We start from the raw sequence: 168,911 nt of genomic DNA, 5'->3' as shown, positions 1-168,911 counted from the left end.
GGTAAGGCGAAAGCCGCCACCCGGCAGACATGCGAGCACAATAACGAAACAGGTTTGTCATCAGCCAGAAAAAGGCAATTGTCATTGCCTTTTTGCGTTGACCTTGCCCTCACCCCAGACCTCTCCCCCAGGGAGAGGGAGCAAACCCTAAAAAAGTGCAATCTTCTGGGATTGCCCGGCGGCGCTGCGCTTGCGCGGGCCTACAGATAACCGCATGACGGTTTGATATTGCAGTCTTTTGTAGGCCGGGTAAGGCGAAAGCCGCCACCCGGCAGACATGCGAGCACAATAACGAAACAGGTTTGTCATCAGCCAGAAAAAGGCAATTGTCATTGCCTTTTTGCGTTTACCTTGTCCTCACCCCAGATACTCAATCACCGACAGCCCGCCGTTGTAATCGGTGCTGTAGATAATGCCCTGCGCATCGACAAACACATCGCAGGACTGGATCACCCGCGGGCGGCCGGGACGGGTATCCATCATCCTCTCAGGAGCAGCCGGCACCAGCGCCCCGGTCTCCAGCGGACGATACGGGTTGGAAATATCGTACGCCCGCACGCCGGCATTCTGATAGGTGGCGAAGATAAGCGTTGAGCTGACAAAGCTCCCCGGCCGGTTCTCATGCAGGTTATGCGGCCCGAAGTGCGCCCCTTTCGCCACATAGTCGATTTCGTCAGGCTGTGGGAAAGTTGAGATACTCACCGGGTTCGCCGGCTCGCGAATATCAAACAGCCAGATCAGCTTCTCGCCGTCCTCCTGATTGTCGAGCACCGCTTCATCCAGCACCACCAGCAGATCGCGATCCGGCAGCGGCAGCGCGGTATGCGTTCCGCCGCCGAACGGCGGGCTCCAGTTGCGATGGCTAATCAGCGTCGGCTGGGTACGGTCTTTGACATCCAGCAGCGTCAGGCCGCCGTCGCGCCAGCTGCCGTAGGCGGTATCCCCGGCAATAATGGCGTGGTGCAGCGCATAGCGTTTACCCTGCGGCCAGTCCGGTGTTTCACCGCCCGCCTGGTGCATCCCCGGCAACCACCAGCGCCCGGCAACCTGCGGTTTACGCGGATCGGCCAGAACGATGGTCAGGAAGATGTAGTCGGTAAAACCGTCGATCAGCGCGGACACATACGCCCAGCGGCCGCCGACGTACCAGATGCGGTGAATGCCGATACCGCTCAGCGACAGAAAGCCAATTTCACGCGGCTTATCCGGCGTGGAGATATCAAACACGCGCAGCCCGGCGCTCCAGCCTTTGTCCTGCACATCGCTGACCGTGTCACCCACCGAGCGGGTGTAGTACACCTTCTCATCGGCAAAACGGGCATCGGCAAACAGATCCCGGGCGTTGATCACCAGCAGCAGATCGTCATGCGCCTGGAGGTGCACGTTCCAGGTGCCCGGCGGCGCGGCAATATAGTTGACCGTGGTGGGCCGGGTCGGATCGCGAACATCGACCACGGAAAAACCCTGCGACACCATATGGCCAATATAGGCGAATCCGCGATGCACCATCAGCTGGACGCCGTCCGGACGACCGCCCTGGTCGCTATGGCCGATCAGCCGCATATTGCGGCTGTATTCTGGGGAAGGTAATGCTGACATAGGGAATTCCTTTCGCCCGGTGGCGCTGCGCTTACCGGGCCTACGGGCGCTGTTGGTTTTCCCCCTCTCCCTGTGGGAAAGGGCAACAGGCCGCCCCCGCCGCCACCCGGCTTCGTTTTATTTGTTTTTCGCTTCCAGCGTCGCAAACCACGGCGCGATAAAGTCTTCCGTCTGGCCCCAGCCCGGAATGATTTTCCCCAGCGTGGCCACGTTCACCGCCCCCGGCTGGGCCGCCAGCAGCGCCTGCGGGATCGCCGCCGCCTTGAAGTCGTAGGTGGCCGGCGTCGGCTCGCCGGCGATCTTATTGGCGATCAGCCGCACGTTGGTCGCGCCGATAAGCTTCGGATCCACCGCCACGCTCACCTTCCACGGGCTGCCGGCTTCGCGCATCAGCTGCAGATCCTGGTTGGAAATATCAATACTGTAGAGTTTGATCTCGGTGCGGCCGTTCTCTTTCAGCGCCTTATAGGCCCCCTGGCTAAAGGCATCCCAGGTGCCCCAGATAGCGTCGATTTTCCCTTTCGGATATTTGGCGAGGATCGCCCCCACCTTGTTGGCAGTGTCGCCCTGCACATCGGACGAAACGGCGCCGATCGACTCCAGCTCTTTAATCCCCGGATTTTGCTTCAGCAGCGTCTGGTAAGCCGCCTGACGGCGCTCCATTGGCGGGAAACCCGCCACCCACAGCTTGACGATGTTGGCTTTGCCGTTGAAGTCTTTCACCAACTGGCCAAAGGAGAGATCGGTCAGTGAGGCGTCATCCTGCTGGCTGACCGTCACGCCGGGGATCTCGCCGCTCACCGCGGTATCGAACACCGCCACTTTGATCCCGGCGTCCACCGCCTTCTTCACCAGGGCCGTCGAATAGGGGTCACGCCCCTGGGAGAGAATAATGCCGTCGTATTTCTGGCTGATCGCCTGGTTGACGAAGTCCTGGAATTTGGCGTCATCGCCGTTGCTCAGGAAGGTGCTGATTTTGAAACCGAGCTTTTTGCCTTCCTGCAGCGCCCCGGCGACAAACTGGGTGGTGTTATCGTCAGACCCCAGGTTGCGGATCACTGCAATGCGGATCGGGCCATTGTGTTCGGCAATGGCCGCCGGCACCGGCGTCGGGGCGGTGGCCAGCGCCGCCGTCGACTGCAGCAGACCCAGCGTAATGAGAGAGAGTGCGATCTTTTTCATGCGGTTTACCCTGTAAAATGTTAAGTACGGCGCTGAAAATAGGTCAGTGCCAGCGCGCCAGCCAGTACCAGCCCTTTAATAATGTCCATCGCGTAATACGGCACCGAGAGCATCACCAGCCCGTTGGAGAGCACGCCGAGGATCACCGCCCCCACCAGCGTCCCCAGGGCGTTCGGTTTGCCGGAGCCGGCCAGCGAAAAGCCGATCCAGGCCGCCGCCACCGCGTCCATCAGATAGCCGCCGCCGGCGTTAACCTGCGACGATCCGATACGCGAGGCCAGCAGAATGCCGCCGAGCCCGGCCAGCAGCGAGGCAATCACGTACGCCGCCACTTTATAACGCGTGATCCGCAGGCCGGAGAGCCGCGCCGCCTCCGGGTTGCCGCCGATGGCGTACATCCGCCGGCCGTGGGTGGTGAACGACAGCGCCAGCTGGGCGACCAGCGTCACCACCAGCATGATGATGACGATGGTCGGCACCTGGCCCAGCGCGCCAAATGCCGCCGGGAGGGTGCCTTCCGCCATCTCGCCGCTCGGCAGCACCATGTTTTCGGTAATCGACCCGCCGTAGCTGTATGTCATTGCCACCCCCTGAATCACAAACAGGCTGGCCAGGGTGGCGAGCATGTCGGGGATGCGCAGCACCACGATCAGAAAGGCGTTAAACAGCCCCACCAGGGTGCAGAGCGCGAGGGTGATCAGAATGGCTTCGGTGGTCCCCAGGCCGTGCCAGACAAACAGAGAGATCACCAGGGCGTTGGCCAGCGACGCCGTCGATCCGACGGAAAGATCGAAGCCGCCGATGGTGAGGGAAATCGACACCCCAATGGCAATCACCGTCACGATGGCTATCGAGCGCAGAATGTTGATGATGTTGAACGGGTCAAGGAAGTTGTCCGAGGCGAAGCCAAAGACCGCCACCAGCAGCACCACGGTCAGCAACATGCCCCACTTATAGAGAAAATCAAAAAATCGCTGACGGCCCGATACCGTCGCGTTCACTGCCAGGGCCTTGCTCACGCTGCCGCTCCTCCGGTTGAATAATAAAGCAGTGTCTCTTCCCGGGCTTCCGCGCCGGGGATCTCCGCCACGATCCGTCCGTCCCATAGTACGCAGATGCGATCGCATAAACCGACCAGCTCGGCGAATTCACCCGAGGCATAAATCACCCCTTTGCCTTCCCGCGCCAGACCATCGATCAGCATGAACAGATCGGTTTTCGCTTTCACATCGACCCCTTTGGTCGGTTCGTCAAAAATCAAAACGTTGGCATCGCCGCGCAACCATTTGCCAATGGCCACCTTCTGCTGATTGCCGCCGGACAGACGGCGCAGCGTCTGACCGGGACCGGTGGCGCGCACGCCGAGGCGGGCTATCACCTCCTCCGCCCAGCGCCAGGCCTGGCGATGGCCGAACAGGCTCCAGTGCGAAAAGTGGTTATCGGCGCTGACCGCCAGGTTCATCGCGATCGGCTCTTCGATGAAAATGCCCTCTTTGCGCCGCTCCTCCGGGACCAGCACCAGGCCGCGCCCCACCGAGTCGGCGGGATCCCGTGGTCGCCACGGCTGGCCGTTCAGCTCGCCGCGCTGCACCCGGCTTTTGCTGGCGCCGAACAGCGCTTTGCACAGCTCGGTTTTGCCCGCCCCGGCCAGCCCGGCGATCCCCAGAATTTCCCCCTTACGCAGGCGCAGCGAGATATCCTGCAGCAGCGCCTCATCGTGCAGCCCTTCCACCTGCAGCAGCACGTCTTCACCGTGCGGCGGACGCGGCGGCGGGAAGATATCGCTCAGCTCGTGGCCCAGCATCTTTTCGACAATCTGTTCCCCGCTCAGCGGCGCCATCGGGCCACTCTCAATCAGACGCCCATCGCGCAGCACCGTCAGGGTGTCGCAGATCGCCTTCAGCTCGTGGATGCGGTGCGAAATAAACACCACCCCGATCCCCTGCTGCTGCAGACGGCGTACCACCGCAAACAGGCGTTCGCTTTCATGCTGATCCAGCGGCGCGGTGGGTTCATCGAGGATCAGAAAGCGGCAATGGTGCGACAGGGCGCGGGCCAGCAGGATCTGCTGTTTTTCGGCGAGCGTGCAGCTGTCAATAGAGCGCCTGACGTCCAGCGCCACGTCCAGCTGCGCCAGCGCCTCGCGCGCCAGCTGCCGAACCCGCGACCAGCGGAAGGTCGTCCCCGGCTCCGCCAGCCTGTCCAGCATGATGTTTTCGGCAATGCTCAGGCCCGGCACCAGCGCCACGTCCACCTCCTGCTGCACCAGGTGGATCCCCAGCTGTTTGGCATCCCGCGGCGAACGAATGGTGACCGGCTGGTTATTGATCGTCACTTCGCCCTGATAATGGGCGTGGGTGCCGCACAGCACCGCCATCAGCGTCGACTTACCCGCGCCGTTGGCGCCGGTCAGGGCATGCACCGACCCGCCATGAAGGGTGAAGGCCACCTTGTTCAGCGCCTGAAAGCCGGAGAAGGCCAGGCTAATGTTATGCATCTCAAGGCGATTCGCGCTCATCACTGCTCCCGTGCGGCAATTAATCTTCTGATTTAACGAATTTTTCATAGCCGCCGCTGGCTGACAACTGCGTAAAAAGCATAAGATACAACGAAATAATATTAGCCATCTGGATGTCCAGACATAACATCAGGTTAGCCCAACACCTATAAGGACAGCTTTCATGAGCAACAGCGAGATCCGCGTCGTGCCCGGCCCGGCCAACTATTTCTCCCACCCTGGCAGCCTTCAGCGGCTAAGCGATTTTTTTAACGCCGACCAGCTATCGCGGGCGGTGTGGGTCTATGGCGAGCGCGCCCTGGCCGGCGCCGAACCTTTTCTGCCGGCGGCCTTCCACCTGCCGGAGGCAAAAAAGATCCGCTTTACCGGCCACTGCAGCGAACGCGATGTGGCGGCGCTGGCGCAGGCCTCAGGTGACGATCGGGCGGTAGTGATTGGCGTAGGCGGCGGCGCGCTGCTCGACAGCGCGAAAGTGCTGGCCCGCCGCCTGGGAGTTCCGCTGGTGGCCATCCCGACCATCGCCGCCACCTGCGCGGCATGGACGCCGCTGTCGGTGTGGTACAGCGACGCCGGACAGGCCCTGAATTTTGAGATCTTCGATGACGCGAATTTCCTGGTGCTGGTCGAGCCGCGCATCATTCTCAACGCCCCGGCGGAGTACCTGCTGGCGGGCATTGGCGACACCTTAGCCAAATGGTATGAGGCAGTGGTGCTGGCGCCGCAGCCGGAGGCGCTGCCGCTCACCGTGCGGCTGGGGATTAACGGCGCGCTGGCGATCCGCGACGTGCTGCTGGCCAGCAGCGAAACGGCGCTGGCGGACCAGCGCCGCGGCGAGCTGACCCAGGCGTTTCGCGATGTGGTGGATGCGGTTATCGCCGGCGGCGGGATGGTTGGCGGGCTGGGGGAACGTTACACTCGGGTCGCCGCCGCCCACGCGGTGCATAACGGGCTGACGGTGCTGCCGCAAACGGATAAATTCCTCCACGGCACCAAGGTGGCCTACGGCATTCTGGTGCAAAGCGCCCTGCTCGGTCAGGATGAGGTCCTGGCGCAGCTGGTGCAGGCCTGGCAGCGCTTTAACCTGCCGGCGACGCTGGCGGCGCTGGAGGTCGATATCAATAACCGCGCAGAGCTTGACCGGGTCATTGCCCATACCCTGCGCCCGGGCGAGTCGATTCACTATTTACCGGTGACGTTAACCCCTGAGGTTCTGCGCGCGGCGTTTGAGAAGGTGGAATCCTTCAGCCGTTAATCACCCCGACCGTCTATACCTAATGATGATTCTCACCACTCTCGCAACGAGGTTATCATGCAGATCGATTTAACAGGTAAGAAGGCGCTGGTTACCGGCGCCAGCCGTGGGTTGGGTCGGGCTATCGCCCTGTCGCTGGCGCGCGCCGGCGCCGATGTGGTTATTACGTATGAAAAATCGGCCGATAAAGCCCAGGCGGTCGCCGACGAAATAAAAGCGCTGGGCCGGCACGGTGAAGCAGTGCAGGCCGACAGCGCCAGCGCGCAGGCGATTCAGGATGCCGTCACCCATGCGGCGCGTTCCCTCGGCGGGCTGGACATTCTGGTCAACAACGCCGGGATCGCGCGCGGCGGCCCGCTGGAGTCCATGACGCTGGCGGACATCGACGCGCTTATCAACGTCAATATTCGTGGGGTGGTTATCGCCATCCAGGAGGCGCTGGTGCATATGTCAGACGGCGGGCGCATCATCAACATCGGCAGCTGTCTGGCTAACCGCGTGGCGCAGCCGGGCATCGCGGTTTACTCGATGACCAAGTCCGCCCTCAACTCCCTTACCCGCGGCCTGGCGCGCGATTTAGGCCCCCGCGGGATCACCGTTAACCTCGTCCATCCCGGCCCGACCAACAGCGATATGAACCCGGAAGACGGCGAGCAGGCCGATGCCCAGCGTCAACTTATTGCGTTAGGTCACTACGGCCAGCCGGAAGACATCGCCGCGGCGGTCACCTTCCTCGCCAGCCCGGCCGCCGGGCAGATCTCCGGCACCGGGCTGGACGTGGATGGCGGTTTGAACGCCTGATCGCACATTTTCTGCAAGCCTCTGTCGCCCGGCAGAGGCCTTTTCGAGCCGCCTCGACGGGTTGCGTTTTGCCGCTTACCTGCGTTTTTTCTCGCTCTACCCTACCCCATAAGAAATTCGGAATTTATCTAATAGTCTTATTATTTCCTTATATTTAGTGTGGTCGTACAGTGGAGGTACGGATGAAGATTGTCTGGTCAAAAACGGCAGATAAGCCATTTTCTAAAATCGATAGTGGCGGTTAAACGCCGAACCACCACCACCTACCTGCATGAGGAGCATGCCGAATATGACTATTCAGTACATCAAGGATGAAGAAGGAAAAGACCAGTATGTCGTCATTCCTTACAGTGATTACTTTCGTATGCGCCTGGCTCTGCTGGAGTACGACGACGAGGATGAAAGCGACTGGGAAGATATTCCTTATGAATCAGACATCTATGATAACGTCATGCTGCCAGGCGAAGTATGCGACGTGATGCATAAAGAAAACGTCAGCCTGCAGGCTGCGTGGCGCATCCTGCGCGGGATGTCCCAGCAGGAGGTCGCCGAAAAGCTCGGCATCAGCCAGTCCGCCGTGTCACAGCTGGAAGCGCTGGACTCCCGTCCGCAGAAGCGCACCCGCGAGAAGCTAGCGGCGCTCTACGGCTGTAAGCAGGAGCAGATCAGCCTCTATCTGCCGAAAGAGGGTTAACAGCACTTCGCCCCGCCCTTGCCGCCGTAGCGGGCGTCCTGGCGTTCGCGGAAAAATGCTTCGTAGGTCATTGGCGTCTGATCCGGATGGTTGACGCGCATGTGCTCGACGTAGTTGTCGTAATCCGGCACGCCGATCATCATTTTGGCGGCCTGGCCCAGGTACTTACCTGCTTTGGAAAGGGTGTCGAACATAATTCTGATCTCACAGAAAAAGTACGCCGGGTAAGGCGAAGCCGCCACCCGGCACACAGGTTAATGCGCCCCTTTCGCCTGGGTCACTATCGCGTCCAGGTTTTCAGGCATTGGCTCATACGGTGTCTCTTTCGCCGTCGGTTTATTCTCTTTCAGCGCCGCCAGCGCGGTTTTAATCGAGAACAGCGCCAGCACCACCACCACGATCATAAAGAAGATGGTCAGCCCGGCATCGAGACGGTTGTTAAACACCAGCTGCGCCAGCTGCGACTCGGTGTACTGCGCCGGGATTTTGCCGCTGTCGATCATCGCCTGGAACTTGTTGGCAATCGCCAGGAAGCCCACTTTATTGTCCGGGCTGAAGGCCTTCTGCCAGCCGGCGGTGAGGGTACAGATCAGCAGCCAGGCAGTCGGCACCAGCGCCACCCACGCATAGCGCTGACGTTTCATCTTGAACAGCACCACTGCGCAGAGCATCAGCGCCATCCCCGCCAGCATCTGGTTGGCGATACCGAACAGCGGCCACAGGGTGTTAATGCCGCCCAGCGGATCGACCACTCCCTGATGGAGGAAGTAGCCCCATGCCAGCACGCACAGCGCCGTCGCCAGCAGGTTAGCCGGTAACGAGTCAGTACGCTTCAGGTTCGGGGATATCACCCCCAGCAGATCCTGCAGCATAAAGCGCGCCGCACGGGTGCCGGCATCCACCGCCGTCAGGATAAACAGCGCTTCAAACAGAATGGCGAAGTGGTACCAGAACGAGACGTCCATCAACCCGCCCAGCGCGCCGTGGAGAATGTAGGCCATGCCCACCGCCAGCGTAGGCGCCCCGCCGGCGCGGGAGATGATGGACTGCTCGCCCACCTCATTCGCGATATGCGTCAACGTTTCCGGGGTAATCGCAAAGCCCCAACCGCTCACCACCTGCGCCGCCGAGGCCACCACATCGGTGGTTCCCGCCGGCGCCAGCACCGCCATCGGGCTATTCATCGCGAAGTAGACGCCCGGGTCAATGATACAGGCGGCCACCAGCGCCATAATCGCCACGAAGGATTCCATCAGCATGCCGCCGTAGCCGATAAAGCAGGCCTGATTTTCATTCGCCAGCATCTTCGGCGTGGTACCGGAGGCAATCAGGGCGTGGAAGCCCGACACCGCGCCGCAAGCGATGGTGATAAACAGGAACGGGAACAGGTTGCCAGTCCATACCGGGCCAGTGCCGTCGATAAATTTGGTCAGCGCCGGCATGGTCAGGGTCGGACGCATAATCAGAATGCCGATCGCCAGACCGACGATAGTGCCGATTTTCAGGAAGGTGGAGAGGTAGTCGCGCGGGGCGAGCAGCAGCCAGACCGGCAGCACTGCGGCGACAAAGCCGTAGCCCACCAGCATCCAGGTGAGCTGGACGCCGGTAAAGTCAAAGAACGGCGCCCAGGTCGGGCTTTCCGCTACCCAGCCGCCGGAGATAATGGCGAACACCAGCAATACCAGCCCAATCACCGACACTTCGCCAATGCGCCCCGGGCGCAGATAGCGAATATAGATCCCCATAAACAGCGCCAGCGGAATGGTAAAGGCCACGGTATAGGTTCCCCACGGGCTGTGGGTCAGCGCTTTCACCACGATCATCGCCAGCACCGCGAGGATGATCACCATGATCATAAAGGTCGCCACCAGGGCAATCACCCCGGCGGTCGCCCCCATCTCCTCTTTCACCAGCTCGCCCAGCGAACGGCCGTCGCGACGGGTGGAAACGAACAGCACCATAAAGTCCTGCACCGCCCCGGCCAGCACTACGCCGGCGAGGATCCAGATCATCCCCGGCAGATAGCCCATCTGCGCGGCGAGCACCGGGCCCACCAGCGGCCCCGCGCCGGCGATGGCGGCAAAATGGTGACCGAACAGCACTTTTTTGTCAGTCGGGACATAGTCGAGGCCATCGTTATGCCGCACCGCGGGCGTCATGCGCGTCGGGTCGACGCCGAGCACGGTTTTGGCGATATACAGGCCGTAAAAACGATACGCGATCAGATAAACGCAGACTGCCGCGACGACAATCCACAGCGCGTTGATCTGCTCACCCCGGTTTAAAGCAATGTAGCCGAGGGCAAAGGCTCCGATCACGGAGAGCAGTGCCCAGATAAGGTATTTCCCTGAATTATTCATTGTTGTGGTCCACCGGTAGGGTAATCAGGATGTTACAGTTTGTTTCTAGAACACAACGCAGAATTTAACAACATCGAAACAGCGCAGATGCCGTCCACCCACAGAGATTTGTCTCACATTGCTAGCGAGATCACTTAAGGCAGGAAAATGAATGAAAGGATTATCGTGAACGGTGCCGTTTGTTTGTCGGGTGGCGGCTAACGCCTTACCCGACCTACAGATCCGTAGTCCGGCTAAGCGCAGCGCAAGCCGGGGAAACAGCGGCTTCCTGACCGAGAAACCGTAGCCCTGCTAAGTACAGCCGAGCAGGGATATTCCCGGATGGCGGCGCGCTGCGCCTTATCCGGGCTACCCATTGCGCCGATACGTAGCCCGGCTAAGCGCAGCGCAAGCCGGGGAAACAGCGGCTTCCTGGCCCAGAAACCGTAGCCCTGCTAAGCGCAGCGCGAGCAGGGAGATTCCCGGATGGCGGCGCGCTGCGCCTTATCCGGGCTACCCATTGCGCCGATACGTAGCCCGGCTAAGCGTAGCGCAAGCCGGGGAAAGCGTGGCTACTTAGCCCAGCACCGCGGTGCCCAGACGACAGGTGCAGCAGCGCCGCCCCTTCTCGTCATACACCACAATCTCCCAGCTCTGGCTCTGCCGGCCAAGATGCAGCGGGCGGCACTCGCCGCGCACTTTCCCGCTGGAGACCGCCCGGTGATGGGTGGCGTTCAGCTCGGTGCCCACCACGCACTGCCCCTCTTCGGTCATCAGCCAGCCGGCCATCGACCCCAGCGTCTCCGCCAGCGCCGCTGAGGCCCCGCCGTGCAGCAGGCCAAACGGCTGATGGGTGCGGGCATCCACCGGCATTTCCGCCTCCAGCAGCCCCGCCTCCAGCCGGGTGTAGACGATCCCCAAATGCGCCACCAGGGTGTTTTCGCTGCTGGCGTTCAGCGCCGCCAGCGTGAGCGCTCGTTTCCAGGCCATTTACGCCCCCAGCGTCGAGCCGCCGTCCACCACGATATCCTGCAGGGTGATATGGCTGGCATGAGCAGAGGCGAGGAACAGAATGGTATTCGCAATCTCCTGCGGGCGGGCAATTTTACCCAGCGGGATGCCGAGCTTAAACTGCTCGCCGAAACCGCGGATCCGTTGCTGCTCCGCATCGTCGCTGACCCACAGCGTGCGCTGCATATCGGTATCGGTAGAGCCCGGCGATACCAGATTACAGCGCACCCCGCTGCCCGCCAGCTCAAGGCCGACGGTCAGCGCCAGGCTTTTCAGCGCCGCCTTCGAGGCGCCATAGGCGCTCATGCCGATGCGCGGCGTGTGCGCGGCATCGGAGGCGACGGTGACGATGGCCCCGCCCCGCTGGCGACGGAACTGGGCCATCGTCTGCTGAAACAGGTTGAACGCCCCGCCGACGTTGACCGCGAAGGTCTGCTGCCAGTCTTCCGCGCTTAGCTGGTCGGTGGCGCCCATGCGCAGGATCCCGGCGGCGTTCACCAGCACGTCTAACCGCTCGGTGTTCGCCAACAGGCGGCTGCACACCTCGCGCACCCGGTCGGCATCGGCGACGTCCAGCGTTTCGGTCGCAAACGGGTAGCGTTCGCCGTCAAAGGCGAGGTCGAAACCGGTGACGTTGGCGCCGGCCTCCACAAAAGCCAGCGCGGTGGCATAACCGATCCCTTTACCTGCGCCGGTCACCCACACGGTCTGACCGCAAAAATCCAGCGCCGCCATTATCGCACCTCGCGGGAAAGCAGCGCCCACCAGGCGTCGATGGTCGGGTTTTTCGCCAGCATCACGAAGTCGATATCGCCGTGCACTTTGCGCCAGCGGGCGGCCAGGGCCATCATCCGCACCGAATCCAGACCGTAGTCGATCAGGTTTTCATCATCCAGCGGTTCGTCGGATTCGTCGAGCAGCGGCAGGATCAGCGCGCGCAGCGCCGCTTTGGAGGCCGGCAGCGGCAACAGCGCTTCGGTCATCACCACGCGGCCGGAGCGGCCGGCGACGTATTTCAGCGCCATCAGGTGCTCTTCGCGGCTGAAGTCCGCCAGCGCGTCGGCGACAAAGAACGGTTTGATATCGCGCATAAAGGCGTCGGTGGCGGTGGTCATGCAGCCGATATGGGCATACACGCCGGTGATGATCAGCTGGTCGCGGCCGCTCTCCTTCAGCATCGCCTCCAACGGCGAGCGATGAAACGCGCTGTAGCGCCATTTCACCAGCACGGTGTCGTCTTCATCCGGCGCCAGGGCGGCAATCACCTGCTGCTGCTCCGGCGAACGGGTCAGCCCCGGCCCCCACATATCATTCAGCAGCGCGCGATCTTCATCGCTCTGCTCTTTCGGCTGGGCGGTGTAGTACACCGGAATGCCGTTCTGTTTGCAGAAGTCGCGCAGGGCGGCGATATTGGCCACCACTTTCTCCATCATCGCGCTGTTTTCGCCCCAGAAATTGAGGAAATACTCCTGCATATCGTGGATCAGCAGCGCGGCGCGGGAGGGCTCAAAGGCCCAGCTGACTTTGTTCGCCGGGATATCGCTGGCTTCCGGCAGCGCGTAAGCCTGTAATTTAGGGATTGCCATTTTCTGTTCTCCTTCAGCCCAGCTTGCCTTCGGCCAGCCACTGACGTAATTGTTTCTTATCGACTTTGCCCACCGGCGTCAGCGGCAGCGCGGCAACGCACTCCACGCGGTCCGGCAGTTTAAATTCAGCCACCCCCTGCTCGCGCAGGAAGCGGCGCACCGCGACGGCGCGCAGCGGCGAGGTCGCCACCAGGTAAGCGCAGCTCTTCTCGCCCAGCAGGTTGTCTTCAATGCTGACCAGCGCGGCGTGGATCACCGCCTCATGGCGCAGCAGCAGGTTTTCGATCTCTTCGGCGGCGATCTTCTCGCCGCCGCGGTTGATCTGGTCTTTTTCCCGGCCCTGGACGGTGATATACCCGTCTTCATCGATCGATATCAGATCGCCGGAACAGTAAAACCCGTCGGCGTCAAAGGCTTCCGCGTTATGCTGCGGGCTGTTGTAGTAGCCGCGGAAGGTGTACGGCCCGCGGGTCATCAGGCGGCCCACTTCGCCGCGCGGCAGCGGGTTGCCGTCGGCATCCGCCACCCACACTTCATCGTCCGGGCACATCGGGCAGCCCTGGGTATGAATGATCCGCTCAGGGCTGTCGTTAAGGCGGGTGTAATTCACCAGCCCCTCCGCCATGCCGAACACCTGCTGCAGCTGGCAGCCAATTTCCGCCGGGATGCGCGCGGCAAGGGTCGCCGACAGGCGCGCGCCGCCGACCTGCAGCAGCTGCAGCGACTGCAGCTGGGCATTGCCGCCCCATTCATGGATCGCCTGCAGCCACAGGCTGACCGCCGGCGGCACCAGCGAGGCGACGTTGATCTGATGTTTTTCAATCAGCGGGAAACAGAGGGTGGCGCTGGGGTCGGCGGCAAGGATCACTCGCCCGCCGGCGAGGAAAACGCCCAGCGACCCCGGGGAGCTCATCGCATAGTTATGCGCCGCCGGCAGCGCGTTGAGGTAGCGCGTCTCAGCGTTAATCCCGCAGATCTCGTTGCTGCGGCGGATACTGTAGTCGTAGTCGTTATGGGTACGCGGGATCAGCTTCGGCGTCCCGGTGCTGCCGCCGGAGAGCTGGAAAAAGGCCACTTCGTCGGCAGGGGTTGGGTTAGCGATAAAGTTATCCGCCGGGCGGTTAATCTCCGTCGCCAGATCGCGCTCGCCGCCGTCGTTACGCAGCAGCGCCACGCGCAGGGAAGGATGTTCAGCGATAAACGCGTGAAGAAAGCTATCGTCGGCAAAGAGCGCGTGCTCGCGGTCGGCGATCAGCAGCGCCGGTTTAATCTGCGCGGCGTAGGCGTTAAGCTCGCTGCGCTGGTGGCTGAACAACGCGTTCACCGGCGCGACGCCGATGCGCAGCAGCGCGAAGAAGGTGATGTAAAACTCGGCGACGTTGCCCAGCTGCACCAGCGCGGTTTCCCCGCGCTTCAGTCCCTGACGCTGCAGAGAGCAGGCAAGGTTGTCCACCCGCTGGTTAAACTGGCGGTAGCTAATGTGTCGATCGCCATCGATAATCGCCACGGCGTCGTTTTCCGCGTGACGGGTGATCAGATTGGTTAATGGCAGATCCTGCCAGTAGCCTTTTTGGCGATAGCGGGCCGCGAACTCATCCGGCCAACGGGTAAATGCAATCATCCTTGCCTCTTAATTCAAGCCAAATACGTTAAGCATGGTGGTCAGTTTGACGCCGGTTTCGCGCCATTCGCCCAGCGGCGAGGAGGCCGGAACGATGCCTGCGCCGGCAAACAGGCGCAGCGTACGCTGCTGCAGACGCGCGCAGCGGATGGTCACCACCCATTCGCCGTTGCCTTCATCGTCACACCAGCCGACGATGCCGCCGAACAGCTGGCGGTCGAAGGGTTCCAGGTCGGCAATCAGGCGCTTCGCCGCCTGGTGCGGGAAGCCGCTCAGCGCCGGCGTCGGGTGCAGCAGGCAGGCCAGCGACATGGCGTTTTCTTCCGCCAGCGCCGTGCCCTCGATCGGCGTCGCCAGATGCCAGAGCGTTGGGGTGGTGATCAGCTGCGGCGATGCCGGCAGCGACAGCTGGCTGCTGCGCGGGCCCAGCACGCTCTTCATCGCCTGGGTCACCAGTTCGTGCTCGTGGCGATCTTTGCCGGACGCCAGCAGCCTGTTGCCCGCTTCGCGGTCCAGCACATCGTCCGGCTGGCGGCGGGCGGAGCCGGCCAGCGGCAGCGAGCTGAAGTGCGGTCCTTCTTTGCGCAGCAGCAGCTCCGGGCTGGCGCCCAGCAGCACGCCGCCGTCGGAGAGCGGCACATGGAAGTTGAAGCTGGCGGGGTTCTGGGCGATCAGTCGCTCCATCAGGGCGCCGCTATCGACAGGATCGCGGGTGGTGATATCGATAAGTCGTGATAGCACCACTTTGTCCACTTCCGGAGTGGCGGTCAGCGCGGCGGCGCGTTCCACCATGGCTAAAAACGCATCCTGTTCCGGGATCTCCCGGCGCTCCACCACCTCCATCGTCTCCAGCGGCGCGGCATAGCGGGCGGAACGCTGTTTTTCCGGGCGCGAGAACGCTTCCCAGCGCTCCGGGATATAGAGCTCGGAAGGCTGACAGGTGTCGAACGGGATGGCCCCAACCATCACCGGCTTGCGGATCCCCGCCGCCCGGGCCTCGGCAAAGGCGGCGGCCATCTGCTGCTGGAACTCGCCATTCAGCGCATCGCCGCCGTCGGCGGGCGCTGAGAAGCGGCGGAAGCAGCCTGAGGTGCTAAAACTGCGGTACGGCGACATAAAGAAGAAGCTGTCCGGCGATAAGGTCCGGGTAGATTTCTGTACATCCTCAGCCAGTGACGTTTCCATATCATCCTCCAAAAACGATAAATATATTACGAATAATTATCATTTGTATTTTGGTTGGCTAACCTAAAAGGTATTGCCCGTCATGTCAACCGCGTTACGTCATCGCGCCGCCACTTTGGCTTGCATCCTGTCGGCGCAAAGTTGAAAATGAGACGCATTTATTACCCTTCGAATCAGGATGCGATGACGTGAACTTCTCTTCTTTTTACCGCCGCGGTGCGCTGGCCGGCATGCTGTTGTTTTTAGGAATTACCTCAGCCCAGGCGGCGGACTGGCCGCGCCAGGTCACCGACAGCTACGGAACGCACACCCTGCCGAGCCAGCCGCTGCGCATTGTCTCCACCAGCGTGACCCTCACCGGCTCGCTGCTGGCGATCGACGCCCCGGTGGTCGCCAGCGGCGCCACCACCCCGAACAACCGCGTGGCCGATAGCCAGGGCTTTCTGCGCCAGTGGAGTGAGGTCGCCAAAGCCCGCAAGCTGACGCGGCTGTACATCGGCGAACCGAGCGCGGAAGCGGTGGCCGCCCAGATGCCGGATCTGATCCTGGTGAGCGCCACCGGCGGCGACTCCGCCCTGCCGCTGTACGATCAGCTCAAAACGATCGCCCCGACGCTGGTCATCAACTATGACGATAAAAGCTGGCAAACGCTGCTTACCCAGTTGGGGCAGATCACCGGCCATGAGCAGCAGGCCAGCGCGCGCATCGCCGACTTCAATAAACAGCTCGTTTCGTTAAAAGAAAAAATGAAGCTGCCGCCGCAGCCGGTCACCGCCCTCGTCTATACCGCCGCCGCGCACAGCGCCAATATCTGGACGCCGGAATCGGCCCAGGGGCAGATGCTCGAACAGCTGGGCTTTAGCCTGGCGACGCTGCCGGGCGGCCTGCCCGCCAGCCATAGTCAGGGCAAACGCCACGATATCGTGCAGCTGGGCGGGGAGAATCTGGCCGCCGGTCTGAACGGCCAGAGCCTGTTCCTGTTCGCCGGCGACCAGAAAGATGTCGATGCCATTTACGCCAACCCGCTGCTGGCGCATCTCCCGGCGGTCGAAGGCAAACGCGTTTACCCGCTGGGCACCGAGACCTTCCGTCTTGACTACTACAGCGCCCTGCTAGTGCTCCAGCGTCTCTCCAGCCTGTTCGGCTAACGCGGGCCGTGCCATCGGGACGGGTACGCGGCCTGAACGCTTTGCCGGGCGGCGCTACGCTTGCACCGGCCTACAATGCTTGCGCCCTCCAGGCCAGACCCCAGGCCCGGTAAGGCGTAGCCGCCACCGGGCATCAGGACGGGTACGCGGTCGGAACACCTTGCCGGGCGGCGCGGCGCTTGCCCGGCCTACAACGCCCGAGGCCCCAGTACCGTAGGCCCGGTAAGCCGTAGCCGCCACCGGGCAATCGCACCGTACTCAGCTTTCGTTGACTATTTCCGGGCGCTGGAAACGGCGCAGCTCGCGTAGCAGCCCCACCAGCAGCACGCCGACGAGGGCCAGCGCCCAGCCGCTGGCGCTGGCGGAAGCGACCGGCGTCATCACCGCCCCTAACCCGCCGAGCAGCGCCGCGCCGATGGCGTCGCCGGTAACGTTCTGCGCGGTCCACAGACCGTTAATTCGCCCGAGCATATGTTCCGGCGTCTGGGTCTGGATCAGGGTGTACTGCAGCAGCGAGCTAATAGCGCTCAGCCAGCCAAACAGCGCCAGGCACAGCGCGCCCAACGCCCAGTGCGGCATCAGGCTGAACAGCGCAATGGCGACAAAGGAGCACACCGTCGTCGCCAGCATCAGCGCGCCCGGCCGCACGGTCTGGGCCAGCTGGCCGCTGGTCAACGCCCCCAGCGCCGCGCCGAGCGGAATCGCGGCGTACAGCAGGCCAATCTGCCCGGCCGACATCTGCCAGCTCCCGGCCAGCGCCGGATAGAGCACCCGCACCGCGCTGGCCATGGTCAGCAGGCCGCCGAGCAGCGCAATCCCGCCGATAAGCGGACTCTGGCAGAGGAAGGTCAGCCCCGCCAGCAGGGCACGCAGCGGATGCTCGCGCGGCTGCGGAGGCGGCGGCAGCTGTGGCAGACGCAGCAGGGTTAAGGTGGTGATAAAGGTCCCCGCCGCCGCCAGGCCGAAATTCCAGGCCACACCGCCGGAGGCCAGCAGCAGGCCGCCGATCATCGGCGAAATCACCGAGCCCAGACGCACCGTGAGCATAGTGATGGCCCCGGCCTGCATCAGATTTTCCCGCCCCACCAGCGCCGGCGTCGCCGCCAGCAGCGCGGTCACCCCCAACGAGGCGAAGAACCCATCCCAGATCCCCAGCAGGTAGATCGCCGCCAGCGACGGCTCCGGCAGCAGGGCGTTCAGACACAGGCCGACAAAGCCCACGCCGCAGGTGCCGCGCGCCAGCAGGATCAGGCGTTTGCGCTCATAGCGGTCGGCCAGTACCCCCCCCACCATCAGGCCAATAAACATCGACGCGCCGGTCAGCGTCACCGACAACCCGACCTGCCAGGTCGAATGGGTCATCATCTGGATCTGCACCGGGATGGCCACGCCCAGCAGGCCAAGCGACAGAATAGAGATAAAGCGAGCGATAAAAACGGCGCGAAACGCCGGGTGAGTTTTCAGCAGGCTGAGGTTGAGCAGCCAGGATTGTCGGTTCATTACAGCGCCTTGTCGTTATTTTTAATACCCTTTTTACTGTGGGTCATGCTACCATAGCTGAATAAAATCGATAACGATAATTACTATCATTATCATATCAGGGATGTCAGTTATGTCGTTTTCTACGACCGCGGTACGCTCTGTCGCCGTGCCCGGATTGTTGCTGTTACTCGCCTTAGCCGCCGCGCTTAGCCTGACCATCGGCGCCAAATCGTTGCCGATCGGCACGGTATTCACCGCCTTTAGCGGAACCTGTCAAAGCGCCGACTGCACCATCGTGCTGGACGCGCGCCTGCCGCGCACCCTGGCCGGTCTGCTGGCCGGCGTCGCCCTCGGCCTCGCCGGCGCGCTGATGCAAACGCTCACCCGTAACCCGCTGGCCGACCCCGGCCTGCTGGGGGTCAACTCCGGCGCCAGCTTCGCCATCGTCCTCGGCGCGGCGCTGTTCGGGATCACCTCCCCGCAGGAACAGCTGCTGCTGGCGTTTTGCGGTGCGCTCTGCGCCTCGCTGCTGGTGGCCTTCACCGGCAGTCAGGGCGGCGGCCAGCTGAGCCCGGTGCGCCTCACCCTCGCCGGGGTCGCCCTCGCGGCGGTACTGGAGGGGCTGTCCAACGGCATCGCCCTGCTCAACCCGGACGTCTACGATCAGCTGCGCTTCTGGCAGGCCGGTTCGCTGGATATCCGCACCCTGCAGACGCTGAAAATTGTCCTGCTGCCGGTGGCGATGGCGGGGATCGCCGCCCTGCTGCTGAGCCGGGCGCTTAACAGCCTGAGCCTCGGTAACGATACCGCCACCGCCCTCGGCAGCCGCGTCGCCCGCACCCAGCTGATCGGCCTGATTGTGATTACCGTCCTGTGCGGCAGCGCTACCGCCGTGGTCGGGCCGATCGCCTTTATCGGCCTGATGATGCCGCATATGGCCCGCTGGCTGGTGGGGGCCGATCATCGCTGGTCGCTGCCGGTCACCCTGCTGGCCACCCCGGCCCTGCTGCTGTTTGCCGACGTGATTGGCCGCCTGCTGGTGCCCGGCGAACTGCGGGTATCGGTGGTGAGCGCCTTTCTCGGCGCGCCGGTGCTGATCTGGCTGGTGCGGCGCCAGCCGCGCGGAGGTGGCCAGTGATTGCCCCGTCCCGCCGCCTGATAGCCAGCTGTCTGCTGCTGATGGCCGCCAGCCTGTTGATTTCCCTGCTCGGGCTGGCGCAAGGCCCGGTGCCGCTAACGATTGACCAGGTCTTCTCCGCCCTGTTCGGCGACGCGCCGCGCAACGTCGCGATGGTGGTGAACGAATGGCGGCTGCCGCGGGTGTTAATGGCGCTGCTCATCGGCGCCGCGCTCGGCGTCAGCGGCGCCATTTTCCAGTCGCTGACCCGTAACCCGCTCGGCAGCCCGGACGTGATGGGCTTTAACACCGGCGCCTGGAGCGGCGTGCTGGTGGCGATGGTTCTCTTCGGCCAGAACCTGACGGCGATTGCCCTGGCGGCGATGGCCGGCGGGGTACTCACCTCGCTGGTGGTCTGGCTGCTGGCCTGGCGCAATGGGATCGAGACCTTTCGCCTGATTATTATCGGCATCGGCGTGCGCGCCATGCTGGTGGCCTTCAACACCTGGCTGCTGCTGCGCGCCTCGCTGGAGACCGCCCTTTCTGCGGGCCTGTGGAACGCCGGATCGCTTAACGGCCTGACCTGGGGTAAAACCTGGCCGTCGGCGCCGCTGATCCTGCTGATGCTGGTGGGCAGCGCCCTGCTGGTTCGTCGGATGCGGCTGCTGGAGATGGGCGACGATACCGCCTGCGCGCTGGGCGTGCAGGTCGAGCGTTCGCGCCTGCTGCTGATGCTGGTGGCGGTGGTGCTCACCGCCGCCTCGACGGCGCTGGCCGGGCCCATCTCATTTATCGCGCTGGTGGCGCCGCACATCGCCCGCCGCCTGAGCGGCACGGCCCGCTGGGGATTGAACCAGTCGGCCCTGTGCGGCGCGCTGCTGCTGGCGCTGGCCGATTACGGCGCCCAGCGGCTGTTTATGCCCTGGCAGCTGCCGGTGGGCGTACTAACCGTCAGCCTCGGCGGTATTTACCTTATTGCATTGTTGATTCAGGAGTCCCGCAAAAAATGAGTGCTGTCCCCTCCCGTTTGCGCGGCGAGCAGTTAACCCTGGCCTACGGGAACAAGACCATCGCCGAGTCGCTGAACGTGACCATCCCTGACGGCCACTTCACCGCCATTATCGGCCCCAACGGCTGCGGCAAGTCGACACTGCTGCGCACCCTCAGCCGTCTGATGACGCCGGCCAGCGGCCATGTCTGGCTCGACGGCGCGCAGATCCAGCAGTACGCCAGTAAAGAGGTTGCCCGCCGCATCGGCTTGCTGGCGCAAAATGCCACCACCCCTGGCGATATTACGGTGCAGGAGCTGGTGGCCCGCGGGCGCTACCCGCACCAGCCGCTGTTCACCCGCTGGCGCAAAGAAGATGAAGCGGCGGTGAATAATGCGATGCGGGCCACCGGGATCAGCGACCTGGCGCTGCAGAGCGTCGATACGCTTTCCGGCGGCCAGCGGCAGCGGGCGTGGATTGCGATGGTGCTGGCCCAGGAGACGGCGATTATGCTGCTGGATGAGCCGACCACCTGGCTGGACATCAGCCATCAGATCGACCTGCTGGAGCTGTTGAGCGAGCTGAATCGCGAGAAGGGCTATACCCTGGCGGCGGTGCTGCACGATCTGAACCAGGCCTGCCGCTATGCCACCCACCTGATCGCCCTGCGCGACGGTAAGATCGTCGCCGAGGGGGCGCCGAAGGAGATCGTCACGGCGGATCTGATTGAACGGATTTACGGTCTGCGCTGCACGATCATTGAGGATCCGGTGGCGCATACGCCGCTGGTGGTGCCGCTGGGCCGCCGGTAATTTCCCCTTTCCCCGGCTTGCGCGACGCTGAGCCGGGCTACCTGCTGTAGCCCGAACTCAACCGTTATCCCAGAATCTCCCTGACTACCGGGCCGATGGCTTCAAAGGCCTGCGGGGAGATAATGTCGACGTGGGCGCAGTTCTGGCTGAACACCTCCAGCTCGCCCACCCACGGGCCCCATACGACCTGCGGATCCATCCCCGCCTGCCGCGTCTTCTCCGCCACGAACAGCGTCGCCTTGCCGTCAAACTTCGCGCTGTGCGCGGTGGTTAACAGCCGCACCGCGTCGGCATAGTTGCCTTCGATGGCGCTGAACAGCTCGCCGGAGGCTTGCCCTTGCTGGGCGGCGAGGAACGCTTCGCGCTCGCGGGCAATTTCCGCCAGCACCGCCGGATCCAGCCCGTTCGCCTCTTTCTCCGCCCAGTTTTGCGTCTCCGGCGGCCAGGTATCCAGCAGGCCGAGGAAGGCCACCGCTTCGCCGCGCTGGCGCAAGCGGGCGGCAATGCCCTGGGCTAAGGTGCCGCCGAGCGAATAACCGAACAGATAATAAGGACCGTGCGGCTGCTGCGCCAACAGCGTTTGCAGATGATGCTCGCACACCTCGTCGAGGCTGGCGGCGCCGGCCATCGGCCCCTGCGGGCGCGGCGACTGAATACCGGTAATCGACCAGCGCGGGCTGAGATAGCGCGCGAGCACGCTGAACTGCCAGGCGAAGCCGGAGGCCGGATGGAAACAGAACAGCGTTGGGCCGTCGCTCTCGCGCAGCGGCAGAAGCGCATCCAGCCCCAGGCGCTGAGCCTGCTCATCGCTGAGATCGGCGGCCAGCAGCACGCTCAGTTTGCCCACCGTCGAGGCCACCATCACCTGCCCCGGGGTCACCTGCCGCGCCAGCTGGCGGCTGAGCTGCGCCGCCAGGCGCATCGCCAGCAGCGAATGGCCGCCGAGGGCGAAGAAATCAGCGTCGATATCATTCACCTCGCAGCCCAGAAGCTGACTGAAGGCGGCGGCGACAACGGTTTCCATCCCGGGCTCCGGCGGCCGGCCGCTGCGCTCGCCGCCGAGGGTCGGCAGCGGCAGCGCTTTGCGGTCCAGTTTGCCATTGGCGCTGAGCGGCAGGTCGGGGAGCTGCATCAGCACCACCGGGACCATATGCGGCGGCAGCTGTTCCGCCAGCCGCGCTTTCAGCGCCGCGGTATCCAGCGGCAGGCCGGAGTCAGAGACCAGATAGCCCACCAGCTGCCGGGCATCGCCGCCGGTCGCCGCCGCCTGGTTGAAGACGCAGGCGTGACTCACCGCCTGCGCCACGTCCGGCAGGGCCGACATCACCCGGTCAATCTCGCCAAGCTCGATGCGCTGCCCGCGGATCTTCAGCTGATCGTCGCTGCGGCCAAGATACTCCACCGCGCCGTTCGCCAGCCAGCGCGCCACGTCGCCGGTGCGATACATCCGCTCGCCGGGGGCAAACGGGTCGGCGATAAAGCGGCTGGCGGTGAGGTCCGGACGCCCCAGATAGCCCTGCGCCAGCTGAATGCCGGTGAGATAGAGATCCCCCGCCACCCCCGGCGGCACCGGGCGCATCGCGGCATCGAGAATGCGCAGCCCGGTGTTCCATACCGGCCAGCCAATCGGCACGCTGCTGCCGGTCACCGCCGCCAGCTCAGGCCCGCAGGCCGGATACCAGCTGACGTCCACCGCCGCTTCCGTCGGGCCGTACAGGTTATGCAGCGGCGCGCCGGTCAAGCGCTCCCATTCGCGGCACAATTCTGTCGGCAGCGCTTCGCCGCTGCAGAATACCCGCCGCAGCGTGCGGCAGGCGGCCACGCTGTCGGCATCCAGCGAGGCGACAAACGCCGCCAGCATCGACGGCACAAAGTGGGTGGTGGTCACGCCGTAGTGGGCGAAGAACTGCTGCATCGCCTGCGGGTCGCGGTGCGCCTCCGGCTCGGCCATCACCAGCTGCGCGCCGGCGATAAACGGCCACCAGAACTCCCACACCGAAACGTCAAAACTGCACGGCGTTTTCTGCGCCACCACGTCGTCGGCAGATAACGGATAACGATCCTGCATCCACAGCAGGCGGTTGACGATGGCGGTCTGGCCGACCATCACCCCTTTTGGCCGCCCGGTGGAGCCAGAGGTAAAGATGATATAGGCGGTATGCTCCGGTTTTGACAGCGCCAGCGGCGCGTCATCCGCAACGGCCAGCGGCTGCTGGTAGCAGAGGCTCTCCAGCCCGGGGATATCGCTGAAGCGGGCCAGCTGATCCTCCGTGGCGATCAGCAGCGACGGCCGGGCGTCTTCCAGCATCATCCGCAGGCGGTCGTCCGGGTAGCCAGTGTCCAGCGGCAGCCAGGCGGCTCCCGCTTCGACAATGCCGTGCAGCGCCAGGGTCAGGAACACCGAGCGCGGCAGGGCCACCGCCACGCTGTCGCCCGGCTTCACGCCGCGCTGACGCAGCAGCTGCGCAAGCGCCACTACCTGCTGACGCATCTCACGATAGCTGAACTGCCAGTTAGCATCCGCCAGCGCCGGAGCATCCGGGGTCTTCCGCGCCTGGTCGGCCACCAGCGCGCTTAGGGTGGTGGCGGGCAGCGGCATAGCGGTATCGTTGACCGCCGCCAGCCGGGCCTGCTCGTCGGCGGAGAGCATCTCCGCTTCGCCGCAGCGTAGCGTCGGATCGGCGGCAAACTGCGCCAGCAGCGCGGTCAGTCTCGCCATGTGGCGACGCAGCTCGGCTTCATCGTACCGGGCCTTGTTAGCGAGGATCTCCAGCGACAGCCCGCCGGTCTCATCCGGGAACAGCGCCAGCTCGAGGTCGTTGACCGGGCCGGTGGCGAGGGTGTGAGTCACCGCCTCGACGCCGTCGATATCCACTTGGTAATCAAAGACTTTGACGTTCAGCACCGGGCCGAACAGCGGTTCGTCCCCGGCCGCTTTGCCGCTGTCGCGGACGATCTGCTCGGCGTCATAGCGCTGATGGCGGCGCATCTTTTTCAGCTGCGCGGCGAGGCGCATCGCCAGGTCCGCCAGCGTCTCCTGGGCGTCAATATGCACCGCCAGAGGCAGGACGTTGAGCACCGGCCCCGCCGAGGTCAGCGCCGCTGAGCCCATCCGGCGCATAAAGATAAAGCCCGCCGCGTAGTTCATCCGGTTGCACAGGCGGCCCAGCCACAGCGTGGTGAGCGCCAGCGCCAGGTCAGCGGGCTGACACTGCGGCGCATGGCCGGCCAGGCGGCGGAAGGCGTCGGCGTTCATCGCCAGCTTCATCCGCCAGATATCGCTCCCGGCGGCGCGCCCGCCCAGCGGGGCGGCAGAGAGCGAGGCGGGAGCCGGTAACGCCTGGCGCTGGGCCTGCCAGAAGGCTTTATCCCTCTGCCAGGCCTCGCTGCCGGCGTAGCGCTGGTACTCGTCCACCACTTCGGCAAAGGGGGTGAAAGGCGATTCCGGGGTGGCTTCTCCACGCTGCCAGGCGCGGTAAATGGCGGCGATCTGTCGGGTAATCGCCGGGAAACTGAAGCCATCCACCAGCAAGTGGTGATAGCGCTGATACCAGTACCAGCGGTCGTCGCCGACGCGCAGCAGCTGATGGCACACCAGCGGGTTGCCGCCATCGACGCGCAGATCCTGCGCCAGATCCGCCTGCATCCGCTCCGTGGCGGCGCTGTGCGGATCCGGCGCCGTACGCAGGTCAACGATCGGCGGTTCGCCAAAGGTGCGTTCCGCCGCCAGCCACTGCCAGACTTCCCCTTCCTCTTCCTCAAAGCGCAGGCTGAGGGTATCCGCCTGCTGCAGCCCGGCGACAATCGCCTTACCCAGCAGCGCCGGGTCGAGCGCGCCGCGCAGTTCAACATAGTGGGCCACGCTCCAGGCGCCAGGCAGAGTGGAGAGGCGCTCGGCCATCCAGATCCCCGGCTGCGCGGCAACCAGCGGTAAACGAGTGGTCATGGTCAGCTCCTTATGCCGCATGATGGGCGGGGGTCAGTGTCGGCCAGTTGGCCGCCAGCCAGGCGTTGCACGCCTCGACCGACTGCGGAGGGCACACCACCGTCCAGCCGGCAGGCAGCGCGCAATGCCCCGGCCACAGGCTGAACTGCCGCTGGTCATTGCGCAGAATGTAAAACTGCCCTTGCGGATTGTCGAAGGGGTTACTGAATTGCATATCAAACTCCTGTCGTAAAGCGCTGTGCTAAGGGGGCGACAGCAGAGGCTGCCAGAGCTGGATCAGCCCCGCCGTCAGCCCGCCGCGCCAGCAAAGCGCATCATGCCCGCCGTCAACCTGACGCCAGAAAATCGTCTGCTGCGTTGTGGTGAGTTGCGCCAGCAGCGCCTGGTTGGCGCGAAAAATAATCGGTTCACGCTGGCCCGCTTCCAGCCAGATGCGCAGCCCGGCCGCGGACGCCTCGCCCTGGCGGAGACGTTCGCCGATAAAGCCCGTCCCGCTGCCATCGCGATGCGGCCACCAGTAGGAGCCTGACTGGCTGAGCACGCAGCCAAAGCGCTGCGGCCAGTTGAGGGCGGCGAACATTGCCGCCAGGCCGCCGAAGCTTTGCCCGGCCACCACCGTCCGCTCCGGGCGGTCGCTGAACGGGACGTGACCGCGGACCAGCGGCAGGAGCTCCTCCTGCACCGCCAGCCAGAAATCGCGATGACAGGGCAGCTCAACCCCGCGGCGCTGGTTGTCGATCGCGTCGATCAGCAGGTAGACCGCCGGCGGCAGCCTCCCCTCGCGGGTCAGCGCGGCCAGCGGCGACCACACCGGCATGCTTTCGGCCCAGAACTGGCCGTCAAGCAGGATCGCCAGGGGCCGCGTTTGCGGGTCGACGGCCTCGCCGGGGGTGTAGATCCAGACCCGGCGATGGTTGCCCAGACGCGCGCTGCGCCACTCAAGGCAACGGGCGGGAGGATGCGCCTCATTAAGCAGATCCCAGCCGGGTTGCGCCGGCGCCTGCGGCATCTCCAGGGCGGAGACGCCATGGCCGCGTCCGCCACGCCAGCTGTGCGGGTTCAGCGGATCGGCTATCGCCCGCGGCAGCAGTTTGCGCCAGCCTTCGCGCAGCAGCGCGCGGTCCGGCTTATCGGCGCTGAACACCTCAGGGGAAAAATCATCGTCACGGTCGGAGGGAATAAAGCAGTAGCTGCCGCGCCAGGTCGGCGACAGCGTGGTTCGCCAGCACCAGGCGTCGGTCCCGGGCAGACGTTGCAGCGATTGCGGTCGCGCATTTTGATGGTGGTCGGTCACGCCGGTGATATAGAGCCATACCCGACGGCGTGGAGAACGCGTTTCATCCCCCGCCGGATCCCGCCACCAGAACGTCACCTCGATGGCGTCATCCACCGCCCGGGACTGCGGTCCCTGCAGGGTTCGCCACCACTCCTCGCTTCCTGTCGTTAACATTCAGTCATTAACCCTATGTATCGCGTGACTTTTTTAATTAATTGTCATTCTTTATTGATAATATTATTGATAACTATTTGCATTTGCAATAGCGTATTAGCGCGCCGTGGGAAGCGCGTCTTTCACAACACATGTCGAAGAGAGCTTATTCAGCTAGCGACGGAGTGCCTTTGCCCTCTTCCGGCAACATTTATGCCGCCTCCCCTCCCGGTGGGAAGGGGCGTTTGGGGAACGTGGCGACAAAAAAGCAGGAATAACAATGAATAACAGGATCAAATCCCTGGCCTTGCTGGTCAATCTGGGAATTTACGGGGTTGCTTTTCCGTTAAGCGCAGCGGAAACCGCCACCGACGATAAAAACAGCGCCGCGGAAGAGACCATGGTGGTCACCGCCGCCGAGCAGAACCTGCAGGCGCCGGGCGTCTCCACCATCACCGCCGATGAGATCCGCAAACGTCCGCCGGCGCGCGACGTCTCGGAGATCATTCGCACCATGCCGGGGGTCAACCTGACCGGCAACTCCACCAGCGGCCAGCGCGGGAATAACCGCCAGATTGATATCCGCGGCATGGGCCCGGAAAACACCCTGATCCTGATCGACGGCAAGCCGGTCACCAGCCGCAACTCTGTGCGTCTCGGCTGGCGCGGCGAGCGCGACACCCGCGGCGACACCAGCTGGGTGCCGCCGGAGATGATCGAACGCATCGAAGTGATTCGCGGCCCGGCCGCCGCCCGCTACGGCAACGGCGCCGCCGGCGGCGTGGTGAATATCATCACTAAAAAAACCGGCGATGAGTGGCACGGCTCCTGGAACACCTATATGAACGCCCCGGAGCACAAAGACGAAGGCTCCACCAAGCGCACCAACTTCAGCCTCAGCGGCCCGCTGGGCGGCGATTTCAGCTTCCGCCTGTTCGGTAACCTCGACAAAACCCAGGCCGACGCCTGGGACATCAACCAGGGCCATCAGTCCGAACGTACCGGGATCTATGCCGACACCCTGCCGGCCGGGCGCGAAGGGGTAAAAAATAAAAACATCGATGGTCTGGTGCGCTGGGAATTCGCCCCGATGCAGTCGCTGGAGTTTGAGGCCGGCTACAGCCGCCAGGGCAACCTCTACGCAGGCGACACCCAGAACACCAACTCCAACGACCTGGTAAAAGAGAACTACGGCAAAGAGACCAACCGTCTGTACCGCAACACCTACTCGGTCACCTGGAACGGCGCCTGGGACAACGGGGTGACCACCAGCAACTGGGCGCAGTACGAACGTACCCGCAACTCACGCAAAGGCGAAGGCCTGGCCGGGGGGACCGAGGGGATCTTCAACAGCAACCAGTTCACGGATATCGATCTGGCGGATGTGATGCTGCACAGCGAAGTCAGTATCCCGTTCGACTATCTGGTTAATCAGAACCTGACGCTGGGCAGCGAGTGGAACCAGCAGCGCATGAAGGATAAGGCCTCCAACACCCAGGCGCTGTCGGGGGGAGAAATTCCGGGCTACGACAGCACCGGCCGCAGCCCCTACTCGAAGGCGGAGATCTTCTCCCTGTTCGCTGAGAACAACATGGAGCTGACCGACACCACCATGCTGACCCCGGCGCTGCGTTTCGATCATCACAGCATCGTCGGCAACAACTGGAGCCCGTCCCTCAATCTGTCTCAGGGCCTGTGGGACGACTTCACGCTGAAGATGGGTATCGCCCGCGCCTATAAAGCGCCGAGCCTGTATCAGACCAACCCGAACTACATTCTCTACAGCAAAGGCCAGGGCTGCTACGCCAGTAAAGACGGCTGCTATCTGCAGGGGAATGAAGATTTAAAAGCCGAGACCAGCATCAACAAAGAGATTGGCCTCGAGTTTAAACGCGACGGCTGGCTGGCGGGCGTAACCTGGTTCCGCAACGATTACCGCAACAAGATTGAAGCTGGCTATGCTCCGGTCTATCAAAACGGTAAAGGTACCGATCTTTACCAGTGGGAAAACGTGCCGAAAGCGGTGGTGGAAGGCCTGGAAGGTACGCTGAACGTCCCGGTGAGCGAGACCGTGAACTGGACCAACAACATCACCTACATGCTGCAGAGTAAGAATAAAGAGACCGGCGATCGGCTGTCGATTATCCCGGAATACACGCTGAACTCCACGCTGAGCTGGCAGGTACGCGATGACGTTTCGCTGCAGTCGACCTTTACCTGGTACGGCAAACAGGAGCCGAAGAAGTACAACTATAAGGGTAAACCGGTCACCGGCAGCGAGAAGAACGAGGTCAGCCCCTACAGCATCCTCGGCCTGAGCGCGACCTGGGACGTGACCAAATACGTTAGTCTGACCGGCGGCGTGGATAACGTCTTCGACAAGCGCCACTGGCGCGCGGGCAACGCCCAGACCACCGGGGGCGCCACCGGCACGATGTACGGCGCCGGCGCCGAGACCTACAACGAATCGGGCCGCACCTGGTATATGAGCGTCAACACCCACTTCTGATAGCGGGTTCTCCCTCCCCCGCCCTTGCAGGATAAAGGGCGGGGACAACCGCGGTATACTTGCCTTATGCGCATTCTTCACTCCACCCTGCTGCTGGCCGGCTATCGCTTGCAGCACGTCGACTTCGACCCGGCGACTTTTCAGGCTGCCGATCTGTTGTGGTTGCCCTATCACGCCAGCCTGAGCGGCTGGAGCCGCAAGCGGCAGGCGGAGCACCTGGCCGGGCGCATCGCCGCGGTGTACGCCCTGCGCGAGGTGGGAGAAAAACGGCCTCCCGCGATTGGCGATCGGCGCCAGCCGCTGTGGCCCGCGCCCTGGTTCGGTAGTATCAGCCACTGCGGCCAGCGCGCGCTGGCGGTGGTCGCCGACCGGCCGGTGGGCGTCGACATCGAGCGCCGGTTTACTCCACAGCTGGCGGCGGAGCTGGAGAGCAGCATTATCAACGAGGCGGAAAAAAAGGTGCTATTGCACAGCGGCCTGCCCTTCCCGCTGGCGCTGACGCTGGCCTTTTCGGCGAAAGAGAGTGGGTTTAAGGCCTGGTCCTCTCACGCTTTAGCCCTGCCCGGCTTCCACAGCGCCCGGATTGTGGCACTCACTGCGCAGCAGATCCATTTACGTTTTACCGCCAGCTTCTCCGTACAGCTTGCTCATTTCACATTGCAAATCAACCATCTGATAAAAGACGATTTCGTTATTACCTGTACCTGCCCGCCTCGCGAAGCGTGATCCTTTTCGCTTTTTAAGAAATTACCTGTGCAAACCGTAGACAGTTCTGGCTGGCCGCTTTATGGTTACATTGAATAATAAATCATTATTGAATATATATTCAATGCGGAGATAATAATGAAAACCACCCTGATAAAGTCTGTTCTGTTTGCCTCCATGATGGCCGCATCTGGCTCACTTTTCGCCGCCGATAATGGCCTGATCGCAATCATTACCCCTTCACATGATAATCCGTTCTTTAAAGCCGAGGCTGACGGCGCAGCGGCGAAAGCGAAAGAGCTGGGTTACAGCACCCTGGTCGCCTCGCACGACGATGACGTCAACAAACAAAACCAATTGATTGAAACGGCTATTGCGCGGAAAGCCAAAGCCATCATCCTGGATAACGCTGGCGCGGATGCCACCGTCGGCCCGCTGGAAAAAGCAAAAGCGGCAGGTGTGCCGGCATTTTTAATCGACAGAGAGATCAATAAAACCGGCGTCGCCGTGGCGCAGATTGTCTCTAACAACTATCAGGGCGCCCAGCTTGGCGCGGAAAAATTCGCCAGTCTCCTCAACGGTAAAGGCAAGTATGTCGAACTGTTAGGTCGTCAGTCCGACACCAACGCCAGCGTCCGCTCGCAGGGTTATCACGATGTGCTGGACGACTATCCCGAAATGAAAATGGTCGCCCAGCAGACGGCGAACTGGAGCCAGACGGAAGCCTTTACCCGTATGGAAGCTATTCTGCAGACGAATCCGGATATCGTCGGTGTGATTTCCGGCAACGATACCATGGCGCTGGGGGCGGAAGCGGCGCTGAAAGCTGCAGGTAAAAACGACGTGATTGTCGTCGGCTTCGACGGCAGCGACTACACGCGCGACTCGATACTCAAGCAGGGCAACATTAAAGCCACGGTTCTCCAGCCTGGCTGGAAGCAGGCGCAAATGGCTGTGGAACAGGCGGACTTTTTCCTGAAGAACGGGAAAGCCCAGAAAGAAGAGAAGCAGTTGATGGACTGCATCCTCATCGATAGTGGCAATGCGAAAAAACTCAACATGTTCAACCTCAGCGAGTAAGGCGGAAATGATGCGGTTAAAACAATGGGGCGCCGTGCTGATGGGCTGCGCCGCCCTGTTGCTGACGGCCTGCACGGTGGTGGACTTAGATGAGAATGGCAAGCCAGTGCTGCCTGCCGACCCGAACGCGAAACCCAGCTTCGACCATCTCACCCCGCAGCAGATCGCGCAACAAACCTGGCAATCTCGTGTGATTGACGCAGCGAACCAACATGCGCTGGACGCGACTGCGCTGGAAAAAGTGCGCCAGGCGTCTGGCGCTACGCCACAGAGCGTCTTTGTCCGCCTGAACAGCGAGGTGACCGGGACTGACGTCAGCAACCCACGCGAGCAAAAGCTCAAACTTACGCTACACGGCCAGCCGTTGGTCGTGCAATTAGGTCCTGTCATGCGAGGCAATGCCATCCGCGATGCCAGCGGTTTCAAATTTGAAGACTTTACCAACCAGGTGCAGTTTGCACAGCTTTCACGCGCCTACAACCGGGAGGCGATAAAATCGTTGCCGACAGTGGACGCGAGCTGGACAGGCAAGCCTGTCGATATTCTCTTTGCGGTCACGGTTATTAACGGCAGTCTGCAGGATGCGGCCGCTCTTCAGCTAAAACAGGAGGTGCGCTGATGGCCAGTTCACCCGCAGAGGATATCATTTTACGCACCCGTGGTATTTCGATGTTGTTCCCCGGCACGGTGGCGTTGGATAACGTCGACTACAACGTCTGGCGCGGCAAAGTTAACGTGATCATCGGCGAAAATGGCGCCGGTAAATCAACGCTCATGAAAATTCTCGCCGGTGTGCAACAGCCGAGCCTGGGTGAAATGGAGCTCAACGGCAACATAGTCCATTTCTCCAGCACCCGCGAGGCCGCCGCCCACGGCATTGGTATGGTCCACCAGGAGCTGAACCTGTTTGAAAATCTTAGCGTCGCGGAAAATATCTTTCTTGGTCGCGAGCTACAGCGCGGGCTGACGCCAATTAACGAAGCAGAGCAGGAACGACAAGCCGCGGAGCTGTTGCAGCGACTCGATCAGCCGATCTCGCCGCGGGAGCTGGTGGGTAACCTGAAGGTCGGTCAGCAGCAGTTGGTCGAAATAGCCAAAGCGCTGGCGGAAAATGCGGACATTCTGATCCTTGATGAGCCCACCTCAGCCTTAAGCAAAACCGAGGTGGATATCCTGTTTCGGGTCATCCGCGAACTGACGCGTCAGGGGGTGTCCATTATCTACATCTCACACCGTCTGGAGGAGCTGATGGCCATCGGCGACGTCATTACCATACTGCGTGACGGCAAATTCCAGGCGGAGGCCAGGGTGAGTGAAATTGATGTGCCATGGATCGTCCGTGAAATGCTGGGAAGCGATCCAGTAAGCCATTTTCTTCCCCCGGATCGCCGCTTCGGCGCCCCACTGCTGGAAGTGGAGAACCTGACCTGCGTGAATGCCGCGGGCAATACGGTGGTGGATAACGTCAGTTTAAAAGCACATGCCGGTGAAATTATTGGGATCTACGGTCTGATGGGCGCCGGACGAACCGAGCTGTTTGAATGTCTGCTGGGGACAGCGCGCCACTACTTTGGCAAGATCTGGCTGGACAGCAAACCGGTTCCCCAGCGGTTAACCACGGCCGAACGTATCCGCATGGGCATGAGTCTGGTGCCGGAAGATCGTAAGCGGACCGGGATTTTTCCCATCTCGTCAGTCGCCAGCAATCTGACCATTGCCAGCCTGTGGCGTCGTCTTCAGCGCGGGTTAACCATTGCCAATAAAGAGGAAGAGGCCGTCGTCGCCAGCACGATTGGCAATCTCTCCATTAAGGTCTCATCACCAGAAGTCGAGATCCAGGCGCTCAGCGGCGGCAATCAGCAAAAGGTGGTTATTGGCCGTTCGCTGTTAACCAATCCGAAGGTGCTGTTTCTTGACGAGCCTACGCGCGGAATCGACATCGGCGCCAAGGGGGATGTGTTTCGCATGATGGTGCAATTGTCGCAGCAGGGAATGGCGGTGGTGTTCTCCACCTCCGATTTAAAAGAAATCATGGCGGTCTCTGACCGTATCCTGGTGATGTCAGGCGGCAAACTGACCGCCGATATCGTTCGTGACCAGGCCGAAGAGTCGGCGCTGGTTTCAGCAAGCGCTCAGGGGTTCTAAGATGAAAATGACACAATCGGTCGCACTGGCGCCGCGCGGCGGAGCCTCTCTCTCCCGTGAAAATATCCTGCTGTTGTTATTAAAACTGCGCACCTTTATCGCACTGTTCCTGATTGTCGGCTTCTTCACGATGACCGTGCCCGGTTTTTTATCCGCTGGAAGCATGGTGATTATGATTAAACACATTGCGATTAACGCCTTTCTGGCGTTGGGGATCACCTTTGTCATTATCACTGCCGGTATCGATCTTTCGATTGGCGCTACGCTCGGTCTCTGCGGAATGATAGCCGGCTGGCTTATCACCAAAGGGATAGTACTGCCGATGTTCGGCATCGCTATTTTTCCAAGCGTGTGGGTCATTGTGCCTCTGGTGCTGCTGATAGGCGCGCTGATTGGCGCCGTTAATGGCTGGATCATTACCCGCTACAATGTGGCGCCGTTTATCTGCACCCTCGGTACCATGTATGTGCTCCGCGGAGCCGCGATGCTGACCTCTGATGGCCAAACCTTCCCCGGGCTCGCGGGCAATCCGCAGCTGGGCAACACGGGTTTCGATGAAATTGGCGCAGGTGCGCTCTTTGGCATCCCGTGGGCCATCTGGCTGATGATCCTCCTGGCGCTGATCATCGCCTATATCGCCCGGCGTTTGCCCTTTGGCCGCCATGTTTATGCGATCGGTGACAATGAGCGCGCCGCCGAGCTCTCCGGCGTGAAAGTGAAGCAAATTAAAGTGCTGGTCTACACGCTGTCCGGTTTTTGCGCCGCCATTGCCGGGATCGTGGTCTCCGCGCAGCTGCTGGCCAGCCATCCGGCTAACGGTACCGCTTTTGAGATGAATGCTATCGCCGCCGTCGTACTGGGCGGAACATCGCTGGCCGGCGGCCGGGGAACCATCCTGGGTACGCTGATTGGTGCGTTTGTCATCGGTTTTCTCGCCGACGGGCTGGTGATGATGGGGGTGAGCGAGTTCTGGCAGATGGTCATCAAAGGGATCGTGATTATTGTGGCTGTCATTATCGATCAGATGCAAAACCGGATGCAGCAGAAGGCGGCGGTGGTCGCCCAGAAAGCGGTCATGGAGAATAAGTAACCGCAAGACCTCCTGTGGCTCAGGCCACAGGAGGCGAGACTGACTCACGATGCGCCTTTCTCCGAGGCGCTTCGCAAAACCTCATCGAAAAATCCTGCCCGACGGCAAGCGGTGGTAGCATCCCGCCACTCTGCTCTGCCAGGCAAGGAAGTCATGAAAAAACGTCCTCACTCGACCCCGCACGACAGTCTGTTTAAGCGCTTTCTGCGCGACAGCGAAACCGCACGCGATTTTCTGGATATTCATCTGCCGCCCGCGCTGCGGCAACTGTGCGACTTAAGCACTCTGTACCTGGAATCCGGGAGCTTTGTTGAGGACAACCTGCGCGCCAGCTATTCCGATATTCTCTACTCTCTGCAGACCAGCAAGGGAAAGGGCTATATCTATGTGGTCATTGAGCATCAGAGCACCCCGGACAGCCATATGGCGTTCAGACTCCTGCGCTATGCCCTCGCGGCCATGCAACAGCATCTTGATCGCGGCCATAAAGCGCTGCCGCTGGTAATTCCCATGCTGTTTTATCATGGCAGCATTTCTCCCTATCCCTTTTCACTGTGCTGGCTGGATGAGTTTCCACCTGACTCACCGGCAAAACAGCTTTATCTCGGGGCCTTTCCGCTCGTCGATGTGACCGATATTCCCGACGACGCCATATTACAGCATCGGCGGATCGCGCTTCTGGAACTGGTCCAGAAACACATCCGTCAACGCGATCTTAGCCATATCCTCCAGCAGTTGGTGGAGGTGGTGCTGATGGGATACACTGACCACCAGCAGTTCAAAACGTTATTTACCTATATGTCGCTGCATGGCAATAGCGCCGACCCGGATAACTTTATCGACCAATTGGTCGAACGTCTGCCGCAATATGAGGATACCCTGATGACGATTGCCGAGTACCTGAAGCAGAAAGGTCGCGAAGAGGGAAAACAACGCTGGTTACAGCAAGGCCAGCAAGAGGGGCTTCAGGAAGGTTTACAGGCGGGTGAGCATCGCGAAGCCTGCCGCATCGCGCTGGTGATGTTAGAGAACGGTATGGACACTGAAACCGTGTTGCGGATGACTCGCCTCAGCGCGGACGAACTGGCGACGCTGGCGCGCCAGGCACGCCAGTCTCCCCCCCCGCTTAGCCCTTAATTAACGCGCGCGCGGTCGGGAAATCGGTGATCAGAACATCAATGTAGTCGCCCTGCAACGCGCCGCGGATGGCGTTCTCTTTGTCCACGCCGCCGGCCAGCGCAATCACCTGCGGACAGCGACGAATTTGCTCAAGTTCCATCCCGATCACCGGATCCTCATCCTGGCTCAGTACCGGTTTGCCCGCCGCATCATAGTAATGCAGGCAGATATCCCCCACCGCGCCGCGCTCCGCCAGCAGCTGGAGCATGCTTTCATTATAATAGTTACCGGAGTTTTTCAGCAGCTGCGAAGGCTCCAGTTCACCAATACCGACGATGGCCACATCCACTTCGGCAAATTTCGCCACCACCGCCGCGACGTCCGGGCTGTTTACCAGACGGCTGCGCTCCTCCACGGAGTGCTCAATACTCTGCGACGGCAACAGCCACGCCGGGCAGCCTAAATGCGCCGCCAGCTGCTGGGTTAAAATGGTAGCCTGCACGTTTCCGTTGGGACCGACGCCGCCCAACAGCTGAATCACCCCGGCGGCGCGAATGTTCTGCGGATGCATCTCATCCACCATGCAGCGGATCGTACTGCTCCAGGACGAGATCCCCACGAGGTCTTCCGGCCGCAGCCGCGTTTCGACATAGTGCGCCGCCGCGCTGCCGATGGCATGCTTTACCTGGCTGTAACTGGCATTCTCGCCCACATCCACGACTATCGCTTGTCGAATGCCAAAACGCTCCTCAATCGCCTTTTCCAGATCGACAAAAATGTTTGTCGGCTGGACTACGGTAATTTTCACCAGCCCCTCTTTCTGACAGCGGGTAAGCGCCCGTGAAACAAAAGACTGGGACAGATGCAGCAGCGAGGCGATCTCGGACTGCTTTTTATTTTCGCTGTAGTAAAGCGTGGCGATCTTCACCAGCAACCGCTGTTCATCCTGCTTCGACATGGCATTCCCCTCTGTTTTCTGCTCGTTATTTTTATGCATCATTGAATAGATAACAAGCGCAGCGCCCTTTCCCCGACGATCCAAATGTGATCGTTTTCTCCTTTTTTAGAAAATAGGCCGTACAAATCGTGGACAAACCCCGTCACAGGGCATATCTTACCTATGTGAATAATAAATCAGTAGTGAATATATATTCAATCACTTATTAATACCTTGTTTTGTCGACGATAAAAAGTAGTCAGGATGGGAAGTGTTTCTTTACCCTGCTGGAATATTTATTCATACAAGAATTTACTTTCAAGAGGTGTTTTATGAATCCGTTTTCACTCTCCGTTAAGGAGTTAGAACAAAAAGCACGCGCCATCCGCCGCCGCATCATCGTCTTAAATGCGGAAAGCCCGGCAGGCGGCCACACCGGTGCAGATTTGTCACAAGTCGAACTTCTGACCGCCCTCTACTTTCGCATCCTTAACTGCTCTCCTGCGCTAGAAAAGAGCGACGAGCGCGATATTTATATTCAATCGAAGGGGCACGCTGTCGGCGGTTACTACTGCGTGTTGGCCGAGGCAGGCTTTATCCCCCTTGACTGGCTGGCAACCTATCAACACGCCGACTCGCATCTGCCTGGACATCCGGTGAAGCACAAGACGCCGGGTATTGAGCTCAATACCGGCGCATTGGGCCATGGTCTGCCCGTGGCGGTAGGCATTGCGCTGGCAGCGAAACGCGATAACAACCCGCGTCGCGTATTTGTCGTCACCGGCGATGGCGAACTGGCGGAGGGCAGCAACTGGGAGGCCGCGCTGGTCGCCGCCCACTACCAGCTGGATAACCTTATTATTATCAACGACAAAAATAATCTGCAGCTGGCCGGTGCGACCAAAGAGATCATGAATACCGACCCGCTGGATGAAAAATGGCGCGCTTTCGGCATGGAGGTCACACAGTGCAACGGCAACGATATGGCGGAGGTGGTCGCCACCCTTGAGCGCTTGCAGCCGAACGGGAAACCACACGTCGTGATTGCCAATACCACCAAAGGCGCAGGTATTTCATTTATTCAGGGAAGGCCCGAGTGGCATCACCGGGTACCGAAAGGAGAAGAAATTGAACTGGCGCTGGAGGAACTGAAAGATGAGTAATAGCGAACATCTCGCCACGGTGATGGTGAATGCCTTTATTGATGCCGTAGACCGCGGCGTGGATCTGGTGCCAGTAGTGGCTGACTCCACCTCAACGGCGAAAATTGCCCCATTTATCAAAAGATTCCCTGGCCGGCTGGTCAACGTCGGCATCGCCGAGCAGACGCTGGTTGGCGCTGCCGCCGGCCTGGCGCTGGGGGGTAAAGTGGCCGTGACCTGCAACGCGGCGCCATTCCTTATCTCACGTGCCAATGAGCAGATTAAGGTCGACGTTTGCTACAACAACACCAACGTCAAACTGTTCGGGCTGAACGCGGGCGCCAGCTACGGTCCGCTGGCCAGCACTCACCATAGCATTGACGATATCGCCGTTCTGCGCGGTTTTGGCAATATTGAAATTTACGCGCCGTCCAGTCCCGGCGAGTGCCGACAGATTATCGATTATGCCCTTGCCCACATCGGGCCAGTGTATATCCGCCTCGATGGTAAAGCGCTACCGGAACTGCATGACGAACATTACCGGTTTATTCCGGGCAACATTGATGTGCTGCGTTCGGGGCGCGATGTTGCGTTGGTTGCTATGGGCTCAACGGTACATGAAATAGTGGAAGCCGCCGCACAACTCGCTGCAGAAGGTATTGACGCCACCGTTATCAGTGTCCCATCTATTCGTCCTTGTGATACCCAGGCGCTACTAAAGGCAATACAGTCCTGTCCGGTCGCGATCACGGTGGAAGAACACAACGTCAACGGCGGCGTCGGGAGTCTGGTGGCGGAAGTGCTGGCCGAGGCCGGATGCGCTATCCCGTTGAAACGCTTAGGTATCCCTGACGGGCAATACGCCATTGCCGCCGATCGCGCCGCCACGCGCGCGCGCCATGAAATCGATGCCGCCGGGGTGACGAAGCACGCCCGCAAGCTGCACACAAAAAAAGCATCCTGAAAAATAACAAGAACATCTTACTGGAGAGAACGCAATGTCCCGTATTCCTCAACAACTCACCATGGGCGTCATTATTGGCAATCGGGGATTTTTCCCCAGCTATCTGGTCGCCGAAGCGCGCGAACAGGCGGTAGCCCTGTTTAGCCGCCTTGGGATTAACACCATTATGCTTGATCCATCCCAGACGGAACTGGGTGGCGTGGAAACCCGGCAGGATGCCAAAATTTGCGCCGAGCTGTTCCGCACCCACCGCGACAACATTCACGGTGTCGTGGTGCTGTTACCCAACTTTGGTGATGAAAAAGCCATCGCCGAGACGCTGCGCCTCTCCGGTCTCAACGTCCCGGTGCTTATTCAGGCCGAAGAGGATAATCTGGATAAAATGGGGTTGTCGACGCGCCGCGATAGCTTCTGCGGCAAAATTTCCCTTTGCAACAACCTGCGCCAGTACGGTATCCCGTTTACGCTGACCACCCAGCACGTTTGCGCACTTAGCGGCGAGGTGTTTGAGCAGGATCTCCGGCGCTTCACGCAGATATGTCGCGTGGTAAACAGTATGCGCGGTGTACGCGTTGGCGCGATTGGCGCCCGTCCTGCGGGCTTTAACACCGTGCGCTACAGCGAAAAACTGCTCGAACGTTTGGGCATCGCAGTGGAAACGTTAGATCTATCCGAGGTATTTACCCGGATTAAGTGCCTGCGTGATGACGATATTCGTGTGGATGAGAAGCGCCGCCTGCTGATCGATAATGCCGACGCCAGCGGTATTCCGGCAGATAAACTGATCACTATGGCAAAACTGTTTGTGGTCCTGAGCGAGTGGATTGTTGCCAACGATATCGACACCACCGCGATTCAGTGCTGGACCTCGCTACAGGAAAATCTGGGGATTAACGTCTGCTCCATCATGAGCGTGATGTCCGGACAACTGATGCCAAGCGCCTGTGAAGTCGATGTCATGGGTGCGCTCTCCATGTATGCGCTCGCCAGCAGCAACCTGAGCCCCGCCTCGATCGCGGACTGGAATAATAACTTCGGCGACGATCGCGATAAATGTGTGCTGTTCCATTGCGGGAACTTTGCCTCGGCCAGTCTCGAGTCGCCGCACATGGGAACGGCCGATATTATCGGCACCACCGTCGGCAAAGAAAACACCTGCGGTGCCGTGCATGGTCGCATGAAAAGCGGCGCGCTGACCTATTTTCGCCTCAGCACTGACGACCTGACTGGCGAAATCAAGGCCTACGTCGGCGAAGGCCAATCGGTTGACGATCCCCTGGATACGGTAGGCTGTCGGGCGGTCATTCAGGTTCCCCACCTGGAAAATCTGCTGTCGTGGATCTGCCGTAACGGCTTTGAGCACCATGTCGCGATGAACCATTCTGCCAGTGCTTCAATTCTGCACGAGGCGTTTACGCGATACCTGGGCGTGTCGACCTATCTCCACCAGTAAGGCCGGAGGCCGCTATGTCGGTAAACAAGGATATTATTATTGCCCTCGATGAGGGCACGACCAATGCCAAAGCCGTTGCCTTCGATAGCCACGGGCGGGTAATCGCGCAATTTTCCCGCGCGCTTGAGATCGCTACGCCTCAGGAAGGATGGGTAGAACAGTCAGCGGAGCTTCTGCTTGCCGCGTCGCTGGAGGTGATTTCTCGCACAGTGGCCGCTGTTGGCGCGGAGCGTGTGGCGGCCCTGGCGATCAGCAACCAGCGCGAAACCGTCGTGGGCTGGTATCGGGAAACGGGCGAGGCCATAGCGCCCGCCCTGAGCTGGCAATGTTCACGTAGCGCCACATTTTGCCGCTCGCTGCGTGAACAAGGCCATGAGCCGCAGATCAAGGCGGTAACCGGTCTGCCAATCGCCCCGCTCTTTTCCGCCTCGAAAATGCGCTGGCTGTTGGACCACACGCCGGATGGCCTCATCCGGGCGAAAGATGGCGAGATTTGCCTCGGTACGGTGGATAGCTGGCTACTCTGGCACCTGACGCAAGGCCAGCAATTTTGTTGTGATTACGCGAACGCGTCTCGTACGCAGCTCATGAATCTGCAAACAGCGGGCTGGGATACCGATATGCTCGCCCTGTTTGGCATTCCGCGTGCAGCACTCCCAGTGATAAAACCATCGAGCGGCCTGTTTGGTTACACCGCTGGTTTAGCCACCCTCCCTGATGGGATCCCGGTAATGGCGATGATTGGCGATTCACATGCCGCCCTTTTCGCCCACGGTCTGGGCGCCGCCGGTTGCGTTAAAGCTACTTACGGTACAGGAACCTCGGTGATGGCGCCCGTCGATTCGGTGGCGTGTCACGTCAGCAATCTCGCCACCACGGTGGCCTGGCACGACGGAGAAAAGCTGGTCTATGCACTAGAGGGGAATATTCCCCATACTGGCGATGCGGTGGCGTGGATGGCCGACAGTACGGGCTTGAGCGAACTCTCTCCCGTTGAGCTGGCCCAGGCGCTGAATGCTCTGCCTCGCTCGGTAGACTCCACCTTAGGCGTCTTTTTTGTACCCGCCCTCACCGGCATGGGGGCGCCCTGGTGGGACGAGAATGCCCGCGGACTGATCCATGGGTTAAGCCGGGGGGTGAAGCGTGCCCATCTCATTCGTGCCGCGCTCGAGTCTATTACCTACCAGATTGCCGATGTAATCACTGCGATGCGTGCCCATCATGGCTTTACGCTCAACACGCTGCTGGTGGATGGGGGCCCCACCAAAAACGACTGGTTAATGCAGTACCAGGCCGACCTGCTGGGTTGTCCGGTGATGCGCAGCGATGTGGCCGAGCTGTCAGCGACCGGTGCGGCACTGCTGGCGCGTAAAGCGTTGCACAAGCTGACGGTGGCAGAGCTTCAGCCCTTTTTGCCAGAACACATCACTTATGCGCCAGACCCGCTCCGGCATCATCGGCTTGTGCAGCGATGGCAGTCCTGGCAACACGCGGTGACGCTGGCAAGACGCTGAGCGCAACTCAGCCGGGCGATAACGTCTTCGTCCGGCTGCAATCCAACGCGCCATCCCCGCCGTTAACTCAGGGGATACTGTTGAAACGCCGGCAGCGCCTCTCCTTTCTCCGCCAGCGCGCGGATATGCGGAAACGCCGTTGCCGGCACCACCGTCGGGATCATCAACTGGATAAAGGACCAGACCACCGTGCTGGTGACCAACACCTGGTCCGGCTGCGCGGCGGCAACGCGGTCTGCCAGCCGGGCGTCCCATTCCCGACAGGCGGCGAGCAGTTGACCGGTCACCCGGGCTATCCACGGCTGATGCTGCTTCTCCTCCGGCCGCAGACGGTGCTCATAAACATGCTGGACCGCTTTTTCACTGGCGGCGAGGATCACCCCCAGCAGGTGCAGGTCGCGGGCCAGCGCCTCGGGATGCGCGGGAAGCAGCCGGCGTCCGGCGGGATGGGTCGTTTCGAAATAGTGGAGGATCAGCGTGGAGTCCATCAGCTGTGTCCCGTCATCGAGAACCACCGTCGGCGCCTTGACCACCGGATTAATACGGGAGAATTCATCAAAGCCGCTAAAGACCGACAGCGGCAGGCTCTCGAATTCCACGCCATAGAGCGCCAGAGAAACCGCCACGCGTCTTACATAAGGTGAATCCATCATACCAATGAGTTTCATCGTCACTCCTGCCTGCGATAAAGGGGTTGCTGGCTTACCTTACTGGAAAACCCGCCCCGCGAATATCAGGGGATGCTTACCGCAAAGGTTAGAAGAACTAACAAATTGGCGCCACCGGGTAGTCCGCCTGTCTCCCCTGTGCTATAACGACTGAGAGCGAATGAAGCCCGTCCACTGTCTGCTCGCGGCGGCTTTAAAACCCGCTAACCCGGTAGTAACGTTAACGTATTGACGCCCTGACAAGAGAGATGACCATGGCAGATTTTCCCCCTGTCGCCAGCCTGCGCAGCTTTGAGGCGGTGGCGCGCCTCGGCAGCGTGACGCAGGCCGCCCACGAGATGAGCGTGACCCATTCGGCGGTCAGCCAGCACATCAAACAGCTGGAAGCCCTGGTCGGCGTCACACTGTTTGTCCGCCACGGCCGCGGGGTGCGCATCACGGAAGAGGGGCGGCTCTATGCCCTGCAAATCCGCGAGGCGTTACAGCACATCGCCGACGCCACGCGGATGGTGCGGATCAAACCCCGCACGATGGAACTGACCCTGGCGACGCTCCCCTCCTTTGGCTGCCACTGGCTGCTGCCGCGGCTGGCGCGCTTTCAGGCGCGGCATCCGCAGATCGCGGTGCGCCTGCTGACCAGCCTGGCGGTGGTCAACCTGCAGCAGGAGGGGATCGATCTGGCCATTCGCATGGGGCAAGGCGACTGGGAGGGGATGGAAAGCCGACATCTGTTTGCCGATGAACAGCTGGTGGTGGCCGCGCCGCACTATCGCAGCGGCGACCTGCCGACCACCCCGCAGGCGATCGCCGCCAGCGATATCGTTTTTTCCATGGAGTCCTGGAACGCCTGGTGCAGCCAGGCGGGGCTGGAAAAGACAATCATTCCTGCGGGCCTGCGCCTGAACGACTCCAACCTGGTGCTGGAGGCGGTTCGACTGGGAGCGGGCGTGGCGCTGGAGCGGCGCTCGCTGGTGGCGGGGGCGATAGCCCGCGGCGAGCTGGTGCAGCTCACCGCCGTCACCGTCCCCTACCCCTGGCACTACTGGCTGACCGTCTCCCCGCAGGCGGAGAACCGCCCGGAAGTCGCCCGGTTCATCGCCTGGCTGGAGGAGGAGATCGCCCTCTGGCGTCAGCAGCTCAGCGCTTAACCTTCCGCCGACGGCGGCAGGCCCGCCCGGGCGGCGTGCTCCTGGGAGAGACGCCAGAAATCGTGCCCGGCGGGATACTGATAGAGGCGCAGGGAAAATTGCCCGGCCACCGCGGTAATGTACTCAAATATCGCCGACTGGGTATTCTCGTAGTCTTTCCACAGCGTCGAAGAGGTAAAGCAGTAAATCTCTAACGGGATGCCCGACGGCGACGGTTTCAGCGTCCTCGCCACAATATACATCTCCTTAATAATATCCGGTCGCTCGGCGAGATAGTGCATCAGGTAGTGGCGAAACAGGGTCAGGTTGGTCAGGCCGTTATCGACAAACCAGCGGTCCGCCACGCCGCCGGGATCGCGACCGTCAAGCAGCGTGGTCAGAGGCTCGCTTACCCCGCGGATAGTCAGCATCGAGGAGAGCATCTCCTGGTTGAGAAAACGCACCGAGTGCTGATCGATGGCGATACTGCGCATGATCCGCCGCGCCCCGGAGGAGAACATCGCCTGCCAGTTGGTATAGGTCTCGGTGAGGAAATTCTTGGTGGGAATACGGGAAATGGTATTGTCCCAGTTACGGATGGTAATGGTGTGCAGCGCGATATCCGTCACCTCACCGCTGAGGTTCTTGTCAGGCATTTCAATCCAGTCCCCCAGCTGGAGCACGTCGTTGGACGACAGCTGAACGTTCGCCACCAACGACAGCAGGGTATGCTGGAAGACGATCATCAGCACCGCCGCCACCGCCCCCAGACTGGAGATAATAATGATCGGCGATTTGTTCGACATCACGGCGAGGATCATAATCGCCGCCAGGATGTGGACTAAGATTTTGCCTATCTGGATATAGCCCTTAATGGAATGATTTTTACGTTTGGTTTTTCGCAGATAAGAGCTGTTGACAATATCCAGCATCTCGTTGAAAAACACCGACATAAAAATAAAAAACAAGATCCCGCAGATGGTATTAATCGCCGTTACCAGCGATGCCGGCATCGCTGGCATAAACTGCAGAACGTAATAGACGATAATAACCGGAATGAAATTGGACAACTTTTCGGCGATGCGTCGATCCTTCTCCAGCGGCACGTCCTGTTTATGGCTGCCAAAGAAGACCTTACGCACCACTTTAATCAGCAAGAACTTGCATAAAAGGTGGGCAAATATGCCAGAGAGCAGCAGCAGAATAAGGTTAAATCCCACCGCCAGCGCCGGATTACTCTCAATAAACGTCAGTAGATGATTCACATACGCCATGCTTTATCGCCTGAATAACTATGCCATTTCGCTAACTGCTTTATCACAAGGGCATATATTGGAAAATTTTAATCAATCCGCATCATGGCATATCGCTTAGCGTAACGTCCATGCGCGCACCGCTGCTAATCATTCACGGGATTTATGTCATAGTTTGCATTAATCATTATCTACGCTCACTATAAAGAGGCTTGTTATGAGGACGGAATAAGTCCAGGAGGAAACATGTTTAAAACGCTTACCGCTATTATCGCCTTAGCCGCCTCCGCCAGCGTCATGGCGCAAGGCGACGTCACGCTGAACAGTCTGGCCCACGATACCGCCACCCGGGCGTCGTTTAACCAGATGGTCAAAGGCCATCAGCTGCCCGCCTGGGTGATCACCGGCGGCACCGGTTCGCCGGCGCAGACGGTGAAGCTGGGTAGCGAATCCTGGCAGGTGTTAAGCGCCTGCAAACCCCACGACTGCGGCCATGAGCGTATCGCGGTGATCTGGTCGGAAAAAACCAAACAGATGTCAGGCGTTTACTCGGTGGTCGATGAAAAAACCGACCAGGAGAAGCTGACCTGGCTTAACGTCAGCGACGCCCTGTCCATTGATGGCAAAACCGTGCTGTTTGCCGCCCTCAGCGGCAGCCTCGACAACCATCCGGACGCTTTTAACTACCAGTAACAGCCCGTCGCCCCCGTCAGTCTTTCCCCGACGGGGGTTCCCCTGACTAGCCATCCGGGAACATCACGCTGTTCCCCGGCGCTTCCCTGTGCAGATGGATAAAGTTCAGGTGCCGCTCGTACTGGTCGAGAATATCGGTGATCACCTGCTCTTTGCTGTAGTCCATCAGGTCGTTACCCTGGCTGCCCTCCAGCAGGAAGGTCTCCAGCCGGTAATAGGTGGATTTCCCGCTGCGCGCCCGATAGGTAAAGCCCGGCACCGAGTACTGCTGCGGCCAGATCTTGTAGATAAAGTTCTGCTCGTCGCCCATGTGCACCAGCAGATCGAGGTGACCAAGGTTCTCGCCCTCTTCCGGCGGCAGGCTCTTCAGTTCCACCGCGGCGCCGCGCAGCCGCAGCTCCTGGGCAACCTCCTCCATCGCCGGGAAGCACACCGTCTCCATCATCTGTTTGGTATAGCGCGTGCCCGGGTAATTCATCAGCCGCGACAGGCGCTTCTTCCAGCTCAGCCGATCCTGCAGGCCGAGCGGGCGCGGGGCAGTGTCGCGGCTGGCGCTAACCCGGCGGTAATCTTCCACCTTCAGGGACTTATACAGTCCGGCCATCACGAAGAAAATCACAAAGCTGAACGGCAGCCCCATGATCACCGTGGTGTTCTGCAGCGCCGAGATGCCGTTGGTCATCAGCATCCCGAGGGTCAACAGACCGATAGCCACCGACCAGAAGATGCGCAGCCAGTTCGGGGAGTCGCTGTTGATGTCCTTCAGCTTCGAGGTAAAGTTTCCCAGCACCAGCGCGCCGGAGTCGGCAGAGGTGACGTAGAACAGCAGACCGGTAATGGTCGCCACCGACGCGCTAAAGGTAAACGCCGGATACTGCGCCAGCAGGCTGTAGAAGCCGCGCTCCGGGTGGAGCATCGCCTCCCCGGCAAAGGCCGCGTCGCCGTGGATGATCTCATACAGCGCGCTGTTGCCGAACACCGACAGCCACAGCAGGGTAAAGGTGAACGGAATAATCAGGGTGCCCATCACAAACTGGCGGATGGTGCGCCCGCGCGAAATGCGCGCCAGGAACAGGCCAACGAACGGCGACCAGGCCACCCACCACGCCCAGAAAAAGAGCGTCCAGTTGTTCATCCACTCCACCGGGCGGTCGAAGGCGAAGCTGTTCAGCGTCATGCCCATAAAGCGGTTGACGTAGTCGCCGACGTTCAGCACTAACGCATTGAGCAGGAAGGAGGTATCGCCCATGAACAGCACGAACAGGATCAGCCCCAGCGCGAGGGCGACGTTCAGCTCGGAGAGCACGCGGATGCCCTTGTCCACCCCGGAGGTGACCGAGATGGTGGCGATGATCACCGACAGCGCTATCAGGGCCGCCTTCGCCGCCAGCGAGTCAGGAATATCGAACAGCACGCTCAGACCGTAGTTGAGCTGCACCACGCCAATGCCGAGGGTGGTGGCGATGCCGAAGATGGTGCCGATCACCGCCGCGATATCGACGCTGTGGCCGATGGGGCCATTAATCTTTTTCCCGAAGATAGGATAGAGCGCCGAGCGGATGGTGAGCGGTAAATTATAACGATAGCTAAAGTATCCCAGCGCCATGCCCATCAGGGCATACATCGACCAGCCGGTGAGTCCGTAGTGGAATAGCGTCCACACCATCGCCTGGCGCGCCGCCTCGATGGTCTGCCCCGCCCCTTCCGGCGGCTGCATATATTGCGTCACCGGTTCGGCGACCGAGAAGAACATCAGGTCGATGCCGATCCCGGCGGCGAACAGCATCGCCGCCCAGCTCAGCAGGCTGAACTCGGGCTTAGACTGCTCCGGCCCGAGCTTCACCGAGCCGAAGCGCGAACAGGCAATGCAGACGACGAAGACGATATACAGCGTCGCCGCCAGCAGATAGTACCAGCCGAAGGTTTTCGACACCCAGTCCAGGGTGCGCCCAATCCACTCGGCAGAAAAATCGCGAAAAAAGATCGTCATCAGGGAAAACAACAAAATCAGTCCGGCCGAGGTATAAAAAACCACCGGATTGATTTTGTCCTTTTCTCTGTTTTGCGAAAGATCTGTCATCCAGTATCCCCACTGTTTTTGTAACTATTAAAATTCAATAACGTAACAATTAAGACACATTTTATATTGAACGTCCAATCAAAAACCGCTTTAATAGTTAACCAACGCTGATGAATGGAGTGGCAAAAATGCCCAAACTGGGGATGCAGCCAATCCGGCGCAGGCAACTGATCGACGCCACGCTGGACGCAATAAATGAAGTCGGAATGCACGACGCGACCATCGCGCAGATCGCCCGGCGGGCGGGCGTATCGACGGGGATCATCAGTCACTATTTCAAAGACAAAAATGGTCTGCTGGAAGCGACCATGCGCGACATCACCAGCCAGCTGCGCGACGCGGTGCTTAACCGTCTGCACGCCCTGCCGGACGGCAGCGCCGGAGAGCGTCTGCAGGCGATAGTCGGCGGCAACTTTGATGAGACGCAGATCAGCAGCGCGGCGATGAAGGCCTGGCTGGCCTTCTGGGCCAGCAGCATGCACCAGCCGATGCTCTACCGCCTGCAGCAGGTGAGCAGCCGCCGCCTGCTGTCAAACCTGGTGTACGAGTTCCGCCGCGAGCTGCCGCGCGAGCAGGCCCAGGAGGCCGGCTACGGGCTGGCTGCGCTGATAGACGGCCTGTGGCTGCGAGCGGCGCTCAGCGGCAAACCGCTGGATAAGACGCTGGCGCAGTCGCTGACCAGCCACTTTATTCGTCAGCATTTACCGAACCCATAACCGAGGAGGCGTTATGTCCCGAATGGCAGAACAGCAGCTTTATATTAATGGTGGTTATACATCGGCCACCAGCGGTCGCACCTTCGAGACCATCAACCCTGCCACTGGCGAGGTGCTGGCGACCGTTCAGGCTGCCGGACGCGAGGATGTCGACCGCGCCGTCGAGAGCGCGCGGCGCGGGCAAAAAATCTGGGCGGCGATGACCGCCATGGAACGCTCGCGCATCCTGCGTCGCGCCGTCGATATCCTGCGCGAGCGGAACGACGAGCTGGCAAAGCTGGAAACCCTCGACACCGGTAAAGCGTATTCCGAAACCTCAACCGTGGACATCGTCACCGGCGCCGACGTGCTGGAGTATTACGCGGGGCTGATCCCGGCGCTGGAAGGCAGTCAGATCCCCCTGCGCGAGACGTCGTTCGTCTACACCCGCCGCGAACCGCTGGGTGTGGTGGCCGGGATCGGCGCGTGGAACTATCCGATCCAGATCGCCCTGTGGAAATCGGCGCCAGCGCTGGCCGCCGGCAATGCAATGATTTTCAAACCGAGCGAAGTCACCCCGCTCACCGCCCTCAGGCTGGCGGAAATTTACAGCGAAGCGGGCCTGCCGGACGGGGTGTTTAACGTCCTGCCGGGCGTGGGTGCGGAGACCGGCCAGTACCTGACTGAACATCCGGGCATCGCTAAAGTCTCCTTTACCGGCGGCGTCGCCAGCGGCAAAAAGGTGATGGCCAACTCCGCAGCCACATCGCTGAAGGAGGTCACCATGGAGCTGGGCGGTAAATCGCCGCTGATTATTTTCGACGATGCGGATCTCGATCTCGCGGCCGACATCGCCATGATGGCCAACTTCTTCAGCTCCGGCCAGGTGTGCACCAACGGCACCCGCGTGTTCGTCCCCGCGAAGGTTAAGGCGGCGTTTGAGCAGAAAATCGTTGAGCGCGTGGGCCGCATCCGCGCGGGCGATCTGTTCGATGAAACCACCAACTTTGGCCCGCTGGTCAGCTTCCCGCACCGTGACAATGTGCTGCGCTACATCGCCAAAGGCAAAGCAGAAGGCGCGCGCCTGCTGTGCGGCGGCGACGTGCTGAAGGGCGAAGGCTTTGACAACGGCGCATGGGTGGCCCCGACGGTGTTTACCGACTGCACCGATGAGATGACCATCGTGCGCGAGGAGATCTTCGGCCCGGTGATGTCCATCCTCAGCTACGCGTCCGAAGAAGAAGCGATCCGCCGCGCCAACGATACCGACTACGGTCTGGCGGCGGGTATCGTCACTGCCGACCTGAACCGCGCCCACGGCACCATTCATCAGCTGGAAGCCGGCATCTGCTGGATCAACAGCTGGGGGGAATCCCCGGCGGAGATGCCGGTCGGCGGCTATAAGCACTCCGGTATTGGCCGCGAGAACGGCGTGATGACCCTGCAGAGTTACACCCAGGTGAAGTCCATCCAGGTTGAGATGGGTAAATTCCAGTCCATATTTTAACCGGGAGGTTTTTTTGCAATTTGACTACATCATTATTGGCGCCGGCTCCGCCGGCAACGTTCTGGCGACACGACTGACTGAAGATCCAAACACCACCGTCCTGCTGCTGGAGGCCGGCGGCCCGGACTACCGGTTCGATTTTCGCACCCAGATGCCCGCCGCGCTGGCTTACCCGCTGCAGGGCAAACGCTACAACTGGGCCTACGAGACCGAACCGGAGCCCTATATGAACCACCGCCGCATGGAGTGCGGGCGCGGCAAAGGGCTCGGCGGCTCCTCGCTGATTAACGGCATGTGCTACATTCGCGGCAACGCTCTGGACCTCGATAACTGGGCCGCCGCCCCGGGACTGGAACACTGGAGCTATCTCGACTGCCTGCCCTACTACCGGAAAGCGGAAACCCGCGATATCGGGCCCAACGACTATCACGGCGGCGATGGCCCGGTGAGCGTCACCACGCCGAAGCCCGGCAATAATCCGCTCTTCGAGGCGATGGTTGAAGCCGGAGTGCAGGCGGGGTATCCGCGCACCGACGATCTCAACGGCTACCAACAGGAAGGCTTTGGTCCGATGGACCGCACCGTGACGCCGCAGGGCCGTCGCGCCAGCACCGCCCGCGGCTATCTCGACCAGGCGCGCGGTCGCCCCAACCTGACCATTCGCACCCATGCGCTGACCGATCACATTATTTTTTCCGGCAAGCGCGCGGTGGGCGTCGAGTGGCTGGAGGGGGAAAGCACTATCCCGTCAAAAGCGACGGCCAACAAAGAGGTGCTGCTGTGCGCCGGGGCGATTGCCTCGCCGCAGATCCTGCAGCGCTCCGGCGTCGGCAACCCCGAGCTGCTCAGGCAGTTCGATATCCCGGTGGTCCACGATCTCCCCGGCGTGGGTGAGAATCTGCAGGACCATCTGGAGATGTACCTGCAGTACGAGTGCAAAGAGCCGGTGTCGCTCTACCCGGCGCTGCAGTGGTGGAACCAGCCGAAGATCGGCGCCGAGTGGCTGTTCGGCGGCACCGGGATCGGCGCCAGCAACCAGTTCGAAGCAGGCGGTTTTATCCGCAGCCGCGCAGAGTTCGCCTGGCCGAACATTCAGTACCATTTCCTGCCGGTGGCGATTAACTACAATGGCTCCAACGCGGTGAAAGAGCATGGCTTCCAGTGCCACGTCGGTTCGATGCGTTCTCCCAGCCGCGGCCACGTGCGTCTGAAGTCGCGCGACCCACACGCCCATCCGGCGATCCTGTTTAACTATATGTCCCATGAGCAGGATTGGCAGGAGTTCCGCGACGCCATTCGCATCACCCGGGAGATCATGAACCAGCCGGCGCTGGATAAGTATCGCGGCCGCGAAATCAGCCCGGGTATTGACTGCCAGAGCGATGCCGAGCTGGATGAGTTTGTGCGCAACCACGCCGAGACCGCGTTCCACCCGTGCGGGACCTGTAAGATGGGTTACGACGAGATGGCGGTGGTCGACGGCGAAGGCCGGGTCCACGGTCTGGAAGGAGTGCGGGTGGTCGATGCGTCAATTATGCCGCAGATCATCACCGGCAACCTGAACGCCACCACCATTATGATCGGCGAGAAGATGGCTGACGCCATTCGCGGCCGCCAGCCGCTGCCGCGCAGCACGGCGGCGTATTATGTCGCTGGTGACGCGCCGGTTCGCCGCTAATCGTTTAGGCCGGACGGCGGCTATGCCTTGCCCGGCCTACGGTCCGGGCGGCCAGCGGTTAATGTAGCCACTTACGCCACCGGTATCGGCGGCGTCAAAATCGCAGAGGCGTTCCCGGAAGGTCGGGACAGCCTCTGATGTTAGCGAAACGCCTCCAGGCGTTTGATCTGCTGCCCGTCGGCAGTAAAGTTCTCCACCGCCAGCCATGCCCGCAGCGCTGCATCGCGCGCAGGCCACTCGCCATCGATGATGGACAGCATATCGCTGTCGCGCGTCCGCCCTTTGCGCACCAGCCTCTGCCGCAGGCGCCCTTCCCAGCTAAAGCCCAACCGCTCGGCGGCCCGGCGCGAGGCGACATTCATCGAATCGCATTTCCACTCCAGCCGACGGTAGCCATGATCAAAGCCGTTCTTCAGCAACAGCCAGACCGCTTCGGTACCCAGCGGGGTGTTTTTCATCCGTCGCGACCAGGTGACATGGCCGATCTCAACCGTGCCCATTTCCCGTTCGATCGCCATATAGCTGACGATGCCCACCGCCTGCTCGCTACGCAGGTCAATCACCGCGTAGGGCACCAGAGCATCATCATTCACCTTGCCCGCGATCCAGTGGGCGGTCGCCGCCACGCTCTCCGGCCGCGTAGACGCCAGCCACGTCCAGTCGCTGTTGTCGCCTAGCGCATAGGCGGCAAACAGATCCGCCGCATGACGGTCAACGTCCAGCGGCTCCAGTCGACAAAAACGGCCATTTAACGCCGTTCGCCGCAGGACTCGCGCCCCCTGCCAGCCAGGGACAAGATCGTTCACCTGCTGGCCAAACTCATTGATTTCCGGCACACCCACCTCCTCGCAATAGACAATGCGTTATAGCAAGAAGCCAGCAGCGGAGAAAGGCGCTTCTGCACGCCTGGCAATAACCTGTCGTTCTTGATTATGCGTTTTTAGCATAAGGATATCCTTATTTTGACTTTACGCCTTTTGGCAAGCGGCCTAACGTAGCGAAGCATAAAAAATTAAAATAACCATTTTTCAGGGATTGCATATGACCAAGAAACTGTTGCCTTTACTGGTACTGACGGCGCTCTCCGCCGCCGCGCATGCCGCCACGCCGCCCAACACGCTGGTGGTCGCCCAGGGTCTCGACGATATCGTCAGCCTCGACCCGGCGGAAGCAAACGAACTCTCCAGCATTCAGACGGTGCCCAGCCTCTACCAGCGTCTGGTACAGCCGGACCGCAACAACCCTGAAAAAATCGTACCGATCCTCGCCGAAAGCTGGCAGGCCGACCCGGCGACGAAAACCCTGACCATCAAACTGAAGCCGGATGCCAAATTCGCCTCCGGTAATCCGCTGCGCCCGGAAGATGTGATTTTCTCTTACACCCGCGCGGTGACGCTGAATAAATCGCCGGCGTTTATTCTCAACGTGCTCGGCTGGCAGCCGGACAACATCGCCAGCCAGCTGAAAAAGGTTGACGACCATACCCTGACGCTGCACTGGACCGCCGACGTCAGCCCGGCGGTGGCGCTGAATATTCTCTCCACCCCCATCGCCTCCATCGTTGATGAAAAACAGGTGGCGCCGAACGCGAAAAATAACGACTTCGGCAACGACTGGCTGAAGATGCACTCGGCGGGCAGCGGGGCCTATAAAATGCGCGTCTACCAGCCGCATCAGGCCATCGTGCTGGAAGCCAACGCCAGCTCCCCCACCGGCGCGCCGAAGATCAAGAGCATCATTATTAAAAACGTCCCCGACCCGGCTTCCCGCCGCCTGCTGATCCAGCAGGGGGATGCCGACGTGGCGCGCGATCTCGGCGCTGACCAGATTGCCGCCCTGCAGGATAAACCCGGCGTGAAGGTGCTGAGCATCCCGTCCGCCGAGCAGAACTATCTGGTGTTTAATACCGCCAACAGCGCCAACCCGCTGCTCAATAATCCGGCCTTCTGGGAGGCGGCGCGCTGGCTGGTCGATTATGAGGGCATCACCAAAAATCTGCTGAAAGGCCAGTACTTTATTCATCAAAGCTTCCTGCCGGCCGGCCTGCCGGGGGCGCTGGAGACCAATCCATTCGCCTTCGACCCGCAAAAAGCTAAGGCTATCCTTGATAAAGCGGGCATTAAGGATGCGCACTTCACCCTCGACGTGGAGAACAAACCGCCGTTTATCACCATCGCCCAGTCGCTGCAGGCCAGCTTCGCCCAGGGCGGGGTGAAGGTAGATCTCCTGCCGGCCGCCGGCAGCCAGGTCTATGCCCGGGTGCGCGCGAAGCAGCATCAGGCGGCGATCCGCCTGTGGATCCCGGACTACTTTGATGCCCATTCCAACGCCAGCGCCTTCGCGTGGAACGATGGTAAATCCAGCACCGTGGCCGGGCTCAACGGCTGGCAGATCCCTGAGCTGAATAAAGCCACCCTCGCCGCGGTGGCGGAGCCGGACCCGGCAAAACGCCTCGACCTGTACAAAACGATGCAGGAAACCCTGCTGCAGCATTCGCCATACGTCTTTATTGACCAGGGGAAAACCCAGATCGTGGTGCGCGATAACGTGAAGGGCTATCAGCAGGGGCTGAACGCCGACATGGTCTGGTACGATAACGTGACCAAGTAAGCGGGTTATGTTACCGGGCATGGCGGTCTCGCCCTGCCCGGATGACCGTTTCTCCACCCGGACCCGGTGGGCGTCGCGCCGCCGGGAACCATGTTGATATACCAGGAATTTCCATTTTCCATGCCATCGTTTTCCACTCATCTTACCCGCCTGCTGCAGGGGCTGTTGACCCTGCTGCTGACGCTGTTCGGGCTGCTGCTGGTGACCTTCTCGCTCTCCGCGCTGTCGCCGGTCGACCGCGTACTGCAGATCGTCGGCGACCATGCCAGCCAGTCGACCTATGATCAGGTTCGCCATCAGCTGGGTCTCGACCAGCCGCTGCCGGTGCAGTTCTGGCACTACCTGGTCAACCTGGCCCATGGCGATCTCGGTATCGCCAGCGCCACCGGCCAGCCGGTGCTCCACGATCTGCTGGCGGTCTTCCCGGCGACCCTTGAGCTGGCGACCCTGGCGCTGATCGTCGGCGCGGTACTGGGCATCGTCGCCGGGGTGCTGTGCGCCCGTTACGCCGGTTCGCCGTGGGATCTGGCGGTGCGCACCTTTACCCTGTTGGGCAACTCGGTGCCGATATTCTGGCTCGGCCTGCTGATGCTGGCCCTGTTCTACGCCCGGCTGCAGTGGGCGCCGGGCCCGGGTCGTCTCGACGATATTTATCAGTACACCGTCGAGCCGCGCAGCGGTTTTGCGCTGATCGACACCTGGCTCTCCGGCGATACAGCGGCTTTCAAAAATGCTATCGGCCATCTGCTGCTGCCGGGGCTGGTTCTGGCCTATTACTCGCTGGCGAGCATCACCCGTCTGACCCGCTCCGCCTGTCTCAGTGAAATGAACAAAGAGTACATTCTGCTGGCGCGGGCCAAAGGGGCCGGTGAGATGACGATTCTGCTGCGTCACGTTCTGCCCAATATCCGCGGCACCCTGCTGACGGTAACCGCCCTCGCCTGGACCTCAATGCTCGAAGGGGCGGTGCTCACCGAAACCGTCTTCTCATGGCCGGGGATCGGTCGCTACCTCACCACCGCGCTGTTCGCCGGAGATACCACGGCGATCATGGGCGGCACGCTGCTGATCGGCGTGAGTTTTGTGCTGATCAATAACCTGACCGACCTGCTGGTGCGGTTAACCGACCCGAGGGTGCGCTGATGCCGACTTATCTGTTTTTACGCCGTCTGCGCCGCTCACCCGCCGCCTTCTGCGGTCTGACCCTGGTGATCCTGTTGGTGCTGACCGCGCTGTTCGCCCCGTGGCTGGCGCCGCACGATCCCAACTGGCAGGATGCCGCCGCCCGTCTGCAGGGCCCGGGCGCGGGGCACTGGCTCGGCACCGACAGCTACGGCCGCGATCTGCTGTCACGCCTGCTCTACGGCGCCCGTCCGGCGCTGGGTCTGGTCGCGCTGGTGACCGCCATTACCCTGCCCGTCGGTCTGCTGGTGGGTATTCTCTCCGGCTACTATGGCGGGTGGCTGGAGCGGATACTGATGCGCTTTACCGACGTGGTGATGTCGATGCCGCGGCTGATCCTCGCCTTCGCGTTCGTGGCGATGCTCGGCCCGGGGCTGGTCAACGGCGCGTTGGCGTTAGCCCTGACTACCTGGCCGGCCTACGCCCGTCAGGCGCGCAGCGAAATTCAGCGCCTGCGCCATAGCGATTACCTCGCCGCGGCGGAGATGCTGGGCATCCGCGGCTGGCGGCTGCTGGTCGGCCATATTCTGCCGCTGTGTCTGCCGTCGGCGATTGTCCGGCTGGCGCTCGATCTGGCGGGCATTATCCTCGCCGCCGCCGGGCTCGGCTTTCTCGGCCTGGGCGCCCGCCCGCCGATGGCGGAGTGGGGAGCGATGATTGCCGACGGGATGCAGGTGATTTTCGATCAGTGGTGGATCGCCGCCATCCCCGGCGCGGCGATCCTGCTCGCCAGCCTGGCGTTTAACCTGCTGGGCGATGGCCTGCGCGATATTCTGGAGCCGCAACATGACTGACATCCGACTGACCGTCCAGGGACTCGCCGTCGACTACCCCACCGCCCGGGTGGTGGATAACATCAGCTTCACCCTCGGCAACGAGCGGCTGGCGCTGGTGGGGGAATCCGGCTCCGGCAAATCGATGACCGCCCGGGCGCTGATGGGCCTGGTGCGCAAGCCCGGGGTGGTGAGCGCCGAACGGCTGGAGGTGCTGGGGCGCGATGTGCTGACCCTCAGCGCCCGCGGCTGGCGCGAACTGCGCGGCAACGATATCGCCATGGTGCTGCAGGATCCACGCTATGCGCTGAATCCGGTGCAGTCCATTCAGACGCAGCTGGAGGAGGCGTTAACCCTGCATCAGCGTCTCCGCCGCCGCGCTCGCGCCGAGGCGGTCAAAGACGCCATCGCCGCCGTCGGTCTGGATCTCCCGGTCCTCAGCCGCTATCCCGGCGAGCTCTCCGGCGGGATGGGGCAGCGAGTGATGATCGCCCTCGCGCTGCTCAATAACCCGAGGGTGCTGATAGCCGACGAGCCGACCTCGGCCCTTGACGCCCGCCTGCGCAACCAGATCCTCGAGCTGCTGGTGGAGCAGTGCGCGCAGCGGCAGATGGCCATGTTACTGATCAGCCACGATCTACCGCTGGTGGCCGCGCATTGCGATCGCGTGCTGGTGATGTACCAGGGGAGACAGGTCGATGAGATGCCGGCGCGGGCGCTGCCGACCGCGACGCACCCTTATACCCGCACCCTGTGGACCTGCCGGCCAAATGCGCAAACCTACGGTCAGATGCTGCCGACCCTCGACAGAACCCAGGACTTTACGGAGACGACCCATGGCGATCGTTAATCTTAAGGATCTACAGGTAACATTCGGCGCGAAGACGGCGGTTTCCGCCGCCAGTTTCCGTGTCGACGCCGGGGAAACCTTCAGCCTGATCGGCGCCTCGGGCTGCGGCAAATCGACGATTTTGCGCGTGCTCGCCGGATTACAGCGCGAATGGCGCGGCAGCGTGGCGCTGCTGGGCCAGGCCATCGCGCCGGGCGCCCGCTTTCAGGGCGAGCTGCGACGCAATGTGCAGATGGTATTTCAGGATCCGTATGCTTCGCTGCATCCCAACCACACCCTGTGGCGCACCCTGGCGGAGCCGCTGCAGATCCACGGCATCCGCGACGTTGCCCCGCGGGTGACCACCGCCCTTGAGCAGGTGGGTCTGGCCGCCGACGCCGCACGCCGCTATCCGCACCAGCTCTCCGGCGGTCAACGGCAGCGCGTGGCCATTGCCCGCGCCCTGCTGCTGCGTCCGCAGATCCTGCTGCTGGATGAGCCGACCTCGGCGCTGGATATGTCGGTGCAGGCGGAAATCCTCAATCTGCTTAATCGCCTGAAACAGGAGCACGGCATGACCTATCTGCTGGTCAGCCACGATGCCGATGTCATCGCCCATATGTCCGATCGGGCGGCGTTTATGGCGGAGGGTGTGATCCAGCGCTTTTTCGATCGCGAAGCGCTGCTCAACGGGGAACACCGGATGAAGTGAGGTCAGCGGAGGAGCCATCGTTTTGTCGGTGGCGCTTCGCTTACCCGACCTGGAGGGTTCGTGCGACCTGTCGTTGATTCACCCACTTGTGCGACTGAAACTGCCGGTGCTGACGGCCTCAAAATCGCTGAGACGTTCCCGGAAGGCCGGGGCAGCCCGCATGGATGCGGGCTGAGGGCCGTGTTTTGCACGGACGCTGCCTCGGCCCGACCCGAAGCCTGCAGGGATAAGTCGAAGGCACCACGCAGTGGCGATTTTGCTGGCCGGAGCCCGGGGGTACAGGGGGCGGCGGCGACTGGCCGCCCCCTGTGCGCTCCCTGCGCCATAAGAGACATAGCGCAGAAAATTAACCGGGAGCGCAATCTGCCCGGAATTAACATAGAAGTTGTAGCCCTGCCAGGCGCAGTGCGAACAAGGACATTTCCGGTTGTGCCGTTATTTTGCCGGGTGGCGGCTGCGCCTTACCCGGCCTACAGGATCCACTCACAGGCTCACACCCCGTAGGCCCGTGCAAGCGCAGCGCCGCCGGGCAAGATATCAGGCACGGTATCCGTGGTGTTGCCGGGTGGCGGCTGCGCCTTACCCGGCCTACGTTCTTACGACCTGTCGTTAATTTATTCACCATTGTTGCTGAAACTGCCGGTGCTGGCGGCCTCAAAATCGCTGAGACGTTCCCGGAAGGCCGGGGCAGCCCGCATGGATGCGGGCTGAGGGCCGTGTTTTGCACGGACGCTGCCTCGGCCCGACCCGAAGCCTGCAGGGATAAGTCGAAGGGACCACGCAGTGGCGATTTTGCTGGCCGGAGCCCGGGGGTACAGGGGGCGGCGGCGACTGGCCGCCCCCTGTGCGCTCCCTGCGCCATAAGGGACATAGCGCAGAAGACATATCGGGAGCGCAATCTGTCCGGAAATAACATAGAAGTTGTAGCCCCGCCAGGCGCAGTATGCACAAGGAAATTGACGCTTGTGCCGTTATTTTGCCGGGTGGCGGCTGCGCCTTACCCGGCCTGGAGGGGCCGTGCAGCCAGCCGTTAATTAACCCACTTGCGCCACTGAAACTGCCGGTGCTGGCGGCCTCAAAATCGCTGAGACGTTCCCGGAAGGCCGGGGCAGCCCGCATGGATGCGGGCTGAGGGCCGTGTTTTGCACGGACGCTGCCTCGGCCCGACCCGAAGCCTGCAGGGATAAGTCGAAGGGACCGCGCAGCGGCGATTTTGCTGGCCGGAGCCCGGGGGTACAGGGGGCGGCGGCGACTGGCCGCCCCCTGTGCGCTCCCTGCGCCATGATTGACATAACGCAGAAAATTAACCGGGAGCGCAATCTGCCCGGAATTGACATAACGCAGACGATTAGCCGGGAGCGCAAACTACGCTGAAGCCACAGATAACATAAAAAACCACACGGCAGCGCTTCCCCTCCCCCTGGCCCTCTCCCGGAGGGAAAGGGAACCGTCCGGTGGTCGCTTCCGCTACCCTCCCCTACTTCGCCAGGCTGGCAAAGCGGGCGAAGACCGCATCAAAAATCCCCAAGCCCTGCGCCACCTGCTCAGCAGTAATGGTGCACGGCGGTACCACATGAATGCGGTTCTCCACCACAAAGGCCAGCAGCCCGGCTTCGGTCAGGGCCCCTTTGATCGCGGTCATGTCGGCGGCGGTCAACGGCGTTTTTTGTTCACGGCTGCTCACCAGCTCCAGCGCCTGGAACAGGCCGCGACCGCGCACCTCGCCGATAATGGCGTGCTTCTCCGCCAGCGCCTCGAGACCGGGGCGCAGCACCTCGTTGCCGATATAGGCCGCGTTCTCAACCACCTTCTCCTCTTTCATCGCGTCGATGGTGGCGACAATCGCCGCCATCGCCAGCGGATGGCCGGAGTAGGTCAGCCCCCCGGCAAAGAAGTGATCGTCAAAATAGCGGGCAATCGGCTCGCTAATCAGCACCCCGCCCGCCGGCACGTAGCCGGCGTTAACCCCCTTGGCAAAGGTCACCAGATCCGGCACCACGCCATCCTGTTCGAAGGCGAACCAGCTGCCGGTACGACCAAAGCCGGCCATCACCTCATCGAGGATCAGCACGATGCCAAACTCGTCGGCCAGCGCGCGCACGCCCTGCATATAGCCTGCCGGCGGCACGAGGATCCCGGCGGTGCCGGGGATGGACTCCAGCAGGATCGCCGCGATAGCCGTCGGCCCCTCGCATTCAATGATCCGCCGCAGATGGGCCAGCGCGCGCTGGCACTCCTCCTCCTCGGTCGCGGCGTTGAACTCGCTGCGGTAAAGGTAAGGATTGAAGAAATGCACATGGCCACGGGAAAACTCATTCGGCACCCGGCGCCAGTCGCCGGTGGCGGCGATCGCGCTGCCGGTGTTGCCATGGTAGGAGCGATAGGCCGACAGCACCTTGTCGCGTCCGGTATACAGCCGCGCCATGCGAATCGCGTTCTCATTGGCATCCGCCCCGGCGTTGGTGAAAAATACCTTGCTGAAGCCCGCCGGCGCCAGATCGACGATGCGCTTCGCCGCTTCGCCGCGGGCAAGGTTGGCGGTAGCGGGCGCAATGGTGACCAGGGTCTCCAGCTGCGCCTTCATGGCCGCCAGCACCCGGGGATGTTGATAGCCAATGTTGACGTTCACCAGCTGGCTGCTGAAGTCGAGCCAGGTGTTCCCCTCATAATCCCATAGCTCGCAGCCTTGCGCCCCGGCGATGACCAGCGGGTTGAGATTGCCCTGCATCGACCATGAATGAAACACATAGGCGCGATCCAATTGCCGAACTTCGTCATTGCTTACCGCGACCTCGTTGTGAATTGCCAGCTTCATACCCTGCCCTCTCTCATGTCGTAGTGGTTGACTTCATCATTGGCCGCGGCCGCGTAAATCGGATAGAGCCAGTGTGTGCAAAACGATGTGACACGGTGTCACATCCCCGCCCGTCGTCTGGCCCTGTGCCTTGCCGTCCGGCGTTTTTATAGTGAAGGGACAACCGCACAGGAGAATGAGATGGCAACGAGCAACGTAGTGTTTATCACCGGGGCGACCTCGGGTTTTGGCGAAGCGGCAGCGCAGGTGTTTGCCGACGCGGGCTGGTCGCTGGTGTTGAGCGGGCGCCGCTATCCGCGACTGAAGGCCTTGCAGGACAGACTCGCCGCCCAGGTGCCGGTGCATATTATTGAGCTTGACGTTCGTGACAGCGAGGCGGTGGCTGCCGCCGTGGCGTCGCTGCCCGCCGATTTCGCCGATATCACCACCCTGATCAACAACGCCGGGCTGGCGCTGTCGCCGCTGCCGGCGCAGGAGGTGGCGCTGGAGGACTGGAAAACGATGATCGACACCAACGTCACCGGTCTGGTGACGATGACCCACGCCCTGCTGCCGACGCTGATTCGCCATGGCGCCGGGGCGAGCATTATCAATATCGGCTCGATCGCCGGGCAGTGGCCCTATCCCGGCAGCCATGTCTATGGCGCCAGCAAGGCCTTTGTAAAACAGTTCAGCTATAATCTGCGCTGCGATCTGCTTGGCACCGGCGTGCGGGTCACCGATCTGGCGCCGGGGATTGCCGAGACCGAATTTACCCTGGTGCGCACTAAGGGCGACCAGGCGGCATCGGATAAGCTCTATCGCGGCACCACGCCGCTGAGCGCGCGCGATATCGCCGAGCAGATGTTTTATATCGCCACGCTGCCGGCGCATATGAACATTAACCGGGTGGAGGTGATGCCGGTGCGTCAGGCGTGGCAGCCGTTCGCCATCGACCGGGATTAAGCGAAACCCGACGCTCCCCCTGCCGGCGCTACCGGCAGGGGCACTGCCCGGTCTAGCGGCTGCTTTGCAGAAACTGCCTGACGCGTTCGGAGTCAGGTTGCGTGAAAAACTTCTCCGGCGGCGCCTTCTCAATCAGCAGCCCCTTCTCCAGAAACACCACCTCATTGGACACCTGGCGGGCAAAATCCATCTCGTGGGTCACCACCACCATGGTGTAGCCCTCGGCGGCAAGGGCTTTCATCACCCCTAACACCTCGTTCACCAGCTCCGGATCCAGCGCCGAGGTCGGTTCGTCAAAGAGGATAACTTCCGGCGACATCGCCAGCGAACGGGCGATCGCCACCCGCTGCTTCTGCCCGCCGGAGAGAGTGATCGGGTAGACATCGGCTTTGTGCGCCATGCCGACTTTCTCCAGCTGCTGCATGGCCATGGCCTGCGCCTCGTCTCGTTTCATGCCCTTAACGCGCAGCAGCGCCTCGCTGACGTTCTGCTGCACGGTCAGGTGCGGCCACAGGTTAAAACTCTGAAACACCATCCCCACCCGTTCGCGGATTTTCGCCAGCTGGCGGTGCGACATTGCCCGGCCGCGCTGCTCATCAATCCCCAGCCGCTGACCGCCGATATGAATTTCGCCGCGGTCCGGCTGTTCCAGCCAGTTCATACAGCGCAGCAGGGTGGATTTTCCCGACCCGGACGAGCCGAGAATACTCACCACGGTCCCCTTCTCCACCGTCAGGTTAATATCCCGCAGGACTTCCACATTATCGAACTGCTTGGAGACGTTTTTGACGCTTACGGCAATAGACTCAGGCATGGCTCATTCCTCTTTTGGCTCCCCAGGCGGTCAGGCGCTTAATCAGCAGCTCCAGCAGAATGCTGATCGCCCAGTAAAGCCCAATGGCGACGATAAAGGCGTTAAACGGAATAAAATAGGTCGCCTGGACGCTGTTGGCGGCGGCGGTGATCTCCTGAACGGTAATAATGCTCAGAAAAGCGGTGTCCTTCAGGCAGATAATCAGCTGATTGCCGATCAGCGGTAAGGCGGAAGAGACGATATTGGGTAAAATAATCCGCCGAAAAATGGCATAGCGAGAAAAGCCCTGAGCAATGGCGGCTTCAATATACCCGCCGGAAAATACCCGCCGCTGGCTGCGCAATATTTCAAAGAAATAGGCGCCATGATAAATAATCAGGGCCAGTAAACCGGCGGTCCACGGCTCCATGCTAATACCGAGCTGCGGCAGTCCGTAATACAGCAGATAGGCGAGGATCAAAAAAGGGATCGCGCGCATCAGGCTGACGAAACCAATGATAACCCGGTTAAGGACTTTCTTTTGATATTCGCTAAAATAACACAGCGCAATACCGATAATAAGGGCCGCGAGGGCGGCGGTAATAAACAGTTCGAGGGTCGCGAATAACCCGGCAATAAAGCTATCGCGTACCGACCAGATAACGCCCCACTGATTCATAATACCTCCCGTTGCTAGCGCGCCAGGCGCCTGGCTTTCCGTTCCGCAATCCCCTGCAGCTTCAATAAACAGCCGATGATCGCCACATACAGCAGGCCGGCGGCGAGGATCGGCGACAGCGGCTCGTAGGTGACCGAGGAGATACGGTTGGTCACCCGGGTGAGATCCACCACGCCGATCACGGCGATCGCCGGGCTACCTTTGATCAAAAACGACATCTCATTGACCAGCGCCGGCAGGCTCTCGATCCACATCTGCGGCAGCATGATGTAGCGGAAGTAGGTCCAGCGGCGCATTCCCACCGATTCCGCCGCCTCCCGCTGTTCGCGCGGAAAGGTGCGGAAGGCGTTGCGCCAGATCTCAGCGTTAAACGCCGAGGTGTTAAGCGTCAGCGCCACGATGGCGGCCACGTTCTTGTCGAGGTTAATGCCCATCGTGGGCAAGGAAAGGAACAGAAACAGCACCAGCGTCACCAGCGGCGTCGCGCGGGCCAGGCTGATATAGACCACCAGCAGCTGGTCGATAACCGGCAGGCGCAGCATCCGCACCAGGGCGATCAGCAGCCCCGCCACCACCCCGAAGGCGATAGCGATGGCCGAAATCCAGAGGGTCGTCCATGCGCCTTCGATTAATAACTGCCAGGAAATTGCATCCATGAGGCCCTCCTTCTCAGCAACAGGCGGCGGTCGCCCGCCGCGGAACATTACAGACCGGCAAGCTTATGAAACTGTTCCGGGCTGGTGATCGCCTCGGTAGGCAGGTTGTCATAGGTTTCGCCAAACCACTTTTTCTGCAGCTCGGCGAGCTTGCCGGTCTCCTTCATGTGGTTCATAAACTTGGTCATATAGGCCAGCAGCTGCGGCGAGTTTTTCGGGATCGGCCACGCCATATAGCCCGGTCCGGAGACGGCCAGCCCTTTGGCGAAGACCTTCGGTTTGGCTTTCGCCAGGTCGTTCACCGAGATCACCACGTTAATCACGTAATCCAGCCGCTTATTCGCCAGGTCGGCGTAGGCTTCCGGATAGGAGGGGTACTCCACCACCGGCCCCAGCTTGCCGCCGGTCTTCTCCAGCATCGCCTTCAGCTCCGGCAAACGCGCCAGCAGCGCGCTGCCCGCCTGCACGCCCACTTTTTTGCCGCTGAGATCGGCAATGGTGTTTAGCGAGGTATCGCCAGCGCGTTTGACGAAATAGTGCTGCGCGGAGGCCCACGGCGGGGTGAAATCAAAGACCTTCAGCCGCTCATCGGTAATAACCGCCCCGGTCAAGGCCATATCGTATTGTCCGGTGGAAACCGCCGCTAATAATCCGGTCCACGGTAATATGCTCTGGTCGACATGAAATTTGGCGTATTTACGTAACTCCTCAAGCATATCTTTGTTAAAGCCATCGGCCTGACCATTATTCATAAAGTTAAATGGCGCATAATCATCTTCCGTCGCCACTTTCAGGGTGCCGGATTTTTCTATTTCCGGCAGATCGGCCGCGACGGCGTGATAAGAAAAAGCAACCGTTAATACAGCGCTCAGACACATTGATGCCAATGATTTTTTCATTATTTCACCCCTGATGGATGGGCCAGACGGGTTCATTCCAGAACGCGAAAAGGTTTATGCAAAATAGAGGCCGGGAGGTTCCGGTCCGCGGCGGCTGAATGCGTTTTTAATGTGGGAGCGTTTTGCAATTCCGTATAGAGCCAGATGGGCCGCATCGCTGTGTCAGATGGCGGAAGGCTGGTATGGAATTTGCTGAGCTTATGGGGTGGTCGCGATGCGTTATTGCCAGAGGAGCCCCGTATGATCCGTCACCTGTTACACGTTGATTTTGAGCCTGGCCGCGGTTTACAGGAGCAGGTGCGAGAGACGCTGGTGAATGCCATTCTCAGCGGGATCTTCGCCGCCGACACCCCGCTGCCCTCCTGCCGCCAGCTGGCCAGCCAGCTGCGCGTCTCGCGCAATACCACCGCCCTGGTGTTCGAAAGCCTGGTCAACGAGGGCTATCTGATAAGCCGCCCGCGAAGCGGTTACTACCTGCATCCCGACTATCACGACGCTTCGCCTCCCGCGGTCGAGAGTGCACCGCAGCGCGAAGCGGCTGCACCACGCTGGGGCGACCGGCTGCAGATGACCCCCAGCCAGCAGGAGTCGATCCTCAAACCGGCGGGCTGGATGCACTACCGCTACCCGTTTATCTACGGCCAGCCCGATACCCGGCAGTTCCCGCTGGCCACCTGGCGCTCGGCGGCCAACTGGCTGCACGGCGGGGTGCGCGATCCGGCGTGGGTGGTCGACCATATTGACCAGGATGTGCCGATGCTCATCGAGCAGATCCGCACCCGGGTGCTGCCCAAGCGCGGCATTGTCGCCGCCCCGGACGAAATTCTCATCACCCTGGGCTCGCAAAACGCCCTCTACCTGCTGACACGGCTGCTGCTCTCTTCCACCACCCGCATTGGCGTCGAAAACCCCTGCTTTCGCGAAGCCATCAACACCTTTCTGCTCGCCGACGCCGAGGTAGCGCCGCACCCGGTGGATGAAGAGGGGATCGTGCTTAATGAGCGTCCCTGCGATTACTACTATGTCACCCCCGGCCACCAGGTGCCCACCGGTGTGGCGATGAGCAGCGCGCGCCGCCGCCAGCTGCTGGAGCATGCCGCCCGCCATGACGCGGTGATCATTGAAGATGATTATGACTCGGAGAGTAACTTTACCCAAAACCCGCTGCCGGCGCTGAAGGCCAGCGATCGCAGCGGCCGGGTGGTGTATGTCAGCAGCCTGTCAAAGGCGCTGTCGCCGGGGCTGCGGCTGGGGTTTATGGTCGCCGACCCGGACCTGATCGACGAGGCGCGCGCCCTGCGCCGACTGGTCTATCGCCATCCGCCGACCAACATTCAGTACCAGATGGCCCACTTCCTCGCCCAGGGCCATTATGAAACCCATCTGCGGCGCTACCACTACGACTCCGCCCAGCGCTGGGAGCGCCTGCACGCCGCCCTGCAGCGCTACCTGCCGTCGTGCCGCGCGCTGGCGGGGAGCGAACACGCTAACGCCTTCTGGCTGCAGACCCCGGCGCAGATCAACACCCAGCAGCTTACCTGGCGCGCCGCCCACGCCGGCGTGCTGATTGAGCCCGGGGCGCGCCATTTTCTCAACGCCGCGCCGCCGGATAACTACTTTCGCATGGGATTCCACGCCATTAACCCCGACGCCATCGCCCGGGGGGTGGAAGTCCTGCGCGGCCAGCTGGAGCAGATGGGTTAGCGGGATTGCTCATACTCGACGGCATCACGCACGTTGAGCAGCGCCGGGCGCAGGCTGTCGAAAGGCACCGAACCGAGCGCGATGCGCAGCGCCTGTGGGATCGTGGCGGAGACGCAGAACGGCTCGGCGGTCGACACCGAAATACGGCGTTCCATCAGCGCATTCGCCAGCCGGTCGGCCCGGCTCTCTTCGCCCAGCGGCAGCCAGACGAAGTACGAATCGGGATGACTCACGACGGGAAGGCAGCAGAGCACCTCGCGGGCCACCTGCTGCCGCTGTCGCGCATCCTGTCGTTTCTGCGTTTCAAAGCGGGCCACCGTGCCATCTTCAATCCAGGCGCAGATCAGCGAGCTTATCAGCGTCGGCGTATTCCACGTCGTGGCCCGGATGGCGCGCTCAATCTCCGGCCGATAGCGCGGCGGAGAAATCACCACCCCCACGCGCAGTCCGGTGGCGATATTTTTCGAAAATCCGGTGACATACACCGTTCTTTCCGGCGCATAGCTGACCACCGGCGGCGGCGGACGGCTCACCAGCCGGGCGTAGGCGGCATCTTCGATAATCAGCAGATCGTGCTGGCGCGCGAGGTCGGCCAGCGCCTGCCGCTGCCCGGCGTTGAGCACCCAGCCCAGCGGATTGTGCAGCGTCGGCATGGTATACACCGCCCGCACCCGCCGCTGCTGGCACAGCGTGTGAAGCGCCTGCAGGTCCGGCCCTTCGGCCCGACAGGGGATCGCCGCCAGCTCCAGATGATAGAGCGCCGCCAGCACCTTGAAGCCCGAATAGGTCAGCGCATCCACCGCCACCACATCCCCCGGACGTAACAGCCCCATAACGGTCACCGCCAGCCCGTGCTGCGCGCCGTTGACGATCAGGACATTTTCCGCGTCCGGCGCAAAGTGCCGGCAGGTCAAATGGCGGGCGATGATTTCCCGCTCGGCGAGCCGCCCGGCGTGAGGCTGATAGCGCAGATGCGAGTCAATATCGCCCGCCATCGCCAGCTGCCTGAGCGCCTCGCGCAGCGCATCGCCCTGCGCCGGCAGCGAAGGGTAGTTGAAGTTAAGATCCACGACGTCGGCGGCCACCACCTGCTGGTCGACCCCATGCCCCGGCGGCAGCGAGAGGTCCCGCACGAAGGTGCCGCGCCCGGTTTCGCCACTGACCAGCCCCATCTCCTCCAGTTCACGGTAGACGCGCGTGGCGGTGGCCAGCGAGAGGCGTTCCTCGGCGGCCAGGGTACGGTGCGTCGGCAGACGGCTGCCGGCGGGCAGCTGCCCGCTGCGGATCGCCTGCGCGTATCGGTCGACAACGGCTTTGTATCGGGCTTTCATCGTGAAATGTATCTATGACAATAATTTGATTGTATCAGATTGGCCACATTACCATCGCCGCTGACGATGCTCAAGCGGGCGCAGCCCAATCAGATAACGCGAGGTTAACGTGGTAGATTCAACACTGGATAAATCGGCGCCCGGCCCCTGGTCCGGATGGCTTCATGGTTTACTGGGGGTGATCATTTTCAGCGGTTCGCTGCCCGCGACGCGGCTGGCGGTGCAGGATATGGATCCGTTGTTATTGACCTTTCTGCGCGCCTCCATCGCCGGGCTGCTTGCCGTCGCGCTGCTAGTCGGCTTTCGTCAGAAACGCCCGCGCCTGGCGCAGCTTGTGCCCCTGATCATCGTCTCATCCGGGGTGGTGATCGGCTTTCCCCTGCTCACGGCGCTGGCCCTGCAGCGCATCACCTCGGCGCATTCGATTGTGTTTATTGGCCTGCTGCCGCTGATGACCGCCCTCTTCGGCGTACTGCGCGGTGGCGAACGTCCGCGGCGGGCTTTCTGGATCTTTTCGCTGCTGGGCAGCCTGCTGGTGATGGGATTCGCCCTGACGCAAAGTGCGGCGGCGTCGCTCAGCGGCGATCTGCTGATGCTGGCGGCGGTGATCGCCTGCGGCCTCGGCTATGCGGAAGGGGCAAAGCTGACCCGGGAGCTCGGCGGCTGGCAGGTGATCTGCTGGGCGCTGGTGATAGCCCTGCCGTTGATGCTCCCCGCCTCGCTGATAGTTCAGCCCGCCTCCTGGCATGCCATCTCGGCCTCCTCCTGGGCCGCGCTGGGCTATGTGTCGCTCTTCAGCATGCTGATCGGTTTCATCTTCTGGTACAAAGGGCTGGCCGCGGGCGGGATCGCCGCCGTCGGCCAGCTCCAGCTATTGCAGCCGTTCTTTGGGCTTGGCCTGTCGGCGGCGCTGTTGCACGAAACCGTCAGCCCCTTGATGCTGGCGGTCACCCTCGGGGTGGTGCTGTGCGTGGTGGGCTCGCGCAAATTTGGCCGCCAGCGGGTTGGCGCAGGGAGCGGGAGCCGCGCCTGACCTGACGCGTCGCCCCGCCGGGGAGGATGACCGCCTACACCGGCCGGGCGTACTGGAGCATCACCTGCAGCAGCACGTTGGCCCCGGCGGCGACGTGCTCCGGCGAGGCATACTCCATTTCGTTATGGCTGATCCCGTCCTTGCAGGGGATAAAAATCATCCCGGTCGGCGCCAGGTAGCTCATATACACGGCGTCATGCCCGGCGCCGGAGACAATCGGCCGCGCCGGATAGCCCAGCCGCTGCGCGGCATCGGCAATGGCCTGCTGGCATTCGCCATCGAACGGCGCCGCCGGATAATGGCTCACCTGCTTCAGGGCCACCTGCAGACCGCTCTCCCGCTCAACCTCCGTGATAAACGCCCGCAGCTGGCGATCCATTTCATCCACCAGCGCATCGCTGAGATTGCGCATATCAATGGAGAAGGTGACCTCCCCGGGCACCACGTTGCGGCTGTTGGGCCACACCTGCACGCTGCCGACGGTGCCGCGTCCCTCTTCGCTGCGCCCGGCAATGGCGACCACCTCCTGCATAATGCGGGTCGCCACCTGCAGGGCATCCTGACGCAGGCGCATCGGCGTGGGTCCGGCGTGCGACGCCTGGCCGGTGACCACGCAGTCGTACCAGCGGATCCCCAGCACGCCCTGCACGATACCGATGGTTTTCGCTTCATCTTCTAGGATCGGTCCCTGCTCAATGTGCGCCTCAAAATAGGCGCCGATGGGATGTTCTCCCGGGGTCTGCTCGCCGATATAGCCGATCTGCGCCAGCGCCTCGCCGACGCTGACGCCCTCTTTATCCGTGACGGCCCAGGTCTTCTCCAGCGGGAAGACCCCGGCAAAGACCCCGGAGCCCATCATCACCGGCACAAAGCGCGACCCCTCTTCGTTGGTCCAGAACACCACCTCAATCGGCGCCTCGGTGGCAATCTGCCGATCGTTGAGCGTGCGCACCACCTCCAGCGCCGCCAGCACGCCGTAGTTGCCGTCAAATTTGCCGCCGGAGGGCTGGGTGTCGATATGGCTGCCGGAGACGATGGGCGGCAGGCTGGGGTTGCGCCCTTCCCGGCGCATAAACACATTGCCGATTTTATCGATGGTGACGCTCAGCCCGGCCTCCCGCGCCCAGCTAATCACCCGGTCCCGCCCCTGGCGGTCGAGGTCGGTGAGGGTCAGACGGCGGCAGCCGCCCTTCGGCGTGGCGCCGATCTGAGCAAGGTCCATTAACGACGCCCACAGGCGGTCGCCATTGATGCGCCAGCGGGTGGTGTCGGTGGCGGAGGTAAAAAGTACATCACTGCTCATGGTGGTCTCCTGACATCAAGGTCGCCGCCAGCGCAACCGGCGGTGGAAAATAAGGCATCAGCGCCTGGCCTTCATCTGTAGAGTGTGTTGCCGCCGGTCAGACGGCCAGGGCCTGCGCGTGGTCGTCAATCGCCAGCTCGCGCCAGCGGTGGCAACTCACTGTGTGGCGCTCCGCTGCGGCCTCCGTCGGCGGCAGGCTCTGCTCGCAGACCGGGCGACGGTGCGGGCAGCGCTCGGCAAAGGCGCAGCCGGGGGGCAAGCGCGCCAGATCCGGCGGCGCGCCGGGAATGCAGTGCAGGGCATCGCCTTTCTTGAGCCCCTCTTTCGGCCGGCTGCCCAGCAGCACCCGGGTATAAGGATGGCGCGGGTGGCGCAGGATCTCGCTCATGGCGGCCTCCTCGACGATCCGCCCGGCGTACATCACCGCCACCCGGTCGGCAATCTCCACCGCGGCGCCGATATCGTGGGTCACAAACACGATCGACAGCCCGCGCTGCTTTTGCTGCTCGCGCAGCAGGATCAGGATCTGGATTTGCACCGTGGCGTCGAGGGCGGTGGTCGGCTCATCCGCCAGCAGCAGCTGCGGGTTACAGGAGAGCGCAAGGGCGATCATCGCCCGCTGGCGCATCCCGCCGGACATCTCGTGCGGGTAAGCCTCCAGCCGCCGTTCGGGGCTGGGAATGCGCACCTGACGCAGGGCCTCCAGCGCTCTGTCCCGGGCCGCCTGGCGCGACAGCCCTTCGTGGCGGCGCAGCCCTTCTATAATCTGCTGCCCGACGGTGTAGACCGGATCGAAGGCCAGCAGCGGCTCCTGAAAAATCATCGCGCAGCGCCCGCCGCGATAGCGCCGCAGCTGGCTGGCGTTCATCGTCAGCACCGCGTCGTCCCCCACCCGCAGGGTGCCGGAGAGCTCACTGCTCCCCGGCGGGTGCAGGCGCATCAGCGCCCGCAGGGTCACGCTCTTGCCGGAACCCGACTCGCCAATCAACGCCATCACCTCCCCCTTTTGTACGTCAAAGGAGACCCCGTTGACCGCGTTGATGGTCTGTCCGTCGCGGCGAAAGACGACCCGCAGGTCGCGCACATGGACAAAGGCGTTATGCGACATGGCTGACCTCCTTAAGAGGGATGCTCTGATGCCAGGGCGAGGCCGGCTGCGCCATCAGGCAGGCGCTCTGGTGCCCCTCCCCGACCGCCTCCAGCCGCGGTTTCACCTCGGCGCAGACCGCCTTCGCGTGCGGGCAGCGGGTGTGAAAGCGGCAGCCGCTCGGCGGCGCGATGGGGCTGGGGGGATCGCCGCTCAGCGGCGAGGTCAGGGTGCGGTTTTGCGGATCCATGGAGGGCATGGAGCTTAACAGCGCCCGGGTATAGGGATGGGCGGAGGCGGTAAACAGCTGCTCCGCCGGGCCGATCTCCACCACTTCGCCAAGGTACATGACGAGGATCCGATCCGACAGCCAGCGCACCACGTGCAGATCGTGGCTGATGAATACGTAGGTCAGCTCGAGGGTCCGCTTCAGCTCCTGCAGCAGCTGCAGCACCTGAGCTTCCACTGATTTATCCAGCGCCGACACCGCTTCATCAAGAATCACCAGCCGCGGCTTCATCGCCAGCGCGCGGGCGATATTCACCCGCTGCCGCTGGCCGCCGGAGAGCGCATGGGGATAGCGGTCGGCAAAGCGCGCCGGCTCAAGGCCAACGTGCGCCAGCAGATAGCGGGCGTATTCGCTGGCCTCTCTGGCGCTGACGCCATGAACCCGCTGGCCGAAGGCGATGCTCTCCTCCATGGTCAGGCGCGGATTGAGCGAGGCATAGCTGTCCTGGAAAACCATCTGCACCTGGCGACGGTAGGCTTTCAGCGGCAGACGCGACGAGCCGACCCCCAGCCCGTCGAAGATCAGTTCGCCGCTGTCCTGGGTGAGCAGCTGCATCAGCAGCCGGGCGGTGGTCGATTTGCCGCAGCCCGACTCGCCGACCACCCCCAGGGTTTCGCCTTTCATCACCGTGAAGCTGATATCGTCCACCGCCTGGACCACCTCCCGGCCTTTGCCGCCGCGGAAGTACTTCAGCAGGTGATTGACCTTCAGCAGCGGCTGCGCCGGCCCGCCGAGGTCGATATTGGTAAAGGGTTGCATCGCTTACTCCTTAATCGCCATTGCCGCACGCAGGCGGTCCGCGAGGATATTGAACGAAATGGAGGTGATAAAAATCATCAGGCCCGGCAGGGCGGCCACCCACGGCTGGGTATAGATTGCCGTGCGCAGCGTATTGAGCATCAGCCCCCACTCGGGCTCCGGCGGCCGCACGCCGAGGCCGAGAAACGACAGGCCGGAGGCGAGGATCATGCACACCGAAATCAGCCCGGTGGAAAAGACGAAGATCGGCCCGAGCACGTTACCCAGCACCTGGACGCGGATAATGGTCAACGCGCTGGCGCCGGTGGCCCGGGCGGCATCGATATAGTCCATATGCCGTACCTGGGCGGTCACGCTCTCGGCAATCCGCGCCACCTGCGGGACAAACACCAGGGTCAGCGACAGCAGCGCATTGCCGATGCCAGCCCCCAGCGCCCCCGACAGCGCAATCGCCAGCAGGACCGAGGGAAAGGCATAGAACACATCCACGGTACGCATGATCAGGGTATTGATTTTGCCGCCCATATAGCCAGCGATGATCCCAATGGCGCCGCCGATAAAAAAGGCGAACACCACCGGGACAATCCCCATAAACAGCGACAGCCGGGTGCCGAGGATCAGTCGCGACAGCATGTCGCGCCCCAGCTCATCAGAGCCCAGCGGGAAGCCGTCGCTGCCGATGGGCTTCAGGCGCAGGAACATCGACGTTTGATAGGGGTCTTTGACGATAAGCCACGGCCCGAACAGCGCCAGGGCCAGCAGAACGAGAATGATCGCGCCGACGAATACCCCGCCCGGATCGCGCAGCAAGCGGCGCAGCACGCCGCGCCAGTAACCTTGCCGGGAAGCGTTGGCCGGCGCGGCCGGGACCGCTTTCGTCGTTGCCGTATCCACCATGGTCAGCTCCTCTTAATGCGCGGGTCGAGGGTGGTCTGCAGAATATCCACCAACAGGTTGAGCAATACGAAAAACAGCGCCAGCACCCAGATGGTGCCCTGCAGCAGGGGCAGGTCGCGCTGAAAAATGGCGGTGTTGAGCAGCAGCCCGGTTCCCGGCCAGGAGAAGACGGTCTCCACAAGGATCGAGCCGCCCATCAGATAGCCCACCTGCAGCCCCATCACCGCCAGCGCGGTTGGCGCGGCATTTTTCATGACGTGGACAAAGATGCGCGATTCGTTGAGCCCGCGAGCGCGCAGGCCAACGATGAACTCCTGGCTGAGGATATCGGCGACCTGCGAGCGCACGGTGCGGGCGATAATCCCGGTCGGGATCACCGACAGCGTGATGGCCGGCAGCAGCATGAACTGCAGGTGCGCCCAGTCCCATTGCCAGCCCACCTCGCCTATCGGCCCGCCGCCGGTGGCCGGCAGCAGCGCGAACTTGACGCTGCAGAGGATCACCAGCAGCATCCCCAGCCAGTAGTGCGGCACGCTGACGCCAAACACCGACAACACCGAGGCCAGACGGTCAATGACGCTGTTGCGAAAATAGCCGGCGACAAAGCCGAACAGACTGCCGAGGACGAAACCGATCGCCGTCGCCAGCAGCGCCAGGCGCAGGGAGTAGCTTACCGCGGTCATCACCTCGTCAATAACCGGGCGGCCGGTGGCGACCGACATACCGAGGTCGCCGTGCAGCGCCCGCCACAGCCAGTGGATAAACTGCAGGGGCAGCGGCTTATCAAAGCCGTAGGCCTGCATCAACGTCTGGCGCAGCGCCTCCGAGGCGTCCGGCGGCATTACCGACACCAGCGGGTCGCCAGGCGCTATCTGCACCAGCATGAAACAGATCACCGCCACCCCAAGCATGGTGGGGATAGCCAGCAGAATGCGGTATAGCAGCGTATTGATCATCGGTCGCCCCTTTCGCGATTACTCTTTTTTGCTCACCAGACTGAGGTCGATAAACCAGCTCTGCGGTTGCACCACCCCGGTCACCGCGGGCGAAATCGCGCGCGGCCCGACGTCGTGGGCGACAAACAGGAACGGCACCTGATCCACCAGCGCGGCGTGCAGCTCGCCGGCGGCTTTATTCATCGCTTCCGGGGTAAAGGCGTGCTTGACGGTGGCGGCCAGTTTTTCCGTCTCCGGGGTGGAGAAGTAGCCCCAGTTGGTCGCCACCGGCGGAAACGCTTTGGCGGTGGAGAAGCGGATCAGGCCAAAATAGGGATCGTTGACCGCGGCGCTGACGTTGATCGCGTCGATCCCTTTTGCCGAGGGATCCCGGGCGCCCAGACGCCAGTTGGTGAACAGGGTGTTCCATTCCACCACTTTGATATCCACATTGAAGAAGCAGCTCTTCAGGCTCTGCTGGATATACTCGTTCATCGGCAAGGGCTGCATCTGCCCGGAGCCGGAAGCCGAGGTCGCCACCGTGACGTGCAGCGGCTTGCCGGCGCTGTATCCGGCCTCGGTCATCAGCTGACGGGCGGCGTCCGGGTCATATTTGATCTGGAAGGTGGGTTTGCCATGCCACGGGCTGTCGGCCTCGTAGACCCCGGTGGCCTCGGTCATATAGCCGCCGAGGTAGCTCTTCAGCTCGGCGCGGTTCAGACACAGGTTGGCCGCTTTGCGCACCCGAATGTCCTGCCACGGGGATCCTTTTTCAAAGGAGAACTGCCAGGGCCACAGGTGCGGCTGGGTGTTGGCGTAGAGGTGAAAACCCTGAGACTTGATCTGATCGATGGCGTCTGGCGCCGGGGCTTCAATCCAGTCCACCTGCTTCGACAGCAGCGCCGCGGTGCGGGCGTTAGCCTCCGGCAAGGGGATCAGCACCACCTTATCCACCCGGGGAATGCGATCTTTATTCCAGTAGTCGGGGTTTTTCGCGAGGATCAGCTGCTGACGCGGCACCAGCTTCTCCAGTTTGAACGGGCCGCTGCCCACCGCATGGGCGGCGAAGGCGGTCCACGCCTGTTTGCTGCGCGCGGCGCTATCGCCCGCGCTGGCCGGCACCGCGTCATACTGCTTCTGCCACGCCGTGGGCGAGACAATAAACAGGTTGGTGATGTTGTACGGCAGCAGCGCGTCCGGTTCCGAGGTGGTCAGCGCCACGGTGTGATCGTCAATTTTCTCCGCGCCGGCGAGGGTCGGCATCCGCGACAGGGTGTTGCCGATCTGACCCGGGGCGTACTGTGGCGCTGCTTTATTGAGCACCTTATCCACGTTCCAGACGATGGCGTCGGCGTTCACCTCGCTCCCATCATGAAATTTCACCCCCGGACGCAGGGTGAAAATCCAGCGGCGGGTGTTCTGCGGATCGATGTGCCACTCGGTCGCCAGCCCCGGCACCAGACCGCTGGGCTTTTCCCCTTGCGACAGATCCCACTCCACCAGCGCGTCGTACAGCGGGATGCCGGTAAAGCGGTTGCCCTCATAGCCCTGATCCGGCTGGCCGAGGGTCAACGGAATATCCGCGGCGGTCATGGCGATCCGCAGCGTGGAGGCGTTGGCAGGTAAGGCGGCGCCCGCCAGGGCCAGTGCGCCGCTCACCGCCACGGCGAGACGACCGGCACGCGAAAATAACGTCGTTTTGTGCATCACATGATCCCTGTTAAATAAAGTGTCACTGATTAACAGGCAAAATGCGTACCAGCTCTGGTGCGGGCGGAAATAGGCCGAAACCGACAGATAAAATAAGAAGGACTTATATTATCACCATGATAATTATGGGAAAATAATTCAACCTTATTCTGCCGCACCGCCAGCGGGAAATATGTTGCAGAATTGCACCAGTCGCTATATCGCAAAATTTAAATAATCACGTCGCGTCACTTTTTTATGCTTCCCCCTCCCCCGCCGCGGCGTATTCTCCGCCGGGAACAATCCCTTCTATACTTCAGAGAACACATCGACCGGGAGAGACTATGCCTTTAGCCGATTTTCACCGCTCCGATCCGTTTACCCTCGGTATCGAACTGGAGCTGCAGGTGGTGAACCCGCCGGGTTACGACCTCAGCCAGGATGCCTCGACTCTGATTGCCGACGTCCAGCATGAACTGACCGTGGGAGAAGCCAAGCACGATATCACCGAGAGCATGCTGGAGATCGCCACCGGGGTGTGTCGCGACATCAGCCATGCGCAAGCCCAGCTCAGCGCCATCCAGCAGGCGGTCCAGCGCGCGGCGCTGCATCATCATCTGCAGATCTGCGGCGGCGGTTCGCACCCCTTTCATGCCTGGCAGCGCCAGCAGATCAGCGACAATCCGCGCTATGTCAAAACCGTCGAGCATTTTGGCTATCTGGCGCAGCAGGCGACGGTCTTTGGCCAGCATGTGCACGTCGGCTGCCAGAGCGGCGACGACGCCATCTATCTGCTGCACGGCCTGTCGCGCTTTGTGCCGCATTTCATCGCCCTTAACGCCGCCTCGCCGTGGTTCGACAGCACCGACAGCCGCTTCGCCTGTTCGCGCCTCAACCGCTTCTCCTCTTATCCCGACAACGGCCCGATGCCGTGGGTGGCCGACTGGCAGGGGTTTCGTCGCCTGTTCCGCCAGCTGAGCTACACCAGCATGATCGACAGCATGAAGGATCTGCACTGGGATATTCGCCCCAGCCCGCAGTTTGGGACCGTCGAGGTGCGGGTGATGGACACCCCCCTGACCCTTGCCCAGGCGATCTACATCGCCGGCTTTATTCAGACCCTGGCCTGCTGGCTGTTGACGGAGCGTCCTTTTAAGCACCAGCCTGACGATTATCTGCTGTATCCTTTTAACCGCTATCAGGCCTGTCGCTACGGGCTGGACGGGACTCTCACCGATGTGCGCGGCGGGGAGCAGCGCAGCATCCGCCAGGAGATCCTGCAGCTCGCCGACCGGCTGGCTCCTTTCGCCCATCAGCTGAAGGCGACGGCGGCGCTGGAGGCGGTGGTTCGTCAGGCGAAATCGCCGCACAGCGAGGCGCAGCAGATGCGCGAGTTTATCGCCAACGGCGGTTCGCTTTCCGGGCTGGTGCAAAAACACTGTGAGATTTGGGCGGCATAAGGCAGCGAGGCGGGTATACTCGGCGCAGACCATAGAAAGGACCGCCCATGTTATTACGCTGCCTGCTCCCCCTGGCGCTGCTGCCCCTGGCCACCCTCGCCAGCGCCGCCTGTACCCTCACCGACCCGACGCTGACCCTGCAGAGCTATCGGGTGGATGCGCAGAAAGAGCGCATTGCGATGTACTGGCAGGATCGGCACGGCAAAGCCTGGGGTTCCCTGCGTTCGCTGCTGGCGGGTATCGATGGCGATGGCCGGGTGCAGATGGCGATGAACGGCGGCATTTACGATAAGGCCTACGCGCCGCTGGGGCTGTATATCGAAGACGGCAAGCGCCTGACGCCGGTAAACCGCTCCGCCGGCGGCGGGAACTTCTTTATCCGCCCCGGCGGCGTATTCCTGGTGGAGAACGGCCGGGCGAAAATCGTGCCGCTGCCGGCGTTTAAACGCTCTCCCGCCATCCGCTATGCGGTGCAGTCCGGCCCGATGCTGATTGAAAATGGCGCTATCAACTGGCGGCTGAAGCCCTCCGCCAGCTCGCGCAAACTGCGCAACGGCGTTGGCATCGATAAGCAGGGCCGGGTGGTGTTTATGCTCAGCGATCGCGAAACCAACTTCTATGATTTTGCCTGCTATGCGCAGTCAAAGCTTGGGGTGCGGCAGATGCTTTATCTCGACGGCACCCTATCGAAGATGTACCGCAAAGGCGGCAGCGTGCCGTGGCAGTATCATCCGTTCGTGACCATGATAACGGTGGAGAGGAAATAGCGGGCGCGTTTGGGGGCGGCCATTCCAGCCAGGAGAGTGAATAAATTAACGACAGGCCGGGCAAGGGATTGCCGCCGTGCCCGATGTCCTTGCCCGGTGGCGCTGCGCTTACCGGGCCTACAAAGTCTGCTCGCTATGGTATGGCCCCTGAAAACTACGGGCGTGCAGCGGGGCCGATTCCCGCTGAAATCGGCTCTCCCCCAGAGGAGAGAGGACCGCCCGGTAGTCGTTGCAGCCCCGGTATACACAGCGGGGCCACGGAGAAAGGCACATACAATTTTTAACGTATATATTCTGATCGCTATGGTATGGCCTCTGAAAACTACGGGCGTGCAGCGGAGCCGATTCCCGCTGAAATCGGCGAACCGGAGGTCGGCAGACAAGGGCTGGCCGCCACGGAGGGCGGCCAGAGGCGATTCGAGACACGACAAAATTGCCGGGAGCAATTTTGAACAGCGCTTGCGCTGGCCCCGCAGGGGCGAGTCCCAGGGATGGGACGAGTAGTATCGAGTTGAGCCGACCGCAGGCGGACGACCGGGAGGTGAGCGTAGTGCGCAGCACCGATTTCTCTGCGGGACCGGGGGGATTGTAAAGGGGGAGACGGTTTTCTCCCCCTTTACCCGTTCACCAGCGAAGGACTACCCTTTTCTGCCAAACGCAACGTGAACGGAAAATTCCCCCTAACCCCGGCTCTCCCCAAAGGGAGAGGTGACCGCCCGGTAGTCGTTGTAGCCTGGGGTATCCCCGTTACCGACCGGTAGCGCCGCGCTTACCCCCGCCGATGCACCCACTCGCGCATACGCTGAAACAGCACATACAGCGAAGGAATAAACAGGATGCCAACCATCGTCGCCACCAGCATCCCGCTGAACACCGTGGTGCCGATGATCCGCCGGCTCTGCGCCCCGGCGCCGGTGGCGAGCATCATCGGCATGATGCCGATAATAAACGACACCGCGGTCATCATCACCGCGCGGAAGCGGCGGGTGGCACCCTCGCGCGCGGCGTCGACTATCGACAGCCCCTCCTCGCGCCGGCTGCGGGCGAACTCAACGATCAGAATCGCGTTCTTCGCCGCCAGGGCGATCAGCAGCACCAGCCCTATCTGGACATACACATCGTTGGCATAGCCCGCCGTCCACAGCCAGACCAGCGCTCCGCCGATGGCGAACAGCACCGAGAGCATGACGCTCGCCGGCAGCGTCCAGCTTTCATACTGCGCCACCAGGAACAGCCACGCCATCGCCACCGCCGCCAGCACGATCCACACCGCCTGATTGCCGGTCTGCTGCTCCTGCCAGGAGATCCCGCTCCAGGCGTAGTCATACCCCGGCGGCAGATGGGCCTGCAAAATCTGCTCCATGGCCGCCATCGCCGTGCGGCTGCTGACCCCCTCGGCCGCAGAACCGCTCACCGACACGGACGGGAACTGGTTGTACTGCTGAATAAACGGCGCCCCCACCGTCGGCGTAATGGTGACCAGATTGCTCAGCCGCACCAGCTCGCCGTCGCGGCTGCGGACGTACAGCTCGCTAATCTGCTCAGCCCGCTCGCGCCACTGCATCTCATTTTGCATCACCACATGATAGACACGGTTGTTAAGACTGAAATCGCCGGCACGCGTGCCGCCGAACGCCGTCTGCAGGCTGCTGAAGATCTGCGCCACCGGCACATCCAGCAGCGCCGCCCGATCGCGGTCGACCGTCAGGGTCAGCTGCGGCACGTTGCTGCTCCAGGTGGTAAATACCCGGCTCAGCTGCGGATGCTGGTTCGCCAGCTGAAGGATCTCCCGCGTCACCTGCTCCAGCTCCGCCGACGACTGACCGGCCTGCGCCAGAATGCGCAGATCAAACCCCGAGGCATTGCCCAGGCCCGGCAGGGTCGGCGGCGCGAAGGTCATGATCGTCGCCTCCGGCAGCGACAGCAGCTGGCGCTGAATATCCGCCATCACCGTATCCAGCGGCGGCCGCTGATGCCAGTCCTTGAGCATCACCGAGATAAACCCGCCGTTAGCGGCGCTGGTGCCGTTGAGAATGTTAAAGCCGGACACCTGAATCACATCCTCCACCGCCGGGTTAGCCGTCAGCAGCTTGCGCGCCTGGGCCATCACCGCTTCGGTGCGCTCCAGCGACGCCGCCTCCGGCAGCTGCACACTGGCAAACAGGTAGCCCTGATCTTCCTGCGGCAGGAAGCCTTTCGGCATCGAGGTGAAGCTGAAAGCCACCAACGCGCCCGCCGCTACCGTCGCCGCCAGCGCCAGCCACGGGCGGCGGTTCATCCACCCCACCAGCCGGCCATAGCCGTCGCGGGTGCCGTCGAGAAGACGGTTAAACGCCCGCCACACTGCCGCCGGCCGGGCGGGTCGCGGGCGCAGCAGCAGCGCGCAGAGGGCCGGGGTCAGGGTTAACGCCACCAGGCTCGACAGGGCCACCGCGGTGGAGAGCGTCACGGCAAACTGCCGATACAGCTCGCCGACGATCCCCGGGAGCAGCGCCACCGGCACAAACACCGCCAACAGCACCAGGGTCGTGGCGATCACCGGCCCGGCGATCTGCCGCAGCGCCTGGGCGGTGGCCTGCAGGCGATCCAGTCCTTCCGCCATTTTGGTTTCGACATTCTCCACCACCACAATGGCGTCATCCACCACCATCGTCAGGGCGAGAATAATCGCGAACAGGCTGAGGGTGTTGGCGCTGTAGCCCAGCAGATAGAGCACCGCAAAGGTGCCGATCAGTGACACCGGGATCGCCAGGGCCACGATCAGCGTCGCCCGCCAGCTCTGCAGGAACAGCGACACCACCACCACCACCGCCAGCAGGGTCAGCGCCAGCGAGACGCCGATCTCTTTGATCGTCGCCGCCACAAAGCGGGTGGTATCGAACTTCACCTCCCAGGTGAGATCCGCCGGAAAGCGAGTGTGCAGGCGGTTAAGCTCCGCGCGCACCGCGCTGGCGACCTGCAGGGCGTTGGCGGTTGGCGTCGGATAGATCCCCAGATAGGCCGACGCTTTACCGTTCAGCTGCGCGCCGGAGCTGTAGCTGCGGGCGCCCAGCTCGATGGTCGCCACGTCGGCGAGGCGCACCAGCTGCCCCTGCGCGCCGCGACGGAGGATAATCTCGCCAAAGTTGGCCGCCTCGTTCAGACGCCCCAGTCCGTTGATGGTCAGCGTCTGCTGCTGGCCGTTGAACACCGGCGGGGTGCCCACCTGCCCCGCCGCCCCCTGCACATTCTGCTCGCGCAGCGCCTGGGCAACGTCATCCGTGGTGATGTTGAGGGCGTTCATGCGGTCCGGGCGCAGCCAGATGCGCATGCTGTAATCCCGGGCGCCAAACATCTGCACCTCGCCGACGCCGGGCAGGCGGGCCAGCGCCTCGCGCACCTGGGTGCTGGCGTAATTGCTGACAAACAGCGGCGACAGCGTGCCCAGCGGCGAGTAAAGGCTTACCCCCATCAGCAGGTTGCTGGCGCGCTTGCGCACCTGGACACCATTCTGCTGCACTTCCGCCGGAAGCTGCGCCAGCGCCTGCGCCACCCGGTTTTGCACGTCGATCGCCGCCAGATCGGCATCGGTGCCTGCCGCGAAGGTGATACTCAGGCGGTACGTCCCCTCGTCCGAGCTGGTGGACTCCATATACAGCATATGATCGACGCCGTTGAGCTGGGTCTCCAGCGGGGCGGCGATGGCCTCCGCCACGTCTGACGCGCTGGCGCCCGGCCAGCTGGCGGTGACGTTCACCACCGGGGGCGTGATCGCCGGGTACTGCTCCACCGGGATCAGCTTCAGCGATACCGCGCCGACAAAGGTCAGCAGCAGCGCGATCACCATCGCAAATCGCGGACGACGGATAAAAAAGGTCAGCATCCCTTCTCCTTAGCTAGTTCAGCACCTGCACCGCGGCGCCTTCGCGCAGCCGCTGCGCGCCGTCAGTGATCACCTGCTCGCCCGCCTGCAGCCCTTTCTCGACCGCAAACTGCTGCCCCTGTTGCCCCGCAAGGGTCAGACGACGCTGCCCGGCGGTGTGGTCCGGCTTCAGCACCCAGCTGAAAAAGCCCTGCGGATCCTGCTGCACGGCGGCAGCCGGGATCATCACCCGCGACGACAGCGCTTGTGGACGGAACAGGATCGTCACGCTGCCGCCCGGCAGCAGACGGTGCTGCGGATTGGCAAACTCCGCCCGCACCGCCACGCTGCCGGTGCGGGCGTCGATCCGGTTATCGATGGAGGTCAACACGCCGTCGCGCCGTTTGCCATCCACGTCAATTTGCGCCAGCCATGCCTGCTTCAGGGCGTGGATGTCGGCATGCTGGCCGGTTTTGCTGAAAAACGCGGCTTCGTCGAGGGCAAACGACACCCGTACCGGATCGAGCTGCACGATGTCCGCCAGCACCCCGCTGGACGGGTTGACCAGCGTCCCGACGTGAAAGGCGCTGTGGCCCACCCGCCCGGTCACCGGCGCCGCAATCCGGGTATAACCGAGCACAATATGCTGAGCCTCGACGCGGGCTTTCGCCTGCTGCACGGCGGCGGCGGCGACGTCGCGCTGCATCCGGGCCGTGTCGAGGTCGTTGCGGCTGATGGAGTGGTTGTTGATGAGCCGCTCATAGCGAGTGAGCAGCTGCTGCGACTGGCGTAGCGAGGCTTCGGCGCTTTTCAGCTCGGCCTGCGCCAGGGCCAGCGCCGCGCGGGGCTGCGCGTCGTCGAGGGTAAACAGCAGGTCGCCCTCGGTCACATACTGCCCGTCCTGGAAGTGGCGCTGAACAATCACCCCTTCGGTGCGCGCGCGAATGTCGACGGCGCGGATCGCCTCGACCCGCCCGGGGATGGCGCGTTCTTCAGCGTGAGGAGCCCGTTCTACCGTGGCGACGCGGACCGGCACCGCCGGCGCGGCGGTCGCCGTCAGGGCGCTGCCGCCCAGGACGCAGGCCAGCAGCGCAAAGCGAAAGGTGTTCATCATAGAGGATCCTTGCGAAAGTAACGCGCGCCTGCAGCCAGGCGCGCGAGATCGATCAGGCCGTTTTGCGGAACCGGCGCGTCAGACGCTTCTCGACTTCCACCACCAGGAACATGGCGATGCCGATGACCAGGGTGACAAACCAGTAGCGCAGCGGCAGCGCTTCCGTGCCAAACATGCTCTGCATCAGCGGGACATAGATAATCACCAGCTGCATCAGCAGCAGGACACCGGTCACCAGCCAGATGCCTTTATTGCGCAGCAGGCCCATGCTCAGGGAGAAGCTGTCGCTGCTGCGGCAGTTGATCATGTAGACCCACTGCGCCGTCACCAGCATCTGCAGCAGCACGGTGCGGATAAACTCCGGACTGTGGCCGCGCGGCGCCAGCCAGGCCTCAAGGATAAAGGCGGCAATCGCGATCATCGACCCGACGAAAGCCACCCGCCACACGGCGAAACCATCCATCACGTGCTGGCCGGTTTTACGCGGCGGGCGGTTCATCACGTTGCGCTCCGCGGCCTCAAAGGCCAGGCCGAAGGAGAGCGTCGCCGACGTCGCCATGTTCATCCACAGGATCAGCACCGGGGTCAGCGGAATCATGTTCCCCGCCAGCAGGGCGATGATGATCAGCAGCCCCTGCGCCAGGTTGGTCGGCATGATGAAGAGGATGGTCTTCTTCAGGTTGTCATAGACCCGACGGCCCTCTTTTACCGAGCTGGCGATGGTGGCGAAGTTATCATCGGTCAACACCATGTCAGCCGCCTCTTTGGTGACTTCGGTGCCTTTGATGCCCATGGCGATACCCACGTCGGCCTGGCGCAGCGCCGGCGCGTCGTTGACGCCGTCGCCGGTCATGCCGACCACTTCGCCGTTATCCTGCAGGGCTTTCACCAGGCGCAGCTTATGCTCCGGGCTGGTGCGGGCAAAGATGTCGTACTCCACCGCCGCCTTCGCCAGCGCCGCATCGTCCATGTGCTCCAGCTGGTAGCCGGTCATGGCCTGGCTGCTGTTGGTGATCCCCAGCATCTGGCCGATGCTCATCGCCGTCTGCGGGTGGTCGCCGGTGATCATCTTCACGCGGATGCCGGCGGTCTGGCAGGCGTGGATAGCGTCAATCGCTTCCGGACGCGGGGGATCCATCATCCCGGCGATGCCGAGGAAAATCAGTCCCTCCTGCAGGTCCTCATGGTTCAGCGTGGTGGCATCAACGCTGGCCGGCTTACAGGCCGCCGCCACCATGCGCAGCCCCTGACGGGCGAAGCGCGCCATCTCCTCTTCCCAGTACTGCGCCTCGAAGGGCACCGCGCCCTGGCGGGTCATCTGCTCGCGGCACATGGCGAAGATGACGTCCGGCGCACCGGTGATCAGCACCCGGGCGTCGCCATCGATGTGCTGCAGCGTCGACATATATTTGTACTGCGAGTCAAAGGGGATCTTGGCCACCAGACGGGCCTCCACCGCCGGGAGCTGCGCTTTCGCCGCCAGCACCTTCAGCGCCCCTTCGGTTGGCCCGCCGGTGATCCCCCACAGGCCGCGCTCATCCTGGGTAAGCTGGCTGTCGTTGCACAGGTCGATGGTGCGCAGCCAGGTCTCCAGCACGGTACCCGGCTGAACCTGCACGGGCTCATCGCTCCCCTCAAGGAAGATCCGCCCCTGCGGCTCATAGCTTTCGCCTTCCACCCGGTAGCAGCAGTCGGCGGTGATGATCGCCTTGACGGTCATTTCGTTCATCGTCAGGGTGCCGGTTTTATCCGAGCAGACCACGGTCATGGCGCCGAGGGTTTCCACGGTCGGCAGCTTACGGATAATCGCCCGCTTGCGCGCCATCGTCTGGACGCCGAGCGACAGAATAATCGAGATGATCGCCGGCAGCCCCTCCGGTACCGCAGCCACCGCCAGGCTAATCAGCGACAGCAGCAGTTCGCCCATCGGGATGTCCCGCAACGCGAGGCTGAAAATAAACAGCGCCACCATCATGGCGAGGATAATGACGAAAATCGCTTTGCCGAGCTTATCCATCTGCACCAACAGCGGGGTGCGGTGCTTCTCAATGCCCGCCATCATCTGGTTGATATGGCCGAGTTCGGTCTGCGCGCCGGTGGCGGTCACCACGCCGACGCCGCCGCCGGCGCTGACGGAGGTCCCGGAGAAGACCATGTTCACCCGGTCGCCCAGCGGCAGGTCGCCCTCCAGCGCGTCGGTGATTTTATCCACCACCGTCGACTCGCCGGTGAGGATCGCCTCTTCCACCCGCAGGTTGTGCGTTTCAATCAGCCGCATGTCCGCCGGCACGCGGTCGCCGGCGCGCAGGATAACGATATCCCCCGGAACCAGGTCGCGCGTCGGGATAGTCTCATGTTTGCCGTTACGCTGGACGCGGGCATCGCTGGAGAGCATGTTGCGGATCCCCTGCAGGGATTTTTCGGCGTTGCTCTCCTGGATATGGCCGATCAGGGCGTTAATCACCGTCACGCCAAGGATCACCAGGGTATCGACCCAGTGACCCATGATGGCGGTGAGCGCCGCAGCGGCCAGCAGCACATAAATCAGTACGTCGTTAAAGTGGGCGAGAAAGCGCAGCCAGGCCGGTTTTCCCTTCTTTTCCGGCAGCGCGTTCGGCCCGCAGGTATTCAGGCGCTTGGCGGCGTCTGCGGAACTTAACCCAGCGGCCTGGCTTTTGGTCTGCGCCAGCACTGCGTCAACGGTCTGCTGCCAGACCTGCCGTGGCGCGGTGTCGCCCGAGGGCGTCGTAAACTTTGGGTTATTCATCTTGGTCAAATTACATTTTCCTTATAAATTCCGTGAGTCGGAAAGCCTGAAATCATTCCTGGCCAATGCAATAAAAGGTGGCGAAAAAGCCGATAAAAATGTGAACCATTACAAGCCTAAATTTTTCGCAAAATAAAAAATATGTGGTAAGTTAATTCCACGAACCAACTATTACAGAATATTAATAAACCAAAACTAAACGAGGTCAAATATGTTTGGAATCTACCGCGGACGCCGTCTGGCGCTGTACATCCTGCTGGCCATCATCGCTGCCACGCTGGTGGGGTATAGCACTTATAGTTTTGTAAAAGCGCTGGCATAATAATGACGTTAATTTACAAGCAATGAACTTTAATTTAATTACAAATTATTTCAGATTAATTAACATGAAAACAAAACGCAGGCAATAATATTAAAAATAGGAGCATTAAGGCGAGTAAAATACAAAGCATATTGCGTTAGGTGTTATTTTGCCGGACAATATGTTTTTTAACTGATGATTAACATGACATGAAACATCCGCTGGAAACGCTCCTCTCCGCCGCCGGGATCTTACTGCTGGCCCTGCTCTCTTGTCTGCTGTTGCCCGCGCCGTCGCTGGGCCTGACGCTGGCGCAAAAGCTGGTTGAGACATTCCATATGATGGATCTCAACCAGCTTTATACCGTGCTGTTTTGTCTGTGGTTCCTGGCGCTGGGCGCCATTGAGTATCTGGTGCTGCGCTGGGTGTGGCGTCGCTGGTTTTCCCTCGAACGCTAAATCAGGAAGGGCGCGCCTCAGTGGGCGCGGCTGTGGTTCTCTTTACGGTAGGCGCCCGGCGGCAGATTGAAGGTCCGGGTGAAGACGCGGGTAAAGGTCTGTTGTGAATCGAAGCCATACTTCAGGCAGATATCGTAGACCCGCTGATCGGTGTCGCGCAGATCGCGGGCGGCCAGCAGCAGCTTCCTTTCGCGTATATAGCGCCCCAGGCTCTCCCCTTTATACTGTAAAAACAGCCGTTGCAGATGCCATTTCGAATACCCGGCATGGCGAGCGATATCATCAATACGCAGCGGTTGATGCAGGTTGTCATCAATCCACTCGACGATAGTGTCAATCACCTGAGCGGAAATCGTCATATGCTCTCTCCTCTGATACTGCACTGGCGCTTAGCGCCACCAGGCGTTAAATGATTGCGTCTTATCGGCGACCCACACCGGCTCGCCCTGCACAGGCGTCAGCAGACGCCAGCCCCTTCCTTCGCTGGCAGCCGCCAGCCGTTGATACGGTTCATCCCAGCTATGTTTCGCCAAAACGAATCGTCCTGCATGCCCAGGCAGCACCGCGCGAGCGCGCAGGTCGTCAGCAGCCTGAGCCGTTTCATCCGGCATCATGTGGATATATTTCCAGTCCTGGTCATACTGTCCGTTCTCCATGATCGCCAGATCGATCGGACCGAACTCATCGCCTATCGCTTTAAAGTGCGGCCCATACCCGCTGTCGCCGCTGTAATAAATCTTTTGCTGCGGGGTAACGAACAGAAAACTGGCCCACAGCGTCTGGTTGCGCTTCAGCCCACGGCCGGAAAAGTGCCGCGCCGGCAGGACGTGGACGCTGAGCTCGTCGCTAACCGGAATCGCCTGCTGCCAGTCCGCTTCGGTAATCAGCGCCCCGTCCATTCCCCAGTAGCGCAGGTGCGACCCAACCCCCAGCGGCGTAATGACCCGCTTAATTTTCGGCAGCAGGGCGCGGATGGTGGCGTAATCCAGATGGTCGTAGTGATCGTGGGAAACGATCAGCAGATCGATCTCCGGCATCCCTTCCGCCCGCCACGGATAATCGCCGGGGAAGGCTTTATTGATAAAGGAGAACGGCGCCGCGTAATCGCTGAACACCGGGTCGATCAGGATGCGTTTTCCCGCCAGCTGCAGATACCAGGAAGAGTGGCCGAGCCAGACCATTACGTCCTGCCCGAGGGGCAGCGTCGCCAGATCGGTTTTCACCAGCGGCAGCGGCTGCGCGGGACGGGCGTTTTCCCGTTTGGTCATCAAAAAATCCCACCACGCCGCCAGCATATTTTTCTGCCCGGTGAATCCCGGCGTGGGCAGCTGGTTATGGAACTGGCCGTCCCGGTAGTGAGGAGACGCTTCCACCTGGCTAAGCAGTGCCCCCTGCGGCGCCTTACCAAAACCGGCATTGAGGACAAACGGCAATGTCGTTGCTGCTGCGAGTAACATGATGGCGACCACGCTGAAAGTGACACGGTTCATATCCTGACCAGACAAAAGCCCCCATCCCGGAGGCTTTATGATATAACTTGATTATGAGTGAGTACGCACTCATTATTAGGAATGTGATGAAAGTCGTCAAGACGATTTTCAATTTTTGCGTTCCGCCGTTGCAGCGACCTGGTCAGACATGCAAAGATCGGCGGTTTGTTTAAACCTGCGTGAGGAAAAATGTAGTGGCTCGTCCAAAGAGTGAAGATAAAAAGCAAGCGTTACTGGAAGCTGCCGCCGCGGCTTTCGCCCAGTCCGGCATCGCCGCCTCGACGTCGGCCATCGCCCGCAGCGCCGGGGTTGCCGAGGGGACGCTGTTTCGCTATTTCGCCACCAAGGATGAGTTGCTCAACGAACTGTACCTCGCCATTAAGCTGCGCCTGGTGCGGATGATGATCGCCGGGCTGGATCCGGACGAAAAGCGCCCGAAAGAGAACGCGCGCAATATCTGGAACAGCTATATCGACTGGGGCGTGCGCAACCCGATGGAGCACAAGGCGATCCGCCGGATGGCGCTCAGCGAGCGCATCACGGACGAAACCCGCCGCCAGGTGAAAGAGAGCTTTCCGGAGCTCAACGAAATGTGCCAGCTGTCGGTGAAAGAGATATTCCTCAGCGAAGCGTATCGCGCCTTTGGCGATGCCCTGTTTCTGTCGCTGGCGGAAACCACTATCGAATTCGCCAGCCACGATCCGCAGCGCGCCCGGGAGATTATCGCCCTCGGCTTTGAAGCCATGTGGAACGCCCTGCATGAGGCGGACGCCAAATGACGCCGAAAACGCTGCACCCCTGCGCCCACCGTATCGCCCTGACCTACCCGTTTACCGAGCACTGCTGGCCCTTTGGGCCGGAGTACGACGTGTTTAAGGTCGACGGCCGCATCTTTATGATCACCATGAACATTCGCGGCCGGGCGCTGGTCAACCTCAAGGCCGAGCCGCAGAAGTCGCTGCTCAATCAGGAAATTTATCGCAGTATCGAACCGGGCTACCATATGAACAAGAAACACTGGATCACGGTGGTGCCGGGGGACGACATCAGCGAGGATCTGCTGGCCGAGCTGATTGACGACTCATGGCATCAGGTGGTGAACAAGCTGAGCAAAAAGGCCCAGCAGCGCCTGCGTCCGCGCTGATTTTCAGCCAAACGCGATAAGTGTTATCGCATTTTTCACCCTTATCATTTGGCGATCTTCGCTGTACTCTTCCTCTCCTGAACGCACCGGTAAGGTGCTGTAAACTGTGAGGAAGAGTTATGGATATCGTATCGGTCGCTTTGAAGCGCTATTCCACCAAGGCCTTTGACGCCACGAAAAAGCTGACTGCCGGGGAAGCGGAACAGCTGAAAACGCTGCTGCAGTACAGCCCGTCTAGCACCAACTCCCAGCCGTGGCACTTTATCGTCGCCAGCACCGATGAAGGGAAAGCCCGCGTGGCGAAAGCCGCCAGCGGTACCTACGTGTTCAACGAACGTAAAATTCTCGACGCCTCGCACGTGGTGGTGTTCTGCGCGAAAACCGCGATGGACGACGCCTGGCTGCAGCGCGTCGTGGATCAGGAAGAGGCCGATGGCCGTTTCGCCACCCCGGACGCAAAAGCCGCTAACCACAAGGGTCGCACTTTCTTTGCCGATATGCACCGCAAAGAGCTGAAGGATGACGATCAGTGGATGGCGAAGCAGGTGTATCTCAACGTCGGCAATTTCCTGCTGGGCGTAGCGGCGATGGGTCTCGACGCCGTGCCGATTGAAGGGGTTGATTTTGCGATCCTCGATGAGGAATTTGACCTGAAAGCCCAGGGCTACACCAGCCTGGTGGTGGTCCCGGTCGGCCATCATAGCGTTGAAGACTTTAACGCCTCCCTGCCGAAGTCGCGTCTGCCGCAGTCGACGACTATCACCGAGATCTAATCTCCCCACAAGGCGCTTTTAACCGGGCGCCTGTGGTGTCGCTTGTCAGTGCCGGGTGGCGGCTACGCCTGACCCGGCCTACATAACCCTCTCTATATCAGCTGGTTAGCCCTCACCGTAGGCCCGCGCAAGCGCAGCGCCGCCGGGCGCGTTAATTTAATACAGTAAAACTTGTGGGTGCTTTATACCGCAGGCTAACGCGTATCGCGTTAAGGTATCCAGACTGGCGCGGGTGATATTGGCTTCCATTCTGGAGACCGTTGGCGCACTCACCCCCATCCTCTGCGCCACCTGGGCTCGGGTCAGCCCCGCCTGCTCCCGCCATTGCGCCAGCATAGTACGTAATCGATGTTGACGTTCTTGCGCATCGAACGCAGCCTGAACCTCAGGCTGGCTGAGCAGTTCCGTTTTTAACGTATCCCAGTCAATGATCTTTTTACTCATTGCGCATCTCCTCTAATCGCTTCAGCGCCAGGCGAATTTCCGATGACGGGGTTTTTTGCGTTTTCTTGACAAAACCCCGTAGCAGAAAGAGCGTCTTGCCTTGCTGAAAAACGTAAATCCCTCGCCCCTGTACCGAACCTAACGCCCGAATTTCAAATAGCCCCTGCCCCAGCGGTTTACTATCAGGTTCTCTCAGCGCGGTGGGATTTTGGCGTAACTTGTCTAATTGCCTCATCATCTTCGCCTGGACAATGGCCGGAAGCGCCTGCAATTCCTTTTTAACGTCCACGTGCACAACCATTCTGAACATCAGACTCCCTTCCTCTAAATGTTAGCATATAAGACAAATTGCCTTAAAGGCTAATTTTGCCGATGCCCGGCAAGCGTATGCGCATTTGCTGCCAATCGCAGAAAAACGTGCTGAAACTGGAATCATGGACGAAAAAAAGCCGCGACTTAGCGCGGCCTGAGTGGTTAGTGTTCTCAAAGCGAGGTTAGTTGTTCTCCACCTGCCTTTCACCCGCATGCCAGATACGCTCGGCATAGCGGCCAATTACCGCCAGCGAGACGGCAAGGATCAGGAAAAACAGCACCTTGTGCATCCCGTTCCAGAAAAACTCAAAGAAGCGGGTATAGAGATTGATCGCCAGGAAGGTTAACCCAAAGCCGCGCAGCATTGCGTCATCGGTTTTCAGATTGATAAAAATGCAGACGCCGGCCGCCGCGGCAAACAGCAGCCCCCACGGCAGGAGTCGCGCCTGGCTCACGTTGTACCAGCTGTCAGCGTCGTAATTGCCGAAAATCGACAGGATCCACAGCGCAATAAACAGATACGTGAGACCCATCGCCTTGCTGACGGTAAACAGCTGCCGCTGGCGAAGCAGGGACTGCGCGCCGTAGCAGAGCGCCAGCAGCGCGCCGCCGAACAGGACGAAGCGAATCGGGTAGTTCATGCCCAGCCAGTAGGCGCCCCACCCCGAGACATAGCCGGTTTCCGCGCCAAACCAGTTGCCCAGCGCCAGCAGGAAAAAGAGCCACACCAGCCCGGAGCGGGCAGCATAGCCGATAGCGCCGTAAATCACGCATCCGGCCAGAAACAGCGGCGCGATATGGCCGCTGCCGTTATCCAGCCGTTCACCAAGCTGCCATAGCGCCACCGCGGTAAAGACGACGCCCAGAAAAAAAATCGCCTCGGTGCTGTAGTGCCACTGCGTTTCCCGCCGCTGGCGGCAAAAACCCCAGGCGTAGCAGGCCACCGCCAGCAGCGCAGGCAGCAGGATCCGCGTCAGCGCCGAGCGGCTGAACAGGCTCAGCAGCCACGCCACCAGTTCATTGTCGGCGAACAGACTGCCCAGAGCAATCAGCACGCAGGCCAGCGCGGTCCAGAAGGCATAGCGGCTCAGGCGCCGCCAGTCGAAGGGGGAGACGCGCAGCGTTTGCGCCAGCCGCTGGCTGTCTGCCGGGGTTAACTCCCCGCTGGCCTGCCAGGCGTTCAGCGCGCGCTGAATAATGCGCTGCTCTTTTCGGGTTACGTTCATAGGCATTCCTTGAGACTGATGACAAACCTGTTTTCGCTAATGTGCTCGCCTTTTTGCGGGTGGCAGTTGCGCCTGACCCGGCTTAACTAACCATTTATATATCAGATTGTTACCCCTCAACCTGGGCCCGCGTAAGCGCAGCGCCGCCGGGCATGATATCAGGCTCGATACCCGTCATATTGCCGGGTGGCGGCTGCGCCTGACCCGGCCTACGGTCCCAAATCACCGCCGGGCCTGGGGCTGCTGAAACTGCCGGTGTTGCGGCCTCAACATCGCTGAGACGTTCCCGGCAGGCCGGGGCAGCCCGTGTGGATGCGGGCTGAGGGCCGTGTTTTGCACGGACGCTGCCTCGGCCCGACCCGAAGCCTGCAGGGATAAGTCGAAGGCACCACGCAGTGGCGATGTTGCTGGCCGGAGCCCGGGGGTGCAGGGGGCGGCGGCGACTGGCCGCCCCCTGCCCCCCCTGCGCCATGAGAGATATAACGCAGAAGACTAACCGGGAGCGCAATGTGCGCTGAAGTCGCAGATAACATACAGGACTTCCCGACAGTGCTTTCCCTCCCCTATTCCCGGAGGGAGAGGGAACCGTCCAGCAGCGCCGGCCGGGCAATACCCGAAGATGGCACATTGCCAGCCATCTGATTCCTTGTGATTAATGTTGGTCCAGCCACGCCAGCGCCTGCTCGCCCGCCTCGTCCATCGGCAGGTAGACCAGCAGGCGCGAACCGTTGCGCGGCGCCGAATACCAGTACATCTGCTGCAGGCTGAAGCGTCCGAGCTGCGGGTGGTTAAAATGTTTAATCTGGTTTTCCACGCCGCGCACCTCGTAGCGCTGATGCCACAGCGCTTCAAACTCCGGCGAGGCGGCGAAAAAGCGCGCCAGTTTGTTTTCCCATGCCGGATCGCCGCGGTGCTCGGCCATCGCGGCGCGGAAATAGGAGACGAAGGTCGGCAGCACATCGCGATTTTCGATCCGGCTGCGCCAGGTCTCATGGGTCAGATACAGATAAATGCAGTTGCGATCTTCTTCCGGGAGGGTGGCGAAATCGATGCCCATCAGGCGGCAGAAGCTGTCGTTCCAGGCCACAATATCAAAGTTCGGTTTTTGAATACTGGCCGGCTGCGGCATCAGGCTGTCGAGCATTCGCCGGGTGCCGGGGCTGATGCCTTCACATACCGTCACCTGGGTCGCTTCCGGCGGGGTCAGCCCGGCGAGTACGAACAGGTGCCGGGTCTCCAGCGGGCTGCACTGCAGGGCATTCGCTACCCCCACCAGCACCGCTTCCGACGGATTCACCTCCCGCCCCTGCTCCAGCCAGGTGTACCAGGTGACGCCGACGTCGGCGAGCATCGCCACCTCCTCCCGGCGCAGACCCGGCGTGCGCCGGCGGCCCACCCGGGGCAACCCCAGGCGCTGCGGATCGAGGCTCTCACGCCGGGCGCGCAGAAACGCCCCCAGCTGTTTGCGCCGATCGTCCGGCACGGCGAACGTCGACTCTCGTTGCGGCATCGTGGTCATCACCCCTCCAGCATGGTAGTTCCAGTACCAGTATAGACAGGAACTGGTACCCGTTTAATTTATCGGTAATGCTACGTCGGTCTGCTGAATGACGCAATGGAGAACCCCATGAAAACGTCTGCTGTTTCACCCGGCCGCGCCGGTCTGTGGCTGCTGCTGGGCGGCCAGATGCTGCCGCTTATTGATACCTCGATCACCAATGTGGCGCTGGACGCCATCACCCACACCCTGGCGGCCAGCGCCACGCAGCTGGAGCTTATCGTCGCGCTCTACGGCGTCGCCTTTGCCGTCTGCCTGGCGATGGGCAGTAAGCTTGGCGATAACTATGGCCGCCGTCGCCTGTTTATGTGGGGCGTCGCTCTCTTTGGCATCGCTTCCCTGCTGTGCGGCATGGCGAACAGCATCAGCGCCCTGCTGGCCGCCCGCACCCTGCAGGGCGCCGGGGCGGCGCTGATTGTGCCGCAGATCCTCGCGACCCTGCACGTCACCCTCAAAGGCCCGGCCCACGCCCGGGCCATCAGCCTGTATGGCGGGATCGGCGGGATCGCGTTTATCGTCGGTCAGATGGGCGGCGGCTGGCTGGTATCGGCGGATATCGCCGGGCTGGGCTGGCGCAACGCCTTTTTTATCAATGTGCCGATCTGCCTGCTGGTGCTGGCCCTGAGCCGCCGCTATGTGCCGGAAACCCGTCGTGAGACGCCGTCGCGGATTGACTGGCAGGGTACCCTGTACCTCGCCCTCATTCTCTGCTGCCTGCTGTTCCCGATGGCCCTCGGTCCCGAGCTGCACTGGCCGCTGTGGCTGCAGCTGATGCTGGTGGCGGTCCTGCCGCTGCTGTTCGCCATGCGTCAGAGCGCCCTGCGCCAGCAGCAGCGCGGCGACCATCCCCTGCTGCCGCCGCGTCTGCTGCAGTTGACCAGCATCCGCTTCGGGATGGCCATCGCTCTGCTGTTCTTCAGCGCCTGGTCCGGCTTTATGTTCTGCATGGCGCTGACCATGCAGGAGGGGCTGGGGATGGCGCCGTGGCAGTCCGGCAATAGCTTTATCGCCCTCGGCGTGGCCTATTTTATTTCGGCGCTGTATGCCCCGCGGCTTATCGCCCGCTACAGCATGGGGCGGATCCTGTTGACCGGTCTGACGGTGCAGATCGCCGGGCTACTGCTGCTGTGCGCCACCTTCTCCCGCTTCGGCGTCGCCACCACCGCCCTGACGCTGGTCCCCGCCACGGCGCTGATCGGCTACGGTCAGGCGCTGATCGTCAACAGCTTTTACCGGATTGGCATGCGCGATATCAGCGCCAGCGACGCCGGGGCCGGGAGCGCCATCCTCAGCACCCTGCAGCAGGCGACCCTCGGTCTCGGGCCGGCTATCCTCGGTTCGCTGTTTCTGGCGCTGGCCCGCCGCGGCGGCGGAAACTATCCGCAGGCGCTGATTGATTTTCTGCTGGTCGAGGTGGCCATGATGCTGTTGCTGGGGGCCATCGCGCTGTGGCTGCGCCATCATCTCAACCGACAGCCGGTGACGGCGGCGTCGTAATACCGGCGGCGGTAATTTGCATAATCGTTATCCAGCGGTCATCATACCCGCTGGATATTCAGGAGACGTTATGCAGGAATTAATATCGCAAATTGCCGCCTTAGGAATCGAAATAACCCCCACCCGCTCGCTGATGATTATCTTCGGCATTATCTTGTTCACCGCCGTCGTCGTGCATTTGATATTGCACAAAGTGGTCCTGCGCGCTTTTGAAAAACGGGCGTTGGCCAGCAGCCATCTGTGGTTGCAAATCATCACGCAGAATAAACTCTTTCACCGACTGGCCTTTACCCTGCAGGGGATCATCGTTAACGTGCAGGCGGTGCTGTGGCTGCAAAAAGGCAGCGAGGCCGCAGAAATATTAACCACCGTGGCTCAGCTATGGGTGATGATATATGCCATGCTGTCCTTCTTCTCGCTGCTGGATGTGATCTTAAAGCTGGCGCAGAAATTTCCCGCCGCCTCTCAGCTACCGCTGAAGGGGATATTCCAGGGAATTAAGCTGGTGACGGCGATTATTATCGGCATCCTGATTATTTCTCTGCTGATAGGCCAGTCGCCAGCGATCCTGATTAGCGGGCTCGGCGCGATGGCCGCGGTACTGATGCTGGTATTTAAAGATCCGATCCTTGGTCTGGTGGCCGGTATCCAGCTCTCGGCCAACGATATGCTCAAGCTTGGCGACTGGCTGGAGATGCCGAAGTACGGCGCCGACGGCGCGGTGATCGATATCGGTCTCACCACGGTCAAGGTACGCAACTGGGACAACACCATCACCACCATTCCGACCTGGTCGCTGGTCTCCGACTCATTTAAAAACTGGAGCGGGATGTCGGCCTCCGGCGGCCGCCGCATTAAGCGCAGCCTCAACATCGACACCACCAGCATTCATTTCCTCGATGAACAGGAGCAGCAGCGCTTGATCCGGGCGAAGTTGCTTAAACCCTATATGGATTCGCGCCACGAGGAGATTAGCGCCTGGAACCAGCAGTATGCCGGGGAGCAATCGGTCCTCAACGAGCGCCGAATGACCAATGTCGGCACCTTCCGCGCCTATCTGCAGGAGTATTTACGTCATCATCCGCGCATCCGCCAGGATATGACCCTGATGGTGCGCCAGCTGGCGCCGGATGCCAACGGCTTGCCGATCGAGATCTACTGCTTCACCAACACCGTGGTGTGGGCGGAATATGAGGGGATCCAGGCGGATATTTTCGACCATGTCTTTGCCGTGGTGGAGGAGTTTGGCTTACGCATTCATCAAACGCCCACCGGCAACGACATTCGCGCGCTGACGGGGGCCTTCCCCCGCTAACCTCAGGCGCTGGCGCGGGCGATCACGCGCCAGTCCATCATCACTCGCTCGACGGCGGCGTCGGGATCGTCGATGCGTTTCATTAACAGATCCACCGCCGTGCGGCCGATCGCCCGGGAGGGCTGTTCAACGGTGGTCAGCTGCGGGGAGACCACTTCCGCCAGCTCGGTGCCGTCGAAGCCGATCACCGCGATATCCTCCGGCACCCGCAGCCCGGCCTGGTCAATCGCCCGCAGCGCCCCGGCGGCAAGGGAGTCCGATACGGCAAATACCGCGTCGGGCTTCTCGTCTTGCGACAGCAACTGCTCCATCGCCCGTTTACCGGCCGCCGCGCTAAGATCCTGCGCATAGGTTACCTGCTGATACGCCAGACCGTGCACGTGCAGCACGCTTTTATAGCCGCGCTCGCGCAGACGGGCGTAGCGATAGCTGAGGTCGTGATTAATGAGCGCGATGCGGCGGCGGCCGCCGTCGGCCAGCCGGGACACCGCCCCCTGGGCCGCCTCGACGTCGTTAATCCCGACGCAGGAGATGCTGCCGGTGTCGGCATACTCCGCACACTGCACCCAGGGCGCATCGCCAATCATGGTGGTCAGTTCCGGCAGGCTGGAGAGCGCGTTCATGGTGATAATGCCATCGACCATTTTGCCGGAGAGCAGCTGCAGGCCGGAGGTCGAGCGGGCCAGATCCGAGCCGGAGTTACACAGCAGAATGCGGTAGCCGTTCTTTTCCGCCTCTTCTTCTATCCCTTTCACCACCTCGGCGCAAAAGGGGTTAGCGATATTGGAGACCATCACCAGGATCATATTGCTGCGGGCGGTTCGCAGCTGTCGCGCCAGCAGGTTCGGCTGATAGTTGCTCTCTTTGATCGCCTGCAGCACGCGCTCACGGTTTTTGGCTTTTACCGTATCGCTGTTGTTCAGCACCCGCGACACCGTGGCCACCGAAACGCCGGCCAGACGAGCAATTTTCTGAATAGACATAAACCCTGCACTTCCTGCGATAGAGGTGGATCCTGCAGGCTATCATAAATGACCTCTGGTTGGCCTGCCAGCCTGGCGCGCAAGCGCGGCTCAGTAAGACGGTGTCTCGGGAAACTATTAATAATCAGGGCTTCTCTCCCGCCCCGTTAACGCGCATCCTTTTGCCGTTTCATATGCTTATAAGCGCAGGAGGCGCAACAGACCGCCTGCGCCCCATTTGTGCTTTTATGATTAAGGATGATATCCCCATGAGGCTCTCCACTGCGATTCTCGCCCTCAGCTGTGCCCTGGTAACGATCACCGGCTGCACCTCGTCAAAATCGTCACCGGAACGCCACGCCTATGCGTTCGTCGCCCACCGATCCGATTTTGTCGGCGGCAACTTCACCGTCAACCGTCAGGAAAATTACCGTTTAAACCTGCCGACCTTCACGGCGATGTACGCCCGCGGCCAGCAGGATAAAGCCGCTGGCATGAGCGAAAGCGACGCCCGCCGCACCGCCGAGGCCATCAAACAGCAGGCGGCGCAGGGCACCCGCACCGAGCACGCCTTTACCGGCAACGCCAGCGACAAATGGGATAATGCGATGGAAAATAAAGATGCCGTCCTGTTCGGCAATGAGCTCTCCGGGGCCTATCTTGACGGCTATCTTGGGGTGAAATAACCCGGCGGCGCGCGTCCTGCGCCCCGCCAGAATTCAGCGTTCGACGCTCACCCAGCGCTGCTGCTGATGGCTTTTGACGATCGCCTCGATGATGTACATCACATCGGCGCCGTCGTCGAAAGCGGCGAAGCGCCGGGCCCCGGCCTCCGGCATCTTCCCGGCGCGCACCGCCTGATAAAAATGGCCCATCATATTCTTAAAGGCGTCCGGCCAGCCCTCAATATGGCCGCCGGGGTAATGGGCGCTGTCAGCGATCTCCGGCCGCAGCAGGCTGGGGTCGTCGCTGAGCCGCCGATCCGGCTGCTCGCGGTGGCCAATCCACAGCCGCTGGGGCACTTCCTGATCCCAGGCCAGAGAACAGCGGCTGCCGTTAATCTCCACCGCCAGACGGTTTTTCCGCCCGGCGCTCACCTGAGAGACCATAAAGCTGCCTTTGCTGCCATCGTCAAAACGCAACAGCACTGAGCCAAAGTCCTCGGTATCGACAGGCCGGGTTTCATATCCCTGCGCCTCGTGAACGGCGCTGAAGGTCGCTTTGCCATTCACTGGCGCTTTACGCGTCGGCCAGACGATAGACAGATCCGCCATCACCTCGACAATCCGCCGACCGGTCATAAACTGCACGGTATCGCACCAGTGGGAGCCGATGTCGGCCACCGTCCGCGACGCGCCGCCCTGCGCCGAATCAACCCGCCAGTTGTAGTCGGTCTCCAGCAGCATCCAGTCCTGTAAATAGCCGCCGTGCGCCGCGAAGATTCTGCCGACATCGCCATGGCGGATCATCGCCGCCGCCTGCTGGACCATGGCGAACTGGCGATAGACAAAGCTGACGCCATGCACCACGCCTGCCCGGGCGGCAAGCGTCACCAGCTCCCGCGCCTCCTCCGCCGTCATACACAGCGGTTTTTCGGAGAAGACGTGCAGCCCGGCGGCGAGGATCTGCCGGTTAATCTGGGCATGCAGATGGTTCGGCGTACAGTTATGCACCACCTGCAGCCCCGGATGGGCCAGCAGCGCCTCCACGCTGTCGTAGGCATGGGCAATATTCAGCGCTCGCGCCTTGCGCTGCGCCGCCTCAAGGCTGCTGTCGCACAGCGCCGCCACCTCGATATCCCCCAGCCGCCGCAGTGCCTCCAGATGCGCCGGACCAATAAACCCTGCCCCAATAATCGCGACCTGAATCATATTATTCCCTCCCGCCGGCGGCAAAGTCATCGAAGGCCCGCCCGGCAACGGGAATGATATGGCGACGAATAAACTCGCTGCCCTCACGCGCGCCGGTCTCGGCGTCCTTCAGGCAGCACTCCCACTCCAGCACCGCCCAGCCGTCAAAATCATATTCGGTCAGCTTACTGAACACCCCTTTGAAGTCGATCTGCCCGTCGCCGGGAGAGCGGAACCGGCCAGCCCGCTGCTGCCAGGGCTGATAGCCGCCGTAGACGCCATTGCGCCCGTTGCGGCGAAATTCGGCGTCCTTGACGTGAAACGCTTTAATACGCGAATGATAGATATCGATATAGGTCAGGTAATCCATCTGCTGCAGATGCAGGTGGCTCGGGTCATAGAGCATATTGCAGCGCGGATGGTTATCCACCCGCGCGAGAAAACGCTCAAAGGTCACGCCATCGTGCAGGTCTTCGCCGGGGTGGATCTCGTAGCAAACATCAACGCCCTGCTCATCGAAGAGGTCCAGCAGCGGCCGCCAGCGCCGGGCCAGCTCGGCAAAGGCCTCATCCAGAAGCGGCTGATTATGCGGCGGCCATGGATAAAAAAAGGGCCATGCCAGCGCCCCGGAAAAGGTCGCATGGGCCTTCAGCCCCAGGCGACCGGAGGCCACCGCCGCCTGCTTGACCTTCTCCACCGCCCAGCGCTGGCGCGCCTGCGGATCGCCATGCAGCGCCGCCGGAGCAAAGGCGTCAAACGCTGCGTCATACGCCGGATGCACCGCCACCAGCTGTCCTTCCAGGTGGGTGGACAGCTCGCTGATCGCCAGCCCATGCTCCGCCAGGACACCGCTGACCTCGTCGCAGTAGGTCTGGCTCGCCGCCGCCCGCTCGACATCGAAAATCGCCGGGTGGTTGCAGGGGATCTGCAATGCCTTGTACCCGAGGCCGGCGGCCCACTGCGCCACCCCCTCCAGCGTGTTAAACGGCGCCTGCGGGCCGATAAACTGCGCCAGAAAAATGCCCGGTCCCTTAATCGTTTTCATACCCCCTCCTGAAAAATTAGTGCGGCTCTTTCTCGTTGTACTGGAAAGAGAAAAGGAAAATCAGCGCGATAACCGCGGCGGCCACCGCCGGGATCCACCAGAAGATCACCCAGGCCTGCGGCACGCTCTGCCCGGCCACCAGATGGTTATACAGCGCGCCGGAGATCTGCGAGCCCAGCAGCATGCCGATCCCGTAGGTGAACATCACAATCATGCTCTGCGCCTGGCCTTTGACCTTCTCGCCCGCCACGCGGTCGGTATAGATAAAGCCGACGACAAAGAAAAAGTCATAGCACACGCCGTGCAGCAAAATGCCAAGATAGAGCAGGAAGCGCCCCTCTTCGCTGACGCCGAGGGCGAAAAAGGCATAGCGCACAAACCACGCCGCCATGCCGATAAGCAGCATGTATTTCACCCCAAGGCGACGGAACAGCAGCGGGATCACCAGCATAAAGACGATCTCTGACATCTGGCCGAAGGACATCGCGGTGCTGACATCCTTAACGCCGGCATCCGCCAGATACGACGCGGTATAGGCGTAATAGGTACCTAACGGCACGGAAATTAAGGTGGCGCAGAGGGAGAAAATCAGGAAATGGCGCGTTTTCAGCAGCGCGAAGGCGTCCGCGCACAGCAGATCGCGAAACTGAACCGGCATGCCTTTGGCCGGCGCCGGGGTGTGGGGCAGCGTCAGGCTGTAGATCGCCAGCGCCACCGAACAGAGCGCCGCCAGGGTGAAGATGCCGGTGGTGTCAGAGATGCCGGTCACCCCGATGCAGATCCCGGCGATAATCCAGCCGATGGTGCCGAACACGCGGACCACCGGAAAGGTTTTATCGACGTTAGCCAGGCTGTGGAAGGCGATATTGTTGGTCAGCGCCAGGGTCGGCATGTAGCACAGCGTATAGCCGAACAGCAGGCCAATCAGCAGCGCGCCGTTCTGCGCCACCAGCGCCTGGGGGACAAACCACAGGATCGCCGCCCCGGCCAGGTGCATCACCGCCATCACCTTCTGCGAGGCGAAAAAGCGATCCACCAGCATCCCCAGCACAAAGGGAGACAGGATGGAGGCGATCGGCCCGGCGGAGAACGCATCGCCGATCAGCAATGACATCTCATAACGGGTCATGACCAGCCCCAGGGTCACCGACCAGCTGCCCCAGATAAAGAACTGCATAAACATCATTAACGACAGCCGCGGCACCAAAAAACGGTGGCTCACGCGGACACTTTCCCGACCTTCTGTTGTTGTGACCATGTTGCTCGCCCTCAGAAAAGTAATCGATTACAAAATCGCTCAAAACAAAAGTAATCGATTACAAAAAGAAGATCGCCAGGCAAATGCGCCACCTGCGAAGAGGATCACAATAAAAAGGCAGGCAGCCCCGCCGGACGGCGGGGCATCTCGCTTACGCCGGGCGGCGCAGCAGTTTGAAGGCGATAAACAGGAACAGGATCCACACCGGCAGCAGGATCGCCGACAGGCGCATCCCGTCGATCGTGCACATCAGCGCCAGAATCAGCCCAAGGAAAGCAATGCAGAAGTAGTTGCTGGCGGGCGCCAGCAGCGCTTTAAACTTCGACTCACGCCCTTTGCGCCGCTGGGCGGCGCGGAACTTCAGGTGCGCCATACAGATCATGATCCAGTTCAGCAGCAGCGTCGCCACCACCAGGGCCATCAGCAGTCCCAGCGCTTCATGCGGCAGCAGGTAGTTCAGCACCACCACCAGCGAGGTGATAATCCCCGAGAGCAGCAGAGAGTTCACCGGCACGCCGCGCTTGCTGACGCGGGCGAGGAACGTCGGCGCATTGCCCTGCACCGACAGGCCGAACAGCATCCGGCTGTTGGAGTACACGCCGCTGTTATAGACCGACAGCGAAGCCACCAGAATGACGAAGTTCAGCGCGGACGCCACCAGGTTGCTGTCGAGATGATGGAAAATCATCACAAACGGGCTGCTGTCGGATTTGATCTCCACCCACGGGTAGAGCGCCAGCAGCACCACCAGCGAACCGATATAAAACAGCAGGATACGATAAACCACCTGGTTGACCGCTTTCGGAATGCTCTTTTCCGGATTTTGCGCTTCCGCGGCGGTGATGCCGATAAGCTCCAGCCCGCCGAAGGAGAACATGATCACCGCCAGCGACAGGATAAGACCGTGCCAGCCGGTGGCGAAGAAACCGCCGTGCTTCCACAGGTTGTCGAAACCCGCCTTGCTGCCGCCGTGGCCGCCAAACAGCATCCACAGGCCAAAGGCAATCATGCCGATAATCGCCAGCACTTTTATCAGCGCGAACCAGAACTCCGCTTCGCCATACAGGCGCACGTTGACGAGGTTGACGGCGTTAATAATGAGGAAGAAGGCCGCCGCCCAGATCCAGGTCGGAACGTCGGGCAGCCAGTACTGCATGTAGATCCCGGCGGCGGTCAGCTCCGCCATTCCCACCAGCACGAACATCACCCAGTAGTTCCAGCCGGACAGGAAGCCGGCGAACGGGCCCCAGTATTTGTAGGCAAAGTGGGCAAAGGAGCCGGATACCGGCTCTTCCACCACCATCTCGCCCAGCTGGCGCATGATCAGAAAAGCGACAATCCCGGCCACCGCGTAGCCCAGCAAGACCGCCGGGCCAGCCATTTGAATCGCCGGACCAATGCCGAGAAACAGGCCGGTGCCAATCGCGCCGCCAAGGGCGATAAGTTGAATGTGTCGGTTCTGTAAACCGCGATGAAGCGTCGGGCCGCTCTCTTCTACGGCATCCGACGACGTTGACGCGTCTTTCACGTCGTTCCCCTGTGTGTTTTTGCGAAGGGGCACCTTTTATCACTTAGGGGGGATTGTCGCAAGTTGCGTGGGGCTATGGCGGCGGCTAGATTCCCCCCACGCTTGCACGATCCCAGGCCGGGCAAGGCGTCGTCGTCCGGCACATACGCGGCTGACTACCCGCTCTCTTTGCCCGCTGGCGCTGAGCTTACCGGCCCTACGCAGACGCCTGTATCCCGGTCAGGAAAACTTAATATCGCACCATCACCGACTTCAGCTCCGTGTAGTCATCGATAAACGCGCTGCCGAATTCGCGACCGATGCCCGAGCCCTTCATGCCGCCGAACGGCACCGCCGGGTCGAGGAAGGTATGCATATTGACCCACACGATGCCGGCGTCTATCGCCTCCGAGTAGCGCAGCGCCAGGCGAATATTATCCGACCAGACGCTGGCCGCCAGGCCATACGGCGAGGCATTCATCCGCGCCAGCGCCTCGTCTTCACTGTGATAGCCGATAAAGCTGCACACCGGGCCGAAGGTCTCCTCGCGCATCAGGGTGCTCTCTTCACTGCGCACTTTGACCGCCGTCGGCTGCAGGAAATAGCCCTCCCCCGGCAGGGCTTCGCCGCCGCAGACGATGGTATCGCCCTCGTCGCGTGCGGTCTGAATGAGCCGCAATACTTTTTCATGCTGCTGGCGATTGGCCAGCGGCCCCATCAGCGTGCGCTCATCCAGCGGCGATCCCGGCGTGAAGGCGCTGAGTCTTTCTTTCAGCAGCGCCAGCACCGCATCCAGTTTGCCCTGCGGCAGATAAAAGCGCTCCGCGGCGGCGCAAATCTGCCCCTGGTTCAGGTAGCCGGCTTCAAGAATGCCGTTGACCATCGCCTCCGGCGTCAGGTCGTCAAGAAACAGCGCGGCGTTTTTGCCCCCCAGCTCAAGGGTCACCCGTTTACCGAAAGCGCCAGCCGACTGCTGGACTTTCTCGCCGGTAGCCACCGAGCCGGTGAAGCTCACCTTGGCGCAGGCCGGATGGGTAATCAGCCGCTGAGCAATCTCGCCGCCGGCGCCGTTGACCACGTTAATCACCCCGTCCGGAATACCCACCGCTTTCGCCAGCTCCGCCACGCGCAGCAGCGTCAGCGGCGTATACTCGCTCGGCTTGAGGACGATGGTGCAGCCGCAGACCAGGGCCGCCGCCAGCTTCCAGACGGCAATCATAATGGAGAAGTTCCACGGCACGATGCCCACCACCACCCCCAGCGGCTGGCGGCGGGTGAAGGCGGTATATTTCTCCCCGGCCATCGACGGCAGCGACACATCCAGCGTTTCGCCGGTCACTTTTCCCGCCCAGCCGGCGAAGTAGCGCAGGAACGCGACCGATTGATCCAGCTCTAACATCCGCGCCAGGGTGATGGTCTTACCGGAGCAGAGACTTTCCAGCTGCGCCAGCGCTTCGCGATGCTCAGCCAGGGCATCCGCCAGCTTCAGCAGCAAGGTTCCGCGCGCCAGCGTCGGCATTTCGCGCCACTGACTAAACGCCTGGCGGGCGCTCTCTACCGCGCGGTCCGCCTGGTCGCTATCCGCCGCGGTGACCTCGGCGATCGCCCGCCCGGTGGCCGGGTTGATCACCGCAAACGGCGCGCCGCGGCCCGCCTCTCGCTCACCGGCGATAAACTGCCCGTGCGGCTGGCGTAAAAAGGCGGTCACTTCCGCCAGTAAGGTTATCTCGCTCATCGTCAGTACCCGTTTTTTCAGCAACGTTGGCCCATCACAGCACGGCTTCCCGCCGCCGCCCATCGTTCTAAAGAACGTCATTCTTCCGGACGATATTCAACGCCCGCGCGGCGTGCTGTGATGAGGAACTTGAGCGAGGCAAGACCACAGGGTAACGCGATGAACATCAAAATCGATGCGCTGAACTACTACGGCGCGACGAAGAAATACCACCTCCATTTTCCGGCGCTGCGGGAAGATATTGAAGCCGACGTGGTGATTATCGGCGGCGGCTTCTCCGGCATTAACACCGCCCTTGAGCTGGCGGAACAGGGCATCACTAACGTGGTGGTGCTGGAAGCGCGCCATCTCGGCTACGGCGGCACCGGGCGCAACGGCGGCCAGGTGATGGCCGGTATCGGTCACGATATCGAAGCGGTAAAAAAGCACGTCGGCAAAGAGGGGCTGGAGACGCTGTTTAAAATCGCCAACCTCGGCGCAGGCATCATTCGCGAGCGCATCCGCAAATACAACATCGACGCCGATTTCGTCCCCGGCTACGGCTACCTCGCCTATAACCAGCGGCAGCTCAAAACGCTGCGCCAGTGGGAGAAAGAGTTTAAGGCCGCCACCCCGGATGAAGATATCGAACTGTATACCGGGAAAGAGGTGCAGCAGGTGGTCGGCTCCGAGGTCTACTGCGGCGCGCTGAAACATATGGGCGGCGGGCAGATCCATTCGCTCAATATGCTCCTCGGCTCGGCGCAGGCCGCCCATTCGCTGGGGGTGAAGATCTTCGAATCCTCGCCGGTGGTGGAGGTGAATTACGGCAAACAGGTGCGGGTACGGACCGCGATGGGCAGCGTCAAAGCCGCCAAGCTGCTGTGGGCCTGCGACAGCTTCCTCAACAATATGGAGCCGGAGATCTACAACAAAACGCTGGTCACCTACTCCTACCAGGTATCGACCGAGCCGCTCTCCGATGAACTGATCGAGCGCATCAGCCCGCTGCGCGGCGCCTTCAGCGATATTCGCCCGGTGATTAACTACTACCGCGTCACCCGGGAAAACCGCCTGCTGTTCGGCAGCGCCACCCGCTTTGTGGAGTATACGCCGAACGATTTCGCCGCCTGGAACCGCACGCTGCTGGCGGAGGTCTTCCCCTATTTGAAGGATGTGAAGATCGATTTCGCCTGGGGCGGGCCGATGGCCTGTAGCGCCAACCTGTTCCCGCAGATCGGCACCCTACGCGATCACAACAACGTCTTTTACGTCCAGGGGTACTCCGGCTTCGGCGTCACCCCGTCGCACATCGTGTGCAAAATACTCGCCGAAGGGATCAACGGCGGTTCCGACCGCTATCGTCTGCTGAGCAGCATCCCCCACGCGACCATCCACGGCCGTGACAGCCTGCGCTTGCTATTAGTCACTGCCGGAAAACTGATGCATCAAACCGCCGGTTTCTGGAAAGGCCGGAGTTAACCAGGAGAACGCTATGCACGCTTTTAAACTTAAACACCCGGTGCCCGACCTGCAGCCAATCGGCAGCGTCAGCCTGCTCGGCGCGACGCCGACCGCCGGCGACCCGCAGGTGGCCGGGGCGATGATCTACGGCGAGCCGCAGGATGCCTTTACCTGCGGACTGTTTTCGTCCACTGAGGGGAGCTTTACCATGACCTATCCGTTTACCGAACACGCCACCGTGCTGGAAGGCGAAGTGGAGCTGACCGTCGCCGGCGGCGAGCCGCAGCGCTTTGCGCCGGGCGACAGCTGGTTTGTTAAACAGGGTACCGAAGTGGAGTGGAAAATCCTGACGCCGCGCTTTGTGAAGCACTACCTGGCGAACGTCGAGACGCGCTAACGCGCTGATACTGCCCGGCGGCGCTGCGCTTGCCCGGGTCTGGGGGACGAATGCCGTCGCCAGGCCGCGTCAGGCGCCAGCCGCCACCCGGCAGAAACAGGCGCAATGTGGCAAGACGGATGGCCCCGGTTTTCGGGGTCATGTTGTTTATCCACCCGCACATTCATCGACGGCGTCACAGAATCATGCGCCGCCCTCCACCTTCCGGACGATATTCGTTGAGCAGGATGCCCGCCTAAATTATGACTATCCGGGAGTGGCGCTGGCTATTCCCTGCCCTCCCCCACTATTGTGCAGAGGTTGACTATGTTTAGTAACAGACTTGCCAGCCATCTTGAGCGCGGGGTCGTCGGCTTCCCGACCACTCTCGCCAGCTCCGTCGGGCTGATTATGGCCAGCCCGGTGATCCTGACGGTCACCAGCGGCTTCGGCATGGGCGGTGATACCTTCGCGCTGGCGGTGCTGCTGGCCTTTATTATGATGCAGGCGCAGGTCACCACCTTTGCCGAGGCGGCGACGCTCATTCCCACCACCGGTTCGGTGTACGACTACATCTCCTGCGGCATGGGACGCTTCTTCGCCATCACCGGCGCGCTGTGCGCCTATCTGATCGTGCATATTTTCGCCGGGACGGCGGAGACGATCCTGGCCGGCATTATGGCGCTGGTGAACTTCGAATCGATCAACGCCCAGATGGCCGCTCACCAGAACACCTGGATGGTGGGCGTCGGCATGGTGGTGGTTTTCGGCCTGTTGAACGCCATCGGCGTGGAAATCTTCGGCAAGGTCGAAGTGGTGCTGACCTTCGGCATGTGGAGCACGCTGACCATTTTCGGCCTGTGCGGCATTTTTATGGCGCCGGTCACCCATCTTTCCGGCTGGTTCGGCACGCCGCTGAACGTCAGCGATATCCATGGCCTGTTCGGCTATATCGGCATGGCGATGTTTATGTTCGTCGGTTGCGAACTGGTGACGCCGATGGCACCGGAGATCAAACAGGCTCACCGTACCATTCCGCGGGCGATGGCGCTGGGCCTGCTGGGGGTCGCCAGCTGCATGTTTATCTACGGGGCGGCGATCAACCGCCAGGTGGAGAACACGGTGCTCGACGCGGCCAACAACGTCCATCTGCTGGATACGCCGATGGCGATCCCGGCTTTTGCCGAGCGGGTGATGGGCCACGCCGGCCAGTACTGGCTGGGGGTCGGGCTGCTGCTGGCGGGCTGCGCCACCATCAATACGCTGATGGCCGCGGTACCGCGCATTATTTACGGTATGGCGCTGGACGGCGCGCTGCCCCGCTTCCTGACCTGGCTGCATCCGCGCTTTAAAACGCCGGTGATCGCCATCGCCATCGGGGTGGCGATCCCCTGCCTGCACGCCTGGTATCTGAACGGCGATCTGGACCGCATCGTGCCGCTGATCCTCGCCGCGGTCTGCGCTTGGGGCGTCGCCTATCTGCTGGTTACTCTGTCGGTGGTGATGCTGCGCATTCGCCGCCCGGACCTGCCGCGCGCCTACCGCTCGCCGTGGTTCCCGCTGCCGCAGATTATCTCCAGCGTCGGAATTATCATCGCTATCGTCAATATCACCCCGCCGGGGATGGACAGCCGCCAGGTGCTGGTGCCGTTCGGCATTATGCTCGGCCTGACCGCCGCCTACGCCCTGTTCTGGACGGTGTGCGTACAGCGCGTCAATCCGTTCAAGCCGCTGGTGGTGGAAGAGGTGGTCGACCGCGCCATCAGCAACTACGAAAAACAGACCCGCGGGGAGATGACGCCAGATGTCCTCCGTCCCCTGGTTTGAGACGCCGTTAATGAACGCGGTGCAGCGCGATCTGGCCGGCTGGCCCTGCGAAAAGCTGAGCGAGCGCAGCGCGCTGCTGCGATTGAACGACGCCACCGCCGTCACCTTCAGCGTGCGTCAGAAGCGGCTGTTTATGGCCAGCATTCACAGCTGCGAATTTGTCGTCGCAGGGCCGGTCACCCGGCCCGTGCGCGGTCACATTCGCGCCCATCAATCCGGCTGGTGGAAACGCCAGCCGATCCGCTTTATCGGCGGCAAAGGCAGCGAGGAACTCGCCGGCTATCTCAACGGGTTTCCTAATCTCCAGCAGACCCTAAGCGAGCTGGACTACCGCCGCTTTTCGTTGACCTTTGACGGTAACGGCTGGCGCTGCAGTATTGAACCCTGGGCCGCCAGCGAAGTGGTCTGTAAAATGCCGCCGCTGCGCCGTTATCTGCGGCTGGAAGCGCAGCAGCGGATGCTGCTGCTCAGCGTGCTGGCGATGATCGATCAGGCAGTCAGTCAGTGGATGCGCGGTGAAATCGTAGATGAGAAAGCATTTTCTTCCCCGCCATCACAGCGGGGAAGCTGAGCCGGTTTACTGCAGGCCAAACCGTTGCGCCAGCCGATCGATGGCCTGCCTCTGGAACTGCGCAAACTCCGCCCGCGGCTGCTGCTGCTGAATAAAGTCCAGCAGCGGATCCTGGACCGCGGTGCGAATGCCGCTCAGGGCCTCCATCACCGCCAGGCCGCAGAACGGCACGTAGGATTCGGCGTAGCCGCCCTCGTGCACCATCACCAGTTTCCCGCCGCACAGACGATCCGCCGCCTGCTGCACCAGCCCGGTCATCGCCCGGAAGCTGTCGCTGTGCAGCTGCATCCGCGCCAGCGGGTCCATGGCGTTGGCATCATAGCCGCAGGCGATGATAATCAGCTCCGGCTCAAAACGCGCCAGCGCCGGAATAACGATGGTTTCCAGCGCATAGCGCCAGCTGTCGTCCCCCGCCCCGGCCAGCAGCGGAATATTGATGTTGTAACCTTCGCCCGCGCCAGCGCCGCGATCGTCCTCACCGGCATAACCGGGTGGGAAGCAACCGTCCTGATGCAAGGAGATGGTCAGCACGTCGTCGCGCTGCAGGTAGATATGCTGGGTGCCGTTGCCGTGATGAACGTCCCAGTCAATGATCGCCACCTTGCCGAGCCCCAGCAGCGCTTTCGCCCGCTCGACGGCAATCGGAATATTGGCGAGGAAACAGAAGCCCATCGACTGGTCCGGCAGGCAGTGGTGTCCGGGCGGCCGCGACAGCGAATAGGCATTATCCAGCTCGCCCTTCAGCACCGCTTCCACCGCCGCGCAGGCCAGGCCGGCGGAGAGACAGGCGATTTCATAACTGCCCGGCCCCAACGGCGCCTCTTTGCCCAGCATGCCGCCGCCGTTATCGCTTATCGCCTTGAAGCGCTCAAGATAGCTGTCGGGATGGATCCGCCGCAGGTCCGCAAGGCTTGCCGGCGCCGCGCTGCGCAGCGCCAGCTGCGGCGTCAGCCCGGAGACGTCCATCAGGTTTTTCATCCGCCGTTTGGTCTCCGGCGATTCGGCATGACCGCCGCCGGCGGGCGGTTGCACCCACCCGCCCACCGGCAGCGTCACCGCGTGCAGACCAGTACTGTGCCAGAAACAACGTTCATCAAAGAAGAAACCGGTTTTTCTTTTCACTCTATCCTCCCGTTGGCTAAGCCTTTGCCGGCGGCCGACGCCGCCGCAATCAAAATCAGTGACAGCAGCGCGCAGCCCCCTGCCGCCAGCAGCAGCGGATCGGCGCTGGCAAAATGCTGCAGTAAAGCCCCGGCTAATGCCGGACCGGCCGCCATGCCGCCGCCGATCACCAGATTAATGCTGTTCATCAGCCGGCCGTTGTTATCGAGCCCGGCGACGCGGGCGAGAATAAAGGGCAGCACGAAGGTCCAGGTGAACTTAAACAGCAGCGCCGCGATGGCGTAGCGCGCCAGCAGCGGCTGGCCGATCAGCAGCGCGACGCTGAGGATCAGCAGGCCGTAGCCCAGCCACACCGGCAAACGGTCGGCCCGCCGGGTGCCGCGCAGGGCCGCGCCCCCCGCGCCGATAATGCCGCACACCGTCGCCGCCGCCAGCACCAGGCCGACCTGCGTCGGGCTCAGGCCCGCCGCCGCGCCGAGGGTGCCGATAAAGGTCCACACCGCGCTAAGGCTGATATAGAAGGTCAGCACCGCGAGGACCGCCAGCGCCTGACGCCACAGCGCCGTCGGCGGCTGCTGGCGCGAGACGGACAACGGTTGAAAGCGCGGCGGGAAAGCAGACACCAGCGGCAGGCAGCAGAGCATAATGGCGGCGAGGATCAGATAGACCACCTTGAGGCCAAAGCTGGCAAACAGCCCGGGCAGCACCAGCAGGCCAAGCATCCCCAGCAGCAGTTGCCCAAGCACCCAGAAGGCGTAGACCCGCGACGGGTTCGAGGTTCCCGCCGCGCAGCTGATGCACAGAATCATCAGCGTGCCGCCCGCCAGCGAGGCGAGAAAGCGCACCGCCAGCAGCGTCTCATACTGGGTCACCGCCGCCGAGGCGAGATTGGCTGTCAGAAACACGACCCCGGCCGTCAGGGCGACCCGCCGCCAGTCGAGGCGACTCATCCACCACCACGCCGGCAGCGTCGCCAGGCTCATCGCCCCCAGTTCCGCCGAGAACAACCAGCCGATCTGGCCGGGTTTTAGCTGCCATTCGCTGGCCAGCTGCGCCGCCACCGCCGGCGCGGTCATCAGAATACCCGGCGCAATAGCGGCGAAAATCACAATCGCCGCCAGCAAACGCAGGGACACAACCAGCCCGGCGGGCCGGGAAAGCGCATGATCAGTGAGAGGGGTACTCGACATCGTAGGGCGTGCTCCGGTCAAAAAAGCCTCCCCCCGGAGGGGTCTCCAGGGAGTGATACCCACAGGCATCAGGAAAACGCCGTGCTGCCACGGCGCGCGCGGGATGCGATAGTCAGATCACAGATGCAGCGTACGCTGAGCGGCCGGCATCCAGGTTCGGGAAACGAGTTCAGTACGATTGACCACTTCGGTCTTGGCGAAAATATTGCGCAGGTGCGTTTTCACCGTCGAGAGCGAGATATCCAGCCGGCGGGCAATCAGCTTATTGCTGGCCCCTTCGCGCACCATGCCGACGATTTCCCGCTCTTTGGCCGTCAGGATGGCGGGCAGGTCATCTTCGTCCTGCAGGCAGTCGCGGATCGCCAGCTCCACCAGCGGCAGCACCGCCTGGGCCCGATGACGCTCTTCGCTGGAGAAAGGCACGTCGCGCATCAGCGAGATACCGGCGACGATCCGTCGCTCGCGGCGAATAAAGATCTCGGTCATGTCGCGCACATTATTCGGCAACATAAATTCATGATAATAATGCCGGTTGCGGTCGCAGAGCCGCGGCGTCATCGCCGCCATGGTGGTGTTCTGGTGGCTAAAGCGCGACGGCAGCAACGGATCCAGCGGCTGGAAGTTTTCCAGATATTGTTGGTGCGTATTATCAGAAATATTATGCAATATATAGTTTTCGGGTTTTAACCGATTATTTACTCGATAAAATACCGCCGAAGACAGTGGAATTAACTGGGAAATAGTCTGTAAACAACGGGCTATTATCGCATCATTACGGCTGGCTTTTAACAAAGCAGACATGATAGGGCCTCCCCGTCGAGGTGCTGGAACATGACACATGAATGACTACCGATTATTGAAGCATACATTTCACATTTAAGTAACACAATCATTAACATATTAACAGTGTGATAGCCGTTACAAAATTTTCAGCAATCAATTGTTATATAAAGCATTTAAAAAACACACCCGCCATGCTTTACGATAGCGGCGTTAAAACATAAACAAAAAAGATTAACACCCGGCGGACAGGCCCCTGGTGATAAAAAAACCCTATCCCGGACGCGTCTCTCTCATCCTTAAGAACGATGGATTTCTGTTTTTTTTCACTTATACCTCTAACAGGATGCAATTAATTTTCGCCGCGGCTTAATCATGTGATTACGCCTGACCCGCTGTTGCCAAAATAATATCAACAGCGCCGGTCATTAACCGAGGATAAGCCGATGCTGAATATCGCCGCCCTGCGTCAGCAGCAAATTCCGCTGGCCGCTGAGCCGCGCTCGCCGGTGCCGTTTCATATTCTGATGAAGCCGATTGGCCCCGCCTGCAATCTCGCCTGCCGCTACTGCTATTACCCACAGGATGAAACGCCGGTCAACAAGATGGACGAGGCGCGGCTGGAGCAGTTTATCCGCCGCTATATCGCCGCCCAGCCCGCCGGCGCGCGGGAAATCAACTTTGTCTGGCAGGGCGGTGAGCCGCTGCTGGCCGGCCTGAGCTTCTACAAAAAAGCGCTCGCCCTGCAGGCGCGTTATGCCCCCGACGGCGTCACCATCAGCAACAGCCTGCAGACCAACGGCACGCTGATCAACGACGCCTGGTGCCGGCTGTTTCGCGAGCATCGCTTTATTATCGGCTTGAGCCTCGAAGGCAGCGAAGCGCTACAGGACCAGCATCGTCCGGATAAACGCGGCCGGGCCACCTGGCCGGCGGCGCTGCGCGGCATCGACCTTCTCCACCAGCATCAGGTGGAGTTTAACCTGCTGGTGGTGGTGCATAACGAGATGGCGGCGCACGCGGCGGCGATTTATGACCGGGTGGTCAGCCTCGGCGCGCGCTATCTGCAGTTTCAGCCGCTGATGAGCGAAGGCGCAGCGCTGCGCGAGGGCTATCAGCTGAGCGCCGATAACTGGGGGCGTTTTATGGTCGGCATCTGGCGGCAGTGGCAGAAACGCTGCGACAAGGGGCGGGTGTTCGTCATCAATATCGAGCAGGCGTGGGCGCAGTACTTCACCCACACCAGCGGCAGCTGCGTGCACAGCGCCCGCTGCGGCAGCAATCTGGTGATGGAGCCCGACGGAGAGCTCTACGCCTGCGATCATCTGATCAACGCCGAGCATCGGCTGGGCCGCCTCGATGAGCAGACGCTCGCCGCCGCGGTCGACGCCTCGGTGCAACTGCCTTTCGGTCAGCAGAAAAGCCTGCGCCGCGAATGCCAGACCTGCGCGGTCAAAATGGTCTGCCAGGGCGGCTGTCCGGCGCATCTCAACGCCGCGGGCAACAACCGCCTCTGCGGCGGCTACTACCGCTTCTTTAGCGAAATTCTTGCGCCAGTGCGCCCCTTTTCCCGCGACCTTGAAGGGCTGCAAGCCTGGCGGGCCGCGTTTGTCGGGGCCGCGCATCCGGCGTAGCCCGTTGCTCTGAAGCTATCCCTTTGAAACAGGAGAATCCGTTGTGAATAAAACAGCCATGGCCGCGGCGGTCAGTGTCATCCTCGCCGGCGGCGCGCACGCCGCGCAGCAGGAGCGTCCGAACGTCATCGTCATTATCGCCGATGATATGGGCTACTCGGACATTAGCCCCTTCGGCGGCGAGATCCCCACCCCCAACCTGCAGGCGATGGCCGAGCAGGGGATGCGCATGAGCCAGTATTACACCTCGCCGATGTCGGCCCCGGCGCGCTCCATGCTGCTCACCGGCAACAGCAACCAGCAGGCCGGGATGGGCGGCATGTGGTGGTATGACAGCACTATTGGCAAGGAGGGCTACGAGCTGCGGCTGACCGACCGCGTCACCACCATGGCCGAGCGCTTTAAAGACGCGGGGTATAACACTCTGATGGCCGGCAAGTGGCACCTCGGTTTTGTTCCCGGCGCCACGCCGAAGGACCGCGGCTTTAACCACGCTTTCGCCTTTATGGGCGGCGGCACCAGCCATTTTAACGACGCTATTCCGCTGGGTACCGTTGAAGCGTTTCACACCTACTACACCCGCGACGGCGAGCGCGTCTCCCTGCCGGACGATTTCTACTCCAGCGAGGCCTACGCCCGGCAGATGAACAGCTGGATTAAAGACACGCCGCAGGAACAACCGGTCTTCGCCTGGCTGGCCTTTACCGCCCCGCACGACCCGCTGCAGGCGCCTGACGAATGGATCAAGCGCTTCAAAGGCCAGTATGAGCAGGGCTACGCCGAGGTCTATCGCCAGCGTATCGCCCGCCTGAAAGCGCTGGGGATTATCCATGACAACACCCCGCTCCCGCACCTTGAGCTGGATAAAGAGTGGGACGCGCTGACCCCGGAGCAGCAGAAATATACCGCGAAAGTGATGCAGGTCTACGCGGCGATGATCGCCAATATGGACGCGCAGATCGGCACCCTGATGGAGACGCTGAAGCAAACCGGTCGCGATAAAAACACCCTGCTGGTGTTCTTAACCGACAACGGCGCCAACCCGGCGCAGGGCTTCTACTACGAATCCACCCCGGAATTCTGGAAGCAGTTTGACAACAGCTATGACAACGTTGGCCGCAAAGGCTCGTTTGTCTCCTACGGCCCGCACTGGGCCAACGTCAGCAACGCCCCTTACGCCAACTATCACAAAACCACCAGCGCTCAGGGCGGGATTAACACCGACTTTATGATCGCCGGCCCCGGGATTACCCGCCACGGTAAAATCGACGCCTCGACGATGGCGGTGTATGACGTGGCGCCGACCCTGTATGAATTCGCCGGTATCGACCCGAACAAATCGCTGGCGAAGAAGCCGGTGCTGCCGATGATCGGCGTCAGCTTTAAGCGCTATCTCACCGGCGAAGTGCAGCAGCCGCCGCGCGGAAACTACGGCGTCGAGCTGCACCATCAGGCGGCGTGGGTCGATGGCGAATGGAAGCTGCGGCGGCTGGTGCCGCGGGGCTTCACCGCCGGCGACGCGCCGTGGCAGCTGTTTAATCTGCACGACGATCCGCTGGAAACTCATGACGTCGCGGCCCAACACCCCGATCGGGTCAAAGCGATGAGCGAAGCCTACGAGGCGTTCGCCAGACGCACCATGGTCACCCGGGCGCAGGGCAAAATGATCGATTACGTCGGCATCGACAGCAAGACCGGACGCTATCTGGCGGTCGACCCCGCCACCATGAAGCCGGTTCCGGCGCCGCAGGCGATCCCGGTGAGCGAGCTCCATTAACCGACCCGGCTATCGTTCTTCCGGGCGATAGCCGGGAGCTGGCGCGCTTTTTAAGGTAACCGGAAACCCCATTACAGGAGAGAGCGAATGGCGAGAGTCGTGGTGATCACCGGCGGCGGAACCGGAATTGGCGCCGCCTGCGCGCGGCTGATGCGCGCCGCGGGCGACCGGGTGTTTATTACCGGACGGCGCGAGGCGCCATTGCGGGCGGTCGCCGATGAGACCGGCGCCACGGCGCTGATGGGCGATGCCGCCGACGGCGAGGCGTGGCGCCAGCGGCTGCTGCCGGCCATTCTCGACCAGGCCGGCGGTATTGATGTCCTCATCTGCAGCGCCGGCGGGATGGGCAACAGCCCCGCCGCCGATACCAGCGACCGCCAGTGGCGCGAGGCGCTGGACGGCAATCTCACCAGCGCCTTCGCCAGCGTTCGCGCCTGCCTGCCCTCGCTGATTGCCCGCCGCGGCAACGTGCTGTTTGTCGCCTCCATCGCCTCGCTGGCCGCCGGTCCGCAGGCCTGCGGCTACGTCACCGCCAAACACGCCTTAATCGGCCTGATGCGCTCCGTCGCCCGCGATTACGGCCCGCAGGGGGTGCGCGCCAACGCCGTCTGCCCCGGCTGGGTCACCACGCCGATGGCGGATGAAGAGATGCTCCCGCTGATGCAGGCGGAAGGGTTGTCGCTGACTGAGGCGTATCAGCGGGTCTGTCGCGACGTTCCGCTGCGCCGACCCGCCAGCCCCGAGGAGATAGCCGAGGTCTGTCAGTTTCTCTGTTCACCGCAGGCCGCCATCATCAGCGGCGCTACGCTGGTCGCCGACGGCGGCGCCAGTATCGTCGATGTTCCCACTCTGGCGTTTGCCTAACGCCCTACTCTGTTCAGGAGCCCCTATGACTTCAGAAGCCGTATTTATCCAGGTCGGCGCGCTGGCCGATGGTTTTGCGCCACACGGTAATGTACTCGCCACCGCCAGCCTGCCCGCAGGCGAGCGCTTTACCTTTTATGTCGCCGGGAGCGAGCCGCAGCAGCTGATCATCAAAGATGAGCAGACGCTAAGCTGGAACGGCACGCGCGCCCCCTGGCGGGCGACCGCCCTGCGCCCGGATATTCTGTTTATCGACTTCCTTGACCCGGAGCGGGATAACGCCAGCATCAGCGCGGTATGTAACCTGACGCAGCGCAACGCTACCCTGGTCTATGGCCAGCTGCCGGACGAAGCCGCCGCGCGGCTGGACGCCTTCAGCCGGGTGGAGCGAGGCCTGCCGCTGACCGCGGTAGAAGCGCGCTTTGTCTTCGCCCGCCTGGATACGCAGCCGGGGCCGCTGCCGGGCTTTACTCCTGCGCTGGTCGGCATGCGCAATCAGTACACCTACAGCCCGACCGAGCGCTATGAGCACATCTATCTCAACGATAATTTTTACGCCTGGCAGTGTCTGGACGGCGTGGAAAAGGGGCTGGCGGATGTCGACCGCTGCCACTATGTACTGGTGGCGGAGGATCTCTATCTGTTTGTCTGGCGCGAGAAAATCATTCCGACGCTGGGGGTGATCCTGATCGATCTTCAGCAAATGCGCACCGACGGCAAGATCATGGGCTATCAGGGCAGCGACTTCGGCGCCCTCAGCAATTTCCCGGTCGGCGCCAGCGCGAAGATCCTCAACGTCACCCGCCATCAGGAATAAAGGGGCGTCGCCGGGCACGCTTTCAGGCACCACGCCCGTCCTATTGCCGGGTGGCGGCTGCGCCTTACCCGGCCTACGGGGTCCTCTCACAGGCTGACACAGCGTAGGCCCGGTAAGCACAGCGCCGCCGGGCGATGACTGCGGGTACGGAGCCGTTTTTATGCCGGGTGGCGGCTGGCGCCTTACCCGGCCTACGTTCGTACGACCTGTCGTTAATTTATTCACCATTGTTGCTGAAACTGCCGGTGCTGACGGCCTCAAAATCGCTGAGACGTTCCCGGAAGGCCGGGGCAGCCCGCATGGATGCGGGCTGAGGGCCGTGTTTTGCACGGACGCTGCCTCGGCCCGACCCGAAGCCTGCAGGGATAAGTCGAAGGGACCGCGCAGCGGCGATTTTGCTGGCCGGAGCCCGGGGGTACAGGGGGCGGCGGCGACTGGCCGCCCCCTGTGCGCTCCCTGCGCCATGATTGACATAACGCAGACGATTAGCCGGGAGCGCAATCTGCCCGGAATTAACATAGAAGTTGTAGCCCTGCCAGGCGCAGTGCGAACAAGGACATTTCCGGTTGTGCCGTTATTTTGCCGGGTGGCGGCTGCGCCTGACCCGCCTACGGGGTCCTCTCACAGGCTCATACCTCGTAGGCCCGGCAAGCGCAGCGCCGCCGGGCGATGACAGCAGGCACAGAGCCGTTTTATGCCGGGTGGCGGCTGCGCCTTACCCGGCCTACAGGGTCCTCTCACAGGCTCATACCTCGTAGGCCCGGTAAGCGCAGCGCCACCGGGCAAGATATCAGGCTCGATACCCGTCATGTTGCCGGATGCCGGCTGCGCCTTACCCGGCCTGCGGTCCGCGCCATTTATAGCCCTTCCCCCTCTCCCCGCCGGGAAGAGGGCGTGACTCAGGCGCTGGCGCTGTCCAGCCGCGCCACCTGCTCCGCGCTCAGGCTCAGCGCCGCCGCGCGGGCAAAACTTTCCACCTGGGCCACGCTGGTGGCGCTGGCGATCGGCGCGGTCACCCCTTCGCGGCCGATCAGCCACGCCAGGGCCACTTCCGCCGGCTTCGCCCCCAGCTCGTCCGCGACCGCCACCAGGGTATCGATAATCCGCATCCCGCGCGGATTCAGGTACTTACCAATCCCCCCTCCGCGCTGACTCTGCGCCAGATCCGACGGCTGACGGTACTTACCGGTTAAGAACCCCGAGGCCAGGCTGTAGTAGGTCACCACCCCGATATCACGGCTGACGCAGAGATCGCACAGCGCGCCTTCAAAGGAGGAGCGGTGGTAGAGGTTATATTCCGGCTGCAGCACCTGCCAGGCAGGCAGGCCGCCCTTACGCGCCACCTCCAGCGCCCCCGCCAGCTGCATCGCATCGAGGTTAGAGGCCCCCATCGCGCGAATTTTCCCCGCCTGCTGCAGGCTGTGGAAAGCCTCCAGCGTTTCCGCTACCGGAGTTTGCGGATCCGGCCAGTGGGAAAAGTAGAGGTCGATGTAGTCGGTATTAAGGCGGCGCAGGGAGTCGTCTACCGCCTGCTGGATCCAGGCTTTGCTGAGTCCCTTATGGCCAGGAAGGCCGAGATCGGAGCCGACTTTAGTGAAGATTTTGACCTTATCGCGCATGCCGGGACGCGCCTGCAGCCAGCGGCCGATAATGGTTTCGGATTCGCCGCCCTGGTTGCCCTCCGCCCAGCGGGAATAAACATCCGCCGTGTCGATAGCGTCAAAACCATGGTCAACAAAAGCATCAAGAAGGGCAAAACTGGTTTTTTCATCAATGGTCCAGCCAAAGACGTTACCGCCAAACACTAACGGGGCGATGGAAAATCCGGTTTTGCCCAAGGGACGTGTCATCATGCCGAGTACTCCTTAGCTTATATTCTGCTTCCCTCAGGTAACCACAGGGGTCAGGAGAGGAGGTCGATTGGATAATCAGAAAAGGAATCTTACGGCGGGCGATCCTTGCCCGCGGGTACACTCAGACATTATGTCCCGGAATAAACATCAAAGCTAAAATATTTGCTGGCTAATTTTTTATAGGTGCCGTCGGCAAGGATCTTCGCAATCGCGCCGTTTATTTCCTGACGCAGCGCCTCATCGTCTTTACGCAAGCCGATCGCCGCCCCGGCGCCAAACAGCGTATCATCCTGCAGATGGCCGCCGACAAAGGTGAATGCCTTACCCTGCGGCTGCTGCAGGAAGCTGTAGTCGGCCATCATCCCGGAAAGCACCGCGCCGTCGATGCGCCCGGACTCCAGATCGCGCACCACGCTATCGGCCCCCTGGTAGGCCACAATGTTGATCCCCTGCGGACGCCAGTGCTGATTGACGTAAGTCTCCTGCGCCGACCCCTGCTCGACGCCGATGGTTTTGCCCTTCAGCTGCGCCGGCGTATTGCCTTGCAGGGTATTTTTACGCGCCACGAGAAACACCGGCCCGTTATACAGCTTGTCGCTAAAGGCAATCTGCGCTTTACGCTTCTCGGTCATGTACATCCCGGAAAGGATGGCGTCGAATTTCCGCGCCTTCAGCGCCGGGATAATGCCGTCGAAATTGCTTTCCACCCACACGCATTTCGCCTGCAGTTGCTGGCAAATGGCGTTGCCTAGATCGATATCAAACCCCGCCAGCTTGCCCTGCGGATCCTTCCATTCAAACGGCGCGAAGGTCGGGTCGACGCCGAAGCGGATCGCCTTTCCCCCGTCGGCCAGCGCCGACGTCGACGCCATTAACGCCAGCCATAGCAACAGTGATTTTTTCATTCAAGTTCTTCTCCAGAGGTTAACGGCAGTGCTTTTCCACCAGGCGGGCGAACAGCGTCGCGCCGGTGGTGATAATGTCATCGTTGAAGTCGTAGCCGGGGTTATGCACCATGCAGCCGCCCTTCTCCCCCTGCTCGCCGTTGCCCAGCAGGAAGTAGCAGCCCGGACGTTCGCGCAGCATAAAGGCGAAGTCCTCGCTGGCGTTCATCGGCGAGACCGACTCCAGCACCCCCTCGCGACCAAACACCTCCAGCGCCAGCGCCCGGGCGAAATCAGTCTCTTCGGGGCTGTTGGTTAATACCGGGTAGGAGTCGTAAACCTCTACTGCGCTGCTGGCGCCATAGCTTTTGGCGGTAAATTCGCTGAGCTCGTGAATACGTTTGATCAGCAGGTCGCGGATTTCCGGCTTCATCGCCCGCACGCTGAGTTCCATCACCACGCTCTCCGGAATAACGTTGGAGACGATACCGGCCTGGAAGGTGCCGACGCTGACCACCGCCGTTTCGCCCGGCGGCACGTTGCGCGCCACGATGCTCTGCAGAGCCATCACCAGCGCCGCGCCGGCGACGATCGGGTCGACGGTGCGCTCCGGATGGGCGCCGTGGCCGCCGTAGCCGGTAAGGGTGATTTTGACGGTGTCCGCCGAGGCCATAAAGTTACCGGCGTAGAAGCCCAGCTTGCCCACCGGCAGCCCCGGCATGTTGTGCAGACCGAAAATGCGTTCGCAGGGGAACTGCTCGAACAGGCCGTCTTTAATCATTAAATCGGCGCCGCCGATAGCCTCTTCCGCCGGCTGAAAAATCAGATGCACCGTGCCGTTGAACTGACAGGCCGGCGAGGCGATATATTTCGCCGCCGCCAGCAGAATGGTGGTATGACCGTCATGACCGCAGGCGTGCATTTTCCCCGACACCGTGCTGGCCCAGGGTAAACCAGTGGTTTCATGAATCGGCAGAGCGTCCATATCGGCGCGCAGGCCGATGGTGCGCGGCGAGTCGCCTTTGCTCAGGCTGCCGACCACCCCGGTCTTGCCGAGGCCGCGCGTCACCTGGTAGCCCCACTCGGTCAGCTTGCCGGCAACCAGTTCGCTGGTATTAAACTCTTCCAGACTTAATTCCGGATAGGCATGTAAATAATGACGCAGAGAAATCATTTCCGCTTCCGTCGCTTTAATTTCTGGAATTACATAATCACTCATGCCGCTCTCCGGGAAATATCGTAAGGACTTAACACGGTATCGTGGTGAAAACTTTATGCAAGCAGGATTTCTAATAGCGGCGATGGCGGCATCTTATTTAATAATGCGTTCGCAACAGTGCAATAAGCATTAAAAACGGCGAAGTTTAAAAATAAACGTTTATTTTATGGATAATTAACCATTATTTACCCTACCATCCCCGGCCATATTCAGATTTAAATAAAAAGATTTCTATGAAATTACAGACGCTTTTCCTCGTCGCCATGACCGCGCTGGCGGGCTGCAGCGCGCAGGGCGATACCGCCAGCCAGCAGCGGGCCAGCATTCAGAAGATGCGCAACGAAACCCTCAATAAACTTTACACCCTGCAGCCCGAGGCCCGCAGCGATATTCAGCATGCGAAGGGTTATGCGGTATTCGCCAATAACAGCAGCAAGATCCTGCTGTTCGGATTTGGCAGCGGCTACGGCGTGGTGCGGGATACGGCCTCCGGAAAGGACACCTATATGAAAATGGCCCAGGGCGGCGCCGGTCTGGGAATAGGGATCAAGCAGCAGCGCACGGTGCTGGTCTTCCATGATAAAGCGGCCCTGGATCACTTTATCCGCCAGGGATATATGGTCGGCGCCGATGCGAACGCCGCGGCGAAATATGATGACAAAGGCATCGCGCCGATCGCCGCCTCCGCGAACGGCGTAGCGAAGGACACCTCCTCGCTGCCGTCGAAAGTGAACGTCTATGAAATCACCGACAAGGGGCTGGCCGCCCAGGCGATGGTCAATGGCTATAAATACTGGCCGGATGACGAACTGAACCCGTAGCCCCGGCGGTGATCCATCGCCGGGTCAGGTGTTCCCTGCCCGGCGTTGGGAAAAGCGCATTTAGTGGCCGAGGGCGCCGCTCACCAGAATCGAGGTGATGATCCCGGTCGCCGCGGCGATCAGCACATAGTTACCGTCGATATAGGACCAGTGATGGCCCTCCGGCGGGGGCGGCAGGCCGCGGTCGCTCCAGTCACGGACGCGATACTCATCGCCACGGAACGGCGCCGGAGCCGGGTGGCCTTTGCGGAAATCGTTACCGCGCCAGGCGAAATGGTCCTGCTCATGACGTGCCTGATCGCGTTTGTCATGACCGTCACGATCCGGGCCACGCTGGTCATGGTCACCCTGATGATGCGCGTCAGGTCCGCCCTGCGGCGCATGCCCATTATGATCCGGACCGTTCTGCCACACCGTTGGCTGCCCCGGGCGATGGCCGTCGTTCGGGCCATCGGCAAAGGCCGGGACGCTCAGCACAGTGGATAACATTACCGCCAGAGAAATCATCTTTTTCATCGTACACCTCCTGATTGAAGTTCTTTGTAACGGGAAAATGTGAAGAAAGAGTGAGTATCCGCTTAACCAGGACGATTCCTGGCACCTGGGGTTTCTGCTGTCGGGGAAGGCATTATGGGGGAGGACGAGCAATAAAAAAGGCCGCTCTCGCGACCTTTATTCAGACTGCTATCAGGACTTACTCAGTCACTTTATTTTTTAACTCTTCAGCGCCGGATTTGGTTTTATCCCAGCCCTTTTCTGCGCCGGATTTGGTGGCGTTCCAGCCTTTTTCGCTGACCTCTTTGGTCTTATCCCAACCTTTCTCAGTCCCTTCTTTGGTCTTGTTCCAGGTCTTCTGCGCGCCTTCGCTCACCTGGCTGCCGACGCTATCCTGTTTGCCTTCGGCCGCATGTTTCGCCTTCAGCTGCTGCTCTTCGCCCTCGTGCTGGGCCTGGTGCAGCTTCTCTTTGGCGGTGTTGGCGTTGGCATTGGCCGCCGCGACGGTATCATCTGTTGCATGTGTTGTCGCAGCAAAAACCGGAGCCGCAACCAGAATAGCCGATAACGCAATCATTGCTTTTTTCATAATATCCTCTCTCACATGTCATGTTATGAGTCGCATTCAGGATGGCACAGCGAACCGGGGATGACATTAGGAATTAGCCTGAAAAACGTTTTCGCCCTCCAATCATGGCAGAAAATGCTGCCGCCGCGCGCCCTGTCGGCGTTCACATAATTTCCAACACGTTTGTTACATTTCGTGAAATTTGCCCTTGATATACTTGCCGTTGAGGTTTACTCGAGAATAATTCTCAGAATCATTATATTTATAAATTGGCAAACGGAACTCCTTTTATGGCAAGAAAATCAGTAAGATCGCTGTTGCTTACTGCGCTGATCGCGACGCCCTTCCTCAGCTATGCGACCCAATATCCGCTGACGGTTACCGACCTTGACGGCCGGCAGGTCACCCTGGTCAAAGAGCCGCAGCGTATTATTTTGCAGGATGGTCGCGACATTATGACCCTCGCCCTGCTGGACCGGGACAATCCGTTTAAGCGGCTGGTGGCATGGAATAATCTGGCGAAAAAGCAGGATGTTGCCACCTGGCAGATGCTGAAAACGGCGTGGCCGCAGTCGGCTACGATTCTGGACATGGGCTTCAGCGACAAGGGGAACGTCGATCTTGAAAGCGTCATCGCCCGCCAGCCGGATCTGATGATCGCCCAGCTGCGCGCCAGGCCTGCGCTGATGGAGAGCGGGGTCATTGACAAGCTTAGCGCCCTGCACGTTCCGGTGCTGTTTGTCGACTATGAGATCGACCCGGCGAAAGATACCGCCCCCAGCATCGACCTGCTGGGCAAAGTGCTTAACCGCGAGAGCCAGGCCAAAGCCTTTACCGATTACTATCGCCATCAGCTGCAGACGATTCGTCAGAAAACCGCAGCCATCACGCCGAAGGCCAACGTCTTCGTGGAAGCGCTGGCCGGCAACAGCGACGCCTGCTGCTTTACTCATGGCCACAGCGGCTGGGGCGGGCTGGTGGAGGCGGTCGGGGCGAACAATATCGGTTCGCAGCTGCTGCCGGGCGCCTCCGGGTTCGTCTCGCTGGAGAAAATCATCAGCATGAAGCCCGACGCCTGGATCATGACCGGCTCGAAGCGTGGCAACAGCCAGGTGCTGCCCCTGGGCTATGAAGTCAAGCCGGAGGCGGTGAAGACCCAGGCGCAGACGCTGCTGGCGCGGCCAGGGGTCAGCCAGATCCCGGCGGTTCAGGAAAAGCGGGCCTATGGCGTCTATCACCACTTCTATAATCACCCGTGGAATATTGTCGGCATGGAGTATCTGGCGAAAGATATCTATCCGCAGGCCTTCCGCGATCTCAACCCGGATGAGACTTATCATTATATCGTGCGCCATTTCACCGACCTGCCGGACCAGCCGTTCGTCTTTTCCTGGCAGCAGAGCGAGTAATCCGGCATGCGTTTAACTTCCGACTCCGTTCTGGACGGGCTGCCCGCCGGGACGCCTGGCGTGATGGATCATTATCGCCATATCGTGCGTCGCCGCCTGCTGCTGATGCTGCTGCTGGCGCTGTTGATTGTCGCTTCGCTGCTGCTCGATTTTATGCTCGGCCCCTCCGGACTGCCGCTGCAGAGCCTGTGGCAGACGTTAACCGATCCGGCCAGCGCCGATCCGGGCACTCGCGCCATCGTCTGGGACATCCGGCTGCCCTATGCGGTGATGGCGATTATCGTCGGTCTGGCGCTGGGACTGGCCGGTGCCGAAATGCAGACCATCCTCAATAACCCGCTGGCCAGTCCGTTTACCCTCGGCGTCTCCTCGGCTGCGGCGTTTGGCGCCGCGCTGGCGATTGTACTGGGTATTGGCCTGCCCGGTATTCCCGGCCAGTGGTTTATCTCGGCCAACGCCTTTATCTTCGCCCTGCTGGCGGCCCTGCTGCTGGACGGCATTACCCGCTGGACCCAGGTGGCCACCTCCGGCGTCATTCTGTTCGGCATCGCGCTGGTCTTTACCTTTAACGCCCTGGTCTCGATGCTGCAGTTTATCGCCAATGAAGACACGCTGCAGGGGCTGGTGTTCTGGACCATGGGCAGCATCGACCGCGCCTCCTGGAGCAAAGTCGCCATCCTGCTGGTCGCCCTGGCGCTGGTGATGCCCCTGTCGCTGCGCAGCGCGTGGAAGCTGACCGCCCTGCGGCTGGGCGAGGACCGGGCCATCAGCTTTGGCATTAACGTTCGCCGTCTGCGCCTGGCCACACTGCTGCGGATCAGCATTTTGTCGGCGCTTTCGGTGGCCTTTGTCGGGCCAATCGGCTTTATCGGCCTGGTGGCGCCGCATATTGCGCGGATGCTCTTCGGCGAAGACCATCGCTTTTACCTGCCCGCCAGCGCGCTGATCGGCGCCCTGGTGCTCTCCCTGGCCTCCATCGCCTCGAAGAACCTGATCCCGGGGGCCATTATTCCGGTGGGGATCGTCACTTCCCTGGTAGGGGTCCCGTTCTTTTTAAGCATTATTTTACGTCACCGGGGGCAGGTATGAGCGACCAAACGTTATCCGGGCTGTCGCTGTCTCACTTCAGCGCCGGCTACCCCAGACGCAAGGTGATCGAGAACCTGACGGTTCCCCATCTGCCGCGGGGGAAAATCACCGCGCTGCTGGGGCCAAACGGCAGCGGTAAATCGACGTTAATGCGGGCGATGGCGGGTCTGGGCCCCTGCCGCGGCGAGCTGCTGCTGGAGGGGGAAAATCTGCTGACGCAGCCGTTCGCACGTCGCGCGGAACAGGTGGTTTATCTTCCGCAGACGCTGCCTGCCGGCGTGCATCTGCATGTGCTGGAGTCGATTATCGTGGCCCAGCGCGCCGCCGGAGGACGCCACAGTCCGCAGCACCAGGAGGAGGTGATGGCGCTACTGCGCCAGCTGGGAATTGCCCATCTGGCGATGAGCTACCTCGATCAGCTCTCCGGCGGGCAAAAACAGCTGGTGGGTCTCGCCCAGTCGCTGATTCGCCAGCCGCGCCTGCTACTGCTCGACGAACCGCTCAGCGCGCTTGATCTCAACTATCAATTTCACGTGATGGATCTGGTGCGCCGGGAGACCCGACGGCGCAACATCGTGACCCTGGTGGTGGTGCACGATATCAATATTGCCCTGCGTCACGCCGACCACGTGCTGATGCTCAAAGCGGGCCAGCTGCTCGGCGACGGCACCCCGGCCGCGGTCATCACCCCCGAGACCCTGGCGGCCGTCTACGGCGTGCGCGGTCGTATTGAGCCCTGTTCGCAGGGGGTGCGGCAGGTGATTATTGACGGGCTGGTGGACAGCGAGGCCTGACCGCGGCGCGGGGAGGATACGGCCTCCCCGCGCCCGCCGGCTTAGTGATCGAGATAGATATAGTTTTCCCAGCTCTTCATGCGGATCAGGATCTTCCGGATCAGCGACAGCTCTTTCAGGTGATCCGAGTAGACCGCCGCCTCGAGGGTGGCCCCCTGCGGCAGGGCGTATTCGGCAAATCGCGGATCGGTCACCTTCAGCACCACCAGCGCCCGGCCATGGGTATTGAGCGCGTCCGTGGTCAGCAGTTTGCCCTGGCCCTGAAACTGACTCTCGCCAATCGCCGGCAGCACGTCGGCCACTTCCCCGCGGAAGACGGTGCCCGGAATGGCCGGGAACATCAGCTCCGCAGGCTCGCCTTTGTGCAGACGCTGCAGGGCGTTCTGGCGAAATGCCGCGACATACTCCCGCGAGGCGTCGCCCTCCACCGGCACAAAGGTCATCACCGGCAGCATCCCCAGCGCGGTGGACATGGTGCCTGGCCGTAAGCCGACGGTGCTGACATAGCCGTCTTCCGGGGCGCGGACGACGGTGTTATCCAGCTGAAACTGCGCCTTCTGCAACTGCGCCAGCAGGGAGGCCACGGTGGTATTTTTGCCCTTCACCACCGAGTCCAGCGCGTTACGCGCCTGAACCACGTTCGCCTGAGCCGCGCTGACGCTGGCTTCATCGGCTTTCCACGTCTGTAGACGGGTATCGACCATTTGATCGGAGAAGGCGCCCTGGGCATGCCCCTCCCGAAAGCGGGCATACTCCCGCCGCGACTGGTCGCGCTGGGCCACCGCTCTGCTCAGCTCGGCCTCCGCCTGGCTTAACGCGGCGTTGAGGGAGAGCGCATCCTGACTGGCCGCTTTAATTTGCGCCTGCAGATCGTCCACCTTTGCCTGGAACGGCGTCGGGTCGAGAGTAAACAGCACATCGCCCTTATGCAGCCTCTGGTTAGGCTTCACCGGTACGGTCTGCACCCGACCGCGTACCTGCGACACAATCGGCACGGTGCGAAACACCTGATTACCGACGTCGGTATAGGGGAAGTTGTAGTTCATCCCGAAGATCACCACGCCAATCAGGGCGATACCGCCGAGCACCGCCGTCGGCACGGTCCACTTATTGAGCGGAATGCGGAAAACTTTAAACACCACGATGCATAGCGCGGCGTAGGTCAGCAACATTAACGTTTCCATTACTCTGCCTCCTTCGCTTTAAGTTCCTCGACCTCGCGCTGCACCTGCTCCAGTCGCTGAACGACCGTCTCCAGACGCTGATGCAGGGCCTGCTGATCGTCGGCGATGCGGCGCATTCCCCATCCGCGGTCTTCGCGCCACAGCGTCGCCCAGATCCACAATAAGGGCCACAGGGCATGCAGGGTAAATAAGCTGACCCAGCCGGCATAATGAATCGCATCCTGATGAGGATGGCGCCGCTCTTTGGCGATTTCATAAGGAATATCGTGAATAACAATCACGCCATAAAAAAGTATTAAGGCCACGGCGATGAGAATGGCCAGCGCCACATAGTCCAGGGTCATAAAATAACTCCAGAGTGAAAGGTTAAATAAATAAAACGGCCAGGTTCAGGCGTAACGGGGCCGGGGGAAAACGCGCGCGTAGCGCTTTCCTCGGGCGGGTTTTAGCGACGTTATGTCGGGGAGCCGACGAACCTGAATCAGAATTTCTCAGGAATATGACGGTCGATGGAAATCAGTTTGCCTTTTTTCACCGTGATATATCCTCCCTCGCGCAGGGCGGCCAGCACCTGATAAACATAGCTGCGCGAAAGATTGGTTCGTTTAATAATAAATGCCGACAGGCTTTCATGCTGACCACCATCGATTCCTCCACGATATAAATAGCGCGACAGCATTGATTTAATGGTCTGAAAGCTGGTCTGGCTGCCGCGTTCATAGTGGGCATCAAGGGCAAATATGCCCATATAGGCCAGGATCGTGGTCAGCTCTTGCATATAGCCCGGCGACGAATGAAAGAATATCCGTTCAAAATCGCTGGCGGATATTTTCGCCAGCTGGCATTCACCCAGACACCGATAATAGAGCGCCACCGACGGACAATAATGTTCAAGCAGCCCTAACGGCATATGCGCGATAACAATCCCGAGCAGGTTCTGCTCATCACCAAAGGCCAACGTCATTTGCCCCTGCAGCAAAAAATAGAGATAGCCCGGCTGCGGCAGAAATGGCTGGTCTTTACTCAGGCTCAGGGTTTCACTGCAGGCGATGACCGCCGGCAGGTGCGTGGTCAGCGACAGCTTCTGGTACCGATCGTAAATATCGCCAAAACTGGGGTTCATCGCGCTACGCACTCCTTCACCTTTTATCACCGCGGTGGGGTTAACCGCGGCCTGTGGAACTATACCTAAGCGGGTCAGGAAGGAAAAGTCCAGATCTGGAGTGGCGAAATATTCCGCCTGGCTCACATTTTTTACCCTCGCCCCGCCCTTTCATCCACCAATCGTTCCGCTTGCCGCCAGGCTGTGCTTTAATTAGCTAAACCGGTTTAACAAAGTTTAGCTAAGAGGAGCTGTCCTATGAATGGTAAAATCTGGGTACTCGGCGATGCGGTCGTCGATCTCCTGCCCGACGGAGAGGGCCGCCTGCTGCAATGCCCCGGCGGCGCGCCGGCCAACGTCGCGGTCGGCGTGGCGCGGCTCGGCGGCGACAGCGGGTTTATCGGCCGCGTCGGCGACGATCCGTTCGGTCGCTTTATGCGCCACACCCTGGCGCAGGAGCAGGTCGATGTGGATTTTATGCGCCTCGACGCGACGCAGCGCACCTCCACGGTGGTGGTCGATCTCGATCGGCACGGGGAGCGCACCTTTACCTTTATGGTCCGCCCGAGCGCCGACCTGTTTCTTGCGCCTGAGGATCTTCCGCCGTTCGCCGCCGGCCAGTGGCTGCACGTCTGCTCTATCGCCCTCAGCGCGGAACCGAGCCGCAGCACGGCATTCGCGGCGATGGAGGCGATAAAGCGCGCCGGGGGCTATGTCAGCTTCGACCCCAATATCCGTAGCGACCTGTGGCAGGATCCGCAGGAGCTGCGCGACTGTCTCGACCGGGCGCTGGCCCTCGCCGACGCCATAAAACTGTCGGAAGAGGAGCTGGCTTTTATCAGCGGCAGCGACGACATCGTCAGCGGCATCGCCCGGCTGAACGCCCGCTTCCAGCCGACGCTGCTGTTGGTCACCCAGGGCAAAGCGGGAGTCCAGGCCGCGCTGCGCGGGCAGGTTAGCCACTTCCCCGCCCGCCCGGTAGTGGCCGTCGATACCACCGGCGCCGGCGATGCCTTTGTCGCCGGGCTGCTCGCCGGGCTCGCCGCCCACGGCATCCCTGACAACCTCGCCGCCCTGGCGCCGGACCTCGCGCTGGCGCAAACCTGCGGCGCGCTGGCCACCACCGCCAAAGGCGCCATGACCGCCCTGCCCTACAGGGAGGATCTTCAGCGCTCGCTGTGATCCCGTTGGGCCGGCTAACGGCCCACTTTGCTGGCGACATCACAATTCTTAAACCGGTTTAGCAATTTTTATTTTCACTGCGTTACCGACATGTTTACCATATCAACTAAACCGGTTTAGCAAACGTTAGCACACTCACTGATTTACCTTTGGATGTCACCAACATGTATAAAAAACGGAAGTTAGCCATTCTTATTGCTTTGCTAACCGGCGCCGCCGCCGCCCATGGGCAGACAGACCTGAACAGCATTGAAGCGCGTCTCGCCGCCCTGGAAAAACGTCTGCAGGATGCCGAGACCCGCGCCAGTACCGCCGAAAGCCGCGCCGCCTCAGCGGAGCAGAAAGTTCAGCAGCTAACCCAGCAGCAGCAGCAAACCCAGGCCACCACCCAGCAGGTGGCCAAGCGCACCACCCAACTGGAAGAAAAAGCCGAACGGCCCGGCGGCTTTGAGTTCCACGGCTACGCCCGCTCCGGGGTGATCATGAACGACTCCGCCGCCAGCACGAAATCCGGGGCCTATATGACCCCCGCCGGGGAGACCGGCGGCGCCATTGGTCGTCTTGGCAACCAGGCCGACACCTATGTGGAAATGAACCTCGAACATAAGCAGACCCTGGACAACGGGGCGACCACCCGTTTTAAAGTGATGGTGGCCGACGGGCAAACTACCTATAACGACTGGACGGCGAGCAGCAGCGACCTGAACGTGCGCCAGGCGTTCGTCGAGCTGGGCAACCTGCCGACCTTCGAGGGTCCGTTCAAAGGCTCGACCCTGTGGGCCGGGAAACGCTTTGACCGCGACAACTTCGACATCCACTGGGTTGACTCGGATGTGGTGTTCCTCGCCGGGACCGGCGGCGGGATCTACGACGTGAAGTGGAACGACAGCCTGCGCAGCAACTTCTCGTTATATGGCCGCAACTTTGGCGATATCGCCGACAGCAGCAACAGCGTGCAGAACTATATCGTCAGCATGAATAACTTTGCCGGCCCGGTGCAGATGATGGTCAGCGGGATGCGGGCGAAAGATAATGACGACCGCCAGGACGCGAACGGCAATCTGGTGAAAGGCGATGCCGCTAACACCGGGGTTCATGCCCTGCTGGGTCTGCACAATGAGAGCTTCTATGGCCTGCGCGACGGGACCAGCAAAACGGCCCTGCTGTATGGCCACGGACTGGGCGCCGAGGTTAAAGGCATCGGCTCCGACGGCGCGCTGCGACCGGGGGCCAATACCTGGCGTTTCGCCAGCTACGGCACCACGCCGCTGAGCGATCGCTGGTTTATTGCCCCGGCCGTGCTGGCGCAGAGCAGTAAAGACCGCTATGTCGATGGCGACAGCTATCAGTGGGCCACTCTCAACCTGCGTCTGATTCAGGAGGTCACGCAGAACTTCGCCCTCGCCTGGGAGGGCAGCTATCAGTACATGGATCTGCAGCCTGAAGGCTACAACGATCGCCATGCGGTCAACGGCAGCTTCTACAAGCTGACCTTCGCCCCGACCTTCAAGGTCGGCAGCATCGGTGACTTCTTCTCGCGTCCGGAGATCCGCTTCTACACCTCGTGGATGGACTGGAGCAAAAAGCTGGATAACTACGCCAACGACGACGCGTTAGGCAGCAACGGATTCAAATCGGGCGGCGAATGGTCGTTCGGTATGCAAATGGAGACCTGGTTCTGACGTGAACCCGGACGACAGGGTAAGTCACACATAAATATAAGGTTCGCGGTGCCTGCCACGGCCGGCGCCGCCCACGCCATATCATCATGCATTCAGAGGGTACTATGGATTTTGAACAGATTTCCCGCTCACTGCTTCCCCTGCTGGGCGGCAAGGAAAATATCGCCAGCGCCGCGCACTGCGCCACCCGCCTGCGGCTGGTGCTGGTCGACGACGCGCTCGCCGACCAGCAGGCGATTGGCAAAATCGACGGCGTGAAAGGCTGCTTTCGCAATGCCGGCCAGATGCAGATCATCTTCGGCACCGGGGTGGTCAATAAAGTCTATGCCGCCTTTATCCAGGCGGCGGGCATCAGCGAATCGAGCAAATCCGAAGCCGCCGACCTGGCGGCGAAAAAGCTGAACCCGTTCCAGCGCATCGCCCGCCTGCTGTCCAACATCTTCGTGCCGATTATTCCGGCCATCGTCGCCTCCGGCCTGCTGATGGGCCTGCTGGGGATGGTGAAAACCTACGGCTGGGTCGACCCGGGCAACGCTATCTATATCATGCTGGATATGTGCAGCTCGGCGGCGTTTATCATTCTGCCGATCCTGATCGGCTTTACCGCCGCCCGCGAATTTGGCGGTAACCCTTATCTGGGCGCGACCCTCGGCGGGATCCTCACCCACCCGGCGTTGACCAACGCCTGGGGCGTCGCCGCCGGCTTCCACACCATGAATTTCTTCGGCATCGAAGTGGCGATGATCGGCTATCAGGGCACGGTCTTCCCGGTGCTGCTGGCGGTGTGGTTTATGAGCCTTGTCGAGAAACGGCTGCGCCGCATTATCCCTGACGCGCTGGATCTGATCCTCACGCCGTTCCTGACGGTGATTATCTCCGGCTTTATCGCCCTGCTGCTAATCGGCCCGGCCGGCCGCGCGCTCGGCGACGGCATTTCGTTTATCCTCAGCACGCTTATCAGCCACGCCGGCTGGCTGGCGGGCCTGCTGTTTGGCGGCCTCTATTCGGTGATCGTCATTACCGGTATCCATCACAGCTTCCATGCCATCGAGGCGGGCCTGCTCGGCAATCCGTCGATCGGCGTCAACTTCCTGCTGCCGATCTGGGCCATGGCCAACGTCGCCCAGGGCGGCGCCTGCTTTGCGGTGTGGTTTAAAACCAAAGATGCCAAAATCAAAGCTATCACCCTGCCGTCGGCGTTTTCGGCGATGCTGGGGATCACCGAGGCGGCAATCTTCGGGATTAACCTGCGCTTTGTGAAACCGTTCATCGCCGCGCTGGTGGGCGGTGCCGCTGGCGGCGCCTGGGTGGTATCGATGCACGTCTACATGACCGCGGTGGGCCTAACGGCGATCCCGGGAATGGCCATCGTGCAGGCCAGCTCGCTGCTGAACTACATTATCGGGATGGCGATCGCCTTCGCCGTGGCCTTCACGCTCTCTCTGACGCTGAAATACAAAACGGACGCTGAATAATGTCATTACCGTCACGCCTGCCTGCGATCCTGCAGGCCGTTATGCAGGGCCAGCCGCAGGCGCTGGCCGACAGCCATTACCCGCAATGGCATCTGGCGCCGGTCAGCGGACTGCTGAACGATCCCAACGGCTTTTGCCAGGTCGCCGGGCGTTACCACCTGTTTTATCAGTGGAACCCGCTCGCCTGCGACCACACCTACAAGTGCTGGGGACACTGGAGCTCAGCCGATCTGCTGCACTGGCGGCATGAACCTATCGCCCTGATGCCGGATGAAGAGTATGACCGCAACGGCTGCTACTCCGGCAGCGCGGTCGAGTTCGAGGGCGCCCTGACCCTGTGCTATACCGGCAACGTGAAATTCCCCGACGGCGGGCGCACCGCCTGGCAATGTCTGGCGACGGAAAATGCCGATGGCACCTTCCGCAAGCTGGGGCCGGTGCTGCCGCTGCCGGAAGGCTATACCGGCCATGTGCGCGACCCTAAAGTGTGGCGACAGGACGGGCGCTGGTACATGGTCCTCGGGGCGCAGGATGTGCAACAGCGCGGCAAAGTGCTGCTGTTTACCGCCAGCGACCTGCGGGATTGGCGCCTGGTGGGCGAGATAGCCGGGCATGACGTTAACGGCCTGGCGAACGGCGGCTACATGTGGGAGTGCCCGGACCTGTTTCCGCTGGCGGACACCCACCTGCTGATCTGCTGCCCGCAGGGGCTGGCCCGCGAAGCGCAGCGCTTTCTCAATACCTATCCGGCGGTGTGGATGGCAGGCCGTTTCGACGCCGAACGCGGCGCCTTCGACCATGGTCCGCTGCACGAGCTGGACAGCGGATTTGAGTTCTACGCGCCGCAAACCATGCTGGCCGAGGATGGCCGCCGCCTGCTGGTCGGCTGGATGGGCGTCCCGGACGGGGAAGAGATGCATCAACCCACCCGCGCGCAGGGGTGGATCCACCAGATGACCTGCGTGCGCGAGCTGGAGTGGCAGGCGGGCACCCTGTATCAGCGCCCGCTGCGCGAGCTGGCCGCCCTGCGCGGCGAAGCCGAGGGCTGGCGCGGACAGACCCTGCCCCTCGCCCCGATGGAGCTGGCCTTTGACATCGCCCCCAACAGCACGCTGGGGCTGGATTTTGCCGGCGCCCTGCAGCTCACCGTTAACCGCGACGGCCTGCGCCTGTCGCGCCGCGGGCTGCAGACGGCGGAGATGCATCACCGCTACTGGCGCGGCGAGGCGCGGCGCCTGCAGATCTTTATCGACCGCTCCAGCGTGGAGATTTTCATCAACGATGGCGAAGGGGTGATGAGCAGCCGCTTCTTCCCGGGCTATCCGGGGCAGTTAATCTTCAGCGGTGCGACGCCGGTGGCATTCTGCCGCTGGCTGCTGCGGCCATGCATGGTAGAATAACCGTTTTGCTTTCAGGCTCCCGGGTGCTGATGAAAACCAAACGCGTAACTATCAAAGATATCGCCGAACTGGCGGGCGTCTCCAAAGCGACCGCCAGTCTGGTGCTTAACGGTCGTGGCAAAGAGCTGCGCGTGGCGCAGGAGACGCGCGAGCGCGTGCTGGCGATCGCCCGCGAGCAGCACTATCAACCCAGCATTCACGCGCGCTCGCTGCGCGATAACCGCAGCCATACCATTGGCCTGGTGGTGCCGGAAATCACCAACTACGGGTTTGCCGTTTTCTCCCATGAGCTTGAGACGCTCTGCCGGGAAGCCGGCGTGCAGCTGCTTATCTCCTGCACCGACGAAAACCCCGGCCAGGAGAGCGTGGTGGTCAATAACATGATTGCCCGCCAGGTCGACGGCCTGATCGTCGCCTCGTGCATGCACAGCGATGCCGACTACCTGAAGCTCAGCGAACAGCTGCCGGTGGTGCTGTTTGACCGCTCCCCCAGCGACAGCGCCCTGCCGCTGGTGATGACCGACTCGGTCACCCCAACGGCCGAGCTGATCTCCCGCATCGCCCCTCAGCATGCGGACGAGTTCTGGTTTCTCGGCGGCCAGCCGCGGCTATCGCCATCGCGCGACCGGCTGGCGGGATTCACCCAGGGCCTGGCTCAGGCGGGGGTCACGCTGCGTCCCGAGTGGGTGATCAACGGCAACTATCACCCCAGCTCCGGCTATGAGATGTTCGCCGCGCTCTGCGCGCGGCTGGGCCGGCCGCCGAAAGCGCTGTTCACCGCGGCCTGCGGCCTGCTCGAAGGGGTCCTGCGCTATATGAGCCAGCACCATCTGCTGGACTCCAATATTCATCTCGCCAGCTTCGACGATCACTATCTGTACGATTCACTTTCCCTGCGCATTGATACCGTGCAACAGGATAATCGCCAGCTGGCCTGGCACTGCTACGATCTGCTCAGCCAGCTGATCGACGGCCAGGCGCCGGAGCCGCTCCAGCGCTATCTGCCCGCCACCCTGCAGTTTCGCCATGCCTGACGGCGCCGTCGGCAATTAGCGTTTTCGCCGGGCGCGCGCCGCCCGCCTCACCGCCAGCAGCGTGCCGGCGAGCACCGCGCCGAGGCCAATCGTGACCGGCCAACGGTAAGCCATCAGCAGCGAGGGCAATCCGCCGTCCGGCGCCAGCATCACGAGATTCCAGCCCGCCAGGCCCGCATTGCCGTTCAGCGCCCGGCTTAACATCCGCTGATGCGGGGCGAAGGGCTGAATGGTCTGGTAATGGCTGCCGAACAGCGGCGGCTGCATCTCCCTGGGAAATTGCGCCTGAACCTGGGCCAGCACGCTGGCCGGCAGCGCATGCGATGCCGCCAGCAGATGCCCGTCGCTATTTACCAGCAGCAGCTGATAATGTCGCTGCCGGGCCAGGGCATAGAGATCCGCGCGCATTACCGCCAGCGGCCAGGTGGCTTCCCGCTGCCGCGCCGGCGTGTTCATCCGCCGTTCGAGGCGTGACGCTACCCACTGCGCATCCTTCTCCAGCTGACGGGTATACATTTCGCGGCAAACCTCTCTGGCCAGAAAATGCCCGCCCCGGCCGATGATCAGGATCGCCAGGCCAACGAGCAGCGTGACGATCACGCCCCTTCTTCCCGGTCGCCAGACCGGCGAGGATTTGCCTATGGATGGTGTATTCATACGACTCCAGAAACCAGGGGGCAAGGCGTGGCCCCCTGGCGAATGGACAACAAAAGTCGCGAAACTGTACAGGATGCGCAGCGCGGGAAAAATAGACAGCCGGCGCCAGGCGGGGAGTATTTTGTTTATTTCTGGACAGGGCTGGCGGCAACGACGCGCTTCGCCGTTGCCGCCAGTTGATAAGATTAGTGTTTTTTCCGGTTACGGCGCATGTCGATGGTCACCGCCGCGACGATAATGATCCCTTTAATAATATCCTGCACGTAGGCATCGACGCCGACAAAGGTAAATCCGCTCTTGATCAGGCCAAGGATCATCGCGCCAATCAGGGTGCCGGTAATGCGCCCCACCCCGCCCATTAAGCTGCTGCCGCCGATCACCGCTGCGGCAATCGCGTCCAGCTCGTAGGACATCCCCATGCTGGACTGGCCGCTGCTGACGCGCGCCGCCAGCACCACCCCCGCCAGCCCGGAGAGCGCCCCGGCGATGGTGTAGACAATCACCAGGTACTTATTCACGTTGATGCCGGACACTTTGGCCGAGGTCATGTTGCCGCCGATGGCATACACATATTTGCCATACCGGGTATGCTTCAGCGCAATGTGAAACACCGCGGCGATCACGAAGAAGATGATCACCGGCATCGCCCCCTGGCCTATCGCCGTAAAGCTGTCGGAGAGGAAGCTTATCGGATTGCCCTGAGTGTAATACTGCGCCAGACCGCGCGCCGAGACCATCATCCCGAGGGTGGCGATAAACGGCGGGATACCGGTTCGCGTCACCAGGAAACCGTTGGTCAGCCCGCACAGCAGGCCGACGCCGATCCCCGCGCAAATCGGGATCACCGCCGGCAGGTTGACCAGCGCCGGGAACATCGGCGACAGGCTGTCGGAGGTTTGCGCCAGGCTCGCCGCCACCACCGCCGCGAGGGCGATAACCGAGCCGGAGGAGAGGTCAATCCCGGTGGTGATGATCACCTGGGTGACGCCGACGGCGATGATGCCGATGATCGCCACCTGCAGCACAATCAGCACCAGGCGGTTGGTATTGAGCAGGAACGACTGGTCGCGAACATACCAGCCGGCGATTTCAAATGTCAGGGCAATCACCAGCATCACCACAAAGATGCCGGTATCTTTCGGCATTTTATGCCGCAAATTAGCGAAGAAGGAGGAACCCTCGCTGGCCGGAGCCGCCGTTAATTTCATATTACTCATTCTCTGTGCCTCAATGGGATGCCAACGACAAAATGGTTTCCTGGTCGGCTTCGTCTTTTTCCAGGATGCCGGTGATACGACCTTCATGCATCACCATGACCCGGTCACTCATGCCAAGGATTTCCGGCAGCTCAGAGGAGACCATAATGACCGCCACCCCCCGGTTCGCCAGTTCACTGATAAGATGATAAATTTCCGCCTTCGCCCCGACGTCGATGCCGCGGGTCGGCTCATCGAGAATTAAGATTTTCGGTTGCGCTAACAGCCAGCGCGCAATCAGGACTTTTTGCTGATTCCCCCCGCTGAGGTTATTAATAATTTGATCCATCGTCGGCGTTTTAATATTGAGCCGGCGGATTTGCTCCATGCAGTCTTCGGCCATTTTCACGTGCTGGACAAAACCGCTCTTGCCGATATATTCCGGCATTTTGACGATACTCATATTTTCCAGCACTGACAGCACCAGAAACAGGCCCGACTTTTTGCGGTCTTCGGTTAATAACGCCATCCCCTTTTCAATCGCCACGGAGGGAGAATCAATGGTCACCGGCGCCCCGTCGATCAGCACTTCGCCGCTGTCGAAGTGTTCCATACCGAACAGGCTTTCCATCACCTCGCTGCGCCCGGCGCCCACCAACCCGGCCACGCCGAGGATCTCGCCGCGACGCACGGTAAAGCTGACGTCATGGAACACGCCCTGGCGCGTCAGGTTGCGCACCGTCAGCACCTCTTCGCCGATGGTGTTATTAAATTTCGGGAACAGCTGGGTTAATTCGCGGCCCACCATCTGGGTGATCAGCGACTGGCGGGTAAATTCAGTGGTGTTTTTGCTCCCCACCCAGGTGCCGTCGCGAAAGACGCTGATCTCATCGGTGATCGCGAAGATCTCATCCATTTTATGGCTGATATAGATGATCGCTTTGCCCTGGGCCCGCAGGTCGCGGATGATGGTGAACAGGTGAGCCACCTCGCCTTCGGTCAGCGCCGAAGTGGGCTCATCCATGATCACAATATCCGCGTTCCATGAGACCGCTTTGGCAATCTCCACCATCTGCTGGGCGGCGATGCTCAGGTCGCCCACCAGCCGGTCGGCAGTTAAGCGAATATTCAGCTTATCCAGCAGCGCCTGGGTCTGGCGGGTCAGCTGGCCGTGGTCGACAAAGCCGTACTTCATCGGCTCGCGCCCCAGCCAGATATTCTCCGCCACCGTCATATGCGGCACCAGATTCAGCTCCTGGTGAATCATCGAGATCCCCGAGCGCAGCGCATCCATGGTGTCGGTAAACTCCACCGGCTCACCTTTTACGCGAATCGATCCTTTATCCGGGCGATAGATACCGATCAGGCACTTCATTAGCGTGGATTTACCGGCGCCGTTCTCGCCCATCAGGGCGTGCACCGTTCCCGGGCGCACGCGTAATGAGACATTGTCGAGCGCCTTCACGCCGGGGAAGAACTTACTGATACCTTCGGCTTCAAGGGCAAAAGCGTTCATACATCCACCTCCGTACCACAGGTTGGCCAGGATTATTTCTGATTACGATTGGTAAATTCAGCCATGTTCTCTTTGGTGATCAGCTGATACGGCACGTCGATGATCTTTTCCACTTTCTCGCCGTTCGCCAGCTTAATGGCCGCGTCTACGGCGCCCTCGCCCTGGCCTTTCGCATCCTGGAAGATGGTGGCGATCATCTTGCCGCTCTTCAGCATCTGCAGCGCATCCGGGGTGCCATCCACGCCGGCAATGAGAATATGGTTCGGGTTTTTACCCAGCGCCTGCAGGGCGCCGATCGCCATTTCATCGTTGTTGGAGGCGATGGCCTGGATATCCTCGCCGCTGGTCATCCAGTTGCTGACCACATCCACGGCGTCATTGCGGGTAAATTTCGCGGTCTGCTTCTGCACGATTTTGATGTTCGGGTATTTCGCCACGACCTCTTCCACCCCTTTGGTGCGGTCGCGAGTGGATTCATTCGCCAGGTCGCCGAGCAGGATCGCCACATTGCCCTTGCCGTTCATCGCCTTCGCCAGCGCTTCCATCTGCAGACGACCGGCGAGAATCGAATCCGACCCCACATAGGCCATCTTGTCGGTCAGCTCCGCCTGCGGGCGACGGTTTACAAACACCAGCGGGATCCCGGCTTTGGTGGCCTGATCCATGATCGGTTTCACCGCGTTGGTATCCACCGGGTTGACGATAATGGCGTCCACGCCCTGGCCGATAAAGTTCTGCACCTGCTGCAGCTGCTGGGAGACATCCCCTTTCGCGTCCTCGATCTGCGATTTCACCCCGTCTTTTTTCATCTCTTTTTGCATCGAGGTACGCAGGATCGTCAGGAAGTTATCGTCAAACAGCGCCATCGAGACACCAATGGAGACATCTTTTGCCATAACCACCGCAGGCAGCATGCAGGCTAACAAAGAGGCAACAATCGTTTTCTTAATATTCATAGTTGATCCTTGATTTTGTAGGTACGCCGGTGAATGAAACAAAATGAAAAATTAATTTCAGTTAGATTGCGACAAATGTCTGTTGTGACGGCGACGGCGCTGCGGGGTTTTCCGCATTTCGTCGTGATCGGAATCACAAATAATGGCTGTATTATCATCACTTTTTTGAAACATCAGTCCATTTATGCCACACCATGAATTCCAGACCATTTATTTCATTAACAAGACATTTGAAACTTTTATAAGTAAATAACTGAAATGAAAATTTTAAAACCATGCAGTAACAGAATTTTGACAGACATCTAACATTGCTGCATAAATGAGCGAAAAATGAGAGGCAGACAACGCTTTACAGCGATCGCCCCCGGCGGGGTTGGCATTTACCCGGCGGGGAGATCCGCGTTGTCAGGAAGGGAGGCGCCGCACGCCTTAGTCGACGTTCTCGGCGCTGTAGAGGATAAAGTCGACTTTCCCGTCGGCATAGGTTTGCGGCTGATAGCCGGACTCCAGATGGCGCAGCATCAGGTCGATCGCCAGCTGGGCGTGCTGGCGGGTGTTCTGATCGAGCGTTAACGCCAGGCTGCCCCTGGCCAGCTGCTGGCGGGTGGTATTGTAGCGCTCATGGGTGATCCAGCAGACGTCGCCTTCGCGGCGGTGGCGTGCCAGCGCCTCGGCAATCTGAGTATTGCCAAGTCCGGTGTTATAGATCCCGACAATATGCCGGCTGCGGCACAGGGCCTGCTCCAGCAGGCGGGTGATCTGCTCCCGCCGCTCTTCGCCCGCCAGCACCTCGTTGAGCTGCAGATGGGGAAAGCGCTGGCTCAGCACCTCGCGGAACCCCTGGATGCGCAGGCGATGCGCGCTGTAATCCTCCCGGCCGCTCACCATCAGCACCTCCCCGGGCCGCGGCGTCATTCTCCCCATCATTAACCCCGCCGTGCGGCCAGCCTGCAACTGATTGATCCCGACGTGGCAGAGCCGGTCGGCGCCGGGCAGATCTGTCGCCAGGGTAATGACGGGGACGCCCGCTTCCCGACAGCGTCGCAGCGCGTCATGCACCACAGGATGGTCATTGCCGAAAACGATGATCCCCTGACGCTGCTGGCCGCTGCGCATAATGCGCCGGGCCAGGGTCGCCGGCTGCGACTCCGGGACAAAGGTGCGGTGCAGGGTCAGACGACGATAGCCGAGGCTATCCGCGACGGCGGCGAAATCCTGCGCCAGCTGCGGAAAAAAGAAAGAGTCATTGCTGCTGAGAAAGAGCTCAATCTGCCAGGGAAAGCGGTGCTCCTCCGGCAGGATCCGCTTCAGCCCCGCCTCCCGCGCCGCCTGCAGCACTTTGCGCGTGGTCTGCGGCGATACGCCGCCGCGTTCGTTCAGCACCCGGTCAACGGTGGCCACGCCGACGCCAATCTGTCTGGCCAGCATCGCCAGTGACATGTTTTTCATCGCCCCTCTCTTCAATGATGGAAATACATCAAAACGGCAGTGTCAGTGAGTTTAGCAAACCGATTATGGTGGCAGCGTCCCCTCGCCATTCTGGAGAATAAAATGAAGTGCAAACGTTTTGCCCTGGTAGGCAGTGGTTTTATCGGTCAGGTTCATGCCGCCAGCCTCGCCCGTCACGACGGGAGCGAGTTGACGATGGTGGCCGATGTCGCGCCGGAGCGTGCCCAGGCGCTGGCCGCCCGCTATGGCGCCCGGGCGGTGACGGTGAGCGAGGCTCTCCGTAGCGACGCCATCGACGCTGTGCTGATCGCCAGCTCGACCCCGTCGCATGCCGAACTGCTGGAAGCCGCCGCCCGGGCGGGCAAGGCGGTCTATTGCGAAAAACCGATCGACCTTTCCCTGGCGCGCGCCCGCGAGGTGGTGGAGCGGGTGCTTCCCCTTAAGGTGCCGGTCACCGTCGGCTTTAACCGGCGCTTTGACAGCAGCCATCAGCAGTTGCGCCGCCAGCTGGAGCAGGGAGCGATCGGCAGGGTCGAGCTGGTGCAGATGGTCTGTCGCGCCTCCAGCATGCCGCCGCTCGACTATCTGCGCAGCTCCGGCGGTCAGATGCGCGATCAGGCGATCCATTTCTTCGATCTTCTGCGCTTTCTCACCGGCGATGAAGTGCATACCGTAGCGGCGATGGGCGCGGCGCTGGCCCTGCCGGAAATCGCCGAATTTGGCGATGTCGACACTTCCATCCTGATGATGCAGATGCGCGGCGGCGCGCTGGCGCAGCTGGACAACACCCGCCGCACCGGCCACGGGTATGATGAACGGATCACCCTGCTGGGGGCAGAGGGCGCGCTGGAATCCGGCAGCCAGTCGCCAGCGGGCCCTACCCTATGGCGCGGCAATCAGCGCATTGAGCCAGGCCTGTGGCCGGACTGGTTCAGCCGGGTGCAAGGATCTTATTACCAGCATCTTGACGCCTTTATCCGCTCTCTGAATGGTGAAACCGTGGCCGACCTGCCCGGCCTGGTGGACGGCCTGCAGGCGCAGGCCATTGCCGAAGCGGCGGTTCAGTCTCTGCAGCGCGGCCAGTTTGTCGCCGTTGACGACTGTCGGTGAGTGGTTGCGTGGCAACCGCTATCAGGCTCTGAACCTGCCTTTATGCCGGGCGGCGGCAATGCCTTGCCCGGCCTACGGGCATGATAACCATCCATATCACACAGTTGCAGTGATATCCCAGGCCCGCGCAAGCGCCGCGCCGCCGGGCAGCAGATATCCGGCACCGTGCGCGTCCCGGTGCCGGGCAATGGCGTGCACGCGCGCGCTGTCTGCAAACCAAAGCCCGGCCGGCCCCTTAACGTTCTTCGTTAAACACCGCACCCACCTGGCGCCGCACCTCATCCATCACCTGCAGATTCTGCAGCACCTGACTGAGCGGCCGCAGCGGCGAGTCCCGCAGCCCCTGACCGATGCACCAGGCAAAATGCTCCGCCTGCCAGAACAGCTGGTCGTAGCGATTGCGCGGCTCTTCCCAGCGCAGCGCCTGCCCGCCCTGGCTGGCGGCGAGCGTGAACCCGCCGGGGGCGTAAAACTGACCGTCGATCGTCAGGGTCGCCTGGCGTCCGGCCACCACCGCCCCGCCCGGCGTGTTGCTGAACAACGTCGTGTTTAACAGCCCCTGCATCCCGTTCCGCCAGCTGAACAGCATTGACGTCTGGCCGTTAAGCCCCTCCGCCGTCGCGCGGCCGCGGGCGACAATCTCCTGCGGCATGCCGCCCACCATCAGCGCAAACGAGGTCAAATAGCTGCCGAGATCCATCATCGGCCCGCCGGCAAGGTCGGCGTTAAAGATGCGGTGATCGGTAGTGAAATACTCGCCGTGATCGGCCAGCAGGGTATGCAGGTCGCCGAGTACCCCATCCTCCAGCAGCTGGCGGATCACATCATACTTCGGCGCGTAATCGCACCACATCGCCTCCAGCGCCAGCTTCCCCTGGCGGGCGGCTTCGGCCTGCAGTTCACCTCCTTCGCCGAGGTTGAGCGCGAAGGGCTTCTCTATCAGCACGTGTTTGCCCGCCTTCAGCGCCTGCATGCCGTCGGGAAAGTGATGGTTGTGCGGCGTCGCAATATAGACCGCATCAATATCCGGACGCGCCAGCATCTCCTCCACCCGGCCGTAAGCCTGGGGGATCCCCCATTCCGCAGCTACCCGGTCGGCCTTCGCCTGGCTGCGGGAGGCAACGGCCACCACCTGCTGCCGGCTCTGGGTTTTCAATGCGTGCACAAAGCGCTCGGCGATCCAGCCCGGACCAATGATGCCCCAGCGCAGGGAGGGAATGCTCTGCGCCGCCGGGCGGCGCGGGGTCGGTAATTGTGAGGGAAACATAGCGGCTCCTTAATCCTTAACCACGTTAACCCAGCGACGGCTGACCATCGAGGCTTCAATCGCCGACAGCACGCGCTGATTCTGTAAACCAAATTCAAAGCTGGGATAGCAGTCGTCGTCCCCACAAATCCCCTGCACCAGGTCATGCACTTCCATCACCTTGACGTCAAAATAGCCCAGCCCGCCGCCGCCAAAATCGAAGCCGAAGAAGCCGGCATAGGCCGGGATCTGGCTCCCGGCATACAGCGTTTTAAAGCCGCGGTCGTGTTTGTCATCCCGGAAGCGATACACCTGCAGTTCGTTAAAGCGCTCCCCGTCCATATACAGCGTGCCTTCGGTGCCGGAGACTTCCCAGAACACGCCGAAGATGCGCCCGGCGGCGATGCGCGAGGCCTCAATCACCCCCGCGGCGCCGCTGTCGAAATTGACCAGGCACTGAACCTGATCGTCATTTTCCACTTCCCGCCACTCGGCATCGGCCGCGACCCGGCTGGCATACCCGGCATCGGTCTGTGGCACCGGACGCTGGCGCAGGCAGGTTTGCGCGCTGGCGGTCACTTCACGGATCCCGCCCATCAAAAACTGGGCGACGGACAGGGTATGGGCGCCGAGGTCGCCAAGCGCCCCGCTGCCGCCGAGGGTTTTCGAGCAGCGCCAGGACCAGGGCAGGTTCGGGTCGTTATAAAACCCCTGATCAAAGGTGCCGCGAAAGCGCACCGGTTCGCCAATATCGCCCCGGGCGATAAGCTGCTTTGCCAGCAGCGCCGCCGGGGTTTTAATGTTGTTAAAGGCCACCATGGTCTTCACCCCCGCGCGCCGGGCCGCCTGCGCCATCTCCTGCGCCTGCTGCTCGTTAACCGCCAGCGGTTTCTCGCAATAGACATGTTTACCCGCCGCGATCGCCGCCATCGCCATCGTGTAGTGCAGATGGTTCGGCGAGGTAATATCCACCACGTCCACCAGCGGATCGTTCACCAGTTCGCGCCAGTCACCGTAAGCTTTCTCCGCCCCCAGCTTCACCGCATGACGTTCAGCCAAAGCCTGATCCTGATCCGCCAGCGCGTAAAGATAGGGGCGCTTCGGCAGACCGGGATAGAACATGGCCGCGCGACGGTAAGCGTCGGCGTGCGCCTGGCCCATAAAACCGGAGCCGATAAGACCAATATTTAACCGCGCGCTCATGATGCGTGCTCCTCTGATGATGACGGGGACGAAAAGTGGTGCGCCAGCCAGGCGAAGGCGCGGCGAGCGGTGGCAAACGGCGGCGCCATCGCCGGGTCCTGCTCTGCTTCGATAATCAGCCAGCCGCGGTAGTCGCTGTCCCGGGCAAAGTTGAGGATCGGCGCATAGTCGATGCAGCCGTCGCCAGGGATGGTAAACAGCCCGGCGCGCACCGCCTCGTTAAAGCTCAGGTTTTCGCGATACAGGCGCCCCAGCACCTGCGGACGGACGTCTTTCAGATGCAGATGGCGGATACGGTGGCCATATTTCTCCAGCACGCGCGGGATATCGACCCCGGCGACGAAGGCGTGTCCGGTATCAAACGCCAGCCCGACGTTGTCATGGGTCTGGGACAGAAACCGCTCCAGTTCGTCGTCGTGCTCCACCAGCATCATCAGATGATGGTGATAGGCCAGCCGGAGGCCGTAGTCCCGCAGCAGCAGGTCGGCAAAGGTATTTAGCTTATGGCAATACGCCGTCAGGCTGACGCGGCTTAACGGCGGCGAGAGCGAGATCGGCTCATCAAGCGGCGTTTCACCGGGCAGTTGCCCGCACTCGCCATAGACCATTACCCTGGCGCCGAGCTGCTGCAGGAGCTGCGCGTGGCCCCGTACCGCCTCCAGCTCCGCTTCCACGCTGCGGTCGGCCAGCAAGCCGCTGTACCAGCCTGACGCCAGGCGCAGGTCAGCCGCCGCCAGCAGAGGCCCCAATGTCTCCGCCTGGCGGGGAAACTTCCGCCCTAACTCAATTCCCTGAAACCCCGCCTCCCGCGCCTCGCGCAGACACGTGTCGAGAGGGATATCGCCGCCTAAATCCTCCAGCACATCGTTGGTCCAGCACAGGGGGCTAATGCCCCACTGCAGGTGCTCTGTCGCCATGTTTATCTCCTTTTCAGCCAGTCGTCTGGTGTGCCGTCACTATAAGCAGGCGACGACCAGCGATGAAAACGGAGAAATGATGGAAATCCATCATTGCCGCGGACGAAATATCCGCTGGCGCGAGTAGCCCTGAAAAATAAATGGAAATAATGCTTGCCGCAGGCTTATTTTGCGGATAAAAATTACTGGCTTAATAACCCGCTTCAGAGGTTATCCCTTTCATTCGAAATATGATGATAGCAATATGAAAAAATCTCAACACCGCAGCGGCGCGGGCTTTAGCCCTGCGCCCAGACCTGGCCTGCTGTTATTTGCGTAAGTGACAAATAGTCCCTTTTAAAACATCAATTACTTAACATTCTCTCTGCAATAATATGACATGCAGCGGGAAGGTACGGTGATAAATAAGCTCAGGGCAATGATGTTTTTACAAATAAATAACCCTTCTCCTTTCTGCTCGTTATTTATCAGGAATGGCTGCGGTTATATTTATTCGGACGCCCCTGGAGAATGCACCAATGTATATCAACCTTTATGACAATGCGCGCCGCTATCGCGATGAGAAACAATAAGATGAATAAGACCTGGCTTTTCACCACCCTCACCCTGGCGCTGGTCGCCGCCGCGCCGGCCCACGCCATTAGCGCGAAATACCGGGAACAGCTTGAACGCTCCGGTTGCACGCAGATGACCGACGGAACCACCTGCGATATTCATAAAACCAAAGCCGAGAATGCCGCCGCCGCGCAGCAGGCCAGCAGCGGCTTCGGCCCCTGGGTGGGCACCTGGTATGTTTATACTGACTATGGCAATAAAATTGATGAGATTACCGTCACCGCTAAAACGGTGAAAACCCATGGTCATCTGGTCGAGGAGGCGAAAGCCAGCCAGGGTAAATTGACGTTCCGGGTGAAAAGCTCAGCCTTTACGCTGAACGACGCCTTTAACGGCGTATGGGCAAACGGCAGCCAGCGCGGCACGTTGCAAAAAGTCCTGTAATAACATTGCCCTGCCGACAGGATGGGGATAATGCAGGAAGAACCTCCCGGCGCAGGCCGGGAGGGAGTGCAACGGTTTACTTCTGCGGACGCATCGCCGGGAAGAGGATCACGTCGCGGATGGTGTGGCTGTTGGTAAACAGCATCACCATCCGGTCGATACCGATGCCCAGACCGGCGGTCGGCGGCAGACCGTACTCCAGCGCGGTGACGTAGTCTTCGTCATAGAACATCGCTTCGTCATCGCCCGCCGCTTTGGCGTTAACCTGATCCTGGAAACGCTGCGCCTGGTCTTCGGCGTCGTTCAGCTCGCTGAAACCGTTACCGATTTCGCGGCCGCCGATGAAGAACTCGAAGCGGTCGGTGATTTCCGGGTTGACGTCGTTACGGCGCGCCAGCGGGGAGACTTCCGCCGGGTATTCGGTGATGAAGGTCGGCTGGATGAGGTGCGCTTCCGCCACTTCGTCGAAGATTTCGGTGACGATGCGCCCCAGACCCCAGCTTTTCTCTACCTGAATACCGAGAGATTCCGCCAGCGCTTTCGCCGCGTCGAAGTTATCCAGATCCGCCATGTTGGTTTCCGGACGATGTTTTTTGATCGCCTCGCGCATGGTCAGTTTTTCAAACGGCTTGCCGAAGTCAAACACCTGGTCGCCATACGGCACCTCGGTTTTGCCCAGCACCGTCTGCGCCAGGGTGCGGAATAGCGACTCGGTCAGTTCGATCAGGTCTTTGTAGTCCGCGTACGCCATGTACAGTTCCATCATGGTGAACTCTGGGTTATGGCGTACCGAGATCCCTTCGTTGCGGAAGTTACGGTTGATTTCAAACACGCGTTCGAAGCCGCCGACCACCAGACGTTTCAGATACAATTCCGGCGCGATGCGCAGGTACATATCGAGATCCAGCGCGTTGTGATGCGTGATAAACGGACGGGCGGAAGCGCCGCCGGGGATCACCTGCATCATCGGAGTTTCCACTTCCATAAAGCCGCGGGCTACCATGAACTGACGCATGGTCGCGAGGATCTGCGAGCGGATGCGGAACGTATGGCGCGACTCTTCGTTAGCGATCAGATCCAGATAGCGCTGGCGATAGCGGACTTCCTGATCCTGCAGGCCGTGGAATTTATCCGGCAGCGGGCGCAGGGCTTTGGTCAGCAGGCGCAGCTCGGTGCAGTGGATGGAGAGTTCGCCGGTTTGCGTTTTGAACAGCTTGCCGCGGGCGGCGATGATGTCGCCAAGGTCCCATTTCTTAAACTGTTCGTTGTAGACGCCTTCCGGCAGGTCATCGCGGGCCACGTACAGCTGGATACGGCCGCCGACGTCCTGGAGGGTGACGAAGGAGGCTTTGCCCATCACGCGGCGGGTCATCATCCGGCCGGCCACCGCAACTTCAACGTTCAGGGAAGCGAGTTCATCGTTATCCTTCGCATCGAATTCAGCGTGCAATTGGTCAGAGGTATGATCGCGACGGAAATCGTTGGGGAAAGCTACGCCCTGCTCACGCAGCGCAGCCAGTTTTTCGCGACGAGTTTTCAGTTCATTATTAAGGTCAATGGCCTCATCGGCACCTTGTGCTTGTTGTTCAGACATATGGGTTCCTCATAACCTTGCTTTCAAACTAGCTTCGATAAATTGAACCAGGTCACCCTTCCGCGCGGCCTGTCTCCGGCTTTACACCGAAGAACAAGAGTAACGAATCTGGCTTCTCTTCAAGCTGATCTCACTCAGCTATGCCTTCACTAACGGTATTTTTTATCGTTGGCTTCCGCGCCTGCCAGAATATCCTCCTCCTGTTCAGTAAACGGTGCAAGGAGCGGCTTGTCGCTCCACTGTTGGGGTTACCGATCCCCGGCTCGCGGCGTAAACTCCTTAGCCGGGCTACCAGGCAGCACGATTTTGTAGCCCGGTAAACCGGACCTGTCGCCAGACGGGGCTAGGCGCCGCCGCCGGGAAGCTCGCCAGCCGCCGCGCGGCGTTTGCCGACGCTACAGGCTGCGGCAAAGGCGATAACCACCATCACCGCCACGCAGCCGAGGGTCCATTCCCCCATCTGCGAGAAGAAATGCTGATAGGCGGCAATCGCCGTATCGCTGATTTGCGATTCGGTGGTCTGCTGGGCGACCACGCCGGCCAGCCAGTTGGCCACCGCGCCGGTGGCCAGCATATAAATACCGGTCAATACCCCGGTGACGCCGGGCATGTTCAGGCGGGTGATTTGCGCCATCGCGACCGGGTCGATAAACAGTTCGGCAAAGCCCATCATCGCCAGTCCAGCGACCATCATGCCCATCGAGGCCTGACCCTCAGCGGCGCCGTGGCGGGCGTTGAGCGCCAGCAGCATAAAGCCGCCGCCCATCAGCAGCAGGCCAAAAGCGAATTTCAACCAGACGCGCAGCACCGAACGCGCGCTGCCTTCCGGGCGCATCAGCCACGCCAGCGCCACGCCGGCCGCCATCACCGCCACCGCGTTAACCGACTGGAACAGCGCCGTCGGCACGTCCCAGTTCAGCAGGCGGCGGTTAACAAAGTGATCGATAAACAGGCTAATCGAGCTTCCCCCCTGCTGCGCCAGCACCCAGAACAGCGTCCCGGCAAGCATCAGCAGGACGATCTGCCACAGCGCGCGACGATGCTCCGGGGCTTTGATCATGATCCGCGCCACCATCTGGGCGGCGAACAGGCAGACGACCGCCAGCAGATAGCCGGACCAGTTGTTTTGCAGCAGCAGCGTGAAGAACACCGGCGCCAGGCAGAGCATCACCAGCAGCCAGCCCCAGGTCGGCAGCACGAATTTCACCGCCCGCAGCGCCGGTTTATCGACGCCGCGGGTATGCCGGAAGTGGCGGCTGCCGCTTAAGAAAATCATCAGGCCGATGAACATCCCGATCCCCGCCAGGGCGAAGCCGATATGCCAGCCGTACCACTGGGCCGCCAGCCCGCAGGCGATGGGCGCGGCGATGGAGCCGACGTTGCCGGCGGCGTACAGCAGCGAGAAGCCGCCGTCGCGACGCGGATCGTCGTGGGCGTAAAGTTCGCCAAGCAGGCAGCTGATATTGGATTTGAACAGGCCGTAGCCGCAGATAATGATCGCCAGCGCGACGTACAGGCTCCATGCGGAGGTCGACTCAACGCCCAGCACCACGTGGCCGAGGGTCATCAACAGCGCCCCGGCAATCACCGCCGTGCGGTTGCCGAGCAGGCGGTCGGCAAGCCAGCCGCCAAGAATAGGGGTAACGTAAACCAGAGAGGCGTAAGCGCTGAACAGGCTGATGGCGTGGCTGTCGTCGAAGCCAAGCTGGTGGGTGAGGTAGAGGATGAGTAAGGCGCGCATGCCGTAAAAGCTGAAGTACTCCCAGATCTGGATCGCAACGATGTAGTAAATCGCGCGCGGCTGTGAGGGTGTTTTCATGTGTTCTCCTTGCAGCGTGAAAAAGGGAAGTGGCAAGCCACTTCCCTGATGTGCGTCTATTACTTGTTATTCTCTTCTTTCAGCACTTTAACGGTGTAACGACCATCCGCCTGACGATAGGCGCCGTGGATATCGGTTTCGAAGCCCGGATAGTGGGCGCCGATTTCGCACAGCATCTGCAGGAACTCCAGCACCGGACGGCTCTCTTCGGTGATCATTTCACCCGGCATGACCAGCGGCACTCCCGGAGGATACGGCAGGATCATGTTGGCGTTGACGCGGCCGACCATCTCTTCGAGGTACACTTCTTCCGTCTGACCGTGCAGCTCTTTCTGGAACGCGGCATACGGGGTCATCACCATGGATGGCAGCACTTCAAACGCGCGGAACATCAGGTCCGGCAGGTTGTGATGCTCAACCAGTTTGTGAATATTCTGCGCCAGGTCCTGAATACGCATGTTTTCATAGAATTCAGGATCTTCACGGTACAGCGACGGCAGCATGTTTTTCACCCGCAGGTTCAGGTCGAACGCGCGTTTGAAGTCGGTCAGCGCACGCAGCAGGCTCAGCGCTTTGGTTTTGTCGATACCGATGCTGAACAGGAACAGCAGGTTGTACGGACCGGTTTTCTCCACCACGATGCCGTGTTCGTCGAGATACTTCGCCACGATGCTGGCCGGAATACCGAACTCATCCATGGTGCCGTCTTTCTTCATCCCCGGGGTCAGCAGAGTGACTTTGATCGGGTCGAGATACATATGCTCGTTGTCGATGTTTTTGAAACCGTGCCATGCGCTGTCGGAGCGCAGCGGCCAGCATTCAGGACCGTCGATATGTTCCGGCTGCCATACGTCGAAGAACCAGCCGTCAGACTCGCCTTTCAGACGTTTGATCTCTTTACGGAACTTGATGGAGCGTTCGATAGAGCCGTCGATCAGGCGCTTACCGGCGTTGCCTTTCATCATCGCCGCCGCGGTTTCGGTGGACGCCACGATCCCGTAGTGCGGGGAGGTGGTGGTGTGCATCATGTAGGCTTCGTTAAAGGTCTCTTCGTTAACATCGCCTTTCACGTGAATCATCGATGCCTGGGAGAACGCCGCCAGCAGTTTGTGCGTGGACTGGGTTTCGTAAATCACTTTCCCTTCGACGCGGCCGCCGCTCATCCCGCATTTGCCTTCATAGATCGGCGAGAAGTTGGTGTAAGGCACCCATGCGGAGTCAAAGTGGATGGATTTCACATCCAGGGTTTTCTTGATGAAGTCAGTGTTGTACAGCAGACCATCGTAAGTCGAGTTGGTGATAACGGCGTGTACCGGCCAGGTCGCGTTCGGCGTCTCTTTCACACGCTTGGCGATAGTCGCGTGCTGGAATTCGCTCTGCGGGATACCGCCGAGGATGCCGTAGGCGTTACGGGTCGGACGGAAGTAGATCGGCGTAATGTCGCTCATCATCATCAGATGGGTCAGCGATTTGTGGCAGTTACGGTCAATCAGCACGGTGCTGCCGGCCGGCGCGGAGTACATACCGACGATTTTGTTGGCGGTCGAGGTGCCGTTGGTCACCATGTAGCTGCGTTCGGCGTTAAATACGCGAGCGATATACTCTTCCGCTTCTTTGTGCGGGCCGCTGTGGTCCAGCAGGGAACCCAGTTCAGAAACCGAAATCGAGATATCGGATTTCATGGTGTTGGAGCCAAAGAAATCGTAGAAGATGCTGCCTACCGGGCTTTTCTGGAAGGCGGTACCGCCCATGTGGCCCGGGGTACAGAAGGTGTATTTGCCTTCACGCACATATTTGAACAGCGCTTTGGTCAGCGGCGGCAGAATGGTGTCGATGTATTCGTCAGTGTTCTGTTTGATTTTGTTCGCGATATCTTCCGCAGCGCCCAGCGCATATTCGAAGAAGCGAACCTGCATGCGCAGATCGTTCAGGCTAACGTCCAGCGTGGAGTAGGTGTTAGCGAACGCATACAGCGGCATGTACTCGTTCATTTTGCTGATTTCTTCGCACAGCTCGAGATTGTATTTATCCCAGTCGAAGATCACGCCGCACAGACGAGAGTTGTTTTCGATCAGTTTTAATAAGTCGTCACGGTCGTTCGGGTAGACAATGCGGAAGTCCAGGCGTTCGAGAGCACGATGCAGTTCACGGATGGGTTCTTCTTTGAAGTAAACCCCCATGTGATTCATGATTGCAATAACGTTCATAGTCAAATCTCCAGATGTAGAAAGCCCCTCCCGTCGCGCTATGACAGGTGATGGAAGGAGCCTCAGGAAAAAGGGTTACTGATTAGTGCGCGTTAGCGGGGCTGTTGCTATCCGATGCGTTGCTCTGGCGCTGGTGCATTTTGCGACCGTAGAACATCAGGATAATCAGGCTAACGATAAAGGTGCCGGCCAGTTCGAAGGAGCTTGCGCCCATCAGCGCGATGAAGCAGAACACGCAACCCAGTACCGAACAAATCAGGCTGACGAAGTTACGGATGTTGATGCCTTCGAAACGAATCAGGTCAACACAGGAGTAGAAGTAAGGCAGCATGGTCAGCAGTACTGCGATACCGGTCAGTTCGCCGAACAGGTCAGAGGCTTTACCACCGGCGGAGTTCATCAGGGTAATCAGCACCATCAGCGCGGTCATTTTCACCGCGGCCAGCAGCAGGCCTTTTTTCGGGATACCGTTGCTATCGACTTCGCCATACACTTTCGGGAAGTTGCCATCGTTGGCGGCACGCACACCCGCCTGGCCAACCAGCATCATCCACGAGCCCAGAGACGTCAGGCAGGCGAAGGCGGTGAAAGCGGATACCATCGGCGCAGCCCAGCCGCCGAGGATGGTGGAGGCGCTAATCGCGAACGGCGCACCGGACGCTGCCATCTGAGAAGCAGGATACATACCGGCGATAACCTGAGTCGCGGCGATGTAGACGATACCGGCCATCGCGGTACCCAGCATGGTGGCCAGCGGCACGGTACGTTTCGGGTTTTTCACCATCCCGGTACTCACGGCGGCGGATTCTACGCCAACGAAGGCCCACAGGCAGAGCAGGATACTTTTGATGACCGCGTGGCTATCGGTGGTGCTGGAGGTGTTCCAGTTCGCCTGATAGGTAGCGACATCAAACCAGTGCCAGCCGACGACCGCGGTCATGACTACCGGAATAAGCACCAACACCAGACCAATGGTGGTCAGACGGCTGACCCAGGTCCCGCCGAGCATATTAACGAAAGTAAAGATCCACACGATGGCAATACAGGCAATCCCTGCTGGCACCGGGTTATTTAAAATAGGGAAGAACGTAGACAGATAAGAAACTGCGGTAATCCCGATAGCCAGGTTACCAATCCAGTTTGCGTGATAATAAAGTACACCGGTCTGGAAACCGAATGCCGGAGATATTTCCCCTGCGTAAGCAATGGGACCACCCTGCTGCGGGTTTTTAGTGGCCAGTCGGGCATAAACATAAGCCAGAGACATCGCACCAATAATTGAAATTACCCAGCCCCAAATGGCAATACCACCGATGCTGGCCAGGTTCGCAGGTAATAATGCAATACCGCTCCCCATCATATTACCGGCGACGACACCGGTACAGGCAAATAGCCCGATCTTCTTGGCAGAACTCATGGTTGTTTTTCTCCTAAGTTTATTTGGGAGGTACAGATCATGATACAGAACCATTAATTGACCCGACCAACTGCCAACAAGATTACTGATTTGTACGAGATAAGTCCTAAAGATAAAGTGAAATAACAACAAACATCAGACAAATGATATTTTGACCTTTTTCGCTTAACATATAAACATGACAACAGGGTGTCAGAAAAAGATAAACATTGTTGTTTTACATGAACTTAGATGAGATGTGATGTGTTACTGAACTGTTATTCAAAGCCTCCTGAATGCTAAATATAAATAACAACAGGAGGCTTCATGAGAAACATAAATTTAACCTCACCATGCCAAAAACCTTTCACATGATGAGGGTTTACTTATTCTGAAGAGAGGAAATTATCGAGATACGGAACAACCCGGTTGACCGACGTCTGGAAAACTCCGTTTTCAATCCAGTACAATGTGTCGCCACCGGGTCGTAAATTAAACGCCGTAATGTAAGAATCCGCTGCCAGCCGGTTCTCACCTTTCATCTCATAGACTTTGCCTAATAGCACATAATTCAGCCACGACATCTCTAAATCGATCGCATGGTTAATCGCTGTGTTCGCTTCGTCAACTTTTCCTTTCCCCAGCAAATCCACTGCGTTTATTTGATAATAAATCGCCATATCTTTTATACCCGGCATCTCCCCTACCCGCTCAACTTCGCTGTAAAGGGCTGCCAGCTGTTTATCATCCAGCGGCTGTTGCGAATGGCGTAATACATCCACCAGCGTTTTTTCGGCATACGCGTAAATAAAATCAGGCGCCCGCTTAATCACATCATCCAGCAGGCTGCTGGCCTTGCTTAATGAGTCAACATCGCCCTTCATTAACAGCTGATGCGACTGGTAGAAATAGGTTAACGCCACGCTTTGCGAGGGCTGATATTGCCTGAGCATCGCCTGCATTCGCGCCGGCCACGGCTGCGCCAGCGCGTCCGACAGGCTGTTCATCAGATCGTTCTGGATGGTGAGCTGGTTGTCATTGGTCACAAAGTAGCGCTTATCGAGCATCGTCGAGCTGTCGGCGTTATCCACCAGCTGGACCGACATAAAGCATTGCTGCGCCCGGTAGTGGCGCTGATTGACGAATTCAATGGTCAGCGTTTTACCGGAACTGCTTGGCTCATTGATGTTGTAGTCTGTTTTGTCATGCACCATAAAGGTCGAGAAGGTGTTCAGCGAGGTGGTGATCAGGCTGGCCAGGCCGACCGCGTAGGAGTGCTGCGAAGACCAGTTGGTGCAGGAGTTACCATTGACCAGGTGGATATCGATATCGCGCGGGTTGAGTAGCAGGCGCGCCTTGTTGACCGGCGGCCGCGATTCCATGCTCGACAGCGCCACCAGCGCCACGCAGGTGCCCAGCGCCAGCAGAAACAGCCCCCACACCAGGGCGGTGGTGAGCCGTTTACGCACTGACGGCGCGCTGGCACCTGTCGGCGCGGGAGCTGGCGCGGCGGGATCGGCGGTGGAGACGGGCGCGTCCGGCGGCGCACCGGCAGCCGGCGGCGCGGGAGCGGCGACCGATGGCGAAGGCGTCAGCGCCTCCATCTGCGGGGCGAGTTCCTCCCCCTCTTCGGTGCACCAGATCACCGGCACCGTGAGCTTATACCCCCGTTTGGGTACCGTCGCGATATACTCAAGGCTAACGTCGTCGCCGTCTTTGAGCGACTTGCGCAGTTCGGAAATACTCTGCGTGACGACGTGGCTGGTCACAACGTTCCGGGTCCAGACGTTTTCGATAAGCTCGTCCCGGCTAAGCACTTCCCCCGGATGGCGAGCAAAAAAGACCAGAAGGTCGATTAAACGCGGTTCAAGGGTAAGCTGGCGCCCCTTCCTGCTGATTTGGTTTACAGAGGGGGTTACCAGCCATTCACCGACGCGAACAACAGGTTGTAGCATACAAGAAAGCCCCAGACAAAAAGGGAAAGGCGCGATGATAACACATTTGTCCTACCTATTTTTGCCAGGGGTCACTCCCTCAGGCATTAGGCTGGAATTCGCCTTTTAGCGACAATAAAAAGCAATATTTCATTAACATCGTGATCATCAAAACTATATATAGCGATAAAAATGCGTTTTCGCTGTCGCTTAGCCGGTGGAACGCGGGCGGCGGAAAAAAAATAAGCCCGGAGGCGTAACGCGCTCCAGGCTCAGTCAGTGGCGTGCCGTTACGGCAGCGGCACAATCGATTATTTATACACTTCCGCTGTGGCTTCAAAGTTAGGGCCATGCTCACGCGCAGCAGTAATCACGTAGTACTTTCCGCCTTTCTCATCGGCCAGCTTAGAGAGCTGATCGTGCAGATCGGAGGGCGAAGAGAACTCACCGCCGGACGGCCCCACCGAGATCGGTCCGACCTTGGTCAGTTTGAAGTGTTTCACTTCTTCTTTGGTGATCAACTGCGCGGCGGAGGCGCCAAATGCAACGGCTGAAAGGGCTAACGCGACTATCACTTTTTTCATCCTAAAATCTCCTTGGAATAGGCCTTCAGTCAGGCCCTTTCAGTATAGACGGCGATTTACTAAGCGTGCTACCGATGCGCTGATTTTTCGGCCGCAGCGTTTAGTAACGCGGCGGTACCCCTTCCGGGCGGGTCTTAAAACGCCGGTGCAGCCACATATATTGCTCGGGCGCCATCAGGATGCACTGTTCGATAATCTGGTTCATCCACGCCGCCGTCACCTCGGCGCTTGCCAGCGGCGGCGTGCGCTCCGGCGTCAGGGAGATCAACTCATATCCCCTACCGTTGGGCTTGCGTCGGGGAACAAACGGCACAATCGTCGCCCCGGACATTTTCGCCAGCATCCAGGTGCCGGTGGTGGTCGCCGCCTGCTCGACGGCAAACAGCGGTGCAAAAACGCTGCTGGCCGGGCCGTAATCATGATCCGGCGCGTACCAGAGGATCTCCCCCTCTTTCAGCGCCCTGACCATCCCTTTCAGATTTTTTCGATCCAGCATGGTCTTGTTCGAGCGCAAGCGTCCCCAGGTCTGCAGCCAGTCAATCAGCGGGTTATCATTGGGCCGGTAGACGCCGATGCCCGGGGTAAACATGCCATACATCCGCGCCCCCATCTCGAGGGTGAGAAAATGAATGCCGATCAGTAAGATGCCCTGCTTTTGTTCGAGGAGGTCGACCACCTCGTTCACGCCGCTGGTCTCGGTCCAGCGCGCCACCCGGTGCGTCGGCCAGAACCAGGCCATGCCGGTCTCCATCAGCCCCATGCCCAGCGATTCAAAGTTTTTCACCAGCAGCGCCTCACGCTCGGCGACGCTCATCGCGGGAAAACAGAGTTCCAGATTACGTCTGGCAATCCGCGCGCGACTTTTCATCACCCGCATTGCCAGCCGCCCGAGCGCCGTGCCCAGTCGGTAGATCACCGGATACGGTAATTGCACCAGCAGCCATAACAAGCCAATTCCCAGCCATAATAGCCAGTAACGCGGGTGCAATAGCGCGCGGGAAAATTTGGGTAAATTTGACATAGTAATCCTGTTAATTCACTCAATAATAGCTGAGCAAAAATCGCGAAATAAAGTAGCGGATCCTGCAGGTTATATTTTTCCAATTCGTGCGGTAATACTCAGTCACAAAGCGCGTTATTATAAGCCGATTCCATGATAATTTCAGCCCTTGCGCTGGGGTTACTCTCGTATTAGACACTTAGCGTAAAATTTCCTGATTTGTGCATAAATAAATACACCTAACCTCTACGACGCGGCCGATTGCCGATAAAATCGCCAGTGTCTTATCCTCAGCCTCTCGCCCAAAGCCTTTTTTACTCACGCTTTATTATGGCGATAGCCAACGCAAACAGGCCGTTTCGCCCGGTCTAACATGGCCAGCATGCGGTTATTTGTGACTCGGGCAAAGGTTAAGCATCACCAATGCGGATCCTTTTCCCAGATATGCTACGTTTACAGCGCTCATTCGACGCAAGTGCCTTTGCCGACGTCGTCGCTTTCAGAAGCCATAGTGAGAAGGAACTATGACAATGAATTATCAATTAGTGAAGCAAGTCAGAGAAAATAACACATTAAGAAAAAGCTTCATTGACCTTGCCGTTAAGACTTTCGACCTGTCTTTTGAAGAGTGGTATCAACAAGGTTACTGGACTGACGCCTATATCCCCTACGCCTTTGTCGAACGTAATAAAATTATCGCTAACGCCTCGGCCAACATCATCGATCTGCGCTGGCAGGGCGAACCCCGGCGTTATATTCAGATTGGCACCGTGATGACCGAACCGGACCACCGTAATAAGGGACTAGCCGGTCAGCTTATCCATCACATCCTGCAGGACTGGCAGCAGGAGGCAGACGCCTTCTTTTTATTTGCCAATCCCACTACGGTGGATTTTTACCCCAAATTTGGTTTCACCCGCAGCGAAGAGCATCAATATATTATGCCGGTCTCTCCGCGCGCCGGTGATTTTCGCAAACTGGATATGGACCGCGCTGACGATGTCGCCCTGCTCCGCCATTACTATGAAAAATCCAACCCGTTCTCACCGCTGCGGGTGGAGCACAACTTTGGCCTGCTGATGTTTTACTGCTCCGCCTTTATGAAGCATTTCGTTTACTATTCGGCAAAAAATGAGGCGGTGGTTATCGCCATGCAAAACGGCCCGGTGCTGATTTGCTTTGACCTGTTCTGCGACACGGGCAAAAGCCTGTCGACGCTGGTCAACGAGCTGGCCGATGACCATGTTTACCAGGCCATCCTCGGTTTTACCCCCAATGAAGACCGGCTCGGCGAGTACGAGAAGATTGAGGGAGAAGATATCCTCTTTGTCTATGACCACAAGGAAAACCTGTTTAAAGACAGGAAGTTGATGTTTCCTTTACTGGCGCATGCCTGACGGCGCCGCGCCGTCAGGCCGATCAGTTATAGGTCACCACGAAGGTCGCGCTGGCGTTCGCCTCGCCCGCTGTCAACGCGAGCCGGTCGGCGGCTCGCCGCGCCGTGAGACGTAATTCCGATAGTCCTCGCCAACATAAATCTGCCGTGGCCGGTAGATGGTCAGCGGCGCCTGGTGCATCTCGTTCCAGTGCGCCACCCAGCCGACCGTCCGTCCGACGGCAGTGACCACCGCAAACATCGCCGAAGGCAGATTCATCGCCTTGAGGATCACCGCGGTATAAAAATCCACGCTCGGCGACAGGCCATTTTCCACAAAGTAGGGGTCGGTCAGCGCCACGTCCTCAAGGGCCATCGCCACCTGCAGCAGACGGTCGGACATTCCTACCTCCGCCAGTACCCGATGGCTGGTTTCACGCAGGATATCGGCGCGCGGGTCGCGGTGACGGTAGCGTGAGTTGCCAAAACCGAGGCGGCGAAATGCCTGCGGGTCGCGTTTTGCCTGACGCAGAAACGCTGGAACCTGATCGACGCTTTCAATCTCTTCCAGCATCCGCATGCTCGACTCATTGGCGCCGCCGTGCATCGGTCCCCACAGCGACGCTAGCCCGGCGGCGACGCAGGCGAATAAGTTCGCCCCGGAGGAGCCCGCCGCGCGCACCGTGGTGGTGGAGGCGCACTGCCCGTGATCGGCATGCAGGACCAGGATCTGGTTCATCGCCTGTTCGATGACCGGATTGAGGACGTACTTCTCGGCCGGGATAGCAAACAGCATCTGTAGGAAATTGCCGGCATAGGAGAGATCGTTGCGCGGATACGCGGCGGGTTGTTCAATGGTGTACTTGTAGCTCATGGCGGCGATAGTGGGCATTTTCGACAGCAGCCGCGTGGCGGCCAGCGCCCGGTGCTCCGGATTTTCCACATCCAGGACATCATGATAAAACGCCGCCAGCGCCCCCACCAGGGCGCACATCAGCGCCATCGGGTGCGAATCGCGACGAAAGCCGCTGCACATGCGGGCTATCTGCTCATGCACCAGGGTATGGCGGGTGATGGTTTCGCGAAACGTTTGATAGCTGGCCTCATCCGGCGCGTCGCCCCGCAGCATAATGTACGCCACCTCGAGAAAATCACACTGGCGGGCCAGCTGGTCCACCGGATAGCCGCGGTGCAGCAGCACGCTGTTTTCCGTATCGATCCACGAGATCGCCGACTGGCATCCGGCGGTGTTGGCGAAGCCGGGGTCGTAGCTGCAGAATCCGGACTGATTCAGCTCGCGTATGTCGACCCCCACATGGCCCCGGCTTCCCGGCACCTGCGGCAGGGTGATGGGCGTCGGTTGCCCGGCAATAGAAAGCGTTAACGGTGTGGTGCTCATCCTGTCAGTTCCCCCAGCAGCTTATCAGCGACCTGAAGTCATTCTTCAGGCGGAAAGACCAACATAACCAATGTGATGCAGCTTATTCATTGATGTCATCACTATAACGCTGACAAAGAGGATATTTTGCTGGCCTTCCCGGGGAAACAGGCCGTCTTTCCCCACCCCACCGCTGGATAGCGGCACAAATCGCCAAGGATAAAGGCGATCAGCGCTGTCAAAATTTACGCTGAGTAAAGAAAGGATGAAGAGGAGCTACCATGAATTTTGTGCTGTCGATGACCCTCATCTGCATCGCTATCGCCTGGCTGATGATGAGCCTGCTGCCGGTATAGACGCAGCGCTAACCGCCACGCCAGTGGCCTGGATAACGCCTCATTCAATGGATTTCCGCCGTGGTCTTCGCCTCTGAAGTTTCAGCAGAGTCATACAAGAAGTACTGGTCGCATATCAGGCTGTTGCGGTTTCCCGGCGAGGGGTAGGCTAAAGGCCCACTGTTAAGGAGGTGATATGTCTGGACTGATCAACCCACATGCGGCCCCGGAAGAAGCAGCCTATGCGCTGATAATTGAGCTCGTTCGCGCCCAGCGCGTGCCGCAATATGAAGGCGATATTTCCGGCCTGCTGGCGATGTACGACGAAGCCGTTAACCATTTTAAAGAGAAAGAGACCAAGCGTTAGGCGTGGGCGTCGTTGTGCGGGGAAAGGGTGACGCCTGCGGGAGACGCGCAGGCGTTGGCTGGATAACGGCTTGAGTTATCAGCTGCCGCGGTAGGTAGAGTATCCGTACTGACTGAGCAGCAGCGGGATATGCAGTTTTTGATTTTGCTTTGTGACATTGAAAATAACCGGAACCACCGGGAAGAACGTATTCATGTTTTGGCTTTTAAAATAGTCACCAGTTTTAAACGTCACTTTATACACCCCCGGCTCCATATTTTCCGCCTGCGGATAGAGCGATTTAATCCGCCCATCGGCATCCGTTTTGCCGGTGGCGATATGCTGCCAGCTCTCCCCTTGCTGCTTATCCAGCTCAATCTGCACCCCCGGCGAAGGGAGCCCGGTTTGCTGATTAAGAATGTGTACGCTGAGCGTGCCCTCTGGCGCCGCCAGCGCGCTGAAGCTGAGCAGGGAAATTACGGAGGCGATAACTAATTTCATAATCGTGACCTTTTGGGCAAGTGAAAGTGCCCTAACTATAGTCAGCGCGGCGGGGAAAAAAATTAAACTTTTTGTTATCAGATTGCGGTGATGGGGACTGTCCCCATACACAACACGCCAAACCGGTTTTGTCGTGAGAAGAGGAAGTGTCTTATGTGTAAGTAACCCCGTGCTCTGCGTAACAGGATACGGGGCACTTAAACTGTCAGAGAGGGGAAATAGATTAGCTCGGGTCAAATATCACAAGGTTAAAGAATATACGCCGTGGCCTCTCCCCCCTCTAACAGAACAGTGCTCACTGAAAATGGCCTGCCGTATTCGAAATAATCATTTAATATTATTTAAACGACTATTCCAGTGGAAATAATCACCTGGCGCAGATATTAATTATTATCATTGATTCTCTTGTCGCCACGCCTTCACCATCTCCTTTGTTACCTCTTTCTTGTAGCAAATGGGTGAATACCCGCCCGCTTTGCTCCAGGCACTGCGGCCACCGCACGAGCTGCCGTTCCGCGCGGTATTGAAGGGACAGGCACAGGTGCCGGGGTAGGATGCGACAGAGTCATCAATAATTCTTTGCCTGACCTGATCATCGCTTAAGGCATTCGATTTGGCGATAGAAATATCTGATGCAAAGACAAACACAACAGCGAATACGGAGATGGTGACGAATTTGATGTTCATTTGGATCTTTCCAGGTCGAAGATGAACATCGAGGGTATGCTTTCAAAAAGCATTGAATATTGATCTTTAGCAACTGTCATTCGCGCCAGCTTAAAATGCGATACCTAGCCCCGGTAGCATAAATTAAAGTTATGAAGAGTGTTAGCCTGTTTATTATTTGCCTGCAAACATTTTAATGCAGAGGAAATATTTTTCAGAAAATGAAATTAATCAATAAGGCGACCAGATTACGGAAAATCGCTATCCAGGATAGTAACGTGTGAGACGCTAGCTCCAAGACAATGACGCCATTTTTGCCGCCAGCGACACAAAGACGACACAGAGAGGAAAATAGTCTGGATGAAGATTGGTATAACGTTTTGATTCAAAATGGCACGCCTCCAGGATTCGAACCTGTGACCTACGGCTTAGAAGCTCCTGGAACAATACGCTAATTCATATACTTACCGCGTCATTCCTGCGCTCACACGTCCCATGATGCGAAAAGATAGAAAGAGATGAAAACAGTTAAGAAACTATGATTGTCCCAAAACCGTCTCACCCCGCCCCATTATGCAAATTATTCCAGGATCAGGATGCCATCCGCGCCATCGCCACCGGTATAAGCCGTGCTGGTAAACCCGAGGTCATACGCGCCACCACCGCCGGAGCCGGGAGCAGCGCCAGCAATACTGGCCTGAGACCCAGCCCGCCCACCGCCGCCAAAATACGATGCCCCACCGTTACCCGTCAGAAGGCTCGACCCTGTCTGGCCATCTGAGCCAGTACCGCTGCTGATCCGGATGTCGTCGGTCGTCAGCGGGACACCCAGAGGCCAGTGGGTATTTGAGTGACAGGATGTTGCTGGCTATCAGGAAAGCAGACACATACAGATAAATAGAGATCGAATACGTTTCCTGTATTCGCAGCAATCGCAAAAAAACCTACAATTTCAATATATTACATTTTTATTGGTGATTAATTCAAAATAAAAAGGATGCAATCCTATACCAGTAGTTTCAAATACATACCAATTTTTTAGGTTATATTCGGATAAATTTCGGCGCCCATAACGTAGCACTGGTTGCAACCCGTTAGCCTGCTCGAATGTCACCCGAATGATCACTACATATTTGCTAAATTTTTTGTCTCGGGTGGCTTCCAGTCCGAGATTACAGATGCAAGAAAAATAGCACATCTAAATGGGTGGATTCCTGGCTAATTCATGCCGTATAGTCCCTCTCGCAATCCTGATGGGGCTGTCAGTCCCCCTGCAGTTTTCCAAAAACTTGAGATTTGCATATTGTGTTGTAAATAGACGTCCCCTTATGAGGGTAATTACTCCACCCAGCCTGTTGCTGGGTTTTTTTTGTTATTTTCCAAAGGGAATGGTGTACTGAAGTCGGTAACCGGGTACTCAAAACTGCGTTTGTCGGTTCTAACCGTCTCTGTCTTATGATTCTGGAAACTCAGACCAGTCTGTTTATACTTTCTGCTGTTAATGCCCTTGCCCTCTTACTTACCTGTAATCGTATGGGCTGTTAGGTTTTCGCCGTCAGGCCAGGGCTCGCCTGTTTTCCCTGCTTGTTACGTTTCCTTCGGACAGTAGCAGCAGCTATGAAGTACTGTATTTCTTTATCAGCACCTCCTTTATGGCTCTGTTTTTAAAAATCATTCCGGCAAAGTGATGTACGCTACCCAATATTATTTACTTCACACAACGAATGCTATTACTGCATATCGAAAATGCCTCCCTTTAATCCGCAGTGATTACACGTGTAGTACAAAACTCACTTTTAAAAGGGTGGATTCCTGGTTATTAAATATTATATAGTCTCATTTGCAAACGGTATGGAAGTTGACCAGCTCTTCCATCGATTAGAGACGCGCAGTCTCGCGTAACATCATGCAACTTTGAGTATTTTACTCCCCAGCGTGCAACCGCTGGGTTTTTTTATTTTTTTAAAAAACCTTTCAAACTAATTGTAAGTATTCAAAGTCTATCTTTTTAAACCTTCAGCAGAAATATTTTATCTGTTGCTCCGTAAATCCGGTCCTTCAGGGTGGAAAGAATGTTAAAAGGATGAATAATCATGCTTTAACCCTTCTCTTACCCGGCTTCCAAAAGAATGACAGAGAGGCGCAGACTTCACATTCAAGGTTGCACTTTGAAAGTCTTCACCGTTAGGGCGCTGGTTTCATGGGCCAGTTGATTTCTGAAGCATCCTCCGGGTGGATACGACTCAGTAACACGCTGTATTTTTCCCAGCAGATAATTCCGTCTTTTCCGCACCGGTAACCATATCGAGTTTTATGGCTCTCTCCAGCTGGCTGATGGCTGTCTCTGCTTCCCTCACCCTCGCGTTAAGTTCTGTTTGTGCGGCCGCCACCTCTGCACTATGCAGAGCATCGGCATCAGTAACCCATCTGTCACCGTACCAGACGTCAAATTCAGTCAGTGGAACTTCAAGTGTAAGCCCCTCCGGAAGAGCACCGGGAAACCTGACCGTCACAACGCAACGGGTCTGCTTGTCGTATGCCGTTTGCCCGCGCAGGTCCGGGACGGTTTCCCATGCTTTTCCGTCAGCGGTTCGACACACGACCAGTTGGCCATCTTCAGGGATCACAGGTGCATCGGGATAACTCCCGGCAGAAATCTCCCCCTGCTGAAAGGTATTCCTGGCTCACTCCGGTAAACTCCCTCATTTCCGGATCCGTCCGGTAAAGCGTTAACCCAGAAGACAGCAAATCAAACCGCGCTATTGGCGTAGCGCTCAATGATACTGCCGGTTAGGTTCTGCGCGATCAGTTAGGCAACCATCATTAATGGGTGTTCGTCCACACAAAGGCTTGGCATCGACCGGATAGCTCATTAACTCTAGCCATAAGGAAGATGCGAGTTGATGATAACAGAGCATGGAACTCAGCATGCAAGCGTGCCGGAATAGAAGACTTTCGTTTTCATGACCTGAGGCATACGTGGGCCAGTTGGTTAATTCAATCAGGCGTTCCACTTTCTGTTCTTCAGGAAATGGGTGATTGGGAGAGCATTGAGATGGTTCGTCGATATGCTCACCTGGCACCTAATCATTTAACGGAACATGCGCGTCAAATTGACTCGATTTTTGCAGAAGATGTCCCAAATATGTCCCACAAGGAAAAATCAGCGACTGGAGGTAGTTTATAAGTTGTTGATTTTAAATGGCACGCCCTACAGGATTCGAACCTGTGACCTACGGCTTAGAAGGCCGTTGCTCTATCCAGCTGAGCTAAGGGCGCCCTGAGAAGCGAGTGCTTCGCGGAGTGAAACGCCTGGAATTATACGGTCCACGTCGGTTGAGTCAATCCATTTTGCCAGGAAACTGCGGGGCTTATACGACGCTGGCGAAATATCCTCCGCCAACTGTACAAGAAGCATACCACCGGGGCTCTTACGCCAGTAAATCGACTGAGTGGCCAGGCGCAATACACCAATAACCATGCAATGAAAAGGGTCAAAAACCGGCTAAATTTGCCCCAGACAGGATAAAACAGCAAACGAGGACTGACAGCGAGGCCGGCTTCTGACAAAATATCCTCATCCCCCTTTCGTAAAGATACAGATGGAATCCTCTCTCTGATGGCAGCAAAAATTATTGACGGTAAAACGATTGCGCAGCAGGTACGCTCTGAGGTTGCGGAAAAAGTGAAGGCTCGCGTTGCGGCCGGAAAACGCGCCCCTGGGCTGGCCGTCGTGCTGGTCGGCAGCAACCCGGCCTCGCAGATTTATGTCGGCAGCAAGCGCAAAGCATGTGAAGAAGTGGGCTTCGTCTCCCGCTCTTACGATCTCCCGGAAACCACCAGCGAAGCCGAGCTGCTGGAGCTTATCGACACCCTGAATGCCGATAAGACCATCGACGGTATTCTGGTTCAGCTGCCCCTGCCGGCAGGGATCGATAACGTCAAAGTTCTCGAGCGCATCGCGCCGGATAAAGACGTCGACGGCTTCCATCCTTACAACGTTGGCCGCCTGTGCCAGCGGGCGCCGCGCCTGCGTCCGTGCACCCCGCGCGGTATCGTGACGCTGCTGGAGCGCTACAATATCGACACCTACGGCCTGAATGCGGTGGTCATTGGCGCGTCCAATATCGTCGGCCGCCCGATGAGCATGGAGCTGCTGCTGGCCGGCTGCACCACCACCGTCACCCACCGCTTTACCAAAAACCTGCGCCATCATGTCGAAAACGCCGACCTGCTGATCGTCGCGGTGGGTAAACCGGGCTTTATTCCTGGCGAATGGATCAAAGAAGGGGCGATTGTGGTCGATGTCGGCATTAACCGTCTGGAAAGCGGCAAAGTGGTCGGCGACGTGGTGTATGAAGATGCCGCTGAACGCGCATCCTACATCACCCCGGTGCCCGGCGGCGTTGGCCCGATGACCGTCGCCACCCTGATTCAGAACACGCTGCAGGCGTGCGAAGAGTACCACGACGTTGAGGAGGCCTGAGATGGCGACATTTTCCTTAGGAAAACACCCGCACGTTGAGCTGTGCGATCTGCTGAAGCTGGAAGGCTGGAGCGAAAGCGGCGCCCAGGCGAAGATCGCCATCGCCGACGGGCTGGTAAAAGTCGACGGCGCGGTGGAAACCCGCAAACGCTGCAAAATCGTCGCCGGTCAGACGGTGAGCTTTGAAGGCCAGAGCGTAACCGTCACGGCCTAACCGCGAAAAGGAAAACGCCCGCTTAAGCGGGCGTTTTTTTATGACTTACTTCCGGCGCCAGGTGGTGCCCTGCGGGCCATCTTCCAGCACGATCCCCATCTCGTTAAGACGATCGCGCGCCGCATCCGCCGCCGCCCAGTCTTTCGCTTTACGCGCGTCCAGACGCTGCTGGATAAGCGATTCAATTTCCGCCACTTCCGCGTCGTCAGCCTGCGCGCCGCTCTGCAGGAAGGCGTCCGGCTCCTGCTCCAGCAGCCCCAGCACCGACGCAAGCTTACGCAGGTGGGCCGCCATGGCGTTCGCCGCGGCCGCGTCCTCGGTTTTCAGGCGGTTTACTTCGCGCGCCATATCGAACAGCACCGAGTAGGCTTCCGGGGTGTTGAAGTCATCGTCCATCGCCTCGATAAAGCGTGCTTCGAAGGCTTCGCCGCCCGCCGCCTCGACGGATTTGTCGGTCCCGCGCAGCGCGGTGTACAGACGCTCCAGCGCCGAGCGCGCCTGCTTGAGGTTCTCTTCGCTGTAGTTCAGCTGGCTGCGATAGTGGCCAGACATCAGGAAGTAGCGAATCGTCTCCGCATCGTAATACTTCAGCACGTCGCGGACGGTAAAGAAGTTGCCCAGCGATTTCGACATCTTCTCGCGGTCGACCATCACCATGCCGGAGTGCATCCAGTAGTTAACGTACTCGCCGTCATGGGCGCAGGTGGACTGAGCGATTTCGTTTTCGTGATGCGGGAACATCAGATCGGAACCGCCGCCGTGGATGTCAAAATGGTTGCCCAGCTGTTTGCAGTTCATCGCCGAGCACTCGATATGCCAGCCCGGACGGCCCGCGCCCCACGGCGACGGCCAGCTTGGCTCGCCCTCTTTCGACATCTTCCACAGAACGAAGTCCATCGGGTTACGCTTGACGTCAACCACGTCGACGCGCGCCCCCGCCTGCAGCTGATCGAGATCCTGACGCGACAGCAAACCGTAGTTCGGGTCCGTCGGCACATCGAACATCACGTCGCCGTTATCCGCCACATAGGCATGGCCCTTGGCGATCAGCTGCTCGGTAATCTCGATGATTTCCGCAATATGATGCGTCGCGCGCGGCTCGCTGTCGGGACGCAAAATATTCAGGGCGTCAAAATCCTTGTGCATTTCGGCGATCATCCGATCGACCAGCGCGACAAAGCTTTCGCCGTTTTCATTAGCGCGCTTAATGATTTTGTCATCGATATCGGTGATATTGCGCACGTACTTCAGCTTATAGCCGAGAAAACGCAGATAACGCGCCACAACGTCAAAGGAGACGAAGGTACGCCCATGGCCGATGTGACAGAGATCGTAAACGGTAATACCACACACGTACATGCCGACTTCCCCGGCATGGATAGGTTTAAATTCCTCTTTCTGGCGCGTCAGTGTATTAAAAATTTTTAACATCGAAGATTCCGTGTAGACGTGTGTGGGTAATGAAGCCTCTATAATACCCATAATTCACACAGGACGCAGCACACATTGCAAGGTGCATCGACCCCCGCGGTTATGCTATAACACCCCCCTATATCTCACCCGACACCGGGTGCTGGCACCACACTCATCGGAACAGGATGCAAAAATGGTTACTTTCCACACCAATCATGGCGATATCGTAATCAAAACGTTTGACGACAAAGCGCCGGAAACAGTTAAAAACTTCCTGGACTACTGCCGCGAAGGTTTCTACGACAACACCATTTTCCACCGTGTTATCAACGGCTTCATGATTCAGGGCGGCGGTTTTGAACCTGGCATGAAACAAAAAGCGACCAAATCTCCGATTCAGAACGAAGCGAACAACGGTCTGAAAAACACCCGCGGCACGCTGGCGATGGCCCGTACTCAGGCGCCGCACTCTGCAACCGCGCAGTTCTTCATCAACGTGGTTGACAACGACTTCCTGAACTTCTCCGGCGAAAGCCTGCAGGGCTGGGGCTACTGCGTCTTCGCGGAAGTGGTTGAAGGCATGGACGTGGTTGATAAAATCAAAGCGGTTGCCACCGGCCGCAGCGGCATGCACCAGGATGTGCCGAAAGACGATGTGATCATCAAAAGCGTCACCGTCAGCGAGTAATTCGTGGCGACACTTTTTATTGCAGATTTGCACCTGCAAACAGAAGAACCGGCGATCACCGCCGGTTTTCTGCGTTTTTTACAGGGGGAAGCCCGTCAGGCGGACGCCCTATATATCCTTGGCGATCTGTTCGAGGCATGGATCGGCGATGACGATCCGAACCCGTTGCATCAGCAAATCGCTACGGCAATCAAAGCCGTCGTCGACGCCGGCGTGCCCTGCTACTTCATTCACGGCAACCGCGATTTTCTCGTCGGCCAGCGCTTCGCCCGCCAGAGCGGGATGCTCCTGCTCGCCGAAGAAGAGCGACTGAACCTCTATGGCCGTGAAGTCTTGATTATGCATGGCGACACGCTGTGCACCGATGACCTGGGCTATCTGGCGTTTCGCGCGAAAGTCCACACCCCGTGGATCCAGCGCCTGTTCCTGGCCCTGCCGCTGTTTATCCGCCGCCGTATCGCCGCCCGCATGCGCGCCGACAGCAAAGCCGCCAACAGCAGCAAATCAATGGAAATTATGGATGTGAATCCGCAGGCGGTGGTTGACGCGATGGAGCGGCATCACGTGCAGTGGCTGATCCACGGCCATACCCATCGCCCGGCGGTCCATGACCTGCAGGCCAACGGCCAGCCCGCATGGCGCGTGGTGCTCGGCGCCTGGCACAGCGAAGGATCGATGGTCAAGGTGACGCCGGACGACGTCGAACTGATCCACTTTCCGTTCTAATTCCTGCGCGAGCATAATTCCGAAACCGCCTTTTGCCCGGGCGGAGGTATGCGCCTCCCGGCATTCCGCATGCTAGTCTTCCTCGACATCACTCTCAAGGAACGAGCATGAACAGGAAAAAGTGGAGCCAGCCGCTGATCTGGGGAATGATCATCGCGCTCCTCAATCCGTTAGGGATAAGCTATATCGCCTTAATCGGCGTCACTCTCGGCAACACGCTGACGTTTGTCTGGTGCGCCCTGCTGGCGTGGGCCATCTATTTCTATGCCATTTATTTGCTCTGCACCCGCCCTCACGAGAGCCGGTCAGTACAGATCTTTTTACTGATGATGGGCATCCTGATGCTCCCCTGGGGGCTCGTGCTGCTTATCACCTGTATCATGAATGAGAGAAGTGTCGATAAGCCGCGATCGCCGTCCTCGATAAGCGAGACAAAAGACGGCTAACCATGCGCACGCAACCGTTTTCCTTGCCGGCAGTTCATGCTATTCTCTGTGGCCTCTAAAGCAGTGTGAAACACACCCACAGGAGTTTTAAGACGCATGTCTTCCCGCAATAATTCGGCGCGTATCGCCATCGTGATGGGGTCCAAAA

General features: G+C 60.5%; 147 protein-coding genes, 1 tRNA gene and 4 pseudogenes (1 of these 152 cut by a window edge). 71 read left to right on the top strand and 81 right to left on the bottom strand.

Annotated elements, in window-relative coordinates; genetic code table 11:
* A partial coding sequence (locus ACLH1U_RS12840) for a hypothetical protein (RefSeq protein WP_411299284.1) occupies nt 1-210 on the top strand: 210 nt, incomplete at its 5' end.
* Between the two features lie 147 nt (nt 211-357).
* Here the strand turns inward: ACLH1U_RS12840 and ACLH1U_RS12835 are convergent.
* The 4 genes from ACLH1U_RS12835 to ACLH1U_RS12820 all read right to left on the bottom strand — a co-directional run bounded on the left by ACLH1U_RS12835 (nt 358) and on the right by ACLH1U_RS12820 (nt 5,299).
* Complete coding sequence (locus tag ACLH1U_RS12835; protein WP_411299283.1) at nt 358-1,599, bottom strand: LVIVD repeat-containing protein; 1,242 nt, start codon at nt 1,597-1,599, stop codon at nt 358-360.
* Between the two features lie 117 nt (nt 1,600-1,716).
* Nucleotides 1,717-2,781, bottom strand: a complete 1,065-nt coding sequence (locus ACLH1U_RS12830; RefSeq protein ID WP_032455089.1) for a sugar ABC transporter substrate-binding protein — start codon at nt 2,779-2,781, stop codon at nt 1,717-1,719.
* A gap of 20 nt (nt 2,782-2,801) precedes the next feature.
* Nucleotides 2,802-3,800 (bottom strand): ABC transporter permease, encoded by a 999-nt coding sequence (locus tag ACLH1U_RS12825; RefSeq protein ID WP_044521561.1) that lies wholly within the window; start codon nt 3,798-3,800, stop codon nt 2,802-2,804.
* Nucleotides 3,797-5,299, bottom strand: coding sequence for a sugar ABC transporter ATP-binding protein (locus ACLH1U_RS12820; protein ID WP_411299282.1), 1,503 nt, complete (start codon nt 5,297-5,299; stop codon nt 3,797-3,799). Before ACLH1U_RS12820 ends, ACLH1U_RS12825 begins: the two co-directional genes overlap by 4 nt.
* A gap of 163 nt (nt 5,300-5,462) precedes the next feature.
* On the opposite strand from ACLH1U_RS12820, the gene ACLH1U_RS12815 reads away from it, so the two are divergent.
* The 4 genes and pseudogenes from ACLH1U_RS12815 (at nt 5,463) to ACLH1U_RS12800 (ending at nt 8,046) form a co-directional block, all read left to right on the top strand.
* Nucleotides 5,463-6,551, top strand: a complete 1,089-nt coding sequence (locus tag ACLH1U_RS12815) for an oxidoreductase (RefSeq protein WP_085551152.1) — start codon at nt 5,463-5,465, stop codon at nt 6,549-6,551.
* Between the two features lie 57 nt (nt 6,552-6,608).
* Nucleotides 6,609-7,352 (top strand): SDR family NAD(P)-dependent oxidoreductase, encoded by a 744-nt coding sequence (locus tag ACLH1U_RS12810; protein ID WP_023288792.1) that lies wholly within the window; start codon nt 6,609-6,611, stop codon nt 7,350-7,352.
* A gap of 231 nt (nt 7,353-7,583) precedes the next feature.
* A pseudogene (locus tag ACLH1U_RS12805) lies at nt 7,584-7,667 on the top strand (type II toxin-antitoxin system RelE/ParE family toxin); the annotation flags it as partial.
* Entirely contained in the window at nt 7,642-8,046 is a 405-nt protein-coding gene (locus tag ACLH1U_RS12800) for a helix-turn-helix domain-containing protein (RefSeq protein ID WP_032455082.1), read from the top strand. The pseudogene ACLH1U_RS12805 and the gene ACLH1U_RS12800, both read left to right, overlap by 26 nt.
* Here ACLH1U_RS12800 and ACLH1U_RS12795 read toward each other — a convergent pair.
* From ACLH1U_RS12795 to entC, 7 genes are all read right to left on the bottom strand, one after another.
* A complete protein-coding gene (locus ACLH1U_RS12795; RefSeq protein WP_023288790.1) occupies nt 8,043-8,240 on the bottom strand; it encodes a YbdD/YjiX family protein in 198 nt (65 codons plus the stop codon). The genes ACLH1U_RS12800 and ACLH1U_RS12795 overlap by 4 nt on opposite strands.
* A gap of 60 nt (nt 8,241-8,300) precedes the next feature.
* The gene (cstA, locus tag ACLH1U_RS12790; RefSeq protein ID WP_023288789.1) at nt 8,301-10,406 is read right to left on the bottom strand and encodes a pyruvate/proton symporter CstA; all 2,106 of its coding nucleotides are present in this window, start codon (nt 10,404-10,406) and stop codon (nt 8,301-8,303) included.
* A 555-nt stretch (nt 10,407-10,961) separates the two neighbouring features.
* Nucleotides 10,962-11,375, bottom strand: coding sequence for a proofreading thioesterase EntH (entH, locus tag ACLH1U_RS12785; RefSeq protein ID WP_023319943.1), 414 nt, complete (start codon nt 11,373-11,375; stop codon nt 10,962-10,964).
* Nucleotides 11,376-12,122 carry a 2,3-dihydro-2,3-dihydroxybenzoate dehydrogenase EntA gene (gene entA / locus ACLH1U_RS12780; protein ID WP_086076143.1) on the bottom strand — a complete coding sequence of 249 codons (747 nt, stop codon included), beginning with the start codon at nt 12,120-12,122 and terminating at the stop codon, nt 11,376-11,378. It abuts the gene before it with no gap.
* Nucleotides 12,123-12,130: 8 nt separating this feature from the next.
* Entirely contained in the window at nt 12,131-12,982 is an 852-nt protein-coding gene (entB, locus tag ACLH1U_RS12775; protein ID WP_048334361.1) for an enterobactin biosynthesis bifunctional isochorismatase/aryl carrier protein EntB, read from the bottom strand.
* 13 nt (nt 12,983-12,995) lie between these two features.
* Nucleotides 12,996-14,603, bottom strand: a complete 1,608-nt coding sequence (entE, locus tag ACLH1U_RS12770; protein WP_072421329.1) for a (2,3-dihydroxybenzoyl)adenylate synthase EntE — start codon at nt 14,601-14,603, stop codon at nt 12,996-12,998.
* Between the two features lie 9 nt (nt 14,604-14,612).
* Nucleotides 14,613-15,788, bottom strand: coding sequence for an isochorismate synthase EntC (gene entC, locus ACLH1U_RS12765; protein WP_032455077.1), 1,176 nt, complete (start codon nt 15,786-15,788; stop codon nt 14,613-14,615).
* A gap of 188 nt (nt 15,789-15,976) precedes the next feature.
* On the opposite strand from entC, the gene fepB reads away from it, so the two are divergent.
* Entirely contained in the window at nt 15,977-16,936 is a 960-nt protein-coding gene (gene fepB / locus ACLH1U_RS12760; protein ID WP_032455076.1) for a Fe2+-enterobactin ABC transporter substrate-binding protein, read from the top strand.
* A gap of 258 nt (nt 16,937-17,194) precedes the next feature.
* Here the strand turns inward: fepB and entS are convergent, their stop codons facing one another.
* Nucleotides 17,195-18,436 carry an enterobactin transporter EntS gene (entS, locus tag ACLH1U_RS12755; protein ID WP_023288782.1) on the bottom strand — a complete coding sequence of 414 codons (1,242 nt, stop codon included), beginning with the start codon at nt 18,434-18,436 and terminating at the stop codon, nt 17,195-17,197.
* A 112-nt stretch (nt 18,437-18,548) separates the two neighbouring features.
* On the opposite strand from entS, the gene fepD reads away from it, so the two are divergent.
* The 3 genes from fepD to fepC are packed head-to-tail and all read left to right on the top strand — an operon-like array spanning nt 18,549 to nt 21,336.
* Entirely contained in the window at nt 18,549-19,556 is a 1,008-nt protein-coding gene (gene fepD, locus ACLH1U_RS12750) for a Fe(3+)-siderophore ABC transporter permease (protein ID WP_411299281.1), read from the top strand.
* On the top strand, nt 19,553-20,545 hold the full coding sequence (gene fepG / locus ACLH1U_RS12745) for an iron-enterobactin ABC transporter permease (RefSeq protein WP_411299280.1): 993 nt from the start codon (nt 19,553-19,555) through the stop codon (nt 20,543-20,545). Before fepD ends, fepG begins: the two co-directional genes overlap by 4 nt.
* Complete coding sequence (gene fepC / locus ACLH1U_RS12740) at nt 20,542-21,336, top strand: iron-enterobactin ABC transporter ATP-binding protein (protein ID WP_032455067.1); 795 nt, start codon at nt 20,542-20,544, stop codon at nt 21,334-21,336. Before fepG ends, fepC begins: the two co-directional genes overlap by 4 nt.
* A gap of 64 nt (nt 21,337-21,400) precedes the next feature.
* Here fepC and entF read toward each other — a convergent pair whose 3' ends face one another.
* The 3 genes from entF to fes are packed head-to-tail and all read right to left on the bottom strand — an operon-like array spanning nt 21,401 to nt 26,732.
* A complete protein-coding gene (gene entF, locus ACLH1U_RS12735; RefSeq protein WP_322358133.1) occupies nt 21,401-25,282 on the bottom strand; it encodes an enterobactin non-ribosomal peptide synthetase EntF in 3,882 nt (1,293 codons plus the stop codon).
* 10 nt (nt 25,283-25,292) lie between these two features.
* On the bottom strand, nt 25,293-25,496 hold the full coding sequence (locus ACLH1U_RS12730) for an MbtH family protein (RefSeq protein ID WP_032455062.1): 204 nt from the start codon (nt 25,494-25,496) through the stop codon (nt 25,293-25,295).
* Nucleotides 25,497-25,523: 27 nt separating this feature from the next.
* Nucleotides 25,524-26,732, bottom strand: coding sequence for an enterochelin esterase (fes, locus tag ACLH1U_RS12725; RefSeq protein WP_048297001.1), 1,209 nt, complete (start codon nt 26,730-26,732; stop codon nt 25,524-25,526).
* Nucleotides 26,733-26,991: 259 nt separating this feature from the next.
* On the opposite strand from fes, the gene fepA reads away from it, so the two are divergent.
* From fepA to ACLH1U_RS12690, 7 genes are all read left to right on the top strand, one after another.
* Nucleotides 26,992-29,220 carry a siderophore enterobactin receptor FepA gene (gene fepA, locus ACLH1U_RS12720; protein ID WP_032455059.1) on the top strand — a complete coding sequence of 743 codons (2,229 nt, stop codon included), beginning with the start codon at nt 26,992-26,994 and terminating at the stop codon, nt 29,218-29,220.
* A 66-nt stretch (nt 29,221-29,286) separates the two neighbouring features.
* On the top strand, nt 29,287-29,946 hold the full coding sequence (entD, locus tag ACLH1U_RS12715; RefSeq protein WP_101861799.1) for an enterobactin synthase subunit EntD: 660 nt from the start codon (nt 29,287-29,289) through the stop codon (nt 29,944-29,946).
* A gap of 117 nt (nt 29,947-30,063) precedes the next feature.
* Complete coding sequence (locus ACLH1U_RS12710; protein ID WP_004178959.1) at nt 30,064-31,005, top strand: D-ribose ABC transporter substrate-binding protein; 942 nt, start codon at nt 30,064-30,066, stop codon at nt 31,003-31,005.
* 10 nt (nt 31,006-31,015) lie between these two features.
* Nucleotides 31,016-31,624 carry a DUF2291 family protein gene (locus ACLH1U_RS12705; protein ID WP_172969432.1) on the top strand — a complete coding sequence of 203 codons (609 nt, stop codon included), beginning with the start codon at nt 31,016-31,018 and terminating at the stop codon, nt 31,622-31,624.
* Entirely contained in the window at nt 31,624-33,150 is a 1,527-nt protein-coding gene (locus tag ACLH1U_RS12700; protein WP_172969407.1) for a sugar ABC transporter ATP-binding protein, read from the top strand. The genes ACLH1U_RS12705 and ACLH1U_RS12700 overlap by 1 nt, the downstream gene beginning before the upstream one ends.
* 1 nt (nt 33,151) lies before the next feature.
* Nucleotides 33,152-34,240 carry an ABC transporter permease gene (locus ACLH1U_RS12695; protein ID WP_004885708.1) on the top strand — a complete coding sequence of 363 codons (1,089 nt, stop codon included), beginning with the start codon at nt 33,152-33,154 and terminating at the stop codon, nt 34,238-34,240.
* Nucleotides 34,241-34,393: 153 nt separating this feature from the next.
* The gene (locus tag ACLH1U_RS12690) at nt 34,394-35,377 is read left to right on the top strand and encodes an Rpn family recombination-promoting nuclease/putative transposase (RefSeq protein WP_101861797.1); all 984 of its coding nucleotides are present in this window, start codon (nt 34,394-34,396) and stop codon (nt 35,375-35,377) included.
* On the opposite strand, the gene ACLH1U_RS12685 is transcribed toward ACLH1U_RS12690, so the two are convergent.
* Nucleotides 35,367-36,317, bottom strand: coding sequence for a sugar-binding transcriptional regulator (locus ACLH1U_RS12685; protein WP_004885703.1), 951 nt, complete (start codon nt 36,315-36,317; stop codon nt 35,367-35,369). The genes ACLH1U_RS12690 and ACLH1U_RS12685 overlap by 11 nt on opposite strands.
* A gap of 311 nt (nt 36,318-36,628) precedes the next feature.
* On the opposite strand from ACLH1U_RS12685, the gene ACLH1U_RS12680 reads away from it, so the two are divergent.
* The 4 genes from ACLH1U_RS12680 to ACLH1U_RS12665 are packed head-to-tail and all read left to right on the top strand — an operon-like array spanning nt 36,629 to nt 41,369.
* The gene (locus tag ACLH1U_RS12680) at nt 36,629-37,459 is read left to right on the top strand and encodes a transketolase (protein WP_004885699.1); all 831 of its coding nucleotides are present in this window, start codon (nt 36,629-36,631) and stop codon (nt 37,457-37,459) included.
* The gene (locus tag ACLH1U_RS12675) at nt 37,452-38,402 is read left to right on the top strand and encodes a transketolase family protein (RefSeq protein WP_373638355.1); all 951 of its coding nucleotides are present in this window, start codon (nt 37,452-37,454) and stop codon (nt 38,400-38,402) included. The genes ACLH1U_RS12680 and ACLH1U_RS12675 overlap by 8 nt, the downstream gene beginning before the upstream one ends.
* 34 nt (nt 38,403-38,436) lie before the next feature.
* Nucleotides 38,437-39,855 (top strand): L-fucose/L-arabinose isomerase family protein, encoded by a 1,419-nt coding sequence (locus ACLH1U_RS12670; RefSeq protein WP_004885694.1) that lies wholly within the window; start codon nt 38,437-38,439, stop codon nt 39,853-39,855.
* Between the two features lie 14 nt (nt 39,856-39,869).
* Entirely contained in the window at nt 39,870-41,369 is a 1,500-nt protein-coding gene (locus ACLH1U_RS12665; RefSeq protein ID WP_411299278.1) for an FGGY family carbohydrate kinase, read from the top strand.
* Between the two features lie 62 nt (nt 41,370-41,431).
* Here ACLH1U_RS12665 and ACLH1U_RS12660 read toward each other — a convergent pair whose 3' ends face one another.
* On the bottom strand, nt 41,432-42,037 hold the full coding sequence (locus tag ACLH1U_RS12660) for a glutathione S-transferase family protein (RefSeq protein WP_032455047.1): 606 nt from the start codon (nt 42,035-42,037) through the stop codon (nt 41,432-41,434).
* A 254-nt stretch (nt 42,038-42,291) separates the two neighbouring features.
* On the opposite strand from ACLH1U_RS12660, the gene ACLH1U_RS12655 reads away from it, so the two are divergent.
* The gene (locus ACLH1U_RS12655; protein ID WP_110211996.1) at nt 42,292-43,185 is read left to right on the top strand and encodes a LysR substrate-binding domain-containing protein; all 894 of its coding nucleotides are present in this window, start codon (nt 42,292-42,294) and stop codon (nt 43,183-43,185) included.
* Here ACLH1U_RS12655 and ACLH1U_RS12650 read toward each other — a convergent pair.
* The gene (locus ACLH1U_RS12650) at nt 43,182-44,438 is read right to left on the bottom strand and encodes a mechanosensitive ion channel family protein (protein ID WP_023288762.1); all 1,257 of its coding nucleotides are present in this window, start codon (nt 44,436-44,438) and stop codon (nt 43,182-43,184) included. The two genes, ACLH1U_RS12655 and ACLH1U_RS12650, sit on opposite strands and share 4 nt — an antisense overlap.
* Before the next feature lie 225 nt (nt 44,439-44,663).
* On the opposite strand from ACLH1U_RS12650, the gene ivy reads away from it, so the two are divergent.
* Complete coding sequence (gene ivy / locus ACLH1U_RS12645; protein WP_411299277.1) at nt 44,664-45,110, top strand: Ivy family C-type lysozyme inhibitor; 447 nt, start codon at nt 44,664-44,666, stop codon at nt 45,108-45,110.
* A gap of 46 nt (nt 45,111-45,156) precedes the next feature.
* On the opposite strand, the gene betT is transcribed toward ivy, so the two are convergent.
* A complete protein-coding gene (gene betT, locus ACLH1U_RS12640) occupies nt 45,157-47,190 on the bottom strand; it encodes a choline BCCT transporter BetT (protein WP_023288760.1) in 2,034 nt (677 codons plus the stop codon).
* Nucleotides 47,191-47,318: 128 nt separating this feature from the next.
* Between betT and betI the strand changes: the two genes are divergently transcribed.
* The 3 genes from betI to betA are packed head-to-tail and all read left to right on the top strand — an operon-like array spanning nt 47,319 to nt 51,070.
* Nucleotides 47,319-47,906 carry a transcriptional regulator BetI gene (betI, locus tag ACLH1U_RS12635; protein ID WP_023288759.1) on the top strand — a complete coding sequence of 196 codons (588 nt, stop codon included), beginning with the start codon at nt 47,319-47,321 and terminating at the stop codon, nt 47,904-47,906.
* Nucleotides 47,907-47,919: 13 nt separating this feature from the next.
* Nucleotides 47,920-49,392: a betaine-aldehyde dehydrogenase gene (gene betB / locus ACLH1U_RS12630; RefSeq protein ID WP_065804687.1), complete on the top strand. Its 1,473-nt coding sequence runs from the start codon at nt 47,920-47,922 to the stop codon at nt 49,390-49,392.
* A gap of 13 nt (nt 49,393-49,405) precedes the next feature.
* Nucleotides 49,406-51,070, top strand: a complete 1,665-nt coding sequence (gene betA / locus ACLH1U_RS12625) for a choline dehydrogenase (RefSeq protein WP_023288757.1) — start codon at nt 49,406-49,408, stop codon at nt 51,068-51,070.
* A 140-nt stretch (nt 51,071-51,210) separates the two neighbouring features.
* On the opposite strand, the gene ACLH1U_RS12620 is transcribed toward betA, so the two are convergent.
* A complete protein-coding gene (locus tag ACLH1U_RS12620; RefSeq protein WP_032455045.1) occupies nt 51,211-51,906 on the bottom strand; it encodes a GNAT family N-acetyltransferase in 696 nt (231 codons plus the stop codon).
* Between the two features lie 205 nt (nt 51,907-52,111).
* Here ACLH1U_RS12620 and ACLH1U_RS12615 point away from each other — a divergent pair, with 205 nt between their 5' ends.
* From ACLH1U_RS12615 to ACLH1U_RS12595, 5 genes are all read left to right on the top strand, one after another.
* Entirely contained in the window at nt 52,112-53,680 is a 1,569-nt protein-coding gene (locus ACLH1U_RS12615; protein ID WP_023288755.1) for an ABC transporter substrate-binding protein, read from the top strand.
* Between the two features lie 120 nt (nt 53,681-53,800).
* The gene (locus ACLH1U_RS12610) at nt 53,801-54,823 is read left to right on the top strand and encodes an ABC transporter permease (RefSeq protein ID WP_044521521.1); all 1,023 of its coding nucleotides are present in this window, start codon (nt 53,801-53,803) and stop codon (nt 54,821-54,823) included.
* Nucleotides 54,823-55,656 (top strand): ABC transporter permease, encoded by an 834-nt coding sequence (locus ACLH1U_RS12605; protein WP_032455042.1) that lies wholly within the window; start codon nt 54,823-54,825, stop codon nt 55,654-55,656. Before ACLH1U_RS12610 ends, ACLH1U_RS12605 begins: the two co-directional genes overlap by 1 nt.
* Nucleotides 55,649-56,485, top strand: a complete 837-nt coding sequence (locus ACLH1U_RS12600; protein ID WP_072421333.1) for an ABC transporter ATP-binding protein — start codon at nt 55,649-55,651, stop codon at nt 56,483-56,485. Before ACLH1U_RS12605 ends, ACLH1U_RS12600 begins: the two co-directional genes overlap by 8 nt.
* Nucleotides 56,472-57,176 (top strand): ABC transporter ATP-binding protein, encoded by a 705-nt coding sequence (locus ACLH1U_RS12595; protein WP_032455040.1) that lies wholly within the window; start codon nt 56,472-56,474, stop codon nt 57,174-57,176. The genes ACLH1U_RS12600 and ACLH1U_RS12595 overlap by 14 nt, the downstream gene beginning before the upstream one ends.
* A gap of 1,477 nt (nt 57,177-58,653) precedes the next feature.
* Here ACLH1U_RS12595 and ACLH1U_RS12590 read toward each other — a convergent pair.
* Nucleotides 58,654-59,991, bottom strand: a complete 1,338-nt coding sequence (locus tag ACLH1U_RS12590; protein WP_411299276.1) for an aspartate aminotransferase family protein — start codon at nt 59,989-59,991, stop codon at nt 58,654-58,656.
* Nucleotides 59,992-60,171: 180 nt separating this feature from the next.
* On the opposite strand from ACLH1U_RS12590, the gene ACLH1U_RS12585 reads away from it, so the two are divergent.
* Nucleotides 60,172-60,936, top strand: a complete 765-nt coding sequence (locus ACLH1U_RS12585; protein WP_023288749.1) for an SDR family NAD(P)-dependent oxidoreductase — start codon at nt 60,172-60,174, stop codon at nt 60,934-60,936.
* A gap of 52 nt (nt 60,937-60,988) precedes the next feature.
* Here ACLH1U_RS12585 and ACLH1U_RS12580 read toward each other — a convergent pair whose 3' ends face one another.
* Genes ACLH1U_RS12580 through ACLH1U_RS12565 form a run of 4 tightly spaced genes read right to left on the bottom strand, consistent with a single transcriptional unit; the run spans nt 60,989 to nt 63,963 of the window.
* Entirely contained in the window at nt 60,989-61,750 is a 762-nt protein-coding gene (locus tag ACLH1U_RS12580) for an amino acid ABC transporter ATP-binding protein (RefSeq protein WP_032455037.1), read from the bottom strand.
* Entirely contained in the window at nt 61,743-62,408 is a 666-nt protein-coding gene (locus ACLH1U_RS12575; protein ID WP_048296980.1) for an amino acid ABC transporter permease, read from the bottom strand. The genes ACLH1U_RS12580 and ACLH1U_RS12575 overlap by 8 nt, the downstream gene beginning before the upstream one ends.
* Before the next feature lie 14 nt (nt 62,409-62,422).
* Entirely contained in the window at nt 62,423-63,064 is a 642-nt protein-coding gene (locus ACLH1U_RS12570) for an amino acid ABC transporter permease (RefSeq protein ID WP_002893187.1), read from the bottom strand.
* A gap of 47 nt (nt 63,065-63,111) precedes the next feature.
* Nucleotides 63,112-63,963 carry a transporter substrate-binding domain-containing protein gene (locus tag ACLH1U_RS12565; protein WP_022631237.1) on the bottom strand — a complete coding sequence of 284 codons (852 nt, stop codon included), beginning with the start codon at nt 63,961-63,963 and terminating at the stop codon, nt 63,112-63,114.
* A gap of 240 nt (nt 63,964-64,203) precedes the next feature.
* Between ACLH1U_RS12565 and ACLH1U_RS12560 the strand changes: the two genes are divergently transcribed.
* Nucleotides 64,204-65,667 (top strand): PLP-dependent aminotransferase family protein, encoded by a 1,464-nt coding sequence (locus ACLH1U_RS12560; protein ID WP_023288747.1) that lies wholly within the window; start codon nt 64,204-64,206, stop codon nt 65,665-65,667.
* Here the strand turns inward: ACLH1U_RS12560 and ACLH1U_RS12555 are convergent.
* Nucleotides 65,664-66,998, bottom strand: a complete 1,335-nt coding sequence (locus ACLH1U_RS12555; RefSeq protein WP_411299275.1) for a PLP-dependent aminotransferase family protein — start codon at nt 66,996-66,998, stop codon at nt 65,664-65,666. The two genes, ACLH1U_RS12560 and ACLH1U_RS12555, sit on opposite strands and share 4 nt — an antisense overlap.
* Nucleotides 66,999-67,122: 124 nt before the next feature.
* Between ACLH1U_RS12555 and ACLH1U_RS12550 the strand changes: the two genes are divergently transcribed.
* Nucleotides 67,123-68,031 (top strand): DMT family transporter, encoded by a 909-nt coding sequence (locus tag ACLH1U_RS12550; RefSeq protein WP_102003103.1) that lies wholly within the window; start codon nt 67,123-67,125, stop codon nt 68,029-68,031.
* Nucleotides 68,032-68,065: 34 nt separating this feature from the next.
* Here ACLH1U_RS12550 and ACLH1U_RS12545 read toward each other — a convergent pair whose 3' ends face one another.
* The 6 genes from ACLH1U_RS12545 to ACLH1U_RS12520 form a co-directional block, all read right to left on the bottom strand.
* Nucleotides 68,066-69,334, bottom strand: coding sequence for a Zn-dependent hydrolase (locus ACLH1U_RS12545; protein ID WP_085551168.1), 1,269 nt, complete (start codon nt 69,332-69,334; stop codon nt 68,066-68,068).
* A 97-nt stretch (nt 69,335-69,431) separates the two neighbouring features.
* On the bottom strand, nt 69,432-70,442 hold the full coding sequence (locus ACLH1U_RS12540) for an ABC transporter ATP-binding protein (RefSeq protein WP_085551169.1): 1,011 nt from the start codon (nt 70,440-70,442) through the stop codon (nt 69,432-69,434).
* Nucleotides 70,432-71,469, bottom strand: a complete 1,038-nt coding sequence (locus ACLH1U_RS12535) for an ABC transporter ATP-binding protein (RefSeq protein WP_048334323.1) — start codon at nt 71,467-71,469, stop codon at nt 70,432-70,434. The genes ACLH1U_RS12540 and ACLH1U_RS12535 overlap by 11 nt, the downstream gene beginning before the upstream one ends.
* A 3-nt stretch (nt 71,470-71,472) precedes the next feature.
* The gene (locus tag ACLH1U_RS12530; protein WP_023288741.1) at nt 71,473-72,366 is read right to left on the bottom strand and encodes an ABC transporter permease; all 894 of its coding nucleotides are present in this window, start codon (nt 72,364-72,366) and stop codon (nt 71,473-71,475) included.
* Between the two features lie 2 nt (nt 72,367-72,368).
* The gene (locus tag ACLH1U_RS12525) at nt 72,369-73,322 is read right to left on the bottom strand and encodes an ABC transporter permease (RefSeq protein WP_023288740.1); all 954 of its coding nucleotides are present in this window, start codon (nt 73,320-73,322) and stop codon (nt 72,369-72,371) included.
* A gap of 18 nt (nt 73,323-73,340) precedes the next feature.
* Entirely contained in the window at nt 73,341-75,008 is a 1,668-nt protein-coding gene (locus ACLH1U_RS12520) for an ABC transporter substrate-binding protein (protein WP_411299274.1), read from the bottom strand.
* A gap of 326 nt (nt 75,009-75,334) precedes the next feature.
* Between ACLH1U_RS12520 and ACLH1U_RS12515 the strand changes: the two genes are divergently transcribed.
* Together ACLH1U_RS12515 and ACLH1U_RS12510 are read left to right on the top strand one after the other, a co-directional pair.
* On the top strand, nt 75,335-76,450 hold the full coding sequence (locus ACLH1U_RS12515; RefSeq protein ID WP_411299273.1) for a YbdK family carboxylate-amine ligase: 1,116 nt from the start codon (nt 75,335-75,337) through the stop codon (nt 76,448-76,450).
* A 47-nt stretch (nt 76,451-76,497) separates the two neighbouring features.
* Complete coding sequence (locus tag ACLH1U_RS12510) at nt 76,498-77,217, top strand: phosphodiester glycosidase family protein (protein ID WP_065882582.1); 720 nt, start codon at nt 76,498-76,500, stop codon at nt 77,215-77,217.
* Nucleotides 77,218-77,986: 769 nt separating this feature from the next.
* Here ACLH1U_RS12510 and ACLH1U_RS12505 read toward each other — a convergent pair.
* The 3 genes from ACLH1U_RS12505 to ACLH1U_RS12495 are packed head-to-tail and all read right to left on the bottom strand — an operon-like array spanning nt 77,987 to nt 84,948.
* On the bottom strand, nt 77,987-81,079 hold the full coding sequence (locus tag ACLH1U_RS12505) for an efflux RND transporter permease subunit (RefSeq protein WP_411299272.1): 3,093 nt from the start codon (nt 81,077-81,079) through the stop codon (nt 77,987-77,989).
* Between the two features lie 13 nt (nt 81,080-81,092).
* Nucleotides 81,093-82,172, bottom strand: coding sequence for an efflux RND transporter periplasmic adaptor subunit (locus tag ACLH1U_RS12500; RefSeq protein ID WP_411299271.1), 1,080 nt, complete (start codon nt 82,170-82,172; stop codon nt 81,093-81,095).
* Between the two features lie 52 nt (nt 82,173-82,224).
* Entirely contained in the window at nt 82,225-84,948 is a 2,724-nt protein-coding gene (locus ACLH1U_RS12495; protein ID WP_194859333.1) for a cation-transporting P-type ATPase, read from the bottom strand.
* A 501-nt stretch (nt 84,949-85,449) separates the two neighbouring features.
* Between ACLH1U_RS12495 and ACLH1U_RS12490 the strand changes: the two genes are divergently transcribed.
* Nucleotides 85,450-85,698, top strand: a complete 249-nt coding sequence (locus ACLH1U_RS12490) for a DUF1158 domain-containing protein (RefSeq protein ID WP_002893037.1) — start codon at nt 85,450-85,452, stop codon at nt 85,696-85,698.
* A 17-nt stretch (nt 85,699-85,715) separates the two neighbouring features.
* On the opposite strand, the gene ACLH1U_RS12485 is transcribed toward ACLH1U_RS12490, so the two are convergent.
* Together ACLH1U_RS12485 and ACLH1U_RS12480 are read right to left on the bottom strand one after the other, a co-directional pair.
* Nucleotides 85,716-86,057 (bottom strand): RamA family antibiotic efflux transcriptional regulator, encoded by a 342-nt coding sequence (locus ACLH1U_RS12485; RefSeq protein ID WP_004202492.1) that lies wholly within the window; start codon nt 86,055-86,057, stop codon nt 85,716-85,718.
* Nucleotides 86,058-86,087: 30 nt separating this feature from the next.
* The gene (locus tag ACLH1U_RS12480; protein WP_194859332.1) at nt 86,088-87,203 is read right to left on the bottom strand and encodes an MBL fold metallo-hydrolase; all 1,116 of its coding nucleotides are present in this window, start codon (nt 87,201-87,203) and stop codon (nt 86,088-86,090) included.
* A 179-nt stretch (nt 87,204-87,382) separates the two neighbouring features.
* On the opposite strand from ACLH1U_RS12480, the gene ACLH1U_RS12475 reads away from it, so the two are divergent.
* The 3 genes from ACLH1U_RS12475 (at nt 87,383) to nfsB (ending at nt 89,105) form a co-directional block, all read left to right on the top strand.
* Complete coding sequence (locus ACLH1U_RS12475) at nt 87,383-87,967, top strand: TetR/AcrR family transcriptional regulator (RefSeq protein WP_023288732.1); 585 nt, start codon at nt 87,383-87,385, stop codon at nt 87,965-87,967.
* Nucleotides 87,964-88,332: an MmcQ/YjbR family DNA-binding protein gene (locus ACLH1U_RS12470; RefSeq protein WP_101861784.1), complete on the top strand. Its 369-nt coding sequence runs from the start codon at nt 87,964-87,966 to the stop codon at nt 88,330-88,332. Before ACLH1U_RS12475 ends, ACLH1U_RS12470 begins: the two co-directional genes overlap by 4 nt.
* 119 nt (nt 88,333-88,451) lie before the next feature.
* Nucleotides 88,452-89,105: an oxygen-insensitive NAD(P)H nitroreductase gene (gene nfsB, locus ACLH1U_RS12465; protein WP_023288731.1), complete on the top strand. Its 654-nt coding sequence runs from the start codon at nt 88,452-88,454 to the stop codon at nt 89,103-89,105.
* Nucleotides 89,106-89,261: 156 nt separating this feature from the next.
* On the opposite strand, the gene ACLH1U_RS12460 is transcribed toward nfsB, so the two are convergent.
* The 4 genes from ACLH1U_RS12460 to ACLH1U_RS12445 all read right to left on the bottom strand — a co-directional run bounded on the left by ACLH1U_RS12460 (nt 89,262) and on the right by ACLH1U_RS12445 (nt 92,606).
* Nucleotides 89,262-89,549, bottom strand: a complete 288-nt coding sequence (locus ACLH1U_RS12460; RefSeq protein WP_049013658.1) for a helix-turn-helix domain-containing protein — start codon at nt 89,547-89,549, stop codon at nt 89,262-89,264.
* Nucleotides 89,542-89,859, bottom strand: a complete 318-nt coding sequence (locus tag ACLH1U_RS12455; protein ID WP_194859331.1) for a type II toxin-antitoxin system RelE/ParE family toxin — start codon at nt 89,857-89,859, stop codon at nt 89,542-89,544. The genes ACLH1U_RS12460 and ACLH1U_RS12455 overlap by 8 nt, the downstream gene beginning before the upstream one ends.
* A 184-nt stretch (nt 89,860-90,043) precedes the next feature.
* A complete protein-coding gene (locus ACLH1U_RS12450; RefSeq protein WP_194859330.1) occupies nt 90,044-91,087 on the bottom strand; it encodes a DUF2157 domain-containing protein in 1,044 nt (347 codons plus the stop codon).
* A 652-nt stretch (nt 91,088-91,739) separates the two neighbouring features.
* On the bottom strand, nt 91,740-92,606 hold the full coding sequence (locus ACLH1U_RS12445; RefSeq protein ID WP_032454966.1) for a helix-turn-helix transcriptional regulator: 867 nt from the start codon (nt 92,604-92,606) through the stop codon (nt 91,740-91,742).
* Between the two features lie 108 nt (nt 92,607-92,714).
* Between ACLH1U_RS12445 and ACLH1U_RS12440 the strand changes: the two genes are divergently transcribed.
* The gene (locus tag ACLH1U_RS12440; RefSeq protein ID WP_023288724.1) at nt 92,715-94,142 is read left to right on the top strand and encodes an MFS transporter; all 1,428 of its coding nucleotides are present in this window, start codon (nt 92,715-92,717) and stop codon (nt 94,140-94,142) included.
* A 70-nt stretch (nt 94,143-94,212) separates the two neighbouring features.
* Nucleotides 94,213-95,457, top strand: a complete 1,245-nt coding sequence (locus tag ACLH1U_RS12435; RefSeq protein ID WP_032454965.1) for a mechanosensitive ion channel family protein — start codon at nt 94,213-94,215, stop codon at nt 95,455-95,457.
* A gap of 2 nt (nt 95,458-95,459) precedes the next feature.
* Here the strand turns inward: ACLH1U_RS12435 and ACLH1U_RS12430 are convergent, their stop codons facing one another.
* On the bottom strand, nt 95,460-96,440 hold the full coding sequence (locus ACLH1U_RS12430) for a LacI family DNA-binding transcriptional regulator (RefSeq protein WP_017900840.1): 981 nt from the start codon (nt 96,438-96,440) through the stop codon (nt 95,460-95,462).
* Between the two features lie 248 nt (nt 96,441-96,688).
* Here ACLH1U_RS12430 and ACLH1U_RS12425 point away from each other — a divergent pair, with 248 nt between their 5' ends.
* Nucleotides 96,689-97,105, top strand: coding sequence for an Exc2 family lipoprotein (locus ACLH1U_RS12425; protein WP_023288721.1), 417 nt, complete (start codon nt 96,689-96,691; stop codon nt 97,103-97,105).
* 33 nt (nt 97,106-97,138) lie between these two features.
* On the opposite strand, the gene ACLH1U_RS12420 is transcribed toward ACLH1U_RS12425, so the two are convergent.
* The 5 genes from ACLH1U_RS12420 to ACLH1U_RS12400 all read right to left on the bottom strand — a co-directional run bounded on the left by ACLH1U_RS12420 (nt 97,139) and on the right by ACLH1U_RS12400 (nt 103,814).
* On the bottom strand, nt 97,139-98,290 hold the full coding sequence (locus tag ACLH1U_RS12420) for a Gfo/Idh/MocA family protein (RefSeq protein ID WP_218801638.1): 1,152 nt from the start codon (nt 98,288-98,290) through the stop codon (nt 97,139-97,141).
* A gap of 1 nt (nt 98,291) precedes the next feature.
* Entirely contained in the window at nt 98,292-99,314 is a 1,023-nt protein-coding gene (locus ACLH1U_RS12415) for a sugar phosphate isomerase/epimerase family protein (protein ID WP_023288719.1), read from the bottom strand.
* Between the two features lie 16 nt (nt 99,315-99,330).
* Entirely contained in the window at nt 99,331-100,536 is a 1,206-nt protein-coding gene (locus ACLH1U_RS12410; protein WP_074423096.1) for an MFS transporter, read from the bottom strand.
* A gap of 187 nt (nt 100,537-100,723) precedes the next feature.
* Nucleotides 100,724-102,100 carry a phenylalanine transporter gene (gene pheP, locus ACLH1U_RS12405; RefSeq protein ID WP_023288717.1) on the bottom strand — a complete coding sequence of 459 codons (1,377 nt, stop codon included), beginning with the start codon at nt 102,098-102,100 and terminating at the stop codon, nt 100,724-100,726.
* 229 nt (nt 102,101-102,329) lie between these two features.
* Entirely contained in the window at nt 102,330-103,814 is a 1,485-nt protein-coding gene (locus ACLH1U_RS12400; protein WP_085551244.1) for an aldehyde dehydrogenase family protein, read from the bottom strand.
* Between the two features lie 159 nt (nt 103,815-103,973).
* On the opposite strand from ACLH1U_RS12400, the gene ACLH1U_RS12395 reads away from it, so the two are divergent.
* The 4 genes from ACLH1U_RS12395 to ACLH1U_RS12380 all read left to right on the top strand — a co-directional run bounded on the left by ACLH1U_RS12395 (nt 103,974) and on the right by ACLH1U_RS12380 (nt 108,031).
* A complete protein-coding gene (locus ACLH1U_RS12395) occupies nt 103,974-105,275 on the top strand; it encodes an NAD(P)/FAD-dependent oxidoreductase (protein WP_023288715.1) in 1,302 nt (433 codons plus the stop codon).
* Between the two features lie 13 nt (nt 105,276-105,288).
* Entirely contained in the window at nt 105,289-105,654 is a 366-nt protein-coding gene (locus tag ACLH1U_RS12390) for a cupin domain-containing protein (RefSeq protein WP_002892824.1), read from the top strand.
* Between the two features lie 306 nt (nt 105,655-105,960).
* Nucleotides 105,961-107,460, top strand: a complete 1,500-nt coding sequence (locus tag ACLH1U_RS12385) for an APC family permease (RefSeq protein WP_085551182.1) — start codon at nt 105,961-105,963, stop codon at nt 107,458-107,460.
* Nucleotides 107,438-108,031, top strand: coding sequence for a DUF3156 family protein (locus ACLH1U_RS12380; protein WP_023288713.1), 594 nt, complete (start codon nt 107,438-107,440; stop codon nt 108,029-108,031). Before ACLH1U_RS12385 ends, ACLH1U_RS12380 begins: the two co-directional genes overlap by 23 nt.
* A 6-nt stretch (nt 108,032-108,037) precedes the next feature.
* Here ACLH1U_RS12380 and ACLH1U_RS12375 read toward each other — a convergent pair whose 3' ends face one another.
* From ACLH1U_RS12375 to ACLH1U_RS12365, 3 genes are all read right to left on the bottom strand, one after another.
* On the bottom strand, nt 108,038-109,153 hold the full coding sequence (locus ACLH1U_RS12375; protein ID WP_048334288.1) for a class II histone deacetylase: 1,116 nt from the start codon (nt 109,151-109,153) through the stop codon (nt 108,038-108,040).
* Nucleotides 109,150-110,343 (bottom strand): MFS transporter, encoded by a 1,194-nt coding sequence (locus tag ACLH1U_RS12370; RefSeq protein WP_369071669.1) that lies wholly within the window; start codon nt 110,341-110,343, stop codon nt 109,150-109,152. The genes ACLH1U_RS12375 and ACLH1U_RS12370 overlap by 4 nt, the downstream gene beginning before the upstream one ends.
* Nucleotides 110,344-110,460: 117 nt before the next feature.
* Nucleotides 110,461-111,144: a helix-turn-helix transcriptional regulator gene (locus ACLH1U_RS12365; RefSeq protein WP_032454931.1), complete on the bottom strand. Its 684-nt coding sequence runs from the start codon at nt 111,142-111,144 to the stop codon at nt 110,461-110,463.
* Nucleotides 111,145-111,569: 425 nt separating this feature from the next.
* Between ACLH1U_RS12365 and ACLH1U_RS12360 the strand changes: the two genes are divergently transcribed.
* The 4 genes from ACLH1U_RS12360 to ACLH1U_RS12345 all read left to right on the top strand — a co-directional run bounded on the left by ACLH1U_RS12360 (nt 111,570) and on the right by ACLH1U_RS12345 (nt 116,215).
* Nucleotides 111,570-112,757 carry an anaerobic sulfatase maturase gene (locus ACLH1U_RS12360; RefSeq protein ID WP_065882593.1) on the top strand — a complete coding sequence of 396 codons (1,188 nt, stop codon included), beginning with the start codon at nt 111,570-111,572 and terminating at the stop codon, nt 112,755-112,757.
* 43 nt (nt 112,758-112,800) lie between these two features.
* The gene (locus ACLH1U_RS12355; RefSeq protein ID WP_023288708.1) at nt 112,801-114,534 is read left to right on the top strand and encodes an arylsulfatase; all 1,734 of its coding nucleotides are present in this window, start codon (nt 112,801-112,803) and stop codon (nt 114,532-114,534) included.
* Nucleotides 114,535-114,621: 87 nt separating this feature from the next.
* The gene (locus ACLH1U_RS12350) at nt 114,622-115,398 is read left to right on the top strand and encodes an SDR family NAD(P)-dependent oxidoreductase (protein ID WP_049013140.1); all 777 of its coding nucleotides are present in this window, start codon (nt 114,622-114,624) and stop codon (nt 115,396-115,398) included.
* Nucleotides 115,399-115,423: 25 nt separating this feature from the next.
* Nucleotides 115,424-116,215 carry a MoaF C-terminal domain-containing protein gene (locus ACLH1U_RS12345; RefSeq protein ID WP_411299270.1) on the top strand — a complete coding sequence of 264 codons (792 nt, stop codon included), beginning with the start codon at nt 115,424-115,426 and terminating at the stop codon, nt 116,213-116,215.
* 899 nt (nt 116,216-117,114) lie between these two features.
* On the opposite strand, the gene ACLH1U_RS12340 is transcribed toward ACLH1U_RS12345, so the two are convergent.
* From ACLH1U_RS12340 to ACLH1U_RS12330, 3 genes are all read right to left on the bottom strand, one after another.
* A complete protein-coding gene (locus tag ACLH1U_RS12340; RefSeq protein ID WP_032454774.1) occupies nt 117,115-118,068 on the bottom strand; it encodes an aldo/keto reductase in 954 nt (317 codons plus the stop codon).
* Between the two features lie 128 nt (nt 118,069-118,196).
* Nucleotides 118,197-118,973: a lysine/arginine/ornithine ABC transporter substrate-binding protein gene (locus ACLH1U_RS12335; protein ID WP_032454773.1), complete on the bottom strand. Its 777-nt coding sequence runs from the start codon at nt 118,971-118,973 to the stop codon at nt 118,197-118,199.
* Nucleotides 118,974-118,992: 19 nt separating this feature from the next.
* Nucleotides 118,993-120,171 carry a M20 aminoacylase family protein gene (locus tag ACLH1U_RS12330; protein WP_411299269.1) on the bottom strand — a complete coding sequence of 393 codons (1,179 nt, stop codon included), beginning with the start codon at nt 120,169-120,171 and terminating at the stop codon, nt 118,993-118,995.
* Nucleotides 120,172-120,404: 233 nt separating this feature from the next.
* On the opposite strand from ACLH1U_RS12330, the gene ACLH1U_RS12325 reads away from it, so the two are divergent.
* Nucleotides 120,405-120,992: a YSC84-related protein gene (locus tag ACLH1U_RS12325; protein WP_032454772.1), complete on the top strand. Its 588-nt coding sequence runs from the start codon at nt 120,405-120,407 to the stop codon at nt 120,990-120,992.
* A gap of 60 nt (nt 120,993-121,052) precedes the next feature.
* On the opposite strand, the gene ACLH1U_RS12320 is transcribed toward ACLH1U_RS12325, so the two are convergent.
* The gene (locus ACLH1U_RS12320; RefSeq protein WP_023288701.1) at nt 121,053-121,508 is read right to left on the bottom strand and encodes an RcnB family protein; all 456 of its coding nucleotides are present in this window, start codon (nt 121,506-121,508) and stop codon (nt 121,053-121,055) included.
* A 178-nt stretch (nt 121,509-121,686) separates the two neighbouring features.
* Nucleotides 121,687-122,076 (bottom strand): hypothetical protein, encoded by a 390-nt coding sequence (locus tag ACLH1U_RS12315; RefSeq protein WP_023288700.1) that lies wholly within the window; start codon nt 122,074-122,076, stop codon nt 121,687-121,689.
* Between the two features lie 269 nt (nt 122,077-122,345).
* Here ACLH1U_RS12315 and ACLH1U_RS12310 point away from each other — a divergent pair, with 269 nt between their 5' ends.
* The 3 genes from ACLH1U_RS12310 to ACLH1U_RS12300 are packed head-to-tail and all read left to right on the top strand — an operon-like array spanning nt 122,346 to nt 125,347.
* Nucleotides 122,346-123,464 (top strand): ABC transporter substrate-binding protein, encoded by a 1,119-nt coding sequence (locus ACLH1U_RS12310; RefSeq protein WP_050533036.1) that lies wholly within the window; start codon nt 122,346-122,348, stop codon nt 123,462-123,464.
* Between the two features lie 60 nt (nt 123,465-123,524).
* Entirely contained in the window at nt 123,525-124,553 is a 1,029-nt protein-coding gene (locus ACLH1U_RS12305; RefSeq protein ID WP_072096506.1) for a FecCD family ABC transporter permease, read from the top strand.
* Nucleotides 124,550-125,347: an ABC transporter ATP-binding protein gene (locus tag ACLH1U_RS12300; RefSeq protein WP_023288697.1), complete on the top strand. Its 798-nt coding sequence runs from the start codon at nt 124,550-124,552 to the stop codon at nt 125,345-125,347. Before ACLH1U_RS12305 ends, ACLH1U_RS12300 begins: the two co-directional genes overlap by 4 nt.
* A gap of 41 nt (nt 125,348-125,388) precedes the next feature.
* On the opposite strand, the gene ACLH1U_RS12295 is transcribed toward ACLH1U_RS12300, so the two are convergent.
* The 3 genes from ACLH1U_RS12295 to ACLH1U_RS12285 all read right to left on the bottom strand — a co-directional run bounded on the left by ACLH1U_RS12295 (nt 125,389) and on the right by ACLH1U_RS12285 (nt 127,654).
* Nucleotides 125,389-126,531 carry an HlyD family secretion protein gene (locus tag ACLH1U_RS12295; RefSeq protein WP_411299268.1) on the bottom strand — a complete coding sequence of 381 codons (1,143 nt, stop codon included), beginning with the start codon at nt 126,529-126,531 and terminating at the stop codon, nt 125,389-125,391.
* Nucleotides 126,531-126,875 (bottom strand): DUF3302 domain-containing protein, encoded by a 345-nt coding sequence (locus ACLH1U_RS12290; protein ID WP_023288695.1) that lies wholly within the window; start codon nt 126,873-126,875, stop codon nt 126,531-126,533. The genes ACLH1U_RS12295 and ACLH1U_RS12290 overlap by 1 nt, the downstream gene beginning before the upstream one ends.
* Before the next feature lie 137 nt (nt 126,876-127,012).
* Nucleotides 127,013-127,654 carry a Crp/Fnr family transcriptional regulator gene (locus tag ACLH1U_RS12285; RefSeq protein WP_072420810.1) on the bottom strand — a complete coding sequence of 214 codons (642 nt, stop codon included), beginning with the start codon at nt 127,652-127,654 and terminating at the stop codon, nt 127,013-127,015.
* Nucleotides 127,655-127,891: 237 nt separating this feature from the next.
* Between ACLH1U_RS12285 and ACLH1U_RS12280 the strand changes: the two genes are divergently transcribed.
* The 5 genes from ACLH1U_RS12280 to ACLH1U_RS12260 all read left to right on the top strand — a co-directional run bounded on the left by ACLH1U_RS12280 (nt 127,892) and on the right by ACLH1U_RS12260 (nt 134,406).
* Nucleotides 127,892-128,815 (top strand): aminoimidazole riboside kinase, encoded by a 924-nt coding sequence (locus ACLH1U_RS12280; protein ID WP_050533039.1) that lies wholly within the window; start codon nt 127,892-127,894, stop codon nt 128,813-128,815.
* A gap of 164 nt (nt 128,816-128,979) precedes the next feature.
* Nucleotides 128,980-130,497, top strand: a complete 1,518-nt coding sequence (locus tag ACLH1U_RS12275) for a carbohydrate porin (protein WP_049013605.1) — start codon at nt 128,980-128,982, stop codon at nt 130,495-130,497.
* A gap of 104 nt (nt 130,498-130,601) precedes the next feature.
* Nucleotides 130,602-131,972: a sucrose-specific PTS transporter subunit IIBC gene (locus tag ACLH1U_RS12270; RefSeq protein WP_023288691.1), complete on the top strand. Its 1,371-nt coding sequence runs from the start codon at nt 130,602-130,604 to the stop codon at nt 131,970-131,972.
* The gene (locus ACLH1U_RS12265) at nt 131,972-133,372 is read left to right on the top strand and encodes a sucrose-6-phosphate hydrolase (RefSeq protein ID WP_044521387.1); all 1,401 of its coding nucleotides are present in this window, start codon (nt 131,972-131,974) and stop codon (nt 133,370-133,372) included. Before ACLH1U_RS12270 ends, ACLH1U_RS12265 begins: the two co-directional genes overlap by 1 nt.
* A 23-nt stretch (nt 133,373-133,395) precedes the next feature.
* Entirely contained in the window at nt 133,396-134,406 is a 1,011-nt protein-coding gene (locus ACLH1U_RS12260) for a LacI family DNA-binding transcriptional regulator (RefSeq protein WP_017898803.1), read from the top strand.
* A gap of 47 nt (nt 134,407-134,453) precedes the next feature.
* Here ACLH1U_RS12260 and ACLH1U_RS12255 read toward each other — a convergent pair.
* The 5 genes and pseudogenes from ACLH1U_RS12255 to ACLH1U_RS12235 all read right to left on the bottom strand — a co-directional run bounded on the left by ACLH1U_RS12255 (nt 134,454) and on the right by ACLH1U_RS12235 (nt 140,180).
* Nucleotides 134,454-135,063 (bottom strand): annotated as a pseudogene (locus ACLH1U_RS12255) (hypothetical protein).
* A gap of 185 nt (nt 135,064-135,248) precedes the next feature.
* Nucleotides 135,249-136,271 carry an ABC transporter permease gene (locus tag ACLH1U_RS12250; RefSeq protein ID WP_004152946.1) on the bottom strand — a complete coding sequence of 341 codons (1,023 nt, stop codon included), beginning with the start codon at nt 136,269-136,271 and terminating at the stop codon, nt 135,249-135,251.
* 19 nt (nt 136,272-136,290) lie between these two features.
* Nucleotides 136,291-137,775: a sugar ABC transporter ATP-binding protein gene (locus ACLH1U_RS12245; RefSeq protein WP_101862668.1), complete on the bottom strand. Its 1,485-nt coding sequence runs from the start codon at nt 137,773-137,775 to the stop codon at nt 136,291-136,293.
* Nucleotides 137,776-137,807: 32 nt separating this feature from the next.
* On the bottom strand, nt 137,808-138,731 hold the full coding sequence (locus ACLH1U_RS12240; protein ID WP_002892597.1) for a sugar ABC transporter substrate-binding protein: 924 nt from the start codon (nt 138,729-138,731) through the stop codon (nt 137,808-137,810).
* A 429-nt stretch (nt 138,732-139,160) separates the two neighbouring features.
* Nucleotides 139,161-140,180: a LacI family DNA-binding transcriptional regulator gene (locus ACLH1U_RS12235; protein ID WP_023288687.1), complete on the bottom strand. Its 1,020-nt coding sequence runs from the start codon at nt 140,178-140,180 to the stop codon at nt 139,161-139,163.
* Nucleotides 140,181-140,282: 102 nt separating this feature from the next.
* Here ACLH1U_RS12235 and ACLH1U_RS12230 point away from each other — a divergent pair, with 102 nt between their 5' ends.
* Nucleotides 140,283-141,290, top strand: a complete 1,008-nt coding sequence (locus tag ACLH1U_RS12230) for a Gfo/Idh/MocA family oxidoreductase (RefSeq protein WP_060589562.1) — start codon at nt 140,283-140,285, stop codon at nt 141,288-141,290.
* 235 nt (nt 141,291-141,525) lie between these two features.
* Here ACLH1U_RS12230 and ACLH1U_RS12225 read toward each other — a convergent pair whose 3' ends face one another.
* The 3 genes from ACLH1U_RS12225 to iolE are packed head-to-tail and all read right to left on the bottom strand — an operon-like array spanning nt 141,526 to nt 144,656.
* Nucleotides 141,526-142,557 carry a Gfo/Idh/MocA family protein gene (locus tag ACLH1U_RS12225; RefSeq protein WP_032454325.1) on the bottom strand — a complete coding sequence of 344 codons (1,032 nt, stop codon included), beginning with the start codon at nt 142,555-142,557 and terminating at the stop codon, nt 141,526-141,528.
* Between the two features lie 9 nt (nt 142,558-142,566).
* Nucleotides 142,567-143,739 (bottom strand): Gfo/Idh/MocA family protein, encoded by a 1,173-nt coding sequence (locus ACLH1U_RS12220; RefSeq protein WP_105490865.1) that lies wholly within the window; start codon nt 143,737-143,739, stop codon nt 142,567-142,569.
* Nucleotides 143,736-144,656: a myo-inosose-2 dehydratase gene (gene iolE / locus ACLH1U_RS12215; RefSeq protein ID WP_064157809.1), complete on the bottom strand. Its 921-nt coding sequence runs from the start codon at nt 144,654-144,656 to the stop codon at nt 143,736-143,738. The genes ACLH1U_RS12220 and iolE overlap by 4 nt, the downstream gene beginning before the upstream one ends.
* Here iolE and ACLH1U_RS12210 point away from each other — a divergent pair.
* Both ACLH1U_RS12210 and ACLH1U_RS12205 read left to right on the top strand, forming a co-directional pair.
* The gene (locus ACLH1U_RS12210; protein ID WP_254915157.1) at nt 144,655-144,783 is read left to right on the top strand and encodes a hypothetical protein; all 129 of its coding nucleotides are present in this window, start codon (nt 144,655-144,657) and stop codon (nt 144,781-144,783) included. The genes iolE and ACLH1U_RS12210 overlap by 2 nt on opposite strands.
* Before the next feature lie 446 nt (nt 144,784-145,229).
* The gene (locus ACLH1U_RS12205; protein ID WP_032429107.1) at nt 145,230-145,655 is read left to right on the top strand and encodes a hypothetical protein; all 426 of its coding nucleotides are present in this window, start codon (nt 145,230-145,232) and stop codon (nt 145,653-145,655) included.
* Nucleotides 145,656-145,731: 76 nt separating this feature from the next.
* On the opposite strand, the gene lysS is transcribed toward ACLH1U_RS12205, so the two are convergent.
* From lysS to ACLH1U_RS12170, 7 genes are all read right to left on the bottom strand, one after another.
* Nucleotides 145,732-147,249 (bottom strand): lysine--tRNA ligase, encoded by a 1,518-nt coding sequence (gene lysS, locus ACLH1U_RS12200; RefSeq protein ID WP_004202393.1) that lies wholly within the window; start codon nt 147,247-147,249, stop codon nt 145,732-145,734.
* 343 nt (nt 147,250-147,592) lie between these two features.
* Entirely contained in the window at nt 147,593-149,068 is a 1,476-nt protein-coding gene (gene dtpD / locus ACLH1U_RS12195; RefSeq protein ID WP_044521382.1) for a dipeptide permease DtpD, read from the bottom strand.
* 59 nt (nt 149,069-149,127) lie between these two features.
* Nucleotides 149,128-151,275 (bottom strand): lysine decarboxylase CadA, encoded by a 2,148-nt coding sequence (gene cadA, locus ACLH1U_RS12190; RefSeq protein WP_023288680.1) that lies wholly within the window; start codon nt 151,273-151,275, stop codon nt 149,128-149,130.
* Nucleotides 151,276-151,357: 82 nt separating this feature from the next.
* Complete coding sequence (gene cadB, locus ACLH1U_RS12185) at nt 151,358-152,692, bottom strand: cadaverine/lysine antiporter (RefSeq protein WP_023288679.1); 1,335 nt, start codon at nt 152,690-152,692, stop codon at nt 151,358-151,360.
* 365 nt (nt 152,693-153,057) lie between these two features.
* The gene (gene cadC, locus ACLH1U_RS12180; protein WP_065805892.1) at nt 153,058-154,626 is read right to left on the bottom strand and encodes a lysine decarboxylation/transport transcriptional activator CadC; all 1,569 of its coding nucleotides are present in this window, start codon (nt 154,624-154,626) and stop codon (nt 153,058-153,060) included.
* Nucleotides 154,627-154,916: 290 nt separating this feature from the next.
* A complete protein-coding gene (locus ACLH1U_RS12175; RefSeq protein WP_002892402.1) occupies nt 154,917-155,189 on the bottom strand; it encodes a DUF1471 domain-containing protein in 273 nt (90 codons plus the stop codon).
* A gap of 100 nt (nt 155,190-155,289) precedes the next feature.
* Entirely contained in the window at nt 155,290-156,210 is a 921-nt protein-coding gene (locus ACLH1U_RS12170; RefSeq protein WP_023288677.1) for a Kdo(2)-lipid IV(A) acyltransferase, read from the bottom strand.
* A 509-nt stretch (nt 156,211-156,719) separates the two neighbouring features.
* Here ACLH1U_RS12170 and ACLH1U_RS12165 point away from each other — a divergent pair.
* The gene (locus ACLH1U_RS12165; RefSeq protein WP_023288676.1) at nt 156,720-157,586 is read left to right on the top strand and encodes a GNAT family N-acetyltransferase; all 867 of its coding nucleotides are present in this window, start codon (nt 156,720-156,722) and stop codon (nt 157,584-157,586) included.
* Between the two features lie 72 nt (nt 157,587-157,658).
* Here ACLH1U_RS12165 and ACLH1U_RS12160 read toward each other — a convergent pair whose 3' ends face one another.
* Together ACLH1U_RS12160 and ACLH1U_RS12155 are read right to left on the bottom strand one after the other, a co-directional pair.
* On the bottom strand, nt 157,659-158,963 hold the full coding sequence (locus ACLH1U_RS12160) for a citrate synthase (protein ID WP_101862666.1): 1,305 nt from the start codon (nt 158,961-158,963) through the stop codon (nt 157,659-157,661).
* A gap of 45 nt (nt 158,964-159,008) precedes the next feature.
* Nucleotides 159,009-159,149: a hypothetical protein gene (locus ACLH1U_RS12155; RefSeq protein ID WP_032428644.1), complete on the bottom strand. Its 141-nt coding sequence runs from the start codon at nt 159,147-159,149 to the stop codon at nt 159,009-159,011.
* 324 nt (nt 159,150-159,473) lie between these two features.
* Here ACLH1U_RS12155 and ACLH1U_RS12150 point away from each other — a divergent pair, with 324 nt between their 5' ends.
* Complete coding sequence (locus ACLH1U_RS12150) at nt 159,474-159,644, top strand: hypothetical protein (RefSeq protein WP_023288674.1); 171 nt, start codon at nt 159,474-159,476, stop codon at nt 159,642-159,644.
* Between the two features lie 78 nt (nt 159,645-159,722).
* Here the strand turns inward: ACLH1U_RS12150 and uraH are convergent, their stop codons facing one another.
* The 4 genes and pseudogenes from uraH to ACLH1U_RS12130 form a co-directional block, all read right to left on the bottom strand.
* On the bottom strand, nt 159,723-160,124 hold the full coding sequence (gene uraH / locus ACLH1U_RS12145) for a hydroxyisourate hydrolase (RefSeq protein ID WP_008805473.1): 402 nt from the start codon (nt 160,122-160,124) through the stop codon (nt 159,723-159,725).
* 393 nt (nt 160,125-160,517) lie between these two features.
* Nucleotides 160,518-160,811 carry a hypothetical protein gene (locus ACLH1U_RS12140; RefSeq protein WP_048296911.1) on the bottom strand — a complete coding sequence of 98 codons (294 nt, stop codon included), beginning with the start codon at nt 160,809-160,811 and terminating at the stop codon, nt 160,518-160,520.
* 570 nt (nt 160,812-161,381) lie between these two features.
* Complete coding sequence (locus tag ACLH1U_RS12135; RefSeq protein ID WP_411299266.1) at nt 161,382-161,531, bottom strand: hypothetical protein; 150 nt, start codon at nt 161,529-161,531, stop codon at nt 161,382-161,384.
* A gap of 1,443 nt (nt 161,532-162,974) precedes the next feature.
* Nucleotides 162,975-163,390: pseudogene (locus tag ACLH1U_RS12130) on the bottom strand (tail fiber assembly protein).
* A 128-nt stretch (nt 163,391-163,518) separates the two neighbouring features.
* Between ACLH1U_RS12130 and ACLH1U_RS12125 the strand changes: the two are divergent.
* A pseudogene (locus tag ACLH1U_RS12125) lies at nt 163,519-163,977 on the top strand (tyrosine-type recombinase/integrase); the annotation flags it as partial.
* Nucleotides 163,978-163,992: 15 nt separating this feature from the next.
* Here ACLH1U_RS12125 and ACLH1U_RS12120 read toward each other — a convergent pair.
* A tRNA-Arg gene (locus ACLH1U_RS12120) sits at nt 163,993-164,069 on the bottom strand.
* Between the two features lie 340 nt (nt 164,070-164,409).
* Here ACLH1U_RS12120 and folD point away from each other — a divergent pair.
* Together folD and ybcJ are read left to right on the top strand one after the other, a co-directional pair.
* Nucleotides 164,410-165,276 (top strand): bifunctional methylenetetrahydrofolate dehydrogenase/methenyltetrahydrofolate cyclohydrolase FolD, encoded by an 867-nt coding sequence (gene folD, locus ACLH1U_RS12115; RefSeq protein WP_004143017.1) that lies wholly within the window; start codon nt 164,410-164,412, stop codon nt 165,274-165,276.
* Nucleotide 165,277: 1 nt separating this feature from the next.
* Entirely contained in the window at nt 165,278-165,490 is a 213-nt protein-coding gene (ybcJ, locus tag ACLH1U_RS12110) for a ribosome-associated protein YbcJ (RefSeq protein ID WP_004143016.1), read from the top strand.
* A gap of 45 nt (nt 165,491-165,535) precedes the next feature.
* Here the strand turns inward: ybcJ and cysS are convergent, their stop codons facing one another.
* Nucleotides 165,536-166,921, bottom strand: a complete 1,386-nt coding sequence (gene cysS / locus ACLH1U_RS12105; protein WP_101992039.1) for a cysteine--tRNA ligase — start codon at nt 166,919-166,921, stop codon at nt 165,536-165,538.
* Nucleotides 166,922-167,096: 175 nt separating this feature from the next.
* On the opposite strand from cysS, the gene ppiB reads away from it, so the two are divergent.
* The 4 genes from ppiB to purE form a co-directional block, all read left to right on the top strand.
* The gene (gene ppiB / locus ACLH1U_RS12100) at nt 167,097-167,591 is read left to right on the top strand and encodes a peptidylprolyl isomerase B (RefSeq protein ID WP_004151319.1); all 495 of its coding nucleotides are present in this window, start codon (nt 167,097-167,099) and stop codon (nt 167,589-167,591) included.
* A gap of 3 nt (nt 167,592-167,594) precedes the next feature.
* On the top strand, nt 167,595-168,317 hold the full coding sequence (gene lpxH / locus ACLH1U_RS12095) for a UDP-2,3-diacylglucosamine diphosphatase (RefSeq protein WP_372410007.1): 723 nt from the start codon (nt 167,595-167,597) through the stop codon (nt 168,315-168,317).
* A gap of 107 nt (nt 168,318-168,424) precedes the next feature.
* Nucleotides 168,425-168,763, top strand: a complete 339-nt coding sequence (locus ACLH1U_RS12090; RefSeq protein ID WP_032454271.1) for a hypothetical protein — start codon at nt 168,425-168,427, stop codon at nt 168,761-168,763.
* A gap of 96 nt (nt 168,764-168,859) precedes the next feature.
* On the top strand, nt 168,860-168,911 hold the 5' end (the start) of the coding sequence (gene purE / locus ACLH1U_RS12085; protein WP_004151322.1) for a 5-(carboxyamino)imidazole ribonucleotide mutase. The gene runs 458 nt beyond the window's last position; 52 of the gene's 510 nt are visible here — the first part of the coding sequence; it begins with the start codon at nt 168,860-168,862; its stop codon lies off the right edge, out of view.

This window comes from Klebsiella sp. 1SOBk5mer (assembly GCF_046603115.1).
GTDB lineage: Bacteria > Pseudomonadota > Gammaproteobacteria > Enterobacterales > Enterobacteriaceae > Klebsiella > Klebsiella quasipneumoniae.
Note: the sequence above shows the minus strand (reverse complement) of the source record. Positions and strands in the feature narration are given on the sequence as shown.

Bases quoted from the DNA above. Each gene is read 5' to 3' on its own strand.
- ACLH1U_RS12440 (WP_023288724.1), top strand. From the start codon at position 92,715: ATGAAAACGTCTGCTGTTTCACCCGGCCGCGCCGGTCTGTGGCTGCTG.
- ACLH1U_RS12300 (WP_023288697.1), top strand. From the start codon at position 124,550: ATGAGCGACCAAACGTTATCCGGGCTGTCGCTGTCTCACTTCAGCGCC.
- ybcJ (WP_004143016.1), top strand. From the start codon at position 165,278: ATGGCGACATTTTCCTTAGGAAAACACCCGCACGTTGAGCTGTGCGAT.
- ACLH1U_RS12565 (WP_022631237.1), bottom strand. From the start codon at position 63,963: ATGAAAAAATCATTGGCATCAATGTGTCTGAGCGCTGTATTAACGGTT.
- ACLH1U_RS12350 (WP_049013140.1), top strand. From the start codon at position 114,622: ATGGCGAGAGTCGTGGTGATCACCGGCGGCGGAACCGGAATTGGCGCC.
- ACLH1U_RS12660 (WP_032455047.1), bottom strand. From the start codon at position 42,037: ATGAAACTCATTGGTATGATGGATTCACCTTATGTAAGACGCGTGGCG.
- ACLH1U_RS12525 (WP_023288740.1), bottom strand. From the start codon at position 73,322: ATGATCAATACGCTGCTATACCGCATTCTGCTGGCTATCCCCACCATG.
- ACLH1U_RS12535 (WP_048334323.1), bottom strand. From the start codon at position 71,469: ATGCAACCCTTTACCAATATCGACCTCGGCGGGCCGGCGCAGCCGCTG.
- ACLH1U_RS12600 (WP_072421333.1), top strand. From the start codon at position 55,649: ATGACTGACATCCGACTGACCGTCCAGGGACTCGCCGTCGACTACCCC.
- entF (WP_322358133.1), bottom strand. From the start codon at position 25,282: ATGACCACTCGTTTACCGCTGGTTGCCGCGCAGCCGGGGATCTGGATG.
- entE (WP_072421329.1), bottom strand. From the start codon at position 14,603: ATGATTGCATTTACCCGTTGGCCGGATGAGTTCGCGGCCCGCTATCGC.
- ACLH1U_RS12555 (WP_411299275.1), bottom strand. From the start codon at position 66,998: ATGAAAGCCCGATACAAAGCCGTTGTCGACCGATACGCGCAGGCGATC.
- ACLH1U_RS12325 (WP_032454772.1), top strand. From the start codon at position 120,405: ATGAAATTACAGACGCTTTTCCTCGTCGCCATGACCGCGCTGGCGGGC.
- ACLH1U_RS12420 (WP_218801638.1), bottom strand. From the start codon at position 98,290: ATGATTCAGGTCGCGATTATTGGGGCAGGGTTTATTGGTCCGGCGCAT.
- ACLH1U_RS12245 (WP_101862668.1), bottom strand. From the start codon at position 137,775: ATGAACGCTTTTGCCCTTGAAGCCGAAGGTATCAGTAAGTTCTTCCCC.
- ACLH1U_RS12160 (WP_101862666.1), bottom strand. From the start codon at position 158,963: ATGAGCACCACACCGTTAACGCTTTCTATTGCCGGGCAACCGACGCCC.
- ACLH1U_RS12655 (WP_110211996.1), top strand. From the start codon at position 42,292: ATGGCAGATTTTCCCCCTGTCGCCAGCCTGCGCAGCTTTGAGGCGGTG.
- ACLH1U_RS12345 (WP_411299270.1), top strand. From the start codon at position 115,424: ATGACTTCAGAAGCCGTATTTATCCAGGTCGGCGCGCTGGCCGATGGT.
- ACLH1U_RS12670 (WP_004885694.1), top strand. From the start codon at position 38,437: ATGTCCCGTATTCCTCAACAACTCACCATGGGCGTCATTATTGGCAAT.
- ACLH1U_RS12445 (WP_032454966.1), bottom strand. From the start codon at position 92,606: ATGACCACGATGCCGCAACGAGAGTCGACGTTCGCCGTGCCGGACGAT.
- ACLH1U_RS12140 (WP_048296911.1), bottom strand. From the start codon at position 160,811: ATGAACATCAAATTCGTCACCATCTCCGTATTCGCTGTTGTGTTTGTC.
- ACLH1U_RS12315 (WP_023288700.1), bottom strand. From the start codon at position 122,076: ATGAAAAAAGCAATGATTGCGTTATCGGCTATTCTGGTTGCGGCTCCG.
- ACLH1U_RS12610 (WP_044521521.1), top strand. From the start codon at position 53,801: ATGCCATCGTTTTCCACTCATCTTACCCGCCTGCTGCAGGGGCTGTTG.
- lysS (WP_004202393.1), bottom strand. From the start codon at position 147,249: ATGTCTGAACAACAAGCACAAGGTGCCGATGAGGCCATTGACCTTAAT.
- dtpD (WP_044521382.1), bottom strand. From the start codon at position 149,068: ATGAAAACACCCTCACAGCCGCGCGCGATTTACTACATCGTTGCGATC.
- ACLH1U_RS12310 (WP_050533036.1), top strand. From the start codon at position 122,346: ATGGCAAGAAAATCAGTAAGATCGCTGTTGCTTACTGCGCTGATCGCG.
- betB (WP_065804687.1), top strand. From the start codon at position 47,920: ATGTCCCGAATGGCAGAACAGCAGCTTTATATTAATGGTGGTTATACA.
- ACLH1U_RS12230 (WP_060589562.1), top strand. From the start codon at position 140,283: ATGAAGTGCAAACGTTTTGCCCTGGTAGGCAGTGGTTTTATCGGTCAG.
- ACLH1U_RS12165 (WP_023288676.1), top strand. From the start codon at position 156,720: ATGAATTATCAATTAGTGAAGCAAGTCAGAGAAAATAACACATTAAGA.
- ACLH1U_RS12270 (WP_023288691.1), top strand. From the start codon at position 130,602: ATGGATTTTGAACAGATTTCCCGCTCACTGCTTCCCCTGCTGGGCGGC.
- ACLH1U_RS12460 (WP_049013658.1), bottom strand. From the start codon at position 89,549: ATGAGTAAAAAGATCATTGACTGGGATACGTTAAAAACGGAACTGCTC.
- ACLH1U_RS12210 (WP_254915157.1), top strand. From the start codon at position 144,655: ATGTTTATCTCCTTTTCAGCCAGTCGTCTGGTGTGCCGTCACTATAAG.
- ACLH1U_RS12595 (WP_032455040.1), top strand. From the start codon at position 56,472: ATGGCGATCGTTAATCTTAAGGATCTACAGGTAACATTCGGCGCGAAG.
- ACLH1U_RS12385 (WP_085551182.1), top strand. From the start codon at position 105,961: ATGTTTAGTAACAGACTTGCCAGCCATCTTGAGCGCGGGGTCGTCGGC.
- ACLH1U_RS12815 (WP_085551152.1), top strand. From the start codon at position 5,463: ATGAGCAACAGCGAGATCCGCGTCGTGCCCGGCCCGGCCAACTATTTC.
- cadA (WP_023288680.1), bottom strand. From the start codon at position 151,275: ATGAACGTTATTGCAATCATGAATCACATGGGGGTTTACTTCAAAGAA.
- betI (WP_023288759.1), top strand. From the start codon at position 47,319: ATGCCCAAACTGGGGATGCAGCCAATCCGGCGCAGGCAACTGATCGAC.
- ACLH1U_RS12520 (WP_411299274.1), bottom strand. From the start codon at position 75,008: ATGCACAAAACGACGTTATTTTCGCGTGCCGGTCGTCTCGCCGTGGCG.
- cstA (WP_023288789.1), bottom strand. From the start codon at position 10,406: ATGAATAATTCAGGGAAATACCTTATCTGGGCACTGCTCTCCGTGATC.
- ACLH1U_RS12500 (WP_411299271.1), bottom strand. From the start codon at position 82,172: ATGATGAACACCTTTCGCTTTGCGCTGCTGGCCTGCGTCCTGGGCGGC.
- ACLH1U_RS12810 (WP_023288792.1), top strand. From the start codon at position 6,609: ATGCAGATCGATTTAACAGGTAAGAAGGCGCTGGTTACCGGCGCCAGC.
- ACLH1U_RS12430 (WP_017900840.1), bottom strand. From the start codon at position 96,440: ATGTCTATTCAGAAAATTGCTCGTCTGGCCGGCGTTTCGGTGGCCACG.
- ACLH1U_RS12510 (WP_065882582.1), top strand. From the start codon at position 76,498: ATGTTATTACGCTGCCTGCTCCCCCTGGCGCTGCTGCCCCTGGCCACC.
- ACLH1U_RS12490 (WP_002893037.1), top strand. From the start codon at position 85,450: ATGAAACATCCGCTGGAAACGCTCCTCTCCGCCGCCGGGATCTTACTG.
- ACLH1U_RS12605 (WP_032455042.1), top strand. From the start codon at position 54,823: ATGCCGACTTATCTGTTTTTACGCCGTCTGCGCCGCTCACCCGCCGCC.
- ACLH1U_RS12570 (WP_002893187.1), bottom strand. From the start codon at position 63,064: ATGGATGCAATTTCCTGGCAGTTATTAATCGAAGGCGCATGGACGACC.
- ACLH1U_RS12705 (WP_172969432.1), top strand. From the start codon at position 31,016: ATGCGGTTAAAACAATGGGGCGCCGTGCTGATGGGCTGCGCCGCCCTG.
- ACLH1U_RS12175 (WP_002892402.1), bottom strand. From the start codon at position 155,189: ATGAAAAAAGTGATAGTCGCGTTAGCCCTTTCAGCCGTTGCATTTGGC.
- ACLH1U_RS12455 (WP_194859331.1), bottom strand. From the start codon at position 89,859: ATGTTCAGAATGGTTGTGCACGTGGACGTTAAAAAGGAATTGCAGGCG.
- ACLH1U_RS12650 (WP_023288762.1), bottom strand. From the start codon at position 44,438: ATGGCGTATGTGAATCATCTACTGACGTTTATTGAGAGTAATCCGGCG.
- ACLH1U_RS12835 (WP_411299283.1), bottom strand. From the start codon at position 1,599: ATGTCAGCATTACCTTCCCCAGAATACAGCCGCAATATGCGGCTGATC.
- ACLH1U_RS12395 (WP_023288715.1), top strand. From the start codon at position 103,974: ATGAACATCAAAATCGATGCGCTGAACTACTACGGCGCGACGAAGAAA.
- ACLH1U_RS12485 (WP_004202492.1), bottom strand. From the start codon at position 86,057: ATGACGATTTCCGCTCAGGTGATTGACACTATCGTCGAGTGGATTGAT.
- ACLH1U_RS12265 (WP_044521387.1), top strand. From the start codon at position 131,972: ATGTCATTACCGTCACGCCTGCCTGCGATCCTGCAGGCCGTTATGCAG.
- ACLH1U_RS12590 (WP_411299276.1), bottom strand. From the start codon at position 59,991: ATGAAGCTGGCAATTCACAACGAGGTCGCGGTAAGCAATGACGAAGTT.
- fepA (WP_032455059.1), top strand. From the start codon at position 26,992: ATGAATAACAGGATCAAATCCCTGGCCTTGCTGGTCAATCTGGGAATT.
- fes (WP_048297001.1), bottom strand. From the start codon at position 26,732: ATGTTAACGACAGGAAGCGAGGAGTGGTGGCGAACCCTGCAGGGACCG.
- cadC (WP_065805892.1), bottom strand. From the start codon at position 154,626: ATGCTACAACCTGTTGTTCGCGTCGGTGAATGGCTGGTAACCCCCTCT.
- ACLH1U_RS12820 (WP_411299282.1), bottom strand. From the start codon at position 5,299: ATGAGCGCGAATCGCCTTGAGATGCATAACATTAGCCTGGCCTTCTCC.
- entS (WP_023288782.1), bottom strand. From the start codon at position 18,436: ATGAACCGACAATCCTGGCTGCTCAACCTCAGCCTGCTGAAAACTCAC.
- ACLH1U_RS12290 (WP_023288695.1), bottom strand. From the start codon at position 126,875: ATGACCCTGGACTATGTGGCGCTGGCCATTCTCATCGCCGTGGCCTTA.
- ACLH1U_RS12795 (WP_023288790.1), bottom strand. From the start codon at position 8,240: ATGTTCGACACCCTTTCCAAAGCAGGTAAGTACCTGGGCCAGGCCGCC.
- ACLH1U_RS12695 (WP_004885708.1), top strand. From the start codon at position 33,152: ATGAAAATGACACAATCGGTCGCACTGGCGCCGCGCGGCGGAGCCTCT.
- ACLH1U_RS12450 (WP_194859330.1), bottom strand. From the start codon at position 91,087: ATGAACGTAACCCGAAAAGAGCAGCGCATTATTCAGCGCGCGCTGAAC.
- ACLH1U_RS12585 (WP_023288749.1), top strand. From the start codon at position 60,172: ATGGCAACGAGCAACGTAGTGTTTATCACCGGGGCGACCTCGGGTTTT.
- ACLH1U_RS12225 (WP_032454325.1), bottom strand. From the start codon at position 142,557: ATGTTTCCCTCACAATTACCGACCCCGCGCCGCCCGGCGGCGCAGAGC.
- ACLH1U_RS12615 (WP_023288755.1), top strand. From the start codon at position 52,112: ATGACCAAGAAACTGTTGCCTTTACTGGTACTGACGGCGCTCTCCGCC.
- ACLH1U_RS12665 (WP_411299278.1), top strand. From the start codon at position 39,870: ATGTCGGTAAACAAGGATATTATTATTGCCCTCGATGAGGGCACGACC.
- betT (WP_023288760.1), bottom strand. From the start codon at position 47,190: ATGACAGATCTTTCGCAAAACAGAGAAAAGGACAAAATCAATCCGGTG.
- nfsB (WP_023288731.1), top strand. From the start codon at position 88,452: ATGGATATCGTATCGGTCGCTTTGAAGCGCTATTCCACCAAGGCCTTT.
- entB (WP_048334361.1), bottom strand. From the start codon at position 12,982: ATGGCAATCCCTAAATTACAGGCTTACGCGCTGCCGGAAGCCAGCGAT.
- ACLH1U_RS12320 (WP_023288701.1), bottom strand. From the start codon at position 121,508: ATGAAAAAGATGATTTCTCTGGCGGTAATGTTATCCACTGTGCTGAGC.
- ACLH1U_RS12400 (WP_085551244.1), bottom strand. From the start codon at position 103,814: ATGAGCGAGATAACCTTACTGGCGGAAGTGACCGCCTTTTTACGCCAG.
- ppiB (WP_004151319.1), top strand. From the start codon at position 167,097: ATGGTTACTTTCCACACCAATCATGGCGATATCGTAATCAAAACGTTT.
- ACLH1U_RS12360 (WP_065882593.1), top strand. From the start codon at position 111,570: ATGCTGAATATCGCCGCCCTGCGTCAGCAGCAAATTCCGCTGGCCGCT.
- ACLH1U_RS12340 (WP_032454774.1), bottom strand. From the start codon at position 118,068: ATGATGACACGTCCCTTGGGCAAAACCGGATTTTCCATCGCCCCGTTA.
- ACLH1U_RS12330 (WP_411299269.1), bottom strand. From the start codon at position 120,171: ATGAGTGATTATGTAATTCCAGAAATTAAAGCGACGGAAGCGGAAATG.
- ACLH1U_RS12515 (WP_411299273.1), top strand. From the start codon at position 75,335: ATGCCTTTAGCCGATTTTCACCGCTCCGATCCGTTTACCCTCGGTATC.
- ACLH1U_RS12365 (WP_032454931.1), bottom strand. From the start codon at position 111,144: ATGTCTGCTTTGTTAAAAGCCAGCCGTAATGATGCGATAATAGCCCGT.
- ACLH1U_RS12425 (WP_023288721.1), top strand. From the start codon at position 96,689: ATGAGGCTCTCCACTGCGATTCTCGCCCTCAGCTGTGCCCTGGTAACG.
- fepD (WP_411299281.1), top strand. From the start codon at position 18,549: ATGTCGTTTTCTACGACCGCGGTACGCTCTGTCGCCGTGCCCGGATTG.
- ACLH1U_RS12285 (WP_072420810.1), bottom strand. From the start codon at position 127,654: ATGAACCCCAGTTTTGGCGATATTTACGATCGGTACCAGAAGCTGTCG.
- ACLH1U_RS12250 (WP_004152946.1), bottom strand. From the start codon at position 136,271: ATGAAATTAACGGCGGCTCCGGCCAGCGAGGGTTCCTCCTTCTTCGCT.
- ACLH1U_RS12380 (WP_023288713.1), top strand. From the start codon at position 107,438: ATGTCCTCCGTCCCCTGGTTTGAGACGCCGTTAATGAACGCGGTGCAG.
- uraH (WP_008805473.1), bottom strand. From the start codon at position 160,124: ATGAAATTAGTTATCGCCTCCGTAATTTCCCTGCTCAGCTTCAGCGCG.
- ACLH1U_RS12545 (WP_085551168.1), bottom strand. From the start codon at position 69,334: ATGAGCAGTGATGTACTTTTTACCTCCGCCACCGACACCACCCGCTGG.
- cysS (WP_101992039.1), bottom strand. From the start codon at position 166,921: ATGTTAAAAATTTTTAATACACTGACGCGCCAGAAAGAGGAATTTAAA.
- ACLH1U_RS12275 (WP_049013605.1), top strand. From the start codon at position 128,980: ATGTATAAAAAACGGAAGTTAGCCATTCTTATTGCTTTGCTAACCGGC.
- ACLH1U_RS12800 (WP_032455082.1), top strand. From the start codon at position 7,642: ATGACTATTCAGTACATCAAGGATGAAGAAGGAAAAGACCAGTATGTC.
- ACLH1U_RS12205 (WP_032429107.1), top strand. From the start codon at position 145,230: ATGAATAAGACCTGGCTTTTCACCACCCTCACCCTGGCGCTGGTCGCC.
- ACLH1U_RS12690 (WP_101861797.1), top strand. From the start codon at position 34,394: ATGAAAAAACGTCCTCACTCGACCCCGCACGACAGTCTGTTTAAGCGC.
- ACLH1U_RS12830 (WP_032455089.1), bottom strand. From the start codon at position 2,781: ATGAAAAAGATCGCACTCTCTCTCATTACGCTGGGTCTGCTGCAGTCG.
- ACLH1U_RS12295 (WP_411299268.1), bottom strand. From the start codon at position 126,531: ATGGAAACGTTAATGTTGCTGACCTACGCCGCGCTATGCATCGTGGTG.
- ACLH1U_RS12415 (WP_023288719.1), bottom strand. From the start codon at position 99,314: ATGAAAACGATTAAGGGACCGGGCATTTTTCTGGCGCAGTTTATCGGC.
- ACLH1U_RS12675 (WP_373638355.1), top strand. From the start codon at position 37,452: ATGAGTAATAGCGAACATCTCGCCACGGTGATGGTGAATGCCTTTATT.
- iolE (WP_064157809.1), bottom strand. From the start codon at position 144,656: ATGGCGACAGAGCACCTGCAGTGGGGCATTAGCCCCCTGTGCTGGACC.
- ACLH1U_RS12090 (WP_032454271.1), top strand. From the start codon at position 168,425: ATGAACAGGAAAAAGTGGAGCCAGCCGCTGATCTGGGGAATGATCATC.
- entD (WP_101861799.1), top strand. From the start codon at position 29,287: ATGCGCATTCTTCACTCCACCCTGCTGCTGGCCGGCTATCGCTTGCAG.
- ACLH1U_RS12685 (WP_004885703.1), bottom strand. From the start codon at position 36,317: ATGTCGAAGCAGGATGAACAGCGGTTGCTGGTGAAGATCGCCACGCTT.
- ACLH1U_RS12710 (WP_004178959.1), top strand. From the start codon at position 30,064: ATGAAAACCACCCTGATAAAGTCTGTTCTGTTTGCCTCCATGATGGCC.
- entH (WP_023319943.1), bottom strand. From the start codon at position 11,375: ATGGCCTGGAAACGAGCGCTCACGCTGGCGGCGCTGAACGCCAGCAGC.
- ACLH1U_RS12540 (WP_085551169.1), bottom strand. From the start codon at position 70,442: ATGTCGCATAACGCCTTTGTCCATGTGCGCGACCTGCGGGTCGTCTTT.
- fepC (WP_032455067.1), top strand. From the start codon at position 20,542: ATGAGTGCTGTCCCCTCCCGTTTGCGCGGCGAGCAGTTAACCCTGGCC.
- folD (WP_004143017.1), top strand. From the start codon at position 164,410: ATGGCAGCAAAAATTATTGACGGTAAAACGATTGCGCAGCAGGTACGC.
- ACLH1U_RS12470 (WP_101861784.1), top strand. From the start codon at position 87,964: ATGACGCCGAAAACGCTGCACCCCTGCGCCCACCGTATCGCCCTGACC.
- ACLH1U_RS12170 (WP_023288677.1), bottom strand. From the start codon at position 156,210: ATGTCAAATTTACCCAAATTTTCCCGCGCGCTATTGCACCCGCGTTAC.
- ACLH1U_RS12730 (WP_032455062.1), bottom strand. From the start codon at position 25,496: ATGCAATTCAGTAACCCCTTCGACAATCCGCAAGGGCAGTTTTACATT.
- ACLH1U_RS12280 (WP_050533039.1), top strand. From the start codon at position 127,892: ATGAATGGTAAAATCTGGGTACTCGGCGATGCGGTCGTCGATCTCCTG.
- ACLH1U_RS12680 (WP_004885699.1), top strand. From the start codon at position 36,629: ATGAATCCGTTTTCACTCTCCGTTAAGGAGTTAGAACAAAAAGCACGC.
- ACLH1U_RS12505 (WP_411299272.1), bottom strand. From the start codon at position 81,079: ATGCTGACCTTTTTTATCCGTCGTCCGCGATTTGCGATGGTGATCGCG.
- ACLH1U_RS12530 (WP_023288741.1), bottom strand. From the start codon at position 72,366: ATGGTGGATACGGCAACGACGAAAGCGGTCCCGGCCGCGCCGGCCAAC.
- ACLH1U_RS12240 (WP_002892597.1), bottom strand. From the start codon at position 138,731: ATGAATATTAAGAAAACGATTGTTGCCTCTTTGTTAGCCTGCATGCTG.
- ACLH1U_RS12370 (WP_369071669.1), bottom strand. From the start codon at position 110,343: ATGTCGAGTACCCCTCTCACTGATCATGCGCTTTCCCGGCCCGCCGGG.
- ACLH1U_RS12150 (WP_023288674.1), top strand. From the start codon at position 159,474: ATGTCTGGACTGATCAACCCACATGCGGCCCCGGAAGAAGCAGCCTAT.
- ACLH1U_RS12390 (WP_002892824.1), top strand. From the start codon at position 105,289: ATGCACGCTTTTAAACTTAAACACCCGGTGCCCGACCTGCAGCCAATC.
- ACLH1U_RS12700 (WP_172969407.1), top strand. From the start codon at position 31,624: ATGGCCAGTTCACCCGCAGAGGATATCATTTTACGCACCCGTGGTATT.
- ACLH1U_RS12435 (WP_032454965.1), top strand. From the start codon at position 94,213: ATGCAGGAATTAATATCGCAAATTGCCGCCTTAGGAATCGAAATAACC.
- ACLH1U_RS12335 (WP_032454773.1), bottom strand. From the start codon at position 118,973: ATGAAAAAATCACTGTTGCTATGGCTGGCGTTAATGGCGTCGACGTCG.
- ACLH1U_RS12235 (WP_023288687.1), bottom strand. From the start codon at position 140,180: ATGAAAAACATGTCACTGGCGATGCTGGCCAGACAGATTGGCGTCGGC.
- ivy (WP_411299277.1), top strand. From the start codon at position 44,664: ATGTTTAAAACGCTTACCGCTATTATCGCCTTAGCCGCCTCCGCCAGC.
- ACLH1U_RS12575 (WP_048296980.1), bottom strand. From the start codon at position 62,408: ATGAATCAGTGGGGCGTTATCTGGTCGGTACGCGATAGCTTTATTGCC.
- entC (WP_032455077.1), bottom strand. From the start codon at position 15,788: ATGGAAACGTCACTGGCTGAGGATGTACAGAAATCTACCCGGACCTTA.
- ACLH1U_RS12580 (WP_032455037.1), bottom strand. From the start codon at position 61,750: ATGCCTGAGTCTATTGCCGTAAGCGTCAAAAACGTCTCCAAGCAGTTC.
- ACLH1U_RS12220 (WP_105490865.1), bottom strand. From the start codon at position 143,739: ATGAGCGCGCGGTTAAATATTGGTCTTATCGGCTCCGGTTTTATGGGC.
- ACLH1U_RS12560 (WP_023288747.1), top strand. From the start codon at position 64,204: ATGATCCGTCACCTGTTACACGTTGATTTTGAGCCTGGCCGCGGTTTA.
- cadB (WP_023288679.1), bottom strand. From the start codon at position 152,692: ATGAGTTCTGCCAAGAAGATCGGGCTATTTGCCTGTACCGGTGTCGTC.